The sequence below is a fragment of the Lichenicoccus sp. genome, assembly GCF_965277665.1.
Classification (GTDB): Bacteria; Pseudomonadota; Alphaproteobacteria; order Acetobacterales; family Acetobacteraceae; genus Lichenicoccus.
In genome coordinates this window covers 1,939,056-2,167,651 of record NZ_OZ255835.1, presented here as the reverse complement: position 1 = coordinate 2,167,651, position 228,596 = coordinate 1,939,056, and the positions used below count along the sequence as shown (strand labels likewise).

The window sequence follows — 228,596 nt, the reverse complement described above, 5'->3', positions numbered from 1 at the left end:
GCTCTCCTTTGGAATCCTTTTTTCACGGCAACGGCGATAGCGCGGTTGGCAAAAACGAATCAGTTCCGCGGGACATCGTCGCGTTTATAAACGTTACTGTTTCATCTCGTATTGCTTACGGAATTAGGTTAGTCGGTTCTGGTGATGCTGCCGGATCATCAAGACTGTCGCGAGGACCGATCCCGGCTGCATCCGGCGCATCGGACACACGGTCCGCTGGCCGATCGCCTGGAGACATCATCGCGAATGGCGGAAACCAAAGCGGCGCCGGGCCACGACCTCTGGATCCGGCCCGTGCTGTTTGCCCTGTTCTTCCTGTCCGGCTTCTGCAGCCTCGTCTATCAGATCATCTGGCTTCGCATGGCGTTCGCCCATTTCGGCGTCATCACGCCGGTGCTGTCGACCGTGATCTCGGTGTTCATGCTCGGGCTGGGGATCGGCTCGCTGCTGGCGGGACGATATGGCGGCGCGCTGTGCACCCGTCTCGGCTGCTCCGCCGCCACCCTCTATGGCGCCACCGAAATGCTGATCGGCCTCGGCGCCTTCGTGGTGCCCTGGAGCATGGCGTTCGGCCAGCATCTGCTCTTGGATGGCGATGCGGGCGGGTCGGCCAGCTACCTCGCTCTTTCGTCGGTCGCGATCGCCGTGTCGATCCTGCCCTGGTGCGTGCTGATGGGCGCCACCCTTCCGCTGATGATGGGCTTCGTCGGCACCGGCTGGCGCGACCCCGATCGTGACGTCGGCAAGACCCGCAGCTTCAGCTTCCTCTATCGCGCCAACGTCATCGGCGCGGCGACCGGCACGCTCCTCTGCGCCGGCGTGCTGATCGAGTGGCTCGGCTTTACCGGCACCGGGCTGGTGGCGGCGCTCACCAACCTCCTGATCGGTGCGATCGGCATTCGCCTCGGCGCCGGCGAGGACCGTCTGCCGGCGTGTCCGCCGGCCTGGGGCGCGCCGACCCGGCCGGCGGTCATGGTCGCTCCGGGCCCGGTGCCGGCGAACCTGATCCTATTCACCACCGGTTTCTGCTCGCTGGCGATGGAAGTGGTTTGGACCCGCGGCTTCACCATCGTGCTCAAGACCACGATCTATGCGTTCGCCGCGATCCTCGCGACCTACCTTCTCGCCACCGCGATCGGCGCCGCACTCTATCGCCGTCGCGTGCGGCTCGGAAGCATCCCGTCCGACACCTCATTGCTGCTGGCGGCCTGCTTCACCGCCTGCGTGCCGGCGATACTGGACGATCCGCGCATACAGATGACCCCTCTCGACGTGCTGCTCAGCATCGTGCCGTTTTCCGTCGTGCTCGGCATCCTGACCCCGCGGCTGGTCGATGCCGCCAGCCTCGGCGATCCCGCGCGCGCGGCTACGAGCTACACCATGAACATCCTCGGCAGCATCCTCGGCCCGCTCGTCGCCGGCTACCTGCTGGTCACCCGGTTCGATGTCCGCATCTGCCTGCTGCTCCTGGTGCTGCCGCTGATCGCGCTGGCCACCTGGTCGGTACTGGACCCCCGCCTGCCGGCAGCCGCCCCGCGACCGCGTGCTCGGCCATCCGGCACGCGAACCCGAACCCAGCGCGTCGCCCTCGCAGGCTGCGTCGGCGTCCTCGCGCTGAGCTTCGCGTTTGCCCGCAGCTACGAAAGCAGCGTGTCCGGCGGCGAGCCGTTCGAGACCCGTCGCGACTATGCCGCCACCGCCATCGCTTTCGGCGCCGGCCAGCAGAAGACCTTGCTGGTGAACGGCGTCGGCATCACCTCCCTGACGCCGATCACCAAGATCATGGCCGACCTGCCGCTCGCGGTGCACGGACATGCGCGTAACGGCCTGGTCATCTGCTTCGGCATGGGTACCACGATGCGGACGATGTCGCGCTGGGGGATCGACACCACCGCCGTCGACCTGACCGCGTCGGTGATCCGCCTGTTCGGCTTCTTCCATGCCGACGCGGCTTCGGTGACCGCCGCCCGCAACGTGCACATGGTTGTCGATGATGGGCGCCGCTACCTGACCCGGGTCGGGCAGACCTACGACGTGATCGTCATCGACCCGCCGCCGCCGATCGAGGCCGCCGGCTCCAGCCTGCTCTACTCGCGCGAGATGTACACGGTGATCCGCCGCAGGCTGCGTCCGGGAGGGATCTTGCAGCAATGGTATCCGGGCGATGACGACGCGACCGGACAGGCGGTGGCGCGGACCCTGTCGCAGGCGTTTGCGTATGTCGTCGCCTACCGGTCGATCGAAGGCTGGGGCACGCACTACCTTGCCTCGATGCAGCCGATCCCGACCATCGATGCCGCCACCTTCGTCTCGCGCCTGCCGGAGCCCGTGCGCCGCGATCTGGTCGAATGGGACCCGCGCGCGACGCCGCTGGCCATGGCCACCCGGATATTGGCCGGACGGGTTCCGGTCTCCGGGGGAGATCGCGGTCCGATCATCACCGACGACCACCCCTACAACGAATACTACCTGGCCCGCTCCCTGCTCGGAGCGCTGCGCGGCCAGGACTAGGTCATGTGGACGGATTTGGACAAGATGAGGCCGCAGGCGAAGGCCACGATTGACTCGTAGTTCTGCCGGGTTTTCTCGCATCGCAATGTTACTCGCTTGAAGCGCTTGAGCTTGCCGACTGCCTGCTCGATACGGGCGCGAGTTTTGTAGAGCAGCCTCGGGAAGTGCCTGGGGCTGTGGACGGTGATCTTGCGGACCGGAATCAGTGGGACGATGCCAAGCTTTCGTGCTGCGCTTCGGTTGCTCTTGGCGTCGTAGCCTTTGTCAGTCAGCACGGCACGCGGCTTGATGTCGGGACCGATGCCGAGCAACAGGGGGAACTGCGGGCTGTCGTTGGCCTCGCCGCCGGTCAGATGGAAGGCGAGTGGCTGCCCATCGAAGTCGGTCTTGAGGTGGATTTTGGTCGAGAAGCCGCCGCGCGACCGGCCAAGCGCCTGATTTTGCTGCCCCCTTTTGCACCTGCGGCCGAGACATGAGCGCGAACCGTAGTGCTGTCGAACATCTGCACGAGGTGCGCTCTGGGGCTGAGTTCGGCCAGCGACTGAAAGAATGCCTCGAAGACACCGCTGTTGCTCAGCCGCGAGAACCGCTTCCAGACCGTGTTCCAGAGCCCGTATTCGGCTGGCAGCGCCCGCCACGAGACGTTCTGCAGCGTGAAGAAATGCAGCGCCTCGAGAAAGCGTCTGTCATCACGAGCCTTCTCGCCCCGCCTCGGAAGACAGCCCCGGAAGACCTCCAGAACGATCTCCCAATCCTCCTCGCTCATCCGCGTCAGCATCAAACAGGTCCACTTCTGCCGACCCGCTATGAATCACTGATCGACCGTCTTGTGAATCCCTGGCCGATTCCGTCCACATGACCTAGAGCCTGATCGTCTCAGGCTGAACCAGCCTGAGACGTGACTCAGTCTCTAGATCAATCTGGTAGAGCAAGTTTACCGGCTCAACTTGAGCCGGTCTTGCTCTAGCAGGCTGGTGAATGAAAAAGTCGGAAACGAGTCATTCTTAGCGCAACGAGGGAAGGCCAAGGGCTTTGCCCCCTAGATCCGCTTCGCGGCTCAGGCCCATCAAAGGCTCGCCTTTGAAATCCTTGAATTTAAGAATCGGGGTCTGGGGCCCCTACTGCTCCAGGACGGGGCCCCAGCGGGATCAGGGCAGCGCCCTGAGCTTGCCTTCTTCAGCAGACGACAAGCAGAGCATGATCGATTGGATCATGTTCCATGTCCGCTACGGCTCCGGCATGGCCTTGACGAACCTGCGCATCCCGGTCGCCGAAGCGGACACCGCGCGCACCATGAACACGGTGGCGAAGCTTGTGGCTCTGCTGGGGCCGCCCGCGGCACTCGGTCAGCCCAGGATGATTCGCTTCAGGCCCTCGGCCAGCACACCCACGACGACCACGCTGGCGGCCCAGATGCCGATGAACCAGAGCATGCGTATGGTGAACGACCGCGACGCAGCCATCCGGTCCGGCTCCATCATTGCCAGCCTCCTCTAGTGATAGTGCGTCTCGACGCCGATCTTCCCGCGGAACACCCAGTACGAGTAGATCGTGTAGGCAAGGATCGTCGGGATCAGCACGCCCGCACCGACCAGCAGGAAATACTGGCTGCTCGGCGGTGACGAGGCATCCCAGATGGTGATGCCGGGCGGCACGATGTACGGCCAGACGCTGATGCCCAGCCCGGTGAAGCACAGGAAGAACCAGCCGAGCGCGCACAGCAGCGGCGTGATGTGGACATCCTCGCGGGCCAGGCCGCGCCAGAACAGCACGGCGAGTGCCGCCACCAGGATCGGCACCGGGCTCACGAACAGGATGCGCGGCCAGACATACCAGTGCCGCAGGTAGTGGCCCTGCAATGTCGGCGTCCACAGGCTGACCGCGACGATCAGCGCCAGCGTGCACAGGCCGAGCGTGCGCGAGTGCCGGCGGCAGCGCGCCTGCAGCGGCCCGTCGGTGCGCCAGACCAGCCAGCAGGACCCGAGCAGCGCGTAGCCGGTCACCACGCCGACCCCGCACAGGACCGAGAACGGCGTCAGCCAGTCCCACCAGCCGCCGGCATAGGCATCATCGACGACCTTGATGCCCTGGATCAGGCCGCCCAGCGTCAGGCCCTGGGCCAAGCCTGCCACCAGCGAGCCGCCGAAGAAGGCGAGGTCCCACAGGAACCTGCCGCGCTGGGACAGCGCCTTGAAACGGAACTCGAAGGCGACGCCGCGGAAGATCAGCGCCAGCAGCATGGCGATGATCGGCGGATACAGCGCCGGCAGCACGGTGGCATAGGCCACCGGAAACACGCCGTAGAGTGCAGCACCCCCCAGGATCAGCCAGGTCTCGTTGCCGTCCCAGACCGGCGCCACCGTATTGACCATGACGTTGCGGTCGTCGGGACGGTATTCGGCGGCGAACAGCAGGCCGATGCCGAGATCGAAGCCGTCGAGGACGATGTAGGCCAGGATGGTGAAGGCGGCGATGCCGCTCCACAGCACCGGCAGCCAGTAGTCCTGGCCGTGCAGCACCTGCGCGCCGGCGCTGTGAGCGTGCAGCATGTCCGTCACTCCGCCGGGTGCGGCAGGGCGCCGCCGGGATGCTTGTCGAGCGGCCGCTCGCCGGGCCCCTGCGCCGGGCCGGGATGGATGCCGGAGGTGCGGATCGGTTCGCGCGGGTTGGGACCGCTCTCACCAAGCTCGGGCTCGTGCGCCATCATGCGCAGGATGAATACGAGGCCGGCGCCGAACACCACGAAATACACCACGACGAAGGCGGCGAACGAGGTGGCGATGCCGGGCAGCGCGATCGGCGAGACGCTCTCGCTGGTGCGCAGCAGGCCGTACACCGTGTAGGGCTGCCGGCCGACCTCGGTGGTGATCCAGCCGCACAGCAGGGCGATGAAGCCGGACGGTGCCATCGCCAGTGCGAAGCGGTGCAGCCAGGGATTGCTGTAGAACGTGCCGCGCCAGCGCAGCAACAGCGACAGCGCGCCGAGCAGCGCCATCAGCATGCCGAGCCCGACCATGATCCGGAAGGTGAAGAAGATCAGCGGCGAATACGGGCGGTCCTGCGGCTTGAACTGCAGCAGGCCGGGCACGCGGCCGCTCAGGCTGTGCGTCAGGATCAGCGACCCCGCCAACGGCAGCTCGATTTTATAGTCGGTGCGCTCCTGCTTCATGTTCGGAATCCCGAACAGGATCTCGGGTGCGTGGTCGCGGGTCTGCCAGTCACCCTCCAGGGCCGCGATCTTGGCGGGCTGGTACTGTAGCGTGTTCAGGCCCTGGGTGTCGCCGGCCAGGATCTGCAGCGGTGCCACGATGGCCGCCATCCACATCGCCATCGAGAACATCGTCCGCACCGCGTCCGACGGACGCCGAGCAAGCTTCCGGTCACGCAGCAGGTGGTAGGCGCCGACCGCGCCGACCACGAAGGCGACGCACAGGAAGGCGGCCAGCCCCATATGCACCAGCCGGTACGGAAACGACGGGTTGAAGATGATCGCCCACCAGTCCGCCGGCAGGAAGCGCCCGGTCGCCCTGTCGATGGTGTAGCCGCGCGGCGTCTGCATCCAGCTGTTCGAGGCCAGGATCCAGCTCATCGAGATCAGGGTGCCGACCGAGACCAGGCAGGTGGCGAGGAAGTGCAGGCCGCGGCCGACCCGGTTCATGCCGAACAGCATGACGCCGAGGAAGCCGGCTTCGAGGAAGAACGCGGTCAGCACCTCGTAGGCCAGCATCGGGCCGAGCACCGGGCCGGCCTTGCGCGCGAACACCGACCAGTTGGTGCCGAACTCGTACGACATCACGACGCCGGAGACGACGCCCATGGCGAAGCCGATCGAGAAGATCTTCACCCAGTAGCGCCACAGGTCGAGATAGACCTGCCGCCCGGTTTTTAACCAAAGGCCTTCCAGCACCGCGAGGTAGGCGGCGAGGCCGATCGAGAAGGCCGGAAAGACGATGTGGAAGCCGACCGTGAAGGCGAACTGCCCACGGGCGAGGGTGAGGGCGTCGATGCCGAACATGCGTTCTGAGCCTCAGGGGACGGTCAGCAAGACAGCTTGCTGCGTTGCAGCATTGAGATGGGACGGATCACCGAACTTGAACAGGGCTTTCACGCCTATGGCATCGGGGCCGCGGGCGCGGTTGCGGCGAGACCGGGTGCAAGTGCCGGCACAAGGAGCAGTGGAATGCGGCCGAGGGCCAGGGTTCCGGCATGCAAGTCGAGCGGCAGGGTGATGCTGCCGCTGCCCTGCCTGGTGTCGGTCGCGGCCGCGACCAGCCCGAGGATGGCGCGGATCGACGTCGCCTGCGCTGCACTGAGCAATCCCGCTCTCACCGATCTTTCCACCAGGGCGTCCGCACCGACGATGCGCAGGCTGAAGGCGCCGTCGGGGCGCAGGTTTCCATCCAGCGCGGCATTGCCTGCGAGTGCTAAGCGCGCGTCCGGCCACAGCAGGGCGGCGCGGGTCACGATGAGCCGGCCGTCCTTGTCCCGCCAGGCCCGCAGCCGGTCCGCCCAGCCTGCGCCCTTCGCCGCGAGCGGCCCGACCAGCGACAGTTCCAGGGCGCCGGTATCGACTGCAAGTCCGGGTCCGGCCGCGCCGGCTGCCAGGTCGAGATCCTGCGATGCGATGCTGAGTGCCGCCGCCGCTCCGGTCCAGCGCAGGCTGCCTTCGAGCCGCCGGACGCGCAGCGGTGCCAGGCCGAGGCCCGCCGGGAACGCGACCCGCAGGCGGGTAGCGTGCAACCGCAGCTGTCGGGGCCGTGTGCCCAGCGGGATCGCCAGCGTGACGTCATCGCCCCGAAAGCGCAGCGCTTGGCGCAGGTCGGGAGCGGGATGCGAACCGGTCGTCGCGATAGTGGTCGTCGCGATGACCTGGCCGCCGCCGAGGCGGAGCGTCATCTCGCTCGGATGCAACACCGAGATCGCGGCGGTGAGGCGGCTTGCGGACCAGACCGCACCGCCCGACAGACCGCCCAGCCGACCACCCGGATACAGGCCGGGCTCCTCGAAGCGGCGCGTCGCGGCCAGCGGCCAGCCGCCGCGCGCCATGGACAAAGCGTCGAACCGCCAGCCGGCTTCGCTCGCCTGCGCCTGCAGGCGCATCAGGCGCCGGTCCAGCACATGCTGTGCATACAGCCACCCGAGCGTGTCGGCGCCGAGCAGCAGGAGTGCGAGCGCCAACGGCGCCCGCAGGCGGCTCAGACGGGGTCTCATCGTGCTCCTGGTCGCGTTGTCGGACGGAACTCACAGATCACGTCGAACCCCCGGCCGAAGTTGTTGAAGTGGCTTGTTTTCAACCGCTGCGACGGCCGTGCTGGAAAACCATCCACATGATGCAACGCCGCCGCGGCGACAGCCAGCCGGCCTGTAACGGCGGCGTGTTCCTCGCCCCGGACCCGGGCATGCCGGCCGATGCGGGCGCAGAGTTCCAGCCTGCACACAAGGGATTTCCGATCGGGCCGCCGGTCGGCCACAGCGCGATCGAGAAGCCGGGACTGCCTGGAGTGCGTCCGGTCGCAGCCGGGTTGCACTCGGCCGTGCTCCCGATCAGATCCGCGCCGATTGGCCGCCCACAGAGTTATCCACAAGGTTGCACTGCAGCATGGCGTGCCGGGTCGCGGCGCCGCCCATACGGGTTTCCTCCACCTGCCAGGCATCGCGTATGGCGTCGAGCAGGGCCTGCCGACGCAGGCCGGCCGGCAGCGGCGGCGCAATGGCGATGCGTATGGTGCCGGGCCGCTTGATGAACGCCTGCCGCGACCAGCACCGGCCGGAATCGGTAGCCACCGGCACCACCGGCAGGCCGGTATGCGCCGCCAGCGCCGCGATGCCCGGCTGCAGCGCGACCGTTCCGCCGGCGGCGACCCGCGTGCCCTCGGGGAAGATGACGATCTGCCTGCCATCCGCGACCGCCCGCCCGGTTTCGCGCAGCAGGTTGCGCAGCGCCGTCGCGCCGGCCTCGCGATCGACCGGGATCATGCCGGCCAGCAGCAGCATCGGTCCGACCAGCGGCAGGCGGGTCAGCTCGCGTTTCATCACGTAGGCCGGGCGCGGCAGCAGCGTCAGCCAGACCAGCGTGTCGAAGGCGCTCTGGTGCTGCGAGGCGATCAGCACCGGACCGGACGGCAGGTGCTCGCGGCCGGTCAGGGCGATGCGTATGCCGCAGATGCGCTGCAGCCCGGCGACCGACAGCCGGCACCACAGGGTCGCGTAGCGCAGCGCGTGCCGGGGGCCGAACAGCCTGACCCAGAAGGCGAGCAGGCCCATGCCGAGAGTCAGCAGCACGAAGTACAGGTTGAACAAGGCGGCCCGGACCAGGATCATACGATCTCCCGCGGATGCGTGGCGGCGTGGCCGATCTCGACGGCGAGCCACTTCAGATACTCGGTGAGCAGCAGGCGCAGGGTGCCGAACGAGGCCGGCCGCAACAAAGCCGGCGGCAGTACCGGGTCCGCCGCGAGCCGCACGCCCGGGAGGGCCGCGCCGATCTCGATCAAGGCCCGCCGCATATGGTAGCCCGCCGTGACCACGATCAGGCTGTGCAGCTTGTTGGCGCGGGCCCAGGCGGCGGCCTCCTCGGCATTGCCGGTGGTGGTGGTGGCCGCGTGGCCGAGCGAGATCGCCCCGGACGCCACTCCTGCGGGAACGTGCAGCCCGGAGGCATACGCCAGCCGCGCAAGGTCGAGGCTGGGGTTGACACCGGAGATCAGCAGCCTGCCCGCATGGCCGGAGGCGAGCAATGACAGCGCCACCTCGATGCGGCCACTGCCGCCGGTGAGCGCCACGATGCCGTCGGCCTGTCCGGGCTTGCCGGGCGGCTGCAGCGCGTCGTGCGCAAACCAGACGAAGCCGGAGCCGAAGGCGAGCCCGGCCGCCAGCAGCAGGACCCCGAGCACCGGACGCCGGCGCGGCCGGACCTGCGCGGCGCTCATGGCAGCCGCCGCAGCCAGGCGCGCACCGTCGCCTGCGCGGTGAGCCAGCCGATCAGGCCGGTGGCGAGCGGCAGCGCCGGCAGTGCGACCAGCAGCGGCAGTGGCAGCGCGTCCAGCATCAGGCTCGGCAGCAGGTCGGTCTGGCTGCCGATGATGGCTCCAGGCAGCGCCTGGCCCATGCCGCCGGTGGCGAACGGCGCCGCGAGCCGGGACAACTGCGCCAGCACCGGCAACGCCACCAATGCGCCCACCGCGCCGCCGACCAGGGCGAGCCACCCGGTGCGCCGGGCGAAGCGTCCGGCCACGTAGCTGTCGGTGGCCCCGAGGCCGTGCACCAGCTCGATCGCCCCGCGCCGGCGCGCGATGCCGGCCCGGGTCGCCAGCGCCACGACCCAGCCGGCCACCGCGGCCACGGTTAGCAAGGCGAGACCGGCGCAGGCCTGCAGGCTGTAGGTCAGCGCCAGCAGCCGGTTGCTCCACACGGCGCTGTCCTCCACGAGCGTGCCGGGCGCCGCGATGGCCAAAGTTCCGGCCAGCGCCGCGGGGAGTACTGAAGCGGGCCGCAGGCGAAGCTCCACCACGGCGGGCAGCGGCAGCGCGAGCAGCCCCGAGCGGGCACCGAGCCAGGGCTGCAGCAACGCGTCGAGCTCGTGCTCGTCGAGCCGGTGCCGGGTCGCGATCGCGGGAGTGCCGCCGAGGGTTGCCAGCACCGTGTCGATCCGGCTGCCGGCGCCGGTCGCAGCTTGTGCCTGCGGGTCGGGGACCTGAACGGTGACGATCGCGCCGGCCCCGCGGCTCCAGCGCGCGGCCAGGGCATGCGCGCCGACCGCGCCGGCAAAGGCGAGAGCCGCCAGGAACGCCATCGCCGCCACCACGCTGGGCAGCATGCGGTCGGGGATGGCGCGACGCAGACCCAGGCCGTCCGCTGGGCGCGCGGGGGCCGGGCGTGTGGGGGCCGGGCGCTCGGGGGGCGGGAGGCTCCGGACCGGGTGGCCGCTCATGGCGCGGCCGGCGGGCCGGCCTGCCCGTCCTCGACCAGCCGCCCGCGCTCGAGCCGCAAGGCCGGGGCCTTGAAATGCCGGACCAGCTGGTCGTTGTGGGTCGCCACGATCACCGTCGAGCCGAGCTGGTTCAGCTCCATCAGCAACTCCATCAGCCGCAGCGCCTGCGGCGCGTCGAGCGATCCGGTCGGCTCGTCGGCGAGCAGTAGCGGCGGCCGCAGCACCACCGCGCGCGCGATCGCGGCGCGCTGCTGCTCGCCAACGGACAGTTCGCCGGGCCGCGCCCGCAGCCTGCGTCCCAGGCCGATCCAGCTCAACATCTCGGTGACCTCGGCCTGCACGCGCGGCTCCGGAACCTGCGCCAGGCGCATCGGCAGCGCGACGTTGTCGAACACGCTCAGTTCGGGCAGCAACCGCAGGTCCTGGAACACCACGCCCATGCGGCGCCGCAGCCGCACCAGCTGACGGCGCGGGGCCCGCTGCACCGCGGTGCCGAACAGCTCGAACTGGCCCGAGCTGGGTAGCACGGCGAGTTGCAGCACGCGCAGCAGGCTCGACTTGCCGGCGCCAGACGGGCCGAGCAGCCAGCGGAAGGCACCCGCAGGCACCGCGAAGCTCACCGCCTGCAGCATTTCGGGCGTCTTCTGCCCAGGCCGCCAGCCGCCCCCGGCAAACACAGTTCGCCCTGGCCAATTCGATCCGCGTCCGATACGAAGTGACACGTCCTGCAATCGGATCATGACCGCGTCCCGCCGCCGCCCGCGGTGGACCTGCGGACAGGCCGGCCCGGACCATGAAGGGAATGCGGCGGATGGGGTCGACCACGCAAGCAACCCGGCCGCTGCCCGCGCTGCGGATCACCTGCCCGGACTGTGCCGCGACCTACGACGTGCCGGCGTCGCACGCCCGGGCCGGCCGGCAAGTCCGGTGCGTGGCCTGTGCGACGCAGTGGCTGGCGTTCGACGAACCGGACGCCGGGGCGGCCGCACCCGTGCCGTTGCTCGAAGCAGACCCGGTCGCGACCGCCGATGCGGACGCGCTCTCCGGCAGCCGCAGCATCGCCGCGAGCCTGAAGCAGCATTCCCTGCCGGCGCCGGAGCCGCCGGTCGCGGCGGCCCAGGAAGCCGAGGAAGCCGGGGAAGCCGGGGAAGCCGGGGAAGCCGATGCCGAACTGCCCGATCTCGCGGCGCCCGGGCATCACGACCCTGTGGCGGCGTTCCCCGCCGGCCCGCCGGCGCCAGCGGCAGCCTGGCGCGCCGCCTGGGCGGCGAGCGTGCTGCTGCTGGTGGCGATCGGCACCGGCTGCGTGCACTGGCGCCAGCCTATCATGCTCGGCTGGCCGCCTTCGACCAGGCTCTATGCGGTGTTCGGCACCGCTCACATGCCGCGTGCCGCAACCGCCGAGAGCGTGGCACCCAAGGCGGCGAGCGCCATCAGCAACAGCCCGTCCACGATCAGGCCACCCGGCGTGAGCGAGTGACCCGCCAGGATGATCGCATGCGGGATGGTGCCCGAGATGCTGTTGAGGATGTCGCGGGCCTGCTGGTCGGCCGTCGCCTCGTGGGTGGTGATGGCCTCCACCAGCCGCGGCAGCGCCCACCAGCCCAGGCCGAGCACCAGCAGCAGCGGCGCCAGCAGTTCGGCCACCTGCTGGAGGAAGTAGAACGCGAAGTGCACGATGCTCCACAGCGTCAGCCGGAGTGCCCGCAGGAAGGGGCCGTCCGGCCGCAAGTCGACAGCCATCTGATCAGGTCTCCATCGTGCGTGCCGGCCCAGGAAGCGATCCAGGAAGCGATCCAGGATGCGGTCCCGGGTCGGATGCATCTGCGGCGGAACTAACGCGCGCGGCGGGGTCCGACAAGGCGCTGTCTCGACCCGCCCTGCCCGGCGGGCTCACGCGCCGCCGGCTTTTGCCGTGCCGGCGGTGCTGCCGGCCGGCGGCACGGCCACATGTCGCAGGCCCAGCGCGGCGGCGAGACAGGCGCAGGCGGCCAGCATGAACGGCGCCCCGGGCACATGCACCGGCCCGTCCGGGCGGGTCGCGGCCGCGAACAGGCTGCCCATCACCAGAGGCCCGAGCACCATCGCAAGCCCCTGCAGCGACGACAGCGCGCCCTGGATCTCGCCCTGCCTCTGCGGCCCTGCCGCCGCCGACAGCAGCGACTGCACCGGCGGCCCCGAGAGTGCCCCGAGGGCCAGGATCGGGATGCCGCCCACCATCACCCAGGGCGTGGCCGCGAAGCTGTAAACCAGGTAGCCGCTGGCCGCGAGCAGGCACCCGGTCATCGCCGTCTCGCGGGCACCGAGCCGGCCGATCACCCGTCGCACCAGCACGCCCTGCACCAGCGCCTGCGCCGCGCCGCCGAGGGCGAGGGCGAGCCCGTTATCCAGGCTGTTCCAGCCGAAGCGCATCTGGTTGGACAGGATGAAGCTGGTCTGCTGCGCGCCGAGCGCGAACCAGGTCGCGAACCAGGCAAAGCCGAGCCGCAGGCTGGTCGCATCGAGGCCGAGACGCAGCAGCGAGGCGAACGGATTGGCGCGCCGCCACTCGAACCGCCGCCGGCGGTCGGGCGGCAGGCTCTCCGGCAGCACGAAGGCGCCGTACAGCACGTTGCAGCCGATCAGGCCGGCGCTGACCAGGAACGGCAGCCGGATCCAGTAGGTGCCCAGCAGGCCGCCCACCACGGGTCCGAGGATGAAACCGAGCCCGAACATCGCCCCGATCAGGCCGAAATAGCGCGCGCGCTGCTCGGGCGGCGTGACGTCGGCGATGTAGGCCGATGCGGTCGGCACGTTGGCCGCGAACAGGCCGGCGAACACCCGCATGACGAACAGCCAGCGCAGGTCGTCGACCCAGACCCAGAGCAGCGAATTGATGCCGAGCGCGCTCAGCGAGGTGAGCAGGATCGGCCGGCGGCCGAACCGGTCGGACAGGCCGCCGAGCACCGGGGCGCAGACGAACTGGGTCAGCGAGAACACCGCGAACAGCGCGCCGATATAGAAGGAGGCCTGTGACGGCGGCTCGCGCGACACCTCGCGCACCAGGTCGGGCAGCACCGGGATCACGATGCCGAAGCACAGCGCGTCGAGGGCGACGGTGAACAAGATGAAGGCGGCCGAAGCCGGCCTGCCGCCGATCAGTCGAAGGGTCATGGCACGTGGACGCCACAGCCGCCGGGCAGCGTCAAGCCCGGGCGGCGTCAAGCATCGCGGTGTCCGGTTCCCCGGCGGACGGCGCGCGCCGGGGCGGCGGCCAGCGGCACCAGGCTGGCCAGGAACAGCTCGGCGCAGGCGCGCCAGCCGAACCGTTCCGCGTGCGCCCGCGCGTCGGCGCGGCTCGCCTGGAGCGCCTCGAGGCACGCCTCGCGCAGATCGTCGGACACCGCGCCGGGCCGCCCCGCGGCGCCGCGCAGGATGTCGCGCGGCCCCATCACGTCGTAGGCCGCCACCGGCACTCCGCAGGCAAGCGCCTCGAGGATCACCAGGCCGAACGTGTCGGTGCGGCTGGGGAAGACGAACACGTCGGCGCCGGCATAGGACTGCGCCAGCGCCCGCTCGGCACGCGGGCCGGTGAAGACCACGTCGGGATAGGCCAGCTTGAGGGCGGCCAGCATCGGGCCGCCGCCGACCACCACCTTGGAGCCGGGCAGCTCCAGGTCGAGGAAGGCCTCGATGTTCTTCTCCACCGCGATGCGCCCGACATACAGGAACACCGGGCGACGCGCGTTCCAGTCGCGGGTCCAGTCCTCGCGCGGCTCCGGCCGGAAGCGCTGCAGGTCGACGCCGCGCGACCATGGAAGCAGGCGGGTGAAGCCGCGCGCGGCGAGGGTCTGCGAGAGGGTCTCGGTGGCGACCAGGGTGGCCGCCGAGGCGTTGTGGAACCAGCGCAGCAGCGCATAGGCAGGACCGGGCGGCAGGCCGGTGCGGGCCTGGATGTATTCCGGGAAGCGGGTGTGGAACGAGGTGGTGAACCCAGCACCGCGCCGCATCGCCCAGTGCCGGGCGGCGAGGCCGAGCGGGCCTTCGGTGGCGATGTGCAGCGCGTCCGGCCGGAACGCCGCGATCATGCGCGCCAGCCTGCGCCCCGGCAGCAGCGAGAGCCTGATGTCGGGATAGGTCGGGCAGGGTACGTTGCGGAAACGGTCGGGCCCGATCACCTCGACGACGTGGCCCATGCCGCGCAATTCACCGGCCACCGTCGAGAGCGTGCGCACGACACCGTTGACCTGCGGCATCCAGGCGTCCGAGACGATCAGGATGCGCCGCATCGGCCTATGCCGCGTTTGCCCATTCTGCATCAGGCATCTTGCGGCAGCCGGCGCTGCATGAACGACAGCCGGTTGCGTTCGGCCCAGTCGATCAGCTCCAGGCGGCCGTCATCGTGTTCGACCAGCGCGGTGCAGCTCTCCACCCAGTCGCCGTCATTGATGTAGAGCACACCGCCGATGTCGCGCATCTCGGCATGGTGGATATGCCCGCACACCACGCCGTCGAGGCCGCGCCGGCGCGCCTCGGCGGCGAGTGCCAGCTCGAACCGGTCGATCGCCTTGACCGCACCCTTGACCTGCCGTTTCAGCCAGGCCGACAACGAACGGTACGGCAGGCCCAGGCGTCGGCGCATGAGGTTGAAATACCGGTTCACCACCAGGGCGCCGCCGTAGGCACGGTCTCCGAGCAGTGCCAGGAACTTCGCATAGCGCACCACGCTGTCGAACTCGTCGCCATGCATGACCAGCAGCCGGCGTCCGTCGACGGTGACATGCACCGCATCCTGGCACAGCCTGATGCCCGCGATTTCCAGCTGCATCGGCAGCCAGGCGCGGAAAATCTCGTCGTGGTTGCCGGGGATATAGACGACATCGGTGCCCCCGCGGGCCATGCCGACGATCACCCGGAGCAGCTCGTCATGCGCCCCATCCCAGTGCCATGATTTCTTCAGCCGCCAGCCATCGACGATGTCGCCGACCAGGTAGAGCGTGTCGCAGGCGCTGGCACGCAGGAAGTCGGCGAGGAAATCGCAGCGCGAGCCGCGGGTTCCCAGATGCACGTCGGAGACGAACACGGTCCGGTAGCGCGCGCGCATCGCTGGCAACGAAGGAGATCCCATTGCCCGGCGATATACATCTGCCGGCTCGAGTCTCTTCGTGACGGTTGCATGATGAATTGCCGGGCGCCCACGAAGCGGGCGTGCCATGACGAAGAATCGCGAATACCCCTGTTGCTGCGAGGGGAAAGCCCGTTGCGGGAGTGTCATATGCTTGTCATCTACAACCCGACCGCCGGCCGCCGGCGGGTGTGGCTGCTCTGGAGCGTGCTCGACGTGCTGATGGCGCATGGCGTGCGGCTGGACGTGGTGGAGACGACGCATGCCGGCCATGCCACCGGGCTTGCGCGCGACGCCGTCGCGCGCGGCGCCACCCTGGTGGTGGCGGCAGGCGGCGACGGCACGATTGCCGAAGTGGCCGAGGGTTTGGACGCGCGCTGCCGCCTCGGCATCATCCCGCTTGGCACCGCCAACGTGCTCGCCCACGAACTGGGCCTGCCGGGTGCCGCGGCGGAGGTCGCATCGGTGCTGGCGGCGGGTCGGCCGCGGCCGCTCTGGCCGGGGATCGCGCACGGGCCGCAGGGCAGCCGGCTGTTCGTGCAGATGCTGGGGATCGGCTTCGATGCGCATGTCGTGCATCACATCTCGCAGCCGGTGAAGCGCGCGCTGGGCCGTGGCGCCTATGTCGTCCACACGCTGCGCGAACTGCCGCGCTACGGCTTCGCGCGTCTGCAGGTCAGCATCGACGGCGTGCTGCACGAGACCGGCGGTGTCATCGTCAGCAAGGGTTGCCTGTATGGCGGCCCCTATATGCTCGCCCCGGAGGCGGTGCCGGGAGAACGCGGCTTCTCGGTGGTGCTGTTCGAGCGGGCCGGCATCGCATCCGCCATGCTGGCCGGCGCCGCGCTGCCGCTGAACCTGATGCGGCTGCTGCCCGGCATGCGGCGCCTGCGCGGCTTCGAGATCGCGGTGACCACGGACATCGCCGTGCCGGCGCAGTCGGATGGCGATCCGGCCGGCAGCACGCCGCTGCGCGTGGTCGATGCCCCGGCGCCGATCGAGGTGCTGGCCGGGCGTCGAGCCTGATCGGCCCGAAAACCTGGTCGTAAATGCCGCGGCAACCGCTCTCGCCTGTGCGTGTTGGCATCGGCACGGCGCCGGAGCCCGCGGCCCGGTTTTGCAATGCAACAGGAAACGCTGCCATGTCCGAGATCACACTGTGGGGTTTCGACGGCTCCACCTATGTGCGCACCGTGCGGATGCTGCTCGCCCAGAAGGGCGTCACCGACTACAGGCAGGTCCCGCTCAACGTGCTCAAGGGCGAGCCCCGAGAGCCCGAGCATCTCGAGCGGCATCCGTTCGGCAAGGTGCCGGTGCTCGACCATGACGGCATCCGCATCCTCGAGACCTCGGCGATCGTGCGCTACCTCAACGACGTGCTGCCCGGCCCGTCGCTGGTCCCGGCGACGCCGAAGGACCGTGCCCGGATGGACATGGTCATCGGGCTGATCGACAGCTACGGCTACCCCAGCCTGCTCGGCGGCGTCGCCGCCTACCACCTGTTTCCGGATTTCGTCGGTGGCAGGAACGAGGCCGCGCGCCGGGATGGGATCGAGGCCGGCCGCAAGGTCATCGCGCTCGCCATGCAAGAGCGCGGCAGTTCGCCCTTCATCGCCGGCGAACTGAGCCTTGCCGACCTCTACTTGGCCCCGATCGCGTTCTACGTCTCGCTGACGCCCGACCAGGACAGGCTGTTCGACGTGCCGGGCTTTGCGCAATGGTGGACCAGCATCCAGGCGCTGCCCTGCTTCAAGCGGACCCAGCCCAGCCCGGGTTAGAGCCTGTTTGCAAACCCCTGCTGCTGGCGATCCCCCGCTTTCAAGGCTGGGCGCCTCTCCTGCGCTCCGTTGCTCACGGCCCCCACTTTTCAAGCATAGGCGGCCGCTCCGCTCCGGTGCTCGGAAAGTCACGCCGGCCGCCGGCCTTCAGCCCGCTCTCATCCAGCAGCAGGCGTTTGCAAAGAGGCTCTCAGATCTTCCCGGATGCAGGGCGGAATGCAATCGGTCCCTGCATCCAACACGGTGCTTGCTCAGTAACGTCGTCAGAGACCTGCTTCCTGCGGGTTCTGCAACGAGGAAACATCCAATGAACTTCCGCATCGTGCCGGGCGTGCTGGCGGCTGTACTGCTCGCCGGCTGTTCCCAGACCATGTCGCAGCCGACGGCCGGCATGCAGCCCGGAATGACCGCGACCGCCGATCCGATGGTCGGAGGGGCTGCGATGTATCCGAACAAGACGATCGTGCAGAACGCGGTGAACTCGCCGGATCACACCACGCTGGTCGCCGCCGTGAAGGCCGCCGGCCTGGTCGATACCCTGAACGGTCCGGGCCCGTTCACGGTGTTCGCGCCGACCAACGAGGCGTTCGCCCTGCTGCCCGACGGTACCGTCGCGACGCTGCTGAAGCCGGAGAACAAGGCGACGCTGACCAAGGTGCTGACCTACCACGTCGTGCCGGGCACCATGGACAGCAAGGCGCTGATGGCGGCGATCGCGGCGGGCGGCGGCAAGGCGACACTGACCACGGTCGCGGGTGAGCCGCTGGTGGCGATGATGGGCGCGCCGGGCACCATCACGCTGACAGATGCGAAGGGCGACGTCGCCACCGTCACGATCGCGGACGTCTACCAGTCGAACGGCGTGATCCACGTCATCGACCACGTCCTGCTGCCGGGCTGAGCCGCCCCGCTTATGCCTCCGGGGGGCGCGCGCCCCCCGGAACATTGCGCGGATAGCGCATCCCGGATGCATTGCGCGGATAGCGCATCCTGATCCATTGCGCGGATAGCGCATCCTGATCCATTGCGCGGATAGCGCATCCCGGATGCATTGCGCGGATAGCGCATCCTGATCCATTGCGCGGATAGCGCATCCCGGATGCATTGCGCGGATAGCGCATCCCGGATGCATTGCGCGGACCTGATCGCGCAGCCATGAATGACGGGATGAGATGTTCGATCGCTCCCGCCGTCCTCGCCGCCTTCACCGTTGCCGCACAAGCGCATGCCGCGGCCGCGGCGCCGCTGCACCTGTTCCGGAGCGTCGTCATCGCGCCGGACGGCCGGCACGTCGCGAGCATCGAGACCGATGACCTGCCGGCGGAGACCCAGCCTCCCGCCCGGCTGCTGATACGCGGACCGGGCGGCGCCACAAGCAGCATCGACCTGCCCTGCGCGGGGCGTCCGGGCTGCGTGCCGTCCTCGCCGACCTGGTCGGCGGACGGACAGACGGTGGCCTTCCTGCTCGACGAGCCGGACGGCATCGGCACCGACATCGAGACGGTGGCGGCGACCGGTGGCACGCCGCAGCGTGCGCTGGCATTTCCGGGTCCGCTCGACAGTCTGCGCTACGGGCCAGGCGGCCAACTCGCCGTGCTGGCGACCGCGAACGCGCACAAGCGGGTGGGGGCCACCCAGGCGGCGGCGGCCCTGCAGGGCGAGATCGGCGTTTCGTTCGACGAGCAGCGGATCGCCGTGGTCGACCATGCCGCCCTTCGCTTCATCTCGCCCGCCGACCTCTACGTCTATGAATATGACTGGCGGCCGGATGGCGGCTTCGTCGCGACCGCCGCGCACGGCAACGGCGACAGCAACTGGTGGGTGGCGCGGCTCTACGGCTTCGAGCCCTCGGGGGCGGTACGCACCCTGTTCACGCCCGGCCCGCGCGAGCAGCTTGCAGCCCCGGTGGTGTCCCCGGATGGCGGCAGCGTCGGCTTCATCGGCGGCTGGATGAGCGATTTCGGCTCGACCGGCGGCGACGCCTTCCTGCTGCACCTGAAGGCACCCGGTGCGGCACCGGTGGATCTCACGCCCGGCCTGCATGCGACCGTCACCTCCATCGACTGGCATTGCGGCAACGCATTGACCGCGACGACGCTGGCCGCGGGCACCAGCGCGGTCGCGACACTGGCCGAGGGCGCGGCGCCCCACGTGCTGTGGTCCGGCGAGCGCATGCTGTCGGCCGGCGGCTGGAACCTGTCGCTGTCCTGCAGCAGGCTTGGCTCGGCGGCGATATCTCAGAGCTTCGCCGACCCCCCCGAGCTCGTGGCGGGGCCGATCGGCGCCTGGCGGCCGCTCACGCACGCCAATGCCGGGCAGGTGGCACCTGGTGTGGCACGTTCGATCACCTGGAGGAATGACGGGCTCGACGTGCAGGGCTGGCTGATCGAGCCGGCCCGGGCCCAGGGGGCGCGCATGATGCGCGCGGGTTCGGGGGGCCGCCCGATGATCGTCGATGTGCATGGCGGCCCGCAAGCGGCGGCGACCCCCGCGTTCCCGTCCTCGCGCGGCGTGCTGCGCGGCTGGCTCGCGCAGGGCTGGGACGTGTTCGAGCCGAACTATCGCGGCAGCTTCGGCCAGGGCGAGGCGTTCGCCGCCGGCAGCATACGCGACATCGGCGGCGGCGACTGGCGCGACGTGCTCAGCGGCGTGGATGCGGCGGAGCGCGCCGCACCCATCGACGATGCCAGGCTCGGCATCACCGGCGGCTCCTACGGCGGCTACATGACCATGTGGGCGGTGACGAAGACGCACCGCTTCCGGGCCGGCGTCGCCGATGCGGGTGTCTCGGACTGGTTGTCGATCGAAGGCGAGGCACCGCAGGCAGGCTCAGACGACGTGACGTTCGGCGGCTCGGTCTATGACAATCCAAAGCCGTACCTGGACGCGTCGCCGATCATGCACATGCGCGGGGTGACCACGCCGGTGCTGGTGGCGGTCGGCGAGCGCGATGTCGAATGCCCGATGCCGCAGAGCCAGGAATTCTTCACCGCGCTGCGGGCGCTGGACGTTCCAGCCAGTTTCATCGTCTATCCGGGCGAGGGCCATGCGCTGGTGCGCGAATCGGATCGCGAGGACCTCAAGCGGCGCGGCACCGCCTGGTTCCGGCGCTGGTTCGAGAGCGTGCAGCGATGATGGGCATGCGAAGGCGGAACGCAGCACTGAAAGGTTGGATGGCTGAGGCGGCTCTCGAAGACGACGCTACTGCAGGCCGATGGTGTCGCGGGTGCGGGAATCGATCACCTGCAGCGCCTCGTAGGCGTTGCCGGACATGTCCCTGCGGATCAGCCTGACCGCGACCGGGTTCGCGGCAAGCGCGCCGTTGTCGATCAGGTAGCGGCGCTGGCCGTTGTCGAGCGAGCCGATGCCGAAGACCAGAACCGTGTGCGGGTCGTCCTCGTCGCGCAGGGTGCAGATATTGTCGCGTCGGCAGGCGAGCCGCCCCGGTCCGACCAGCAGTTCGACCCCGGGTGCCAGGGTCGCCTGTTCCGACAGCGCATCGGCCACCGGCTCCATGTGCCGCCCCTCCGGCAGCCGTCCCGAACCGGGCGCTTCGGCCGGCTGCCCGGCCGCGGGCACGCGCACCGGAACGCCCGGGGCGCCTCCCGCGATGGCCAGGATTCCGGCGACGGTAAGCAGCGCCGCGAGCAGCAGCGGAAGACGCGCCTTTGCGGACAGCAGCATGGGAAGGTATCCGCTTCTCTGAACGGCTGCATCATGTCGGCACCGATACGTCCACGAAAGCAACGAGACCGTGAATGGTGCTGTTTCACGAATTGTTATTGATGCTTTCGAACAGTGTGACTGTTGCAACAGCAATCTGGCAAAATGTTGTCGAATCTATGATTGTCCCGGGCCGGTTATTATTACATGCCTTCGTGATGATCGGCGCCATCGCAGGGCCGGCCCGCAGCCGCGGGGCTGACGCCGACGCGGCCCGCCGGCATGATGGTGCTCCGCAACCGGGAGCACAGCCGCATGTCCGAACCGAACGATGGCCCGGCGGCGACCCCCGGGCCGGCTGCCGCCACCGGCATCCGGCGTGCCGCGGCACTCGCCCCGCGGCGTGGCGCGCAACTGCTGCTCGAGCTGCTGGAGAGCGAGGGCGTCGAGTACATCTTCGGCAATCCCGGCACCACCGAACTGCCGCTGATCGATGCCCTGCTGACGACGACACAGATCGCGTATGTGCTGGCCCTGCAGGAAGCCAGCGTGGTCGCGATGGCGGATGGCTATGCGCAGGCCGCGCGCCGGCCGGGCTTCATCAACCTGCACACCGCCGGCGGCCTCGGCCACGGTCTCGGCAACCTGCTCAACGCCTCGATCTCCGGCACGCCGCTGGTGGTGACGGCGGGCCAGCAGGACAGCCGGCACGCGCTGATGGACCCGCTGCTGTTCGGCGATCTCGTCGGCATCGCCGCACCCAGCGTGAAGTGGGCGCGCGAGGTGACCCACGTGGACCAGCTGCCGATCCTGGTGCGGCGCGCCTTCCTCGACTGCAGCGCCGCGCCGTCCGGGCCGGTGTTCCTGTCGCTGCCGATGGACATGATGGAGGCGATGACCGATATCGCCGTGCCGGAGCGCTCGACCATCGACACCGCCGCGGTGGCGGGCTCGCTCGACCGGATGGCCGACCTGCTGGCCTCGGTGGCGCCCGGCCGCCTCGCTCTGATCGCGGGCGACGAGGTCAGCGCGCGTGGCAATGCAGGCGGGGGCGCACCAGGCGGGGGCGCCACCGACGAGATGGTGATGCTAGCGGACGCCCTCGGGGCGCCAGTCTATGGCTCGTCCTGGCCGGCGCACCTGCCGTTCCCGACCGCGCATCCGCTCTGGAGCGGCAACCTGCCGACGCGCGCCGACGAGATCGCCGACGTGCTGTCGAACTACGACGCGCTGTTCGCGCTCGGCGGCAAGTCGGTGATCACCATTCTCTATACCGAGGGCCCCGCGGTGCCGGATACCTGCCGGGTGTTCCAGCTCTCGACCGACGTTCGCGACCTGGGCCGGTCCTATCCCACCGAGCTGTCCCTGCAGGGCGACATCCAGGCGTCGCTGCGCGTGCTGGTGCCGATGCTGCGCGAGCGGGTGGCGCCGCGACGCGACGCGCATGACCGCGCGGCGGCGTCCCACGCGGCCGGCATGCGGGCGCGGCGCGGGCGGCTTGCGGCACAGGCCGACCGCGAGGCGAGCCAGCCGGTGACCACCCCGCTGGTCGCGGCCCGCGAGGTGCTGCGCGCGATCGGGCCGGGGGTCCCGATCGTCGACGAGGCCATCGCCACCTCCGGCTACCTGCGCTCGCTGCTGTACAGCGAGAGCGTGCGGCAATATGCGTTCCTGCGCGGCGGCGCGCTGGGCTGGGGGCTGCCGGCCTCGGTCGGCTACAGCCTGGGCATCGGGCGCGAGCCGGTGGTGTGCCTGGTCGGCGACGGCGCTGCGCTGTACTCGCCGCAGGCGCTGTGGACCGCGGCGCACGAGAAGCTGCCGGTGACCTTCGTGGTGATGAACAACCGCGAGTACAATATCCTCAAGACCTACATGAAGGGGCAGGCGCACTACCTGTCGCGCGCCGCGAACCGGTTCATCGCCATGGACCTGGTCGACCCGCCGATCGACTACCTCGCACTCGCCGCGTCGATGGGTGTTGCGGCGCGTCGCGTCGAGCGGGCCGGCGACATCGCCGCCGCCGTCGAGGCCGGCATCGCATCCGGCGCGGCGAACCTGATCGAGGTGCCGATCTCAGTGTGACAGGCTGTTTCTAAACGCCGGCTGCTGGCGATCCGACGCGGCTTTCCTGCGCTTCGCTGCTCACGGCCATCTAGGCCGCTCCGCTGCGGTGCTCGGAAAGTCACGCCGGGCGCGACCCTGCGGGTCGCTCTCATCCAGCAGCAGGCGTTTTCAAACAGCCTCTAGAGCCTGATCGTCTCAGGCTGAACCAGCCTGAGACGTGAATCAGTCTCTAGATCAATCTGGTAGAGCAAGTTTACCGGCTCGGTTTGAGCCAGTCTTGCTCTAAGGGCCGGAGGGCGGGTTCGTGTCCGGTCCTTTTGCAACCACGGATCGATCGCGGCGCTTGACGTTGGCGATGCGTGATCGTGCCGCGCCGGGCCGTGCGGGGATCGGGCTGAGGGAATACGCAATGTGCGACCTGTTGCTGCTCGATGACGATCCGCTGGTTCGCAGCACGCTCGGCGAGGCCCTGCGCGACGCCGGCCTCGGGGTCACGGAGGCGGCCAGCGAGGCCGAGGCCCTGGCGGTCCTGCGCGACGAGCCGGTGAAGCCGCGCGTGTTGATCACCGATCTGGACCTGCGCACCGGCCGCAACGGCTTCGTGGTCGCCGCCATCGCACAGGCGCTCGTGCCGACGATCGCGGTGATCTACATCACCGGCCGGCCGGATGTGCTCGAAGGCCGTGAGCTGGGCGCCGGCGAGCGGGTGCTGGCCAAGCCGTTCCGTCCGAGCCAGCTGGTCGAACTGCTGCACGACCTCAAGATCCAAGCGCCGCCGGCGATGCCGGGCCGGCACGCCACGCCGCCGCCGGCCGGCTGACCCAGCCATCCGGGCGCTGTCCGCGCGTGACGGCCCGGCGCTTGCGTGCAGGCCCAGACTGATTATCTACCGCCATCATGCAGACACATCAGACGACCAGCCACGACCCGATCGGCTGGCACGGCACGACGATCCTGTGCGTCCGGCGCGGCGCCCAGGTCGCGATGGCCGGTGACGGCCAGGTCACCCTCGGACAGACGGTCATCAAGGGCAACGCCCGCAAGGTCCGCCGCATCGGGCCGGGCGGCGCCATCCTGTCCGGCTTCGCCGGCGCCACCGCCGACGCCTTCACCCTGCTGGAGCGCCTGGAGGCCAAGCTGGAGCGCTATCCGAGCCAGCTCGAGCGGGCCTGCGTCGAGCTCGCCAAGGACTGGCGCACCGACCGCTACCTCAGGCGCCTGGAGGCGATGATGGCGGTCGCCGACGAGACCCGCTCCTTCACCCTGACCGGCAATGGCGACGTGCTGGAGCCGGAGGACGGGGTGATCGCGATCGGCTCCGGCGGCAACTACGCGCTCGCGGCCGCACGGGCGCTGATGGACGTGGACGGACTTTCCGCCGAGGAGGTGGCGCGCCGGGCGATGCGCATCGCCGCCGACATCTGCGTCTATACCAACCATTCGCTGATCGTTGAGACCCTGCAGTCGGCAGAGGCGCGCTGATGGACATCCCGACCTATTCGCCGCGCGAGATCGTCTCCGAGCTCGACCGGTTCATCGTCGGCCAGGCCGACGCCAAGCGGGCGGTGGCGATCGCGCTGCGCAACCGCTGGCGCCGCGCCCAGCTCGCCCTCGACCTGCGCGAGGAGGTGGTGCCGAAGAACATCCTGATGATCGGGCCGACCGGCTGCGGCAAGACCGAGATCGCGCGCCGGCTCGCCAAGCTGGCGCAGGCGCCGTTCCTCAAGGTGGAGGCGACCAAGTTCACCGAGGTGGGCTATGTCGGCCGCGACGTCGAGAGCATCGTGCGCGACCTGGTCGAGGTCAGCATCAGCATGCTGCGCGACATGCGCCGGCGTGACGTGCAGACGCGCGCCGAGCTGGCCGCCGAGGACCGGCTGGTCAACGCGCTCGTCGGCGAGACCGCGAGTGCGGACACCAAGGGCAAGTTCCGCCGCATGCTGCGCGACGGCGAGCTGGAGGCCAAGGAGGTCGAGGTCGCCATCGCGGATCCGCAGGGGGCGCCGATGGGCGGGATGGACATTCCCGGCATGCCCGGCGGCAGCGTGATCAATCTCGGCGAGATGATGAAGGGCATGTTCAACAAGCAGGCGACGCCGCGCCGGATGACGGTCGAGGCCGCGCGCGTGGCGCTGCAGCGCGAGGAGGCCGACCGGCTGCTTGACAGTGACAGCCTGACGCGCGAGGCGGTGGCGCACGCCCAGGACCATGGCATCGTGTTCCTCGACGAGATCGACAAGGTGTGCGCGCGTTCGTCCGAGGGCGGCGGCTTTCGCGGCGGCGACGTGTCGCGCGAGGGGGTGCAGCGCGACCTGCTGCCGCTGATCGAGGGCACCACCGTCTCGACCAAGTATGGCCCCGTGAAGACCGACCACATCCTGTTCATCGCCTCGGGCGCCTTCCACCTGGCCAAGCCCGCCGACCTGCTGCCCGAGCTGCAGGGTCGCCTGCCGATCCGGGTCGAGCTGGCGCCGCTGTCCAGGGACGACCTGCGACGCATCCTGACCGAGCCGGAGCATTCGCTGCTCAAGCAGTACACCGCGCTGATGCGGACCGAGCGGCTGGCGCTGGATTTCAGCGAGGATGCGATCGATGCGCTGGCCGACCTCGCCGCCGACATCAACGAGCGCGTGGAGAATATCGGCGCGCGGCGGCTGGCGACGGTCCTCGAGCGGCTGCTCGAGGAGGTGAGCTTCACCGCCAGCGACCGGCCGGGCGACACGGTGCGGATCGACGCCGCCTATGTCCGCGACAAGGTGGCGCCGCTGGCCCAGAAGGGCGACCTCAGCCGCTTCATCCTGTAGGCTGGCGGCCATGCCGGAAGCCGGGAGCAGCATCGATCCGTTCGTCGTGCCCGAGGAGGCGAGCGCCGCCGAGGCGGTCGCCGCCATCGGCGAGGAGCTCGACGTGTTCGACGACTGGATGCAGCGCTACCAGTACATCATCGAGCTGGGCCGCAAGCTGCCGCCGTTTCCCGAGCGCTGGGCGGACGATGCGCACCGGGTGCCGGGGTGCCAGAGCCGCGTCTGGATGGAGGCGACGCTCGCGGGCGGCCTGCTGCGGCTGGCCGGCGCCTCGGATGCCGCCATCGTCTCCGGCCTGATCGCCATGCTGCTGCGGGTCTATTCCGGCCGCAGCCCGGCCGAGGTGCTGGCCACCGATCCTGTCTTCCTCAAGGATCTGGGACTCCTGGAAGCGCTCTCCACCAACCGCGGCAACGGCATCGCGGCGATGGCCCGCGCCGTGCAGCAAGCCGCGCGGCGGGCTGACGCGGCCTGATCGCCGCCTGGGCTTGTCTCTGACATGGTAAAAAACGCTGCGGTGCAGCATTCCAACGCACGTTTGCGGCTGGTCCCGGCCGGACGGTGGTTCTATGGTCCCGCCGTTTTGCGGTCCGATCGCCAGACCTGGGCCGCCGGACCTGGGGTGTGGGCCTTGCGGGACCGCTTGGCTCATTGGGGCGCGTGATGAAGAACAGGAAACCAGGGTGGGTGTCGGGGCTCCTCGCACTCGGCCCGGCACTGCTGCTCGGCGGTTGCCAGCTCGATGTCCTCGATCCGATGGGCAGCATCGGACAGCAGGAAAAGAGCCTCATCATCCTCGCCACCTGGCTGATGCTGATCGTCGTCGTGCCGGTTATCACGCTGACCCTGGTGTTCGCCTGGCGCTACCGGGCGACCAACACGAATGCCACCTACATGCCGAACTGGGCGCATTCCCGCCCGGTCGAGGCGGTGGTCTGGGCAGTGCCGATCGCGATCATCGCGATCCTGGCGGTCATCACCTGGCAGACCACGCACGCGCTCGACCCGTACCGGCCGCTGACTTCGAATCGCAAGCCGGTGGTGATCGACGTGGTGGCGCTCGACTGGAAGTGGATGTTCATCTACCCGGAGCAGGGCATCGCCACCGTCAACGAGATCGCCTTCCCGGTGGCAACCCCGGTCGAGTTCCACATCACCTCGGATAGCGTGATGAACTCGTTCTTCATTCCGCGCCTCGGCAGCCAGATCTTCGCGATGGCGGGCATGCAGACCAGGCTGCACCTGATCGCCGACCGCCCAGGGAAATATTTCGGCGAATCCGCCAATTTCAGCGGCGCCGGCTTCTCGGACATGCATTTCAACGCCATCGCGACCACGCAGTCGGGCTTCGACGCCTGGATCGACAAGGTCCGCCACTCCGGCCGCAGCCTGACGGACGCCGACTATTCGAGCGTCGCGGCGCCGAGCGAGAAGGTGCCCGCCACCTATTTCGCGCAGGTGCAGCACGGGCTGTTCGACCAGATCATCGCGAAATACAGGGGCAAGGCCATGCACTTCAATTCCGGCATGAAGGCGAAGTAGGGACGATGCTCGGCAAGCTCACCTGGGCGGATATCCCGTTCGACAATCCCATCGAGATGGGCGCGGTCGGGTTCATGGGCATCGTGGTGGCCGCGGTGCTCGGGCTGGTCACCTGGTATCGCCAGTGGCCGTACCTGTGGCGCGAATGGCTGACCTCGGTCGACCACAAGAAGATCGGCGTGATGTACATCCTGCTGGCGCTGGTCATGCTGCTGCGCGGCTTCTCGGACGCGATCATGATGCGCGTCCAGCAGGCGATCGCGCATGACGGGGCGCCCGGCTACCTGCCGCCGCACCATTACGACCAGATCTTCACCGCGCACGGCGTCATCATGATCTTCTTCATGGCGATGCCGTTCATGATCGGGCTGATGAACATCGCCGTCCCGCTGCAGATCGGCGCCCGCGACGTGGCGTTCCCGTTCCTGAACTCGGTCAGCTTCTGGTTGACCGCGGTCAGCGTCGGGCTGGTGAACCTGTCGCTCGCCATCGGCGAGTTCGCGCAGACCGGATGGCTCGCCTATCCGCCGCTCTCGGAGCTGCAGTACAGCCCGGGGGTCGGCGTCGACTACTATATCTGGAGCCTGCAGATATCGGGCATCGGCACTCTGCTCACCGGGATCAATTTCTTCGTCACCATCCTCAAGATGCGCGCGCCCGGCATGAACTACATGAAGATGCCGGTGTTCGTCTGGACCGCTTTGTGCACCAACGTGCTGATCATGGCAGCCTTCCCGATCCTGACGGTGACGCTCGGCTTGCTCACGCTGGACCGCTATCTCGGCATGCACTTCTTTACCAACGATGCCGGCGGCAACCAGATGATGTACGTGAACCTGATCTGGGCCTGGGGGCATCCGGAGGTTTACATCCTGATCCTGCCGGCCTTCGGCATCTTCTCCGAGGTGGTGGCGACCTTCTCCCGCAAGCACCTGTTCGGCTATACCGCGATGGTCTATGCGACCGTCTCGATCACCGTGCTGTCGTTCGTGGTCTGGCTGCACCATTTCTTCACGATGGGCTCGGGTGCGAACGTGAATGCCTTCTTCGGCATCACGACGATGATCATCGCCATCCCGACCGGCGTGAAGGTGTTCAACTGGCTGTTCACGATGTTCCGCGGGCGGGTCGAGATGCACCCGGCGATGCTGTGGACCATCGGCTTCATGGTGACCTTCACCATCGGCGGCATGACCGGCGTGCTGCTGGCGGTGCCGGGTGCCGACTACGTGCTGCATAACAGCCTGTTCCTGATCGCGCACTTCCATAACGTCATCATCGGCGGCGTGCTGTTCGGCTACCTCGCCGGCTTCAACTACTGGTTCCCGAAGGCCTTCGGCTTCAAGCTGCACGAGGGCCTCGGCCGCGCCGCGTTCTGGTTCTGGCTGGTCGGCTTCTATGTCGCCTTCATGCCGCTCTACGTGCTCGGCTTCATGGGCATGACCCGGCGCATGAACCACTACGACAACCCGGCCTGGACGCCGTGGCTGCAGGTGGCGGCCTTTGGTGCCGGCCTGGTCATGATCGGCATCATCCTGCAGGTGACCCAGCTCGTGGTCAGCATTCGCCAGCGGGAGGCCAACCGCGACCTGACCGGCGATCCGTGGAACGGCCGCACCCTGGAATGGTCGGTGTCGTCGCCGCCGCCGTTCTATAATTTCGCGGTGACGCCGCAGGTGCAGGCACTCGACGAGTTCTGCGACGCCAAGGAGCGCGGCCGGATCGCCCAGCATGAAGGCGCATACGAGGACATCCACATGCCGCGCAACACCCCCGCCGGCCTGTTCATCGCGGTGTTCGCGGCGATCATGGCCTTCGCGCTGATCTGGCACATCTGGTGGATGGCGGCGGCGGGCTTCCTCGCCATGCTGGCGACCTTCATCTGGCGCACCTGCGACGACGATATCGACTATTACGTGAAGGCGTCCGAGGTGGCGCGCATCGAGGGCGAGCACGCGCGCCAGGTCGCACTGAGCGTGCGTGGCTGACGGCGATGGCGCACGAATCCCTAGCAGCCCATCCCGAGCACGGCGAGCATCACGGTCCGGGGCCGAACACGGTGTTCGGTTTCTGGCTCTACCTGATGACCGACTGCATCCTGTTCGCGACCCTGTTCGCCGCCTTCGCGGTGGCCCGACGGCAATATGCGGACGGCCCCACCGGGCACGACATCTTCGACCTGAAATATGTCGCCGTGGAGACGTTCCTGCTGCTGGTCAGCAGCTGCACCTACGGCCTGGCCATGCTCGATGCCTACCGCAACCGCACCTCCGGCCTGGTGCTGTGGATGGGCATCACCTTCCTGCTGGGCCTGGGCTTCATCGGCATGGAGGTGAACGAGTTCAGCCACCTCGTCGCCGACGGCAACGGGCCCGACCGCAGCGCCTTCCTGTCGGCGTTCTTCACCCTGGTCGGCACGCACGGGCTGCACGTCACCTGCGGCCTGATCTGGATGGTGGTGCTGATGGCGCAGATCCTGATCAAGAAGCGCGGCATCTCGGGCCCGTACATGAACCGGCTGATGTGCCTCAGCCTGTTCTGGCACTTCCTCGACATCGTCTGGATCTGCGTCTTTAGCTTCGTCTATCTGATGGGTGTGCAGTAATGGCCGACTTGAACCGCGCCTATACCGGCGAGAGCCACGGCAGCGTCGGCTCGTACGGCATCGGCTTCGTGCTCTCCATCGTGCTCACCGCGGCGGCCTTCGGGCTGGTCATGGTGCCGGTGCTGCCGCATGTCGCGACGTTGTTCGCGATCGCGGGCCTGGCTGCGGTGCAGGTGTTCGTGCACCTGGTCTGCTTCCTGCACATGAACACCTCGTCCGAGCAGCGCTGGAACGTCACCGCGTTCGCCTTCGCGGTGCTGACGGTGGCGATCCTGATCGCGGGTTCGCTCTGGATCATGCACAATATCAGCGAGCACATGGTGCCGGGTGCGGCCAGCTCGCAGATGCGGATGGAGATGTAGTCTTCGCATGATCGACGTGTCGTCATGATCGATCCGGGGCAGGCCCTGGCCGCGATCGGGCTGCTGCCCGATGCCGAGATCGATCCGGCGCCCGCCGCCCTGCAGCTGGCACGCCTGGATGCGCCGGAAAGCGAATGGCTGGAGGCCTCAGCGCATCTCTCCGACCTGGCGCGGGAGGCCGCCGCGATCGGCAGCCTGATGTCGGGCCGGTCCGCGGAGGGCAGGATCGGGGCGCTGGCCGGGCTGATCCACGCCCGGCACGGCTATCGCGGCGACAGCGAGACCTACGACGACCTCGACAATGCCAACCTCATCCGGGTGATCGGCCGCCGCAAGGGGCTGCCGGTGGCGCTCGGGGTGCTCTGGCTGCACTGCATGCGCGCCGCCGGCTGGGACGGGTTCGGGGTCGATTTCCCCTACCATTTCCTGGTCGCGATGGTTGTGCGTGACGGCGGCGCGGCCGGCGATGGTCCCGACGAGGCGGACGAGGCCGAGGCGGTCGTGCTGGTGGATGCCTTCGCCGAGGGCGTCACCCTGGCTGCCGGCGACCTGCAGCTCCTGCTGGGCCGGCTCGGCGCGTCGCCGGTCACTTTGCATCCCGACATGATCCGGCGCATGACCAGCCGCGAAGTGCTGCTGCGCCTGCAGCGCAACCTGGTGCAGCGCCGGTTGATGGCCGGCGAGCCCGAGGCGGCGCTGGCGTCGCTCGGCGGCATGCTGCAGATCGCGCCGGATGTGGCGGCGAACTGGCTGAACGCCGCCGACCTGAGCCGTCAGGTCGGCCGCCTGCAGGCCGCCATCGACTGCCTGGAGCGCTTTCTCGCCCTGGTCCCGAGGGGCCAGGTGGCGGACAAGGCGCGCGCCGATCTCAACGAGCTGCGTGGACGCACAGGGTGAACTAAACCACGGCAGCCTGTCGTGGTTAGAAATGCGGTCTCGCGCGCCTGGTGAAATCGGCGCTGCCGTCCTTATAGCTCTGCGACGGTGCAGTGGAGCCAGTCCGATGAACGCCAATTCGACGCTTGTTGCCGATCCCGTAGCGCTTGCCTCTCAAGCCGGGGGCGGTGCGGTGGTGCGGGCCAGCCTGAACTTCATCGGTTCGAGCGACGGCAAGCCGCACACCTACAACCATGAGCCGCCGCCGGGCGTGCCGTCGCAGAATTTCACCAACCAGGCACACGAGGTGGCGATCCGCGACCTGCGCGGCCATGATGTCTCGCTCGACCGCGAGGGCTTCGCGGTGCTGCGGCACCGCAGCGCCGAACGCGAGTTTCTGCAGGAGAGCGCGATCACCGGCGCGTATTACGCCGAGGTCGATCGCCTGCTCCGGGAGGCGACCGGCGCGCAGCGGGTGTTCATCTTCGACCATACGATCCGCCGCCGCATCCCCGGGCAGCAGGATCGGGCCGGGCAGCGCCAGCCGGTCGCCCGCGTGCATGTGGACCAGACCGCAGCTTCCGGCGCCGAGCGCGTGCGCCGGCATCTCGGGGCGGATGCCGAGGCGCTGCTGCGCGGCCGGGTGCAGGTGATCAATGTGTGGCGGCCGATACGAGGCCCGGTGCTGGACAGTCCGCTGGCGGTCTGCGACGCGTCCAGCCTCGGGCCGGACGACCTGGTGCCGACGGACCTGATCTATCCGCAGCATCGCGGCGAGGTCTATTCGGTGCGTTACAGCGCAGGGCAGCGCTGGCACACGCTGTCGCGGATGATGCCGGACGAGGTGCTGCTGCTGAAATGCTACGACAGCCTCGATGACGGCCGCGCCCGTTTTGCGCCGCACACCGCCTTCATCGATCCGACCACGCCGGCGGATGCGCCACCGCGCCAGAGCATCGAAGTGCGGGCGCTGGTGTTCGGGGCAACTGCCGCGGCGATTTGATCGAGCCTGCAAAGACGGCGCATGCGACCGTGACCGGCCGAGGTTGGCAGACGCGACCGTAACAGGATACACCCAGGCTGCTCGACGGGGCGTCCAGTCCGGGCGCCCGTCCGAAGAAAAGCTCCTGTGCATGCAATCCGGTGCGTCGAACGCAATCGAGCCGCTGGCCGTGACTGGCCGGCTCGGGAAACTGCCGCCGTCGGACTTGCGATTCTACCAGGGCGCCATCTCCGGCAGGGCTGCCTGGCAGACAGCTACGGCGTTTAGCCTTTATCTCGCTTTGCTTGCCGTAATGTATGCCAGTCTGACGCTCAGTGTCTGGCTGACGCTGCTGCTGGCGATACCGGCGAGCGGCTTGATCGTGCGCATTTTTATGCTGCAGCATGATTGCGGCCACGGCTCGCTGTTCAGGTCCAGGCGCATGAACAGCATCGTCGGCGCCGCGTGCAGCCTCGTCACCTTGACGCCGTTCGCCTACTGGCGCCGGCTGCATGCGCGCCATCACGCAAGCTGGAACAATCTGGACGGGCGTGGCGTTCCGGCGGATTTCTTTTCCGATTGCCTGACCCTCGCCGAGTATCGCGGACTCGGCCCGATGGCAAGGCGGGTCTATCGCGTCACCCATCACCCAGCGCTGGTGCATCTCCTGCTGCCGCCGGTGGTTTTCATTCTGCTCTACCGGCTGCCGTTCGACACGCCCGCCATCTGCCGACGCGAGCGCCTCAGCGTGGCACTGCTCGACCTTTCTCTGGTGTGCGTGTTCGCCGGCCTGGTGGCCCGGATGGGCTGGGCCGACGTGGCTCTGGTGCATCTGCCCGCACTGGCGCTCGCCGCCATCGTGGGCATCTGGCTGTTCTCGGTGCAGCACCGCTTCGAGGACAGCCAGTGGGCGCGAACCCGGGACTGGAAGTTCGAGCATGCCTCGCTGCACGGTGCGTCCTACCTGAAGCTGCCGCGTGTGCTGCAGTGGTTCAGCGGCAATATCGGCTTGCACCACGTGCATCATCTGCGTCCCGGAGTACCGAACTATCGGCTGCAGGCCTGCCACGACGCATGCGGGCAGGTCACCGATCATGCGACAATCCTGACCCTTGGCGACGCCCTCCGGGCTCCCAGCTACGCGCTGTGGGACGAGGTCCGGTGCCGGATGATACCGATTGCCAGTGCCCTGCCTGTGGAATCCGACTGAGGATCCCGGATTTCAGGGCTTCACGGCGCGCGTCGCAAACAGGGTCGGCATGAAGCGCGACACACCAGTCGCCGGTAGGCCATGGTCCTTGTCCTCGAACATGTCCGTCAGCACGAACCCGGCCTTGAGCTGGCCGCCGATCTGAGTTTCCAGCGAGTGGCTGAACTCGACGGTATGGTTCTGTCGCACGCGGCGCTCGAGCTCCTCGGACGGCAGGTCGTCGATTTCCCGGTAGGGGAGCGCATGGCGCACGACGAGTTCGCCACGCTCCTCCGCCTCGGCATCGAAGATATAGACGTCCGGGTTCATGAAGCCTGACAGGAGCGCGCCGCCGCGGCGGAGCACCCGGTGGCATTCGCGCCAGACCGGTTCGATGTCCGGGGCATAGCAGTTCGATGCCGGGTGGAAGATCATGTCGAAGCTCACATCCGCGAAGCAGGCGAGGTCGTGCATGAACCCCTGTGTGGTCGTCAAGGCGAGGTTGTCTCGCAAGGCGACCATCTCGTCCTGTGCCAGTTGTCGCGCGGAGGCATCGAACACCGAGACCCGCGCCCCGGCCGCCGCCAGGATCGGCCCCTGCTGTCCGCCGCCGGAGGCGAGGCAGAGCACGTCGCGATCCGCCACGTCGCCGAACCACGCCCGTGGGACCGGCCGGTTCGGCGTGAGCACGATCGCCCAGTCGCCTTGCCGGGCGCATGCGATTGCATCCGGCGACACCGGCCGGGTCCAGACATCCTGTTCCTCGACCCGCCGGTCCCAGCCCTGCCGGTTGAGCGTCAGCACCCGGTCCACAGGTCGCACGGTGTCATCCGGAGGGCCCAAGGATCAGCCGCCGACTTCGTGGTAGGCGCGGTCGAAATAGATCAGGCCGCCGGCGCGCTCGCCCAGGGTCACGGTCTGCACTTCGCAGAACAGCACGCTGTGGGTGCCGATCTGCATGCTCTGGGTGATGCGGCAGTCGAACGAGGCGGTGGCGCCCCTCAGCACCGGCGCTCCCGTCTCCAGCGTCTCCCACTCGCCGGACGAGAACTTCACCTCCATCTCGTCGCGGCCGGCGAATACCGTGGAGATCGCCTGGTGGTCCGGCGTCAGCACGTTGACGCACAGCGCGCCGCCGATGACGAAATGGTCGTGCGAGCGCGAGCTGCGGTTGATGCACACCAGCAGCGTCGGCGGCGTGTCGGTCACCGAGCACACCGCGGAGGCGGTCAGCCCATGCTGCCCCTCCTCGCTGGTGGTGGTGATGATGTTCACCGCCGCCCCCAACCGCGCCATGCCGTCCCGGTAGAGTGTCTGGTTGACCGCCATGCGCATGATTGTCCTGAGGCTGGTGTGGATTACGGGAGGGACGACACGACATAGCGGGTAGCGCCGGTTCCGGCGACTGTCGAGCCCTGACGGCGGCCTCTCAGGCTCAAGCCTGACGGGCCTGCCGGCAGGGCGAGACGGTCATGTCCATGGCGCCCGCATGCAGTGCCCAGGGATCGGGAGCATGCTGCACACCGCTAAAGTTCTCATCGGGCAGGCGGCCGCGCTGCCGCTTCTCTTCTCCGAACAGCCGGACCGCGGTTCCGACGAGCAATGTCACTGCCAGCACGCCGGCAAACAGCCGGGCGCAGGTCGGCAGGACGAGTTGCTTGATCGGCGCAGCTACCAGCGGCTTCGATGGCCACGGTGCAAGGCCCGCCATTCTTACCAGCTTCCGGATAATCCTTCTGCTGATCGGTGACCATACGACGATGGTGAAGGCCGACGCCGCCAGGGTTGCTAACACCGAAGCCACCAGCCATTGCAAGGCAGCGAGCCACCAGCGCCATCGGTGACGCGGACCGCCTGCCTTGAAGAAGGCCGTGCCGGATGATGCGGTCAAGGCTGCTGGGCTGTCGTGCAGCAGCCAGCGTGCCACGCCATCGGCCAGGGTCGAATTTCCAAGGGGGCTCCGGTCCTGGGCCATGTAGCGAATGTGGCTGCGCAGCAGCAGCCGGCTGGAGGTATAGCCGGATATTGTGCGGCGGCGGACAGGAGGCAGGATCGCTAGTGGGCCAACTTTCCATGATCCCGGAGACGGGGTCGAGGGGATCGAACACATCCAGCCACCGGGTTCCCTCACGGAAGGCGGGCTCACGGCAGACAAGGACCTGGCCTGGCCAGATCGAAGCGAACTTCTCCAGGGGCAGCCGTAGGTCAGCAAGCCCCTGAAGTTTTCGAAGATCCTGCGGCGGTAGGCGATTTCATTGTCCTGCGCCCATACCGGACAAGCCGGCACGCGCGTTTTTGCGGCGGCCAGGATGGCGCGTTGATCTGCCGCGCCCGCCATACCTCTGCTGGGCAGGCGCTGCCAGCGCCTCTCGTCGAGGTAGCCGGGCCATGAGGAGGCGTTCTCCATCAGACCGTTGAACGCGATGACGGAACCCTGGCTGTGCGCGAGAATATACCAGAGATCGTAGTTGCACAGGGCGACATCCGCGATGGTCCTGATCATGCGCCGCCGGATCGAGGTGCGTGGCGGGTCATCGATGGTGTCGAGGAAAGTCCGCACCTTCGTCGCGCAATCCCGTACTAAGATGAAGCTGGCTGTAGAGCCTGATGCCGGACAGCTAGTCGACAAGGACCTTGAGGCTGTCGGGCAGCTCGATCAGCAGCAGCCGCTTCTGGGCGCGACCCTCGCTGCGGCGCAGGCCCTCGATGATGCCGCGCGTCTGGCTGTCGAGATGCTCCAAGCGCCCCTGGTCCCCGATGCCGTGTATCAGGATGACGCCGACTTCCTCCACGTGTGCCATTCGCGTCGGCTCCGATCTGAAACCGTAATGTCAGGGAGCGTGCGGTGCGGTTTTTGCTTTGGCCATCGCTCCGGTCTTGATCGCGTCGATGTCCGCCGTATAGAGAGACGTTAAGAACTTACCGCAAAATTCGTGCGTGAGGACTTCGTTCTCTTTTACGATGCCATCCCTATTCAGACTGGGATCGTATTGGGTTACGCAGGCGACCAGCAGCGGTGCGATGGCATTGGCGTGATTGAGGAAGTTCTCATGGATCTGCATCAGCGCCGCCGAGGCCCCGCTCAGCGTTGTCTTTGGCGAGTCGTCCGTTGCCGATGGCTTGTCGGCCGGCGGGAGCTTCTTCGCGGCCGGGGGGGCCGGTTTGGCGACAGCCTTGGCGAGCGATATGCCAGGCTGCGGTAGCCCGGGTGTGAATGAAACCGGAACGATTCCGGGCGTCGCGCTGACATCGGCGCCGGCGCCTGCTGCCTTGGGTTTTGCGTTGGGGTCGGGCTTTGGTGCTGGCGGGGCAGCGGGCGTGGCCTGGGTCAGGTTCTCGCCCTGCAACGTGATCGGCTTCGCGCCCTGGGACGGATCATTCACGGCGTCGGCGGTGATCACCGTTGCCAGCAGGTTGGCGTACTGGCTCACGATTAAGGCGTAGGTCAGCTTGCCGATGGCGTGGTTCGCCTCCGCCTCGCAGGCGCGGAACAGGAGGTCGCGCATCGCCAGCAGGCCGGGCACGCGGCCGGCCAGTTGCGCCAGGCTTTCCGCACCCGAAGCGCTGATGTTCAGCTTGCCGTTGGCGCCGTTGCTGATCCCCCCGGAGCCGGCGACGGACGTTGCGTAGGAGAACGCCTTGGCGACATCCGGCGGCGGTTCCGAGCAGATGATAGGCCCCTCGGAGTTCTGCCGTTCCAGGATCGTCCGGACATCGGCGGTGGTCATCACCCCCGGCGTGCTGCCGATGGTGACAGGCGTGACTTCCTTGTAGGCCTGGTTGCAGGCAGAGAGAACGACGGCCATCACTGAAAGCAGAAGCGTCTTGTTCATTGTTATGTCCGCTTGGCTGAACGTTCATCTGAACGGAGTCGAAATGTGAGTGCGAGCCTCTTGAACTTGTTAACGGTTGATGATCGCATGCTCCGGCCAGCGCCGCTTCACCCGGGCGGGTGAAGCAGGAAATCTTTCCGAGTCGTATCGAAGGGTGCCATGCCGGATCCTGCCCCGCTGCTCGACGTCTTGTACGAGGCGGCTTTGCTACCCGAGAAATGGCCCGCAGCGCTCGCCGCCATCGCACAGGCAGGAGGTGCCGATCGCGGCCTGCTGTTCGCGGCTAGTCCCGGTTTCTCCGGTTGGCACGCGACGTCGCAGTTCGAAGCCACGGCCCGGCGTTTCTTCGAGGAGGACTGGCTCACCCGCAACACGCGCACGCCGATCCTGCTTGCGCGCCAGCAGCCGGGTTTCTTGCGGGACTGCGACGTCTTTACCGACACGGAATTGTCGGCCGACCCGATGCAGCGCGAACTGCTGGTGCCGGAGGGGGCAGGGCGGGAGGTTGCGACGTCGATCGTGCTCGGCACCGGCGAGACCATCGTAGTCAGCCTGCACCGGCCGCTCGGTCGCGGAGCGTTTGCGCCTGCAGAGGTGGAGATGCTGGATGCGCTTCGTCCGCATATCCTGCGCGCGGCCTCCGTGGCGGCCCGGCTGCGGCTGGAGCGTGCACATGTCGCAGCAGGGCTGCTGCAAACGATCGGGATGCCGGCGGCGGTGCTCGGACCCGGTGCTGGTGTGCTGGCAACGAATGAACTGGTGGAGTCCTGCCCGCATCTGCGGGCAGCGGCGTTCTCAAGGTTGCGCCTGCAGCGGCCGGCCGATCAGCGCTGGCTCGTGGATATCCTGGCACGCATTGAACGAAACGGCCCGCTGCCTCCGGCGGCGAAGCTGAGCCTGCTGCTTGGAGCAGCCGGCCAGGCGCCGGATTCGGTGCTCCATGTTGTTCCGCTCCGTGGCGAGGCCCGCGACCTCATGGCCCCGGCGATCGCGCTCGTGGTCGTCACCGCGCTCAGGCCGCGCCGTGCGCCATCCTGTGACATGCTCACGGCCCTGTTCAGCCTCACGGCCTCGGAGGCGAAAGTGGCGCGCGCCCTGATGAACCTGTCACTCGATCAGGTCGCAGCGGCGTCGAACCTCTCCCGGGAGACGGTTCGCACCCAGCTCAAGGCCGTGCTGCACAAGACCGGGACCAGGCGGCAGAGCGAGCTGCTGATGCTGCTGTCCGGCCTGGTCGAGGTCAGCCCGCCGATCTCCGGTAGAGACTGCGGCAGACCGGCCGGCCGCCGCTGACCGGCGGCCGGAGCAGCCTTGCCTTCAGGAGCGGCAGGTCCCAATTCTGCACCCATGTCCAGTGCCGCCGCCCAGAAGAAGGCCCGCCGGGCCGAAGCCGATGCCCGCCCGCGCCAGGGCGACCAGTTCGTGCCCGAGAAGCAGGCCGCCAAGGCGCGCACGCGCACCCTCAAGGTGGTCTCGCCGTACGAGCCGGCCGGCGACCAGCCGACCGCGATCGGCGAATTGATCGCAGGCCTTAAGGCTGGCGAGCGCGACCAGGTACTGCTCGGCGTCACCGGCTCGGGCAAGACCTTCACCATGGCCAAGGTGATCGAGGCGGTGCAGCGGCCGACCCTCATCCTGGCGCCGAACAAGACGCTGGCCGCACAGCTCTATGGCGAGATGAAGCAGTTCTTCCCGGACAACGCGGTCGAGTATTTCGTCAGCTACTACGACTACTACCAGCCCGAGGCCTATGTGCCGCGCTCGGACACCTACATAGAAAAAGACAGCCAGATCAACGAGCAGATCGACCGCATGCGGCATGCGGCGACCCAAGCCTTGCTTGAGAGAAACGACGTCATCATCGTGGCCTCGGTCTCCTGCATCTACGGCATCGGCTCGGTCGAGACCTATTCGCGCATGGTGGTGCGGCTCGAGGTCGGCGGCGCGATCGATCGCGACACCATGATACGCGCCCTCGTCGAGCAGCAGTACCGCCGCAACGATAGCGCCTTCCAGCGCGGCGCCTTCCGGGTGCGCGGCGAGACCATCGACGTCTTTCCGGTGCAGAACGAGGACCGCGCCTGGCGGGTGGCACTGTTCGGCGACGAGATCGAGAGCCTGACCGAGTTCGATCCGTTGACCGGCGAGAAGACCGCCGACCTGCAGGAAGTCAACATCTATGCCAACAGCCACTACGTGACCCCGCGCCCGACGCTGAACCAGGCCACCATCTCGATCAAGCAGGAGCTGCGCGAGCGGCTCGTCGAGTTCACAGCCGGGGGCAAGCTGCTGGAAGCCGAGCGGCTGCAGCAGCGCACCACCTTCGACCTCGAGATGATCGAGACCACCGGCGTCTGCAAGGGCATCGAGAACTACTCGCGCTACCTGTCCGGACGGCTGCCCGGCGAGCCGCCGCCGACTTTGTTCGAGTACCTGCCCGAGGACGCGCTGCTGGTGGTCGACGAGAGCCACGTCACCGTGCCGCAGATCGGCGGCATGGAGCGCGGCGACAATGCGCGCAAGTCGATCCTGTCGGAGTTCGGCTTCCGGCTGCCCTCCTGCCTCGACAACCGGCCGCTGCGCTTCGACGAGTGGGAGCGGTTCCGGCCGCAGACGGTGTTCGTGAGTGCCACACCCGGGCCGTGGGAGATGGACCGCACCGGGGGGGTATTCGCCGAGCAGGTGATACGCCCGACCGGGCTGGTCGATCCGGTGACCGAGATCCGGCCCGTGGAGCACCAGGTCGACGACCTGCTGGCCGAGTGCCGCATCGTGGTCGGGCAGGGCGGCCGCATCCTGGTCACCACGCTGACCAAGCGCATGGCGGAGGACCTCACCGACTACATGACCGAGGCCGGCATCAAGGTCCGCTACCTGCACTCGGACGTGGACACGCTGGAGCGCATCGAGATCATCCGCGACCTGCGGCTCGGGGTGTTCGATGTGCTGATCGGCATCAACCTGCTGCGCGAGGGCCTCGACATCCCGGAATGCATGCTGGTTGCCATCCTGGACGCCGACAAGGAGGGCTTCCTGCGCAGCCGCACCTCGCTGGTGCAGACGATTGGGCGTGCTGCTCGTAATGTGGATGGAAGGGTGCTGCTGTATGCCGACAAGATGACAGACAGCCTGCGCTTCGCCATCGAGGAGACCACCCGCCGGCGCGACAAGCAGACCGCCTGGAACGTGGCGAACGGCATCACCGCGCAATCGGTGCGCACGCATATCGGCGACGCGATGCGCTCGGTGTTCGAGCAGGACTACGTGACGGTGGCGCCGGTGAAGGATGCCGGCACCATGGAGCTGGTCGGGCGCGACCTGCGCTCCTCGATCGTGGAGCTGGAGAAGCGCATGCGTGCGGCCGCCGCCGACCTGGAATTCGAGACCGCCGGCCGGCTGCGCGACGAGATCAAGCGGCTGGAGGCGCTCGACCTCGGGCTGGAGCCGCCGCCTCTGGCAACAGACCGCCGTGGACCGGATCAGAAGGGCCGGGGGCGCGTCGACCAGAATGGGCGCGGGAGCAAAAATCGCGCGCCGGAGCCGTTCGGGCCGGGCGGTGGCGGCTACGATCCGGACAAGCGGCGCGGACGCCGCAGGGGTTGATGAAGGGGGGCCGCGGATGATCGAGCTCGGCCACGGCGCCTCGGTCCTGCGCCTGCTGCCCGAACTGGGCGCCGCGGTGGCGAGCTGGCAGCGCGACGGGCTGGACATCCTGCACCCGGTGTCCGACCCCAACCTGATCGCCCAGCACGAGAGATCGGTCGCGGCCTATCCGCTGCTGCCGTTCTCCAACCGGGTCGGCTACGGGCGGTTCAGCTTTGACGGCGAGCACTTCCAGCTGGCGCCGAACTTCGGCGGCGAGCCGCACACCATCCACGGCAATGGCTGGGAGCGCGAATGGACCGTCGCCGAGCAGCGCGATGCGCTGGTCACACTGACCCTGGAGCATACCGGGCCCGCCGCGCAGTGGCCGTTCCACTACGCCGCGGCGATCACCTATGTGCTGGAGGCCGATCGCCTGCTGGTCACGCTGCGCTACGAGAACATCGACACGCGGGCGCAGCCGGTCGGGCTCGGCTTGCATCCGTTCTTTCCGCGCGACGCGGATGTCGAGCTGGGGTTTAGCGCGACCGGGGTGTGGCAGGCGGGGCCGGACGCGCTGCCCGAGGCGCTGCTCGCGGTCGCGGGCGACTGGCGGTTCGACCCGATCCGGGCGGTGGCGGACGCCAACCTGGACAACTGCTACGCGGGCTGGGGCCACGCGGCGGTGCTGCGCTGGCCGTCGCGCCGGCAGGGCTTGCGCATCGTCGGATCGGCGCCGTTCGGACATCTGGTGGTGTTCACCCCGCCCGGGCGCGGCTATCTCGCGGTCGAGCCGGCCAGCAACATGACGGATGCGGTCAACCGGATGCAGATCGCCGATACCGGTCTGGTAGTGCTCGATCCGGGTGCGGTGCTGGAAGCCTCGGTGAGCCTGGAGCTGTTCGGGCTTTGACGGGCACCTCGGCGCCGGAGCAAGACGCGGACGAAGACGACGCGCCGGCGGCCCCCGGCCTCGCCCGCTACATCACGCCGGCGGGTCTCGCCCGGATGCAGGTCGAGCTGAACCACCTGATGCGCGACGAGCGGCCGCGGATCGTCGAGATCGTGTCCTGGGCGGCGGGCAACGGCGACCGCTCCGAGAACGGCGACTATCTCTACGGCAAGAAGCGGCTGCGCGAGATCGACCGACGCGCGCGGTTCCTCGGCAAGCGGATCGACCGCGCCCAGCCGGTCGATCCGGCCGCGCAGACTCGGCGCGACCAGGTGTTCTTCGGCGCCACAGTCACCACCATGAACGAGGCCGGCGAGGAGCGCACGGTGACCATCCTCGGTGTGGACGAGGCCGACATGGTGGCCGGCGAGGTCAGCCTGGCCTCGCCACTGGCACGCGCGCTGATGCAGAAGCGGGTCGGCGACGAGGTGCGCATGGACACGCCGCGCGGTGCAGTCCTGGTCGAGGTGACGGCGATACGCTACCCGGTTCGTTGATGCAGGGCCGCCGTTGGAGGCCCACTTGTGAGGACATCCATGCCCGAGCCGAGACCGAGCCGCCCTTTGCGGGTTGCCGTGCAGATGGACCCGATCGAGGGGGTGGCGATCCACGCGGACTCGACGTTCGCGATGATGCTCGAGGCGCAGGCGCGCGGGCATGCCCTGTGGGTGTACCAGGTGCAGCATATGAGCCTGCGCGAAGGCCGCGGCGACCCGGGGGCGCCCCGCCTGCACCGGCTGACCGCGCGGGCGCGCACGGTGCAGGTGGAACGCACCGTTGGCGCCCATGCCCGGCTCGGCGAGGCGGCGGTGCTGGACCTCGCTTCGATGGACGTGGTGCTGATGCGCCAGGACCCGCCGTTCGACATGGCCTACATCACCGCCACCCACATGCTGGAGCACATCCACCCGCACACCCTGGTGGTGAATGACCCGGCGGCCGTGCGTGACGCGCCCGAGAAGCTGCTGGTCACGCATTTTCCCGAGCTGATGCCGCCGACCCTGGTGAGCTGGGATGTGCAGGCGATCCGCGCCTTCCGCGCCGAGCATCGCGACATCATCATCAAGCCGCTGTTCGGCAATGGGGGCGCCGGCGTGTTCCGCATCCGCGACGGCGACGAGAATTTTTCGTCGTTGCTGGAGATGGTCTTCGCCACGTCGCGGGAGCCGCTGATGGTGCAGCGCTACGAGCCCGCGGTGCGCGCCGGCGACAAGCGCATCATCCTGATCGACGGCCATCCGGTCGGCGCGATCAACCGGGTGCCGGCCGAGGGCGAGGCACGCTCTAACATGCATGTCGGCGGGGTCGCGCAAAGGGTGTCGCTGACCGCGCGCGACCACGCGATCTGCCGGCGGATCGGGCCGCACCTGGCCGCCCGCGGCCTGATCTTCGTGGGCATCGACGTGATCGGCGACTGGCTGACCGAGATCAACGTGACCTCGCCGACCGGCCTGCAGGAGATCGACCGGTTCGACGGCATCAACAGCGCCGGGCTGCTGTGGGACTGCATCGAGGAGCGGCTTGCCGCACGGCGCGCTGCCGGCGGCGAGGCCGGACCGGAGACTATCTCCGCCCCTTCCTGAAGAGCAATCGAAGCCGGGCGACCGCCGGCTCGTACGGCACGCGGTTATCGACCCAGGCAATGATCATGGAGCGGAAATAGACCACGAGGTGCGCGCCCCAGAACAGGACGGTGAGCAGCACCAGGCAGAGGGTCAGCCTCGACATGTCGGCGTGAGCCATGATGCTTGAGAAACCATACCGCGTTTGTCACGCCCGGGGCAAACCCGGACATCTGTTCTGGCGCTTTTGCCCAGGCAGCCGCACCGCACGGTCCACAGGCTGCCCCTTGAACGCGAAGCGCGGTCAGGGCAGAGAGAGCATCCGATGAGCCACGCCATTCAAGATCAGCCACGTGGCCCGGACGGTCCCGTGCCGCGCTCCGCCCTCGATGCGGAGGCGGTCAAGGCGGCCTACCGTCGTTGGGCCGGTGTGTATGATTCCGTGTTCGGGGGAATTTCCGCCTTCGGCCGCCGCCGGGCGGTGGCCGCAGTCAATGCGCTGCCGGGAGAGCGCGTGCTCGAGGTCGGGGTCGGCACCGGCCTGGCGCTGCCGCGCTACCAGGGCGGCAAGCGGATCACCGGGATCGATCTGTCCGGCGACATGCTCGACCGGGCCCGGATGCGGGTGGCGCGCCAGCAGCTCGACCATGTCGACGCGCTGCTGGAGATGGACGCGGAGGAGACCCAGTTCGCCGACGACAGCTTCGACATCGCGGTGGCGATGTTCGTGGCCTCCGTGGTGCCGAACCCGCGCCGGCTGTATGCCGAGCTGCGCCGGGTGGTGCGTCCGGGCGGCCATATCCTGTTCGTGAACCACTTCCTGGCCGATGGCGGCGTCCGGCTGGCGATCGAGCGCGGCATGGCGCACGCCTCGCGGTCGCTGGGGTGGCACCCGGATTTTGCCATCGAGAGCCTGCTGCCGCCGGCCGACCGGCTGCGGGCGCGCATCGAGCCGGTGCCGCCGGGCGGCCTGTTCACGCTGGTGACGCTGGCCAACGGCGAACCGCTCCCGGGCTGAGCCAGCCCGCATGCTTGATTACCCGGTCCGCGTCGGATAACTCCTGCTCGGTGTTGCACGAAGTGAGGACAAGGATGCGTCGCCCGCGCGGGGATCGGTCTGCCGCCCGGCGGGGCGCGCTGACCCTGGCGGCGATGGTCGCCTGCCTCGCACGTCCGGCCGCGGCCCAGGTGCCGCATCCGTGGCAGATGGGCCTGCAGGCGCCGCACAGCGCGGTGCAGGCCGAGATGCAGTCGCTGAACACCTTCGTGCTCTGGATCATCATCGCGATCGCGAGCTTCGTCGCCGGCCTGCTGCTCTATGTGATCGTGCGCTTCAACCACAAGCGCAACCCGGTGCCGAGCCGGACCAGCCACAACACCATCATCGAGATCCTCTGGACCACTGTGCCGGTGCTGATCCTGATCGTGATCGCGATCCCGTCCTTCCGGCTGGTGTATTTCCAGGACCGGGCGACGAAGCCGGACATGACCATCAAGGTGACCGCGCACCAGTGGTACTGGGAATACACCTACCCGGACCAGAACGGCCTCGACTTCCAGAGCTACATGATCCCCGAGAAGCAGCTCAAACCGGAGCAGCGCGCGCTGCGCCAGCTCGCGGTCGACAACCCGCTGGTGGTGCCGGTGGGCAAGAGCGTGCGGGTGCTGCTGACCAGCGGCGACGTGCTGCACAGCTTCTTCATCCCGTCGCTCGGTGTGCAGCGCTACGCGATCCCCGGCCGGATGATCGAGACCTGGTTCGACGTGGACAAGCCGGGCGACTATTACGGCGAGTGCAACCAGATCTGCGGCATCAACCACAGCGCGATGTCGATCGAGGTGCATGCGGTCAGTGAAGCCGACTACGCGCAGTGGCTGAAGGACGCCAAGACCCGATTCAGCACGAACGTCCCGACGCGGCCAGACCGGGTGCGGTTGGCCGCTTCACGATAACGCGGGCTGCTGTTTCCGGCCGGTTGTCACTATACATCGAGTGAGGCGCCACGGGCGCAGGAGGCCAGGGATGTCGGTTACCACGCATGACGGGCATCAGCCGGCGCCCGGCTCCGAAAGTGTGGCCTTCGAACAGGGCCACGCCGCCGGGCACGGCCATGCCGACCACAGCCACACCCCGAGCAGCTTCTTCGTGCGTTGGTTCTGCTCGACCAACCACAAGGATATCGGGACCATGTACATCATCCTGGCGATCGTCGCCGGGATCGTGGGCGGCTCGCTGTCGATGATCATGCGCGCCCAGCTGATGCATCCCGGCTCGCATATCGTGCCGAACGGCCAGGTCTGGAATGCGATCGTGACCCAGCACGGGCTGATCATGATCTTCTTCTCGGTGATGCCGGCGCTGATCGGCGGTTTCGGCAACTGGTTCATCCCGCTGATGATCGGGGCACCCGACATGGCCTTCCCGCGCCTGAACAACATGTCGCTCTGGATGGCGGTCGCCGGCTTCTTCATGACGATGATGGGGCTGCTCTGGGGCAACGGCTCCGGCTCCGGCTGGACGCTGTACCCGCCGCTGTCGAACGGCACCTACCAGTCCGGCCCGGCGATGGACTTCACCCTGTTCTCGCTGCACCTGTCGGGCATCTCGTCGCTGCTCGGCGCGATCAACTTCATCACCACCATCTTCAACATGCGCGCCCCGGGCATGACGCTGCACAAGATGCCGCTGTTCGTGTGGGCGCAGCTGGTCACCGCCTTCCTGCTGCTGCTGGCGATCCCGGTGCTGGCCGGCGCGATCACCATGCTGATCTGCGACCGCAATTTCGGCACCGCCTTCTTCGACCCGCAGGGCGGCGGCGACCCGGTGCTGTTCCAGCACCTGTTCTGGTTCTTCGGCCATCCCGAGGTTTACATCATGATCCTGCCGGGCTTCGGGATCATCAGCCATGTGGTCTCGACCTTCTCCCGCAAGCCGATCTTCGGCTATCTCGGCATGGTCTATGCGATGATCGCCATCGGCGTGGTCGGCTTCGTGGTGTGGGCGCACCACATGTTCATCTCCGGCATCTCGGTCGACAGCCGGGCCTACTTCATGGCGGCGACCCTGGTGATCGCGGTGCCGACCGGCATCAAGGTGTTCTCCTGGATCGCGACCATGTGGGGCGGCTCGATCGAGTTCAAGACGCCGATGCTGTGGGCGGTGGGTTTCATCTTCCTGTTCACCGTCGGCGGCGTCACCGGCGTGGTGCTGGCCAATGCCTCGCTCGACCAGTACCTGCACAACACCTACTACGTGATCGCGCACTTCCACTATGTGCTGTCGCTCGGCGCGGTGTTCTCGATGTTCGCCGGCTTCTACTACTGGATCGGCAAGATGACCGGGCGCGAATACCCGGAGACACTGGGAAAAATTCATTTCTGGATGACCTTCATCGGCGTCAACCTGACCTTCTTTCCGCAGCATTTCCTCGGCGCGGCCGGCATGCCGCGGCGCTATCCGGACTATCCGGACGCCTTTGCCGGCTGGAACTATGTCTCCTCGGTCGGCGCCTTCATCTCGGGCGCGTCGGTGCTGGTGTTCCTGCTGGTGATCGCCATCACCTTCAGCCGCAAGCCGACGCTCGGCGCCAACTACTGGGGCGAGGGTGCCACGACACTGGAATGGTCCGTGCCGTCGCCGGCGCCGCATCATACCTTCGAAACCCTACCCCGCCTCCGCTGAGACCGCTTGATAATGCTACGACGGCGGTCATCCGAGGCGTCCGTCTGCGCTTCCGGTGCTCACGGCCCCACTGTCAAGAACGGGGCGGCCGCTCCGCTCCGGTGCTCGACAGCCGCCCCGGGCGGCGCCAAAAGGGGCGCCTCTGACTCGCCGTAGCGCATTCTCAAGCGGTCTCTGCAACGAACGTAGGTCATGAACAGCATCGTATCCGGGCCGCCTGAGGCCGAATTTACCCTGCCGGGGACCTCGGGCGCCGAGGCTCGCGACTGGCTCAATCTGCTCAAGCCGCGCGTGGTGTCGCTGGTGGTGTTCACCGGGGCGGCCGGGCTGTTCATCGCACCGGGGCGTATCCATCCGTTCGTCGCCTTCATCGCCATCCTGTGCATCGCGGTGGCAGCCGGGGCGGCGGGTGCGATCAACATGTGGTACGACCGCGACATCGATGCGCTGATGCGCCGGACCTCGCGGCGGCCGATCGTCAGCGGCCGGATCCAGCCGGCCGATGCGCTCGGGTTCGGCATCTTGCTGTCGGCGGCCTCGGTGGTGCTGATGTGGCTGGCGACCAACATCGTCGCCGCCGTGCTGCTGGCGGGCTCGATCGCCTTCTACGTCTTCATCTATACGATGTGGCTGAAGCGCTCGACGCCGCAGAACATCGTCATCGGCGGGGCGGCGGGCGCGTTCCCGCCGATCATCGGCTGGGCCGCGGTGACCGGCCATGTCGGCGTCATGCCGCTGGTGCTGTTCGCCATCGTGTTCCTGTGGACGCCGCCGCATTTCTGGGCGCTGTCGCTCTATGCCTGCAAGGACTACGCCCGCGCCGGGGTGCCGATGCTGCCGGTGACGCACGGGGCTTCGCATACAAGGCGCCAGATCCTGCTCTATACCGTGTTGCTGTCGGCGGCGACGCTGCTGCCGGTGGCGCTGGGCCTGACCGGGCCGGTCTATGCGGTGGCCGCCGGCCTGCTCGACCTGGGCTTCCTGGTGTTCTCCTGGCGGGTGCTGCGCGACCGCCAGGACGCCGCCGGCGTCAGCCTGACCAGCGACAAGCCGGCCCGCCAGGCGTTCCGCTACTCGCTGGCCTATCTCGCGGCGCTGTTCCTGGCCGTGATGATCGACCATCTGGTCGGCTGAGGGTGGCCAACCCGCCGGGCGATCCCGACTTCCCGCCGCCGATGCCGCCGGCCGAGGCGCGCGAGTTCGTCCGCCGGCGACGTGGCCGCAACATCGCGTTGCTGGTGGCGCTGGTGGCGTTGTGCCTGATCTTCTACGGTCTCTCGATGGTCAAGCTGGCCGCGGCGCATTAGCGGGAGATGACGGCACCATGAGCACCGAGACCCACGCCCTGCCCGCCGGCGAGGATGGCGCCGTCCGCCCGTACTACGTGCCGCCGCCGAGCCCCTGGCCGCTATTCGGCGCCTTCGGCGGCGCGATCACGCTGGCCGGCATCGTCATCGCGGCGCATTTCGGCCAGTACTGGCTGCTGGCGCTCGGCTTCCTGATGGTCGGCACGGTGATGGTGTTCTGGTGGCGCACGGTGATCGCCGAAAGCGTCGGCGGCAAGTTGCTGACCCCGGTGACGCGGCTGGGCCTGCGCTACGGCATGACCCTGTTCATCTCGTCCGAGGTCATGCTGTTCGTCGCCTTCTTCTGGACCTTCTTCAACTTCGCGATCTTCCCGGAGAACGTGTCAGGCGCCAATGCGCCGCTCTGGCCGCCGCTCGGCGTGCATACCTTCAACCCGTTCAGCCTGCCGATCATGAACACCATGATCCTGCTGCTATCCGGCTTCACCATCACCTGGGCGCATCACAGCCTGATCGACGGCGAAAAGAAGGGCCTGGTCGCGGGCCTCGGCCTGACGGTGATCCTCGGCATGCTGTTCACCTGCTGCCAGGCGATGGAATATTCCGAGGCGCCTTTCCATTTCAGCGGCGGTGGCGTGTATCCGGCGATCTTCTTCATCGCCACCGGCTTCCACGGCGCGCACGTGATCATCGGCACCTGCTTCCTGATCGTGTGCTTCTTCCGGGCGCGCGCCAACCAGTTCAACCCGGTGCGGCATTTCGGCTTCGAGGCCGCCGCCTGGTACTGGCACTTCGTCGACGTGGTCTGGCTGTTCCTGTTCGTCTGCATCTACTGGTGGGGAGCCGGCCCCGCGGTACACGAGTAGGAGACTGTCTCTGAGCGTCGGGTCGTTGCGCCGGCTGCTGGTCCCGTTCGTTTGCACCCTGCTGCTGGTGGCGCTGACGACGTCGCTGGGGATCTGGCAGGTGCATCGCCTCGCCTGGAAGCAGGGCCTGCTGGCACAGATCGACGTCGCCGAGCGCGCGCCGCCGGTGCCGCTGCCGCGAGGTCCGACGCCGTTCCAGAAGATCGTCGTCTCCGGCAATCTCGATGGCAGCCGCGCCGTCGCTTATGCCGACGACGTACGCGACGACGCCCAGGACAATGCGGTGATGGGCACGCACCTGGTCGAGCCCCTGCTGCGGGCCGGGCAGCCGCCGATGCTGGTCGATCTCGGCTGGGAGCCCTACCCGCCGAAGCCGCGGGCCGGCCCGACGACCATCACCGGCTTCATACGCCCGGCGGAGCGCCCGACCTGGCTGTCCGCGACAGACGATCCCGGCCACCGGCGCTTCTACACGCTGGACCCGGCGGCAATCGCCCGGGCGCTTCGCCTGCCCGCGCCCGCGCCCTACACGCTGGTCGCACTCGGGCCGGCCGCCGTGCCGGATCCGCAGCGCTCGCTGCCGCGGCCGCCCAACGACCACCTGCAATACGCCATCACCTGGTTCAGCCTGTCGCTGGTAGGCATCGTAATGTTCGGCGTCTGGGCACTGCGTGCTCTGGCCGTCTGACGCAGCCCCTCAGCGGCCTTGCTGGATGGCTGAGAGCAACCACGGGCCACCACGCTGGCGCGCGAAGGTCCAGAACTCGTTGGCGGCAATGCGCTCGTTCGGGCTGCCATCGACGACCCGTCCGGTCATGTCCGTGGTGACGTCGATCATCGAGTAGCGCATGGCCACGGTGGCATAGTCCTGCCCGCCTTCGCTCCATGCCTCCGAGAGGTCGCCGCGATCGAGCCGCACGTCGGACACCGCGTTGCGGGTGCCGCGCCCGGCATAGTCCTGCAGCTGCTGGTTGAAGTAGGTGACCATTTCCGGGGTCGCGAGACGCTGCAGGCCGTTGAGGTCGGAACGGGTCCAGGCCGCCTGGATGTTGCGCAACGTCTGCTCGAACTGCTGGTAGTCGGACTGCGCGATGGCCAGCGGCGGCGCATTGGCACCGAACCCTGCCGCCTGCGGCGCGGCGCCATAGCCGGTGCGGGGCAGAACCCCGGGCGCGGTGCCGGTCGCGCCGGCCATGCTGCGCGCGCTGGCGCCGGTGAAGCGGCGCAGCAGCCAGCGCACCACGAAGAAGATCAGCGCCAGTTGCAGCAGCAGCCCGAGGAAGCCGCCGCCGCCCATGCCGCCGCCAAAGAAGCCGTGCCCGAGCAGCAGGCCGCCGAGGCCGGCGCCGATGAAGCCGCCGAGCAGGCCGGCGGCCAGCGGGTGCCCACGTCCGGCAAAGCCACCGCCCAGCGGCGAGCCATAGCCGTTCGGGCGCGGCGTCATGCTCTGGCCGAATGGCGAGGCACCGCCCGGCAGCACCTGCGTCGGCGCCGGCCCCGTGTAGGTGCGGCTGCCGCGGCTGCCGAACGACATGCCGCCGCCCGGCCGCGCATCGGCGGCGATCGAGGCGAAGCCGAGGCTGCCGAGCAACAGCAGCGCCGCGAGGGCGCGGGAGATACGGGACCAGGAGCGGGGCTGCGTGGTGTTCATGATGCTTCCAGATGGTGCCGGGGCAACCCAGCGGCAACGGGCGGTTCGCTGCGCCACGTATCGCATGTGAGCGACGCGCCACACGAATGGAAGCACGTCTCCGGCTTTTCGTTCGGCGGATATCCAAATATGTTCTTGTGGATATACGAATAGGCGATGGCGCCATGCCTCTCTACATCAAGGGCGACGCGACGGCCCGGTTGGTCGCTGAGTTGGCGAGCAGGCGAGGCGTCACCAAGCAGGCGGCCGCCCGGATGGCGGTCGAGGCCGAGCTGCGGCGGGAGGCGGAGGTGGTGTCGCTGGCGCAGCGTCTCGCGGCTTGGCGGCAGGCGCATCCGCTTCCGCCGGCGATCGGCGAGACGGCGGACAAGGCCTTCTTCGACGACCTGTCCGGGGGGCTGTGATGATCTTCGCCGATGCCTCCGCCCTGATCGCCATGGCTGGAATCGTGTTTCCTCATGAACAATTTCATCCGTAGTTCTGCCTCATGGACATCGATAGGCGAACAGTCACCTTCGGCAGCATGGCGACGACGGCCGCTCTCTTCGCCGGGCGGGCGAACGCGGTCCCAGTCAGGAGCGAGACGATGTATGGACTGATCAGCCAGTTGATGGCGAAGCCGGAGCAGCGGGATGAACTCGTGCAGACCCTCGCCGCGGCGACGAAAGACATGCCGGGCTGCGTCAGCTACGTCATCGCCCTGGATGCATCACGAGACGACGCCGTTTGGATCACCGAGGTTTGGAAGGACAGCGAGAGCCACGCCGCGTCTCTCAAGCTGCCTGCGGTTCAAGAGGCCATGATCAAAGGACGCCCCCTGATCACCGGCATGGGATCAAGGGTAACGACCCATCCCGTCGCCGGCGTCTGACAAAGCGGGTCTGGGGCCGCCCGCCCCAGCGGGTCAAGGGCAGCGCCCTTGCCTTCTCAGCAGCCTGCCAAAGTAAGTTTGGCCGACGAACTCCGCTCTCGCCGGGAGGACGCGGCAACGACTCACGCCCCCGCCACCGTCATCCCGTCGATCCTGATCGTCGGCGCGTCGGTGCCGCGCCGGAAGTTCAGGTCGTTGGCGGGGGTCATATCGGCCAGCATCGGCAGCAGGTTGCCGGCCACGGTGATCTCGGCCACCGGTTCGGCGAGCGCGCCGTTTCGTATCATGAAGCCCGTGGCACCCCGGCTGTAGTCGCCGGTGATGCCGCTGACCGCGGAGCCCATCATCTCGGTGATGTAGAGGCCTTCGGTGATGTCGGCCATCAGCTCGGGCGGCGTCAGCGCGCCCGGCGACAGGCTGAGATTGGTGGTCGACGGGCCGGGCGGCGAGGAGGGGCCGCGTGCCGCATGGCCGTTGGTGGCGAGGCCGAGTTGCCGCGCGCTGCGGCCGTCGAGCACCCAGCTCTGCAGGATGCCGTCCTCGACCAGCACCAGGGCGCTGGTTGTCACACCCTCGCCGTCGAACGGCCGCGAGCGCAGGCCCCGGCGGCGGCGCGGGTCGTCGGTCACGTGCAGGCCCTCGCGCAGGATGCGGCTGCCCATGCGGTCCTTCAGGAACGAGGTGCCGCGCGCCACCGCGCTCCCGTTGATCGCACCGGCGAGGTGGCCGAGCAGGCTGCCGGACACGCGCGGGTCGTACAGCACCGGCATCTGCCCGGTTTTTGGCTTGGTCGGGTGCATCCGGGCCACCGCGCGCTCGCCGGCGCTGTGGCCAATCACCGCCGGGTCGTCGAGGTCTGCGAGAAAGACCACGCCATGATAGTCGTAGTCGCGCTGCATGTCGGTGCCGGCGCCGGCCAGCACGCTCGCCGAGATCGCGTGGCTGGTGCGGGCGTAGCGGCCGGAAAAGCCGCGCGACGTGACCAGCACGATTTCGGTGCGGCCGAAGCTGGCGGATGCGCCCAGCGAATTGGCGACGCCGGGCACCGCCAGCGCCGCCGCCTCCGCGGTCCCGGCGCGCGCCACCAGGGCGGCGACGTCCGGGCGGGCCGGGTCCTCGAGCTCGAGGCCGGCGGCGTCGAAGATCCCGGGGACGGACGCGTCGCACAGGCCGGCCCAGCGATCCTCCGGCACCACGCGGGCCATCGCGATCGCCTGCTCGGCCAGCGCCTCGAAGCGGGTCGGATCGAGGCTGGTGGCCGAGACGATGGCGCTGCGGCTGCCCACGAAGGCGCGCAGCCCGACATCGCTGCTCTCGGAGCGCTCCAGCTCCTCGGCCTTGCCCTGCCGCACCTGCACGCCGAGGGCGACGCTGCGGATCAGCACCGCATCGGCGGCATCGGCGCCGGCGGCGGTGGCGAGTGCGACCAGCCGCTCGATCAGGCCTTCGCCGCCCCCGTCGCTGCCCTGGCTCGTGGTGCTGGCACTCATGCCGCGAGCTTGTCCGCGATGGCGCCCAGGGTCGGGATGTGCGTGCCCGGGCCGATCGAGGCCAGCGTGGGCGTGCCGCGGAACAGGCGGGCGGCGGCGCGCTGCACGTCCTCGATGCCGACCGCGTTCAGCCTGGCCACCGTTTCCTCGGTCGGGATCAGCCGGCCGAAGATCTGCAGCTGGCGCGCAAGCTGCTCGCAGCGGCTGCCGGTGCTTTCCAGCGACATCAGCAGGCTGGACTTCACCTGCGCGCGGGCGCGGTCGAGCTCGTCCTGGCGGATCGCGTGCTGCACCTTGTGCAGCTCCTCGATGGTGACCGGCAGCAGCTCGCGCGCCTCGTCCTCGCCGGTGCCGGCATAGATCCCGAACAGGCCGCCATCGAGGAACGGCGAGTTGAAGGAATAGACCGAATAGACCAGGCCGCGCTTCTCGCGGATCTCCTGGAACAGCCGCGACGACATGCCGCCGCCGAGCAGGGTGGCGAGCAGCAGCACCGGATAGTAGTCGGCGTGCCCGTAGCCGACCGAGGGAAAGCCGAGCACCACATGCACCTGGTCGAGCTCGCGCTGCTCGCGGAACTCACCGCCGTGGTAGGCGCCGGGCTGCAACGCCTCGGGGGTGCTGGTGGCGAGGCCGGCGAAATGCCGCTCTGCGAGGGCCACCACCTGCTCGTGGTGCAGGTTGCCGGCGGCGGCGACCACGACATTGCCGGTGCTGTAGTGCTGGCGCATGTAGCCGGTCAGCGAGCTGCGCTGCATGGTCCGGATCAGGCTGTCGGTGCCGAGCGTCGGGCGGCCCATCGGCTGGCCGGGGAAGGCCGCTTCCTGGAAATGGTCGAAGATGATGTCGTCGGGCGTGTCGTTGGCCTGGCCGATCTCCTGGAGGATCACGCCGCGCTCGCGCTCCATCTCCTCGGGTGCGAAGCTGCTGTTGGTCAGGATGTCGCCGATGATGTCGGCTCCCAGCGCCAGGTCCTCCTTGAGCAGCTTGACGTAGTAGGCGGTCTGCTCGCGCGCGGTGTAGGCGTTGATATGGCCGCCGACATTCTCGATCTCCTCGGCGATCTGCGCCGCCGTCCGACTGCCCGTGCCCTTGAAGGCCATGTGCTCGAGGAAGTGCGAGACGCCGTTTTCCTCCGCCGCCTCGTTGCGGGTGCCGCTCGCGACATAGGCGCCGAACGAGACGGTCTCCACACGGTCCATGCGCTCGCTGACGACGAGCAGGCCGGAGGGCAGGCGGGTGACGTTGATGAGGTCGTTCATAGGGTTCCTAGAGAGGCGCGGATCGGCAGGGTGGGTCAGGCGGCGTTCTTGAACAGGGCGGCGCGCACCGCGGCCTCGACGGCATCGAGCCGGTTCGGCACGCGGCGGTAGCGTTCCTCACGCTCATACAGGTCCGCAAGGTGCGCCGGCAAAGCCGGAATGCGGCCGGTGGCGAGCCGGACGGCATCGGGGAACTTGGCCGGGTGGGCGGTGCCCATGGCGATGGTGGGGATGCCGGCCACAGCAAAGCGGCGGCCGGCCTCGATGCCGATGATGCTGTGCGGGTCGGCGAGGTAGCCGGCCTCGGCGTGCAGGCGGCGGATGGCGGTGCTGGTGGCGTCGTCGTCCAGGCTCAGGCCGCGGAACAGTCCGTTGGCGGCGCGCCAGGCCGGCTCAGGCACCGCCATGCGGCCGCTGGCGCGAAAGCCGGTCATGATCCGCGCGCAGGCTTCCGCATCGCGGCCCTGCAGTTCGAACAGCAGGCGTTCGAAGTTCGAGCTGACCTGGATGTCCATCGAGGGCGACAGGCTCGGCATGACCGCGCGCATGCTCATGTCGTTGGCCCCGAGGAAGCGCGCCAGGATGTCGTTGCGGTTCGAGCCGATGGCGAGGTGGCGCACCGGCAGGCCCATGCGGCGCGCCGCCCAGGCCGCCAGCACGTTGCCGAAATTTCCCGTAGGCACCGCGAAGCAGACCTCGCGGTCCGGCGCGCCGAGGGCGAGTGCTGCGGCGACATAGTACGGGATCTGGGCGGCGATACGCGCCCAGTTGATCGAGTTCACCGCCGAGAGCTGCATCTCGCTCCGGAACGGCGCGTCGGCGAACATCGCCTTCACCAGGTCCTGGCAGTCGTCGAAGCTGCCATCGACGGCAAGGTTGTCGATATTCGGCGCCAGCACCGTGGTCATCTGCCGGCGCTGCACCTCGCTGGTGCGGCCCTCGGGATGCAGGATCACCACGTGCAGGCGGTCGCGGCCACGGCAGGCCTCGATGGCGGCCGAGCCGGTATCGCCCGAAGTGGCGCCGACGATGGTGATCCGGGCGTCGTCGCGTTCCAGCACGTGGTCGAACAGCCGCCCCAGCAACTGCATCGCCATGTCCTTGAAGGCGAGCGTCGGGCCGTGGAACAGCTCCTGGACGAACAGGTCGTCGCCCAGCTGCACCAGCGGCACGATGGCGGGATGGTTGAAGCCGGCATAGGCCTCGCGGCACAGGCGATGCAGCGTGTCGGCGTCGATCGAACCCGCGGTGAACGGGGCGAGGATGCGCGCGGCGAGATCCGGGTAGGGCAGCCCACGCAACGCGCGCCAGTCATCCGGCTGCAGGGTCGGCCACGCTTGCGGCACGTACAGCCCGCCATCCTCGGCGAGGCCGGCCAGCAGCACGCCCGCGAAGTCGCGAACCGGTGCCTGGCCGCGGGTGGAGATGTAGCGCATCGTGTCGGTCATACCGTGTCACACATAGCGTTGCGGCCTGCCAAAGCGAAGGGCGCCACGCGAAGGGCGCCGAGCGAAGGGCACCCAGCCCCGGGGGCTAGCGATGGGGTGCTGCCTGCGCCGCTGGCAGCGGCCGCGCGAACAGCTGCACCGGATACTGGATCTGCGAATGGCCGTGATGGAACAAGGCGGCGCGGTCGAGTTGCGGCACCGGCAGCGTCAGCACGCCGTCGCGCAGGACGGGTGCCGCCGCCCAGTGCAGGCGCCGATCGTGGAGGATGGTGGTTAGCGCCCGGTGCGCATCGAGGGCCAGCACGCTGTCGTTCTCGACATCCTCCAGATAGAGCGTGCCGTCCGGACCGATCGCGGTGCCGCCGAGCGCCGGGGTATCGTACCAGAACTGCACCCCGGCCGCGACCGCCTGCGGCGTCGCCTTGGGGTCGTCGAGGAGTGCGGTCGGGATGCGGTAGAGCGGCCCGCAGAGCGGCTGGTAGTACAGGAAGGCCCCGTCCGGCGTCACCTCGAGGGCGCCTGCATGGATCATCGCCGGCTTGTTGTCCGGGCCCTTGAGGATCTCGCCGTCGACCAGGATCGGGCGCGGCGCCGTGGTGGAGGGATCGTGGTCGAGCAGGCGGCGGGCGCTGCCGGTGGCGAGGTCGAGCACGATCAGGCCGGGCGAGCCGGCGTCGGTGATGTAGGCGAGGGAGCCGTGGAAGCGCACGTCGCCGATCATGCTCTTCGGCTCGAGCACGTCGGGCGGCAGCACATAGACGCGGGTGACCGTGTTGCGGGCGGGGTCCATGCGGACCAGCTTGGTCGCCCCCGGCAGCGCCTGCTTGCCGAAGCCCGGGGCGCCGGTATCGACCGCCCACAGGCTGTTGTCCGGAGCCAGATGCACCGCATTCAGCCCGACGAAGGCCTGCGCCGGGTCCGCCTTCCCGGTGCTGCTCCATTCGTTCCAGGTGCCCCCCGGGTAGGCTGCGAGGCTGTTGTCACGGCCGAGCACCGCCAGCGACGGCCCCGGCGAGCCGGTGGTGCGCGGGAACTCGACGAAGACGCGGCCATCGGGTGCGATCGCGACACCGTTCCAGGCCAGCTGGTCGCTGCTGCCGACCAGTGTCAGCGGGTCGGTCGCCGGCGCGGCTGCCTGGGCTGCGGGATGCACCGCCTGGTCTGGCTGCGCCGTCTCACCCGGCTTTGCGGGTGAGGTCGAGGGCGGCGGCTGGGCGGCGGGAGCGGCGCGGGCTGCGGCCGGGACGACGGCAAGTGCGGCGCCAAGCGAGAGCCGGGTCGCGAGCGAGACGACCTCATGCAAGCGTGACAGGCGGCGCGCGAAGCCCGCAGAACCAGGCAGCCGGACGCGCTTTATCAGCCTCATAGGCAATATGATCCACATGGAGCAGAGGGGGCCGTGGCAAAGCTGGTCTTGATCGCAGGCATGTTGGTCACGTTCGCCTTTGGCACCGTCATCATCACCGAGGACGGTGCCCCTGTCCCCGCGATCATGAGCTTCGCCGCGAACTGACCTCCGGGTCGCGATCAGGCGGCGGCAAGATAGCGCCGCCGCAGGTGGCGCTGATAGATCGACGCCGACAACGGCGCTCCTGTGGCGCTTGCGACGATGACCGCGTCGCCGACCGAACTGCCCCGTTCGTGAACATGCATACGCAGCCAGCTGAGCAGCGGCGCGAAATCACCCCTTGCCAGACCGGGCACGATGTCCGGCTGCGCCCGGCACGCCGCGTCGAACAGCTGCGCCGCGGTGATCGCGCCGAGTGTATAGGTCGGGAAGTAGCCCCACAGTCCGGCCGGCCAGTGGATGTCCTGCAGGCAGCCGCGGCGGTCGTCCGGCACGGTGATGCCGAGCAGCTCGCGTATCCCGGCGTTGAAGGCCTCCGGCAGATCGGCCAGGGCGAGCTCGCCGCCGATCAGCGCGGTCTCCAGCCGGGTGCGCACCAGGACATGCGCCGGGTAGGTCACCTCGTCCGCATCGACGCGTATGCAGCCGGGGGACACCCGCGTCAGCCGGCGATGCAGGTTGTCGGCCTGCCAGGCCGGGCCGTCGGTGCCGAAGGCCTCGCGCAGCAGGGGGGCCAAGAACCCGGCGAAGGCGCGCGACCGGCAGGCCTGCATCTCGATCAGCAGCGACTGGCTCTCGTGCATGGTCATGCCCCGGGCGCGGCCCACAGGCTGCGCCAGCCACTCGCGCGGCCGGCCCTGTTCGTAGAGCGCATGCCCGGTCTCGTGCAGCACGCCCATCAGGCTGCCGGCGAAATCGGCCGCCTCGTAGCGCGTGGTGATGCGCACGTCGTCGGTGGCGCCGCCGCAGAACGGATGCGTGCTGGTATCGAGCCGGCCGCGCTCGCTGTCGAAGCCCAGCGCACGCATCAGGCGCCCGGCGAGGGCGAACTGCCGCTCGACCGGGAACGGGCCGTCCAACGGCAACACGGCCGGTTGCCCGGCCTGGTATTCGAGCGCCTCGCCGAGCAGCGCGGGCAGGCCGGCGCGCAGGTCGGCGAACACCGGATCGATCAGCGCCATCCGGTTGCCAGGGTCGTACAGGTCGAGCAGGGCGTCATAGGGGGCGAGGCTCAGAGCGTCGCCCTTGGCCTGTGCGACTTCGCGCTGGCGCAGCAGCACTTCGCTGAGCAGCGGCAGCAATCCCCTGAAGTCGCTGCGGGCGCGGGCCTCGCGCCAGGCCCGCTCGCAGGCGGAGTTCGCGCGCGAGGCCGCGTCCACCAGATCCGCCGGCACCGCGGCGGCGTGCGCGTGCAGACGCCGCATCTCGCCGAGGTTGGCGTGCTGCCACGCATTGAGGCCGCCATCCGCGTCCGCACCGGCAGCAGCGTCCTGCAGCATGTCCGGCATGTCCGGCGCGGTGATCAGCTCGTGCGCGATGACCGAGAGGGTCGCCACCTGTCCCGCGCGCTGGCTTGCGGCGCCGGCCGGCATGATGGTGTCGTTGTCCCAATTCAGGATGCCGAGCGCACCCTCGACATCGCTGATCCGGGCGAAGCGCTGCTCCAGTGTCCGGTAGGCCTGCATCCTGTCCGCCTTCGCCGTTCTCTCGTGCAGGAGCCATAACAGGAGCCGCGGTGCAGCGGAAAGGGAGCGGGCTTGGCGGAGATTGTTCAAGGCGATCATCGGCGCCGGCGGGAGGCCGACCGGCTGGCGGCGCAGGCGATGCGGCTGCACCGCGCCGATCCGGCGGGGGCGCGGCTGGATGCGGCCGAGCGGCTGTGGCAGGCGGCGCTGGCGCTGGTGCCGTCGCATTCGGCCAGCCTGCACGGGCTTGGCTGCGCGGCCCAGGCGCGTGGGCGGCCGGACATCGCCATCGGGCTGATCGGGCAGGCGGTCGCCGCCGAGCCGGAACAGGCCGAATACGCCATCTCGCTCGGGCTCGCGCTGCTGCAGCAGGGCCACGGCGAGGCGGCACGCGCGGCGCTGCAGGTCGCCTGCCTGCTTGCCCCGCGCGACCCGCGCGCGTCCAGGGCGCTGGCACAGGCGCAGCGCCGCCTCGGCCAGATGACAGAAGCCGAGGGCAGCCTGCGCCACGCCATCGCGCTCGATCCCCAGGATGCCGCCGGCTGGCTGTCGCTGGGCGGCGTGCTGCAGGCCGAGGGGCGGCTGGCCGAGGCGGCCGAGGCCTTCCGGGAGGCGACGCTGCGATCGCCGCGCGATCCGCTGGGTTGGCACGCGCTGGCGGCGGCCTTGGGCCAGGCGGGCGATGTCGACGGCGCCGAGCGGGCGTTCCGGCAGGTGTCGGTGCTGCTGCCCGACGATGCCGCGGCGCAGGCCAATCTCGCCACCGCGCTGTGGGCCCAGGATCGCCTCGAGCAGGCGCGGCCGCTGTTCCGCGCCGCACTGGACCAGGCCCCGGACGAGCCGGCGACGCTCAGCGGACTCGGGCTGGTGCTGCTCGGACTGGGCGAGACCGACGAGGCCGAGGCGATGCTGTCACGCGCGTCCGTGTTGGCGCCCGAGGCGAGCGCGGTAGCGATCAACCACGGCACCGCGCTGGCGGCCCTGGAGCGACGCGCCGAGGCCGAGGCGGTGTTCAGGGCGGTGCTGGCCCGCGAGCCCGGAAATGTCTCGGCCCGCTTCAACCACGCGACCACGCTGCTCGCTCGCGGCGCGCTGGCGCAGGGCTGGGCCGGCTTCGAGGCGCGCCGGCAGCTCGGGCCGGCAATCGCCCGTCCGGACCGGCTGCCCGAGTGGGACGGCAGCGCGGGATCGGGACAGGTGCTGATCCGCGCCGAGCAGGGCCTCGGCGATACCATCCAGTTCTTGCGCTGGGTGCCGCTGGCGGCCCGGCGCGTGCCGCTCCGGCTGGAACTTCCCGCCGCGATGCTGCGGCTCGCACGATTGTCCGGCTTCGACCGGGCTGCTCCGGACGGGCCGGCCGACATCGAGCTGCGCGCGGCTAGCGAGCCGGCCCTCGGATGCGTCGCCGAAGCCGGCCTGATGAGCCTGCCGCATTTCCTGCGCCATCCGGTGCCACCGGTCCTGCGCCTGGCCGCCGACCCGGTGCTGGCCGCCGGCTGGCGCGAGCGCCTCGGCGGCTCGCCTCACTCCACGCTGGTCGGCCTGTGCTGGGCCGGCTCGGCGTCCTATCGCTTCGACCGCCAGCGCTCGATGCCGCTCGCCGCCCTGGCGCCGCTCGGCAGCGTGCCCGGACTGCGCCTGGTGTCGCTGCAGGCGGGCGACGCCGCCCTGCAGCCCGATCCGCCCGGGCTGGCAATGGCGCGTCCGGCGCTGGACGGCGACTGGGCTCAGACCGCCGCCCTGGTGGTGGCGCTCGACCTGCTGATCAGCGTGGACACCGCGGTGGCACATCTCGCCGGCGCCCTGGGCACGCCGGTCTGGCTGCTCGATCGTTTCGGTGGCGATTGGCGTTGGGGCGCTGGTTTCGCGCATGGCGCACGCTGGTATCCGAGCCTGCGCCGGTTCGGCCAGGAGCATTGGTCGCCGCGGGCGCAGGCCTGGGACGCGCTGGTGCTGCGGGTCCGCGACGCACTGCAGAGCGAGTTTGCGTAGGGACGGTGCAGGAATTTGCAGGCGATGGCGCGGATCGCGCTGGCCCGCACGCCGACCGGGCGATGCCGCGACGGCTGCTTTCCGGACCAAGCCTGTGGCGCATTGCAGTTGAGACATCGTAGGCAGAACTCGTGGTGCTCGGAGTAAGCCGATGGCCGGTAATCTTCCTCGCTATGGAGTTGCATCGACCTACAGCGATTGGTTCGTCGATCGAGAAGTAGCGGACTCGACGCCGATGCGTGTAGATCGTTACACTCATAAGGGTTTTCCAGCAGCGCTTTTAGAGCAGCATCCGATCAATTGGAATCGCTTCGCGATCCCAAGTGCCGGATAAAGCTGCTCTCTCAAACGACAAGCTGAGCCTGATCGATCGGATCAGGCTCTAGGTGAACACCGAGGCGCAGTGCATTTCGGCACAAAGCTTCTGATAACCTACAGGGGCCGTAGCGTCGTCGTCATCGTGAACGATGTTGGAAAAGGCAAAGAGGGACAGGATCGCGTTCTCGATCTGAGCCGTGCTGCAATGGCATACTTGATCGGCCGCAAGTTGGATCAAGTCTTGGAAACAAATGCCAGCCTCATCAACCTGGACACGATCTCGGTGGTCAATGGGGTCACGCCTGTTGGACCTGTGGGCGCGAGATGATCAGGCTCCCTGCGATCCTGCTCGCGATCCTGCATCTGAACGCGGGCGTCGCATTCGCAGCTGATCAATCCGATTCAGATCTTGGCAACGTCAGAGCCGCGGTCTTGAAGACGGTGGCTGCCGGAGCGCTGACGCTGCAGATTCTGCCTGCAGGTGGGGATGACAACGACCTGCTCTGGGGCGCCTGGGACGGCTTTGCGGGCAACACATGGACCGTTCATGTGATCTTGCTGCACCGAAGGGAGGACGCTGTCACCACGGCAAGCCCGGTGCTGCAGGAAGGCGGCCGGTCGCCTCTGCTGGAAATTCTGCCCGGATGGAGGTTCGGACCCCGACCAGCCCTCCTTGTGCGGTATCAGCTTGGTGCAGCCGACAGCCGCGCAGAGATCTACGGAGTTGGTGCCAATGACACGGCTACCCGCCTGGACATACTGGAAGGCGCTCTGATTGAAGGCTTTCAAAGTGGCGGCAAGGAGATGCTGCGGGTCTATGAAACCGCCGATCTCCATGGCGTACCGAAATGCTTCGGTTGGAATGCACATCGGAACAAGCTGTCGCGACAAGCCTGCGACCGGCACTGACGGTCAATCGAGCCGCATTTCCGGGGTCATCGCCCGGCCGGCGCCCGAGCCCTCAGGCCGCTTCGATGCCGTTCTTGCTGCGCCGGACCGGGCCCGATGCCGGCAGCACCACCGCCTCCTCGGCGCGGGTCAGTACCAGCAGCAGCGCCTCGCGCAGATCGTGCAATTTGCGCTCGTTGCTGACCTTCAGCCCGAACACGTCCTTCACGTAGAACACGTCGACCGCGCGCACGCCGTAGGTGGTGATGTGGGCCGACGCGATCTGCATGCCCTGCTGGCTCATCGCGTCGGTGACGTCGTGCAGCAGGCCCGGGCGGTCGCGGCCGTTGACCTCGATCACGGTGTGGGTGTTGGACGCGCGGTTGTCGATCACCACGCGCGGCGGCACGTGGATGGCGCGCATGCGCCGCGCCATCACGCCGCGTGACGCGCGGGCGATCTCGCCGGCGAGATCCAGCCGCCCGGCCAGCGCCTGCTCGACCAGGCTGGACAGGCGGGCGAGGCGGTGCGGCGCATCGAAGGTGCCCTCGGTGGCGTCCTGGATCCAGAACGTATCCAGCGCCATGCCGTTGGTCATGGTGTGGATGCGCGCATCCACGATCGAGGCGCCGGCGACCGCGAGCGCGCCGGCGATATGCGAGAACAGGCCGGCATGGTCGTTGGTGTACACCGTGACCTCGGTGACCGCGCGCGCCGGCAGCGGCTGCGTCTCGACGGTCAGTGCCGAGGCGCGCTGCTCGGAGTCGCGGATCATGCGGGCATGGCGCACGTGCGCCTCGCTGTCGAAGGAGAGCCAGTAGCCGCCATAGCCGAGCGACAGCGTCCGTTCGATCTCCGGCTCCGAGAAGCCCTCGTCGCGCAGCAGCGCGCTCGCCTCCTCCTTGGCGCGCGCCACGCGTATGTCGCGCTCGGTGGTGGCCAGCCCGCCGGCCAGCACCTCGGCGACGCGCGTGTAGAGCTCGCGCAGCAGCGCCGCCTTCCAGGCGTTCCAGACCTTGCCGGACACCGCACGCATGTCGACGATGGTCAGCAGCAGCAGCAGCTTGAGACGCTCGGGCGACTGGATGGTGTCGGCGAGGTCGAGGATGGTCTTGGGGTCGTCGATGTCGCGCCGGAACGCGGTCTGGCTCAGCAGCAGGTGGTGCAGCACCAGCCAGGAGACGGTCTCGGTCTCCTCGGCGGAGAGGCCGAGCTGCGGACAGATTTCCAGTGCCAGCTCGGAGCCGAGCTCGGAATGGTCGCCGCCGCGTCCCTTGGCGATGTCGTGCAGCAGGGTCGCGACATAGAGTGCCCGGCGCGACTGCAGGTCCTCGACCAGGCCGTTGGCGACCGGGGTCTCGTTGGCGAGCGCGCCGGCCTCCAGCGTGCCGAGGATGCGTACCGCCTCGATGGTGTGCTCGTCCACGGTGAACACATGGTAGGTGTCGAACTGCATCTGGCCGACGATGCGCGACCAGGCCGGGATCAGCCGGCCGAGCAGCCCGGTCTCGTTGAGCACGTGCAGCCAGCGCGCGCCGTGCGGCCGGCCCGGCATTTCGACCGGCGCCGGCGACTTGCGATCGCGTGTGTTGCCCGCCGGCTGCGGTTCGCGGCCGGCTGCCGAAGGTGCCGCTTCGCGGCGGGGCGGCCGTTCGCCGCAGATCAGCGACAGCAGCAGGGCGGCGGCCTCCGGATCGCCGCGCAGCGAGGCGGCCCGGCGCTCGCAGCGGATCAGCTCGTGCATCGCCAGCGGATGCAGCGGCAGGCGGCGGTCGCGGGCGAGGGCCAGCAGCCGCAGCATGCGGATCGGCTCACGGTCGAAGTCGGTCTCCGGCGCCGGCAGGATCTGGCCGTCCGACAGCATGAAGCCGCACGCGCGCATCGCCGCATCGGTCTCGCTTGCCTGAGCAGGCTGGCCCAGCGCCTGGCGCAGCACCGCCGGCTCGAGCACATGGGTGAGGCGCATGACCTCGCGCGCGGTGAGGAAATAATGCCGCATGAAGCGCTCGACGCCGACCTGGCGCCCATGCCGCGTATAGCCCATGCGGGCGCCGACCACCGGCTGCATGTCGAAGGTGAGGCGCTCCTCGGCGCGGCCGGCGATGTAGTGCAGGTGGAAGCGCACCGTCCACAGGAAGTCCCAGGACCGGCGCGCGCGCTTGGCCTCCTGCTCGGTCAGCAGGCCGCCGCCCGGGCCTGCGGTGCCTGGGCTTGCGCTGCCCGGGGCGCCGACCTGCGCCGCGATGCCGACCAGCTGCCGCGGCTCGCCGCGGCCGAACACGTAGCGGCACAGCCAGTACAGCGTCTGCATGTCGCGCAGTCCGCCGCGGCCTTCCTTGATGTTGGGCTCGACCAGGAACGGGCTCTCGCCATAGCGCTCGTGCCGCAGGCTGCGCTCGCGCTGCTTGTCGGCGATGAAGCCGGCCGGCCCCGCCTCCATGCAGGCGATGATGTAGCGGGCCTGGAACATCGCGAACAAAGTGGGCTCGCCGGTGAGCAGCCTGGCATCGAGCAGCGTGGTGCGGACCGTGGTGTCGTCGGCCGCCTCCTCGATGCACTGGCTCACCGAGCGCGTCGCGTGCCCGACCTTGAGGCCGAGGTCCCACAGGAAATACAGGATGAACTCGATCGCGCCGAGGATGGCCGGCGACGGCGCGGCCTCGGTCAGGAACAGCAGGTCGATGTCGCTGAACGGCGCCAGCAGGCCGCGGCCATAGCCGCCGGTGGCGGCGATGCTGAGCTCCTGCGGCGGCTCGGCGGCATCGTTCGCATCCGCGAGGCGGGATGCGGTGTAGTCGTACAGGGCCGCCACCAGCCCGTCGGTCAGGGCGGAGAGCTGCATCGCGGCCTCGACGCCGGACAGCGACTGGTTCTCGAAGCTGTCGCGCACGGAGTGCTGGATGCGCGACAGATGCCGGCGGAACAGGCCGACGGCCTCCTCGCGCGGCACCGGGCCGGTGGCATCGGCCGGACGCGCCAGCGCCGCCGCAAGAACCTGCTGCGCCTCGGCAAGCGCCTTGCCGTGCGCCACGGTGTCGGCCTGTCCCGGCTGGAGGCGGCCCATCATGTTGCCCCCGGCGTCCGGCTGCCCGGCGTCGGCTGATCGGGAGTCTGCAGGTCGGGAGTCGGGGCGCCGGGTACTGGAGCGCCCGGGCTCGGTCCGAGCGCTTTGGGATGGGGTCGGCATCGTCACAGGTCTAGCGCAGTCTCGCTCCGCGCGACAGGATCATCGTGCAGTGCGGCATGAACCGAACCTCCCTGTGTGGCATTCGCGCCCAGTGATGCGCCCAGTGATGCGCCCAGTGACGCGCGGAGGCGGTACAGCGCGTCGAGCGCCTCGCGCGGCGTGAGGCTGTCGGGATCGATCGCCGCGAGCTCCGCGGCCAATCCGGCGGCCAGCGGCGCCCCCCGTCCCGCGGCGGCATCGGCCGGGTGCGCGGGCTCCGGCGCGGCCGGGTGTGCGGGCGGCTCCGGCGCAGCCGCAGGGTCGTCCGCGAGCGCCGCGAACAGCGGCAGCGGCGCCGCATGGCGGGCGTGCTCGTGTTCCAGGTTGGCGAGCAGCCGGGCCGCGCGGCCCACCACCGCCTCCGGCACGCCGGCGAGGCGCGCCACATGCACCCCCCAGCTGCGCCGCGCCGCACCGCGCACCACCTCGTGCTGGAACACCACCTGGCCCTTCCATTCGCGCACGCTCATGGTGTGCGGCGCCAGCCGCGGCAGGCTGCCTGCGAGCTGCGCCAGTTCGTGGAAGTGGGTGGCGAAGATGGTGCGGCAGCGGGTGCCGGAATGCAGCGCCTCCAGCACCGCCCAGGCGATCGCCAGCCCGTCCAGGGTGGCGGTGCCGCGGCCGATCTCGTCCACCACCACCAGCGAGCGCGGGCCGGCGAGATTGAGGATCGCGGCGGTCTCGGTCATCTCGACCATGAAGGTGGAGCGGCCGTGCGCGAGGTCGTCCGAGGCGCCGACGCGGCTGAACAGCCGGTCGACCACGCCGAGCTCGGCGCGCGCCGCCGGTACCGGAAGGCCGGCCTGGGCGAGAATGACCGCGAGCGCGGTCTGCCGCAGGAAGGTGGACTTGCCGGCCATGTTCGGCCCGGTCAGCAGCATGGTCCGGCGCTCGGGCGAGAGGTCGCAATCGTTGGGGGTGAAGCGCTGCGCCCGCGGCAGCGCCGCCTGCACCACCGGATGCCGGCAGGCCTGCAGGTGGAACCCGTCGCCCTCGCTGACATGGGCACGGCACCAGTCGCCGACGGCGGCCAGCCGTGCCGCGGACTGCAGCACGTCGAGCAGCGCCAGCGCCTCGGCCATCGGCGGCAGGCCTGCTTCGTCCAAGGCGAGGCGCGCCAGCCGGTCGAACAAAGCGCGCTCGCGCAGCGCTGCCCGCTCGGCGGCTTCGGCGATGCGGCGATCGAGTGCCGAAAGCTCGTCGGTGCTGTAGCGCACCAGGCTGGCGGTGCCCTGACGCAGGGTCAGCCCTGTGTCGGAGGACGCCCGGGCCGTGATGGCCTTGGTTGCAAGAGTCTGGGCATTGGTTGCAAGAGTCTGGGCCGCCGACCCCGGCACCTCGATCACGTAGCCCAGCTGGCTGTGATGGCGGATCTTCAGGCTGGCGACGCCGTAGCGCTGCGCATAATCGTTCTGCAGCCCGGCGATCACGCGCCGGCTGTCGTCGCGCAAGCGCCGTTCGGCATCGAGTTCGCCGTCATAGCCGCCGGCAATGGCGCCGCCATCCTCGAGCCGCGCCGGCAGGTCGGCGGCGAGCGCCCGGGCGAGCAGGTCCCGCAGGTCGCCACCCTGGTCGAGACACCCCGGCGATGCGCGCGATCAAAGCCCGGCTGCTGGCCGGTGCCCAGCGCTGACCAGCGCCTCGCGCGCGCCGAACAGGCCGTCGCGCACCGCCGCGAGGTCGCGCGGCTGCCCGCGGCCGAGCGAGAGCCGGCCGAGGGCGCGTTCCATGTCCGGCACGCCGCGCAGCGCTGCCCGAAGCGCACCCGTGGCACGCGTCCGGCTGCGCCTGCCAGCCAGGCCCAGCCCTGCTGGCGCTCGGCGATGGCGGCCGCGTCGGTCAGCGGCGCCGCGATCCAGGTCGCCAGCATCCGGCTGCCGGGCGCGGTCAGCGTATGGTTCACCGCCGAGAGCAGCGTATGCGTCTCGCCGCCATCGCGGGCGCGCAGCAGGTCGAGGCTGGCCCGGGTGGCGGCATCCATGCCGAGCGTCGCGCGGTCGGCCTGCGGCGCCGGCCGCGACAGGCGCGGCATCGCACCCGCCTGGGTGCGGCGGACATAGTCCAGCGCCAGGGCGGCCGCCATCGCCTCGGCGTCGGAGAAGCTGCCGAAGGCGTCGAGGCTGGCGGCGCCGAACGCCTCCGCAAGGCGCGTGCGCGCCGCCAGCGGCGGCGAGGGGGACGCGGGCGGCGCGCGGCGGGCCTCGTGGTCGCCGAGTGCGAGGTCGGCGGCGGCCAGGATCTCGGCCGGGTCGAGCCGGCCGAGCAGCTCGCCGAGTGCGCGGCGCTCGAGGCACGCGGTCTCGAACAGGCCGGTGGAGATGTCGATCCAGGCTGCGCCAAGCATGGGCCAGGCTGCGCCAAGCATGGGCCAATCTGCGCCAAGCTTGCGGCCCGAGGGTGGCGTCGCCAGCGCCAGCAGCAGGTTGGGCCGGCCGGCCTCGAGCAGGTCGTCCTCGGTCAGGGTGCCGGCGGTGATCAGCCGTACCACCGCGCGCGCCAGCGGCCCCTTCTGGCCCGGGCGCGGCTTCTCGGTCTGCTCGGCGACGGCGAGCCTGTAGCCGCGCCGGATCAGGCGCGAGACATAGGCGCTGGCCGCGGCGACCGGCACGCCGCACATCGGGATCGCGGCACCGGCATGCCGGCCGCGCGCGGTGAGCGCGATGTCGAGTGCGGCGGCGGCGGCCTCGGCATCGGCGAAGAACAGCTCGTAGAAGTCGCCCATGCGGAACAGCAGCAGCGCGTCCGGATGCGCCGCCTTGAGGGCGAACCACTGGGCCATGGCGGGCGAGGCGCCGTCCGGCGAGAGGAGCGACATTGGCTCCGGTTCTAGAGAGCCGTGCGGCCCGGCGCAAACCATCCCCGCGTCGCCGTCATCAGGACGTGGCCGGCAGCAGGGGGCCGACGGGGGAGTCCGGCGCCGGGCGGGCGCTGCTGCCCCAGCCTGCATCGGGGTCTGCATCGGGACCGGTTTCCGGCATCAGGACCAGGAACAGCACGAAGGCGAGCAGAGCGCAGCAGGACAGTCCGAAAAACGCCGCCTGCATGCCGAGATGCTGCGCGACGGCGCCGGCGACGGTGTTGCTGCACGCGGCTCCCAATCCCCAGGCCGCCGAGGTGGCGCCGATCGCGAGGTTGGTGTGGCCGCTGCCGCTGGTGATGTCCGAGACCACCACGAAGAACAGCACCGAGAACAGGCCGGCGCCGACCCCGTCGAGTAGCTGGATGGCGACGATGCCGATCGGGTCGCGCACCACGGTGTAGAGCAGGCCGCGTATCGCCAGCGCGGCGAAGCCTGCCAGGAACAGCCGCTTGCGGCCCCAGGCGTCGGCGCGGCGGCCGGCGAGCAGCGCCACCGGCACCATCACGATCTGGGCGGCGACGATGCAGGCCGCCATGCAGAGCGAGCTGATCTTCGGGTGGCTGTGTGCCAGTTCCTCGCCGGCGAGCGGCAGCATGGCGGCGTTGGCGAAGTGGAACAGCGTGATGCAGGCCGTGAAGATCAGCAGGGTGCGGTTATGCCGCAGCCGGCCGATGCTGCCGCGGCCGGTGTTCGGCTCGACTGCAGCCTTTTCGTCATCCGGCCCGGGACAGCCGCGGGCGACGCTGTCGTCGATATCGGTGCGGCGTATCCGCAGCGTCGCGATCGCTCCGGCTGCCGCCAGTCCCGCGACCACCCACAGCACCGCGGCCGGGGCGAGGTAGGTGCCCCCGAAGCCGGCCAGGATCGCGGTCACGGTGTTGCCGGCGTGGTTGAAGCCCTGGTTGCGGCCCATCCGGCCGCTGAAGCCCAGACGACCGACCAGGCCCAGGCTGATCGCCGCCAGCGCCGGCGGGATGACGGCATCGGCGCCGCCGATCGCGACCTGTGCGGCGGCGACCGGCCAGAAGTGCGGCAGGCTGGCCAGCAGCGCCACCCCGCAGGCGACCACCGCGCAGGCGCCGACGATGATCTCGCGTTTGCACGCGAGGCGGTCGATCAGCACGCCTGCGGGCGTCCGCACCAGCACCGTGGCGATGCCGGAGATGCTCATCACCACGCCGATGGCGGCCGCGTGCCAGTGCTGTGCGCTCAGCAGGTAGATGGCGAGGAACGGACCGATGCCGTCCTGCACGTCGGCGAGCAGCAGGTTGGTCAGGTCGAGTGCCCGACCGTTGGCCCGGCCGCCAGCAGGACCGGCTCGAGAACCACCCATTGCCTGCGACGCCCCGCCTGCTGCAGCGCTGCAACCGGCGCGGGCGCCCCAGGTTCCGCCGCAAGACTAGAATCCGAGGATGACGTCGCCTCCGAAGGTGAAGTTGCCGGTCTGGGTCCCGGCGTCGTAGGCGGGGGTGCCGCTGAAGCTCTTGTCCCAGCGGATTTCCGGCCGGAAGGCGAGGAGCGCCACATGCGGCACCGTCGGCTTGTAGGTGAGCCCCGCGGTGAACTCGCTGTAGGTGGCGCGCCCGGCGGTGAAGGAACCGTTCGGCAGGCCCTTCAGGGCCCGGATCGAATCGAGATCGCCCGGATAGGCGAACACGAAGAACCCGGCATTGTCGCGATACAGCTCGGCGCGACCGTTCGCGGTCCAGGTCGGGCTCAGCGCGTAGGAGATGTACTGGGCGGCGCCGTAGCTGTCGGCGCCGAAGGCGTCGTCGTGCTGGTAGTTCAGCTCCGTCACCAGGGTGAGCTTGCTGGTGGCCTTGTAGGTGGCGATGAAGTCGCTCTCGTAGCGCATCTCGCTGTTGGCGTTCGGCACAGAGATGGTCGGGTTCTCGGGCCCGAGATGGGTGAGTGCCAGCAGCGTCAGCTTGCCGCCTGCCAGGTTGTTCAATCCGATGCCGAACAGGCCGGCCGGCTCGCCATTGTTGTCGCCGCCATCGAACGTCGTGCTCTCGCCGGTATCGATCTGGCCATAGAGGTCGAGCGTCGGGTTCACGTGCCACTCGGCGAGCAGGCCGGTATGCTGGAACGGGCCGAAATTGAAGATGTAGGAGTGCGAGTAGAACGGATTGGTGCTCGGATCGATCGTTTCGTATCCGATCGGGGTGACGAACTGTCCGAGCTTGAAGTCGATGCCGCCGGCGGTCAGCCACGGCGCGTGCATCAGCGCGTTCGCCTGCAGCACGGTGAACTGGTAGCGGCTGTTGGTGGTGAGCTCGTCGAACTCGCCGTCATAGTGCAGGTAGCGCGCGTCGGTGCCGAACGTGCCCTGCAGGGTGAAGCCGAAATCATAGCCGGTGGCACTCGAATTGATCGGCCGGGTCACCGTCGCCTGGATCTGGTTGAGCAGCACCGTGTTCGCCTTGTCGTCGAACAGGCGGCCATAGTTCAGGCCGTCGGCGGGGCGGTCGCCGTTGCCCTGGATGCCGGCGTCGCCCTGCAGGCCCCAGGTGATCGTGCTGGCCCATGTCGCCGGCGGCGCCGGCGCGGCGGCGGCTGCCGGGACGGCGGCAGCGCCGGGTGGCGTGGCCGGGCTGGAGGCCGGGTTCGGCACCGTGGTCGCCGGGGCCGCCACGGTCTGCGCCCGGGTGGGCGTTGCGAGTGCCGCCGCCGCCGCCAGGCCGGCGCCCAGGAACCCTGTCTTGAGATACAAGGCGCGCCGGAACGATCCGCGCCGTTCGATGGTGCGGGGCGCCAAGAAATACTGCTTCATCCTGCTTCCATTCTGTTCTGCCGCCATTGCGCTCTCTCGAAGCGGGGCGAGAGCGCATCGGCGGCCTCGCCCGGGTTCCGGTCGTCGCGATATCCATTACCCGGAAACTTCGATGCACAAAACGGACCGTTACGGAACGAAAGGAAAATATTTTGCGCCTGCTTATGGAATTTTATGTCGCCATATCGGAATCACGGATTGCTTCTTTATGTCAGATCGGCCCCGCTCGCCGGGTCGGCAGGCGACGGCGGACCTGCCGGCGGACCAGGTCGAGCACGCCGATCCCGAGCACCTGCAGCCCCGCCGCATAGCTCGCCAGCCCGAGCCCGATCAGGGCTGCCAGCACCAGCAGCCGGTGGCCGCCACGCATGAAGATCACCGGCGTCGGCAGCATCGCCTGCGCGCCGCGCAGGATCGCGGCCATGGCCAGGGCGGCCAGCAGCATGCGCGCCAGGCGCCACAGCAGCGCCCGGTCCGGCCGCAGCCAGCCGCGCCGCAGCAGCAGTGCGCCGAGCAGCGCGGTGTTCAGGATCGCCGCGATCGAGCTGGCCAGCGGCGGCCCGACATGGGCGAGCGGACGCATCAGCGCGAGGTTGAGTGCCAGGTTGATCACCAGCGTGCTGATGCCGATCCGCACCGGCGTGCTGGTGTCGCCGCGTGCGAAGAACGCCGGCGACAGCACCTTGACCAGCACGAAGAACGGCAGGCCGAGCGCGTAGCCGCACAGCGATTGCGCCGACAGCACCGCGTCGTGCGCGGTGAAGGCACCGCTCTCGAACAGCGCCGCCATCAGCGGCACCGCCAGCGCCGCGAGTGCCGCCGCCGCCGGCAGGGTCAGGATCAGCCCGTATTCGATGGCGCGGTTCTGCGTTTGGTGCGCCGCCTCGACCTGCCCGGTCTGCACCTCGCGGGTCAGCACCGGCAGCATCGTGGTGCCCGCCGCATTGCCGAGCACGCCGAGCGGCAGCTGGTTGAGACGATCGGCGAAATACATCAAGGACAGGCTGCCCGGCGGCAGCCAGGTCGCGATCAGGGTGTCCACGGTGAGGTTGAGCTGGCTGATGCCGCTGCCGACCAGCCCGGGCACCATGCGGCGCATCAGCTCGCGCATGTCCGGCGTCAGCCGCGGCCGCGGCAGGCCCATCCCCATGCCGGCGCGCTTGCTGCCGAACAGCAGGATCGCGAGCTGCACCACGCCCGAGAGCATGAAGCCCCAGGCGGCGGCGTAGGCGACACTCGGCACGTGCGGCGTCAGCCAGACGATGCAGGCGATGCCGACCAGGTTGAAGGCGACGTAGGCGGCCGACGCCATGCCGAACCGGTCGAGCCCGTTCAGCACCCCCGAGACCAGGGCGGCCAGGCAGATCAGCATCAGGTACGGGAAGGTGATGCGGGCCAGCTCGACCGCGAGCGTGAAGGTGGCCGGATGGCGGGCGAGGCCGGAGCCGATCACGTACATCAGCTGCGGCATGAAGATCTCGCCGAGCACGGTGATCCCGAGCAGCCAGAAGCCGAGCACCGCCATCGCCTCGCGGGCGAAGCGGCGCGCGGTGTCGTGGCCCTCGCGGGCCAGGAGCGAGGAGAACAGCGGCACGAAGGCGGCATTGAAGGCGCCCTCGCCGAACAGCCGGCGGAACATGTTGGGCAGCCGGACCGCGACCTGGAAGGCGTCCTGCGCCGGACCCACCCCCATGTAGGTGGCGAGCAGGCGGTCGCGCACCAGCCCGAGCACGCGGCTCGCCATGGTCCAGCCGCCGACGGTGAGGATGCCTTTGATCATGCGCCGCTTATGCAGGAAGCGGGCGGGCGGTGTCACACGTCGCGGCGGCCAGGCGCCAGCCACCTCAGGCAACACTTCGGTGAAGCACCGCGGGCCGCGTTCAGCCGCTTTCGACCCCGCGCGTGCTGATGATGCTTACCGTTTGGTCTGGGACCCTCAGATCTGACGATTCTTCCGTGAGATTTCTACCACTAGGTCCTTCAGGAAGGCACACTTTGGCCGCGCTAGGACCTCGTTGATCTCTTCGTAAACTGCCTCCGACAACACTATGACGCCCCGCGCCCGTGCGGCTGCTAGAGCCTGCCGAGGAATGCCGCCCGGGTTCAAGGCGGCGGAGACGACCGTGTTGGCATCGATGACGTAAACGCTCAGGCTCGGCGCTCTGCGTTGTAGGCCGCCAGTTCGGCTTCGACCTCGGCCTTGGTCAGGCCTGCCGCCTCTGCCTCAGCGGCAGTCCGCTCAAAGAGCGCGATTAAAGGATCGTCAGCACCTGGCTGGACCAGCCGGTCGATGAGCCGCCCGACCGCTTCTAGACGCCGTACGTCCGAAAGGGCGGCCGCAGTGGCTTCCTCGACCGGGATCTCGATCTTCGACGCCTGATTCATGGCAGGGCTCCTATCCCGTCGCCCAGACTACCCGATGTCCGAAGTGAGATCATCTGGCATCCTGCCGGGTCGGCCGGGACGCCCACGATGGCAAGGCTGGCTCGGGAACCTCCTGCTCAGTCATACCAAGCTGGGGAGCACGGTCCGCTACCTCGGCATCGAGGTGGATGACGCCCTGGCCGTCTCCGAGCAGGTGGACCTCTGAGCACGGGGCGGGTGTGGTCGGGCGCCCTCGACCCTAAGCGGACCTTGACGCTAATCACATGATCCTCGCCGCGCCCGACACGCGGATGCTGGCGCCGGGTTCAGAAGTGATCTCAGCCCGCAGCCGGGAAGGTACGCCCATATCCTCGCCTTGGATGATGTTGATGGCTCCGCCATGTGGCCAGGCAATATCGCGCAGGTATCCGGCCAGTGCCGCAGCTGCCGCTCCCGTTGCCGGATCCTCGTAGACTCCACCGGCTGCAAAGGGGTTCCGGGCATAAAACAGGTTGTCAGTCTCGGCATGAATGAAGCTGATGGTCACGATCCCGGCAGCTGTCATGAGTATCCGACCTGCTTCGAGATCATAGTGCATCGTCGACAGCTTCTCCCGACTGGTTAGAGCCAGGATGAGGTGCCGAGCACCGGCCTCTGCGAGCCCCGGCGGAAGGCGGGGGTCTAAATCGTCAGCCGTGTAGGAGAACAGCGCCAAGGTGTCGTCCACAAGCCGCCTGTCGGCAGGGGCGCTTCGCGTGGCTGGAGACTGAAGGGCGGCAGCCAGCGTCGGTCCCGTCTGCCTCCCCTCGACGGTGATCCGTGCCTCGTTCAGTTGAAGTGCGAAGGTGCCGTCGCCGTGTGCCAGGGCGAGCGCTGCCCCGAGTGCGATTGTGGCGTGACCGCAGAATGGCACCTCAATCTCAGGCGCAAAGTAACGGACACGCCAGTCGCTCCCGGCACAGGCCGCAAACGCTGTTTCCGAGAAACCAACCTCAGCTGCAATGGCCTGCATATGCTCGGCCGCTGGGAGAGCCTCACAGAGCACGACACCAGCCGGATTGCCGCCGATCGAACCGTTGGAAAAGGCGGCGATTCTCTGAACCTCCATGTTTGCTCCTTACACAAAGCGTTGCTTACGAGAAACACCCTTGATGGCTGAAAGTCCGCTCTCCACCACAAGCCGACCCTCGGCAGGGTATCCTCGGTCCGGCCGTTTCCACTAGCATCAACCGCATGACCCCAACCCCGTCCGGCCTGACCCGGTTCTCCGTCCCGCCGCTGCACGAGGTCACGCGCAGCCTCGCCGCCGTCGCCTCCGGGCGGCAGCCGCCCGACCTGGTGATACGCGGGGCGCGCCTGCTTTCGACCTATTCCGGCCGGCTGTTGGAGGACCGCGAGCTCTGGATCAGCCATGGCCGGATCGCGGCGATGCATCCCGCCGGCCGGTCGCGCGACGCCGCCCAGGTGTACGATGCCGGCGGCGGCATCATCGCACCCGGGCTGATCGACCCGCATCTGCATATCGAGAGCAGCATGATGACCGCCTGCGCCTATGCCGAGGCGGCGCTGCTCAACGGCACCACCACGATCTTCTGCGACAGCCACGAGATCGGCAATGTGTGCGACGCCCAGGGCGTCGAGTGGATGCTCGAGGATGCCCGCGCGGCGCCGCTGAGCATCTTCCTCACGGTGCCGAGCACGGTGCCGGCGACCTCTCCGGTGTTCGAGACCGCGGGCGGCGACCTCACGCCCGACAAGATCGGCAGGCTGTTCGACCGCTGGCCGGAGGCGGTGGCACTCGGCGAGAAGATGGATTTCGTGCAGCTCTGCGAGGGCGACGCGCGCAGCCATGCCATCGTCGCCGAGGCGCTCCGGCGCGGCCGGCCGGTCAGCGGGCATGTCTATGGGCGCGAGTTCGTCGCCGCCTACGCGGCGAGCGGCGTCACCGACACCCACGAGGCGGTGACATGCGAGATCGCCGCCGACCTGATCGAGGCCGGGGTGTGGATCTTCCTGCGCGGCGGGCCGCCCGGCACGCCGTGGCACAGCCTGCCGGCGGCGATCCGCGCGGTCACCGAGCTCGGCGTGAGTGCGCAGCGTGTGTGCCTGTGCACCGACGACCGCGACGCCGACGACCTGTTCCTGTTCGGGCAGGACTGGGTGCTGCGGCAGGCGATCGCGGCGGGGATCGGCCGCGAGACCGCCTGGGCGATGGGCTCGCTGCATGCCGCAACACGGTTCGGCATGGACGGCGAGATCGGCGGCCTCGGCGGCGGACGGCGCGCCGACCTGGTGCTGCTCGACGATGATTTGCGGGTGCGCAACACCTGGTACGGCGGCACGCTCGCGGTCGAGGACCGGCGCGTCACATCCGAGCTGGACCGGCAGCTCTCGACCATGCGCTACCGGTATCCGGACGCCGCCTACCATACGCTGCACCTGCCCGCCCCAGGCGCGACACCGGGGGCGGCGCTGACGCCCGCGTTGCCGAACACGCCCTGCCGGGTCAACGTGATCGCCATACGCGAGCCCTCCGACATCGCGCTGCATCACGAGGTGCTGGCGCTGCAGTCCGCCACCGACTGGCAGCTTCATTTCGACGCCCACGATTTGTGCTTCCTGTCGGTGCTGGAACGGCACGGCCGCTCGGGCGAGGTGGCGCACGGCCTGCTGCGCGGCTTCGGCCTGAAAGGTGGCGCGGTGGCCAGCAGCGTCGGCCATGATGCCCACAACGTCGTCGTCGCCGGCACCAGCGAGGCCGACATGCGCATCGCGGTCGAGGCGATCCGGGCCGAGGGCGGCGGCGTGGTGGTGGTGCAGCATGGCACGGTGGCGGCGATGGTGGCGCTGCCGGTGGCCGGCCTGCTGTCGGACCTGCGCGCCACCGAGGTAGCGCTTCAGGCGGCGGTGCTCAAGCAGGCCTGGGTCGCCGCCGGCTGCCGGCTGCCCTACATGGGATTCAATTTGATTCCGTTATCAGTAATCCCTGCTATACGCATCACCGACAAGGGCCTCGTCACCGTGCCAGGAATGGAGCGTTTGCCCCTGTTCGAGGCTGTCTGAGAGGCCTCTGGAGACTCGCTTATCAGCAAGGGAAGCAAATGAACTCGCAGGTCACGCAGCTGCGTGTCGGCGACGAGAGCTTCCTCGTTGCCAGCATGATCGATCGTTGTCCGAAATCGATGATGCTGCGCGAGCTGGTGCGCAATGCCATCGAAGCCGCCCAGACCGCGCCGGACGGGGCACGGCGGGTCGAGCTGTCGGGCATCGTGGTCGACGGCGCCGGCAAGCTTGCGATCTGGAACACCGGGCGGGGCATGACCGCGGACGAGTTGTTTAGGATGTGCGACATCGCCTCCTCGATCCGCAAGCAGAACAGCCTCGAACAGAATTTCGGCATGGGTGCGAAGGTCGCGTCGCTGCCGTCGAACCGGTGCGGCATGCGCTACCGGTCCTGCCGCGAGGGCCGCGTGCACGAGGTGCTGATCGGCCAGCGCAACGGCGTCTATGGGCGCCTGAAGCGCGAGGTTCCGGGCCGCGACGGCCTGCACGATGTGCTGGACGTGACCGTGCAGGCCGAGGCGGACGGCCGCAGCCTGCTCCACGATTGGACCGAGGTGGTGCTGCTCGGCAACCGCGTGGGCCAGGACACGCTGTCCGACCCCTATGACGGTGCTCCCGGCATGGTGGCCTACTGGGTCGCCGAGGAACTCGCGAAAAAATTCTTCCGGCTGCCCGACGATGTCGAGGTGATCCTGCATCCGGGCGCCACCGTCGCGGCGGCCAGCTTCCGGTTCCGCTCGATCGCCGAGCGCCTCGGGGCCGGCTACGACCGCTACGAGAGTGTCACGGCCGGTGACGGCATCGTGGTGCACTACATCTTCGACGGGTTCCTGCCCGGCTCCGAGACGCAGACCTGCGCCGGCGCCGGCATGCCGTATTTCGTGCATGGCGCCGCGGGTCTCGTCCACAGGGACGAGGTCTATGACCTGGCCTGGAACCAGGACTGGCTGCATCTGGGACCGGTATTCGGCATCCCGTTCTGTGGCCGCAACATCTCGGTGTTCGTCGAATTCCCCGACGATTTCGCGGTGCTGCCCGACGGCTACCGGCAGTTCCTGCGCCATCGCGACGGGCTGCAGCAGCAGGTCTCGCTGCGCGCCTACGCGGCGCTGGTGGCAGGGCATCGTCCGGCCTGGCTGGTGGCGCTGATCCAGCAGCACGCCCCGGACAGCGCGGTCTCGCCGGAGATCACCGCGGCGCTGGCGCAGTTGCTGCGCGACCTCAGGGTCCCGCGCCGCACCCGGCCGGTGCCGCGGCCCGGACCGATCGCGGCGACGCCTGCAGCCGACGCGCAAGCGCCGGCGGACGCGGCGGCGGTGCCGGAGCCCGAGCCGTCGCCGCCCGGCGATGACGCAGCGCCCGGCGAGCCCGGGTCGACGGCGGCGGCGGCCGAGCCGGCGGCTCCGGAAGTGCAGGCGCGCGAGGAGGTCGAGGAGGTCGAGACCGACGAGGACGACTTCGAGCCGGCGCCGCAGATCGTCATGCTGCGTGAGCCGACCGAGGTGGCGGCGCGCGGTCTTGCGGAGCGCGGCGCGCGCTACTATCCGGAAACCCACCAGCTGTTCGTGAACTGCCTGTATGCGGCGGTGCCGGCGATGCAGTCGGTGATCGAGCGCGAGTTCGGCTGGGCCCTCGACCAGGGCACCGTGCGCCGGCATGCGCTGCATTCGGCCGAGCAGTCCCTGGTCGAGCGGGTCGGACGCATGCTGGTGTTCGCGCTGTCGAAGCATGCCACCTGGGCGGGCTGGGAGATGGGTCATGCGCTCTCGACCCAGGCGCTGACGCTGGCCGCCGACGACCACCACCAGAGCCTGCCCGCCGCCCGCGCCGCACTCCGGGCGGCGCTGCGGCTGCGCCAGTTGACGGTCTCGGACAGCGGCTGAACTGCTGCTTTGACAACCGAGGGCAACGGCGCAAATCTGCCACCGGCGCCCGCATCCAAGAGGCGTGCCCGGAGGAGACACCATGGACCACCAAGACGACGCGCCCCCCGCAGACCGCCTGCGGCGGGGCCTGCTGCATAGTGCTGCTCTTTCGGGGGTGGGCCTGGCAGGCCTCGCCTCCTCGGCGGCGCTGCTGGGCGGCGGCCGGGCAGAGGCGGCGGGCGCCGGCCCGTTCCCGACCCACCCGCGCTGGCGCTTCGTCTTCGTCAACCACGTCACCACCAACCCGTTCTTCACGCCGGCGCAGTACGGCATCCACGACGCGACTGAACTGCTCGGCTGCAGCTACCAGTGGACCGGCTCGGCCACTGCCGACGTCAGCGAGATGGTGAACGCGATGAACTCCGCGATCGCCGCCAAGGCGAGTGCCATCGGCGTGTGCATCGTCGACCCGAAGGCCTTCGAGGGCCCGATCGAGAAGGCGCTCGCCGCCGGCATCCCGGTCTTCGCCTACAACGCCGACGCGCCGGCGGGCAGCGGCAGCAAGCGGCTCGCCTATATCGGCCAGGACCTGTTCCAGGCCGGCGTGCTGCTCGGCGAGCGCATCGTCAGCCTGATCGACAGCGGCACGGTGGCGATGTTCATCGCAACGCCCGGCCAGCTCAACATCCAGCCGCGGCTCGACGGCGCCGCCAGCGTCATCAAGAAGTCCGGCAAGAAGATCGATATCGACGTGGTCGCGACCGGCGCGACGGTCAACGAGGAGCTGTCCAAGATCAAGTCGTACTATCTCGGCCACCAGCATGTGAAAGGCATGTTCGCGGTCGATGCCGGTAGCACGCAGGGCATCGCCGAGACCATGGACCAGTACGGCCTGGCCGCCAAAGGCGTGCATGGCGGCGGCTTCGACCTGCTGCCGCGCACCCTCGAGCTGATCCAGAAGGGCGCGCTCGACTTCACCATCGACCAGCAGGCCTACCTGCAGGGCTTCTATACCTGCATGGAGATGTTCACGTTCCTGGCCTCGGGCGGCCTCACCGGGCCGGCCGACATCAATACCGGGCTGAAATTCGTCACCAGGGACAACGTCAAGCCCTACCTCTCCACCTCGACGCGCTACGAGGGCAAGTCGGCGACCGCGCAGATCGTGCCGCTGACCGGTGCGATCGGCGGCTGATGCCACCATTGATGGCCCACCACTGATGGCCCAGACCGGCACGGCTGAACCGCCGCGGCGCTCCTCGGCGGGCGTGCTGCTGGACAGCATCCTGAAATGGCGCGAGATCAGCATACTCGTCGTGGCGGTTCTGCTGATCGCCTATTTCGAGGTCGAGAACCGCGACTTCCTGCTGACCTCGGCCAGCCTGGAGAACCTGTCGCAGTTCATCGCCCCGGCTGCGATCATCTCGTTCGGCGAGATCATGCTGATGATCGGCGGCGAGATCGACCTCTCCGCCGGCATGATCTTCGCCTTCGCGCCGTTCGTGATGCATTTCGCGGTGCTGGCCGGATTGCCGGCGCCGGTCGGGCTGCTGCTCGCACTCCTCGCCAGCGGGCTGATCGGCCTGGTGAACGGCATGGTCACGGTGTTCCTGCGGGTGCCGAGCTTCGTCACCACGCTCGGCACCATGTTCCTGCTCAACGGCCTGACGCTGACGCTCTCCGCCGGCACGCCGGTCGATGCGCCCGGCTCGCCGGGTTTCCAGGCGTTCTTCGGCCACTGGGGCTATAGCGAGATCTGCTGGGCGGTCGCGATCGGGCTGCTGATGCATGTGCTGCTGCGCAACACCCGCTGGGGTTTGCACACCGTGGCTTCCGGCGGCAATCCGCTCGGGGCGGCCGAGACCGGCATCAATGTCAAGCGCCTGAAGATCGGCAATTTCGTGCTGAGTGCGGTGCTGTCGGGTTTCGTCGGCATGCTGGAGGGCTTCCGCATCTCGTCGGTGGACCCGCAGGCGGGCGGCAGCCAGATCATGTTCCTCGCGGTGGCGTCCGGCGTGATCGGCGGCACCTCGCTCGCCGGCGGCTCGGGCACCATCATCGGCGGCCTGATCGGCGCCACCGTGCTCGGCGTGCTCAATGACGGCTTCACGCTGATCGGGATCAACGCCTTCACCTTCAACATCATCCTGGGGGCGGCGATCCTGATCGCCATGGTGTTCAACATCCACATGACGCGGCTGAGCCGGCTGGGAGGCGCGCGATGAGCGGAGCCCCCACTCCGGCAGAACCGGGTATCGTCCGGGCCGAGAATATCGTGATGAAGTTCGGCGCGCTTACCGCGCTGCGCGGGGTGTCGCTGAACCTTAAGCCTGGCGAGATCCTCGGCATTCTTGGCGACAACGGCGCCGGCAAATCCACGCTGATGAAAATCCTGACCGGCTTCCAGTCGCCGACCGAAGGCCGCCTGTTCATCGACCGCCAGGAAGTGCAGCTGCGCTCGGTCGACCATGCGCGGTCGCTCGGCATCGAGTGTGTGTACCAGGACCTGGCGCTGGCCAACGGGCTGTCGATCTTCCACAACATGTTCCTCAACCGCGAGATCGTCTATCCGGGTCCGTTCCGGCTGCTCAACAACCGCGCCATGCGCCGGCGCACCAGCGAACTGCTCGACGAGATCGGCGTGCATGTGCCGTCGGTGGACCTGCCGGTCGAGCGGCTGTCGGGTGGCCAGCGGCAGGCGATCGCGGTGGCGCGCGCGGTCAACTCGAATGCGCGGGTGCTGCTGCTCGACGAGCCGCTGGCGGCGATGGGCGCCCGCGAGGCCGGCCTGATCATCGACCTGATCCTGCGCCTGAAAGCCAAGGGCTCGCTGTCGATCATCATGATCATGCACAACTACGCGCAGACGCTGGAGATCGCCGACCGCATCATGCTGATGCAGCGTGGCGCCGTGACCTACGAGAACCAGGCCGCCTCGACGTCGGTGCCGGAACTGATGGAAATCGTGCGCCGCGAATATCGCTCGATGCGCAACCCGTCTACTGCTTGACCCCGGCACCGACCCGAGCATGAGCGGACAGCCTTCCAACCGGGCCTACAGGGTGGCGGTGATCCCCGGTGACGGTATCGGCCGCGAGGTGATGCCCCAGGCGCTCAGGGTGCTCGAGGCGGCGGCGTCGCGCTACGGGTTTCGCCTGGAGTCCGACAGTTTCGGGTTCGCCTCCTGCGACTACTACCTCCGGCACGGGCAGATGATGCCCGACGACTGGAAGGCGCAGATCGGCGGCCACGATGCGATCCTGTTCGGCGCGGTCGGCTGGCCGGACAAGGTGCCGGACCATGTCTCGCTCTGGGGCTCGCTGATCCCGATGCGGCGCGAGTTCGACCAGTACGCCAATATCCGCCCGGTGCGGCTGATGCCGGGCGTGGCCTCGCCGCTCGCCGGCCGCGCCCCCGGCGACATCGACTTCGTGGTGGTGCGCGAGAACACCGAGGGGGAATATTCCTCCATCGGCGGTCGCATGTTCGCCGGCACCGAGCGCGAGTTCGTGGTGCAGGAAACCATCATGACCCGCACCGGGGTCGATCGCATCCTGCGCCATGCCTTCGAGCTGGCGGCCGCCCGTCCGCGCCGCCACCTGACCTCGGCCACCAAGTCGAACGGCATCTCGATCACCATGCCGTACTGGGACGAGCGCGTGGAGGCGATGGCGCGGCACTATCCGCAGGTCACGTGGGACAAGTACCATATCGACATCCTGGCCGCACATTTCGTGCAGCATCCCGACCGCTTCGACGTGGTGGTCGGCAGCAACCTGTTCGGCGACATCCTGTCCGACCTCGGACCGGCCTGCACCGGCACCATCGGCATCGCGCCGGCCGGCAACATCAACCCGGAGCGGCGGTTCCCGTCGCTGTTCGAGCCGGTGCACGGCTCGGCGCCGGATATTGCCGGCCAGGGGATCGCGAATCCCGTCGGGCAGATCTGGTCGGCGGCGATGATGCTGGACCATCTGGGCGAGGCGGCGGCGGCGGCGGCCATCGTCCGCGCCATCGAGCAGGTGCTGGCCGAGCCGCATCTGCGCACGCGCGACCTGGGCGGCCACGCCGATACCGCTTCCTGCGGCAGGGCGATCGCCGATGCCCTGGCGCTTGATCGTTGATCAGTCCTGCAGGATCGCCCGGTCGATGGCCGTGCGCACGCGGTGGTTCATCGGCTTGGTGACGCTGGTGAACCAGCTCTGCAGCCGCCCGTCGCGGCCGATCAGGTATTTGTAGAAATTCCAGCGCGGCCTGGACAGCACGCCGCCCTCCTCGGCCAGCCAGCGGAACAGCGGATGGGCTTCGGGTCCGCGCACATGCAGCTTGGCCGACATCGGGAACGAGACGCCATAGTTGCGGGCGCAGAAGCTCTGGATCTCCTCGGCGTTGCCCGGCTCCTGCCGGCCGAAATCGTTGCAGGGCGCGCCGATCACCACCAGCCCGCGGCCGCGATAATGCGACCAGACCGCCTGCAGCTCCTCGTATTGCGGGGTGAAGCCGCATTTCGACGCCGTGTTGACGAGCAGGACAGGATGCCCGGCATAGCGGTCCAGCGGCAGCGTGCCGCCATCCAGCAGGTCCAGGCTGTAGTCGTGGGCGGTCGGTCGGCGCATCGGCGGCTCCCTGCCAGGGGTTGGGGTCGGCAGTTTCTTCGGCCATAACCATGCCATGACCGGCGCCGACATGCTCCAGGGGATCGCGACGCAGGCCGGACGTGCCGCCTGATGCCGCAACTGGAGGTGGCCCTGCATGGCGTGGCCGGCCTCGCGGCGCTGGTCGCGATCGCACTCGTCTGCTCCCTCGACCGCCGGCGCATCCGGCTCCGCACCGTCGGCGCCGCACTCGCCTTGCAGTTCGCGATCGGCGCGTTGATCCTGTTCGTGCCGGTCGGGCGGCATGCGCTGCACGCGATCTCGCTGGTGGTGAACCAGGTGCTGGGCTACGGGAATGACGGCATCGAATTCCTGTTCGGCGGCCTGGTCGGCCCGCGCATGTTCACCGTCTTCCCCGATGGCGGCTTCGTGTTCGCGCTGCGCGTGCTGCCGCAGATCATCTACATCTCCGCGCTGATCGCGGTCCTGTACTATTTCCACGTCATGCAATTCATGGCGCGCATCCTCGGCGGCGCCGTCCGCGCGGTGGTCGGCACCTCGGCGATCGAGAGCTTCTCCGCCGTCACCACGATCTTCCTGGGGCAGAGCGAGATGCCGGTGGCGATTAGGCCCTTCGTCGCCCTGCTGACGCGCGCCGAGCTGTTCGCGGTGATGTCGAGCGGCACCGCCTCGGTGGCGGGTTCGGTGCTGGCGGGCTATGCCGGACTCGGCGTGCCGATCGACTACCTGCTGGCGGCCTCCTTCATGGCGATCCCCGGCGGCCTGCTGTTCGCGAAACTGCTGCTGCCGACCACCGAGGCGTCCCCGGTCACCACAATGGATCTCGAATTCGAGGAGCGCCGCCCGGCCAACGTGTTCGAGGCGGTGGCGATCGGCACCACCAACGGCGTGCGGGTCGCCGTCGCGGTCGGCTCGATGCTGGTGGCCTTCATCGGCCTGATCGCCTGCCTGAACGGGCTGGTCGGCTGGATCGGCGGCCTGGCGGGCCATCCGGCGCTGTCGCTCGAAGCCATGCTGGGCTGGCTGTTCGCACCGCTCGCCTGGCTGATCGGCGTCAGGCCCGACCTCTGCGTCCTGGTCGGCGGCATCATCGGCCAGAAGATCGTGTTCAACGAGTTCGTGGCCTACGTGCATCTCTCGCCGCTGATCCATGCGCGCACGCTGGATCCGCGCAGCCTGGCGATCGTCTCGTTCGCGCTTTGCGGGTTCGCCAATTTCTCCTCGATCGGCATTTTGCTCGCAGGCTTCGGCAGCGTTGCTCCCGAGCGCCGCGCGGAGGTCTCGCGCCTCGGCCTGCGCGCGGTGCTGGCCGGCACCTTGTCGAACCTCGCCAGCGCCACCATCGCCGGCATGTTCATTTCCTGAAAGCTCTCTTTCGAAGGCTGGGGATACGCCACCCATGACGCTGACCGTGCACCACCTTAACAACAGCCGCTCGCAGCGGGTGCTGTTCCTGCTCGAGGAACTCGAGGTTCCGTACGAGATCCGGCGCTACGAGCGCAATCCGAGGACCATGCTGGCACCGGCCTCGCTGCGTGCGGTGCATCCGCTCGGCAAATCCCCGGTGGTGACGGATGGCGATCGCACGCTCGCCGAAACCGGCGCCATTATGGAATATCTGGCAACGACCTACGGCGACGGCCGGCTGATGCCCCAGCCGGGCTCGGTGGAGCGCGAGCGGGCCACCTACTATTTGCATTATGCCGAGGGCTCGCTGATGCCGCTGCTGCTGTTGCAGCTGGTCTTCTCGCGCCTGCCGCAGCAGCCGCCCAAGCTGCTGCGCCCGCTGCTGCGGCCGTTGCTGGACGGCATCGGCCGCGGCGTGGACAGGCAGTTCCTCGGCCCGCAGCTGGCACTGCACCTGAATTTCCTCGATCGCGAACTGGATGCGCGGCCCTGGTTCGCCGGCGACAGCTTCTCGGTGGCGGACGCGCAGATGAGCTTTCCGCTCGAGATCGCCGGCCTGCGGCTGAAAGCGCTCGGCGCGGCGCTGCCGAACCTGCAAAACTGGCTCGATCGCCTGCGCGCGCGTCCCGCCTATGCGCGGGCGCTGGAGCGCGGCGGCCCGTACGAGATCGCTTAGCTCATCGGCGGCCCAGTTTGGCCGCGAGGCGACGCAGGCGCTGCTGCACGTGCATTGCCACCGGGATCGGCTCGGCCACCAGGTCCAGGTGATCGATGCCGCGGGCCGCGTGTTCCGCCATGATGGCGGCGGGTCCGGCCGCGAGCAGGCTGCCGTCCGGCTGCACGATGGAGAGCCGATAGCCGAGGCCGGTCAGCCAGGCCAGGTAGCCGGGGCCGCTGATCCCCGAGATGCCTTGCATCAGCGAGGGGCTGAACTCGGTCAGGATGACCGGACGGTCGCGCCGGATGATGCGCAGGCAGCCACTCAGCGCGAGATACTCGGCGCCCTCGACATCCGCCTTGATGAAGCCGATGCGTCGTCCACGCGGCACGATCCCGTCCACCCGCACGCAGGCCACGGTCTCGGCGGCCAGCAGGGATACCACATCGTCGGGGGCGGCAGAGGTGGTGCCGTTGGAATGCGAGCGGTGCAGCACCAGCAGCCCGGCCTCGCGTCCGGCCGCGACCTGCACCACGCGCACCTGCGCAAACCCGTTGGCACGCCGGCTTGCCTCGATCAGGCGGGCGTTGCCCGGGTTCGGCTCGATTGCCATCACCGAGCCGGATGGTCCGACGAGGGAAGCCGACAGCATCGTGAAGTACCCGATATTGGCGCCGAGATCGAGCACATGCGCGCCGGGCCGCACGAAGCGTCGAAACACCGCGATGACGTCGGCGTCAAAGTCTTCCCAGGTCACGTGCCGTCCGACGGCGGCGTCGTCGGCCTCAAAGTAGATGCTGAAGGACGGCAGCTGCGCCTGCCCGACCGATCCCAGCGTGCCGGGCGCGCCAAGCCCACGGCGGGAGAATTCCAGCGAGCTCACGTAGCTTCCGACCACCATGTCGAGCGGCTCGCCCACGCGGGCTGAATGGCCGCGCCATTCCTCGCGGTTCGGCAGCCGGCCCAGCAGCAGGCGGAAGCAGGCGACGATGTCGTCCAGCGTGGTGCTGTTCGAGAACGTCCCCTGCCACGGCTCCGGCCGCGTCTGCAGGTCTTGCGATGGCGCCACGGTCGATCTCCCCTCTCCGGCAGTGCTGCAGACTGGCAGGGGCGCCGGCGTCCTGCAAAGACGCCCCGCCGCGCCGCAGGCGGTCATCCGGCGAGTTGATCCCTGCGTTGCATTGGGACATGGATTGAGCCGGCATGACTTTCATTTCCTACGCGCAGAATTTCGAGGACGTCCTGCTCTGGCGGGCCCTCGGCGACATCGGGGCCGGGTTCTATCTCGATGTCGGGGCCTACCATCCCGACACCCACAGCGTGACCCGCGCCTTCTACGACCGTGGCTGGAGCGGCGTGAATATCGAGCCGCTGGCGGATGCGGCGCGGCGCCTCGCAGCGGCGCGTCCGCGCGACGTGACGTTGCGGATCGCTCTCGGCGCGCAGGCCGGGGACGCGCCGTTCTACCGCGTCGAGGGCACCGGCCTGTCGACGCTGGATCCGGCGATTGCGGCCGCGCACGCGGCGGCCGGGCTGCCGGTGGCCACCGAGAGCGCGCCGGTGCTGACGCTGGCCGAGATCTGCGCGCTGCATGCGGCACCCGATATCCATTTCCTCAAGATCGATGTGGAGGGCACCGAGCGCGCGGTGCTGCAGGGTGCCGACCTGGTACGCTACCGGCCCTGGATCGTCCTCGTCGAGGCGACCGCGCCGAACTCCACCACCGAGACGTACCAGGACTGGGAGCCGCTGCTGCTCGAGTCGGACTACGACTTCGTCTGGTTCGACGGCCTCAACCGCTACTATGTCGCCCACGAGCGCCACGCGGCCCTGGCGCCGGCCTTCCGGACACCGCCCAACGTGTTCGACGATTTCCTGCGTGCGGGCGACAGCGTCTGGATCGAGCGGGCCGGGCGGCTCGAGGCCGACATCAGCAGCTTGCACAAGCGCGCCATGCTCGCCGAGAAGCAGGCAGAGGCTTCGGCAGAGCAGTCGCACCTGCAGCGCGAAGCGGCGATGCACGAGGCCGGCCGGCTTCGCGAAGCCCTCGGCAAGCTGCAGACCGAAGCCGTTCGCCACGAGCACCTCCAGGTGCGCGACCTGGCGGCGGAGCGGGCGGCTTTGCACCAGAGCCGCCATGACCTGCAGCAGCTCCACATGCGGCTGCAGGCGGCGCTGCACGAGCTGGCGGTCGTGCGCGGCAGCAGCTCCTGGCTCCTGACGGCGCCGATGCGGATTGCCGTGCGCCGCACGCGGCGGCTGATCGGCCGTGGCGCCGGTCAGCCGCCGCCGCCGCCGGAGCTGCCGGAGCTGCCGGAGCAGCCGGCGCGCGCAGAACTCGCAGACAGGCCGGACGAGGAGCCGGACATCGCGCCTGACGTGGCCTCGCTGCCGCCGCTGCCGGTCACGCCGCCGCCGCCGTTCCTGACCTCGCCGGGCCTGCAGGCCGGCGGCCTCGCCACGGTGCACCAGTTCCATTCCGGCTCCGCAGTTAACGACGCCATCACCAACGCGATGCTGCTCACCCGCGGGCTGCTGCGCGCGATGGGCTACCACAGCGAGATCTACACCGAGGAGCCGCCCGAGGCGCTGGCCGGGGACCTGCTGCCGATGGAGGCGCTGCCCCGGCACGACGGCTACGTGCTGATCGCGCGGCACTCGATGGGCTATGACCGGTTCGAGCAGATCCTGGCTTTGCCGGCGCCGAAGCTGCTGCTCTACCACAACATCACGCCGCCCGAGTTGCTCGCGCGCCACCCGTACCTGGCGCACTACGCCCGGCTCGGACGCCGGCAGCTCGCCGCTTTCAGGGGACATGTGTCGGCAGCCCTTGCCGACAGCGAGTACAACGCGAACGAGCTGCGCGGCCTCGGCCTGGCGCCGGTGCGCGCCTGCACCCTGCTGTTCGACCTCGACGACCTGCGGCGCCGCGCCGCGCGCGCCACCCACGCCCTGCGCGACGCCGACCGCTTCACCCTCCTGTTCGTCGGGCGCATCAATGCCTCCAAGGGCCAGCTCGCGCTGGTCGAGGCCTTCGCGACCTTCCGGGCCGGCTTCGGCGGCCCGTCGCGGCTGGTGCTGGTCGGGCGCCCGGATGCCACCGACGATGCGTATGCGCGGTCCCTGCGGCAGGCGATCGCACGTCACGGCCTGGACGCGGAGGTCGTGCTGGCCGGCGGCGTCACGGACGCAACCCTGCACGACTGGTATGCGGCATCCGACCTGTATGTCTCGCTGAGCCGCCATGAAGGCTTCGGTGTGCCGCTGGTCGAGGCCATGGTGCATGGCGTGCCGGTGCTGGCCTATCCCGGTGGGGCGGTGCCGTACACGCTCGGCACGGCTGCCGACCTGCTGATCGACACGGCGCCCGCGACGGTGGCCGCCGCGATGCTGCGGCTGGCCCGCGATCCGGAGGCGCGCGCCGCGCGGGCCCGTGCGCAGGACGCGACCCTCGACCGCTTCGCCCTGGACCGCCAGCTTGCCGTGCTGGCGCAGGCACTGCTGCGCGCGGGTGCGGCATTGCCGGTCGAGCCTGCCACGGCGCCGCTGCTGGAGGCGAACCTGCGGCTGTCGATCGCCGGCCATGTCAATGGCAGCTACAGCCTGGCCGCGATCAACCGCGACCTCGCGCTGGCGCTGGAGACGGCGCTGCCGGGCCGGGTGCGGCTGCTGCCGGTGGAGGGGGGCCCGACGCTGGACCTGTCCGGCGTGCCGGCCGACGAGCGGGCGTTGGTGTCGGCGCTGGTGCACCGGCCGCCGCACGCGACCGGACCCGAGATGGTGATCAGCCAGCACTATCCGGTGCATGTGCCGCGGCAGCGTGGCGACGTCGCGGTGGCGATGCTGTTCTGGGAAGAGAGCCTGCTGCCGGCTGCCACGATCGAGCTGCTGGGACGGCATTTCGACGCCGTGGTGGCGCCGACGCGTTTCGTGCGCGCGGCCCTGGTCGAGAGCGGGCTCGCCATCCCGGTCCGGGTGATCCCGCCCGCGGTGCGGCTGGAGCGCTTTTCGGCGTTGCGGCGCGCGCGGCCGGCGGATCCTGCGCCGGTGCATCGTTTCCTGCATGTCTCGTCCTGCTTTCCGCGCAAGGGCGTCGACGTGCTGCTGCGGGCCTGGGCGGCGGCGTTCCGCGCCGGTGATGCGGTGCGGCTGGTGATCAAGGGGTTTCCCAATCCGCACAACCAGGTCGCCAGCCAGCTTGCCGCCCTGCGCGCGGCCGATCCGGGTCTTGCCCCAGTCGAGCTGGTCGATGCCGACCTCGACGGCGACGCGCTGCTGGCGCTCTACCGCGATGCCGACACGATGGTGCTGCCGACGCGCGGCGAGGGCTACAACCTGCCGGCGGCGGAGGCGCTCGCCGCCGGTCTCGGCCTCATCGTCACCGGGCGCGGCGGCCACATGGATTTCTGCACCGGGCCGGACGGACCGCTGCCCGGCGTGCGCCTGTTGCGCTACCGCCCGGCGCCGTCAGGCAGCCATCTGGCGACCGCGCATTCGCTGTGGCTGGAACCCGGGCACGACGACCTCGTGGCCGCCCTGCGCGAGCGGTCGGCTGCGCCGGCCATACCGGAAGCCGGGCCGGGGCCGTTGCGGTTGCCGGAGGCGGCGACGCTGGCTGACGCCTATTGTGGTCTGGCCCGCGACCTGCTGCTGGCGCCGCCGCCGCAGACACCGCGCATCGCCTGGGTATCGAGCTGGGGCGTGCGCTGCGGCGTGGCCGAATATTCCCGCCAGCTGCTGGACGGCCTGCTGAACGCGCCGGGTGAGGCCGGCAAGGTTCGCATACGCATCCTGTGCGACCGTCGCACGGTGATGGATGCCTCCGACGCCGCCGATCCGTCCGCCGATCCGGCTGTGGACGCCGAGATCTGGCCGTGCTGGGAGGCTGGTGACCGGCGGACGGTCGAGCCGCTGGCGCAGGCGATCGCCGCCGATGACGCGCCGGCCGTCGTGCTGCAGCACCAGCCCGGCTTGCTGTCGTTTGCCAGCCTCGCCCGGCTGATCGATCACCGCGCGCTGCGCGGCAGGGTGGTCGTCGTGGCGCTGCACAATACCAGCGATCTGCTCGAGCTTGCCGCAGCCGAGCGGCATGTCGCGATCGAGGCGTTGCGCCGCATCGACCGCGTGCTGGTGCATACGGTGGCCGACCTGGTCAGGCTGCAGTCGCTCGGGCTGGATGCCAACACGACCCTGCTGCCGCATGGCATCGCCCGGCCGCTGCCGCCACCACCGCGGGCGAGGTCCGACCGGCCGACCATCGGCTGCTACGGGTTCTTCCTGCCCGGCAAGGGGATCGACACCCTGATCGAGGCGTTCGCCCTGCTGCGGCAGCGCTGGCCGGGTGCGAGGCTGCTGCTGGTGAATGCCGAATACAACCACCCGCACTCGCCGCGCGAGATCAAGCGCTGCATGGCGCTCGCAGCCGATCTCGGCGTGCGGGACGCGATCACCTTCGAGACCGGGTTCCTGCCGCATCGGCGCTCGCTCGAGCTGCTCGCGGGCTGCGAGGTGATCGCCCTGCCGTACCGGCCCTCGAAGGAGGCGTCCAGTGCGGCGATGCGCACCGCGCTGACCAGCGGCGTCGCGGTCGCGGTGACGCCGATCGCGTTGTTCGCCGAGGCGAACGACGCGGTGTTCCGGTTCAGCGGCACGGATGCAGCGTCTGTCGCGAATGACCTCGACACCCTGCTCGACAATCACGACATGTGTGCTGCGCTGCAACAAAATGCCCAGGACTGGATGCGGGCACGACACTGGCCGCTGATCGCGCAGCGGCTTTTCGGCATGCTGACCGGACTCATCCGCACGCGCGAGCTTTCCGAAAACAGCACGATATGACTGCCGCCCTTCAGTATCGAAGCGCGGTTTTGGCGGCGGGTCGATCCGCTCTGCTGATCTCACGTTAAAGTGTCACCGCCCCCGGGATAGCGCCAGCTTTTCCATGCATCCAATCCTTGAGTATCGAACGTTAGCGGGGTGTATCCATTCCGGAGTGTTATCATGACTGGTACTGAAATCGGCCTGCCTGACGACGCGGTTTCGGCGTTCGCTCGGCGGTCCGTGTTCAAACGCGTTGGCACCGGTCTCGCGGGTGCCGCGGCCCTCAGCGCGCTCTCGGCCGGCGGCGTCGCGCTGACCAGCGGCAGCGCAAAGGCGGCCGTAGGCGACGCCGACATCTTCAATTTCGCCCTCAACCTCGAATATCTGGAAGCCGAGTTCTACCTGCGTGCGGCGACCGGCACCGGCCTGTCCAGTGCGGACGTCACCGGCACAGGCACCCAGGGAACCGTGACGGGCGGAAGCATGGTGCCGTTCCAGAGTTCGGCCATTCAAGCCTACGCACAGCGTATCGCGGTCGATGAGCAGGCCCACGTCCGCTTCATCAGGGCGGTCCTCGGCTCAGCCGCGGTCGCCGAGCCGTCGATCGACCTGAGCACCAGCTTCACGAATCTGGCCATCGCGGCGGGCCTGATTACCGCCGGGCAGACCTTCAACCCGTTCGCCGACGAGATCAGCTTCCTGCTGGGTGCCTACATCTTCGAGGATGTCGGCGTGACCGCCTATGCCGGCGCCGCCTCGCTGATCTCCAATCCGGACTACGTGACCGCAGCCGCGTCGATTCTCGCGGTTGAGGCCTATCACGCCGGCTCGATCCGCACGCTGCTATCGGATCTCGGCGCAGGCGCCGCGACTGACGCAATCTCGGCATTGCGCGCGACCTTGTCTGGGCTCGCTGATGACTACGGCACCGACGCCCAGGGGAGCGCCTACAACTTCCTGCCGACAGATTCGAACAGCCTCGTCTTCCGGCGAACCACCACGCAGGTGCTCAACATCGTCTATGGCGGCGGTGCCGCGTCGAGTTACCTCTTCTTCCCGAACAAGTTGAACGGCACCATCGCCTAAGGCACACTTGGCAAGGTGGGCCAGCCGCACAGCCAGGGCTGTGCGGCTGGCCCTTTGCTGCGCGCGGCCTTCGGGCGTGGCTTTCCAACATCGTGAGTTCGATGTACGGGAAGCGATGCGGATTTCGAGCGCTCTGCCTTGGCCGGATCACTGAAGCCGGGTCGTACAGCGGGCGCGACGACGCTGGCGAACGTCCAGGCTCTCCGCGCCTGCGCCGCCCTTTTCGTCGTCGTGGGGCACGGTCTGCGCGGCAACGTCATGCCGCTCTGGATTGACGCTTCGGTGCCGTTGTTTGCCTATTCCGGCGTCGACATGTTTTTCGTCATCTCCGGCTTCATCGTGAGTGGCGCCGCCCGCCGGGCCGGATCGACGACAGCCTTTCGAGGCCGCGTCCTGCCGGCGCTGGACTTCGCCTGCCGGCGGATTTTTCGCGTCTTTCCGCTGTACTGGATCGTGCTCGCCTTGGCGATAGGATTTGCCGGCACGCTCAGGATCGAGCCGGCCGGATGGCCGCCGAAGCCGTCATTGCTCGCTATGGCGTCGCTGACGACCATGTGGGTGACGCCGCTCTCGGCCGCCTGGACGCTGGCCTTCGAGATCTATTTCTACGCGATCCTCACGCTCATAATCCTGCTTGCCGGGGCGCGCGTGCAGCCGGCGATCTTCGCGTGGATGATCATCGAAATCGTCTGGGTCAATGGCAAACAAATCGGCCTGGGATCGCTCGGACTGGGTGGCTGGGGTGTCAGCGCCAATCCGATGATCTACGAATTCGGACTGGGGTGGCTCGTGTCGGTGCTGCACGACAATACTCCGCGGCAAATCGCGGGTTTCGTGATCCTGCTTGCCGCTCCGTTCTGGGCCGCCGGGATCTGGCTGACCTCGGTGCATGGGTTGCTGGCGCCAGCGCCGCGCGTCGCGACATTCGGCGTCGGCAGCGCCTTGCTGCTGCTTGCGCTGATCGACCTGGAAGCCTCGGGTCATCGCGCTCCGGCAGTCCTGCAGCGGCTCGGCGACGCTTCCTACTCGATCTATCTCTGGCACATGATCCTCTTCGGCCTGATCTACGCAGAATTCGGACTCCACGCCTGGACTTTCGGCTTGACGATCTGTCTGCTGATTGGCTGGAGCTTCATCAGCTACGCCCTGATCGAAGTCCCGGCCCGGCGACTTGGCCCCCGCCTGCTCCTGCTTCTGCCCGGTGTCCCCATGCTGCAGCCGCGATGACGGCTGCGACTGCGTAAGCTGCCAGAGGCGCCCGCCCCTGGGTTTCGGTACCCGGAGGACACCAGGGCTGCTACGGCCTCCGGCCGCCTTGCCTCAGAAATAGCTGTTGAGGAGGTTCTCCAGATATTCCTGGCGTCCCGAACGCGGCTGCGGGTCGTCGCTTCTCGAGGCCACGTCGCGGGCGATATCCTCGAGCGACATCGCGGTTGCCAGCGCACGGCCGCGCCCGGTATCCCAGCCGGCATAGCGCTCATCCACGTGCCGCGCGAGCCTGCCGTCCTCGATCATCGTCGCCGCCACCAGCAGTGCACGGGCGCACAGGTCGATGCCGCCGACATGCGCATGCACCAGATCCTCCGCATCGATCGACTGCCGCCTGATCTTGGCGTCGAAGTTCAGGCCGCCGCTGCCGAGGCCGCCCGACTGCAGCACGTAATACAGCGCCAGCGCGGTGTCGGGCAGCGAGTTCGGGAACTGGTCGGTGTCCCAGCCGATCAGCGGGTCGCCGCGGTTCACGTCGAGCGAGCCGAGGATGCCGAGCGCCGCGGCGGTCGCGATCTCGTGCTCGAAGCTGTGCCCGGCGAGCTGCGCATGGTTGGATTCGAGGTTGAGCTTGACCTCGTGCTCGAGGCCGTAGCGCCTGAGGAAGCCATAGACGGTGGCGGCATCGAAATCATACTGGTGCTTGGTCGGCTCCCGCGGCTTCGGCTCGATCAGGATGGTGCCGGCGTAGCCGATCCTGTGCTTGTACTCCACGACGAGGTTCAGGAAGCGGCCCATCTGGTCGAGCTCGCGGCCGATATCGGTGTTGAGCAGCGTGTCGTAGCCCTCGCGGCCGCCCCACAGTACGTAGTTGGCGCCGCCGAGCCGGCGGGTGACGTCGAGGCAGTGCTTCACGGTGGCGGCCGCGTACGCGAACACTTCCGGGTCCGGATTGGTCGCCGCACCCGCCATGTAGCGCGGATGGCTGAACAGGTTGGCGGTGCCCCAGAGCAGGTGCACGCCGGTCTCGTCCTGCTTTTGTCCGAGCACGTCGGCGATGGCGTCGAGATTGGCCACCGATTCCGAAAAACCGGCGCCTTCCGATACCACGTCGCGATCGTGGAAGCTGTAGAACGGCACGCCGAGCACGCGGAACAGGTCGAACGCCGCATCGGCCTTCTGCCGGGCGGCATCGAGCCCGTCGCGACCGCTCCAGGGACGGATGATGGTGGGCGCCCCGAACGGATCCGACCCGTTCATGACGAAGCTGTGCCAATAGCAGACGGTCAGGCGCAGATGCTCGCGCATGCTCCGGCCCAGCACCACCCGGTCCCTGTCGTACCAGCGATAAGCCAGCGGGTTGCGGGTCTCGGGACCCTCATAAGCGACGGTCGGCATGTTGCCGAAGATGGAAGTCATGGCTTCACCCCTGTCCGGTTATGCAAGTTGCTTAAGCCCGTCTGCCAGCATGCGGTAGCGGTCGTAGGCGCGATCATACGCGTCGGCGAGCGCCGGGTCGGGCTCGAACGTCCCGGCGATATCGGGCGGCGTGCAGATCTCGAGCGGATCGGCGTGTCGCGCCGCGCAAAGCGCGAGGCGCGCCGCACCGAAGGCGCCCCCGCTCTCGGCTTGCGCCGGCAGGTCGAGCGGCCGGCGCAGCACGCTTGCGATGATCGACAGCCAGACCGGCGAGCGCGCCCCGCCGCCCACCGCCCAGGCGCGGTCGAAGCCGGTGCCGGCATCGATCAGGGCCTCCTGGCAGTCGCGGAAGGCAAAGGCGACGCCTTCCAGCACCGCCTGGGTCAGGCTGGCGCGGTCGGCCTCGTGGCCCAGGCCGGCAAAGCCCGCGCGCAGGCCGGCCATGTTGTGCGGCGTGCGCTCGCCGGCGAGATAGGGCGCGAACAGCGCGCGCGACGGTTGCGCCACACGGGGGCCGAGCTCGGCGGTCAGGCTGGCGGCGTCGCTGCGCAACAGCCGCGCCAGCCATTCGAGGCTGTCGGTGGCCGACAGGATCACGCCCATCTGGTGCCAGGTGTCGGGCACCGCATGGCAGAAGGCGTGCACGGCCGACGCCGTGTTCGGCGCGAACCGGTCGGTGCTGGCGAACAGCACCCCGGAGGTACCCAGTGAGACGAAGGCGCTGCCCGGCCGCACCGCGCCGATGCCGCAGGCGGAGGCCGCATTGTCGCCGCCGCCGCCGGCCACCACCACCGGTCCCGCGATGGAAAACCGGTCGGCGAGCGCCGGGCGCAGCAGGCCGGATATGGCACTTCCCTCCACCAGGCGCGGCATGTGCGAGCGGTCGAGATGGGTGGCCGCCAGCACCGCGTCCGACCAGTCGCGGGCGGCGATGTCGAGCCAGCCGGTGCCGGCGGCGTCCGACATGTCCGACACCGCCTCGCCGGTGAGCAGCAGGCGCACATAGTCCTTCGGCAGCAGCACCAGCCGGGTGCGCGCAAAGATCTCCGGCTCGTGCGTCTCCACCCAGCGCAGCTTGGGCGCGGTGAAGCCCGGCATCATGATGTTGCCGAAGATCGCGCGCAGCTCGGGGCATTCGGCTTCCAGCGCCGCGCACTCCGCCTCGCTGCGGGTGTCGTTCCACAGGATCGCCGGACGCAGCACCGCGTGGTCCGCGTCCAGCAGCACCGCGCCGTGCTGCTGCCCGGACAGGCCGATGCCGGCGACGTCGCGCATCGCCGCCGGCTGCGCGCTGGCCAGAGCCGCGAGCACGGCGAGGGTCGCCTGCCACCAGGCCTGCGGGTCCTGTTCCGAATGGCCCGGATGCGGACGATCGACGCCGAGCGCCTCGGACGCGGTGGCCAGCACCGCCTGCCGCTCGTCGATGAGCACCGCCTTGACCGAGGAGGTGCCGATGTCGATACCAATGAACATGCTGGGCGGTCCCGTTCAGACGTTGTCGCGCATGAAGATGTCGATCCGGATCGGTGCCGGCACATGACCGGTGTCGCCATCGGCCGCGGCGCGCAAGGCCTCGACCGCAACGGTGATTTCGTCGGCGACCGACTGGTGCAGCACCGCATCGAATGCGCCACGCAGCAGTGCGGCGCGCGTATGCGGCGTGAGTTCGTGTCCGACCACCACGATGTCGTGCTGCCGTCCGGACTGCTCCAGCGCCGCGATGATGCCGCGATTGCCGGCGCCGATCGAATACAGCCCGATGAGGTCGGCATGCGTGTCGAGCAGGCGGCGGACGATCGCGGCGGTCGCGGGACCGTCATCGAGCCCTTCCGCCGGCGGCAGCAGGACGAGCGGCCGATGCTCCTGGCCGATCACCTGCGAGAAGCCGAGATGCCGCTCGCTATGGTCGCGCAGCGTGAGGTTGCCGGCGATCGCGGCGACGCGGCCGGCACGGCGCGCATTGAGGCGTCCGATCAGCGAGCCTGCCACACGTCCGGCGGCGACATTGTCGATGGCGATGCAGTGCAGCCGGCCCGGTGTTGCGCCGGCGCTCGCGATATCGGAGACCAGCGTGATCACCGCGACCCCGCGCGCCTGCAGCTGCTCGAGGGCGGCGCGCACACGCGGCGCATCCACCGCCACCACCGCGACGCCATCGGTCTGCTGCGCATCGATGCTCTCGAGGATGCAAGCGAGGGCGGTCGCCTGGAAGGCCGGATAGGTCATGACGCCGAGCTGGATCCGACGGGTCATCAGCAGCTTGTTCTGCGCGAGCACCATGTCGTGCAGGGCATGCATGAAGCTGTTGCCGTCGGGCTGCGGGAGGATGAACGCGAAGCGGTGGCGCCGGCTGGTGGCGAGGCTGGCGGCGAAGTGGTCGCGGGTGAAGCCGAGCCGGTCGATGGTGGAATGCACCCGCTGGCTCATCGCCTCGCTGACGCCGCGCCGGCCATTGAGCACGCGGTCGACGGTGGCGAGCGACACGCCTGCCTGCGCCGCCACATCATGCACGGTGATCCGCTTCATTGGTCCTTAAACAGCAAGTTGGGGGGTCCTTGAACAGCAAGGTGGGGCGCCAGCATAGCGAGGTGGTTGATGTACGATAGTCAGTTTTGCGCGTTCGTTCGTTATTTCGACTATCTTGCCAAGGTCCGGTATTGCTGCGACGCAAAATATTGCCAGTGCAGCGCAGACCGAATAAAACCCCGGCGCTGGCGCCGAAACGCTGTTGCTGCACGTGCCTCATGCTGTTAGGCATTGCCGCCGGATGCGACAGAAGAGCGACCCATGAGGGCGCCCTCGCAGCCACGCCGTCCACAGGAGGATCCCTTGCGTCTCGTGCCAATGCTGACCCGTCGCCGCGCGGTCGCCGCCACCCTTGCCACGCTGCTCGCCGGCGCATCCGCCCCGGCTTTGCTGTCGGCGCCGGCGCATGCCAGCCCGTCGCATCCCAAGATCGGCTTCTCGATCGACGACCTGCGCATCGAGCGCTGGTCGCGCGATCGCGACTATTTCACCGCCGCCGCCCGCGCGATGGGCGCCACCGTCAACGTGCAGTCCGCGGACGGCTCCGAGCAGCGCCAGATCTCGCAGATCGAGAACCTGATCTCGCGCGGCATGGACGTGATCGTCATCGTGCCGTTCAACGGCAAGGTGCTCGGCAACATCGTGAACGAGGCCAAGCAGGCCGGCATCAAGGTGATCTCCTACGATCGCCTGATCCTGGACGCCGATATCGACGCCTATATCTCGTTCGACAACGTGCGCGTCGGCGAGATGCAGGCGCAGGGCGTGGTGGATACGGTGCCGAAGGGCAACTACTACCTGCTCGGCGGCGCGCCCACCGACAACAATGCCAAGCTGCTGCGCGAAGGCCAGATGAAGGTGCTGCAGCCGCTCCTCGACCGCGGCGACATCAAGGTCGTCGGCTCGCAGTGGGTGCCGGAATGGTCGGCGACCGAGGCGCTGTCGATCACCGAGAACGCGCTCACCGCCAACAAGAACAACATCCAGGGCATCGTCGCGTCGAACGACGCCGTTGCCGGCGGCGCGATCCAGGCGCTCAACGCGCAGGGCATGGCCGGCAAGGTCGGCGTGTCCGGCCAGGATGCGGATCTCTCGGCGATCAAGCGCGTGGTGGCGGGCACCCAGAGCAGCGACGTCTATAAGCCGCTGAAGCTGATCGCCTCCACTGCGGCGAAGGTGGCGGTCGAGCTCGCCAAGGGCCAGGCGCCGCACTACAACTCGACGATCAATAACGGCAAGAAGGATGTGCCCACCATCCTGCTGACGCCGATCCTGGTCACCAAGTCGAACGTCGACCTGCTGGTCAAGGACGGCTTCTACACCAAGGCGCAGATCGGCGATTAAACTGCGGTTGGGTCCACCGGCAGCCGGACTGGCGAGGGCGCGCGGATGAGCGAGTATCTTCTGGAGATGCGTGGCATCGTCAAGGAGTTCTCCGGAGTCCGCGCGCTCGACGGCATCGACCTTGCGGTGCGGCCCGGCGAGTGCGTCGGGCTGTGCGGCGAGAACGGCGCCGGCAAGTCGACGATGATGAAGGTCCTGTCGGCGGTCTATCCGTACGGCACCTGGCAGGGCGAGATCCTGTGGGACGGCCGCGAGCTTCGGGCAGGCGGCGTGCGCGAGACCGAGGATGCCGGCATCGTCATCATCCACCAGGAACTGATGCTGGTGCCGCAGCTCTCGGTCGCCGAGAACATCTTCCTCGGACGCGAGCCGAAGACGCGCAGCGGGCTGATCGATTTCGACGCGATGATCGCACGCGCCACCGCGATGCTGAACGACCTGCGCATGCCGCACATCAATGCGGCCAAGCCGGTTTCGAACTATGCCGGCGGCGAGCAGCAGCTGATCGAGATCGCCAAGGCGCTGAGCAAGAATGCCCGCCTGCTGATCCTCGACGAGCCGACCTCCTCGCTGACCCGGCGCGAGATCGACGTGCTGCTCGACCTGGTGCGCGACCTCAAGCGGCGCGGCACCGCGTGCGTGTACATTTCGCACAAGCTCGACGAGATCGAGGCGATCGCCGACAGCGTCACGGTGATCCGCGATGGCGCCTTTGTCGGCTCGGCGCCGATGGCGCAGCTCACCCAGGCCGACATCATACGCATGATGGTCGGCCGCGAGATGAACAACCTGTTCCCGCGCGAGGCGCACGAGATCGGCGAGGTGGTGTTCGAGGCCCGCCGCTTCACCTGCTGGGATCCCGAGAACCGCCAGCGCAAGCGGGTCGACGACATCTCGTTCTCGGTCCGGCGTGGCGAGATCCTGGGGATTGCCGGCCTCGTGGGCGCCGGCCGCACCGAGCTGGTCAGAGCGGTGTTCGGCGCCTGGCGTGGCCTCAGCGAGGGCACCGTCTGGCTCGAGGGCAGGCAGTTGCGCATCCGCTCGCCGAGCGATGCGGTGCGCGCCGGCATCTGCATGGTGCCCGAGGACCGCAAGGCGCACGGCATCGTGCCCGAGATGGGCGTCGGCCAGAACATGACCATGGCGGTGCTGAACTCGTTCGCGCCTGGCGGGCTGATCAACGAGGCGGCCGAGATGAACGCGATCGGCCGCGACATCGCCCGCATGCGCATCAAGACCGCATCCCCGGTGCTGCCGATCTCCAACCTCTCCGGCGGCAACCAGCAGAAGGCGGTGATCGCCAAGATGCTCGCACCCGCGCCCAAGGTGCTGATCCTCGACGAGCCGACCCGCGGCGTCGATGTCGGCGCCAAGTACGAGATCTACAAGCTGATCTTTGCACTCGCCCGCACCGGCACCGCGGTGATCATGGTGTCGTCCGAGATGCCCGAGGTGCTCGGCATCAGCGACCGCGTGCTGGTGATCGGCGAGGGCGAGCTGCGCGGCAACTTCGCCAATGACGCACTCACCCAGGAGCAGGTGCTCTCGGCCGCGATCCTGCCGGCCGGCAAGCACGCTGCCGCATGATCCGAGGGAACCCGTCGCCACCATGAACAAGCCCGGACTCGCCAAGCCCTCTGCCGGCAGCGCGCCCGCGAACACCGTCCGCAATCCCGGGTTCGGGCTCAAGCTCGACCATGTGAAGGGCGCCTTCTCGCGCTACAAGATCCTGGCTTTGCTGCTGGCGATCGCGGTGATCTGGGCGCTGTTCTGGCAGCTCACCGATGGCGACTTCCTGACCGCGCGCAACTTCTCCAACCTGCTGCGCCAGATGGCGGTCACCGGCATGCTCGCCTCGGGCATGGTGTTCGTCATCGTCTCGGGCGAGATCGACCTCTCCATCGGCTCGCTGCTCGGCCTGCTCGGCGGCGTCGCCGCCATCCTCGACGTCACCTACCAGATGCCGCTGCCCGTCACCCTGCTGGTGGTGATGCTGCTCGGCATCGCGGCCGGCATGTTCAACGGCTTCTGGGTGGCCTACCTGCGGGTGCCCTCCTTTATCGTCACCCTGGCCGGCATGCTGGTGTTCCGCGGCATCCTGCTCGGCATCACCGGCGGCGTCACCATCGCACCCGCCAGCGCGCCGCTGATCGCGATCGGGCAGAGCTACCTGCCGGACATGATCGGCTACGTTCTGGCCGCCGGCGTGCTCGCCCTGCTGGTGTTCGTCTCGGTGCAGACACGCAACCGGCGCCAGCAGCACCAGCTCGAGGTGCCGGCGGTCTGGCTGGACGCCCTCAAGCTGTTCGCCGCGGCGGCCGCGATCGGCGGCTTCGTCTATGCGGTGGACTCCTATCGCGGCGTGCCGACGCCGGTGCTGGTGCTGCTGGTGCTGCTCGGCGCCTTCACCCTGATGGCCCGGCGCACCGTGTTCGGCCGACGCATCTACGCCATCGGCGGCAATCTCGAGGCGACGCGGCTGTCCGGGGTGAACGTGCAGCGCATCAAGCTGCTGGTGTTCGCCCTGATGGGGCTGATGGCGGCACTCGCCGGCATCACCACCACCGCCCGTCTCGCGGCCGGTTCGCCGTCGGCCGGCAGCCTGCAGGAGCTCGATGCTATCGCGTCGTGCGTGATCGGCGGCACCTCGCTGCGCGGCGGCTCCGGCACGGTGTTTGGGGCGCTGATCGGCGCGCTGATCATGGCGAGCCTGGATAACGGCATGTCGATGCTGAGCGTGGACACGTTCTGGCAGATGATCGTGAAGGGCGTGATCCTGCTGCTCGCGGTGTGGCTCGATATCGCCACCGGCACCAAGCGCTGACAGCCTGTTTGGAAACACCTGCTGCTGGCGATCCGACGCGCCTTATCTCTGCTCCGATGCTCACGGCCATCAAGGCCGCTCCGCTTCGGTGCTCGAAAAGTCACGCCGGCCGCGGGCCTGCGGCCCGCTCTCATCCAGCATCAGACGTTTTTAAACAGGCGCTAAGGCCAGAGTATTCCGGGACCGACTCGAAACCGCGGCGCTCGCGTGGACGGCAAGGTTTATTTGCGGTCGCCTGACTGATCTGCCATCCCACGCTCCGGATCTCTCAGGGGCAGGCGAATGGACGGATCGACAAGCTCGCGGGACCGGGAAGCGCCGCTTCGGCCGAGCCGGGCCCGCACCATCAACCCTGCGCTCGTCTGCGTCCTGGCCGCCTCGCTGTTCGCCTTCGTCGTGGCATCGGCGAGTGCCGTGTCCCTGCGCTGGATCCTGCTGCACCCCGGCGTCACCGGCTGGGACCAGATCCAGTATATCGACCTCTCGCTCAAGGACGGCCTGACCCGGCGCCTCGACGGCCCAGGGGCGCTGCGCGATGCGCTGTTCAACGACTATCGCTGGATGCCGCCCGGCGTGCGCTTCCTCGGGTTGCCGCTGGTGCTGCTGCATCACGACAGCAATGCCGCGTTCCGGCTGCTGTCGCTGGCGCTCTTCATCGTCTCGATCCTGCTGGTGTTCGATGCGGGCCGCCGGCTTTCGGGGATCGCCGCCGCCGCCGGCGCCGCCGCCCTGGTCGCGGTGGCGCCGATCTGGGTGCGGGCCAGCGAGGAGTTCATGTCCGAGACCGCGCTGGTCCCGGCGCTGGCCCTGGCCCTGTGGTGCCTGGTGCGCACCTCCGAGCCCAGGCCGCCGCGATACCTGCCGGTCCTGATGGGGGCGGCGCTCGGCTTCGGCATGCTGGCGAAGTTCAGCTTCGCGCCGCTCGCGGCGGTGTTCCTGCTGATGCTGGGCGTGCAAGCCTGGCGACGGGGCAGCTGGACCGGCCTGCTGGTGGTGCTGCTGGTCTCGGCGCTGGCAGCCTGGCCGTTCTATGCCTATGACGGCCTGCGCTATGTTGCCTACGGGCACTTCGCCGCCACGGTCTGGCCGTTCGACCGCATGCCGGGGCGCGGCCTCGCCTATGCTCGCAACTACGTAAGCCAACTCGCACGCAGCGATTTCGGCCTACCGGCGCTGCTGCTGCTGCCGGTGGCCGTGGCGCTGGCGGTGCGCGGCCTGCTGCGAGGGGGGGAGCCGGCCGGCGGGTTCGGCCGGCACCGCTTCATCGCCACGGCCTGCGGCGTGATGCTGATGCTGACGATGCTGCCGCATATCTTCGGCCACAACCAGAATGCGCGCTTTCTCGTGGCGGCCTTGCCGGTCCTGGCGCTGTTCCTGGCGGCCGGCAGCGGCCCGATGCTGGGCCTGGCGATGAGCTCCGTTGCGGCGGTGCAGGCGTTGGTGATGCTCGGCCTGATCCTGAGCGGCCCGTACCAGGCGGACGGTTCCGACACGGTCACCGGCACCACGCTGCTCACCAACTCCTTCCGCCTCAACCCGACCTGCGATTTCTCGGGGCCGATCCGCGCCGTGCGCCCGCTATCGGTGCGGCCGGTGGTGCGGTTCTACGGCATCACCGGCGCGATCAACCATCTCCAGATCCAGGCGGCCTTCCTGCGCGCCGGCGTGCTCGCCGATGTCGTCGCGATCGACACGTTGCGGCCGGACTACGCCGATCCCGCACGGTCCGGCGCGGACCTGGTCATGGTGCTGGATACGCCCGAGCCGTCATCCAGCCAGGTCGAGGTCGCAGACCCGGACGCGGGTCTGGGCGCCATACGCGACGCGCTGCAGCACAGCCCGAACTATGCGAGGTCGGACGCCCGGGTGCTCGGCCCCGCAGCGTCCTGCGGGATGACCTCGTTCCTGGCTCGGCGTTCCTGAGCCCTGACGCTCCAGGCAATCGACGCCGGGTCATGATCGGGCGCACTCTGCGCCATGCGGATGGCGTCCCACACGTCGCGTCGCACGGCCGGCCCGAGGGTCGAGAACTCGACCGGCAGCTCGTGCGAACGCCCCTCCGCAAGCACGCTGCCGACCAGGAACAGTGGCCTCGCCTTCGCTTCCAGGAACAGGCGGCCGATATACTCGCCCATGATCCCGAGCACGATGAGCTGCACCGCACCGAACAGCACGACCACCGTCATCAGGCTCGACCAGCCGACGACGGTGCCTCCGAGCAGCCAGCGCCAGAGCGTGAACACAAGCAGTATTCCGCCAAGCGACGCGGCTCCCAGGCCGAGATATGAGGCGAGGCGCAGCGGCGTTGCCGAGAAGCTGGTGATGGCGTCGAGCGCGAAGCGTATCATTTTACGCAACGGATACTTGCTGACGCCGGCCAGCCGCGGCTGCCGCTCATAGGGCAGCGCCACCTGCCTGCCTCCGATCCAGCTTACCATGCCGCGAATGAAGCGCTGTCGCTCCGGCATCGACGACAGGCCGTCGAGGACACGCCGGCTCATCAGGCGGAAATCCCCGGTGTCGCGCGGGATCGGCACCGCCGCGAGGCGAGACAGCAGGCGGTAGAACAGGGAGGCCGTGCTGCGCTTGAACAAGGTCTCCGCCTCGCGATGGGTCCGCTGGCCGAAGACCACGTCGGCGCCTCCGTCCATGACGGCCATCATGTCGGCCAGCAGTTCCGGCGGATCCTGCAGATCGGCGTCGATCAGCATGACGCGCCGCCCACGCGACAGTTCGAGACCTGCCGTCGCGGCAATCTGGTGTCCGTGGTTGCGCATCAGCCGCACGCCGACGATGCGCGGGTCGCGTTCGGCGAAGTCTTCGATCAGGGACCAGGTGCCGTCGGAGCATCCATCGTCCACCAGGACGATCTCGTAGTCCCCCCCGACCGCCGCCTGAGCGGCAGCGCAAGCCCTGCGGCAGAACTCGGGCAGCACCTCTTCCTCGTTGTAGCATGGCGCTACGATGGAAATGGCCGGCAGGACGGCTCGGAAAGAATCTCTGTTGTCCAAGTCAACTCCTCGGTCAGCTTTGGCCAGGACCTCGTCCCGACCACCGTGACGCCCGTCATCCCACCGGAGACGGGCGGCCCATCCCATAACCAGATCTGCCGCCTCCGACGCAACGATTGCGAGGCCAGGAGAGCGACCGCCCGGCACATTCCTAGAGCATGATCCGATCGATCATGCTCAGCTTGTCGTTTGATGGAGCAGCTTTATCCGACACTTGGCATCGCGAAGCGATTCCAATTGATCGGATGCTGCTCTAGCGGCCTGCAAGGATGCACGGGACGCGAAACAGTTGGACCCAGGCGTGGCCCGGACAGCTGGGATCGACATCCCGAAGAACGGCCTCGATGCCTGCCTCTACCCGAGCCGCCTCGCCAGGCGCTCCATCGAACGCATCATCTACGAGGCCATCGTCGGATACCTCAAGGCGCCCGGCGCACCGGCACCGGCACGTTGCACAAATCCACGCCGCCGGCCGGGCGGACATAGAACGGGTCGCGCCGGTTGGCGCGCGCCGCGACATAGGCCGCGAAGCTCGGTGATGCCGTCAGCATCACCTGCCAGGAGGGACGCCCGGCGGGCGGCAGGTCCGAGGCGAGCCGTACGCGCAGGATCGGCGTGCGCTGCCCGGCCTGCGCATAGAAGCCGAGGGCGGCGGTGCCGCGCGGCAGCGTGTCGAGGATATCGATGCCGCCGATGATCCGACCGACGAGCGCGATGTTGCGGTCGAGCTGGCGTGGCGCCTGGCCGATCACGGCATAGAGCTCGGCGCCGGAGCCGGTGTCCGGCGGCATGTCGCGACCGACGCCGACCATGCCGTAGCAGTGCGCGAGCCAAACGGTGCCCGCGGCGCGGTCGTAGCCGACCGGCCAGCCGAGCGCGAAGCCCAACGCGGGCGCATAGGCGTCCGGCGCGGCGAGTGCGGTGATCGCCAGCCCCCGCAGCGCGCGCTGGTATTCCGCCGGCGGATGCAGGGCGAGCCCGGGCGGCGGCGGTTGCGTGGCGTCGCCCCACTGCACCACGTAGTCGTCCTGCACCCGCGCGACGGCGGTCCGTTCGAAGCTGCGCGCCGCGACCAGCCGGCGGATATTGGCGACATGCTCAGGCGCGAAGCCGGGGGCGAGCTGGATCGTCACCCGGCGCGGCGTCCCGGCGGGGCCTCCCGCAAGGTCGAGCAGCATCAGCTCCCCGGCCGGGATCGTTTGCCAGGCGCCCGATGGTGCGGCGGCGACGATCTCGACGGGTGTCGGGGCCATGGGCGTCGCATCGGCGAACCGCGGCATGACTGCGATCGCGAGGGCGGCCAGACCGGTCAAGCGGACCATCGCGTCACTCCATTCCCGTCGGTCGCGACAGCAGCAGGGCGCGGGCCTCGTCCAGGCCGAGGGCGCCGGCCAGCAGCAGCGCCACCACCTCGATCACCGGCACCCCGACCCCCAGCGCCGCCGCACGGGCCGCCAGTGCCGGCGCCGTCTCCACCCCTTCGGCGACCGTGCTGCGCGAGGCCAGGATCGCCTGCAGGGTCTCGCCGCGTCCGAGTGCGAGGCCCAGGCTGTAGTTGCGCGAGCTGGCCCCGGTGCAGGTCAGCACCAGGTCGCCCAGCCCGGACAGGCCGGCGGCGGTGCCGGCACGGCCGCCGAGGGCCACGATCAGGCGGGACAGCTCGGCGATGCCGCGGGTGATGATCGCGCTCCGGGCGTTCTCGCCGAGGCTGGCGCCGGCCACCGCGCCGGCGGCGATCGCGATCACGTTCTTGGCCGCACCGCCGACCTGCACGCCGACCACGTCGTCGCTGGCATACACCCGGAAGCTCTCGCTCGCGACCAGGCGCGCGAGGTGTGCTGCGAGGGCCGCGTCCGTTGAGGCAAGTACTGCGGCGGCCGGCAGTCCTTGCGCCACCTCGTGCGCGAAGTTCGGGCCGGACAGCACGCCGAGCGGCAGGCCGGGACGCAGCTCGGTCAGGATCTCCAGCGGCAGCCGTCGGGTGGTGCGCTCGAGACCCTTGCAGCAGGCGACCAAGGGCGCCCGCGAGCCGATCCCGGCGGCGATCGCGCGCAGATGCTGCACCGGAACGCAGAGCATCACGACGCGCGCCGATGCCGGCAGCGTGGTGGTCAGGTCGACGCTTTGGGGCAGCCGGATGCCGGGCAGGCGCGGCAGGCTGCCGTCGGACTGCCGCTGCTGCGGCGAGCGCGTCCACAAGGTGACCGCATGGCCCGCGCGCGCCGCCTGGATCGCGAGCCCGATGCCCCACGCGCCGGCCCCGACCACCGCGACCGTCTCGCTCACTGGTGCACCTTCAGGCTCATGGCGCGACCGGCGGGGTGATCCGGGTCAGGCTGCCATGCGCGCCGCTCTCCCCGAGCCCGTCGGCGACCGCATCCAGGATCGCCGTCGCCGCCGGCTCGAAGCCCCAGGGCGGAGCGGCGACCAGCAGGCCGCAGCCGTTCAGCCGGGCAGCGTCGAGCGGCGGCCGCAGCAGCAGCTCGGCGCAGACCACATCCGGCTCGGCGGCCTGGCGCAGGCGGTCGTGGAAGTCGCGCACCGGCGCGCGATGCTTGATCGGATACCAGGCGGCCACGATGCCGGCGCCGAACCGCCGCCGCGCCGTGCGGATCGCGCGCACGATCCGGTCGAACTCGCCCGGCTGCTCGAACGGCGGATCGATCAGGGTCAGGCCGCGCCGCGCCTCGCGCGGCGGCAGCAGGGCGCAAATCGCCTCCCAGCCGTCGCGGGCGTGCACGGCAACCTGCGGATCGCCACGGAACAGCCGGTGCAGGCTGGCATGGTCCTGCAGCTGCAGCTCGCAGCAGGTCAGCCTGTCCTGCGGCCGCAGCAGCGTGCGGGTCAGCCGGGGCGAGCCCGGATAATGCGCAATGGCGCCGGCTGCGCGGACCAGTCCGAGATAATCCGCCAGGGCCTCGGCAGGCTTTGCATCGAGCAGGCGGCCGATGCCCTGCCGCCACTCCCCCGTGCGTGTGGCCGCATCCGCCTCGAGGTTGGTGCTGCCGGCCCCGGCATGGGTGTCGAGCACCGCAAAGCCGGCCGGCTTGCGGGCGAGGGCGCGCAAGAGCCAGACCAGCAGGGCGTGCTTCATGCAGTCGGCGAAGTTGCCGGCATGGTAGGCGTGCCGGTAGTTCACTCCGGCGCCGCCTGGGCGCCGGATAGCGGGGCCGCCATCTCCTGCAGCGGCCAGCGTGGACGCGAGGGCGCCAGCAGCTCGTCGGGGGCGCCGGCACGCAGCCGCTCGATCGCGGTCCAGCCGACCATCACCGCATTGTCGGTGCAGAGCCGCAGCGGCGGGGCGGCGAACCGCACGCCGTGCGACGCCGCGACCGTGGCCAGCCGCGCGCGCAGCGTCGCGTTCGCGGCCACCCCGCCGGCTACCACCAGCAGCCCTGCCTCGGGCATCATCGCCAGCGCGTGCCGCACCCGGTCGGCCAGCACGTCGGCCACCGCGGCCTGGAAGCCGGCGGCGAGGTCGGCTGCCTGCCGGCGCCGCAGCGGTGTGGCTGCCGGCAGGGCCGCGAGGCGCTGTGCCACCGCGGTCTTCAGGCCGCTGAAGGAGAAGTCGCAGCCCGGCCGTCCCAGCAGCGGTCGCGGCAGCGGCACCGCGGCAGGATCGCCGTCGAGAGCGAGGCGTTCGAGCGCGGGACCGCCCGGCCAGCCGAGGCCGAGCAGCTTGGCGACCTTGTCGAACGCCTCGCCGGCGGCGTCGTCGATGGTGCCGCCGAGCCTGCGGTAGCGGCCCAGCCCGTCGACGGCGACGCACTGGCAGTGGCCGCCCGACACCAGCAGCAGCAGATAGGGGAATTCGGCACCTTCCGGCACCAGCCCCGGCAGCCGGGCGGTGAGCGCATGCGCCTCGATATGGTTGACCGGCACGAACGGGACGCCGAGCGACAATGCGAGGCCCTTGCCCAGGCCGCTGCCGACGATCAGGCCGCCGATCAGGCCGGGACCGGCGCTGGCGGCGACCGCGCCGAGATCGCCCGCGACCAGGTTCGCCTCGGCGAGCACCTGCCTGACCAGGTCGGGGAGATGGGCGAGGTGCGCACGGGCAGCGATCTCCGGCACCACGCCGCCGAACTCGGCGTGGCCGGACTGGCTCAGCACCGCCTCGGCCAGCATCCGGCCATCCGCGTCGAGGATCGCGCACGCGGTCTCGTCGCAGGAGCTTTCGATCGCCAGCACCGGTCCGCCCGACCATCGCGCTGCTGTTGGTGGCAAAGGCGGGCTGTCGTTCAGGGCCCAGGCTTTCCTTCGAGGCAGGCCGGTAATAGGACATGCCAATGGGTCCCGCACAGCCTTCATCCGCGCTGCAGAAAGTCGCCGCCGCCGCCGCCGCGCGCGGCCTGTCCACCGACGCAAAGGCCGCCGCCGCGCGCCGGCGCCATCTGCCGCTGCGGGTGGGCACGCGCGGCTCGCCGCTGGCCATGGTGCAGACCCGCGCCTTCCTGACCATGCTGACCCGCTTCTGTCCGGTGCTGCGCGACATGGGCGCCTTCCAGGAGCATGCGATCAGCACCACCGGCGACCGGGTGCAGGACCGCCTGCTGGCCGAGATCGGCGGCAAGGGGCTGTTCGCCAAGGAGATCCACGAGGCGCTGCTGGACGGCCGCATCGACTTCGCCGTGCACAGCCTGAAGGACCTGGAGACGACGCTGCCGCCCGGCCTGGTGCTGGCCTGCACGCTGCGTCGCGAGGATGCCCGCGACGTGCTGATCCTGGGCCAGGATTGCGTGCTGCCCGATCCCGGCGAGCCGTACAGCAGCCTGCCGCGCGAGGCCGTGGTCGGGACCGCGTCGGTGCGCCGGCAGTCGCAGCTGCTGCATGCGCGGCCGGACCTGCGCATCGTGATGCTGCGCGGCAACGTGCAGAGCCGGCTCGACAAGCTCGCCGCGCGCCGCTGCGATGCGAGCCTGCTGGCTTTGGCCGGGCTGCGGCGGCTGGGCATGGAGGACCGCGCCGACGTGGTGCTCGATCCCGAGGTGATGGTCCCCGCGGCCGGGCAGGGCATCGTGGGGGTGACGGTACGCGAGGACGATGCCGAGCTGCGCGAGCTGCTGGCGGCGATCGAGGATTACGAGGCGAGGGCGGTTTCCACCGCCGAGCGTGCGCTGCTCGCCGAGCTCGACGGCTCCTGCCGGACGCCGATCGGCGGCCATGCCAGGCTGATCCCGGTGGTGGCCGGGGGTGCCGCGGACCTGCACCTCGTCGGGCTGGTCGCGCGCGCGGACGGCTCGTTCCTGCTCAGGCGCGCGATCAGCGGCGCCCCCGCCGATGCAAGACGGCTGGGTCGCGAGCTCGGCCACAGCCTGCGCCGCGACAGCCCGTCGGACATCTTTGTCGAGTAGCCAGGCCGGCCCGAGTAGCCAGGCCGGCCCGGATAGCGGCCACGGGGCAAGGCAGGCGGTCCTGGTGACCCGGCCGGAACCGGGCCTGCGCGAGACGATGCAGGCGATCGCCGCCATGGGCCTGGTGGCCGTCGCCTGCCCGATGCTGCGGATCAGGCCGCGCCGGCCACGCCTGCCGGAGCCGTCCGGCCTCGATGCGATCATGGTCACCAGCGGCCAGGCGGTCGGAGCGCTGGCCCGGGCCGCGGCGGCGGACCCCGCCTGGTTCCAGATCGTGCTGCTCGGCGTCGGCGACCGCACCGCGCAGCGCGCACGCGAGGCCGGGTTTGGGCGGGTCGCGAGTGCTGCGGGGGATGCCGACGCACTGGCGGCGCTGGCAGGCATGACGCTGGCCGGGGTGAAGCGGCCGGGCCGGGCGACCATCCTGCTCGCCAGCGGCGCAAGGCAGGGGCTCGGGCTTGCAGCCGGCCTGCGCGCGGGGGGCTGGACCGTGCATCGGCGCGTCGCGTACGCGGCGCATCCGGTGGCGGCCCTGCCGGCTGCGGCGCGCGCGGCGCTGGCGGCCCACCAGGTGCGCGCCTGCCTGTTCTTCTCGGCGGAGACTGCGGATGCCTTCGTCCGCGCCCTGCCCGAGGCGCTGCACGCACGCCTGGCCGCGGTCGACGCATTGGCGATCGGCGCTCCCGCTGCTAGGGTGTTGGGAGCGCTACCATGGCAGTCGATCGTCGTCGCGCCGCGGCCGCAGGCCACAGCACTCCTCGGCTTGCTGCAGGCCCCAAGGCCACCGTCGGAGGCCAGCGTCGAGGCCCACCACCAGGACACAGCTTAGGACAGACCCATGACCTATGTTCCCGACCGCGCCCGCTACGAGCATGCCGCGTTCCGCCGTTGCGGCCGCAGCGGTCTCGACCTGCCGCCGATCTCGCTCGGGCTTTGGCATAATTTCGGCGGCACTGATATCTACGAGACCGGGCGCGCGGTGGTCCGCCGCGCCTTCGACCGTGGCGTCACTCATTTCGACCTCGCCAACAACTACGGCCCCCCGTACGGCTCCGCGGAGGAGAATTTCGGCCGCATGCTGAAATCCGACCTGCACGCGCACCGCAACGAGCTGGTGATCTCCAGCAAGGCGGGCTGGGACATGTGGCCGGGTCCGTACGGCGTCGGCGGCTCGCGCAAGTACCTGGTCGGCAGCCTCGATGCGAGCCTGTCGCGCATGGGGCTCGACTATGTCGACATCTTCTACTCGCACCGCCTCGACACCAGCACGCCGCTCGAGGAGACGATGGGGGCGCTCGACCACATCGTCCGCCAGGGCAAGGCGCTCTATGTCGGCATCTCGTCCTATTCCCCAGAAATGACGCGCAAGGCGCACGCGATCCTGCGCGGCCTCGGCACGCCGCTGCTGATCCACCAGCCATCCTATTCGATGGTCAATCGCTGGATCGAGGACGGGCTGCTGGCGACGCTGGACGAGATCGGCACCGGCTGCATCGCGTTTTCGCCGCTCGGCCAGGGGCTGCTGACCGCCAAGTATCTCAACGGCGTGCCGGACGACGCGCGCGCCGCCAAGGGCAGCTCGTTCTCCCCGGACCTGCTCACCGATGCCCTGGTCGGCCGGGTGCGGGCGCTGGACGCCATTGCCAGGCGGCGCGGCCAGAGCCTGGCGCAGATGGCGATCGCCTGGGTGCTGCGGGATGCACGCGTCACCTCGGCGCTGATCGGCGCGCGCTCGGTGAAGCAGCTCGATGACAGCCTGGATGCCCTGAAGGTGCCGGGCTTCAGCGCCGAAGACCTGCGCGAGATCGACAGCCACGCCGTCGAGAGCGGGATCGACCTGTGGCGTGGCTCGGCGACCTCTGAGGCCGTCTCCGCCTGAAGCAAGTCCCGGTGGACAGCAGGCCCGTCGATAAGATAGTGGCCTGCCGTTCGCCCGGCCTATGGGCGGGAGAGCGGCGAAACTGAAGAGCCGGTTCATGCATGCTTCCGTCCTCCCGGCCGTCTTCCACCACGCCTATGGCAGCGGCTACGGCTATCACCACGTCCATGGCGGCGGCTGGGTCGCCGGCATGGTGGTCTCCGCCCTGGTGCACGCGCTGATCTATGGCGTGGTGTTCCGGCTGATGCGCCACCTGACCATGCCGGAGGCGATCCTGCTCGCCGGCGGCGGCCTGCTCCTGGTGTTCATGTGGTCGCGCTCGCGCGATCGGCGCGGCTGGTAGGAGCGACAGCCGGCATGCGGCACTGGCTGCGATACCTGCGCTATCGTCCGGCCCTGCTGGTCGGCTTCGCGGTCGCCGTCCTGGTGGCGATCGCAGCCGCGCGCCACCTGCGGCCGATCACCGCCTGCCTGATCGGCTGGGACCTGGGTGTGGCCGCCTACGGCGTCGCCTTCGTGATCGTGGTCCGTCGCTCCACCACGGCGGGCCTCGCGCGCACCGCCGACCTGCTCGACGAGGGCAACTGGGGCGTGCTGCTCGCCACCATCGTCGCAGCCCTCGCGTCGCTCGGCGCCATCGTCATCGAACTGGCGCAGGCGCACGGCAAGCCGCACGCGCCCTGGTCCGAGGCGCTGGCCGGCGCCACCGTGCTGCTGTCCTGGTTCTTCATCCACACGATCTTTGCGACGCATTACGCGCACGAGTTCTGGCGCGACGCGACCGGCCTGCTGTTTCCCGGCAACGACAAGCCCGACTACCCGGAGTTCCTGTACTTCTCGTTCTGCATGGCGGTCGCGAGCCAGGTCAGCGACGTGACGACGCAGAATGCCGGGATGCGCAAGCTGGTGCTGGCCCACTCCCTGGTCGCCTACCTGTTCAACACGGCGATCATCGCACTCGGCGTCAACATTGCCGCCTCTTTGGCAAGCTGAGCGCCGCGCGGCGCCGGGGGCGAGCTGAGGCGGCCGGCGCGGCCGGCCCCGCGACCGCACGGTCTTGCGCAAGAGCGCTATACGTTCTATTACCGTAACGGACCTGTCGCCGCGCTTGGACTCTGCCATTGCGATCCGCATATTCGACGCATGAGCCGTGCCGCGCGCCTTCTGCCAATCCTGCTGTGCGCCTGCTGCCTGGGCTGCAATACCCGGACCGCCGTCCCGCCCGGCCCGGAAGCGCCGCCTACGCCCAGCGCCGGCGCCCCCCATGTCTCCGGCATGACCGCCGGCCAGCCGCAGGTTGCCGAGTTCAGCGTGCCGGTCACCGGCGGCACGATGTGTGTCACCAGCCTGACCTATGATGCGAGGGTGTTCTTCGATACGGATCGCGATCATCCGCGGCCCGGCGCCGCTCCGGTCCTGGCGGCGCTCGCCGGGCAGCTGCGTGCGCCAAGCCTGGGTGCGACAAGCACCGGCGGCGAGCCGCATGTCGCGGTGGTCGGCCACACCGACAGCGTCGGCAGCGATGCCTACAACCTCGCGCTGTCGCGGCGGCGGGCCCGCGAGATCGTCCGCGAGCTGGTGGCGCGCGGCCTGCCGGAATCGGAGTTCGAGGCGATCGGGGTCGGACTGCGCGAGCCGTTGCCCGGCGGCGACGGCGAGGAGGCGTCGCGCGCGCGCAACCGGCGGGTCGAGTTCCTGATCGGGCCGAGCCGCCGCGCCGTCGACACGGTGCTCGCCGCCCGGCACCCGTCGCCGCTGGCGCTGCGGGCGAGCCACCTGCAAGTGGTGCGGGTGCAGCCGCGTGCCCCCGAGACCGTCAGCCGTGCCCCGCTCGGCGCCGCGGTTTCCTATTGAGCCCGTCCGGAGACTGAGCATGGTCCTCGGCCTGCCATCCAGCCCCAGCCATCCCGATCCGTTGCAGGCGGCGTTCCACGAGGCGATGGCGTTCGAGCCTGCCCGGGCGCGCGCCCTGCTGGCGGCACCGGAGCGGCTGGCCGAGGCGGCGCAGCGCGAGAGCCGGCAGGTGCCGCCCGTGCCGGCGGATGCGCGCGGCTTCACGCCCGGCATGCGAGGCGCCGTGCTCGAACCGGCGCGCGCGCTGCTGTCGGAGTGGAAGCAGGTCCGCGCGCGCTTCGATGCGCGGCTCGGCCCGCACCACGATGCGGTAAGCGGCGCCGCGCGGCTGCAGCACGAGCAGGACGACCTGACCCGGCGGCGGGACGAGGACGTGGCGCAGGTCGAGCGCGAGATGGAACAGAACCATCGCTACCGCGAGCGCCGCACCCGCTTCGAGGAGGCGGATGCGCGGTATCGCCGCTACAGCGACGCCAACGGCCACCGTGGCGCGGTGATGATCGCGCGTCATCCGGTCTATCTGTTGGCGCTGCTGTGCGTCGGCATCACCGAGTGGCTGATCAACTACACCACCTTCTTCCTGTTCTTCGGCGTGCCGGCGATCGCGGCCGGCACCACGCTGATCCTGGCCGGCCTGCTGGCGTTCGCCTCGCACGGCCATGGCGCCATCCTCAAGCAATGGACGCACCGGTTCGGCCACCATGCCGAGCGCATCAAGCGGATCGCCGACTGGCGGTTCCTGGCGCTGTCCACGCTGGCCCTGCTGGTGGTGCTGGGAGCGGCCGGCGGCTCGCGCTACATGGCGGCGCTGCACGTCATGCGCGAGCAGGCCGGCCCGAACATCCTGGGCCCGGACGTCGCGGTGCAGAGCGATCCCGGCATCGACGTGCTGCTCTCGCTGCTGGCCAACCTCGCGGCCTGGCTGGTCGGCATCTTCCTGGCCTATGTCTCGCACGACATCGATCCGGACTACATGGATGCGACCGGGCAGCGTCGCGCCGCCTGGCGGCGCTACCACCGGCTGCGCAAGCGGGCCGACGCCCGCATCCTGCAGATCGAGGCGCGCACCGCCAAGGAACTGCGCGAGACCGAGCTTGCGTCGCGCAGCCGGACCGATGCCGCGATCCCGCACAAGGCGCTGCTCGACCAGGTCGAGGCGCGCGACCGCGCGATCAGGGACGCCATCACCGCCTCGGTCCGCATCAGCGCCGAGCAGTACCGCCTGGCGCTGGCGACCGCACAGGCCGGCACGCGCGGCGCCCTGACGGTGGCGGGAGAGCGGCCAGCCGAACCGGCGCGGTTGACCGTCGATCGCGGTCTGCTGTCCGAACTGGAGTCCTGAGATGCGGGTCGCCGATCGCAGCCCGACCTGCCGAAGCAGGCGCGGCTGGACCAGGCCCCTCCGGCATGCCCTGGCTCTCGCCATGCTGCTGCTGCCGGTCGCGGCGGCGATGCCGGCGCGTGCGGCTTTGTTCGGGCCGGACGGCCTCGATCCGGCATTCTGCCGGACCCCGAGCGTGCGGCAGACGGTGGTCTATGTCGACGACATGATGATGGTCGAGGGGCAGATCGACTGGGCCCGCAAGCTCGCGGTCAAGCTGCGCGCGACCCTGTCGCCAGGCGAGCGCGTCACCGTGGTGCGGCTGTCGCCGGCGAACGGGCAGAGCAGCGAGATCTGGTCCGCCTGCTGGCCGGCCTACACCGCGGCGCAGCAGGCCGACATCGCCGGCCAGAGCTTCCTGTTCAGCCGCAACCCGCTCTCCGGCATCGGCGACCAGCAGAAGTTCTTCCTCGGCGGCATGGGGGCGGCGCTCACCACGATCTACCAGCAGGCGAAGCGTCCGGCCGATGCGGTGCGGATCGCCGCGGCAACGGCGCCGCACAAGGACATCATCCGGGCCCTCGCCTCCGACGAGGGTCGCTTTGCCGCCAGCCGGGTCACCGTGCGGGCGATCATCTATTCGGACATGGCCGAGAACAGCGATCTCGGCGCGGTCATCCGGCCGCCCGGCGCCGTCCCACACGCCGATCAGGGCCTCGGCGGCCTCGGCGAGAGGCTCGGGACATGGCTGCGACGCAGCGTGTTCTACGCCTACGGCGTCGGTGCGGACATAGACGGCGATCGAGGTTTCGGCGAGCAGGCGCGCGCCTTCTGGACCCAGGCGCTGCATGGCATGGCTGCGACGCTCGGCGGCATGGGGGCCGACCTCAACGTGCCCAACCTGCTGCCGGTCTCCGCCTACGACGTCCCGGTGACGCTCGTCATGGACAACCAGAGCCTGGACGGCCGCCTGTCGCTGCTGACCGACCAGGATGGCGCGCTGGTCGATAGCTGGCTCGGCATCTCGCGCCTGGGCAGTACCGGCCTGGACGGCAGTTTCCGCTGCGAACCGGGGGGCGCCTGCCGCCTGGACGCCACCACCACCAGCGGCCTCGCCACCAACGCCGCGAGCGAACACGTGACCCTGCAAGGCCCCGCCCAAGGCCCGCTCAACGGCGAACTCGGCGTCCGGGCCCAAGGCATGCTCTTCAAGCTGCGATCGGACCCACGCAGCTAAACGCGGACGGGAAAATCCCGCCTGAGGCTGTGCCACGCCGAGCAAGAGTGCCGTGGAGCGGCACGCCCGGCGCGGCTGTCGAGAACCGGAGCGGAGCGGCCTGTTTGGCCGTGAGCACCGGAAGCGCAGACAGCCGCGTCGGATTGCCGGCGTGGTGCAGTCTCAGGTGGGGTTTCACGCGTGGCCGGTTTGGGTGCTGACTTGCGCCGCATTATTCTGCCCGCGCTTGGCCTGCCACAGGCTGACGAAGTCGATCGGCTGCAGCACCACCGGCGGGAAGCCGCCGTCGCGGGTCACTTCGCTGATGATGTTGCGGGCGTACGGGAAGATCAGGCGCGGCACCTCGACTAGCAGCAGCGGCTCGATCATGGTGTCGGGCACCTCGTTCAGCGTCACCACCGCGGCGTAGGCGAGTTCGGCGATGAACACCACGCGCGGCGCGGTGCCGGCATCGTTGGCAGGCTCCGTGGCCTCGGTCTTGATCGCGAGCACGATCTCGAACACCGCCTGGTCCTGCTGCAGGCGGTTGGCCTGCACGTCGATATTGACCGAGATCTGCGGGTTCGAACGCAAGGTCGCAAAGATCTCGGCGCCCGCCGGGACCTCGAAGGAGAGGTCCTTGGTGTATTGCAGGTTCATCGTCAGCGGCAGCGCCGGTGGGGCTGCGGCGGCGTTGGCGGTCTCGGACATCAGGATCTCCCGAAAAGGCGGACTTGGATGTGAAGGGCGGCGGTGTAAAGCTCGGCGGCGAGGGGGTTCGGCTTCGGACCGCGCGGGTAGCATGCCGCGTGCGGCGAGGCCAGCAGCCGGACCATACACGCCTGGCGGGAGGCGGCGGGGCTAATCCGGGTCGATCATGGACGCCGCCGCGATCGACGCCGCAACTGTTGTCTCGCGTATTGTCTCGCGTGTTGTCTCCCGGGGGGTGAAGGCCTATCTCAAAGCCACCGGCGCCGCTTGTACAGGCTGTCACGGGAGCAGAGTGGGCACGATCATGGATTTCACGGCAGGCCATTTTCCGGTCGACCTCGTGCTGCTGGGCCTGATCGCGGCGTTCCTCGTGGTGCGCCTGCGCGGCATCCTGGGCAAGCAGACCGGCCTGCAGCGGCCGCCGGTCGGGCAGACGGCGCCGGGGATGCCGGGCCGCAAGCCGTCCGCTCCCGTGATCGATGGCCGCGCCGAGCCCGCCGCCGCCGCGGAGCGTCCGCTGCCGGACCCGACCGGCCCGGTCGGGCTCCGGCTGGCCCGGATCCGCGAGCGCGACCGCAGCTTCGACGTAGCCTCCTTCATCCGCGGCGCCGAGGGCGCCTTCCGCAAGATCGTGCAGGCCTTCGCCGAGGGCGACCGCACCACCTTGCGGGCCAACCTGACCGAGAGCGCGTTCAATGCCTTCGACGCCGCGATCAGCGCCCGCGAGCAGGCGGGCGAGACGCAACGCGCCGAGGTCCGCACCATCCTGCATGCCGACGTCGTCGATGCCGCGCTGAACGAGCGCGCCGGGCTCTGGCTGGCATCGATCGATGTGAAGTTCGTCTCGGACCAGATCAGCCTGGTGCTCGGCCGCGACGGCCAGCCGGTCTCGGGCGCCGACGCCACCACGGAACTGGCTGACCTGTGGACCTTCGAGCGCCTGCTCGACGCCGCCGGGAGCGCCGCCGGACCCAACTGGCGCCTCGCCAACGCACGCAGCGCCTGACCCGGATGGCTTTGGCGGCCCGGCTGCATGGCCGGTAGCACGGCGTGGCGGCGCGGGGTACTCGGGCGTTGCGTGCCCGTCCTGCGCGCAATCCTGTTCACCGGCGCGGTCGCCGGCTGCGTGGAACAACCGCATCGTCCTCCGGAGATATCGCTGCGTGCGGTCGCCTACGACAGCCTGCCGGGATGGCACACGGACCGGCTGGAGACCATGCTGCCGGTGCTGCTCGACCAGTGCCACCGGCTTGCCCTGCTGCCGCCGGAGACCTCACTCGGAGGCGCCGGGCCCGCCGCCACGGCCGGCGGCAAGGCGGGTGACTGGGCCGGCTTCTGCCAGGCCGTCCAGACCGTTCCGGGCAACGACGCGGCGGCGCTGCGCCAGGTCATCGTCGCCTGGCTGCAGCCGTATGCGGTCGGCGATGCGGGGCAGGAGGCCGCCCTGTTCACCGGGTATTTCGAGCCGGAATACAAGGGTGCGCTGACGCGGGACGCGACCCATCGGGTGCCGGTCTATCGCCGGCCGCCGGATCTCATCACCGTGCATGACGCGCACGGTGCCGCGGTCACCGGGCGGGTGCAGGACGGCCATGTGGTGCCGTATTCGACCCGGGCCCAGATCGATCATGGCGCGCTGGACGGACGCGGCCTCGAGATCCTCTGGCTCACCGATCCGGTGGACCTGTTCTTCCTGCAGGTGCAGGGCTCCGGTCGCGTGCGCCTGCCGAGCGGCCAGATCGTGCGGCTCGGCTATGCGGGCCGGAACGGCGACCCGTACACGCCGCTCGGCCGGATGCTGCTCGAGCGCGGCGCCTTGCCGCCGGACGGCATCAGCATGCAGACGATCCGCGCGTGGCTCGCGGCCCACCCCGAGCAGGCGCAGGCGGTCATGGAGGCGAACGCGAACTACGTCTTCTTCCGCGTGATGGACGATCTGCGGCCGGACCAGGGACCGCCAGGCGCGCTCGGCCTCGATCTCATGCCGCTGCGCTCGGCCGCGATCGACCGCAATTTCCTGCCGCTCGGCGCGCCGCTCTGGATCGACAGCGCGACCCCATCGGGCACGAAGCTGCAGCGGCTGCTGCTCGCACAGGATCTTGGCACCGACATCACCGGGCCGGCTCGCGCTGATGTGTTCTTTGGCTGGGGCGAGGACGCGGCGATAGAGGCCGGCAGCATGCATGCGAGCGGCAGCCTCGTCGCCCTGCTGCCGCGTCCGCCGGCGCTCCCCGAAACGAGGCATCCTTAGCGCAACGAGTGAAGGCCAAGGGCTTCGCCCCCTCGATCCGCTTCGCGGCTCAAGCCCATAAAAGGCGCGCCTTTGAAATCCTTGTTCAAGAATCGGGGTCTGGGGCCTGAGGCCCCAGCGGGACCAGGGCAGCGCCCTGGCCTTGCTTTTTCAGCACCTCGCCAGTGCGAAATCGGCGGCGTGGACGCGCTGGCTACTGGCGGCGTCGTCGTCCTGGCGGCGATACTCCGGGCATGAGTCCGAGTCTGCTGGTCCGCCCCGAGTCGCATACGCCCAAGGCCGCCACGTTGCGGATGGACCAGTCCATCAAGCGGATCGCCGCACGGACGCTACGCTATGGGGTCGGACGGCACACCCTCTATCGCGGCGACTGCCTGCGGGTGATGCGCTCCCTGCCGGAAGGCCAGGTCGATGTCGTGGTGACCTCGCCGCCGTACAACCTCGGGTTGAACTACGGCACCTATCAGGACCAGCGCGACGAGGGCGACTATCTCGACTGGATGGTGGCCTGCGCCACCGAGGTCAGGCGGACGATGGCGCCTGGCGCGTCGTTCTTTCTCAACATCACCGGCTCGAGTTCGCGGCCCTGGCTGCCGTTCGAGCTGATGGTGCGGCTGCGCGGCCTGTTCGAGCTGCAGAACCACATCACCTGGGTGAAGTCGATCTCGGTCGGCGAGGACAGCCTCGGCCACTTCAAGCCGGTCCGCTCCGAGCGCTTCCTGCACCGCAACCACGAGCACATCTTCCACCTGACGCGCAGCGGCAACGTGCCGATCAAGCGTCTCGCGGTCGGCGTGCCCTACAAGGACAAGAGCAACATCGCCCGCCGCAACCACCAGCAGGACCTGCGCTGCCGCGGCGATACCTGGTTCATCCCGTACTCGACCGTGCAGGCGCGGGCACAGAAGTTCAACCATCCGGCCGCGTTTCCGGTGCTGCTGCCACGCATGTGCATCCGCCTGCATGGCAAGGCCGCCCCGGTGGTGCTCGACCCGTTCATGGGCAGCGGCACCAGCCTGATCGCGGCCGAGGAGGAAGGCGGCCGTGGCATCGGCATCGATTGCGACGCCGCCTATGTCGCGATCGCACGGAGCCGGCTGCTGTCGAGCTTTCGCGCTGCCCAGGCCGCCTGACCAGACACGCGCGATAGGACACCCCGACTTGGGAGTATCCGTCACCTATTGGCGGATTCTGCCGCCTCGGGCCGGCACCGCCCCGGACTGAACGGCTGTTTCTCGCCATTTGAGATTGGCACAGTATCTGCTGTATCCCCCTCGACTGGCTGTGAGCGACCGGATCCGGAATGTACCTGCCGCCTGACTCCCCGATGCCGAACCGGACGGTCTTGATCCGCAACCTGTCCGGCGCGCTGCTGCTGACCTCCTGCGCGCCGCTCTGCCTTGCCTCCTGCGCCGTCGGGCCGGATTATCATCGGCCGGCGGTGGCGCCGGTCTCGCGCTACACCGAGGCGCCGCTGCCGACGGCGACCCGGTCCGAGCCGGTGCCGGGCGGCATCAGCCAGGCCTACGCACCCGGCCGCGACATCCCGGGCGAGTGGTGGGCGCTGTTCCGATCGCCCGCGATCACCGCCCTGGTGCGCGCGGCGCTGGCGCAGAACCCGAATGTCGAGGCGGCGCGGGCGACCTTGCGCCAGGCGCAGGAACTCCGGCTGCAGCAGGAAGGCACGCTGTTCCCCAACATCTCGGGTCTGCTCAACCATGCCAGGCAGGAGGAGCCGCTGACCTACGAAGGGCAGCACACGCCGTCGCTGCTGTTCAGCGACGTCGATGCGCAGCTCAACCTGTCCTACACGATCGACGTGTGGGGCGGCCTGCGCCGGGCGGTGGAGGCGGCGGGCGCGCATGTTGCGTTCGAGCGCTACGAGCTGGAGGCGACCGACCTCGCTCTGTCCGCCGGCGTCGCCACCAGCGCCATCACCGCCGCCTCGCTGGCCGGGCAGATCAAGGTGCAGCAGGACCTGATCGGCTTCGAGCAGCGCCAGCTGCAGACGGTGCGCCGGCAGTTCGAGCTCGGCGGCGCCACCGGCACCGACGTCGCCACCCAGGAGGCGCAGGTCGCGACCGCGCAGACCGTGCTGGTGCCGCTGCTAACGCAGCTGGCGCAGACCCGCGACCAGCTTGCCGCCTATCTCGGGCGCGCGCCCTCGGAGGTGCGGGTCCCGGCGCTGGATCTCGATGCCATCACCCTGCCGGACACACTGCCGGTCAGCGTGCCGTCGGCGCTGCTCGACCAGCGGCCGGACATCCGCGCCGCCGAAGCGACATTGCAGCAGAACAGCGCCAATCTCGGGGTGGCGATCGCCAACCGGTTGCCGCAGGTCACGCTGACCGCGAGCGTCGGTTCGGAATCGCCCGATTTCCACCAGCTGTTCTCGCCGACCAACGGGCTGTGGTCGCTGGTCAACCAGGCGGCGCAGCCGATCTTCGATGCCGGCCAGCTGCTGCACGCCCAGCGCGCCCAGCGCGCGGCGCTGGACAGCGCCGCGGCCGCCTGGCGCAACACCGTGGTCACCGCCTACCAGAACGTGGCCGACGTGTTGGTGGCGCTGCAGAACGACGCCGTCTCGCTGCGCGCCTCGGTCGATGCCGAGCGGGCCTCGGCGCGCAGCCTGTCGCTGGCCAGCCTGCAATACAAGCTCGGCGGCGTGTCGTATCTCTCGGTGCTGACGGCGCAGCAGAGCTACCAGAATGCCAGCCTCGGCCTGCTGCGCGCGCGCGCATTGCGCTACACCGACAGCATTGCGTTGTTCCAGGCCCTGGGTGGCGGCTGGTGGCACCGCGACGACGTGCCGCCGCCGCCGCCCGGACTGCTGAGCTCGCCGCTGCCATGACGCGGACCGGACTTGTTGTTGCACTCTGGAAAGGCCCGATGCGCCCATGCTGAGGAAGCTGCTCTATTGCCTGCCGCTCATCCTGCTGCTGGCCGGAGGTGCGCTCTATTGGCAGCGGCACGGGCTGGCCAGCAGCCGGCCGACCTCTGCCCAGGCGGGCGCCGGCGCCGAGGCCGCGCAGACGGTGTCGGCGACCGTGGTGACGCCGCTGTTGTGGCGGACGCAGCTGCGCGCGACCGGCGAGGTCCGCGCGGTGCAGGGCGCCGACATGTCCGCCGAGGTCAGCGGCATCGTGGACAGCATCTCGTTCAATTCGGGCCAGGATGTCGGCGCCGGCAGCGTGCTGCTGCGGCTGCGCGCCAATGACGACGAGGCGCACCTCGCGCAGCTCCAGGCGGCGGCCGACCTCGCCGCCGCCAACCTCGCCCGCGACCGCCGCCAGTTCGACGCGCAGGCGATCAGCCGCGCGACCCTGGATGCGGACGAGAGCACGCTGCGGTCCGACCAGGCGCAGGTGACGGGGTTCCGGGCGGTCATGGTCGAGAAGATCGTGCGGGCACCATTCGCCGGGCGAATCGGCGTGCGTCTGGTCGATGTCGGACAATATCTCACCGCGGGAACCCCGATCGTGACCCTGCAGGCGCTCGACCCGATCTATGTCGATTTCAACATCCAGCAGCAGGCGCTGTCGCAATTGCAGCCGGGGCAGCTGGCGGACGTGCATGTCGATGCCTGGCCGGGGCGGGTGTTCCAGGCGCGGATCGGCTCGATCAACAGCCGGGTGGACAGCGCCAGCCGCATGGTGATGGTCCGCGCGCAGCTCGACAACCACGACCATGCGCTGCTGCCGGGGATGTTCGCGGTGGTCGGGATCGAGACCGGCGCGCCGCGCACGCTGCTGACGCTGCCGCAGGCGGCGATCAGCTACAATCCGTATGGCGACTTCGTGTACGTGCTGCGGCCGGTCGCGCATCAGGCGGACGGGCGCGACCGCTTCGCCGGCCGGTTCACCGTGCAGACGCGGGTGGTGCAGACCGGCGCCACCCGCGGCGACCAGGTCGCGATCCTGGGCGGCTTGCAGCCGGGCGAGATCGTGGTGACCGCCGGCCAGGTCAAGCTGCGAGACGGGATTTTCGCGGTGGTCAACAACCTCGTGCAGCCGGGCGATCAGGCCCAGCCGCAGCCGGTGGATGAGTGACCGCCGTGCCGCGGAAAACCGGGAGCTGAGCCGATGCATCTGACGGAACTGTTCATCCGCCGGCCGGTGCTGGCCTGCGTGATCTCGGCGCTGGTGCTGGTATTCGGCCTGCGTGCCGTGCAGGCGCTGCCGGTGATGCAGTTCCCGCATACGGTCTCCGGCACGATCGAGATCCAGACCTCGGACTATGGTGCCGACCCGGCGACCATCGCGGGCTTCATCACCACGCCGCTGGAGAGCGCGATCGCGCAGACCCAGGGCATCGATTACATGACGTCGTCGAGCACCACCAGCCTGAGCGACATCACCATCCACCTGCTGCTGAACTACGACCCGACGCGCGCACTTGCCGAGGTGCAGTCCTATGTCAGCTCGGTGACGTCGCAGTTGCCGCAGGGGGTGCAGGCGTCCTCGATCACGCTCTACTCGGGTGGAAACGAAGTGCTGGATCTCGGCGTCAGCAGCGACGTCCTCAACCCGGCGCAGGTCGCGGACTACGTACACCGCCTGGTGGCGCCAAGGCTGCAGTCGGTCGCCGGCGTGCAACAGGTCGATGTCGAGGGGGGGCCGAGCATCGTCATGCGGGCCTGGCTCGACCCGCAGAAGCTCGCTTCCTACGGCCTCACCGGTCTCGATGTACAGAATGCACTGATAGCCAACAACTTCGTGTCCGGCGCCGGCCAGACCCTCGGCGGCATGACCCAGGTTGTCCTCGACATCAATTCCGGGCTGCACAGCGTCGATCAGTTCCGCAACCTCGTGGTGCGCCAGAAAGGCAATCGCATCATCCGGCTGGGCGACGTGGCGCGCGTCGCGTTCGGCTCCGATCCGGATAATTTCGAGGTGATCGCCAACGGCCACCAGGGCATCTATATCGGGATCAGGCCCACGCCATCGGCCAATGCCCTTTCCCTGGCCACCGCGGTGCGCGCGCGTATTGCCGAGATCCAGGCGCAGATGCCACCGGCGATCAAGCTCGAGATCCTGCACGATTCCGGCGAATACATCCGCAGCTCGGTGCACGAGGTGGTGGTGACGCTGGCCGAAGCCCTGCTGATCGTCTCGCTGGTGGTGTTCGCGTTCCTCGGCTCGCCGCGCTCGGTGCTGATCCCTGTGGTGACGATCCCGCTGTCGCTGATCGGCACCTTTGCGATGATGGCGCTGATGGGGTTCTCCATCAACCTGCTCACCCTGCTGGCGCTGGTGCTGGCCACCGGGCTGGTGGTGGACGATGCGATCATCGTGGTCGAGAACGTGAACCGCCATATCGCCGGCGGCATGAAGCCACTGGCCGCGGCGGTGCTGGCGTCGCGCGAGCTGGCCCTGCCGATCGTGGCGATGACGGCGGTGCTGATCGCCGCCTACGTCCCGGTCGGCCTGCAGGGTGGCCTGACCGGGGCGTTGTTCACCGAGTTCGCCTTCACGCTGGCGGGCTCGGTCACCGTCTCGGCACTGCTGGCGCTGACGCTGTCACCGATGATGTGCTCGCGGCTTCTCAGACCGCGGGGCACCGGCGCCGGCGACAGGATGCAGGCGATGGCGGAGGCGGGCCTGGCGCGCATACAGGGCGTCTACATGGCCATGCTGCGGGTCTCGCTGAACCTGCGCCCGTTGGTGCTGGCCTTCGGGTGCGCCGTGCTGGTCAGTATCTGGTTCCTGTACACCGGCTCGAAGGCCGAGCTGTCGCCGCCCGAGGACCAGGGGATCATGCGTATCAGCGGGCAGGTCGGCGCGAACGCGACGCTTGACCAGATGGAGCTCTACAACAAGCAGATCACCGACATCCTGGCCGGCCCGGCGGAAGGCCGCGGGTTCTGGCACACGATGCAGCCACCCGCCTACGATGACGGTCTGGTGCTGAAGCCCTGGGCGCAGCGCCACCGCAGCACGGCGACCGTAGCGGCAGAGGTTCAGCAGGCGCTGGCACACGTGGCGGGCTCGGAGATGGCGGTCTTTGTGCCCCCTTACCTGCCGGGTTCCCAGGGCCTGCCAGTCGGTGTCGTGATCGAGGGCACCGGTGATGTTGAAGCTCTCAACACGGTCTCCGACGCCTTCCTGGCGCGAGTGCGCTCCAGTGGGCTGTTCGCCTATGCCGAGAAGGACCTCAAGATCGACCAGCCTCAGGCGACGATCGTGATCGACCGCGACAAGCTGTCGACGCTGGGGATCAGCATGAGCGATGTCGGCAACACGCTGAACGCCCTGCTCGGCGACAACTATGCCGGCTTCTTCTCCAGCGGCCAGCGCTCCTACAAGGTCGAGCCGCTGGTCGGGCGGAAATTCCGGCTGAACCCGTCGCAGATCCTGGACTATCCGATCGCCGTGGTGAACGGTATCTCGGTGCCGCTCTCCTCGGTCGCCAGCATCCGGACCTCGGTGGCGCCGGAATCCATCGCCCACTTCCAGCAGCTCGACGCGACCACGGTGAGTGCAGTGCCGATGCCCGGCGTGACGCAGGCTGAGGCCTATGCCTACCTGCAGAAGCTCTCGCGCGAGACGCTGCCGAGTGGCTACGGCATCGACACCGTCGGGCCGCTGCGGCAGTTCGTGCAGGAGAGCGGCGGCTTTGCCACCACCTTCGCGCTCGCCATCGTGGTCACCTACCTGGCCCTGGCGGCCTTGTTCGAAAGCTTCCGCGACCCGCTGATCATCCTGGTCTCGGTGCCGATGTCGATCGCCGGCGCCCTGCTGTTCGTCTGGCTCGGCGTCGGCGGCGCCAGCCTCAACCTGTTCACCGAGGTCGGGCTGGTGACGCTGATGGGGCTGATCAGCAAGCACGGCATCCTGATCGTCGAGGTCGCCAACGAGCAGCAGGCCCTGGGCCTGTCCAAGCGCGAGGCGATCGAGCGTGCCTGCCTGCTGCGTCTGCGTCCGATCCTGATGACCACGGCGGCAATGGTGCTGGGCGTGCTGCCGCTGGTGTTCGCGACCGGCGCGGGGGCGGCGTCACGCTACGTCATGGGGCTGGTGATCGCGTCGGGTCTGTCGATCGGCACGCTGTTCACCTTGTTCGTGCTGCCGGCGGTGTACATGCTGATCGCCGGCCGGCACGGCTCGCGCCAGCACGCTCCAGGGCGACCGGCGCGTGAGCATGCCCTCGAACTGAGCTGAGAGAGGCTCAGGCCTTGAGGTCGTCCGGGACCCTGCCGCCATTCTCGCCGAGCTTGGTCATGACCGCCTTGTGCAGCCAGATGTTCATCGAGGCGGAGTCGCTGGTGTCGCCGGCATAGCTCAGCTCGTGCGCCAGATCGGTGCGCGACTTGAGGCTGCTGTCGAGATCGAGCAGCTTCAACAGGTCCACGATCGAGGTCTGCCAGTGCAGCGCCTCGGGGTTCTTCGACGCCATCCCGGTCAGCACGGCGGCGACGTCGACCGGGGGCGCCGGCGCGGTCGCGGCGACCGGCGAGGCGGTCGTGGGAGCGGCGGGAACGCCATCCGGGACCGCGGCCGGCGCGACCGCGCTTGGCACGGGAGCGGCAGCGGGGGCGCTGTCGGACGAGGCGGACGGCGCGGATGGCGCCGGCGCCGCGGCCGGATGGCTGAAGATCTTGGACATGATCGAGCCGAAAATGCTCATGGTCGCGGCCTCTCCCGTGTTGGTGGCAGCCGGTTTCGCCGGCCGCCCTGTCGTTACGAGACGGATGGCGGCAAGGTTGCCTCGGAGCGGGTCGCCAGCAGGCGTTCGCACAGCAGCGCACCGGCCAGCGAGAACGGCAGCACCAGCAGCAGGTTGTAGCGCGGCTGGTTGACCGCGACGACGGCATTGAATGCCAGCAGGAACCAGGCAGGCAGACTCAGCAGCAGCACGGGCCAGTCGCGCCGACGCCAAGCCCGCGTGGTCGCCCAGAGGCTGACCGGCGCCAGCAGCACGCCCCACCAGTGATCGACATACATCCCGCGCAACGCCAGCGGGATCGATACCAGCAGGTGGCGGAGCGGCTCGGCCAGCAGGTAGTGGTGCACGAGGTAGGCCATGTGGTGCGGCCAGCCGCCGGCGGCGTCGAGTGTGCGCTGCATCAGCGGGCCGTTGCCGATCGAATAGAAGCTGTCGGGATGCTCGTCCCAGCCGAAGCGGTCGCAGGCCTGGCGTCCGGCGATCAGGCGGCCGAGGCCGGAGCCGTCCGGCAGCCAGCAGACGAAGCTCAGCCCGTACTCGCGCGGGGTCATGGCGTCGAAGGCGATGCGCTGCACCAGCGTGTGCGACGCATAGCCGAAACTGAGCGCCGCGCGATGCAGCTCGACCGCGTTGCGCGCGATCCACGGCAGCACCGGCAGCGCGGTGCCGGCGACGAACCCGGCGAGACTCCCGGCAAGCCGGTGCCGGACCCGTGCAAGCCGGAGCAACGGGACGATCCCGCAGACCACCGACGCGCAGACCACCGAGGCATAGAACAGGTAGAGGAAGGCAGGCCGGCTGAGGATGGCGAGACCCAGCATGCAGCCGCTGGCGGCCCACCAGCGCCAGCGGGTCGCGCGAGGACGCTGCACGGCCTCGGCGGCCAGCGTGCAGGCGGCCGCCGACAGCACCAGGCTCAGCGTCTCGGTCATCAGCGTGTTGACCGAGAGCAGCAGCAGCGGCGCCGCGAGCAGGCCGATGGCAAGCCCGATCCACCCGGCGCGGCGCGAGCCGGCGGCGTGCGCGATCGCGATCCAGAGCATCCAGTAGAAGCCCGCCAGCATGGCGAACTGCAGGCTGCGTATCACCGGTGCCCGGCTTGGACAGGCGGGATTGCGGCCGGCGGTGGCCTCGACGCAGGCAATCCCGGCGCGCAGGCCGGGATCGAGGGTTGCGGTGGCGGCGAGCAGCGCTGGGTAGAGCGGGCTGAAGCGCATGCCGGGCGGCCGGATCGTCTCCGGGCCGCCGCCGGCATAGGAGAAGCCGTCGGTGAAGGTGCCGTGCCGGCGCAGGTCGTAGGCGATGCCGAGATAGAAGCGCTGGTCATAGCTCGACAGCGCCGTCACCGCCGCGCGTGGCCAGAGCAGCGACAGCACCGCCAGGATTGCAAGCAAGGCGAGAGCAGGCTGGGCAGGAACAGGCTGACGCACGCGACCGTCTGTAGGGCGCGCGCCGACGATGGTCCACCCCGGCCCGGCTTTGCGCAGGCGGGCCCGCGTGAGAGCATACGACGGCGGATACCGGGCGAACAGGAGACGGCATTTTTCATGGCGCGGAGCCTCAAGGAGAGCGAGCGCCAGCTCTGGGATGCAGTGACCCAGGAGATCAGGCCGCTCAAGGGCCGTGCGCCGCCACCAAAGCCGGCGCCCGAGGCGCCCCCGCCGACGCCGGAGCCTGCACCCGCGCCGGTTGCAGCACCGGCAGCCAACGCCCGCAAGCCGCGCCCGCGCACGGTGGCAATCACGCAGATGGTCGAGGTTGGCCGACGCCAGCCTGGCCTCGACGATACCAGCTGGCGTCACCTGTCCAACGGCCGGCTGCGCGCCGAGCGGACGCTCGACCTGCATGGCCGCACCGCGCAGGCGGCCTTTATCGCCCTGCACGGCTTCCTGCTGCGGGCCCAGGCAGACCGGCTGCGCTGCGTCGAGATCATCACCGGCGTCGGCTCCGGCCAGGAGGGCGGGATCCTGCGGCGCGAGCTGCCGTTCTGGCTCAGCCGGCAGGATCTGCGCCACCTGGTGCTGGCCGCGGTGCATCCGCATCCGGGCAACCCCGGCTCGGTGCGCGTGTTGCTCCGGCGGCGGGTGAGCAAGGGCTGCCCGGCTTGAGATTGAGAGACGCCTCGACGATGGTTCACACGCTGCGGATGATCCTCGGCGACCAGCTCTCCGATGCCATCACCTCCCTCGACGGCCTCGATCCGGCGCATGACCGGGTTCTGATGGCCGAAGTGCGCGACGAGTGCACCTATGTCAGGCACCACAAGAAGAAGATCGTGCTGGTGTTGTCGGCGATGCGCCACTTTGCCGACCGGTTGCGCGCGCGCGGCGTGGGCGTCGATTACGTGGAACTGGATGACCCCGACAACACGCACGCGCTGCGCGGCGAGATGCTCCGCGCCGCGCGGCGCCTGCGGCCGCGGCGCATCGTCGTCACCGAGGCCGGCGAGTGGCGGCTGATGCAGGACATGGCCGGGTGGCAGGAGGCGGCCGGTGTTGCTGTCGAGATCGCTCCCGACACGCGCTTCCTCTGTTCGCACGGCCAGTTCCGGCACTGGGCAGAGAACCGGCGCGAGCTGCGCATGGAATTCTTCTACCGCGAGATGCGCCGCCGTCACGACGTGCTGATGGACGGCGACGCTCCGGTCGGCGGACGCTGGAACTTCGATACGGAGAACCGCAAGCGCATGCCGGCCGGCACGCAGCCGCCGCTGCCGCCGCGGTTCGCGCCGGATGCGACCACGGCGGCAGTGCTGGCCCTCGTCGAGCGCGAGTTCGGCGCGCATTTCGGCGTCACCGCGCATTTCGATCTGCCGGTGACGCACGAGCAGGCGATGGAGGCGCTCGATCATTTCGTGTCCGACCGGCTCGCATCATTCGGCGACTGGCAGGATTTCATGCGCACCGGCGATCCGGTGCTGTTCCATGCCCTGATCTCGACCTCGCTGAATTGCGGCCTGCTCGATCCGCTGGTGGCGTGCCGCGCCGCCGAGCGGGCCTGGCGCGAGGGCAGCGCGCCGCTCAATGCGGTCGAGGGGTTCATCCGGCAGATCCTGGGCTGGCGCGAATACGTGCGCGGCATCTACTGGCTGCGCATGCCTGGTTACGGCCACGAGAACGCTCTCGGCGCGCGTCGGGCGCTGCCCTGGTTCTACTGGTCGGCCGAGACGCCGATGAACTGCATGGCGCAGGCGATCGGCGATACCCGCGAGAATGCCTACGCCCATCACATCCAGCGCCTGATGATCACCGGCAACTTCGCGCTGCTGGCGGGTCTCGACCCGGACCAGGTCGATGAGTGGTACATGGTCGTCTACGCGGATGCGTACCAGTGGGTCGAGATGCCGAACGTGCGCGGCATGGCACTGTTCGCCGATGGCGGGGTGATGGGATCCAAGCCCTATGCGGCGTCGGGCGCCTATATCAACCGCATGAGCGACTATTGCGGCAACTGTGCCTACGACGTGAAGCGTGCCACCGGCGATGGCGCCTGCCCGTTCAACTTCCTCTACTGGGACTTCATCGCACGCCACGAGCGGCGGCTCGGCGCGAACCCGCGCATGGCGATGCCGGTGCGGACATTGTCGCGCATGGCGCCCGCGCGCGTCGCGGCCATGCGGGCGCAGGCGGGGCGGTTCCTGGACGGGCTGAACCCGGAACCTCCCGCCATCGTTGCAACCGCATCATCCTGAGGAGTGTTGTTGATGTTGCTGGTCCGAATTTCCGTTGCCGCGGCGCTTGGGGTCGCTCTGCTGGCGCCGTCGGCGCGCGCGGCCTCGCCGACCGACGAGGCGTTCGTCGCCAAGGTCAGCCAGGGCGGCATGTTCGAGGTCAAGCTGGGCCAGGTCGCCGCCGACCAGGGCTCGACCCAGGACCTCAGGGACCAGGGCAACACCGAGATGCACGACCACACGCTGGTCGGCGACAAGCTGAAGTCGCTTGCCAACGGCATCGGCATCACCTTCCCGAACACGCTCAAGGCGCAGTTCCAGGACCGGCTCGACCGGCTCCGCGCCCTGTCGGGTCGCGCCTTCGACAGCGGCTACCTGCGGGCGATGGAAGACATCCACGCCAAGGACGGCGCCGCTTTCGCCGCCGAGGCGCGCAACGGTTCGGATCCGAAGCTGCGCGCCTTTGCCGCGGAGACGCATCGCATCGTCGAGCGGCACGTCGGCGAGTTGAAGGCGATCGGCCCGGCGCGCGACTGAGAGCCTCTCCGATCTCGCTCAGCGTAGCGCATTCTCGGACACGCTCTGAGCTTCGCAGCCTGTCCGCGGGCCAGAGGCCGCTCGCCGATGGCGGCCGCCCTGCCGGAACGGCTCCAGCGCGGGCGCACCCGCGCCGGATCGTTGTTGTCGGACGATGGTGCTGATCAGGCTCGCGGGTACCTCAGGCTGGCAACATCGCGCCGGATCGTTGTTGTCGGACGATGGTGCTGATCAGAGGGCCCGGAACTGCGCCTGGTTCAAGGCATGCAGCTGGATCAGCGAGAAGTCCATCGCCTGCGGGTAGGTGAACCCGCCGAGCTGTGTCGTGCTCAGGCTGGCAACATCCGCCGTGCTCAGCGCGCCGATCTGGGCGCTGGTCATGAACGGCACCTGCGCCGTCGTCAGTGCGCTGAGCTCAGTCGTGGTCAGCGCCGCCACCTGCAACGTGGACATCGCCGTGATGCTGGCGCTGCCCAGGGCGGCGACTTCCGCAGTGGTCAGGACCGCCACCGCCTTGGTTCCCAGAGCAGAGAACTGCGCCGATGTCAGCGCGTCGACGGTCGTCGCGGACATGGCGGCGACCTGCGCCGAACCCAGGCTGGCGATCTGCGGTGCGGCCAGGAAGCCGATCTGCGCCGGTGTCAGGCCTGCGGCGTCTGCGGTGGTCAGGGCTGCGGCCTGTGGCCCGGAGAGTGCGGCGAACTGCTTGCTGCCGAGGCCTGCGACCTGGTCGGTGGTGAGGGTGGCGATCTGGGTTGTGGTGAGCGCATTGAGCTGCGGCACGGTGAGGCTGAGCAGCTGGTTGACGCCGAGGGCCTGGACCTGGGCGGTGGAGAGCGAGGCGAGCTGGGCGGTGGTCAGGTAGGGGATCTGGTTGTTGACGAAGCCGGCGAGTTCGGCGGGCGCGAGGCCGGCGAGGGCGGCGACGCTCAGGCCCGGCACCTGGTTCTGTTCGAGGGCCTCGACGCTGGTGGTGGCCATGGCGGCGAGCTGGGCGGAGCTGAGGCCGGCGAGCGCGGTGCTGGAGAGCACGTAGGCCTGCAGGGTGGTGATCGCGCCGATGTCGGGCAGGGTCATCGCTGCGAGCTGCGGCTTGGTGAGCGCCGCGACCTGGCTCTGCGACAGCGCCTGGATCGAGGCGGTGCCGAGCGAGACGATCTGGGCTGTGGTGAGGGCGGCGATGTCGGCCGGGCTCAGGCCGGGATACTGGCCGGTGCCGAGGTCGGCGAGTTCGGCGGTGGTCAGGGCGGCGAGCTGGCCGGTGCCGAGGCCCGCGATCTGGGTGTTGGTCAGGCTGGCCCACTCGGCGGTGGTGAGGCCGGCCAGCGCGGCGGTGGTCAGGGCGGCGACCTGGGCCGAGGTCAGGCTCGGCAGGGCGGTGGCGATGGCGGCGATCTGCGCGGAGCCGAGGCTGGCGAGGGCGGTGTTCGAGAGGCCGGTGATTCTGGTGGCGGCGATGCTGGCGATGTCGGCGGTGGTGACGGCGGCGAGCTGGCTGCCGGAGAAGGCGCCGAGCTGGCTCGCGGTGAGGGTGCCGACCTGCTGCGCGGTCAGGACCGCAACCTCGGCTGTGGAGAGCGCGTGCAACTCGGCCGCGGTGATGCCGAGGATCTCGCCCGAGGTGATGGCGGCGACCTGCGCGGTCGACAGGTTGGCGATCTGCGCCGCCGTCAGGGCGGGGAACTGGCCTGCGGCGTAGGCGGTGAGGCCTGCGATCTCGGCGGTGCTGATACCGGCAAAAGCTGCAGTAGTGATGGCGGCGATCTGGGCGTTCGAGAGCGCGCCGAGCGCGGTCGAGGTCATCGCGGCGATCTGCGCCGAGTTCAGCGCGGATATCGCGGCGAGCGAGAGCGACGTCGCCTGGTAGGTGCCGAGCCCCGCCATGTCGGCCAGGGTGAGGGCTGCGGCCTGCCGGGCGGTGAAGGCGGCGAACTGCTTGCCCTCGAGGCCTGCGACCTGGTCGGTGGTGAGGGCCGCGATCTGCGTCGTGGTCAGCGCATTGAGCTGCGGCACGGTGAGGGTGAGCAGCTGGTTGACGCCGAGGGCCTGGATCTGGGCGGTGGAGAGCGAGGCGATCTGCGCCGCGGTCATGTAGGGGATCTGGTTGTTGACGAAGCCGGCGAGTTCGGCGGGCGCGAGCCCTGCAAGTGCCGCGGTGGTCAGGCCCGGTACCTGGTTCTGTTCGAGTGCCTCGACGCTGGCGGACGACATCGCGGCGAGCTGGGCCGATGTCAGCCCGCACAGCGCAGTGCTGGAGATCGTATAGGCCTGCAGGCTGGAGATCGCGCCCATGTCCGCCAGGCTCACGGCGGCGAACTGTGCCGCGGTCAGCGCGTCGATCTGGCTCTGCGACAGGCTTGCAATGTCGGTCGTTGTCAAAGCCGCGATGACAGAGATCGGCTGGGTCGAGATTGCGGCCGGCGTCAGATCAGAAAACGACATGGAACATGGTCCCCAGACGGGCTGCGCACAGGCGCGCTGCGATGGAGACCAATATTCAGCAAAATATCTTATAAAAGATGAACGGGCAGAGCGCGTCGAACGGCGCCTGCGAACCGCGTCGTCTCAGCGCTGCCCGAAGCCGGCCGGCGCGAACAGGTCCTGCAGGCCCTGCGGCTGCGATCGCAGGTATTGCGGGGGCGCCGGGACCTGGCCACCCAGCTTCGCTGCCGCGTGCCAGGGCCAGCGCGGGTCGTAGAGGATGGCGCGGGCAATCGAGATCGCATCCGCCTCGCCCTGCGCCACGATCGCCTCCGCCTGCTCGGGCTCGGTGATCAGTCCGACCGCGATCGTCGGCAGTCCGACCTCTGCCTTGACCCGCTGCGCGTATGGCACCTGGTAGCCGGGCGCCAGCCTGATCGCCTGATCGGGCGACACCCCGCCGGTGGTGACATGGATCGCCGCACAGCCGCGCGCCTTCAATGCCTGCGACAGGGCGATGGTGCCTTCGATATCCCAGCCGTCCGGCACCCAGTCGGTTGCCGAGATGCGCATCCAGACCGGCTTGCCGGCGGGAAACGCCGCCCGCACCGCGTCGAACACCTCGATCGGAAACCGCATGCGGTTATCCAGCGAGCCGCCGTACTCGTCGGTCCGGTGGTTGGCGATCGGCGAGAGGAACTGGTGCAGCAGGTAGCCGTGCGCGCCATGGATCTCGATCCCGTCGATGCCCAGCCGGGCCGCGCGCCGCGCCGTCGCCACGAAGTCATTTCGGACACGGTCCAGCCCCTGGCGATCCAGCGCCTGCGGGGCGTGCTCGCCTTTGGCGTGCGGAACATCCGACGGGGCAACCGTCTGCCAGCCGGATGGCTCGCCGGGCGCGATCTGTGCGCCGCCCTCCCACGGCAATCGGCAGGACGCCTTGCGCCCGGCATGGCCGAGCTGCATGGCGACCACGATCGGCGAATACCAGCGGATCGCCGCCAGCACCCGTGCCAGCGCCGCCTCGTTCGCGTCCGAATACAGGCCGAGATCGCCGGGCGAGATGCGGGCCGCCGGCGAGACCGCGGTGGCTTCCAGGATCAGCATGCCAGCCCCGGACAAGGCGAGCTGGCCGAGATGGATCATGTGCCAGTCGCCGGCGCTGCCCTCGTCGGCGGAGTACTGGCACATCGGCGCGATGATGATGCGGTTGGCGAGGCGCCGCTCGCCCAGCCGTAAGGCCTCGAACAGATGGCTCACGCGGCGGTCGGGTCGAGCCAGCCGATATGACCGTCTGTGCGCCGGTAGACGACGTTGATCTCGCTGCTGGCGCTGTTGCGGAACATCAGCACGGCCTGATCGGCAAGATCGAGCCGCATCACCGCCTCGCCCACGGTGAGGCGGGCGATGTCGGTGGGCTGCTCGGCGATGATGGTGGCAAAGGCGCCCGACGCCGAGCCGTTCATCCAGGAAGCGGGCCCGGTCGCTCCGGGACGCCGCGCCGCCGGCGGCTGCTCCTCGTCCTGCCGCAACACGTATTGCCGCCCGATCTCCGGACGCCGGCGCGGCGACTGGTCGCGCGCATGCTCGTTGACCCGGCGCCGATAGCGTCGCAACCGCTTGGCGATATGCTCGGCGGCATCGTCGAAAGCGCTATGCGCGTCCGCCGCCTCGCCCTCGCCGCGCAGCAGCAGGCCGCGTGCCGCATGTACGTTGATGTCGCAGGTGAAGAAGCTGCGCGCACGCCCGAATGTCACGTTGGCCTCAAGCGCATCGTCGAAATACTTCTCGGCGATGATGTCGAGATGCGCCGTGACCCGCGACCGCAGGGCATCGGACAGGTCGATCTGCTTGCCGGCAACATTGATCTGCATGCGTGCACTCTCCCCAGCGGTTTCGGGCCCAACGGTTCCAGTTAGGGAGGGGCAGGGCTCGCGTGGGACGCCAGCTTTATAGTGGGGATTTGTCTCCCCGGCTGAGACTGGACATCAGACGGAGATTGCTTTCTCCCGTTTGCGCTGCACGGAACTTGGTATCCGCAGGGCCTCCCGATATTTGGCCACGGTTCTGCGGGCGATGTCTACGCCCTCACGCCGAAGTGCGGCCACGATCGCATCGTCCGACAGCACGCAGATGGCGTCCTCCGCGGCGATCATGCCGCGTATGCGGTGCCGCACCGCTTCCGCGCTGTGGCTCTCGCCGGTGACGCCGGCGATCGCGGTGGTGAAGAAATACTTGAGCTCGAACAGTCCGCGCGGGGTCGAGATGTATTTGTTGGCGGTGACCCGCGACACCGTGCTCTCGTGCATCTCGACCGCTTCGGCGATGTCGCGCAGGATCAGCGGGCGCAGGTGACCGACGCCGCGCAGCAGGAAGCCGTCCTGGCGACGCATCACCTCGCTGGCCACCTTCAGGATGGTCTGCGCCCGCTGCTGCAGCGACTTCACCAGCCAGTTGGCGCTGGCCAGCCGCTCGCTCAGGAACAGGCGGTCGTCGCGCCCGGCGCGCAGCGAGACCTTGGCGTGGAACGCCTCGCTGACCAGCAGTTTCGGCATGGTCTCGGGGTTGAGTTCCAGGATCCAGTCGCCGGCGAGGCCGGGCCGCATCAGCACGTCGGGCAGGATCGGCTGCGGCGCGGCGCTGTCGTGGCCGGCGCCCGGCTTGGGGTCGAGGGCGCGTATCTCGGCCACCATGTCGGCCAGGTCGTCGGCATCGACACCGCACAGCGTCTGCAGCCGCTTCAACTCGCGGCGTCCCAGCAGCTCCAGGTTGTCGAGCAGGATCGCCATCGCCGGATCGAGCCGGTTGCGCTCGGCCAGCTGAGCCGCCAGGCACTCGCGCAGGTCGCGCGCGAACAGGCCGACCGGATCGAAGCGCACCATACGCGCCCGCACCGCGGCGACCCGGGCGATCGACACGCCGAGTGCGCGGGCCAGCGCCGCATCGTCGATCGATACCCGCCCGGCCGGTTCCAGCAGGGCGATGAAGTGGGCACCGATCAGCCGGTCGACCGGATCGGCGAGACCCAGCCTGAGTTGCTCGCCGAGATGATCGCGCAGCGAACGCGGCGTGTCGGCCAGGCTGTCGATGAAGGAGGCACCGGCTTGCCCGTCGAGGCCGTTGCCGCCGGACCGGCTCCAGTCCGGACCCGGGCCCGCATCGAGGCTGCCCGCGGCGTCGTAGCCGCTCACGTCGAACTGCTCGGCATAGTCCGCATCCAGCGGCGAAGCGGCGGCGTCCGGCAGGGTCTCGGCGCCGACCAGCAGGTCGGTGGAGACCGGCTCGCTCGACACTTCCCGCAACGGCCGCTGGTCGAGGGCGGCCAGCTCGGGCGTCGTCTCGCCGCGCTCGTCACGCTCAAGTAACGGATTACGTTCGAGTTCTTCCTCGATGAAGGCGGCGACTTCGAGATTCGAGAATTGCAGCAGCTTGATGGCCTGACGCAGCTGCGGCGTCATTACCAGGGTCTGTGTGTGCCTGAGCTCCAGCCTTGGTCCAAGTGCCATGGCCGGCAGGCTACAACGAAAATCTCTCCCCGAGATAGACGCGGCGCACGTCCTCGTGGGCGACTACTTCCTCCGGCACGCCCTGCATCAGCACCTGTCCGCCATGCATGATGTAGGCGCGGTCGATGATCTCCAGCGTCTCGCGGACATTGTGGTCGGTGATCAGGACGCCGATGCCGCGATGCTTCAGATGGCTCACCAGGTCGCGTATCTCGCCGACCGCGATCGGGTCGATGCCGGCCAGCGGCTCGTCGAGCAGGATGTAGCTCGGCTGGCTGGCAAGCGCCCGGGCGATCTCCAGGCGTCGACGCTCGCCCCCCGAGAGCGCCAGCGAGGGTGAGCGCCGCAGCCGGGCGATGCCGAACTCGCGCAGCAGCTCGTCCAGCATCATCTCGCGCCGGTGCGGATCGCTCTCCACCACCTCGAGGGCGGCCATGATGTTCTGCTCGACATTGAGGCCGCGGAAGATGCTGGCCTCCTGCGGCAGGTAGCCGATGCCGAGGCGCGCCCGGCGATACATCGGCAACTGGGTGATATCGGCGCCGTCCAGGGTGATGGTGCCCTCGTCGGGCTGCACCAGGCCGACGATCATATAGAAGGTGGTGGTCTTGCCGGCGCCGTTCGGCCCGAGCAGCCCGACCGCTTCGCCGCGCTGCACGCTGATCGAGACATCCTGCACCACCGCGCGCTTGCGGTAGCTCTTGCCGACCGCCTGCGCCGACAGTCCGACCATGCCCGACGCATCGTCGGCGAGCGAGCCCAGCGGGTTCTGGCCCATCTCGTTCAAGGTGTGTCCATTCCGCTCAAGGTGTCGCCGGCCTGGACGGCGCCGGCTTGGACGCCGCCGACTTGGCTCCGGCCGGCGCGGCCGCGGCTGCGGGCTTGCTCCCGGGCGGGCTGTTATTGTCGTTCGGCACGATCAAACCCCGCACGAGCGCTCCCGGATCCTCCGTCATGGTGGCGAGGCCGGTATGCATGTTGACGATCGCGGCCGCGCCATTGAGCTGGTTCTGCCCACGGGTGATGTGGACGTTGCCGACGATCCGCGCAATGCCTGTATCGGGAACGTACACACCGCGATCCCCGGTTACAGTCTCGGTCTGCGTGCGCACCACCACGTGGCCGAAGGCGTGCACCAGCTTCAGCTTGCCGGAACTCTGGATCGGATCGTCGGCCGGGCTGCCGGGCTTGGCCAGGGCAGCACTCGCGGCAGTGGCCTTGCCTTGCGCCTTGCTCGGAGTTCCCGCCGGCGGCGGCGTGTTCGGGGCGCTGTAGCCGACCAGGATATCGCCGCGCAGGCGGCGCCCATCGTTGGTGGTTACCGAGGCGTTGCCGCGGCCGACCGACATGCGGGTCTGCGACCAGTATTCCATGACATCGCGCGCGGTCAGCAGCTGGGTGGGCGTGGTGAGGTGCAGGTCGTGCCCGGTCATCACCAGAACCGCCTGGTCGATGTCGTAGATCGCGTGGTCGCCGAACGCCTGGTCGGTCGCGGTGAAGATGTGCACGTGCCCGATCGCCTCGAGCCGGTAGATCTCGTTGGCGCCGGTGTCGTCGTTGGCCGGCCCGGAGCCGGGCTTGGCCGCGACCGGCTTGGCGGCGGCCCCGGGGGGCACCGCCTTCTTGCGGTAGTAGGCGCGCAGCCGGTCGGCGGTGACGGTGACCCCGCCGCGCACCGCCTGCGCCTCGCGATAGGCGGTGACGATCTGCGCCTTCTGGTCCCAGTCGAAGCCGCCCAGCGCGGTGACCGTGATCTGGCCGCCATGCGACAGGTCGATCGCCTGGCCCCGGGCCGGCGCGGCCTGGCTGACCAGGACGGCGAGGGCGAGCGCGAGCGGCGACAGCGTGCACTGCGCGAGACGGCGCATCACGAGTGGCCCGGGTCGGTGGTCGCAGCCGCCGGTTGCGGGCGCGCGGTATGGTCGTCATTGAGGATCATGCGTCCCGGCCCGCGGAACTGCACGATGCCATCGTGCTGCGACATCAGGTAGCCCTGCGCATCGAGCACCCCGAACGGCCCCTCGGCGTGCACCCAGTCATCCGAGACGACGATGCCGCGCCGCACGTCCACGCCCGCGGTCGGGCCGGTCATGATGGTGCCGTCGTCGCGGTAGAACATGACATGGCCCGAGAGGTCGAGCAGCTGGCTGTGCTGCATGTAAACCCCCGAGCGCGACCTGATCGCAAGCCAGGTACCGCCCTGCGACAGCATGTCGGCGATCGGACGGCTCAGGTTGACCCGCTCGGGATCGACCTGGCGCGCGGTATCCGCGGTGATCATGTACGGCCGGCCGTGCGCATCCAGGCCGCGATAGCGCGGTCCCAGCATGCTGCCGCTATCCAGCCGGACGGCGGACGCCTCGCGGTAGGCGACGCGCCCGGCGTTCAGCGACCGGTCGAGCTCCGGCCAGGCGGCGATCGACCCCAGCAGCAGCAGCGCCGCGACCGGCAGCAGCCACTTGGCCGAACGCAGCAGCATCCGGCGCCTGGCCTGCTCGATTTCGGTCGGCGGCCGGCGATGCGACGGCGCCTGCTGCACGCTCATGCGCCGCCGGGCCGCGGCGGCGCTCGGCTCCTGCCGATCGGAGATCTGGGGACCGGTCGCCGTCACGCTGTCAGGACCATGGTACGCAAGTCGGGAGAGCCACGACCATGCCTCACGCGATCCCGGCGCGCAGCAGGTCGTGCACATGCAGGATGCCGGCGGGACGGCCCTCGGCGTCCAGCACGAACAGGCTGGTGATCGGGCGCGGGGTCGCATTCATCAGCCGCAGCGCCTCGGCGGCCAGCATGCCTTCATGGATCGTGCGCGGTGCTGCATTCATGACATCGCCGGTGCGCAGCGCGCGCAGGTCGCGCTCGATGGCGCGGCGCAGGTCGCCGTCGGTGATGATGCCGACCAGCCGGCCATCCGGACCGGTGATGCCGAGGCAGCCGAAGGCCTTGCTGGTCATCAGCATCACCGCCTGCAGCATCGGCAGGTCCGGGCCGGCGAGCGGCAGCGCGTCGCCGGTGTGCATCAGGTCGCAGGCGCGGCGCAGCCGGGCGCCGAGCCGGCCGCCGGGATGGTAGAGGCCGAAATCCCGCGCGGTGAAGCCGCGTCGCTGCAAGAGCGCCACCGCCAGCGCATCGCCTAGGGCCAGCTGCATCGTCGTGCTGGTGGTCGGCGCCAGGCCCATCGGGCAGGCCTCGGCGGCTGCCGGCAGCACCAGCACGATGTCGGCGGCACGGGCCAGCGTCGAGGCGGCCTGGCCGGTGACCGCGATCAGCGTCATGTCGAAGCGCCGGGAATGCGCGATGACATCGGCGAGCTCCGCGGTCTCGCCCGAGTTGGACAGGGCCAGCACCGCATCGCCCACCTGCAGCATGCCGAGGTCGCCGTGCGACGCCTCGGCGGGATGCACGAACAGCGACGGCGTGCCGGTGGAGGCGAGGGTCGCCTGGATCTTGCGTCCGACATGGCCCGACTTGCCCATGCCGCAGACCACGACCCGGCCGGGCAATGCCGCAAGAGCGTCCACGGTGCGTACGAACGCGGCACCGAGTGCCTGTCCGGGCTGCATCGCCGCCGCCATCGCGGAGATCCCGGCGGCCTCGGCACGCAGCAATTCGGCGGCCGTGAGCAGGTCGTCCGAAGTCTGGGGTGGGCTCTGCACGGTCATCGTCCGCAGGACTTCTACTCCGCATCGCAGCCGCCGGGATCGGGCCCCGTCGCCGGACGGCCAGGCGCGCGCGCCCTGTATGGTCACGGCGGCCGTTCCGGTCAAATCCCGGACAGACGCCGGCTTCCCCTTTTAGTGCGCGAAGATATCCGGCGCGTCGTAGCCGAGCAGGTCCAGCCTGGCGCGGGTCGGCAGGAAGGCGAAGGTGTCGAGGGCGAGGTCGAGACGGTTTTCGCGGATCAGCAGGCCCTCGAGCCGGTCCCACAGCGCATGCAGGTGCAGCACGTCGGACGCGGCATAGGAGAGCTGCTCCGGCGACAGGTCGGCGGCCCCCCAGTCGGAGGTCTGCTGCTGCTTGTTGAGGTCGATGCCGAGCAGCTCGCGGCAGAGCTCGCGCAGCCCGTGCCGGTCGGTGAAGGTGCGCACCAGCTTGGCGGCAATCTTGGTGCAACGCACCGGCGCCACGGTGATGCCGAGCGCATGCTGCAGGATGCCGACATCGAAGCGCGCGAAATGCATCAGCTTGAGCGTCGCCGGATCCGCCAGCAGCCGCTTGAGATTGGGGCAGTCCGCCCCGCGGCCACCGAGGGAGGGCGGCACGATCTGCACCAGGTGCGCCTGGCCGTCGCCGGCGCAGAGCTGCACCAGGCAGAGCCGGTCGCGATGCGGCAGCAGGCCCATCGTCTCGGTATCGACGGCGACGCTGCCGCCGAGTGCCAGGTCGTCCGGCAGGTCGTGCCGGTGCAGATGGATGGTCGCGTTCTGCATGAACTGCGTGACGTTCCTCTCCGCGGCAGGTGGCATCTTGCTGGAACCCCGCCTGTCGGGCGGGCTGCCGCCACCGAAGGGTGCTGCGTCACTCGTGTGTGGTGCCCAGGAGAAGACTCGAACTTCCACGACCTTTCGGCCACAGGTACCTGAAACCTGCGCGTCTACCAATTCCGCCACCTGGGCTGAGGGGCAACCGTCGCGGCAGCGGCGGGTGGTGGGGCGATCTAACGGCCGCCGGCTGCTGCGTCAACTGGCGCGGGCCGGGTTTGTGCGGTTCCGCAACGGCTACCCCGTCCGGGCAGCGGTTGAGGCAAGTGGCGCCCTCCGTTAGTGATGCAGCCGATCTGTCGGCCGGATCGTTCTGTCGGCCTCTCCTTATGCAGGTAGGACGCATTCCCTGATGGCGACGCGCAGTGTTGCGACGGTGTTCGGCGGCTCCGGCTTCCTGGGCCGCTACGTGGTGAAGCGGCTGGCGCAGCAGGGGCACGTCGTGCGGGTGGCGGTGCGCCGCCCGTCGCGCGCCAACGATCTGCGCCCGATGGGGCGTGTCGGCCAGGTGGTGCCGCTGTATGCCTCGCTTGCTGACGAGCCCAGCGTGGCGCAGGCGGTCGAGGGCGCCGACGTGGTGGTCAACCTGGTCGGCATCCTGGCCGAGGCGAAATCCGGCGACTTCATGCGCGTCCATGCCGAGGGCGCCGGCCGCGTCGCGCGGCTGTCGGCAGCGGCCGGAGCAAGCGCGCTGGTGCAGATGTCGGCGATCGGCGCGGCGGCCGACAGCCCGAGCGGCTATGGCCGCAGCAAGCATGCCGGCGAGGAAGCCGTGCGGGCCGCTTTCCCAGATGCCGTCGTGCTGCGCCCGTCCATCGTGTTCGGGCCGGAGGATGCCTTCTTCAACCGCTTCGCCGGCATCGCCCGGCTCGCCCCGGTGTTCCCGCTGTTCTGCGGCGATACGAAGTTCCAGCCGGTCTATGCCGGCGACGTGGCCGAGGCGGTGCGGCACTCGGTGGATGGCGCCGCCTTCGCCGGGGGCACCTTCGAACTGGGTGGTCCGCGGGTTGCCAGCTTTCGCGAGCTGATGGCCTGGATGCTGCACGAACTCCGGCGCCGGCCGCGCATGGTCGACGTGCCAATGCGGTTGGCACGGCTGCAGGCCGCGATCCTCGAGCACGTCCCCGGCAAGCCGTTGACACGCGACCAGCTCGCCATGCTCGGGCGCGACAACGTGGTAGCGGCGCAGGCCGCCGGGTTCGAGGCACTCGGGATTGCGCCGACGCCGCTGGAACTGATCGTGCCGGGCTACCTGGACCGCTACCGCCCCGGCGGCGGCAGGCGGCAGATCCCGCAATAGGGCCGGAACGGCCATTATCGCGGCCGTGTTTGTGCTTCAACCGGCCAAACCGGGATAAGAGCAGCTATTCCGGGCAAAAAAGGTCAGCAACACTGTCTTTTACCGCCGGGGGTGAGGCTGTACGGTTCCGGTATCCGGATCGGCCTCCCCCGTGGAGGCTGCCGGCTCGTCGCCCAGCCTTCATAAGGATCGCCATGGCCGACCGCATGCTGCAATTCCCCCACGTGCAGCAACACCAGCCGGACAAGCGCGCGGTGCCGGAACGGCGCGAGGATTTCAACGAGATCTATCGCTCGTTCAGCGTGCAGGCGGCCGAGCTGCAGTCCAGCCGCTGCTCGCAATGCGGCGTGCCGTTCTGCTCGATCCACTGCCCGCTCTCCAACGACATCCCGGACTGGCTGAAGCTGACCGCGGAGGGGCGTCTCGAGGAGGCCTACGAGGTCAGCTCGGCGACCAACAACTTCCCCGAGATCTGCGGCCGCATCTGTCCGCAGGACCGGCTGTGCGAAGGCAACTGCGTCATCGAGAAGGGTTTTGAAAGTGTCACCATCGGGGCGGTCGAGCGATTTATCACCGATCACGCCTTTGAAGCCGGCTGGGTGCGCCCGATCAGGCCGCACCTCGAGCGCGACCGTTCGGTCGCGATCGTCGGCGCCGGGCCGGGCGGCCTGGCGGCGGCCGAGCAGCTGCGCAAGCGCGGCTACCGGGTGCATGTCTATGACCGCTACGATCGCATCGGCGGTCTGATGATCTACGGGATCCCCGGCTTCAAGCTGGAGAAGGAGATCGTCACGCGCCGGCACACGCTGCTGGAGCAGGGCGGCATCGTGTTCCATCTCGGGCGCGGCATCGGCGACGTGGACGACGACGAGACCATTGCCTTTTCCACCCTGCGCGCGCGGCACGACGCGGTGCTGATCGCGACCGGGGTGTACAAGTCGCGCGACATGGGCGGTCCCGGCGTCGGCCTGCCCGGCATCGTCAAGGCGATCGACTACCTGACCGCGTCGAACCGGCGCTCGCTCGGCGACGTGGTGCCCGACTTCGACAGCGGCCTGCTGGATGCGAGCGGCAAGCATGTGGTGGTGATCGGCGGCGGCGACACCGCGATGGATTGCGTGCGCACCGCGGTGCGCCAGGGCGCGGCCTCGGTGAAGTGCCTGTATCGGCGCGACCGCGCCAACATGCCCGGCTCGCTGCGCGAGGTGAAGAACGCCGAGGACGAGGGGGTGGATTTCGTCTGGCTGGCGGCACCCGAAGCCTTCCTGGGTGACAACACCGTGCCAGGAAGCGTGCGTGCGGTGCGCGCGGTGCGCATGAAGCTCGGCCTGCCGGACGCGACCGGTCGGCAGTCGGTCGACGCGGTCGAGAATAGCGGCTTCACCCTGCCGGCCGACCTGGTGATCAAGGCGCTCGGCTTCGATCCCGAGCCGTTGCCGACGCTCTGGGGCGAGCCGGCCCTGGAGGTGTCGCGCTGGGGCACGCTGAAGGTCGGCCACACCAGCTTCATGACCAGCCTGCCCGGCGTGTTCGGCGCCGGCGACATCGTGCGCGGCGCCAGCCTGGTGGTGTGGGCGATACGCGACGGCCGCGATGCTGCGGCCAGCATGCATCGCTGGCTGCAGGAGAACGCCCAGGAGAGCGCCCAGGAGAGCGCCCGGGTCAACACACAGGCAGCCGCGGAGTGAGCCCGATGGATCATGTCGATCAGGAGAGCGGCCCCCAGGAGAGCGGCCTGGAGTTCGTGGCGAACTGGCAGCGCAATGCCGAGGCGATCTCCGGCAGCTACGACGCGAGCCAGGAGCATGATGCCTGCGGCGTCGGGCTGGTGGCAGCACTCGACGGGCGCCGGCGCCGCGATGTCGTGGAGGCCGGGATCGCGGCGTTGCGCGCGGTCTGGCATCGGGGTGCCGTGGATGCGGACGGCAAGACCGGCGACGGCGCCGGCATCCATGTCGAGATCCCGCAGGACTTCTTCGCGGATGCGATCGCGCGCGCCGGCAGCCCGGCCGGCAGCGGCCAGGTGATCGGCATCGGCATGGTGTTCCTGCCGAAGACCGACCTCTCGGCGCAGGAGCGCTGCCGCGCCATCGTCGAGACCCAGATCCTGGCGTTCGGCTACGGCATCTATGGCTGGCGCCAGGTGCCGATCGATACGAGCTGCATCGGCGAAAAGGCCAACGCGACGCGGCCCGAGATCGAGCAGATCATGATACGCAACCTCCGCTCCGTGCCGGAGCCGGAGTTCGAGCGCGACCTTTACGTCATCCGCCGGCGTATCGAGAAGGCGGCGATCGAGGCGCAGGTGGCGGAGCTGTATTTCTGCTCGCTGTCCTGCCGCTCGGTGATCTACAAGGGCATGTTCCTGGCCGAGAACCTGACCGACTTCTATCCAGACCTGCTCGACCCCCGCTTCGTCAGCCGGTTCGCGATCTATCACCAGCGCTATTCGACCAACACCTTCCCGACCTGGCGCCTGGCGCAGCCGTTCCGCAAGCTCGCGCATAACGGCGAGATCAACACGATCTCCGGCAACGTCAACTGGATGAAGAGCCACGAGACTAGGCTCGCCGATGCGGTGCTCGACCCGTTCATCGAGGACATCAAGCCGGTGGTGCAGGCCGGCGGGTCGGACACCGCCTCGCTCGACAACGTGTTCGAGCTGCTGACCTTCGCCGGCCGCGATGCGCCGATGGCGAAATCGCTGATGATCCCGGCAGCCATCGTCACCGGTCCGGCGATGAATGCGGCACACCGCGACATGTTCCTGTACTGCAACGCGGTGATGGAGCCGTGGGACGGGCCGGCGGCGATCTGCGGCACCGACGGGCGCTGGGTGATCGCGGGCCTCGACCGCAACGGCCTGCGTCCGCTGCGCTACACCATCACCGCCGGCGACATGCTGATCGTCGGCTCCGAGACCGGCATGGTGAAGGTGCCGGAAGGCGAGATCGTGAGCCGCGGCCGCCTGGGGCCCGGGCAGACGGTGGCCGTCGACCTCCACGAGCGCCGCTTCTACGGCGACGACGCCCTGCTCGACCTGCTGTCGCGCCGGCACGACTATTCCGGCTGGGCCAAGCGCATCCACCGCATCGACGAGATCGTGCGCGCGGATGCCGTCGAGCCGGTGCACTACACCGGCGAGGCGCTGCGCCGGCGCCAGCTTGCGGTCGGCACCACGCTCGAGGAACTCGAGCTGATCCTGCAGCCGATGGGGGCCGAGGGCGCCGAGGCGATCGGCAGCATGGGCGACGACACCCCGCTCGCGGTGCTGTCGGAGACTTATCGGGGCCTCGCGCATTATTTCCGGCAGGCGTTCAGCCAGGTCACCAACCCGCCGATCGACAGCCTGCGCGAGACCCGCGTGATGAGCCTCACCACCCGGCTCGGCAATCTGGGCAACGTGCTGGCCGAGGAGGAGGCGCAGTGCGAGCTGCTGCAGCTCGAGAGCCCGATGCTGTCCACCGGCGAGCACGCGGCACTGCGCGAGTTCCTCGGCGCCAATTCGTGCGTGATCGACTGCACCTTCGAGGCCGATCAGGGCGAGGCCGGGCTGCGGTCGGCCATCGAGCGTATTCGCCGCGACGCGGAGGAGGGCGTGCGCGCCGGCTGCGCGCACGTGTTCCTGACCGACGAGCACCAGGGCGCGGCGCGCGCCTATATTCCGATGATCCTCGCCACCGGCGCGGTGCACACGCACCTGGTGCGACATTCGCTGCGCACCTTCACCAGCCTCAACGTGCGCACGGCGGAATGCCTGGACGTGCATGCGATGGCGGTGATGATCGGCGTGGGGGCGACCACGGTGAACCCGTATCTCGCCCAGGAGAGCATCGCGGATAGGCATCGCCGCGGCCTGTTCGGCGACATCTCGCTGCGCACCGCGGTCGAGCGCTACCGGCGCGCGATCGACAAGGGACTGCTCAAGACGATGTCCAAGATGGGCATCTCGGTGATCGCGTCGTATCGCGGCGGCTATAATTTCGAGGCGATCGGCCTGTCGCGCGCGCTGGTGGCGGAGTTCTTCCCGGGCATGCCGTCGCGCATCTCCGGCATCGGGCTGTCCGGGCTGGCGCGCAACGTGCTCGGCCTGCACGAGACCGCCTGGAGCGACGAGGCGGTCACGCTGCCGGTGGGTGGATTGTACAAGTTGCGCCGGCGGGGCGAGGTGCATGCCTTCGATGGCGGCCTGATCCACACCTTGCAGACCGCCTGCGCCACCGACAGTTTCACCACGTACAAGCGCTATGCGGATGCGGTGCGGCGGCAGAAGCCGGTCGCCTTGCGCGACCTGCTCGATTTCCGCGAGGGCCGCACGCCGATCCCGGTCGAGGATGTCGAGAGCATCACCGAAATACGCAAGCGGCTGCTCGCACCGGGGATCTCGCTCGGCGCACTCGGCCCCGAGGCGCATGAGACCTTGTCGATCGCGATGAACCGCATCGGCGCGCGCTCGGACAGCGGCGAGGGCGGCGAGGACCCGGCGCGCTCGAAGCCGCGCGCCAACGGCGATAATGCCTCCTCGGCCATCAAGCAGATCGCGTCCGGCCGCTTCGGCGTCACCGCGCAGTACCTGAACGACTGCCGCGAGATCGAGATCAAGATGGCGCAGGGGGCCAAGCCCGGCGAGGGCGGCCAACTGCCCGGCTTCAAGGTCACCGGGCTGATCGCCAAGCTGCGCCACGCGACCCCCGGCGTCACCCTGATCTCGCCGCCGCCGCACCACGACATCTACTCGATCGAGGACCTCGCACAGCTCATCTACGACCTCAAGCAGATCAACCCGGAGGCCACCGTCACCGTGAAGCTGGTGGCGCGTTCGGGGATCGGCACGATTGCCGCCGGCGTCGCCAAGGCGCGCGCGGATGCGATCCTGATCTCGGGCCATTCGGGCGGCACGGGTGCGAGCCCGCAGACCTCGGTGAAGTATGCCGGGCTGCCCTGGGAGATGGGGCTGGCCGAGGCGCACCAGGTGCTGATGCTCAACCGCCTGCGCCACCGGGTGAAGCTGCGCGCCGATGGCGGGCTGAAGACCGGGCGCGACGTGGTGATGGCGGCGATGCTCGGCGCCGAGGAGTTCGGCATCGGCACCGCGTCGCTGGTGGCGATGGGCTGCATCATGGTGCGGCAGTGCCATTCCAACACCTGCCCGGTCGGCGTCTGCACGCAGGACGAGGCGCTGCGGGCGAAGTTCGAGGGCACCCCCGAGAAGGTCATCAACCTGTTCTCGTTCATCGCCGAGGACGTGCGCAACATCCTGGCCTCGCTCGGGTTCTCGACCATGAACGAGATCATCGGGCGCACCGACCTGCTGCACCAGGTCAGCCGCGGCGCCGACTATCTCGACGATCTCGACCTCAACTCGCTCCTCGCGCAGGCCGATCCCGGTCCGCACGCGCGGTTCTGCACCCGCGAGGGCCGCAACGAGGTGCCGGAGACGCTGGACGCGCAGATGATCGCGGACGCCAAGCCGCTGTTCGACCATGGCGAGAAGATGCAGCTGCACTACAGCGTGCAGAACACGCATCGCGCCATCGGCACCAAGATCTCGAGCAAGATCGTGCGCCGCTTCGGCATGGCGACGCTGGCGGCGGGGCATCTCACGGTCAGGCTGCGCGGCTCGGCCGGCCAGTCGCTCGGCGCGTTCGCGGTGCAGGGGCTGAAGCTCGAGGTGATCGGCGACGCCAACGACTACGTCGGCAAGGGCCTGTCGGGGGCGACCATCGTGGTGCGGCAGGCGCCGTCCTCGCAGCTGGTCAGCAACGAGAACGCGATCATCGGCAACACCGTGCTGTATGGCGCGACCGCCGGCGCGCTCTATGCCGCGGGGCAGGCCGGCGAGCGCTTCGCGGTGCGCAACTCGGGCGCGGTCGCGGTGATCGAGGGCTGCGGCTCGAACGGCTGCGAGTACATGACCGGAGGCACGGTGGTGGTGCTGGGTCCCGTCGGCGACAATTTCGGCGCCGGCTTCACCGGCGGCATCGCCTTCGTCTATGACCAGCGCGGCGATTTCGAGCTGCGGGTCAACCCGGAGACGCTCGGCTGGAGCCGTGTCGGCGCGGGCGCTACCGAGCAGGAACTGCGCGGGCTGATCGAGACGCATGCGCGCGAGACCAGCAGCCGGTTCGCCGCCCTGCTGCTGCATGACTGGGACAAGGCGCTGCCGCATTTCTGGCACGTCGTGCCGAAGGAGTATGCCCGGGCCTTGAACGAGGGGGCGCTCAACCAGGCGGCGCCGCAGCAGATGGCGCTGATGGCCTGATCGTTCCTCGGGCACGGCTCGACAGGACGCATCGCGGCTTGTAGGGAGCCTGCCCATGCCTCTCTCCCTCTCGCGACGGCTTCTGCTCGCCGGCCCCGTCCTCCTGGCGGAGGCGCCCCGCGGTGCCGCCGCAGCCGGGCCGGCGGCACGGCATATCGCGGTCGCCTGCTGGGGCGGCTCGTACGCCGACGTGCAGCGCGCGGTCGTGGATGTCCGCGCCGGCGGTCTCGACATCGTGGTCGCCCAGCGCATCACCACCGAGGCCGAGCGCGTCGCCCGGCTGCTGTCGCCTCAAGCGGGCGGCATCGATGTCGCGCTGCTCTCCGATGTCGACGCCTATCGCCTGTCGCTGCGGCAGCTGTTCGCCCCGGTGACCACGGCGGGCGTCGCCGGCCTGCCCACGATCGCCGGCGGGCTGCGCGCGCCGTACGGCGTGCCGCAGGGGCGCACCGCACTGACCATCGCCTACAACACGACCCGCGTCCGGGTGGCGCCGCGCGGCTTCCGCGAGCTGTTCGCCGTCGCGAAACAGGGTCGGGTCGGGTTCTCCAGCCAGCTGGCGATCCATAACCTGGCGGCGGGAGCGATCGCCGAGCAGCATGACGGGCCGGCCAGCCTGCAGGCGGCGCGCAACATCTTCTCGGCTTTGCGCAAGGCCGGCAGGTTGCGTCTGTTCGCCGACAACGAGACGCTCGGCGCAGCACTTGCCGAGGGCGAGATCGACATGGCGCCGATGTGGCGGTCGCGGGCGCATGTCTGGCAGTCGCAGGGGCGGCCGGTGCATGACCAGGTCCCGGTCGAGGGCGCGATCCCGTTCACCATCCTGGCCTGCGTTCCGGTCGCCTCGAGGCAGCAGGCGGCGGCGATGAGCTATCTGGACCTCCTGCTGCATGCCGACGTGCAGCGCGCGATGGCCGAGCGCACCGGGCTGCTGCCGACGATCGTCGATGCCCGGCTGGACCCGGCGCTTGCCGCCCGCATCGGCTTCACCGCCGCCCAGCAGGCCCGGTTCCGGCCGCTCTCGCTGGATGCGGTGGCCCGGAACGGCCTGGAGCTGCGGCACTACTGGGACCACGAGCTGGCATGACCGGCGATCCCCCGGTGAGCGCACCCATTGCGCTTCTGCAACGTCAACAAAGTGACACACCACCTGTGCAGCGGCCCGTCTAGGAACGCCCTCAGTCTCGGGGGATGAGAACGATGTCCGATGTCGCGCTGCGCCAGCGTGGTGCTGGCCTGAAGCCGGTGCGCTTCGAATCCACCCGGTTCCAGGACAGCGACAGGGGCAGCAGGCCCAGCCTGAGCGGCGCGCTGCTGTTCTTCGTGCTGCTGGCGGGTGGCCTGGGCTACGCGCTGTTCGGGCTGGTCACCGACATGCACGCGAGCCACGCGCCGGCGCTGGCGATCGGCACCCTGGTGCTGCTCGGACTCGCCCTGCTGGTGGCGCTCGGCTTCGAGTTCGTCAACGGCTTCCACGACACCGCCAATGCGGTCGCCACCGTGATCTACACCAACAGCCTGTCGCCGGCCGCCGCCGTGGTCTGGTCGGGCACCTTCAACTTCCTCGGCGTGCTCACCTCGACCGGTGCGGTGGCGTATTCGATCATCACCATGCTGCCGATCGACCTGATCCTGAACGCGGGCAGCACCGGCGGCTATCCGATGATCTTCGCGCTGCTGCTGGCGGCGATCGTCTGGAACCTGGCGACCTGGGCGTTCGGCATCCCGAACTCGTCCTCGCATGCGCTGATCGGCTCGATCATCGGCGTGGGCCTCGCCAACCAGCTGCTGGCACCGGCCTCGGAGGCCAGCGCCGGGCTGCAATGGGGGCCGGTGGTCGCGGTGCTCAAGGCGCTGCTGCTCAGCCCGCTGATCGGCTTTGTGGCCGCCGGCGGCCTGCTGCTGCTGCTCAAGCTGCTGGTGCATCGCCGTGACCTGTACCAGGCGCCCGAGGGCAAGCAGCCGCCGCCGCTGTGGATACGCGCCCTCCTGATCCTGACCTGCACCGGGGTCTCGTTCTCGCATGGCGGCAATGACGGCCAGAAGGGCATGGGCCTGATCATGCTGATCCTGATCGGCGCGGCGCCGACGGCGTTCGCGCTGAACCGGGCGATGCCGGACAGTGCGATGCCGGCCTTCATCGAGACCACGCACCGCGCCGAGGCGATCTTCCAGGCGCATGCCGGGGGCCGCGCATCGGCCGGTGCCGAGCAGGCGCGCGCAGTGGTGGACCAGGCGCTGAAGACACGCGCGATCGACCGGCCGGAGGTCTATGCGGCGCTCGCCACGCTCTCCGGCGACATCGCCGGGCAGATCCAGAAGAACGGCACCATCCGCCACGTCCCCGCCGAGGCGGTGCCGAACATCCGCAACGACATGTATCTCGCCTCCGCCGCGGTCGGCAGCCTGGTCAAGACGCCGGGTGCCTTTTCGGGCGGCGATACGGCGACGATGAAGGCTTATACCGGCCACCTCAACCAGGGCACCCGCTACATCCCGATCTGGGTGAAGGTCTCGGTCGCCATCGCGCTCGGGCTCGGCACCATGGTCGGCTGGAAGCGGATCGTCATCACGGTGGGCGAGAAGATCGGCAAGGATCACCTGACCTATGCCCAGGGCGCCTCCGCCGAAATCGTGGCCGCCGCCACGATCGGTCTCGCCGAGGCCTACGGCCTGCCGGTCTCGACCACGCACATCCTGTCGAGCGGCGTCGCCGGCACGATGGCGGCGAACGGCTCCGGCCTGCAGACCAGCACGCTGCGCAACATGGCGATGGCCTGGATCCTGACCCTGCCGGTGGCGGCGCTGCTGGCGGGCGTGCTCTACGCGATCCTGCACAGCCTCTGAGCGCTTCGCCGGGGCGGTCTTCACGATCTTGCCGGCTGCTGCTGGCACTTCCGGTGCATTTGTTCGCACACATGCGGGGCGTCTATCGGCTCGGCGTCCTCGGCACGCTCTGGGGCATGGCGGCGCTGTTCGATGCCTCTGCCATTGCGGTCACCCTGCTGGCCGCCGGCCTTGCCGGGGTGGGTCTGTTCAGCCTGGGCCGCTGCGACCGGCTCCGCGACGCGCCCGACGCTAGAGCATGATCCGATCGATCATGCTCAGCTTGTCGTTTGCAAGAGCAGCTTTATCGGAAACTCGGCATCGCGAAGCGATTCCAATTGATCGGATGCTGCTCTAGACATCAAGCCGAGGCTTATGGTTCGGGCTTGAGCCCCTGTATCAGCACGTCGCAGGCCGCCTTCGGGCGACTGTGGTTTTCATAGTCGCTGTCGCATAGTTCGCTTGCGCTGATACGGACCTGATCATTCTCGGGGATTCCGGGCAGCGCCGCCAGAAGATCCTGTGCGCAGTGCCCATGGGAGCGTAAGTCCATTTCCACGCCGTGCATCAGCAACTGCACGGGGACGATCATTTCGTAGATACCCGCCGTCAGTCGGAAGTGAGAGATGACCTTCGCCCCTGTTGCACAGACGGGACCATACAGATCGGGATGACCGAGCAGCACATGATCCACGCGGCGACCCGCGATCCGCGGCCGGTTTCCGGTATTGAGGCTGGCAAGTCCATTGGCGTTGCCGTCTTCGAACCGGGCGATATCGACCAGTTCGTGAATGATGATGATGGCCTTGCAGGAAGGCGTCTTGCAAAGCGTCGCGCGTGCGTGAGCAGCGGCAGATGCCACAGCGTTGGTCATCGGCGCCGTTTCGTCTGGGTTCCAATCTTGCGCTGGAACTACCGCCGCTGCGGTGATGCTGTTGCAACCGAGCGCCACAGCCCAGAGCAGGACCAGAAACTGTTTCATGGTACGTTATAGAACTTGAAGTCTTTGTCCTGAATGCCTGATATACGAATGACCGAGTAATTCTTGGCCCAGCTGGGACGGAAGTTCCGGATCGCCCGCCCACTCTTTGTAACCCCGGGGACGCTTTCCAGGCCCCCGCGCGCATCGGTATTGGAAGAGGGCCTGTCTCCCTCGTTCGGCATCGACTTTGGCGAGTAGAAGTGGGTCGCGCCTTGGCTGATATCCATCGCGCTGCCATCAAGGATTCTCGCAGCAAGGTGGAGGGTCATACCTGTCGTCATCTGGCCGTGGGCATAGTTGCCGTGGGCCCAGATCTCGGACACTCGGGTGGATTGCTGTTTCTTCATGCGATTGATCACCGTCCAGCCCACCATGGCCTGCGCGGTCTCGTTCTCGCCACCGGCTTCGGAGACGATGATGCGGGCGAGATCAGTGATATTCTCTTGCGCAAGCTGATCGGAGCCCTCCCTTGCATCCTGGCCGTCTGCAAGCGATGGCATCAGGACGCTCGGCTTTCAACGCGGGAAGCTGGGACGCTCTTGGCGGTGGTGACCGTTGATGGCGGCCGATCCGGAACGGCATAGGGCATGGCGACGGCCTGTGTTGAGGATGTTCACCTAATGTTACGACGCCCCAACGCTTGCACGAAGTTTGTTCGTGCTCATCCAGGGCGTCGGGCAGGGTCATGCGGCCACCGTCAAGCCGGGCCACCTCAGCGGCCGATGTCCGCCGGCGGCGTTCAGCAGCATCAACTCGGCGGCGAGCAGGTCGGTGGCCGCCGTGATCTCGGCCACCTCGCCCGACCGCCTGCACCAGGCTCATCGCGGGCGCGAGGCTTGGAGGGACGCAGGACGCGCCATAGATACAGGGTCACCCCGCACAGGATCACGCCCGCCAATGCCCGAATCCGCTTCGGCCCTCGCTACCGCCTCCGCCGCCTCCGACCTGGAACTCGCCAAAGACCGGGACCTTGCCAAGGAGCGGGACCTCGCCATGGAACCGGATCGCGCGTTGACCGAGGGCGACCTGCCGGAATGGGACCTCTGCGATCTCTACGAGAGCACCGACAGCCCGGCGCTCGCCGCCGACCTGGACGCGGCGGCGGCGGCGGCGCGCGACTTCGCCGCCGGCCATGCCGGGCGGCTCGGCGGCTACGACGCCGCGGCCCTCGCCGCCGCGATCGCCGAGTACGAGCGCATCGACGAACAGCTCGGCCGCGCCGCCTCCTTCGCCAGCCTGCTGTTCGCCGCGAACGCGTCGGACAGCCAGGTGGCAAAATTCACCCAGTCGGTGAACGAGCGCATCACCGCCATCGGCAGCGACCTGGTGTTCTTCACGCTGGAACTGAACCGCCTCGATCCGGCCGGACTCGAGCGGCACTTGCAGGACCCGGCGCTGGCGCGCTGGCAGCCGTTCCTGCGCGACCTGCTGGTGTTCCGGCCGCACCAGCTGTCGGACGAAATCGAGCGCGTGCTGCACGAAAAGGAGGTCACCGGGCGCTCGGCCTGGAGCCGGCTGTTCGACGAGACCATGGCGGGGCTGCGGGTCACCATCGGCGAGGAGGAGCTCACCGTCGGCGACGCGCTGAACCGGCTGGCCGACCGCGACCGCCGCAAACGCGAGCAGGCTGCCCGGGCGATCGGCGCAACGTTCCAGCGCAACATCCGGCTGTTCTCGCTGATCACCAACACCATCGCCAAGGACAAGGCGATCACCGACGGCTGGCGGCACTATCCGCGCCCTGGCAGCTCTCGCAATCGCGGCAACATGGTCGAGGACGAGGTGGTCGACGCGCTGGTCGATGCGGTCACCGGCGATTACGGCCGGCTGTCGCATCGCTACTACGCGCTCAAGGCGCGCTGGCTGGGCCTGGACCGCCTCGAGCACTGGGACCGCAACGCGCCGCTGCCGGGCGACGAGAACCGCACGATCCCGTGGGACGAGGCGCGCGCGCGCGTGCTCGGCGCCTATGCCGGGTTCGATCCGCGCATCGGCGCCATCGCGCAGCGCTTCTTCGACCGGCCGTGGATCGATGCGCGGCTGCGGCCGGGCAAGTCCGGCGGCGCGTTCGCGCATCCGACGGTACCGTCGGCGCATCCCTACATCCTGCTCAACTTCCATGGCCGCACCCGCGACGTGATGACGCTGGCGCATGAGCTCGGCCATGGCATCCATCAGATCCTGGCCGCCGAGCAGGGCTACCTGATGTCGGGCACGCCGCTCACGCTGGCAGAGACCGCCAGCGTGTTCGGCGAGATGCTGACCTTCCGGGCGCTGCTCGACAGCGAGACCGATCCTGCGCGGCGCCGGCTGATGCTGGCCGGCAAGGTCGAGGACATGCTGAACACGGTGGTGCGGCAGATCGCCTTCTACCGCTTCGAGACCTTGCTGCATGACGAACGCAAATCGGGCGAACTGCTGCCCGAACGCATCGGCGCGCTATGGCGGCAGGTGCAGGCCGAGAGCCTGGGTCCGGCCTTCAACCTGACGCCGGAATATGACGTGTTCTGGGCGTACGTGCCGCACTTCGTGCATTCGCCGTTCTATGTCTATGCCTACGCCTTCGGGGACTGCCTGGTGAATGCGCTGTATGGCGTCTTTGCCGGCGGCCATCCCGGCTTTGCGGCCAAGTATCTCGAGATGCTGCGCGCCGGGGGCACCAAGCGTCATCGCGAGCTGCTGGCGCCGTTCGGCCTCGATGCGTCCGACCCTGCCTTCTGGCGGCGCGGCCTCGACGTGATCGCGGGCTTCATCGACGAGCTGGAGCGCGCGTGATGGCGGACCGGCTGCCGTCCGACCTCGACCGCGCCTCGACGGTGTTCGGCGAGCTGCGGCGCCTGGCGCGCACCTCTGGCGCCGTCGGCGGCATCGCGGCGCGGATCGCGGGCGAGCGCTTCGGGCTGCGCACCAACAAGGGCGCGCATGCCGAGGACCTGCGCGCGGTGCTTGGCGGCCTGAAGGGGCCGCTGATGAAGGTCGCACAGCTGCTCTCGACGATTCCCGACGCGCTGCCGGCGGAATATGCCGCCGAGCTCGCGCAGCTGCAGGCGAACGCGCCGGCGATGGGCTGGTCGTTCGTGCGCCGGCGCATGGCCGCCGAGCTGGGGCCGGACTGGGAGCGCAAGTTCAGCCGCTTCGGCCGCGAGGCGGCGGCGGCGGCGAGCCTGGGACAGGTGCATCGCGGCGTGCTGCCGGATGGCAGCGTGGTTGCCTGCAAGCTGCAATATCCGGACATGGCCTCGACGGTGGATGCCGACCTGCGGCAGCTGCGCGTGGCAATGAACCTGTACCACCGCATCGACAATGCGATCCAGCAGGACGAGATCTACAAGGAACTTGCCGAACGCCTGCGCGAGGAGCTCGACTACGCGCGGGAAGCCTCGCACCTGCGCCTGTACCGGCTCATGCTCGGGGATTTCCCGTCGGTCAGCGTGCCGGAGCCGGTGGATGCGCTGTGCACCACGCGCCTGCTCACCATGAACTGGCTCGATGGCGAGAGCTTCCGGCAGCGCCTGGAGCGCGATGCGTCCGAGGCAAGCCGCAACGCGATCGCCACTGCGCTGTTCGGCGCCTGGTACCGGCCCTTGTACCGCTACGGCATCATCCACGGCGACCCGCATCTCGGCAACTTCCAGGTGCGCGCCGACGATGGCCTGAACCTGCTGGATTTCGGGGCGATCCGGATCTTCCGGCCGGAGTTCGTGCGCGGCATCATCGACCTGTACGAGGCGATGCAGCACAACGATACCGAACGTGCGCACCACGCCTACGAGACCTGGGGCTTCACCGACATCACCAAGGAGAAGATGGCGGTGCTCAACGAGTGGGCGAAGTTCCTGTACGAGCCGCTGATGGAAGACCGCGTGCGCTCGATCCAGCAGTCGAACGATCCCACCTACGGGCGCGCGGTGCTGGAAAAGGTGCATGCCGGCCTGCAACGGACCGGCGGCGTCAAGCCGCCGCGCGAGTTCGTGCTGATCGATCGCTCCGCCGTCGGTCTGGGCAGCGCCTTCCTGCGCCTCGATGCGAAACTGAACTGGTATCGCCTGTTCCACGAAATGATCGACGGCTTCGACGAGTCTGCGCTCGCGGCACGGCAGGCGAGCGCGCTGGCGCAGGCGCGGGTGCCGCCGCCGATCCCGCAATCGCACGCCATGGTTGTGTGAGCCGGCCGGTTCAGCGGGCGCCGGAGACCCGTGCCATGGCTGCTCGCGGGCCGCGGGCGCGCTGCAGCAGCCGGCGGACCGGCTCGTCGTAGTAGCGGCCGGCGAGCCAGGCGAGCAGCATGATCGGCAGCGCGGCCGCGTCGATCCAGGCGCTGCCATGCAGGTCCGGGCGACGGTGCTTCAGCCATCCGGCCAGCAGCATCAGGATCGGCATGTGGATCACGTAGAGCGGATAGGAGATCTCGCCCAGCAGGCGCATCCCCGGCCGCTCGGGCCGATAGTCCACCCCGATCGACAGCCACAGGATGGCCGGCAACCCGAACAGCACCATCAGCAGGTCGACCTGCCAGTGGGTGTCGGGCAGGCAAAATATCGCGAGCAGCCCGCAGGCCGCGACCCAGGGAACCGTGCGGGAGTGCACCGGCTGCGGCCGCAGGTGCCACACCAGGACGCCGAGAAAGAAGCCGAACATGGTGCGCGCGGCGCCCCCTGGCAGGGTGTCCCAGGTGAAGCCGAGATTGACCGAGGCCTGTTGGTGCGCAAGCAGCACCAGGAGCAGGGCCGCAGCCAGTGACAAAGCGCACAGCACGACCTTGCCGGCGCGGATCACGATCACTGCCCAAACCAGGTTGACCAGGAATTCCAGTGCCAGCGACCAGAGCACGTTGTTGCCTGGGAACAACCAGTCTCCGGTCACGCCGCCGGGGTGCAGGTTGGGGATCAGCAACAGGTTGAGGCCGGTTGCGAGCATCACGTGCGACACGTCATCGGCCGCTGGGGCCTGCGTCTTCCACCGGAGCAGGAAGTAGGCAAGCCCCAGCATGACGCCCAGCATGCTCAACGGCAGCAGCCGCCGCGCGCGCAGGCCGAAGAAGGCGCCCAGCGTCATGCCACGCAGGCGCTCGGAATAGGAATGCGCGAGCACGAACCCGCTGAGCATGAAGAAGAAATCGACCGCCAGCCAGCCATGCGGCATCAATGACGGCGCACCGGCTCGACGATTGAGATGGTAGAACATCACGGCCAAGGCGGCGATGCCGCGCAGGCCATCGAGCAGTTCGTAGCGATTGCGAGCAGGCAGGATTTCGGCCCTCGAGATTTGCATCGCTAGCGTCCCTGCGGCTGGTCCGGCAACACGTGTCCACTCAGCTCGGCCGAACCTGGACGCACGGCCCCGAGGAACACACCGGAGTGTGAACAACCATTCACGTGAAATCGTGGCGAAACGTTAGCCGGCTCCGGCCCAGGTGGTTCTGCGCGGTTCAGGCCGGCGCGAGTTCGGCGTCAGGCAGCATGCCGTGCGCCGCGTCCTCGGTTTCGAAGCGGCCGCGGGCGAACACCGCTGTCATCCAGACGAACAGCACACTCGCAGGGGCCGCGATCAGCATGTTGTCGGTGATGCACTCGATGCTCACGCCGATCATGACCAGGCGCGTGATCACCTTGTCGGTGCTGGCGAGCAGCCGGGTCCAGCGCCATGTCCACAGCGTCATGAACACGATGACCAGCCCGATGCCGACATAGCCGCCATCGACGCCCAGTCGCAGGAATTCGTTATGCGCCGCCGTGGTCCCCAGCAGCTTGGCGGCCAGGCTGTCGGGATCCATGACCTGCTTCGACGCGCCGACGCCCCAGCCGAGCATCGGCGACCGGTTCCAGGCGGCTTCGAAATACGGCCAGATCACGTCGCGGCCGCTCATGCTCACGCCGTGGTCATCGTCCGAGAGCACGGTGAGGATGCGCAGGCTCTTCGAGGTGACGGCGAGGACCATTAGCGCCGGCAACGCGAACAGGCAGACCAGCAACGGAACCACGCGCTTGCGCAGGGTGAAGCTCTCCGACTTCAGGGCCACAAACGATATTCCGGTCACCATGATGGCGCAGAACAGCGGTGAGCGCGAACCGGTGATGACCAGGATCAGGAAATTCAACCCGACCAGGAGGGTGTACCGTGTTCGGCCGGTCCGATAGAGTTCGACCAGGGCCGCATAGATCGCCATCATCGACAGCCCGGCCAGGAAGGCCGGATGGGTCGAACCGGCCAACCGGATCGAGCCACTTTCGTCGGGCGCGAGCATCGGCCGGATCCCGGGCGCCGCCAGCAGTGCGCCGAAGCCTACTGCAAGCGTCGGCACCCACATCGTCGTCTCGATGATGACGGCGCACCAGCGGCGCGACAGACGGCTGAACGAGAACGCGTAGGGCGCCGACGATCCGATGACGGTCCGGATGCTGTCGCTCACCGTGAGATTCGGGTGCAGTCCGTGCGAGTATGCGGTGAAGAACATGAGCACGAAGGCCCAGCCCGGATTGAGCAGGTCGACCAGCAGGCCATAGCGCAGGATGCAGATGGCGGCGAGCCCGAAGCCGGATGCCTTGACCAGGGCGGTGATGAGGCTCGCCTGGCCGGGCATGAGGTCGCCGAGCCACATCTCCGGGGTGCTGCCGACGACAAGCAGCCAGATGGCGCAGCAGGCGACCGGCAGGCGCAGGCAGACCACGGCGACGCAGGCGAGCAGGCTCAGGCCCATCACGCCGATCATCATCGTCTGGCCCATGTAGGCTGCCAGGATGTAGATCGCGAAGAATGCGGCGCCGATCGACAGCGGCAGCCCCGGGGCGCGCAAGCCGTCGTAGCTGCGGCTGCCGCGTGGGAGCAGCGTTGACCTCACGCCGGGCGGCCCGCTGCGTCAGGCCCAGCTGGGGCAGGCCCAGCTGGGTCAGGCATGGAGGGATGGGCGTCGGTCGGCCAAGGCATCGTCAGGTCCTGAACAGGCGCCGGACGTGCTGCAAGATGCAGCCCGCCCGTGTCGCCGGGGCACAAGCCGGCCCTGTCTAGCAAGCCTGTGCCCTGCAGCGTCAAGGAAATCGGCCGGCGCCCGGGCGATGTGCTACTCGCCGGCGACGATGCGCAGCTTCGGCCGGTTGCGGTTGGCCTGCTGGCGATAGATCGACAGATAGTCCTCGGCCATGCGGCGCGCGGTGAAGCGGGTCTCGAAACGCTGGCGGATCGCCCGCGGATCGAGGTCGCGCAGCCGCGAGATTGCCGCCATGGCGCTGGTCTCGTCCTCGACGATGAGGCCGGTCAGGCCGTCCTCGATCACCTCGGGCACCGAGCCGCGGTTGAACGCGATCACCGGGGTGCCGCAGGCCATCGCCTCGATCATCACCAGGCCGAACGGCTCCGGCCAGTCGATCGGCATCAGCAGCCCGCAGGCGCCGGACAGGAAGCCGGACTTCTGGCTGTCGTTGATCTCGCCGATGAGTTCGACCCCGTCACCGAGCAGCGGCCGGATCTGGTGCTCGAAATACTCGGCATCCACCTTGTCGATCTTGGCCGCGATCTTGAGCTTGATGCCGGCGGCGCGGGCGATCCGGATCGCCTTGTCCGCACCCTTCTCGGGGCAGATGCGGCCGAGGAAGGCCAGATAGTCGCGCGGGCCCGGGGTCGGGGTCAGCAGGTTCGCCGGCAGCCCGTGCAGCACGGTGCGGACGAAGTTGGCCTGCGGCAGCGGACGGCGCTGGCTGTCGGAGATCGACACCACCGGCACCTTGTTGAAGGTGTTGAACACCGGCTGCAGCTCGGGCAGGTCGAGGCGGCCGTGCAGGGTGGTCACGAACGGCTTGGACTGCCGGCTGAAGAACGAGAACGGCCAGTAGTCCATGTGGAAATGCAGGACGTCGAAATCGTCCATCCGGCGGGCGACGTGCTCCATCATCAGCATGTGCGGCGCGATCGGGTCACGAATGGCCGGGTCGAGACGCAGCGCGCGCGGCCAGGAGGGATGCAGCTCGGCGCTGGTGACGCTGTCGCCGCTGGCAAACAGCGTGACTTCATGGCCTAGATTGACCAGCTCCTCGGTCAGGAACGAGACCACCCGCTCGGTGCCGCCGTACAGCTTCGGCGGAACAGCCTCGTGGAGTGGGGCGATCTGGGCGATGCGCATGGGACGGGGCTCCTCTGGAGTGTCAACACGCGATAAACACCCCGATCGCGGCATTCTTGCGGCGGCCGCGAGGCATTATGGCGTCAATCTCGACTTCGGCGTGTCGGATGAACAACCTTGCGGAACGAACCGGGTTGCATCCGGCGTCGGCTAGTGCAGCAACCCAAACAGACCGAACCGGTCTATTTGGGTTAAAGCTGAACTATATCGATGTTCTAGGGCACCTTTAACCCGGACAAAGCTGCTCGCTTTGTCTGGGTTGGTGCACTAGGCCGTGCCATGACCGACCGGCGCGCCGCACAAGCGGATTACAGTTTTTCTCAGGCCTGCTAAGGATCGCGGCATGACCACCCCCGTCGATCACTCGGCGACGATCTCCGATGCCGACCTGGTTCGGCTGGCGCGTCAGCCGCTCGCCTTCATGTTCCGCTACGTGCGGCGCCACAAGCTGCAGCACATCGCCATCATGCTGTCGGTGATCCTCGCCGTCGGCTGCGCGGTCGGGTCGTCCTATGCGGTGAACTTCCTGGTCGACACGCTGAACGCCCACAAGAACGGGCCGATGGGACCGGTCTGGAAGGCGGTCGGGCTGCTCGGCGGCCTGATCGCGTTCGACAACATGTCATGGCGGATCGGCGGTTGGGTCTCGACCTACGCCTTCGTGACGGTCACCGGCGATCTGCGCCGCGACCTGTTCCGGCACCTGACCGGCCACGCGCCGTCCTATTTCGCCGACCGCATGCCGGGCACGCTCGCCGGCCGCATCTCCGCCACCGCGACCGCGATGTTCACGCTGGAGAACCTGACCTTCTGGAACGTGCTGCCGCCGTGCCTGAACGTCGCCTTCTCGATCCTGCTGATGATCATCGTGAGCCCGGCGATGGCGGCCGTGCTGGTGGTGCTGGCCGCGCTGCTGTCGTGGCTGATGTTCCGCCTGGCCGCCGGTGGCCGGCCGCTGCACCATCGCTACGCCACCGAGGCGGCGCGGGTGGATGGCGAACTGCTCGACGTCATCAACAACATGCCGCTGGTGCGGGCCTTCGGGGCCACGCATCGCGAGCGCCGGCGCTTCGGCGAACGCATGAAGGGCGAGATGGACTGGCGCGGCCGCTCGCTGCGCTACCTGGAGAAGCTGCGCCTGGTGCATGCGCTGCTGACCGCGATCCTGACCGCGGGCCTGCTGATCTGGGCGATCCTGCTCTGGCACGCGCACCGCGCCAGCGTCGGCGAGGTGGTCATGGTGACCACGCTCGGCTTCATGATCCTGCATGGCACCCGCGACCTCGCGGTGGCGCTGGTCGAGACCATCCAGCACATGGCCCGGCTCGCGGAAGCGCTCGGCACGCTGCTGCTGCCGCACGACATGCCCGACGAGGCGGATGCCACCGGCTTCAACGGGCCGCCGCGCGGCGAGGTGGTGTTCGACACCGTCACCTACGCCTATCCCGGCGGGAGCGCGATCCTGGACGGCTTCAACCTGCGCGTCGAAGGCGGCACCCGGGTCGGCCTGGTCGGCCGGTCCGGCTCCGGCAAGACCACCGTGCTCGCCCTGCTGCAGCGGCTGCGCTACATCCAGGAGGGCCGGCTGCTGATCGACGGCGTCGAGCTGCGCAGCCTGACCGAGGAGGCGCTGCGCTCCGTCATTTCGGTGGTGCCGCAGGACGTCTCGCTGTTCCACCGCTCGGTGATGGAGAACATACGCTACGGCAAGCCGGAGGCGTCCGACGAGGAGGTCCGCGTGGCGGCGGAGAATGCCGGCTGCGGCGACTTCATCGACGACATGCCCGAAGGCTTCAACACCGAGGTCGGCGACCGCGGCGTGAAGCTGTCCGGCGGCCAGCGCCAGCGGCTGGCGATTGCCCGCGCCTTTCTGCGCAACGCACCGATCCTGCTGCTCGACGAGGCCACCAGCGCGCTCGACTCAGAGAGCGAGCAGCGGGTGCAGGAAGCCCTCGAGCGGCTGATGGTCGGCCGCACCGTCATCGCCGTCGCGCACCGGCTCTCCACGCTGCGCGACTTCGACCGGATCATCGTCATGCAGTCCGGACGGGTGCTGCAGGACGGCTCCCCGACCCAGCTCGAGCGGGTCGAGGGTCCGTACCGCGACCTGCTGTCGCTGCAGGCCGTGAGTCTGGAGGATGTCGCCTGACGCAAAGCTACGAGATGTCATCCGACATCGGGGCTCGAGGCTGCCGCCTGATATCAGATCAATCACAGACTTGTGATTGAAAGCGTTTTGATATCATAATAAACGACGTTGCCCGAGCGTGGTGCCCGGGCTGCTTCAGGCGGACCGCGTCCCATGAATTTCATCCTTCCGACAGAGGTTCCCGGCCGGACGTTGCTGCCGGCCCGGCCAGTGGCTGCAGGGGATGCCGGCGATGCCTACGCTGCTCCGGGCGGTGTCGCGCTCTCGCGTGAGAATTTGAGCCAGAAGGCCTATCTGCGCATCCGCTCCTCGCTGATCTACAGCGAGCTGCGGCCCGGCCAGAAGCTGATCCTGCGCCCGCTGGCGGCCGAGCTCGGGCTGAGCCCGACGCCGGTCCGCGAGGCGCTGCTGCGGCTGGTGTCCGAGCAGGCGTTGACGCTGGACGAGCGCGGGTCAGCCCTGGTGCCGGTCATCGGGCTCGACGAATTCCGCGAGATCGTCGAGATCCGCTCCGATCTCGAAGGTCGCGCCGCCTGCCGCGCCGCCCAGCGGGCCACCGATGCCGAGATCGGGCAGATCGCCGACCTAGCCGCCCTGTACGACCGCGCCTCGGCCGCAGGCGACCGCGCCGCCATGCTCGGACACAATGCCGACCTGCACCGGCTGGTCTGCCGGGTCGCCCGGGCGCCGCTGATCCTGCGCATCCTGGAGGGCATCTGGATGCGTATCGGGCCGGTCTATGCGCTCACCGTGCCGGCCGCCTGCGAACCGGCGCCGCTCGCACGCCACCCGCACGACGACCTGATCGACGCCCTGCGCTCGCACGACGGCGATGCGGCCCGCGCCGCCGCGATTTCGGATATCCGCCAGGGGTCAAGCGTGCTGGAGGCATCGCTCGCCGAAATGGCCTGACGCCGGAGACGCGGAGCCGAGCCGGCCGGTCAATCGTAATAGTCCGGCCGGTCGATATCCGAGATGATGCCGATCTCGCTCGGCTCCCATCCGAGAACCGCTCTGGTCCTCACGCTGGAGGCGGGACCATGGCCCGCCACCCAGGCCGCCAAGGCGCCGAAATGCGCCTCGGCGGCTTCTTGCGTCAGGGCCTTCGCGGGCACGCCGATCTGCCGGGCGATCGCCTCGGCGATCAGCCTGAACGGCACGTCCTCGGCAACGGCGTGATATGCCGCATTCCGGGCGCCCCGTTCGAGTGCCATGCAAAAGACGCGCGCGGCATCCAGCCGATGCACGGACGGCCAGAGGTTCCGCCCGTCTCCGACATAGGCGGAAACGCCGGTCTCGCGGGCTTTGGTGGCAAGCATGGGAACGAAGCCATGCCGCTCCCCGACGCCGTGGGTCGAGCGCGGCAGGCGGACCACGGATGCCCGCAACCCGCGCTCGGCGAGTGCGAACGCCGTCTGCTCCGACGCGCGTGGAAACCCGGGCATGACGGGCGGCCTGGCGTCTTCCGTGAACGCCTCCCCGGCAGGCAGCAGGCCGAAGCCGCCGGTGACGACGATCGGCCGGTCAGAACCGGCGAACACCTCCCCGAAGGTCTCGATCGCCTGACGGTCCTCCTCGCTCAGTTCCACGATCTTCGAGAGGTCGAGACCGAATGCCGTATGGATGACGCCGTCGGCATGGCCGGCCCCGTGCCGGAGTACATCCAGATCGCGCAACGAGCCCGGCAGCGGCGTGCCGCCGTTCGCGGCGAGCGCCTCACCCTTTTCCCTCGAGCGAACCAGGCCGACGACGGTGTGGCCCGAAGCAAGGAGTTCGCGGGCGATCGCCGACCCGACCCAGCCGTTCGCTCCTGTCAGAAACACGTGCATGCTGACCTCCTCGACCATCCCGGGGGGAAAAATTGCCACCCCGCGGTGTCAGTCACTGACATAGCGCGTGTGTCAGTCACTGACAACAGGAGCAGTCGGATCTGTGACGAGAAACGAAGACGATGTGCGCGTTCGTCTGCAAGGCGCGGCGTTGGCGCTGTTCCGCGAGCGCGGCTACGACCGGACCACGGCCGCCGAGATCGCGGCGCGGGCCGGCGTGACGGAGCGGACCTTCTTCCGGCATTTCCCCGACAAGCGGGAGGCCCTGTTCGATGGCGAGGCCAGGTTGCGCGCAGCCCTGACGGCGTCGATCGCCGATGCGCCTGCCGGGCTCGGGCCGCTCGACACGCTGTTCTGGGCGTTCCGGTCAGTCCGGCCCGCGCTTGAAGATAACCGGCCCTTCTCGAAGCCACGACACGAGGTCATTGCCGCGACCCCCGCACTGCACGAGCGCGAGATGGCGAAAATGGCCGCGCTCGCCGCGGCGCTCGCCGCCGCCTTGCAGGCGCGAGGTGTCGCGGATCTGCGGGCGGTGCTTGCCGCCCGGACCGGCATGGCGGCGTTCGTGCATGCCACGGTCACCTGGCTAGACGATCCCGGGCCAGGTCTCGGCGAGCATCTCGATGTCGCCTTTCGCGAGCTGAAAGCGCTGCTCACCGAGATCGAAGACTGATCCCGCCATGCGGTCGGCGGCATAGAATCGGGGCCTGGGGCCTTCGGCCCCAGTGGGTCAAGGGCAGAGCCCTTGCGCTGCCTAGCCGGAGGCCGGCTCGGACTCCGCCTTATCCGAGCCCGGCGGCTCGCTCTCCGGCGCGTCCGGGGGCCGCGGCGTCACCCCGTTCGGACGGGCGCCGGCGAGCTTCAGGCCCGGCACCTCGATGTCGATCTCCAGGGTGGAGACCGAGGCGCCCCGGTCGAGCTTAACCTGCACCTTGTCGCGGTCGATCGTGACGTGGCGCGCGATCACCTCGAGGATCTCCTCGCGCAGCTTGGCGATCAGCTCGGACTGGCCTTCGCCGTTGGAGCGCTCGTGCGCCAGCAGGATCTGCAACCGGTCGCGGGCGACCGGCGCCGAATTCTTGCGGGTGAAGAAGCTGAGGAGGCTCATGCCACCCTCCACTTGAACCATTTGCCGAACAAGCCGCGGCGATCGCTGGGCACGCTCATTTCCAGCGTCTCGCCCTGCAGCCGCCGAACCGCATCGAAATAGGCCCGGGCGGGGGCACTCTCAGGATTGGACAGGGTCACCGGCGAGCCGAGGTTGGACGCGCGCAGCACCTCCTCGCTTTCGGGGATGATGCCGAGCAGCGGGATCGAGAGGATCTCCAGCACGTCCTCGGTGCGCAGCATCTCGCCGCGGGCGGCGCGTGCCGGGTCGTAGCGGGTCAGCAGCAGGTGCTTGTCGATCTTCTGGCCGTTCTTGGCGCGCAGCGTGGTGCTGTCCAGCATGCCGATGATGCGGTCGCTGTCGCGCACCGAGGAGACCTCGGGGTTGGTCACCACGACCGCCTCGTCGGCGTGATACATCGCCATCTGCGCTCCCTTCTCGATGCCGGCCGGGCTGTCGCAGACCACCCAGTCGAACTTCTCGCGCAGCTCGGCGATGACCCGCGCCACGCCGTCCGGGGTGAGGGCGTCCTTGTCGCGGGTCTGCGAGGCCGGCAGGATCGACAGCGTGTCGATCCGCTTGTCGCGGATCAGCGCCTGGCTCAGCTTGGCGTCGCCCTGCACCACGTTGATCAGGTCGAACACCACGCGGCGTTCGGCGCCCATCACCAGGTCGAGGTTGCGCAGGCCCACGTCGAAATCGACCACCACGACGTTCTTGCCGCTCTGCGCGAGTGCCGCCCCGAGGGCCGCGGTCGAGGTCGTCTTGCCGACGCCGCCCTTGCCCGATGTGACGACCAGAACCTTGGCCATGATGTCTCCCTTTTGTGCTTCGTCGCCCGGTCTTAATCGAGAGGCAACAGCAGCAGCGTCTCGTCGTCGAGCCGCGTCTGTGTGCTCTTGCCGATCAGCTCGACCGGCATGTCCTCGGCGGTCATGTAGTAGCCGTCGATGGCGATCAGCTCGGCGTTCATGCGCCGGCACAGGATGCGGGCGTCGCGGTTGCCGCCGAGGCCTGCCACCGCGCGTCCGCGCAGCGTGCCGTAGATGTGGATCGACCCGCCGGCGGCGATCTCGGCTCCCGAGGCCACCGAGCCGATGACGGTGACGTCGCCCTCGGCGAACACGATGGACTGCCCCGAGCGCACCGGCTCCTCGATCAGCAGCGAGGGCTGCACCTGCGCGGCATCGGCGAGTGTGCCGGCGCCGGTCGCGGAGCCGGCCGGGAGCGCGCCATCCTCGGGCACCTCGAGCGGGCCGACCGCGCGGCCGCCGGCGAAGCCCTGCGGCCAGTCCCAGCCCACGGTGGCCGGCCAGGCGGCGTCGGCGCCCTCGATGGCGATCAACCGCACGCCGCGGTCGGCGAGCGCCGGCAACAGCTCCGCCAGGCCTGCGTCGGTCGCATCGAGCAGGCCGCAATCCAGGATCACCGGGCGCCCGGCGAAGAAGCTGGCGGAGCGGGTGATCTGCGCGTCCAGGCCCTGCAGCCAGGCAGCGAGCGGCGGCTCCGGCGAGAGCACCAGTGCCATGAACGAGCGGCCGCGCACGCGGATCTGCGGCAGCGGCGCTGAAGGGTGCTGAATTTCGGACACTGGCTGCGACTATCCGCCCGCAGGGGCGGGGTCAATCACAAACCGGGAAGTTGTTGCAACGGCTGGCCCAGGCGAGGCCTCGGCGGCAGATTTCAGCGCGCCGCGACGCAGCAGCGTTGGCGATCCGGGTCGGGATGAAATAATTTCCCTCGATGCGAATCCTCCACCACATGCCGCTGTCGCCGTTCTCGCGCAAGGTCCGCCTGGTCCTGGGCGAGAAGCGGCTGCCTTTCGAACTCAGGACGGAGAAGCTGTCGGAGCGCCGCCCCGAATACCTGGCACTCAACCCGGCCAACACCGTGCCGGTGCTGGTGGAGGAGAACGGGCTCGCGATCCCGGATTCCGGGGTGATCTGCGAATATCTGGAGGAGGCCTATCCGGACACGCCGCTGCTCGGGCGCACCCTGGGCGAGCGGGTCGAGATACGCCGGCTGGTGGCCTGGTTCGACGGCAAGTTCAACCTGGAGGTGACCCGCAACCTGGTCGGCGAGAAGATCACCAAGCGCATGGTCGGCCGCGGCAACCCGGATGCGGGAGCCCTGCGGGCCGGCTATGCCAACGTGGCCGGGCACCTGGACTATATCGGCTGGCTCGCGGAGACGCGGAAATGGCTCGCCGGCGCGAACCTGTCGCTCGCCGATTTCGCCGCCGCGGCGCACCTCTCGTCGCTGGACTATATCGGCGACATCGACTGGAGCCTGTCGCCGCCGACCCGCGACTGGTATGCGCGGATGAAGTCGCGGCCGAGCTTCCGGGGCATCCTGAACGACCGCATCACCGGCATCACCCCGCCCGCGCACTACGCCGACCTCGATTTCTGAGACCCTCTGGGTGTCCGCGATGCAAACGCTGCTGGTGTTCGGCCTCGGCTACGCCGCCTCCGCCGTCGGCAGGCTGGCGGCCGGCGCAGGCTGGCGGGTGGTCGGCACCACCGGCCGGGATGCGCCCGAGGATGGCATCGAGCGCATCGGCTTTGATGCGGCGGCCCGGTTCCTGACCGAGGCCACCCATCTGCTGGTCTCGGTGCCGCCGCGCGACGGGGCAGGCGATGCGGCCGATCCGGTGCTGGCGCGATATGCGAGCGCCGTGCGCTCCGCCGCCCGCCTGCGCTGGATCGGCTATTTCTCGACCACCGGGATCTATGGCGACCGGGACGGCGGCTGGGTCGACGAGGCCAGCGCGCCCAATCCCGGCTCGGCCCGGGCACGGCGCCGGATCGAGGCCGAGCAGGCCTGGACCGCCTTGGCCGGGCAGGCCACCGATGGCGTGATCGACCTGCTGCGCATCGCCGGCATCTACGGACCCGGACGCAGCGCCTTCGACAGCCTGCGCGCCGGCCACGCCAGGCGCATCCTCGCACCCGGGCACTGCTTCGGGCGCATCCACCGGGACGACATCGCCGGCGCCACCTTCGCCGCGATGCTGCGTCCTCCGGCAGGGCGCCGGGTGCTCAACCTCGCCGACGACCTCCCGGAGGAGAGCGCGGTGGTCACGGCGTATGCAGCGCAAGCGCTCGGCCTGCCGGAGCCGGACGGGAGGCCGCTCGCCGAGGCGTGGGCCACGATGAGCCCGATGGCGCGGTCGTTCTGGGCCGACAACCGCAAGGTCCGCAGCGCCGTCACCCAGCAAAGGCTCGGCTATCGCTGGCGCCATCCGACCTATCGCGAGGGCCTCGACGCGATCCTGGCCGAAGAGCACCGCGCCGGCCTGGCAGGGTGCTGAAGCAGCCAGGCCAGGGCGTCACGCCGTCCGACGGAGCGCGTCCAGGGCCGCGGTCATCAAGGCGATATCGGCCGGACGCGACAGCCGGTGGTCGCCGTCCTTGACCAGGGTCAGCTGCACGTCGCTCGCCGCCAGCCGCGCGGCAAGCCGCAGGCTGCCCTCCCAGGGCACGTCGGCATCCTGCTGGCCGTGCAGGATGCGCACCGGACAGCCGACGGCGATCGGGCCGTCCGGCAGGCAATGACGCTCGCCATCCTCGAGCATGGTCCGGGTGATCGGGATCGGCGCGCCGGAGCTGCCCGGGCGGTGCCAGACGCCGTCACGCTGCAGCGCCTCTGCTGCGTCCGGCGGCAGGTTCGCCGCCACCCGGCGCGTCATGTCGGGCGCCGGCGCCACCAGCAGCAGCCCGGCGACCGCGTCCGGGCGGGCGAGGGCGAGCAGCAGGGCCAGCCAGCCGCCGATCGAGGAGCCGACCAGGATCATGCGTCGCGACGCAAGCCGCTCCGAGGCGAGCCGCGCGTCGCCGAGCCAGCCGCCGATGGTGCCGTCGACGAAGCGGCCGCCGCTGCCGCCGTGGCCGGAACAGTCGAAGCGCAGGAACTCCGAGCCGCGCGCCGCCGCATGCTGGGCGAGATGCTCGGCCTTCTGGCCCTGCATGGTGCTCATCAGGCCGTGCAGGAACAGGATCGCGGGGCCGGCGCCGGGCTGGTGGCGCGCCGCGAGCCGCACCCCGTCGGCGCGGACGATCTCGATCGCATCCGCCGCGACGTCAGCGTCCATGCCGCACGGCCTCGGTGACCTGCTGCTTCAGCTCGCTCCAGAACTTGGGGCTCCCGAGCTTCGGGTGGGTCTTGCTTGCGGTGGTCGGCACGCTCGTCTCCCGGGACTGCAGGTTCCCGGACCTTAGGCGGGCATGCTGCTCGCCCACTGCAACCGCGTTTGCGCGCGACTGTTCCGCCCATTGCCGGGACCATTACGTCTTCAGAACGGGACACGGGGAGGATCTGCGTGCTATGGCGCCCGGCGATGTCTGCCTCCGCCCCCCTTGTCGCGGCCCGCTCCGTTGCGGCCCAATCGGTACACGCCCGCCCGCCGGTGATCCTGCAGGTGCTCCCGTCGCTGCAGGCGGGAGGCGTCGAGCGCGGCACCATCGAGATGGTGCGTGCCGTGGCGGCGGCCGGCGGTATCCCGCTGGTCGCCAGCGCCGGCGGCCGCATGGTGTCGCAGGTCCGGCGCGCCGGGGGCCGCCACATCACGCTGCGCCTGATGACCAAGGACCCGCTCGGCATCTGCATGAATGCCTGGTGGCTGGCACGGTTGATCCGGCGCGAGCATGTCGACCTGGTGCATGCCCGGTCGCGTGCCCCCGCCTGGTCGGCGTGGCTGGCCGCGCGCCGTACCCGGACCGCCTTCGTCACCACCTGGCACGGCGCCTACAGCGAGAACCTGCCGTTCAAGAAGCGCTACAATGCGATCATGGCGCGCGGCGAACGGGTCATCGCGATCAGCCGGTTCGTGGCCGCGCGCCTGCAGGCCGACTACGCGGTCGGGCCCGACCGGCTGCGCATCATCCCGCGCGGCGCCGACCTCGCCATGTTCGATCCGGCCGCGATCCGTGGCGACCGGCTGCATGCGCTGGCCTCGGACTGGAACCTGCCGTTCGGCGCCAAGGTCATCATGCTGGCCGGCCGGATCACGCCCTGGAAGGGTCATGAGCTGCTGCTGCGGGCGCTGGCCAGGCTGCCGGCGGCGACAGACAGGATTGCGGGTGCTCCGGCCTGGGTCTGCGTTCTGGTCGGCCCCAGGCAGCGCGAGGGGACGCATGCCGATACGCTGCTCGCACTCGCGCACGACCTCGGCCTGATGAAGCGGCTGCGCTTCGCGGGCCACTGCGACGACATGCCGGCGGCCTATGCGCTGGCCGACATCGTGGTGGTGCCCTCGCTCAAGCCGGAGCCGTTCGGGCGCGTGGTGATCGAGGCGCAGGCGATGGGACGGCCGGTGCTGGTGGCAGGCCATGGCGGCGCCAGCGAGACCGTCGAGGACGGGGTCAGTGGCACGGTGTTCCCGCCTGGCGATGTCGAGGCGCTGGCGCAGGCGCTCGCCCGGCTGCTGGCGCTGGACGACGTCGAGCGCGAGGCGCTGGCCCTGCGCGCCCGCGCCCACGTCGCCGAGCATTACGGCCTGCCGGCGATGCAGCAATCGACGCTCGCGGTCTATGACGAGCTCCTGTGCAGGCAATCCGACCCGCCCCGATGGCGCGCATCCTGATCATCAAGCTGGGGGCGCTCGGCGACCTCGTGCAGGCCTTCGCGCCGTTTGCCGCCATCCGGCGGTATCACCCGGACGACCGGCTGGCGCTGCTGACGACAAGGCCCTTCGCCGCCCTGTGTTCGGCGTCGCCCTGGTTCGACGAGGTGCTGGTCGACGAGCGGCCGGCCTGGTGGCACGCGGGCCGGGTGATGGCGCTGCGCCGGATGCTGCGCGGCCATGATTTCGTCTATGACCTGCAGACCTCGAGCCGCTCGCAGCGTTATTTTCGGCTGGCCGGTCGGCCGCCCTGGTCCGGCATCGCGCGCGGCGCCTCGCATCCGCACGACAATCCGGGCCGCGACCTGATGCACACGCGCGAGCGGCAGGCGGACCAGCTGGCACGCGCCGGTATCGCCGTCGTGCCGGTGCCGGACCTCGCCTGGCTGGCGGTGCAGGGGCCGCATCTGCCCGGCCCGTATGCGCTGCTGGTGCCCGGAGCGGCACCGCATCGCCCGGCCAAGCGCTGGCCCGCGGCGCGGTTTGCGGAACTCGCCGGGCTGCTCTGGGCGCGCGGGCTGCGGCCGGTGGTGGTCGGCGCCGGCGGCGATGCGCCCCTGGCGCAGGTGATCCTGCGTGCATGCCCGCAGGCGCTCGACCTCACCGGGCAGACCAGCCTGCTCGAACTGGGTGGCGTCGCGGCACGCGCCGCACTCGCAGTCGGCAACGATACCGGGCCGATGCATCTCGCCGCCGCGATGGGTGCGCGCTGCATCGTGCTGTTCTCCGCCCAGAGCGACCCGGCGCTGACCGCACCGCGCGGGCCCGATCCGGGCAGCGTGACGGTCCTGCGCGCCGGCGATTTGGCCACCCTGCCGGTCGCCGATGTCGCGAGCCGGGTTGCGGCATCCCCGGGGTGACGCCATAGGAGGGCGCAACCGCGAAACTCTGTGAGCCGGGAGCCACTGCATGCCTGCGATCACCCTGCCCGACGGGTCCGTGCGCCAGTTCGCGGCCCCGGTGACGGGCACCGCGGTCGCCGCATCGATCGGCCCGGGCCTGGCACGCGCCGCACTCGCCATGGAACGCGACGGCCGCCTGGTCGACCTGTCGCACGAGATCGACGCCGACAGCCGCGTCGTGTTCGTCACCAGGCGTGATGCGCAGGCGCTCGGCCTGATCCGGCACGATGCCGCGCATGTGCTGGCCGAGGCGGTGCAGGGGCTCTATCCCGGCACCCAGGTGACCATCGGTCCGGTGATCGAGAACGGCTTCTATTACGATTTTGCTCGTAACGAGCCGTTCACCCCCGAGGATCTCGCCGCGATCGAGGCGCGCATGCGCGAGATCGTCTCGCGGAACGCGGCTTTTGTCCGCGAGGTCTGGCCGCGCGACGCGGCGATCGCGTTCTTCGAGGCGCGCGGCGAGCGCTTCAAGGCGGAGCTGATACGCGACCTGCCCGCGCGCGAGCCGATCTCGATCTACCGCCAGGGCGACTGGCTCGACCTGTGCCGCGGGCCGCACATGCGCGGCACCGGCGATGTCGGCACCGCGTTCAAGCTGATGAAGGTGGCGGGTGCCTACTGGCGCGGCGACCATCGCAACCCGATGCTGACCCGGATCTACGGCACCGCCTGGCGCGACGCCGCCGAACTCGAGGCGCACCTGCGCCAGATCGAGCAGGCCGAGCGGCGCGACCATCGGCGCATCGGCCGCGAGATGGACCTGTTCCACATCCAGGAGGAGGCGGTCGGCTCGATCTTCTGGCATCCGAAGGGCTGGCGTCTCTACACCGTGCTGCAGGACTACCTGCGTCGGATGCAGAACGCCGAGGGCTACGAGGAGGTGCGCACCCCGCAGCTGGTCGACCGCTCGCTCTGGGAGGCGTCCGGGCACTGGGAGAACTACCGCGAGCACATGTTCATCGCCACCGTCGAGGACGAGGACAAGAGCCTCGCTCTGAAACCGATGAACTGTCCGTGCCACGTGCAGATCTTCAAGCACGGCCTGCGCTCCTATCGCGAGCTGCCGCTGCGCATGGCGGAGTTCGGCGCCTGCCATCGCTACGAGCCGTCCGGGGCGCTGCACGGCATCATGCGGGTGCGGGCCTTCACCCAGGACGACGCGCACATCTTCTGCACCGAGGCGCAGGTGCCCGAGGAGACCGCGCGCTTCGTCGCCATGCTGGCGCAGGTCTATCGCGACCTCGGCTTCGACAGCTTCGTGGTGAAGTTCGCCGACCGGCCGGACAACCGCGCCGGCGACGACGCCACCTGGGACCGCGCGGAGGCGGCGCTGATCGAGGCCTGCCGGCTGGCGGGCGTCGGCTACGAGCTGAACCCGGGCGAGGGGGCGTTCTACGGCCCCAAGCTCGAGTTCGTGCTGCGCGATGCGATCGGCCGTGACTGGCAGTGCGGCACCCTGCAGGTCGACTACATCCTGCCCGAGCGGCTCGACGCCAGCTTCATCGGCGAGGACAGCGCGCGGCATCGCCCGGTGATGCTGCACCGCGCGATCGTGGGCTCCTTCGAGCGCTTCCTCGGCATCCTGATCGAGCAGTATGCCGGGCGCTTCCCGCTCTGGCTGGCGCCGGTGCAGGTGGTGGTGGCGTCGATCGTGACCGACGCCGAGCCGTATGCGCTCGAGGTCGCGGGCCGGCTGAAGCGCGCCGGCCTTGCGGTGCAGGCCGACACCGGCCGCGAGAAGATCAACGCCAAGATACGCGAGCACAGCCTGGGCCGGGTGCCGGTGATCCTGGTGGTCGGCCGCAAGGAGGCCGAGGCGCGCACGGTCGCGATGCGACGTCTGGGGGGTGCGGCGCAGGAGGTCCTGGAGCTGGAGCAGGCGCTGCGGGGTCTTGTGGACGAGGCGACACCACCCGATCTGAGACGCGCGGCCACCGCCGCCGCATCGGCCGGGACATGACAGCCGCCCGATGCCTGCATGGCGAATTCCCAGGGTGCGGCCAACAGCCTGCTTGCCTGCATGGGGGCGTATGGGCGAGAACGCAGGCCTGGGCGCCCTGCGTTCGCCCCAGGCTATCGCACGAGACCCATTCGTAACCGAGACAGGAGACCACCATAGCCAGACCACCGATGCCCGCGCCTCCGACCCGTGAGGGCCCGCGCGTCAACGAGGAGATCCGCGTGCCATCCGTCCGCCTCATCGACGAGGAAGGCGAGATGCAGGGCGTGATGCCGACGCGCGAGGCGATGCTGCGCGCGTTCTCGGTGGGTCTCGACCTGCTCGAGATCAGCCCGAACGCCGAGCCGCCGGTGGTCAAGATCCTCGACTATGGCAAGTTCAAGTACGAGCAGCAGAAGAAGAAGAACGAGGCTCGCAAGAAGCAGAAGGTCATCGAGATCAAGGAGGTCAAGGTCAGGCCGAATATCGATGAGAACGACTACCAGGTGAAGCTGCGCGCCATGCGGTCGTTCATCGAGGAGGGTGACAAGGTCAAGGTCACCCTGCGCTTCCGTGGCCGCGAGATGGCGCACCAGGATCTCGGCGTGAAGGTGCTCGAGCGCATCCGTGGCGACATGGACGAGCGCACCAAGGTCGAGCAGATGCCGCGCATGGAAAACCGCCAGATGATCATGGTGCTGTCACCGCGCTGAATGATGATCGCTTCGGCCAGTGTGATGACCCGGGTGAGAGCCCGGGTTTTCTGTTGTGGGCATCGGAGGAGAGTCCGGCATGGACGACAAGGCGGACCGCGGCATGGCCGGCGACGAGGTTAGGATCCTCGAGGTGCGTATCCTGGCCGAAGGGCACGGCATCCTGAAGACCACGCGGTTCGAGCACCGTCGCTTCGACGGGACATGGCAGACCCTGAACCGCGAGACCTATTCCAGCGGCGATGGCTGCGCCGTGCTCGCCTACGACCCTGGCCGCGGTCGCGTGCTGCTGGTGCGGCAGTTCCGGTTTCCTGCCTACGCCGCCGGCCACTTGACGCCGCTGGTCGAGGTCATCGCCGGGCTGGTGGACGAGAACCCACCGGATGTCGCCGTCATCAAGGAGGCCCGGGAGGAAGCCGGGGTCGTGCTACGCACGGTGCGCCCGGTCTTCGAGGCTTTCATGAGCCCCGGCGCGATCACCGAGCGGCTCAGCTTCTTCGTGGCCGAATATGATGGGGCCGACCGCACCGGCGCCGGTGGCGGCCTGCCCGGCGAAGGTGAGGATATCGAGGTGCTGGAGCCGACCGGAGACGAGGCGATGGCGATGATCGGCGACGGCCGGATCGTCTATGCCAAGACCATCATGCTGCTGCAGCATGCGAGGCTGACCGGTCTGATCTGAAACGGACGCGGCACCAGGCCCTTGATCTTCGCGGGCAAGACGCGATATCTGACCAACCAGATGGTCATGAAGGGATCGAGCTCGTGCAGAGCGTCAATCTGGCCGATGCCAAGGCCCGTCTCAGCGCATTGGTCGAGCAGGCGGCGGCCGGCGAGCCGGTGCGGATAATCCGGCGCGGCAAACCGGTGGCGCAGATCTCCGCCATCCGAGGCGTGCGCGCGAGCATCGATCCGGCGATGCTCCGGGGCGTCACCGATCGCATGCCGATGCAGCCCGAGAGCGCTGGCGGCTTCATGCGTGCGGTGCGTGACGACGAGCGGTATTGACGCTCTATCTCGATACGTCGCTGCTGGTCGCAGCCCTCACGAACGAGGCGCAGACTGCGCGCATGCAGGACTGGCTGGGCGCGCAGGCGCCCGATAGCCTGGTGATCAGCGACTGGGTGACCACGGAATTTTCCTCCGCCCTGTCGATCAAGCTGCGCTCCGGCCAGATCGCCGCGTCGCACCGCGCCGGCGCGCTGGCGATGTTCACCCGCCTGAGTTCGGAGAGCTTCACGATCCTCGTCGTCGGGCGAGCCCAGTTCCGGGCCGCCGCCCGTCTTGCCGACCAGCATGAATTGGGGCTGCGCGCGGCCGACGCGCTGCATCTTGCGATCTGCGCCGATCATGGTGCGACACTCTGCACGCTCGACCGCCGGCTCCACGATGCCGCATCGCTTCTGGGTGTGCCCGGCTTGCTGCCCTGAGGTTCCCGGCTCGGCCCGATCACCGCAGCAGGCCGGATGCTCTGGCTCCGATCCCGTTCGAAAGCTGCAGACGCACCGCCCAGCCGTCCTGCACGAAGCCGGGCACGGCGTCGCGTGCCACCCATTATGACCGGTGAACCTTCACCCGGGCAGGCCGGTGAGTTCGCGGATCGCCTGGTGAAGCGGGATCAGGATCGGCTCGGCGAGCGGAGTCGCGGCAACGCGACTGGTCCGATGCAGCGCGCACGGCTGGCCGGACTGATCTGATGATGTGAGGCCCGCGCGTTCGACCAGGGTGCCGGCGCCGCAGGACACTCGGCCGAAGCGGTCCGAAGTCTGCTACCGGAAGTCCTTCAGGCCGTTCCAGGTCCCCTGTCGTGGGCAGTGCAGGCCCGGATGAATGAGATCCATATCCTCGAGTAGGAAGTCGCCCCGCCCGTAGTTACAGGCGGCGCAAGTCAGGTAGACATTCTCGAGGTCACTCCGGCCACCGCGGGCGTGTGGCACGATGTGATCGTATTGCGCCCACATGCACTGGAAGGCCGCATGCTGAGCAATATTCGCTCTCTCCCAAGGTACCGCTTTCGGATACTCCCGACGGATCGCGAGCCTCACTCGGTCCCGGATGACCGGTATCCCGCAGAATCGGCAGTAGTAGCCGTCTCTTTCGTGGATGAGAGTTATCGTCTCTTCGGTCGGATCTCGCGGCTTGCTTCGATGAGCTTCGGGAAGCCTGGATGGAGTAGCCGATTTCCGAAGAGGCTGATTGTACATGGTCGCCTTTCCCCAGACCGAGTTTAACCAGTCTCGGACCACCTTGTCGTCAGCCAGACGCAACAGCTCGTCCGCCGCGTCGCGCTCACCCCGCAAGTGCGAAGATACCGCATCGCGCAGACGTTGGGCTGCCACCTCGATTTCCGGCACTGGTTCACGAAGGCATCGGCGAAGGCTCATCCTGAAACCCTACACGTTCTGATTAAACGACATCATCAGTTCGTTCCGGTCCGGTAACTTACGCATTTCGCTCTGTCACCTGAAATCGAGTCTCCGGAGAGCTTCGTTCTGAGTGCCCTGTCGCGATTGGGTCGGCGACGTGTGCGGACGGTTCCTGCCGAGCAGCTCAGCCTTCGATCACGGCGAAATCCGCGACCCGTGCCATGCCGCCACGGAGTGCTGCCAGCAGGCGGAGCCGGTTGCGTCGCGTCGCGGCATCGTCGGCATTCACCGTGACCGCGTCGAAGAAGGCGTCCAGCGGCCGGCGCAGGGTGGACAGCTTGGTCATCGCCACCTCGAATCGCTCCGCCGCGATTTCCGTTACCACGCGCGGCAGGGTCTCGCCGAGCGCCGCCGCCAGCGCCCGCTCCTCGTTCTGGGAGTAGAGCGATGGATCGGGCTCCGCCTCGTATGGACCGTCGCGGCGCTCCTCGATACGCAGGATGTTCGCCGCCCGCCTGGCCGCCGCCAAAAGGTTGCGGCCGTCCTCGCTGCCGAGCAGCGTGCTGACGGCATCCGTGCGGGCCAGCGCGCGCACGAGGTCGCCATCCAGCCCGGTCGCGTTCACCGCCGCCAGCACGTCGTGCCGTGCACCGTCGGCACGCAGCTGCACACGCAGGCGCTCGGCGATGAAGCCGGGCAGCAGAGCGAGGTCGGGCGCGGCGCGCAGCGGGTCCGGCAGCGCCTCGGCGGCGGCGCGGAACAACGCAAACACATCCAGGCGCAGCGCATTGTCGCGCACGATGCGAATCACGCCCAGGGCGGCGCGGCGCAGTGCATAGGGGTCCCCCGAGCCGCCCGGCTTCTCGCCGGCGGCGAACAGGGCGGCGAGGCTGTCGAGGCGGTCGGCGAGTGCCACCGCGACCGACACCGGCGCATGCGGAACGCCGTCGCCGGCGCCGCGCGGCTGGTAGTGCTCGCGGATCGCTGCCGCCACCTCCGGCGCCTCGCCGTCATGGCCGGCATAGTAGCCGCCCATGACGCCCTGCAGCTCGGGGAACTCGCCGACCATGCCGGTCGACAGGTCTGCCTTGGCGAGATGGGCCGCGCGTGCCGCGTGCGCCGGGTCGGCACCGACCATCGGGGCGATCCGCGTCGCCAGCCGCGCGATCCGTGCGATGCGGTCGCCCTGGCTGCCGAGGGCGGCGTGGAAGGTCACCGCATCGAGGGCGGCAACCCGGCTTGCCAGGGGCACCGCGCGGTCGAGGTCCCAGAAATGCCGCGCATCCGAGAAGCGGGCGCGCAGCACGCGCTCGTTGCCCGCCACCGTGAGCGCGCCGCCATCCGATGCAAGCGTATTGGCCGCAAAGATGAAGGCCGGGGCGGCCGAGCCGTCCGGCCGGCGCAGCGCGAAGTAGCGCTGGTTGACGCGCATGCTGACCTGCATGACCTCGGACGGCAGGTCCATGTAGGCGGCATCGATGCGGCCCAGCAGCGGCACCGGCCACTCCACCAGGCCGGCTACCTCCTCGAGCAGGCCGTCATCCGGCACCGCGACGAAGCCGGCTTCTTGCGCCAGACGCGCGATGCCGTCGCGGATCAGCGAGGCGCGCTCGCCGGCCTCGACCAGCACGTGGCGCGCGCGCAGGCCGTCCTGCCAGTCCTGCACGCCGGTGACCGTAAAGCCGCCCGGAGACAGGAAACGATGGCCTTCGCTCGACGCGCCGGCCACCAGCCCGTGGCCGTCGTCGGCGCCGGGCAAGGCAAGAGTGAACGGCACCGGCGCACCGTCCAGCAGGCAGAGCATGCGGCGCAGCGGGCGCACCCAGAGCAAGCCGCTGCCCGCACCCCAGCGCATCGCTTTCGGCCACGGGAACCGGCGCAGCAGCCCGGGCAGCGTCTGCATGATCAGCTGGTGCGCCGCGATCGGGGCGTGCCGCCGGTCCAGCACCCAGAAGCCGTTCTCAGCACGCAACGCATCCCGGCGGGCGTTGTGCTTGCGCAGGAAGCCGGCCAGTGCCTGTTCGGGCGCGCTCTCGCGTGGGCCGCGTTCGGAACTGGTGCTGCCCGGCACCGCAGCATCGAGGTCGGCGGACAACGCGATCCGGCGCGGGCCCCAGTAGAGATGCGTGTGGCGGGGGTTGAGCGGCGCCAGCGCCTCCGACACCAGACGGCCGAGACTATCGGCGCCGTCACGCTGCAGGCGCGCGGGGATCTCCTCGGAGAACAGCTCGATCAGCAGTTCGGGCATCGGCTCAGGCCTCGCCCGCTAGCCACGCCTCGCAGGCGCGCCGGGCGAGGGTGCGGACACGGCCGATATAGCTTGCGCGCTCGGTCACGCTGATCACCCCGCGCGCATCCAGCAGGTTGAACAGATGGCTCGCCTTCAGGCACTGGTCGTAGGCCGGCTGCGCCACGCCCGCCTCCACCAGCGCCAGGCTCTCGCGCTCGGCGTCGTCGAAATGCCGGTGCAGCATGGCGGTATCGGCCAGCTCGAAATTATGCCGCGAGTAGTCGCGCTCGGCGCGCAGGAACACGTCGCCATAGGTCAGGCCATGCCCGTCATAGTCGAGGTCGTACACCCGCTCGACGCCCTGCACATACATCGCCAGCCGCTCCAGCCCGTAGGTCAGCTCGGTCGAGGGCAGCGCCACCGGGATGCCGCCGACCTGCTGGAAATAGGTGAACTGGGTCACTTCCATGCCGTCACACCAGACCTCCCAGCCCAGGCCCCAGGCGCCGATGGTCGGGTTCTCCCAGTCATCCTCGACGAAGCGGATGTCGTGCAGGGCGGGATCGATGCCGATCGCGCGGTAGCTTTCGAGCAGCAGCGCCTGGCTGTCCGCGGGTGTGGGCTTCAGCAGCACCTGATACTGGTAGTAGTGCTGCAGCCGGTTCGGGTTCTCGCCGTAGCGGCCGTCCGACGGCCGCCGGCACGGCTGCACGTAGGCGGTGCGCCACGGTCGCGGGCCGAGTGCCCGCAGGCTGGTATGCGGCGACAGCGTGCCGGCGCCGATTTCGATATCGTACGGCTGCAGGATGGCGCAGCCTTGGTCCGACCAGAACGCGTGCAGCCTGAGGATCAGCGACTGGAAGCTCGTGTTCAGATCCGGCGCCAGGGACACGCGCGCTCTCCGGTGGAGGGTGGTCGATGCGGGGGCGGCACCATAGGTTCGGGGCCGGGCGCCAGCAAGCAAGGAGCACCCCATGGCAGCGGACGAACGTTCTGACCTGGCCCTGATCGAGCAGATCAGGTCCGACACCAGGCGCATCGCGCTGGTCGGCGCGTCGGCAAATCCGGCGCGGCCGTCGCACGGCGTCATGCGCTTCCTGCTCGCCCGGGGCTTCACGGTGGTGCCGGTCAATCCGGGTCTCGCGGGACAGCTCCTGCTTGGCCAGCCGGTGGTATCGCTGCTTGCCGATGCGGCGCCGCTCGACATGGTCGACGTGTTCCGCGCCTCCGGGCACGTCGCCGGCATCGCGGGCGAGGCGATCAGGCTGGGCGCGCGCACGCTCTGGCTGCAGCTCGGCGTGATCGACGAGGCGGCGGCCGCGACAGCGCGGGCGGCCGGGCTGCGCGTGGTGATGGACCGGTGCCCGAAGATCGAGTGGGCTGCCTGATCCCGCCGCTTGACGCTCGATACGCGCGCGGCCACATCAACGTTCTGCAATCTGGATGGATCATGCTGCCATGACCAACGAGGAACGCGACCTCATCGCCCGGTTCATCGCCCGGGTCTCCGGCCAGCCGCAGGGGGGCGGGTTCGGCGCCAGCGTGCCGGCGACGCAGCCGAACCTGCCGCCGATCGATGCAGAGGCCGACCGGTTCATCGCGGACAACTTCAACCAGTATCCGCAGGCCCGCTACCGGATCACGCAGACCGCGGTGGTGCAGGAAGCGGCCCTGGCGGAGGCACAGAACCGCATCAAGCGGCTCGAATGGGAGCTGCAGCAGACCCAGATGCAGGCGCAGCAGGCGATCCAGGCGGCGCAGCAGCAGGCTGGTCAGCAGCGCAGCGGTGGTCTGTTCGGTGGCCTGTTCGGCGGCGGCCAGCAGCGCCAGGCGCCGCCGGGCTATAATCAAGCGCCGCCGAACTATGGCCAGATGCCGCCGCCGCAGCCGAGCTATCCGCCGGGTTATCAGCCGGGGATGTTCCAGCAGCATGGCGGCTCCGGGTTCCTTGGCTCGGCGCTGACCACGGCTGCGGGCGTCGCCGGCGGCATGGTCGTCGGCAATGCGCTGATGGACATGTTCAGCGGCCACGAGGGCGGCCTCGGTGGTGGCGGCCTCGGCGGCGGCGGCTTCGGCGGCGGTGGCGAGACCATCGTCAACAACAACTACGGCGATGCCGCCACCGGCGCCGGCGGCGATCCGTTCGGCGGCCAGGGCACCGATGTCGACCCGAATTTCGGCAGCGGCGGCGGCGGCTTCGACAGCGGCGGCTTCGACGACAACAGCGGCGGCGGCGGCGGCGGCTGGGACGACGACAGCAGCAGCTTCTAAAGGGTCATAACATCAGAGGCTGGACATCAGAGGCCCGTTAAAAACGCCTGATGCTGGATGAGAGCGGCCCGCAGGGTCGCGCCCGGCGTGACTTTCCGAGCACCGCAGCGCAGCGGCCTCCCCATACTTGAAAGACGGGGCCGTGAGCAGCGGAGCGCAGAAAAGGCGCGTCGGATCGCCAGCAGCAGGCGTTTTCAAGGGGCCGGTTTGAGTTGGACGCTGACGGCGCAGTGATCCGACAACCGCTCCTTCATCTCCGGGGTGGTCTCCCGATAGACCATGACCCGCAGCGTCTGCGGCTCCAGCCAGGGCGCTGCCGGACCGCCGGCGAAGATGTGGTCGATGAAGTCCTCGCCGCCCCAGCATGGGCTGATATGGCCGCTGGTGGCGAGCACCATCGGCGACGAGGCGTCGAGCGCATCGAGGAACACGTCGTGCGCCGGCATGTTGCGGTTGAAGTCGCCCATCAGCACGAACGGGACGTGCTCCGCCTGCCGCGCCGCCAGCCACGCCTTCAGCACCTCCAGCTGCCGGTGCAGCAGCTTGCACTGGTACGGCTCGGTGTCGCCGAAGCCGAGCCGCCAGCATCCGGTCTTCAGATGCACCACGAGGATGCGCAGGCGCAGGCCGGCCCCACTGCCAGGAAGACTAAGGGTGACGTCGAGGCCGCTGCGAAGATGGTGCGCGGCTTCGGGGCGGGTGACATCGAGCGCCAGCAGGTCGGGGTTGCGGGTCACCTCGAAGCCGCGACGCACCGCAAGGCCGACGCGCTGCACGACATGGTCGCCGGTCATGAAGATCTGGTAGCGGTCCGGCGGGAAGATCCTAGCGGCGATCTCGGGTCCGTCCACCTCCTCGATGCCGACCGCATCGGCATCGAGATGCGCGGCGTAGGCGGCCAGTGTCGCGATATCCTCGGGACGCTTCGTCGTCGCGTCGTCCGGCAGCGACGGATCGCCGGTCGGCCGCGTGGTGAGCCATTCCAGGTTCCAGGTCGCAAGCTTGATCGCGGTCGGCGGGGTAGCCTGGGTCGTCGGGGTAGCCTGGGTCGTCGGGGCAGCCTGGGTCGTTGGGGTAGCCTGGGCCGCGGGCGCAGCCAGCAGCAGGCAGATCGCCAGGACGCGTTTCACCCTGGTGGCCGCTGCAGCCTTGCCTGGGCCTCCTGCAGGCTGATCGCGCTGCGGGTCAGTTCGTCGAGGATGCGCACCGTCCCGGAGGCGATGTCGTAGAGCCAGCCCTGGATCTGCAGGCGACCGTCGGCCAGCCGGGCGGCGACCGCCGGATGGGTGCGCAGGTGCGAAAGCTGCAGCAGCACGTTCTGCTCGGCCATGGTCGTGACCGCGCGGGCGCCGTCCCCGGCTGGATCCTTGCTCTCGCGAGCGTCGGATTGCGACAGCAGCGCCTGCGTCACCGCGCGGGCCGCCTCGGCGTTGCGCAGCCAGGACGCGACCGTCGGCATGCGCTCCAGCCCGTGCTTGTGCGGCTCGATCATCGCCTTCATGGCGCCGCAGTCCGAATGGCCGCAGACGATGATGTGGCTGACGCCCAGCGCCACCACGGCATATTCAATCGCCGCCGAGACACCGCCGAGCATCTCGCCGTAGGCCGGAACGATGTTGCCGATGTTGCGCAGGTTGAACAGGTTGCCGGGCGCGCTCTGGGTGATCATGCCGGGGCTGACCCGGCTGTCGGCGCAGGTGATGAACAGCGTGTGCGGCGCCTGCCCCCGGGCCAGCTCGGAGAACATCTTGCGGTTCGACGGGAACACCTCGGCGGAGAAGTGCCGGACCCCGTCGAGCAGCGTCGAGAGCGATGAATCGGTGTCCGGCACCGGCCTTTCTCCTCTAGCCGTCTCAGAACGCGAGTGTGCTGCCTCCGAGATAGGCAGGCGTTTCTCGGAGGCAGCACACTTGAGGCTCTCGCGGTCCTTGGGCGTGTGGAATAGAGTGTAGAGGCAACGGCTGCGAGAAGGGAATTCATTGCCTGAGGCCCCTCTCACCGCCTGCGACGTCGAGCCGATCCATAGTCCGGGCCTGATCCAGCCGCATGGCGTCCTGCTCGTGCTGCACCAGGCCGGGGGCGCGCTCCGCGTCATCGCGGCCAGCGAGAATGCCGGCGGCGAGCACGCGACACATCCGGCGGCCTATCTCGATCCCGAAGCCCGGCAACAGCTCGAGCGCGCGATGGCACTCCAGCCCCACGGTGCCGGCGACCTGCCGCTCGGCCTGCTGCGCGATGCGCGGGGGGCGTTGTGGGACGCGACCTTGCGTCCCGGAGCCTGCACCGGGGCGAGCGGCGAGGCTTTGTTGGAACTCGAGCCCGTCGGGCCGGCGGCCGCCGAGCCGCGCGGCCTGCTGGAGCGCCTGAACCGGGGCCTGGCCGCCATCCAGCGGCAGACCGGGAGCTCTGCCGCCTGCCAGGCCGCGGTCGCGGCCATCGGGCAGGTGAGCGGGTTCGACCGGGTGATGGCCTACCGCCTGCTCGGCGACGGCAGCGGCGAGGTGGTCGCCGAGGCGCTGCACCCCGATTCCGTGCCGGCGGATCCGGCACTGCCTGCGTCCTATCTCGGCCTGCGCTTCCCGGCCAGCGACATCCCGGCGCCGGCACGCGGGCTCTACAACAGCGCGGCGGTGCGGCTGATCCCGGATGCGCGCGCCCAGCCGTCGCGTCTGCTGAACCTCGCTGGCGGCGACGCGCCCGTCGACCTGTCGCGCGCGGTGCTGCGCGGCGTGGCGCCGGTGCACCTGACCTACCTCGCCAACATGGGCGTATTCGCCTCGATGTCGATTGCGATACGCGACGGCAAAGGCGGCCTCTGGGGCCTGTTCGCCTGCCATCACCTGCAGGGGCCGTTGCATGTCGGCCCCGAGATACGCCTGGCCGCCGAGATCCTCGCGCGCGCGCTGTCCTGGCGCCTCGCCGAACTCGAAGCGGGCCTGGCCGAGCGGCGCACCGCGCGGCTGCGAGCGGCGAGCGGCGTCCTGCTCGCCGGCATCCGGTTGCCCGATGCAGCGGGCCGGCCGCAGCCGCCCGGGCCGCCGCCCGACGCGGACAGCCCGGCTTTGTTGCTCGCCGCGTGCGAGGCCGACGGGGTTGCGGCCTGCCCACGCATCCCGGGCCTCGAGCCGGTGCGGATCGGCGCCGCACCGCCGGATGCGATCCTCGAACTTCTGTGTGCCTGGCTCGATGAGCGGGAAGCCCCAGGCGAGCTGGGGGCGCCTGAACCATCGCTGCAGACCAACGCGTTGCCCGGATTGCTGCCGCCGGATCTCGCAAGCGCGCTCGCCGCGGACGACGCCGCACCCTGCGGCCTGCTGGCGATCCGGCTGCCCGGCGCGGGCTGGCTGCTGCTGCTGCGGCGCGAGCTCGCACGCGTGGTGACCTGGGCCGGCAACCCGGAGAAGCCGGTCGATACGGGACGCCGGTCCGCGGCCGGGCCCGATTCGGGGCTGCCCGCGCTGTCGCCGCGGGCCTCGTTCGCTGCCTGGTCGCAGGCCGTGCGCGGCCAGTCGGCGCACTGGTCGGAGGCCGACCGTGCGGTGGCGCTGGCGCTGCGCGATGTCCTCGGCGAGGCCCTGCTCGCCCGGGCCGCCGGGATCGCGCGCGGCAACCAGGAGCTGCGGCGGCGCAGCGAGGAGACCAGGTTCTTCGCCGATGCCGCGGCGCACGACCTCAGGGAGCCGCTGTGGCAGATCCAGGTGCTGTCCGAAGCGATCGGTGAGGGGCTCGAGGACCTGCCCGCGGATCGGCCGGCGGCCCCGGCGACGGTGGCGGACCTGCGCCAGCTGACCCAGTCGGTGGTACGGTCGGCGGCCCGGATGCAGGACATGGTCGGCGAGCTCTCGCGCCTCGCCGTCGCCGGTCACCAGGCCGATCGCTCGCACCCGGTGCCGCTGCGCGACGTCGCCGGCGAGGCCCTGGAGGATATCCGCAGGGGGGTGTCGGTATCGCCGGAACTGGCACACGCGGTGCTCGCGGAGTCGCGCATCGACCTCGACGGTCTCGGCGCGGTGTCGGTGCGCGCCGATCGCGCGCAGGTCCGGCGCGTATTCCAGAACCTGTTCTCGAACGCGGTGAAGTATCGCGATCCGGAGCGGCCGCTGCAGGTCGTGGCCGAGGCCCGGCCGGCGGTGGGCGGCATCGTGCAGGTGCAGGTCGCCGATAACGGCGTGGGCTTCGATCCGGCGCATGCGCCGCATTTGTTCGAGCCGTTCCGGCGCTTTCCCAACCGGTCCGCCGCAGCCACGCAGGGGCTGGGGCTGGGGCTTGCGATCTGCCAGCGGATCGTCTCGGCGCATGGCGGCGCCATCGCGGCCGGCGTGCCGCCGAGCGGGACCGGCGCGTGCTTCAGCTTCACCCTGGTCGAACCCGATCCGGGCAAGCTAGAGGAAGCGGCGGGCGCGCCGGATGGCACGCGCACCGCCGGGGACCCTGCATGACCATGCCTGCCGATCGCCGCTTGCGAGACGGGACAGCCGCTTGAGCGCCGCGACGCCTGACCCTGAGCACGGCCGGCCCGGGCCGCTGCGTCTGCTGCTGATCGACGACAGCCCGGACGTGTTCATCACGCTGTGCGCGATGCTGTCACCGTCGCGCCGTCCGGGCCGGCTGCGCGACTACAAGGTCGACCATGTCATGCGCGTCGCCGACGGGCTGGCCGCGATGCGCGAGGGGCAGTACGACTGCTACCTGGTCGACCATCATGTCGGCGCCGAGAGCGGCCTCGAACTGGTGCGCTCGGTGCGGGCGGCAGGCATCCTGGCGCCGATCGTGATGCTGACCGGCTCGCACATGATCGACAGCAAGGCGGCCGAGGCCGGCGCCAACGACTTCCTGATCAAGGGCGGCTTCGACGTCGCGACCTTCGAGCGCACCGTGCGCTACGCACTGGGCAATGCCGACAGCGTGCGCCGGCTGGCCGACCTGAACGCCACGCTCGAGGAGCAGGTCGACGAGCGCACGCGGCAATATGTCGAGACCAACACCCGCCTGCTCGAGCAGATCGCGGCGCGCGAGCAGGCGGAGAGCGCGCTGCTGCGTACCGAGCGGCTGCAGGCGCTGGGGCGCATGACCGGCAGCGTCGCGCATGATTTCAACAATATCCTGACCGCCCTGTTCGGCAGCCTGGAGATCCTGCGATCGCGGCTGCATGCGCAGTGGGGCGAGAGCCCGGAGCCGCGGCTGGCGCGGCCGCTGGAGAATGCCATCGAGGCATCGCGGCTCGGCGAGCGCATGGTCGAGGGGCTGCTGGCGTTCGCGCGCCAGCAGCCGGTGGCGCCGACCCTGCTCGATGTCGATGCGGTCATCCGCGAGACCGAGCAGCTGCTGCGGCTCACGCTCGGATCGGGCGTGCGCCTAAGGTTGGCGCTCGCGGGCGATCTGGCACCGGTGCGCGTCGACCGCGACCAGCTCGAGCGGGCGCTGCTCAACCTTGCCTCGAATGCGCGTGACGCGATGGAGGGCCGTCGCGGCTCGGAGCTTGCGATCACCACCGGTCCGGCGCGGCGGCCAGCGGGCGCCAACCGCGAGCATCCGGGCTGGCTGCGCATCATGGTGGCCGATAACGGCCCGGGCATGAGCCGCGAGGCGCTGGACCATGCCTTCGAGCCGTTCTTCTCCACCAAGGCGCCGGGCCACGGCACCGGGCTTGGCCTGGCGCAGGTCTATGGGTTCGCCCTGCAGAGCGGCGGCATCGCCACCATCGACAGCGCTGCCGGCAGCGGCCGGCCTGGCGACAGCGCTGCCGGCAGCGGCCGGCCTGGCGACAGCGCTGCCGGCAATGGCCGGCCTGGCGACAGCGCTGCCGGCAATGGCCGGCCTGGCGGCGTCAGCGTCGTCCTGACGCTGCCGGCCGTGTCGCCGTCAGGCGATGCGCCTAAGATCGTGTCGGCAGCCGATATTCCGGCCGGCTGACGATGGCGCCGGACCGGACCGGCGACCAGCAGACATCGCTGCACGCCGAACTGATCGCCGTGCTGGTGGCGGTGCACGAGGGCACGCCACGGGTGCTGACGCTCGGCGAGGGTGCCGCGCTGCCGTCGGGTCCGCTGGAGCCGGCGCACCGCTCGCTGCAGTCCGGACTGCGTTCCTGGGTGGAGCACCAGACGCATCATCCGCTCGGCTATGTCGAGCAGCTCTACACCTTCGGCGACCGCGACCGCGCGGAGGGACCGATGCGGGCGATCTCGATCAGCTACCTCGCCTTGACCCGCATCGACGATGGGGATGCCGGGTGGCGCGGCTGGTACGGCTACTTCCCGTGGGAGGACCAGCGCGGCGAGGCCGGGGTGCAGGCGGCCCGCGCCCTCGGTGCCCGCGTGCTGGCGTGGGCGGCCGCGTCGGCGCCGGAGCTGCGCGAAACCCGGCGGCAGCGCGGCGGCATCGGCTTCGGGCTGCAGGGCAGCTCGTGGGACGAGGAGCTCGTGCTGCAGCGCTACGAGCTGCTCTACGAGGCGGGGCTGGTCGAGGAGGCGGCGGGGCATGATCCGGCACCGTCCGGCCGGCCGATGCTGCGCGACCATCGCCGCATCCTGGCCACCGGCATCGCCAGGCTGCGGGCGCGCATCAAGTATCGCCCGGTCGTGTTCGAGCTGATGCCGCCGACCTTCACCCTGCTGCAGTTGCAGCTGGTGTTCGAGGCGCTGGCCGGCCGGCGGCTGCACAAGCAGAATTTCCGCCGCCTGATCGAGCAGCAGAACCTGGTCGAGGAGACCGGAGCGCTGGGCGATCGCGCGGTCGGGCGTCCGGCGAAGCTGTTCCGGTTCCGCCGCGAGGTGCTGCAGGCCCGGCATGTGGCAGGCAGCAAGCTGCCGATGACGCGGCCGAGCTAGCAGGCTGCTGAAAAAGCAAGGCCAGGGCGCTGCCCTTGGCCCGCTAGACTGCCCCGCCGCCGGCAATCTGCCTGATCTTGCGGGCGATGTTCTCCGGCGAGAGCACGTAGTCGATGCAGCCGCTTTCGATCGCACTTCTCGGCATGTCGGGCTGCTTTGCCGTCTCCAGCAGCTGCGCGATCGTGGTGCCGCCGGCCTGCTTGATGCCGCTCAGGGCGGCCGCGCCATCGCCGTCATAGCCGGACACGATCACCGCGATGATCTTGCCGGTCCAGTGCTGCGAGAGGGAGCGCAGGAAGACGGTGATGACGTCCGGCCAGCCGCGCGGCTTGGAGAGCGGCCGCAGCCGGAACGCGCCGTCGCGCACGTGCAGGTCGCGGTTCTCCGGAATGATGAAGACGCGGTTCGGCACGATCAGCAGCCGCTCGGTGATCAGCGCCACCGGCATCGTCGTAAACGCGGGCAGGATCTCGTGCAGCCTGGTAGCGAAATGCCGCAGGTGGTTGACGATGACGATGGCCACATCCAGGTCGCCCGGAAGGTTGCTCAGCAGGCGGGTATAGGCGTCCAGGCCGCCGGCCGAGCCGCCGACGCAAACAATGGGAAAATCCCGGGGTGCCTCGGCCATCGGTTCAATGCGCCTGGCGCAGGACCGCGATGAAGTAGCCGTTGTGCCAGTCGCTGGCCTGCTGCGCGAGGGCAGCATGGGTGCCATCCTGCGTGGTCCTGATCTCGATCGAGTACAGGACCCTCAGGCCGGCGGCGCGCAGCGCCTGCAAGGTGCCGTAGCGCACGCCTTCCCAGTTCCAGTCATCGACGATGAAGACGAACTCGTGGTCGAGTGCCACCAGCGGCATCGCGACGCCGTCGAAATGGTCCTGCGGGCTGTGCGGGCCGTCGAACAGGTAGATGTTGAACCGGCCGATGCCCGCATAGTCCACCTTGCGGAAATCACTCTCGATGAAGCTGAACCTGACATGCGCGCTGATGCAGGCCGCGGTGTTGGCGAGGAAGGCATCCTTCGGCCCGTCGAACTGCGACCAGTTGTCGATGCAGACGATGCGGACCGCATTGCCGTCCATCACCGCGCAGGCGGTCGAGCCCATCCAGGAGCCGATCTCGAGATACCTGGCATCGGGCACCGAGGCGACCAGGTTGTTGATCAGGGTGCGGTATGAGCGCCCGGACATGCCGGTCATCGCGAGCGTCGCCGCCGAGGCCTTGCCGTCCAGCGCCAGCGCACGGTCGAACGCATTATCCAGGAGGCGGGTATAGAGGCTCCTGTCCCGCTCCCCGCTCCGGATCATGGACAGCCTGTCGACCAAGGCAGCTCCCTGTGCCGCGCAACCCGCGGACGCAAGCCATAGCCCAGTCGCGGCAGCCGGCACGACGTTATTCGCCTGCGGCCGGCTGCGTGCGGCCGGCTCCGGGCGGCATGAGGTTGCGGGGCGGGGCTTGAATTGCGGCCTGACGTGCTTATGCTCAGGAGTAGCATAACAACCAGCGCCATCTCGGCGTCTTTTTATGGACTTTGTTATGCTCACATTGAGCATTAAGGAAGCACGATGCTGCAGGACCTTCCGGCGCGCACCGACGCCCTCTATGAGCGCGTCCGACGCGTGGTGCCACGGGCGGAATGGCGCCTGTTCGAGGACGATGTCGAGGCGATCCTGCGGCTCAAGCGGGAACGCAACGCGGTCATCCTCGCGCACAACTACCAGACCCCGGAGATCTTCCACTGCGTCTCCGACATCGTCGGCGACAGCCTGGCCCTGGCCCGCGAGGCGCAGACCGTCGATGCGGACGTCATCGTCATGGCCGGTGTGCACTTCATGGCCGAGACCGCCAAGCTGCTGAACCCGACCAAGCGGGTGCTGATCCCGGACCTGCGCGCCGGCTGCTCGCTGGCCGAGAGCATCACGGCGGCCGACGTGCGGCTGCTGCGCGAGCGCTACCCGGGCGTGCCGGTGGTGACCTACGTCAACACCTCGGCGGCGGTGAAGGCGGAGAGCGACCTGTGCTGCACCTCGGGCAATGCCAAGCGCGTCGTCGAGAGCCTCGGCACCGACCGCGTCATCATGATCCCGGACGAGTACCTGGCGCAGAACATCGCCAACGAGACCGGCATCACCATGATCACCTGGGCCGGGCATTGCGAGGTGCATGAGCGCTTCACGCCGGCCGAGATCCGCCGCCTGCGCGCCGACAATCCGGGTATCGTGGTGCTGGCGCATCCCGAGTGCCCGCCCGACGTGGTGGCCGAGGCCGACTATGCCGGCTCGACGGCCGGCATGTCGGACTATGTCGCCAGCGGCCGCGCGTCCCGCGTGGTGCTGATCACCGAATGCTCGATGAGCGACAACCTCGCCGTGCAGCATCCGAACGTCGAGTTCGTCCGCCCGTGCAATCTCTGCCCGCACATGAAGCGCATCACGCTCGGCACCATCCGGCGCAGCCTGGAGACGATGACGCACGAGGTCAGCATCGAGCCGCATCTTGCGGTGCGGGCGCGACAGGCGGTCGAGCGGATGCTGGCGCTATGACCCGGCTGGCGCGCTTCCCGACGCCGATCGCGGTGCGGCCCGACGACCTGCCGGTGATCGCCGGCGCCGGGCTCGCCGGCATGATGGCGGCGCTGAGCCTGGCGCCGACGCCCTGCCTGCTGCTCAGCGCGTCGCCGCTGACCCGCGAGGCGTCAAGCGGCTGGGCGCAGGGCGGCATCGCGGCGGCGGTCGGGGCCGATGACGACGTGGCACTGCAGGTCGCCGACACGCTCGCCGCCGGCGACGGGCTGTGCGACGAGACGGCCGTGCGGGCCATCGTCGGCGGCGGCCCGCGCGCCATCGAGCGGCTGGCCGGCTTTGGCGTGCGCTTCGATCGCGATGCCGATGGCCGGCCGATGCTGGGCCTGGAAGCGGCGCACTCGCGGCGACGCATCGTGCACGCACGCGGTGACGGCACCGGCGCCGAGATCGTCCGCGCGCTGGCCGACGCGGTGCGCGCCACCGCCAGCATCACCGTTGTGGAAGGCGCGGTGCTGACCCGGCTGCTGGTCGAGGACGGCGCCGTCGCAGGCGCCGAGATCCGCGTGCAGGGGCGCCCGCAGACCGTCCGCAGCAGGCAGGTGGTGATTGCCACCGGCGGCGTCGGTGGTCTGTTCCTCGACACCACCAACCCGCTCGGTTCGACCGGCTCCGGCCTCGCGGTCGCGGCCCGCGCGGGTGCCGCTCTCGGCGACCTGGAATTCATCCAGTTCCACCCGACCGCGCTCGCGGTGCAGAGCGGTGCCCCTCCCTTGGCATTGGCCGGTTCGGCTCCAATGAGCCTGGTCAGCGAGGCGGTGCGCGGCGAGGGCGCCACCCTGATCGACGAGACCGGCGCGCGCTTCATGCAGAGCGAACTGGCGCCGCGCGACGTGGTCTCGCGCGCGGTCTGGCATCATCTGGCCGCCGGACACAGCGTGTTCCTCGACGCAAGGACCGCCCTCGGCGAGCGCTTCGCCACCCGCTTCCCCGGCATCAATGCCGCCTGCAGCAGCCATGGCATCGAGCCGGCCAGCATGCCGATCCCGATCCGGCCGGCGGCGCACTACCACATGGGCGGCATCGCGGTGGACGCCGAGGGACGCAGCTCGCTGCCGGGTCTGTGGGCCTGCGGCGAGGCGGCCTGCACCGGCCTGCATGGCGCCAACCGCCTGGCCAGCAACTCGCTGCTCGAGGCCGCCGTCTGCGGCGAGGCGGTGGCCGCCAGCCTGCAGCGTCATCCGACCGGGGCCAGCGCGCGCGCCGTGCCGTTGCCTGCGGCCGGTCCGGCGGGCGCTGCCCGCGATCCGATGCTGCAGCCGGTGCGGCAGATCCTGTCGCGCGATGTCGGCGTGCTGCGCGATGCGGCCGGCCTGCAGCGGGCGGTCGCCGCCCTTGCGCCGATGGCGCAGGCGAGCGATGCGGCGCTGCTCGGCCTGATGATCGCGCAATCCGCACTGGCCCGGCAGGAGAGCCGGGGCGGGCACTTCCGCACCGATCATCCGGCTCGCCACGAGCTCGCCGTGCGCCGGGTCTGGACCGCGGCTCAAGCGTTCTTTGGGGCGCTGTGTGCCTTGCCGCAGCAGCGGCGCGCGTCATGACGCCGCTGCCCGACCTCATGCTGGAGCCGCTCGTGCGCGCGGCGCTGCTGGAGGATCTCGGCCGCGCCGGCGACATCACCACCGACGCGGTGGTGCCGGCGGCCTTGGTCTCGCGCACCGTGCTGCGGGCGCGCGATCCGGGCGTGCTGGCCGGCATCGACCTTGCGCGGCTCGCCTTCACCCTGGTCGAGCCGCGGCTGCGCTTCACCACGCTGATCGGGGACGGCAGCGCGCTCGCGCCGGGCGACCTCATTGCGCGCATCGAGGGGCCGGCGCGCGGCATCCTGATGGGCGAGCGCGTCGCGCTGAACTACCTGTGCCACCTGAGCGGCATCGCCAGTGCGACCGCCCGGCTGGTGCAGGCGGTGCGCCATACCCGTGCGCGCATCAGCTGCACCCGCAAGACCACGCCCGGGCTGCGCGCCGTGCAGAAATACGCCGTCCGCGCCGGCGGCGGGGCGAACCACCGCTTCGGCCTCGACGATGCCGTGCTGATCAAGGACAACCACGTCGCCATGGCCGGCGGCGTGATGGTGGCGATCCTGCGCGCGCGCGAGGCGGTGGGCCACCTGGTCAAGATAGAGGTCGAGGTCGATACGCTGGAGCAGCTGCGCGAGGCGCTGTCGGTCGGCGCCGACGCCTACCTGCTCGACAACATGACGCCACCGATGCTGCGCGAGGCGGTGGCGATGATCGACGGGCAGGGCATCGCCGAGGCATCGGGCCGCATCACGCCGCAGAGTGTTGCGGCCATCGCCGAGACCGGCGTCGACCTGATCTCCGCCGGCTGGCTGACGCACAGCGTCACCGTGCTGGATATCGGGCTGGACACCGAGGTGCTGGGGCAGGGATAGGCCCAACCCGTCCTGGAGCCGCCCAAGCCTGAGGGCTCCAGGACCCTGACCTGCCTCATGACAAGAAGCTTGATTCCGGCTTTTTCGGTGTGCTTGGCTCGTTGCGTGACTACAACGTACGCGTGATGGAAGCCTTGTTTGTGCGAAAGAGCCGCGACAACTCGATACGCCGACTTCTTCTCCTGTCTCTGCTCCTTGCGCTGGTGCTCAGGCCGCACGAAGCAAGGGCAGACTACAGCAACAACGTGGCAGTCCTGCAGTGTGATCCGCCACATAACCGAGTGCTGATACGCTTTGGAGCCCTGTCGGACGAGAGCCCCGGCGTCGGTGCGCCGATAGATGCCAATGACCCCATGCTCAAGCTCGCGGAAATCCCGGAAAACTTCTCTCCGTGGTCTGACGGCATCAGGATGCAGAATGCTGGCTCATGCGTTCTTGCTGACGGCCATCGGATCGTAGCGAAGGCCGAGGATGGTGCCATGACGTCCGGCCAGGGCGGTGTTGACCCGAATACGTTCTTCAAGCTCAGCATAGATGGCCGCTACGTCTATGACCGGATGCGTTTCTATCGCGGCCACTCACGCTCCACCTTCGACCTCAGCGCCATCGCCTTCGAAGGGAGTTCCTTGATTGAGTGCGATCCGCATGAGCGGGCCGATTACGGCCGCATCGACGTCGAGTCCGATCCGAAATGCCGTGATGTCTCGAATCGGCTGAAGCCTGGCTCAGAGAGTTTCACAGCCGGAGAGAAGGCCGAATTGGTCCAGGACTCCAAAAGGTCCAGGCTTGCAGCGGCGTTGTCACCGTTTTGTCGAACTCTGGTCCGTCCTTACAGCCCCTTCTTCAAAGAATCTGCGACGCAGGCCGAAAGCGACAAGGAAGAGGATGTCGACGTCAACAACGATGGCAAGACCGACCGGATGTTCTTCTTCAAGAACGGTACCGGCGGTGATCTCTACGACGACTTTGGCTATCTGGTTTCGTTTACACACAACCTGTCGAGTGCCGATGCATTTGCAAAGCAATTCGCCGGCCAGGTGTTCCCGGACCAGAAGCTTGTTGCAGCGGCGGCAGCAAAAGCGGGTGGCCACATCATCCGCTTCGCTACCGAGAACCTGGTGATAAGCGTCAGGGGCAGCCAGTACATCTACGCCTTCGACCCGTTTCCCGACGTCGTGCCGTCCGCGACCCTGACCGAGATCCTGCCGGATAACGCGTTCAGACAGATCTGCGCCTTTCCATGACCATCGAGGTCTGGACCAGCCTCGGCGGGTCTGCGCCGCCGCCCTGCCACAGTGAACCTATAGTCCCACCGCATCGATCTGGCGCATCAGCCGCACTGCGTTGTTGATGATCGCCATGTGGGTAAAAGCCTGCGGGAAGTTACCGCGCTGCTCGCCGGTGGCGGCGACGATCTGCTCGGCGAACAGGCCGAGATCGTTGCCACGGCCGATCAGCCGCTCGAACAGCTCGGTCGCCTCGCGGGTCACTCCCATCAGCGCCAGCACGCCGACCCGCCAGAACGAGCAGGCCGAGAAGGTCGCCTCGGTGCCTTCGAGCCCGTCATCGAAACGGTAGCGATACAGCAGGTCGCCGTCGCTGAGTTCTTCGCCGATGCGCGCGAACGTCGCAGCGACACGCGGATCCTGCGGATCGAACGCCTCGTACAGCACCAGCCTGAGCAGCGACGCGTCGAGCACGTCCGAGCCGTACCACATGGTGTAGGCGCCGCGCGCCTCGTTCCACCCCCGCTCGCGATACTCCTGCTCGATCTCGTCGGAGATCTGCCGCCAGCGCTCGATCGTCGCCTGGTCCGGCTGGCCGATCCGCTTGCCGATCGCGATCGCACAGTCGAGTGCTACGCGGTGCATCCCCTTGCTGTGCAGGATCTGGCGCGGCTCTCCGGGCAACTCCCAGATCCCGTGATCGGGCGCGCCGCGCAGCCGGATCACCTGCTCGGCGAGGTTGCTGACGATCTCGGGCAGATGGTCGTTGGTCTTCTGCGGCGGATTGAAGTCGACCGCGTCGAGGAAGCCGTGCAGCGACATCAGGAATTCGCCGAAGATGTCGAGCTGGGTCTGTCGCTCGGCGCCGTTGCCGATGCCGACCGGCCCGACGCCGCACCAGCCTTCGAGATGATCGAGCGCCTCCCGGGCCGTGACCGGGCCGTCGATGCCGTACATCAGCTTGAGGTCGCGCCCGTGCGTCGGATCGGCGTGACGCAGGAAGCGCAGGTACTCGGCCGCCTCGCGCGTATAGCCGAGGCGCACGAACGAGCTGACGGTGAACGAGGCGTCGCGCAGCCAGGTGTAGCGGTAGTCGAAATTGCGGTTGCCGGGCACCGCTTCCGGCAGCCCCACGCTCGGCGCTGCGATGATCGCCCCGGTCGGCGAATAGGTCAGCAGCTTGAGGCACAGCACCGAGCGCAGCACGATGTCGCGGTACGGCCCCTGGTAGGTGCAGGTGCGGCTCCACTGCTCCCAGTAGCCGCGCGTGCGGTCGAGCCGCGCCAGCGCGTCGTGCACGCCATCGAGGGGAGGCGTATCGCCGTCCTCGCCGTGCGTCAGCACCAGGCAGGCCTGCCCGTGCGCCTGCAGCGACCAGTCGCTGTGGCCGATGCCGTCTTGTACCAGCACGGCATGGGTCGAGACCGCGCGCAGCGTCTCGTCGATCGAGCGGAACAGCACGGCGTGCGCGCCGTCGGTGTGCGCGGTGCAGGGGGTGCGGGCGTAGTTGAAGGTGGGCCGTACCGCGAAGCGTCCGCTGACGCGGCCTTGCGCGCAAGTGACCAGGCGGATCAGCCGGCTTTCGGTCTCACCGTCGGGACCTTCCTCGGGGAGCGTCTCCGGCGGATGCACCGGCATCAGGTCGGTGAGAACCGCAACACCCGTCTGCGTCACGAAGCGCGTCTCGAGGATGTTGGTCTGCGGCACGTAGCGCCGCGACACCGAAACGAGATCGTCGAGCTCGACCCGGCACCAGCCGCCCTTGTCGGCATCGAGCAGGCGCAGGAACAAGGCCGGGCTGTCGTGGCGCGGCCAGCACAGCCAGTCGATCGAGCCGTGGCGATCGATCAGCGCGGTGCTGTGGGTGTCGCCGATCAGGCCATAGTCGCCGATCGGGTTGTAAGCCTGGATGCTGCGCATGCGTGCAGCAACCGGTAAAGCGGCTCGCGGTTGCCGCGACCCGCAGCGGCGGACGGGATCAGCGCTGCACGCCGACTGCCACCGGCCCCTGGTCGCCCTGCAGCTCCGGATTGACCGGGGGCACCGGGTTCGCATCCAGGTAGGCATGGCCGAACCGGCCGATCGGCGCGCCGGTGGCGGGGTCGCGCATCGCGTCGGCCGGATCGTGGATGGCCTGGTTCGGCACCGGGGCGGTCTCGTAGCGCCGCGCGCCATGCACCACCAGGTTCTCGGCCGGGGGCGGCGGGGTCGCGGCGGCCGTGACCGGGGCCTTCGGATGACGCGGGGCGTGGGTTTTCGGGTTTGTGGACTGGGTCTTGGCGGAGTGGGGCTTGCCGGACTGGGTCTCGGCAGGGCGGGTCTCGGAAGACTGGGAAGTGCTGGACTGCGCATGGCCGCCGCCGCCCCAGGCGAGGCAGGCGACGAGGCTCGCCGCGGCGGCCCCGCGTTGCAGGCACCGGGCAATGCCGGTCACGAGGCGGCACGCGCCGCGGCCAGGACGGTCCGGATGGCGGCGAAGGCGTCCTCCGCCCGCGCGGGATTGGGGCCGCCGGCCTGCGCCATGTCCGGCCTGCCGCCACCACCCTTGCCGCCGAGGGCGACTGCTGCGGCGCGCACCAGGGTCACCGCATCGACCCGGCCGGCCAGATCGGCGGAGGCGGTGACGACGATGCTGGCGCGGCCATCCGATCCCGACAGCAGCGCCACCACGCCGGAGCCGATCTGCTGCACGATCGCCTCGGCCAGCCCCTTGAGCTCGCGCGCCGGCACCTCGCCGAGATTGCGGGCGACAAAGGCGATGCCGTCGATGCTCTCGGTGGTCGTCGCGGCCACGCCGCCGCCCCCAGGACCGCCAAATGTGCCGAGCGCCACCTTGCGCTGCAGCTCGGCCAGCTGGCGCTCGGCGATGCGGCGCTCCTCGATCAGGGTGGCGATCCGGTCGGGCAGCTCGACCGGCGTGACCCGCAGCAGGGCCGCGGCCTGCTGCAGCCGCTGGTCGGCGAGCAGCATGGACTGCTCGGCGGCGAGGCCCGCCACCGCCTCGATGCGCCTGACACCGGCCGAGACGCCGCTCTCGGCGGTGATCCGGAACAGGCCGATATCGCCGGTGCGCGCGACGTGGGTGCCGCCGCAGAGTTCCAGCGAATAGGCGGTTCGGGATTCCCCGAGTTCGGGCGTCCCCATCGAGACGACGCGCACCTCGTCGCCGTACTTCTCCCCGAACAGCGCCATCGCGCCGTCTGCCACCGCCTGGTCGGGCGTCATCAGGCGGGTGCGGACCTCGCTGTTCTCGCGTATGCGCCGGTTGACCTCGGCCTCGACCAGGGCGAGTTCGGCGGCCGCGATCGGGCGCGGCTGGCTGACATCGAAGCGCAGCCGGTCGGGGGCGTTCAGGCTGCCTTTCTGCGCGACATGGGTGCCGAGCTGGCGGCGCAGCGCCTCGTGCAGCAGGTGGGTCGCCGAATGATGCGCCCGGATCGCGCCGCGGCGGGCATGGTCCACGGTGGCGGTGACGGCGAGGCCGATGTGCGCCTCGCCGGAGACGATGCGGCCGTACTGCACCACGAGGTCGCCGAGCTTTTTCTGGGTGTCGGTGATCTCGATCACCAGCGGCTCGCGGCCGGGACCGGCGCCGGGTGCCGTGATGCGCCCGGTATCGCCGACCTGGCCGCCGCTCTCGGCGTAGAACGGCGTCTGGTTGAGCAGCACCGCGACCGCCTCGCCGGCGGAGACGCTGACGCGCCCGGTCCCGTCCACCACCAGTCCGGCGATCTCCGCATCCGCCTGCTCGGTGCCGTAGCCGAGGAACTCGCTGGTGCCGAGGCGCTCGCGCAGCTCGAACCAGACCTGCTCGGTCGCGGCCTCGCCGGAGCCCGACCAGGCGGCACGGGCGCGCCTGCGCTGCGCCGACATTGCGGTCTCGAAGCCTTCGAGGTCGACGCCCCGCCCGCGCTCGCGCAGCGCATCCTGGGTGAGGTCGAGCGGGAAGCCGAAGGTGTCGTAGAGCCTGAATGCGACCTCGCCGGGCAGTGGCGCGGTTTCCGACAGCCGGGCGGTCTCGTCGGCGAGCAAGGCGAGGCCGCGCTCGAGCATCGCCTTGAAGCGGTCCTCCTCCAGCCGCATGGTCTCGCGGATCAGCGCTTCCGCCCGGCCGAGTTCCGGGTAGGCAGCACCCATCTGCCGCACCAGCGCCGGCACGAGGCGGTCGAACAGCGGGCCGGTGGTGCCCATCATGTGCAGGTGGCGCATGGCGCGTCGCATGATCCGGCGCAGCACGTAGCCGCGGCCGTCCTTGGCCGGCAGCACGCCGTCCGCGATCAGGAACGACGACGAGCGCAGATGGTCGGCGACCACCCGGTGGCTGATGCGGAACGGGCCGTCCGGCGCCTGCCCGGTCGCCTCGGCGGAGGCCAGGATCAGCGCACGCAGGGTATCGGTGTCGTAGTTGTCGCGATGGCCCTGCAGGATCGCCGCCACGCGCTCCAGCCCCATACCGGTATCGATCGAGGGGCGGGGCAGCGGCGTGCGCGTGCCGGGCGGGTCCTCGAAATACTGCATGAAGACGAGGTTCCAGATCTCGACGAAGCGGTCGCCATCCTCGTCGGGCGAGCCCGGCGGTCCGCCCGGCACGTCCTCGCCATGGTCGTAGAAGATCTCGGAGCAGGGACCGCATGGCCCGGTATCGCCCATGCGCCAGAAATTGTCGGCGCCCGCGATGCGTATGATGCGGCTGTCCGGCAGCCCGGCGATCCGCTTCCACAGCGACGCGGCCTCGTCGTCCTCGGCATAGACGGTCACGAGCAGGCGGTCCGGCGACAGGCCGAACTCGCGGGTCACCAGCGTCCAGGCGAGTTCGATGGCGAGCGGCTTGAAATAGTCCCCGAACGAGAAGTTGCCGAGCATCTCGAAGAAGGTGTGGTGCCGCGCGGTATAGCCGACATTGTCGAGGTCGTTATGCTTGCCGCCGGCGCGCACGACTTTCTGCGCGGTGGCAGCGCGGCTGTACGGACGGGTCTCCTGGCCGGTGAACACGTTCTTGAACTGCACCATGCCGGCATTGGTGAACAGCAGGGTGGGGTCGTTGCGCGGCACCAGCGACGAGGACGGCACCACCTGGTGGCCGTGGCCGGCGAAATAGTCGAGGAAGGCCGCACGGATGTCGTTGCTGCTCTGCATGGTACTGCTCTAGCGCAGGCACCCTTGTCAGGGGAAGGTGGGGGCCAGGGAGGACGGGATGCTGCGGGTCTACCTCGCCGGACCGGACGTGTTCGTGACGCAACCCGAGCAGCGGGGCGCCCTGCTCAAGCGGATCTGCGTCGAGGCGGGGTTGCGACCGGTCTTCCCGCTCGATCCGGCTCCGGACCCGGACCGGCCTGTCGCCTCTCTTGCCGCCAGGATCGCGCTCGGCAACGAGGCCCACATACGCGGCTGCAACGCAGTGATCGCCAACCTCACCCCGTTCCGCGGTCCCGGAGCCGATGCCGGAACCGTCTACGAGGTCGGCTTCGCCCGTGCGCTCGGCCTGGTCGTGTTCGGGTGGAGCGAGAGCATCGAGCCCTACGCGGACCGGTGCAGCGCTCTTGATCGCGGAGCCGCACGGCATGAAGACGGGCGGCTGAGAGACTCCGACGGGCAAGAGATCGAGGAGTTCGGCCTCCCCGACAACCTGATGATCGCCTGCGGCATCGAGTTCTCCGGTGGCAGGGTTTTCACCGGCCCGAACCTCGAAGGCTTCAAGCAGTGCGTAGAGCGTCTTTCGGGATCGACCCAAAAGGACGCTTGAAAACGTCTGATGCTGGATGAGAGCGGCCCGCAGGGCCGCGCCCGGCGCGTCTTTCCGAGCACCGAAGCGGAGCGGCCTCAATGGCCGTGAGCATCGGAGCGCAGGAAAGGCGAGTCGGATCGCCAGCAGCAGGCGTTTGCAAGCGTCCTTTCAGCGGAAGACTAGGCGGCGGGACAGGGTAAAGTTCGAAAACATGCCGGCCAGCGTGCCGGCCACCAGCGCCAGTACCACATGCTGGTCGACGAACGGCACCGTGTAGGTCAGGGTGAGCGCGGTGCCGCGGTTGAGCAGGAAGCCGAGCGAGTTCGCGGCAAGGAAGATGCCCCACTGGCGCAGCAGGTTCCCCGCGCCGCCGACGCCGCGGAAGGTCCAGAGCCGGTTGATCAGCCAGTTCATCGAGGCGGCGATGAAATAGGCCAGGATCATGGCGCCCGCCTGCCCGATCACGTGGCGCATGGCATAGACCGTGGTGGCGTCGCACAGGAAGCCGATCACCCCGACCACGCCGAAACGCATGAACTGCAGGATCAGGGTGCGTCGCGCCGCGGTCAGGGCGAGCGGCCCCGAATGCGGCAGGCGGTCGAGCAGGCTGTCGATCAGGTTCAGCTGCGTCCCCTTGCGGTGGGCGTGCGACATCGTTTCCGCGGCGACATCTTGTTCGATCATGGGGGCAGTCCGGCTCCGGGCGGAGGAGGGCGTCTCGTGAGCAACCTAGAACACGTAACCCGTTAAGTTCCAGTAACGAAAAGGGGCACCTTTCGGTGCCCCTTCTGTCGCGCGTTCTGTTCGAACAAGATCAGTGCAGGATGATCTCGACGCGACGGTTCTGCGGCTCGCGGGTATCCGGGCCGGTCGGCACCAGCGGATGGCTCTCGCCATAGCCATGGATGTCGATTGCGGTGGCCGGCACGCCATCGCGCACCAGCTCGGCCTTGACGCTGTCGGCGCGACGGATCGAGAGACCCTGGTTGTAGCGCTCGCCGCGCGGACCGGGATGGGCGGCCGAGTTGTCGGTGTAGCCGTTGACCTCGATACGGGTGGTCTGCACCCGCGTGGATGCCTGTGCCGCTTCGGCGATGATCTCGCGGGCGCGGCCGGTCAGTGCCGACCTGTCCCAGTCGAAGAACACCAGGTAGGTGCGGGCCGGCGCCGGCGCCGGGGGTGCGACCACCGGTGCGGGCGGCGGCGGCGGCGGGGCGGTGTCGAACGCGTAGCGCAGGCCAACCAGGATCTCGTGGTTGAAGCTGTCGTTGAAGTCGACATTGCCCTTGTGCAGGCCGGTCGGGGTGTAGGACTCCGAGGTGAACGCGCTGCCGGTGTTCTGCGGCAGGGTGCCGACGAAGCGATACTCGCCGGTCAGCGCCAGGCCAGGAACCTGGACGATGTTGTAGGCAACACCGACAATGCCCTGGTAGGCGAAGCTGCCCTCGGTGCCGCCGACCCGGTCGACGTCGCCACTGTTATAGGTCGTGGTGAACGGCGACAGGTGATCCCAGAGGTAGCCGCCGCCGACGCCGACATAGGGCGTCACGGGAAGCGCCACGCCGAACTGGGCGAGGTCAATGTCGTAGAGGACGTTGACGAAGGCGCCATACTTCTGGTCATGGCCGCTGGTGTCGCCGGCAACCGCCGTGTTGCTGCGGTGATTGACGTTGTTATAGAGATAAGCGCCCTGGATCTCCAGTCGCAGGCCGTTGCCGAGGCCGAAGCCGACAGCGCCGATGCCGTCGAAGCCATCGCCGAAGCGGTAGCCGGACTTGCCCGAGCCCGCGGACTCCGCGCCGCCGGCGTCGGTGGTGGGCGAGAAGTGGGCGCCCACAGTCTGCTGCAGGTTATAGCCCGCGCCCAGGCTGATGTAGGGCCCGGCGACGGGCTGCGCCATCGCGACGGCCGGAGCGGCCGCCAGGAGTGTAGTTGCAAGTAACGCCGTGCGCAGACGCATTGTTCCGTCCTCTTAATCACCCGTGCGGCAACCACCAACCATCGGCGGCGCAGCCCAGTGGGATGCCTAAGCCCGATATAGAGCCTCTGGTTGCTGCTGCGGAGCCTGTCTGAACGTTAGAGGGCCATTACCGCGAAGACAGTGGCCCCAAAAGCACAGTCCATTACGGAGGCGGCACGAGATTGCAGACTTCACTGTTCGGGCCAGCAAATCAGACAAGTAGCGCTCCGGATTTCGTGAGCGATACGCCGGGTTGGCAACGAGCTCTGTTGCAACCGAGTGACAGACAGTGATGAAGCCGAAGCTCCGTCCTATGTGATGCAACCTTCCTGCAGCAGCAGGGCCCGCACCTCGCTGCTCGGCACGTCGCGCGATGAGAAGGCTTGGCCGGCCGCGCGCAGCAGCACGAACCCGATGCGTCCGTCCTGCCGCTTCTTGTCGCGTCCCATCTGCGCGATCAGCCCGGTGGCGGAGAAGCCGACAGCGAGCGCCTGCGCCAGCGAGGCGATGCGGGCCTGCATGCCGAGCCCCTCCAGATGCCGCACCACCCGCTCGGCGAGCGCCGGATCGCAGTGGCCGAGCCGGGCGGACAGGCGGATCGCCAGCCCGAGCCCGATGGCCACCGCCTCGCCATGCAGCAGCCGCCCGTCATAGTGCAGCTCGGCTTCCAGGGCGTGGGCAAAGGTATGGCCGAGATTGAGCAGCGCCCGGCCGCCGCTGGCGCGCTCCTCGCGCTCGTCGTCCGCCACCACCGCGGCCTTGAACAGGCAGGCCCGGCGGATCGCCTCGGCCTGCATGGCAGGATCGCTGCCATCCACGATCGCGGCGCCGTTGTGCAGGCACCACGCAAAGAGCGTGGCGTCGCCGATCAGGCCGGCCTTGATGATCTCGGCGTAGCCCGCGCGCAGTTCGCGTGGCGGCAGCGTATCCAGGGCGGCGGTATCGACCAGCACGGCAAGCGGCTGGTGGAAGGCGCCCAGCAGGTTCTTGCCGAAGGCGGTGTTGATGCCGGTCTTGCCACCGACCGAGCTGTCCACCTGCGACAGCAGCGTGGTGGGGATCTGCACGAAGGGCAGCCCGCGCAGCACCGCGGCGGCTGCGAAGCCGGCCAGGTCGCCGACCACCCCGCCGCCCAGCGCGATCACGCTGCAACGCCGCTCCGGGCCGCTCGCGAGCAGGCCGTCCGTGACCTCGCCGAAACCGCGCAGGCTCTTGGACTGCTCGCCGGGCGGCACGATGACGGTCGCGGTCGCAATCCCGGCGGCGGCGAGCGACGCCTGCAGCGCCGGCAGATGCAGTGCTGCCACCGTCGCGTCGGTCACGATCATCGCGCGCGGTTGCGGCAGCACCGTCGCCAGCAGCTCGCCTGCGCGCGCGATCAGGCCGCGTCCGATCAGGATATCGTAGGGGTGGTGCGGCAGCGGCACATGAACGCGAGTATCGGGGAGGCGAGTATCGGGCAGGCGGGCCTCGTTGTGCCGCCCGGTCCCATCCGGAGCGCCAGCCGCTGCCCGGGCCGCCAGCCCATCGAGGACCGATCTGGTGGTGTGCTCGGCGGTGGCGTTGTCGCAGTCGATCACCAGGTCGGCCTTTGCATAGATCGGATGCCGGATCGCCATCAGCTCGCGCAGCACCTCGCGCGGATCGCCGCCTGCGAGCAGCGGCCGATGATGGCGCCCGGCGACCCGCGACACCAGCACCTCCAGCGGGCAGCGCAGCCAGACGCTGGTGGCGCGCGCGCCGATCAATGCCCGGGTGTGCGGGTCCATGTAGGCGCCGCCGCCGGTCGCTAGCACCAGCGGCTCGCCGTCCAGCAGGCGCCGGATCACCCGCCGCTCGCCTTCGCGGAACGCGGCCTCGCCCCAGCGCTCGAACATCTCGGCGATGCTGCAGCCGGCAGCGCGCTCGATCTCCGAATCGGCATCGCGGAACGCCACGCGGAGGCGAAGCGCCAGGCGCTTGCCGATGGTGGTCTTGCCCGCCCCCATCAGCCCGACCAGCACGATCGGCCGCTGGCGCAATCCCGACAGGATGTCTGCCGGCAGCGCCGGTCGGCGATCGGGCACAGGCAGATCGGCAGGCCCGTTCGGCATGGTCCCGGCATCGATCGTTGGGAGCCCGGCGGGTGCCGTGTCGCGTGACATCAACGTGAAGCTAGCATAGACGCTGCGGGGTCGTCATGCGCCCGGGGATCCCAGGAGAGCCCCGCCGTACGGCGATCGGGCGGCAAGATCGAGGGCGTTCCAGATGATCCGATTCTTCCTCGTCGTGCTGGCCCTCGGCGTGCTGGCCCTGGCCGGCGGGTTCATCTATCTCGGCGCCGCCCCGCCCCGCCCGCCAGTACAGCAGATGCATGTCGTGCTGCCGAACGACCGTTTCGGCGGCAGCTAGGAAGGCAGGCGATCCGAACGATACCGGGCCGCCGCGATGGACCGCCATCTGGAAGGCTTCCTCGAGATGCTGGCCGCCGAGCGCGGCGCCAGCCCGAACACGCTCAAGGCCTATGGCCGCGACCTCGCCGATTTCGCGGCGCATGTGAGGGCGGCCGGCGAGCGTCCCGCCGCCGCCGGCGCCGCCACGTTGCGCGACTACATGGCCTCGCTGTCCCGGCGCGGCCTGTCGGCCCGCACGGCGAGCCGGCGGCTGTCCTGCCTGCGCCAGTTCCACCTGCACCTGCTGCGCGAGGGCATCCGCCGCGATGATCCCTGCCTGCATCTCGACGCGCCGCGGATGGCACCGGCGCTGCCGCGCCTGCTGTCCGAGCAGGAGGTCGACCGGCTGCTCGCGGCCTGCGCTGCCGGCGGCCCGCTGCCGCCGCGGCGCCAGCCGGTGGCACTTGCTGCGATCGAGATCCTGTATGCGACCGGCCTGCGCATCTCGGAGCTGCTGGCGCTGCGGCGCGACGCGCTCAGGGGGGAGGCGCCGATGCTGCTGGTGCGCGGCAAGGGCGGCCGCGAGCGCGTGGTGCCGCTGTCGGATGCGGCGCGCGCGGCGGCGGACGCCGTGCTGCGGGCCCGCGACCCTGCGGACGCCGACACGGCGCCCGGCCAGGCTGCCTCGCCCTGGCTGTTCGCCGGCCGCAATCCCCGTCGCGCGCTCAGCCGGCAGGGGTTCGACCTGATCCTGGCCGAGGCCGGACGCTGCGCCGGGATTGCCCCGGAGCGCCTGTCGCCGCACGTGCTGCGGCACTCGTTCGCCAGCCACATGCTGGCGCGCGGCGCCGACCTGCGCGCGCTGCAGATGCTGCTGGGACATGCCGACATCGCCACCACGCAGATCTACACCCACGTCCTGGCCGAGCGCCTGGCGAAACTCGTCGAGGCGCATCACCCGCTGTCGGACCACGATACCGGGTCGTGACGGGAGCTTCCTGCGGGGGGATTGGCACACAAGGGAACTGTGCTAGGAGGCACCCGCATGCGCCAGTTCCTTGATTTTGAAAAACCGGTTGCCGAGCTCGAGGACAAGATCGACGAGCTTCGCAGGATGTCGGAAACCGACGGCATCAACATCACGGACGAGGTCGGCCGGCTGACCGAGAAGGCCGACCGCCAGCTGCGCGCCACCTACGCGAAGCTGACGCCCTGGCAGAAGGTGCAGGTCGCCCGGCACGCCCAGCGGCCGCACACGCTGGACTATATCGGCGCGCTGATCACCGATTATACGCCGCTCGCCGGCGACCGCAGCTTCGCCGAGGACAATGCCGTGGTCGGCGGCCTCGGCCGGTTCGAGAACCGGTCCGTGGTGGTGGTCGGCACCGAGCGCGGCGACGATCTCGATACCAGGCTCGCGCATAATTTCGGCATGGCGCGTCCGGAAGGCTACCGCAAGGTGCGCCGCCTGGTGGAGCTGGCCGGCCGGTTCGGCCTCCCGATCCTCTCATTTGTCGACACCGCCGGCGCGTTTCCCGGGATCGAGGCGGAGGCGCGCGGCCAGGCCGAGGCGATCGCCCGCTCGACCGACGCCTTCCTGTCCGCGCCGGTGCCGATCGTGGTGACGGTGATCGGCGAGGGCGGCTCCGGTGGCGCGGTGGCACTCGGCGCCGGCGACCGCGTGTTGATGCTGGAGCATGCGATCTACTCGGTGATCTCGCCTGAGGCCTGCTCCTCGATCCTGTGGCGCGACACCACCCAGGCCGCCACCGCCGCCGAGGCGCTGCGGCTGACCGCGACCGACCTGAAGAACTTCCGGCTCATCGACGAGATCATTCCGGAACCCGTCGGTGGCGCGCATCGCGATCCCGGCTTCACCATCCAGGCTGTCGGCCGGGCGATCGCCACCGCGCTGCCCGGCCTGCTGGCGCTGGAGCCGGCGGCGCTGCGGGCCCAGCGCCGCGAGAAGTATCTGGCGATGGGCCGCGAGGCTGTTTGAAAACGCCTCTGGCCGGGATCAAGTCAATGAAGCTTTAGGCCGGGGGTTCGCCCTCCACCGGAGTGACGCCGAGCTGCCCGATCAGCGCGCGGACTGCGGCGGCGGCCTCGGCGACGGCGTCCGGGTCGATGCCCTTGCTGACCAGGCTGACGCCGCGCCGGTCCGGCCGCTCGTACGGGTAGCTGCCGATATCGACCGCCGGCATGCGGTGCTGGATCGCTTCCAGCCCCTCGGCGATGGCGCCTTCCAGCAGCCCGTCCGCATGCCAGGCGAGCGAGACGGTCGGCCGGCCGCCGGCCAGGGATGGCGCCAGCGCCTCGAACATCGCCCGCATGATGCGCGGCACGCCGGCCATGACATGCACGTTGCCGATGGAAAAGCCGGGCGCCACCGAGACCGGGTTCTCGATCGGCGTGGCACCCCGCGGCAGCGTCGCCATGCGCTGGCGGGCGGCGTTGAAGCTGCCCGGCGCCATGTGTGCCTCGAGCCTGGCGAACGATTCCGCATGGATCTCCCACGGCACGCCGAACGCCTCGGCGACGCAGGGGCTGGTGATGTCGTCATGGGTCGGGCCGATGCCGCCGGTGGTCAGCAGGTGGTCGTAGCGGGCGCGCAGCTCGACGATGCTGCCCACGATGGTCTCTCGCACGTCCGGGATCACGCGGACCTCGCGTAGGCTGACGCCGAGCTGCCCCAGGCGCCGCGCCAGGAACTGGATGTTGGCGTCCTGGGTGCGGCCGGACAGGATCTCGTTGCCGATCACCAGGATGCAGGCGGTGGGGTTCATGCGGTTCGCTCGATGCTGTTGGGGTGCCGGCGCGGACTATGCCGCCCGGGCTATCGCCGGTGACGTTCCATGCCTACATGGGCGCAATGACGGCAAGTCACACCGCGTTTCACGGACTGCCAGGTTCCAGCCGCCTGCTCCGGGTCATCGACCTGGAGACCACCGGCAACAGCTTCAGCGATGGCGGGGTGGTTGAGATCGGCTGGCAGGACCTGGTCGAGGCGGACGGGATCTGGCGGCTGCATCGCGGCCCGCAGGCCCGGCTGGTGCGGCCGGGCAACCCGATCTCGCCGGCGACGTCGGCGATCCACCACCTGATCGACGAGGATGTCGCTGGCGCCCCGCTTTGGCACGAGGTGGCGCCTCCTGTGCTGCAGGGCGACATCCGACCGGCTGCCCTGGCGGCGCATCGCTCGGCCTTCGAGCAGCGCTGGTGCGTGCCGGCGGTGTCGGGCAATGCGCGCTGGATCTGCACCTACAAATGTGCGCTGCGGATCTGGCCCGAGGCGCCGGGCCACTCCAACCAGGGCCTGCGCTACTGGCGCCGGCCGGAGGGGCTCGATCGCGCCCTCGGCCTGCCGGCGCATCGGGCGGGACCGGATGCCTACGTCACCGCGCACCATTTGCGCGACATGCTGGCGCTGGCGCCGGTCGAGCAGCTGCTCGCCTGGTCAGCGGAGCCGGCGCTGCTCGTACGGGTGCCGTATGGCCCGTATCGCTACCGGAGCTGGCGCGACCTGGACCGCGATGTGCTGGCCCAGATCGCTGCCGGCGACGGCAATGCCGACATGGCATTCACGGCCCGCACCGAGATTGCGCGACGCGGCGAGCAGCCCGTCGCCGTGCAGGACAGGCGAACGAGTGCGCCATCGGGGCCGCAGATGGCGCTCGGCCTGGACACGCCTTCCGCCTGAGGCAGGACTACAGGAAGTCCCGCAGCATCGGCACCAGCGGGCGGTCGGCTTCGGGCATCGGGTAGTCGCCCAGCTTCTCCGGCCTGACCCAGGCCAGGCCCTGGCCCTCGCGCGGGCGGGGGATCCCGCTCCAGCGCCGGCACAGATAGAGCGGCATCAGCAGGTGTACCGACGAGGCGGTGGGCGTGGCCGCGATGGTATGCGAGGCGAAGGTGAAGGGGGCGAGGCAGGTGCTGGACACGTCGATGCCCAGCTCCTCGTGCAGCTCGCGGATCAGCGCCTGCTCCGGTGTCTCGCCGGGCTCGATCTTGCCGCCGGGGAACTCCCACAGGCCGGCCATGGAGCGGCCCTCCGGGCGCCGCGCCAGCAGGATGCGGCCATCGCTGTCGATCAGCGCGCAGGCCGCGACCAGCATCAGGCGCGGCTCGGCGGCATGCGCTGGGGCCGCCTCGCGGACCGGACGCGGCCTGGCCAGCAGGTCCGGATCGGCGGCGAGGTCGGCGTGCGTCGCCTCGAACCGCTGGACCGGATGGCTGCCGCCGCGGGCCAGGAAGTCCTGCTGGCCGGTGCCGGTCTCGCGAAAGCCGATCCGGCGCAGCACCGACGCCGAGGCCGGATTGTCGGTCGCGACCTGCGCCACCAGCCGGTCGATCTCGAGATTCGCCAGCGCCCAGCGCGCGATCCGGCCGGCCGCCTCGCGGGCGACGCCGTCGTTCCAGTAGCGCCGTCCGATCCAGTAGCCGAGATCGCCGGTGCGCGCGTCGGCATCGATGCGCAGGCCGATGCAGCCGAGCAGTTCGCCCGCCCCCGCATCGCGCCCGTCCTGGGATCCGGGCTCACCGGGCCGGGTGATCGCCCGGATGATCGCATAGTGGTAGGCGCTGCCTGCCAGCGCCTGCTCGGCGGTGGAGGCGATCCACTCGTCGGTGAGCCGACGCGGATACGGGAACGGCAGGCGCGGCAGCATGCGCACCACGCCCCAGTCATTGACCAGCCGGTGGATCGCCTCGGCATCGCTCGACAAGGGCGCGCGCAGGGTGAAGCGCGCGGTCCCGACCGGCGCCGGCGGACCCGCGTCGGCCGGAACGCCCCCGAGCCGTCGGACGCCGCTCTCGCCGACGCCGCTCTCGCCGACGCCGGTTTCGATCACGCGGCCCCGTCGACCAGCTTCCGGCAGGTCGGCTCCGACGTGCCGCCGGGGTCGATGCCGGCCGCCTGGGTGCCGCCCGCTTGGATGCCGCCCGCCTGGATGCCACAAGTCGCCAGCAGGCCGCGCAGGTTGCGTATCACCGGGAACACCTCCTGGTTGCGGTCCTCGCCCTGGGCATCGTGCGCCGCCTGCTCGATCTCGACGATGTCGCGGTCCTCGCGGAAGATCCGCTCGGTGAACAGCACCAGCAGCGGCCATGCCGCGGCGAGCAGGCCGGGGATCTTCGGCTTGCGCACCGAGAGCAGGCCGAAGGTGCGGTTGCTGCGCTGTTCCTCGTCCTGCGGCGTGTAGGCGATCCACAGATCCATCACCGGCGTCGCGTCCTTGGTGCGGATGCGAAGCGTCTGGTACGGATATTCGGTGCGGATGGTCATGACGTCGCGGTCGGCATGCTTCTTCTCGGTGCCGCGCCGCTCGCCGAAGATCAGCGCCTCGCCGAGCGGCTGCTTGCCGCCGGTGCGCGCGAAGCTGTAGCGGGCCTCGATCCAGTCCTCGCCGCGATCCTGGCCGAGGAAGCGCGGGCGCATCTGGCCCATCTGCCTGGCGTGCATGAACTGGTGGTTCATGTCCATCAGGTTCTCGTGCATGAAGCTGTAGTGGCAGCCGACCACCCGGCCGAAGCGGCGGGTCTTGTAGGCCGGGTCCGCCGAGGCCCCGAAGCTCGGAACCGGCGTGCCGGGCGCGCGCGACGCGTCCCCGGGGAACACCATGATCAGGCCGCCGACCTCCTGGCACGGATAGGAGCGCACGCCGTTCGGCAGCTTGTCGCGGCCGATATAGGGCACATCGACGCAGGCGCCGGAGCGGCCATACGCCCAGCCATGGTAGCAGCAGCGCACCGCCTGCCCGTCGACGCTGCCCTTGCTCAGCGGCACCTGGCGGTGCGCGCAGCGATCCTCCAGGGCATAGACCGCGCCCTGCTTCGGCCGCACCAGCACGATCGGCTCGCCGGCATAGCGCACCCCGAGCACGCCGCCGGGCTTGAGTTCGCGCGACCAGGCCACCGGATACCAGTGATCGGGATGACAGCGCACGCGTCTGAGGTCGCGGCCACGGCCCTCGGCGCCCGCATGCTCTGGCGCCGCACGCTCTGGGGCCGCATGCTCTGGCGCCGCACGCTCTGGCGCCGCACGCTCTGGCGCCTGGGTCGCTGCAGCCGCCGGGCCGGGCCGCGCGGTGGCCAGGGCGGGGCCGTCCGGCGGCTCGTCGGTGATCGGAAAGGCGTGGTCCATCAATCCTCGATCGGTCGTGGCGTCACGGCGCGCGACGCGTCGGCGCAACCTTAGTCGTTCGGGACGATCTCGCGAACCCGTAATTGCAACAGCCTTGCAACAGCGCGGCCCTGGTGCGCGCATGCCTGTTCATGCAGCAGACCCCGCTCAAGAGATGGTTTTATGCTTATCAATCAGTCGTTGATGCCGAACGCGGAACTGTGTCAGGCATAGATCCCGACAAGATCAGGCGACCACCGCGTCTAAGTCACACATGATGCCTCTTTTATTGACATGGTGCCTGTCCCTTGACTGAATGTTGCACTGATCTGGAGCAGCTTGCTTGAGCACGACGCAGAGGACCGTTCCGCCGACCCGGCGACAATTGCTGACCCGGATCGGAATCACCGCCGGCAGCGCCGCCATGTATCAGGCGATGACCAGCATGGGCCATGCCGCCGGCACCGATTTCAGGAGCCCGCCGGCGCTGACCGGTGCCAAGCCAGGCACCAGCGTCGTGGTGCTGGGTGCGGGGTTGGCCGGCATGCTGGCCGCTTTCGAGCTGCGCCGCGCCGGCTACAGCGTGCGCATCCTGGAGTACCAGAACCGTTCCGGCGGCCGCAATTTCTCGCTACGCGGCGGCGACACCCTGACCGAGCTCGGGGGTGCCACGCAGAAGGTCGGCTTCGCGCCCGGCAACTACATCAATCCGGGTCCGTGGCGCATTCCGTATCACCACCAGGCGCTGCTGCATTATTGCCGCGCCTTCGGGGTGGCGCTGGAGCCGTTCATCGAGGTCAACCACAACAGCCTGCTGCATAGCAGCCAGAGTTTCGGCGGCACGCCGCAGCGCTACCGCGACATCATGACCGACTTCAACGGCCAGACCGCGGAGCTGCTGGCCAAGGCGGTGAACCAGAACCACCTCGACGACGTGGTCAGCGCCGACGAGCGGCATGACCTGCTCGCGGCGATGCAGGGCTGGGGGCTGCTGGACAGCAACTATGCCTACAAGAGCAGCGACAAGGTCTCGCTGCGTCGCGGCTGGGCGCGCGCGCAGGGCGGCGGCCCGGAAGGCGCGCCGCTGCCCTCGCAGCCGCTGCCGCGCGCCGAGGTGCTGAAGTCCGGCCTGTGGCAGTGGCTCGCCTTCAACATGAACTACGAGATGCAGACCACGATGTTCCAGCCGGTCGGCGGCATGGACATGATCGGAAAGGCGTTCGCGCGCCAGGTCGAGGGGCTGGTCACCCACAATATCAAGGTCACCCGCATCGAGCAGGACGAGCATGGCGTCACCGTGACCTATGACGACAACAACCACGGCGGCGCGGTGGGCCAGGCGCACGCGGACTACTGCGTCTGCACGATCCCGCTGGCCGTGCTGAGCCAGATCGACGTGCAGGCGCGCACGCCGCTGCGCCAGGCGATCCAGGCGGTGCCGTACGAGAGCTCGGTCAAGGTCGGGCTGGAGTTCAACCGGCGGTTCTGGGAGGAGGACGAGCAGATCTATGGCGGCATCAGCTTCACCGACCAGCCGATGAGCCAGATCTCCTATCCGAGCCACGGCTATTTCTCCAACGGTCCCGCGGTGCTGCTCGGCGCCTACATGTTCGGGGCCGCGGCCTACGACTTCGCCGGCAAGTTGCCGGAGGAGCGGGTGCAGGCGGCGCTCAGGCAGGGCGCCGTCCTGCATCGCCAGTATCCGAAGGAGTTCAGGACCGGCGTCGGCGTCGCCTGGAGCCGGATGCCCTGGACGCTCGGCTGCTGCGCCATGTGGAGCGAGGAGAGCCGGCTTAAGCACTACAAGTCGCTGACCGAGATGGACAACCGCCTCGTGCTGGCCGGCGAGCATGCCTCCTATGTCGGCTGCTGGCAGGAGGGCGCGCTGCTGTCGTCGCTGGCGGCGATCACCCAACTGCACCAGCGCGCCGTGGGGTCGGCATGATGCGCCGGGTTATCCTCGCGGCCGCCAGCCTCTGCTGGACCGGCCCGGCGCTGGCGGACGCGGCCAGCAGCGCCGGCAGCAGCACCGTCCAGGCCGCCACCGGCCAGCTTGTGTACCAGCATGTCTGCCAGGGCTGCCACATGGCGAACGGGCAGGGTGGCGTGGGGGCCGCGCGGATCCCGGCGCTGGCGCACAATGCCAAGCTCGAGAGCTCCGGCTACCCGGTCTATGTCGTGCTGAACGGCCTGGGCGGCATGCCCTGGTTCAACGGCATGCTGTCGGACCAGCAGATCGCCGCCGTGATCACCTACGTCCGCACGCATTTCGGCAATGACTACAAGGATGCCGTGGCACCCGCCGATATCGCCGCGGTGCGCGGCCCGGCCCCGACCAAGGAGAATTGAGACCGTGACGCGACTGTTCCAGGGCGCGTTCGCGCTGCTTCTCTCCTCGTGCCTCGCGGCCTCGGCGCGGGCTGCCGATGTCGTGCGTCATCCGGTGGCGAATTTCCCGATCGCCTCGTCGGTCGAGGTGCCGGCGGGCTACTCCACGATCTATCTCTCCGGGGTTGGCCCCGAGCCCTCCGACCACGCCACCGACACCGAGAGCCAGGCGCGCAGCGAGATCAAGCGCATCGCGGCCGAACTCGCGGCCCTGCATCTGGGGCTGGGCGATGTGGTGGCGATGCACGTGTTCATGGCCCCCGACCCGAAGACCGGCAAGATGGATTTCGCCGGCATGATGAAGGCCTACAAGGCGGCGTTCGGCACGGCCGCGCAGCCGAACCTTCCGACCCGTGCCGCGTTCCAGGTGGCAGGGTTGGCCGGTCCCGGCATGCTGCTCGAGATCGAGGTCATCGCAGTACGAAAGCCGTGACACGAAAGCCGTGACCGCATGACCAAGATCGCGATCCTCGATGACTGGCAGGGGATTGCACGAGACAGCGCCGACTGGTCGAGGCTGGCTGAAAGGGCGGAACTCCACTTCTTCGAGGACGCGTTTGCCGACGAGGATGCGGCGGCCTCGGCACTCGCGGCATGCGACATCGTGCTCTCGATGCGCGAGCGCACGCCGTTGCCGGGCAGCCTGATCGCACGGTTGCCCGGCCTGCGCATGCTCGGCATCACCGGCCCGAAGAATGCCACGCTCGACCTTGCCGCCTGCACCGCGCGCGGCGTCGTGGTGTGCAACACCGAGGGCTCCGGACGCGGTGCGCCGGCGCCTGCGGAGCTGGCACTCGGGCTGCTGCTCGCGGCGGCCCGCGGCATTCCCGCAGCCGACGCCAACATGCGGGCCGGACGGTTCCAGCAGGGCCTGCCGGTCGGCATCACGCTGGCCGGGCGCACGCTGGGCCTGGTCGGGCTGGGGCGGCTCGGCGCCCGCATGGCTCGCTACGGTCAGGCGATGGACATGGAGGTGCTGGCCTGGAGCCGGAACCTGACCGACGAGGCTGCGACGGCGGCCGGAGCCACGCGCGTGTCGCTCGACACGCTGCTCGAACGCTCGGATGCGGTCAGCCTCCACCTGGTCCTGGCAGAGGGTACGCGCGGCATCCTGGGAGCCGGCGAACTCGCGCGCATGCGGCCGGGCGCGATCCTGATCAACACGTCGCGCGGCCCGCTGGTCGACGAGGCGGCGTTGGTGGACGCCGTGCAGGGCGGCCGCATCGTGGCCGCTCTCGACGTGTTCGACCGCGAGCCGCTGCCGGCGGACCATCCATTGCGGCACGCCGGCAACACGGTGCTGGTGCCGCATCTCGGCTACGGGGTGGCCGAAACCTGGGCCGACTTCTATCCACAGAGTGTCGAGAACGCGCGGGCGTTTCTCGACGGTGCGCCGGTCCGGGTGATCAATCCCGGCGTGCTGGCCGGTCTCGCCAGCGGAGGCCACCCCGGCTAGCCTCCGCCGCATGGCAGCCATCGATCGCCGCGGCCTGTTCCGCGCCACCGCCGCCTTGACCACCGGCCTTGCCGCCAGTGCCGAGGCGCATGCAGCCGACCCGCCGCGCCAGCCGCCGCCGCCGATTACCCATATCATCGCGCGCTACGCCGCGACCGCCCCGGTGGCACAGGTGCCGGACGCGGTGCGCCACCAGGCGACGCGGACGCTGCTGAACTGGGTCGGTTGTGCCGTCGGCGGCTCGCGGCAGCCGGCGCCGACGCATGCGGTCGCAGCGCTGCGACCGTTCTCCGGACCGAAGCAGGCCAGCCTGTTCGGGCGCACCGAGCGGCTCGATGCGCTGCATGCGGCGCTGGTCAACGGCATCAGCTCGCACGTGCTGGACTTCGACGACACCCACCTGAAGACCATCATCCACCCGGCCGGCCCGGTCGCCTCGGCCTTGACCGCATTCGCCGAGTATCGCCCGGTGTCGGGGGAGGAGTTCATGAACGCGCTGGTGATCGGCTGCGAGATCGAGTGCCGGATCGGCAACGCGGTGTATCCGGAGCACTACGCGATGGGCTGGCACATCACCGGCACCACCGGGGTGTTCGGTGCCGCCGCCGCGATCGGGCGCCTGCTGCATCTCGACGAGCAGCGCATGGCCTGGGCGCTGGGACTTGCCGCGTCGCAGCCGGTCGGGCTCAAGGTGCAGTTCGGCACCGACACCAAGAGCTTCCATCCCGGCCGCGCCGCGCAGAACGGCATGCTGTCGGCGCTGCTCTCCGAGGTCGGCTATACCGCGTCCGCGGTCGCGATCGAAGGCGTCGACGGCTGGGGCCAGGCGCTGAGCACCCGGCACGACTGGTCGCAGATCACCGACGGGCTGGGGAGCCGCTACGAGCTGGCGCTGAACACCTACAAGCCGTTCGCCTGCGGCATCGTGGCGCATCCGGCGATCGACGCCGCGATCCAGCTCCGCGATGCGCATGCCCTGCATCCCGCCGACATCCGATCGGTCGCGCTGCGGGTGAACCCGCTGGTGCTGAACCTGATGGGCAAGATGGCGCCGCAGACCGGGCTCGAGGGCAAGTTCAGCATCACCCATGCGACGGCGGTGGCCCTGGTCACCGGACGCGCCGGCGCGCCGGCCTTCACCGATGCGGCCGTGCGTGATCCCGCCGTGGTCGCCGCGCGCGGCAGGATCGCGGTGGCGACGGACGCGGCGATCCAGAAGGACCAGGCCGACCTGACCGTCACCCTGCTGGACGGACGCCGGCTGCATCGCTTCATCCGGCACGCGGTCGGCAGCCAGGACAACCCGATGACGGATGCGCAGCTGGCGGACAAGTTCGACGGTCTCGCCGACGGCATCCTGCCGCCGGACCGGGCACGCCACCTGATGCAGCTGTGCCAGGACGCCTGGACGTTGCCCGATGCCGGCGCCATCGGCCGCGCCGGGGCGGCGGTCGTCGCGTGAGCGCCGCCCCGGCGCCGTTCGGCATCACGGTCTGCGGCATCGAGGAGCTCTGCGAGCATGGCGGCCTCGGGGCGAGCCACGTGCTGTCGATCCTCGATCCCGGCCATCCGGTGCCCGAGGCGTTCGGCACCTATGGCGAGCATGCACGGCTGGAGCTGCGCTTTCACGACATCATCGAGCCGACCGAGGGCGAGGTATGTCCCGAGCCGGCGCATGTCGAGGCGATCCTGGCGTTCGGCCGGTCCCTGCAGGACGAGGCGCCCGGGGCAGCAAGGCTACTCGTGCACTGCCATGCCGGCATCTCGCGCTCCACGGCTTGCCTGGTGCTGATCCTGGCGCAGGCGATGCCGGAGGCTTCGGCCGCGGAGATCGTGCGGATGGTGCACGGCATTCGCGAAAAGGCATGGCCGAACCTGCGCCTGATCGAACTCGGCGACGCCATGCTGCAGCGCTCCGGCACGCTGGTGTCGGCGACGCATGCGCTGCACCGGCTGCAGCTCGAACGCCGGCCGCACATCGCGGAGTATATGGAAAAGGGTGGCCGCGGGCGTGAGGTGCAGGCAGCGCTTCTGTCGGTGTTGCCATGAGCCCGTTTCGCGGACTGGTGGGCTTTCCGATCACGCCCGCGGACGAGCAGGGGCGGGTCGATACCGAGGCATTGCGCCGGCTGCTGCGCCGTCTGGTGGAAGCCCGGGTGCCGTCGATCGGCTTGCTCGGCAGCACCGGCACCTATGCCTATCTCGACCGCGCCGAACGGCGCCGCGCGGTCGAGGCGGCGGTGGGCGAGGTGGCGGGACGCATGCCGCTGCTGGTCGGCATCGGCGCGCTCAGGACCGACGAGGCGGTGCGGCTGGGCGAGGATGCCCGCGACGCGGGGGCGGCCGGCGTACTGCTGGCGCCGGTCTCGTACACGCCGCTGACCGAGGACGAGGTGTATGCGCATTACGCGAGCGTCGCGGAAGCGGTGCGCCTGCCGCTCTGCGTTTACGACAATCCGGGCACCACGCATTTCAGTTTCAGCGCCGCGTTGATCGGGCGGTTGAGCCGGCTGCCGTATATCGAGGCGGTCAAGACGCCGGCGCCGTCGGCCGCCCTCGTGGCCGACCACCTGCGGGCGTTGCGCGGCGCGACCGAAGCCGGGTTCTCCGTCGGCTGCAGCGTCGACTGGCACGCGCAAGCAGCGCTGCGCGCGGGTGGCGATGCCTGGTACAGCGTCGCCGGCGGCCTGTTCCCGGGGCGGTGCCTGCAGATCGTGGACGCGCTGGCCCGCGGCAACGACGCAGCGGCCGCGGCGCTCGATGCGAAGCTGCAGCCGCTATGGGACCTGTTCACCGAGTTCAGCAGCCTGCGCGTGATGTATGCGTGCGCGAATTTTCTCGGGCTGAGCCGTGCCGCGCCGCCGCGCCCGATCCTGCCGCTGCCGGAACCGGTGCAGCACCGGATCGCGGCAGTGGTCGAGCAGCTGGATCTGGCCTGAATGCGGGATGGTCGCGCTTCAGAAGATGCTCGTCTCGTTGGTATGCGGGCACCAGCGGGCGCTCTTAAGGAACGGGATCAGGGTCTGCAGGGCGCGCGGCGTGGCAATCCGCTCCAGCGCCTCGACCGCATAGCCGGGTACGTAGCGGTTCCGGTCGAGCAGGGCTTCGCCGAGTGCTGGAACTGCCGGGTCGGCGGCCGGACCCAGCTGCGCGAGTGACAAGGCGGCGGAAAACCGGACATGCGGATCGCTGTCGCGGATCGCATTGCCGAGTGCGGCCACGTTCGAGGCTGTCGCCGGCCTGAGGCCGAGCGCCTCGACCGCGTTGATCCTGACCGCCGCCTCGTCATCCCTGGTTGCGTGGCAGAGCGCCGCATCGATCGCGCGGTCCGGGGAGGCGATCTCGCCAAGCGCATAGGCGGCGTATTTGCGGCCACGTGGGGCGGAACCGGCCAGCAGATCCAGCAGAGCCGGCGCGGCCGCAGCCCCGATCTCAGCCAGGCCGTAGGCGCTTGCGCGGGTGAGGGCGCTGGTGTCGGCGACAGCCTCGTCATGACCAACATGGTCGGTCTCGAGGTCCTGGCCATCGCCTTCGCGGAAGGCCTCGGCCAGGATGCCGATCGCGGCGCCACCGGCGCTGGCCAGCCGGTAGGCCGCATTAAGGCGGGCAGGCTCTTCCGGGTCGCGCAGCGCCTGCGCGAGCGCCGGATCGAGCGGGATCAGCTTGGATGGTGCGGCGCGCAGCCAGTCCCACTGGCGGCTCCAGAGCGGCGACAGGTCGGTGCCGGGAAGATCATTCAGCCGCCAGTCCGGATCGCGATGATCCCAGCTCGCGGCGCGCGGGGCCTGCATCCGGATGAATTCGAACTTCGCCATGAAGCGCTTGCCGGTGGTGTGGTTCTTCATCTTGCGATGCCAGATGTCGTAGTGGATCAGCAGGAAGCCGCCGGCTGCCAAGGCTCCCGCGGCCTCCGGGGCAACCGTCTCCAGTGGCCGACGCATGAGATACTGCGTCCCGGGAACCACGCCGGTCGGGCCGCGATCGACCGGCGTGTCCTGCGGCACGTACATGATCATCACCCAGCGCGAGCGATGATTGCGGACGCGACGCGTATAGCCCCAGTAGCTGTCCTTGTGCATCGCCTGCGCCTCGGAGCCGGGCTTGTTGTTGTGCAGGGCGCGATGCGGATGCATGGCGTGGTCGGGACCGACGGTGCTGATCAGCGCGCCGCGCATGACCGGGTCGGCAAACACCTCGTTCATTTCCGGAACCGCCGGCAGCAGGTTGTTGCCCGGGTTGCGGCTGGTTTCGCCGCCGACGAATGCATCGAAGCGGTCGAAGATCTTCCGGTTCGCTGCGTCGGAGAGTTGCGTCTGCAGACGCAGGAAGCCGTGTGCGATGAAGCGTTGCATCTGCTCGTCGGTGAGCAGGACGGGGTCGCTCATGTCTGGAATCCTCTATGGCGCGATCGGTTTCAGGTGACCGGATGCCGGGTCAGTGCGCGAGCTCGACCATCTGATGCCCGCGCAGCGCGGGCAGGATGAATTCGATCCGGCCTGCCACCGTCTCGAACGGGATCGGATCGCCGCCCGGCACCAGGCGCACCGCGCTGACCGGTTGCTCGAGCCCGATCGAGACGGCGACATTTGGAAGGGTGACCAGGTCCTGGATCGGCTGCACGGCGTCGCCGTCGATCGTGCCGCGAAGGGCGGGCGTCGCGTGCATAAGATGCACGATGTACCTCGAAAGCGCGGGCTGATGGCGAAGCGTGGCGCGGCCGGCAAGCGGCAGGCCGGTGCGGAGCGTCTTGGGACGTCCCAGGGCCCGCGCGATGGCGCGGTGGATGACCTGCAGCATCGCTACCGCGCCGACCTTCTGGTACGCGCTGAACACCGGATGCGCCAGATAGACGAACGCGCCCTTCGCCGAGCCGCTGTCGAAGCCGGACGGTTCGGGGCAGCTGGGCGTGTTGACGTGGCCACTGAAGGCGCGCGGCGAGCGATCGAAATAAGGATCGTGCACCACGCCGAGCGATGTCCCGTCGGTCACGCGTATCCGCTGCGACGGCAGGTACATGTAGAGCGGGTCGGAGACGAAGTCGGCGCGCAGCTCGTTGACCGGCAGCAGATAGTCGCCCTGCGTGAAGACAGATGCGCCTTCCCAGCTTGCTCCGACATCGAACAGGAACCCCTCGGACGGGCTGATCCCGCTGCGTCCGGTAAGCAGCACCCGGCCGCCGGAGCCGACATAGGCGTCGAGCCTGGCTTTGAGGGCCGGCGTGACGCTGACCACGTCGGGCAGGATGACAAGCCGGTACGGGCTGAGGTCGTTCTCGTTGTCGAGCACATCGAAGGTGAACTGGCCCTCGAGCAGGGCACGGACAGCACCCTCGTCGGGCGCCTCCTGCCGACCTGGCATGCCGACGAGAGCGGGGCGTGCGGTCGCCTCGGCGCTGATCAGGCCGATCTCGGCGACATTGCCGGACCCCTCGGCCCAGGGCTCGCAGGCCTCGATATGGGCGTATGCGACGCCAACGGCGCGGTAGGTCGTCTCATCGAGTGCCGCCGTCGGATGCAGGTGGTCGCCGATCAGGCAGCGCGCGCCCTGTGCCAGCATGGCGCCGCACTCGTAGAGCAGGGCATCGGCGGGCTTGTAGCCGCCGACCTCGCCCCAATGGTGGTGGAACTTGCCGGTCTGCCCGAGGAACTCGATGCCGAGTGTCTCGACATAGCGCGCACTCAGGGGAAAATGCTCGTAGCCCCACCCCGCAGTGGGAAGCGACTCGATTTCCAGATGGGTAAAATAGCGCAGGATGTCGCGGCGCCCGCGGCGGACATGGCCGAAATTGAAGAAGAGCGGCTTGCTCTGGTCATATTTGCGCACCGATGCCTGGATGCGCTCGAAGAACTCGATCTGAACCTGTTCGGCAAAGCGTGAGCGGTGCTCAGGATCGGTCCAGTCGAGTCCGTCCAGTTCCATGCGCGCCTGCGCCCAGACGCTGCTGGTCGGCAACTGGAAGCAGATATCCATGAAGATGCCGTCGCCGTCGGGATAACGCTGCATCACCTCCTCGGTCTGGCGGCACAGATAATCCAGGTAGGGCGACGTGAAATCGAGAAACGCCCAGCCGGCGCCGAGCGGGACGGTCTTGTGGCGCGGCTGGCTGCCATTCTCGTCGACGATGCGCCATTCGGGATGTTCGCGTGCCGCCAGCTCATCCCAGGCGGCGGTGAGATAGATCGGTGCGTTGATGCCGTTCGCGTGTAGCGCGTCGATCTGAGCACGCAACAGGTCGAATGAGAGATGCGGATGCTGCGTGCCGATGCTGGTCGGATGGTATGACAGGCCGTGGTGGCACTTGGAGAAGACGGTCACGGAATTGACGTGGGCCCGCTTGAAGGTGCCCCCGAAACGCTCCGCATCGAAACGCGTGCCGATGCCGGGGATGCGTTCGGATGTGTGGAAGTCGAGATGGATCTGTCGGTAACGCATGAGTTCGCCTCTCATATCCGGCACTCAGCGGCCGCCGAAGCCGGCATTGATCTGGAAGCCGCGAAAAATATAGCGCTGCAGCAGGATCGTCAGCAGCACGCCTGGTGCCACGGCAATCGTGGTGCCGGCCATCAGGTAGTTCCACTGGGTGCCCTGCTGGCTCTGGAACTGGGTGATCCCGAGCGGCAGCGTCGTATGGGACGGGTCGGTGACGACGATCAGCGGCCAGAGGAAGGAGTTCCACTGGGCGGTGAAAGTGAACAAGGCGAGGAGGCCGAGTGCAGGGATCGAGAGTGGCAGGATGATGTCGACCAGGATACGCAGGCGCGAGGCGCCATCCATCTGCGCCGCTTCCTCGAGTTCACGCGGGATCTGCATGAAGAATTGCCGGAGCAGGAAGGTGCCGAAGGACGAGAACGCCATCGGCAGGATCAGGGCCTGGTAGGTGTTGACCCAGCCGAGCCAGTTCATCATCAGGAAGAGCGGGATGACGAGGACCGCAGGCGGGATCATCAAAGTACCGATATAGATCAGGAACAGGCCGTTGCGGAACGGGAACACCAGCCGTGCGAACGCATAGCCCGACAGGCTGGAGACCACGAGTGTGATGGCGCTGACGGCGCCTGCGACCAGGGCGCTGTTGAGGAAGAAGCGTCCGAACGGCAGGAACAGCCAGACCTTGAGGAAATTGCTCCATTCCGCATGACTGGGGATGAGATGCGGCGGCACGGCGAGCACTTCGCCGTTGGGTCGGAGCGCGTTGCTGACCATCCAGAAGAACGGGAACAGGAAGACCAGGCCGGTCGGGATGATGCCGATGAGCAGGACGATGCCGAGGCCGCCGCGGGACGGCGGGACCGCGGAAGCCGTCGCGACGCTAGTTGTCATAATGCACCCATCGGTTCTGCAGTCGCATCTGGACGGCCGTCAGCATCATGATCAGCGCGAACAGGACCCACGCGATCGCCGATGCGGTGCCCATGCGGTAGCGTTCGAAGCCGGTGTGGTAGATCAGGAAACCCATTGTGTAGGTCGAGGCGCCCGGACCGCCGCGGGTCAGCGCATAGACTTGATCGAACACCTGCAGCGCGGTGATCGCGGTCATCACGATGCCGAACAGGAGTGTCGGCGAGATCAAGGGCAGCTTGATGCGCCAGAAGCGCTGCCAGGCATTGGCGCCATCCAGCTTGGCGGCGTCGAGATACGAGGCCGGTATCGAACCGAGGGCGGCGCTGAACAGCAACAGGTTGTAGCCGAAGCCGGACCAGAGCGAGACGAGGATGATCGCCTGCATCGCCAGGGCCGGATCGGTGATGAGGTTCGGGATCTGCAGGTGCAGCGAGTGGACGACCCAGTCCATCGCGCCGCCCGGGGTGAGGATCAGCATCCATACGACCGCGGAGCCGACCAGAGGCACGAAGCTGGGCAGGAAGAACAGGACCCGGAAGAACTGCCTTCCCCATGGGAGGCTGTCGATCCAGACCGCCATCGCAATCGAGATCACGATATTCAAGGCAAGATATTCGACGGTGTAGAGGACGGTCTCCTCAAGCACCGGCCAGAAATTCCAGCGGCCGGCGAACAGGTCCTCGAAGTTGCGCAGGCCGATCCAGTGCGGCTGGCCGATCAGCGACCAGTTCGTGAAGCTCAGCAGCAGTGAGACCGCGAGCGGCAGCAGCAGGAAGATCGCGAGGCCGGCAAACCCAGGCAGCAGGAACCAGACGGCGGCCCTGCCGTCGCGACGCAGGCGCGTGCGTCGTCCGATCCGTAGCGTCGGGGCGGGAACCAGGCTTGCCTGATGCCCCACCGCCAGCCCCTCACTCATCGGCGGATTGCTGGATGGTCTTCAGAACGTCGCCTGCCGGCTGCCGGCCGGCGAATGCGAGCGGCGCATATTGTCCGAACAGGCCGTCGATGACGTTCCAGTTGGCACTCGTTCGATACGGAACCGCGTTGGAGAGTGCGGCCTGCATTGCCGGCTTTGCGTTCTCGACATCCTTTCCGGCTACCGAATACCAGTAGGTCTGGTCGGCTAACCGGGCCGGGAAGGCGCGTCCGTTTTCCGCCAGGTAGCGTTCCGCCTCCGGACCGGTCAGGACCTGAACGGCCTGCCACGCCTGCTCCTTGTGCTGGCTGCTTGCGGACACCCCGAAGCCGGAGCCGGCCGTGATGGTCACGCTGCCGGCGGACCCGGCCGGGATCGGCGCCAATCCCATGTGGAACTTGATCGAATTCCGCACATTGATGAGATCCCAGGGCCCGTCGACATACATGGCGGCGTCCCCCGCCACGAAGCGCCCGTTTGCCTGCGCCATCGACGGGCTGCCGCTGGAGGGCAGCACAGGGGCGGCGTGATCCCTGGCGACGAGATCGACATAGTCCTGGAAGGCGGCAGCGAGCTTGGGATTGGTCAGGTCCGGATCGCCGTTGGCGGCAAGATAGGCAGCGCCGTCGGAGGTCGCATAGGCGCAGAACGCATCGGGCACGCTCTGTACCGCACCGAACCGCCCGTCCTTGGTCAGCGTCTTCGCGTCCTTGACGAACTCGGCGTTGGTCCAGCCAGACTTCGGCGCCGGCAGCCCGGCGGCTGCAAACTGATCGCGGTTATAGTACATGATCATCGGGCCGAAATCGTAGGGCAGCGCGTAGATGTGGCCGTTCAGGCTGAGGCCGGCGATGATCGAACGATCGAAGGCGCCCAGGTCGAACCTGTCATGCGCGATCATCGGATCAAGCGGCGCGACCAGCTGGGCAAACCCCGCAGTACGCTCGCTCTGCAGGCTGATGATGTCGGGCAGTCGATGCGACGCCGCGAGCGACGGCAACTTCGTCCAGTAGTCCGGGAAGGACGCGGTCTGCAGCTGCACCGTGATGGCCGGATACTTGGCGTGCACCATGCCTGCGACGTGTTGCCATGCGTCTGTCTCGGCCTGCGAGCCTGACCACATGAACCAGGTGAGGGTCGTCTCGGCGGCACACGCTGAATGGCCGCCGAACGCAGCCGTGCACGCCAACGCTCCCGCTGCCAGCATAGGCATCCGCATCATTTCACTCCCGTCCGACGTGGCGTTTTTGCCATCTGCAGCGCTCCGAGCCACCGGCCCGAACCGTTTCGAGGAAAATTGACCGGTTTCCTGTATCAGACAAGCCCGCCGGGATCACATCTTCTGGATCGTTTCCAGTAAAGGATTGTCTACTTCCTCCATAGCGCCTCTTGTTCGCGAACAAGGTCGGAAGCTTTCGGGTCGACGGATTTGGCAACGATCAGAGACGTGGCGGCCCGGGCCGGAGTGGCAATCTCGACGGTATCGGCGGCGCTGAACAAGTCAGGCCCGGTCAGCGCGGCGACGCGCAACCGGGTGATCGCCGCTGCCGAGGCCGTCGGCTACGTGCCGAACGCGATGGCGCGCGGCCTGAAGAGCCGGTCCAGTCCGTATATCGGGTTCGTCGTCGGTGACCTGACCAACCCCTATGTCGGGACGGTCCTTCGCGTGATCGAAAAGGCCGCAAGCGCCGCCCGGATGGCAGTGATCGTCTCCGACAATGATGACAGCCTCGAGCGCGAGCGCGTTGCGCTGGATTTGCTGAGCGCGCAGCAGGTCGCCGGGGTGATCATCAGCCCGATCGGGTGCGACGACGAATACCGGGCCCGACTGGCGGGTTTCGGCGCGCCGCTGGTGACCTTCGACCAGAAGATCGCCGGCCTGAACAGGGACTTCGTCGGCACCGACAGCCTGCTGGCGTCGCACATGCTGACCGCCTATCTGCTCCGGCTCGGCCACCGGCGGATCGCCTATATCGGCGGCCGACCGGGACTATGGTCGGCCGACATGCGGCGCCGCGGCTTCATCGAAACCATGCAGCAGCAGCGCGTCCGGGTCGAGCCGGACTGGACCGTCATTGCGGGATATCGGAGCGAGCCGGCCTATCGTGCCTGCGTGTCGATCTTGTCTGGCCGAAGGCGGCCGACCGCGATCCTGGCGGCGAACAACGTGATGGCACTCGGCGCCCTGCAGGCGATCAACGATCTCGGCTTTCGCTGTCCGGCTGATATTTCGCTTGTCTCGATCGACGATGTCCCCTGGAGCGGCGTCGTGAAGCCGCGACTCACGATGGTCGCGCAGCCGGTGACGGAGATCGCGCAGATCGCGGTCGACTGGCTGCTGGAGCGGATCGCGCCAGGGGGCAACAGGCTCGCTGCCCGCGAGCGCGTGTTGCCGCCTCGGCTGATCCGGGGGGAGTCCTGTGCGGATCTCAGAAGCCTGGGCTCAGTGTCTCTCGCGGTTTGATCCGCGCGCACGATCTCGGGCCGAGATCACCCCGCAGGCGGCCGGAACTGCACGATGTCGTTCGGGCGGCGCAGCCGCACCACCAGGGTCTCGGCCATTAAGTCGTGCAGCGCCTGCTTGCGGGTGGTCCAGCCGGCCATCATGAAGCCGATGCCCAGGATGAAGGCGGAGACGAACTTGCCGGCATAGCGGCCGATCGCGCGCCACGGCGTGATCCGGCCGCCATCCAGGCCGGTGACGCGCAGGTGGCACACCCGCTTGCCGACCGTCGCCTGCCAGCGCGAGCTTTCCAGCAGCGTGAAGTAGAGCAGCGGCACCACGAACGCGAGCAGGTCGGCAAGCCCGGGTGCCGTCACGTGCCAGTGCTGCAGGCCCCAGGAGTGCATGACCTCGGGTTGCATTGTGTAGGCGACGTTGGAAATGGCGCCCTGGTCTGGCGTGGTCGCGTCGTTGCGGATGCCAAAGCGGGGCCTGCCGGCCAACGAGCCGATCGCGCTCTCCACCGTCCACAGCACGGCGCTGTCGATCAGCCAGGCCAGCACCCGCCACCAGAAGCCGGCATAGCACCAGACCCGGTCGGCGTTCGGGCCCTGCGGCCCATGTTTTAAGGGTGGCGGGGGCTGCCACGGCGAGGACGTGGCAGAGGCCTGGTCAAAGGCGTTGATCGACATCCAATCCTCCCGGCGGCTCCCCGACTGCGTCAGCTCCGGTAGCTTGCGTTGATATCGATGTAGCCGTGCGTGAGGTCGCAGGTCCAGGCGGTCCCGGTGCCGCTGCCGAGCCCGAGATCGATCGCGATCCCGACCTCGAAGCCCTTCACATGCGCCACCACCGGCGCCTCGTCGTAGCCCGGCACCACGGCGCCGTCGCGCGCCATCCAGGTGCCGCCGATGCCCACCGAAAGCCGGTCGCGGTCGGCCGGCTCGCCGCTCTTGCCGACGGCCATGACGATGCGGCCCCAGTTCGCGTCCTCGCCGGCGATCGCGGTCTTGACCAGCGGCGAGTTCGCCACCGCCAGCGCCACCCGGCGCGCCGAGGCGGCGGAGATCGCGCCGGTGACGTCGATGCGGACCAGCTTGCTCGCCCCCTCGCCGTCGCGCACCACCTTGAGTGCCAGATCCAGCAGCAGGTCGTCGAGCGCCTGTGCGAAGCCGGCGAGGGCAGGGTCGGCGGCATCGGCGACGGGCGCATTGCCGGCGCTCCCGGTCGCGAACAGCAGCACGGTGTCACTGGTCGAGGTGTCGCTGTCCACCGTCGTGCAGTTGAAGCTGCGGTCGACGCCGGCCGCCAGCAGCGCCTGCAGCACCGGCGCGGGCAGCGCCGCGTCGGTGGCGATGAAGCACAGCATCGTCGCCATGTCCGGCGCGATCATGCCGCTGCCCTTGGCGATGCCGTTGATGCGGATCTCGGTGCCGCCGATGCGCGCGGTGCGGGTGGCGCCCTTGGCAAAGGTGTCGGTGGTCATGATGCCGCGCGCGGCGTCCTCCCAGGCCTCGCCATCGAGGGCCGCGTGCAAGGCGGGCAGGGCGTTGACGATGCGGGCATGCTGCAGCACCTCGCCGATCACCCCGGTGGAGGCGATGAACACCTCCGACGGCAGGCAGCCGCCGAGGAGGGCCGCAGCACTCGCGGTCTCGCCGGTGCTGGCAACACCCGCGCGGCCGGTGAACACATTGGCGTTGCCGGCATTGACCACCAGCGCGCGCGCGGTGCCGCCGGGGAGTGCGGCGCGGCACCAGTCCACCGGGGCACCCGGACACCGGTTGGCGGTGAACACGCCGGCGACCGCGGTGCCGGCGGCGAACTCCGCCAGGACGAGGTCGGTGCGGCCCTGGTAGCGTATGCCGGCCATCCCGGCCGCGAGGCGCGCGCCGCCGATCGCCGGCAGCACCGGGAACGGCAGCGCCAGCGGCGAGACGGCGAGCGGCACGCTCAGTCGGCGCTCGGCGTGCCGGGCGCTGCCTGCGGCGCCTGGCCGGGCACATTGGGGCCCTGCATGCCGCCGGCCCCTGGCATGCCGCCCGGGGCGCCGGTGTCACGCGAGCCGTCCGGCTTGAAGCGCACCACCTTCACCCCGGTCAGCGCCTGGTCCACCACGTGGCGGACGTCCTGCTGGATCAGCTTCTGGCGGATCTGGTCCTTGACGCTGTCGAAGCTCGGCGGCGACGCGGTGCGGGTGTCGAGCACCTGGATCACGTGCCAGCCATAGCGGGTCTGCACCGGCTTGTCGGAGACCTGGCCCTTGCTCATCGCAAACGCCGCCGCCGAGAATTCCGGCAGCATGTCGCCCTGCTTGAACCAGCCCAGGTCGCCGCCGTTCTGCGCCGCCGACGCCTTGTCGGTCGACAGCGTGCTGGCGAGCTTGGCGAAGTCCGCACCCCCCTTGAGCTGCTTGATCACGTCCTCGGCCTGCTTCTCGGTGCCGAGCAGGATGTGGCGCGCATGCACCTCCTTGTCGCCCGACTTGCCCGCCATGGTCTTGTCATAGACGTCGCGGACCGCCTGGTCGGTCACCAGCGGGCTGACTTGGCGGGTCAGGTAGATGTTCTGCAGCGCGGTGTCGGCGGCGGACTGCATGGTCTTCTGGACCTGCGGCTCCTTCTGCACGCCCTGGTGCCGCGCTGCGATCAGCAGCGCCTTCTGGTCGATCACCTGGTTCACGATCATCGGGAACAGCACGTTGGGCGGCATCTGCCGCATCTCGTCGGGCAGCGACTGGGCCGCCGCCCGGATGTCGTCGAGATGCACCGGATCGCCGTTCACCGTGGCCACGATCGGGTTGGGGGTCGCGGTCTTGCCGGGGCCGGCCTCGGCCGCGCCCGGATGATGGACGGTCTGAGCCGAGGCCGTCCCGATCTGAAGCGCACCGGTCAGGAGGGTTGGGACGAACGCAGGAGCAAGCAGGGCTGCCGCCGCGAGGGAGGCCGCCAGGCTGGTAAGCCGCATAAGGAAAGAGCCTTGAAGTTCGAGATGCGGCGGATGATGGCGGAAGCCAGGTCCGGCGACAAGGCGAGCGGCTGCGGGTGGCGGTTCTGGGGCCGCGGTTGACCCAGGCTGCCGTTGACCCGGCCGGGAGCGGGTCTTATCTCAAGACGAACAGAATCCAGGTCGATCGGCCGG

200 protein-coding genes, 1 tRNA gene and 2 pseudogenes are annotated in these 228,596 nt (G+C 69.2%); 112 read left to right on the top strand and 91 right to left on the bottom strand.

The genetic code is table 11. The annotated features are described in order from the left end of the window. Positions 1–246: 246 nt before the first annotated feature. Positions 247–2,511, top strand: coding sequence for a hypothetical protein (locus ACQY4O_RS09905; RefSeq protein WP_428376183.1), 2,265 nt, complete (start codon positions 247–249; stop codon positions 2,509–2,511). Here the strand turns inward: ACQY4O_RS09905 and ACQY4O_RS09900 are convergent. Continuing rightward, positions 2,508–2,927, bottom strand: a pseudogene (locus ACQY4O_RS09900) (transposase); the annotation flags it as partial. The gene ACQY4O_RS09905 and the pseudogene ACQY4O_RS09900 overlap by 4 nt on opposite strands. Continuing rightward, complete coding sequence (locus ACQY4O_RS09895) at positions 2,861–3,277, bottom strand: transposase (protein WP_428375103.1); 417 nt, start codon at positions 3,275–3,277, stop codon at positions 2,861–2,863. The gene ACQY4O_RS09895 and the pseudogene ACQY4O_RS09900, both read right to left, overlap by 67 nt. A 446-nt stretch (positions 3,278–3,723) precedes the next feature. Here ACQY4O_RS09895 and ACQY4O_RS09890 point away from each other — a divergent pair, with 446 nt between their 5' ends. After that, entirely contained in the window at positions 3,724–4,008 is a 285-nt protein-coding gene (locus ACQY4O_RS09890) for a hypothetical protein (protein WP_428376181.1), read from the top strand. Here the strand turns inward: ACQY4O_RS09890 and cydB are convergent. The 7 genes from cydB to ACQY4O_RS09855 form a co-directional block, all read right to left on the bottom strand. Further along, positions 4,005–5,060, bottom strand: coding sequence for a cytochrome d ubiquinol oxidase subunit II (gene cydB, locus ACQY4O_RS09885; RefSeq protein WP_428376179.1), 1,056 nt, complete (start codon positions 5,058–5,060; stop codon positions 4,005–4,007). The two genes, ACQY4O_RS09890 and cydB, sit on opposite strands and share 4 nt — an antisense overlap. Positions 5,061–5,065: 5 nt before the next feature. Further along, positions 5,066–6,526 carry a cytochrome ubiquinol oxidase subunit I gene (locus tag ACQY4O_RS09880; RefSeq protein WP_428376177.1) on the bottom strand — a complete coding sequence of 487 codons (1,461 nt, stop codon included), beginning with the start codon at positions 6,524–6,526 and terminating at the stop codon, positions 5,066–5,068. Positions 6,527–6,621: 95 nt separating this feature from the next. Further along, positions 6,622–7,722: a DUF2125 domain-containing protein gene (locus ACQY4O_RS09875; protein ID WP_428376175.1), complete on the bottom strand. Its 1,101-nt coding sequence runs from the start codon at positions 7,720–7,722 to the stop codon at positions 6,622–6,624. A gap of 333 nt (positions 7,723–8,055) precedes the next feature. Further along, the gene (locus ACQY4O_RS09870) at positions 8,056–8,832 is read right to left on the bottom strand and encodes a lysophospholipid acyltransferase family protein (protein ID WP_428376173.1); all 777 of its coding nucleotides are present in this window, start codon (positions 8,830–8,832) and stop codon (positions 8,056–8,058) included. Next, the gene (locus ACQY4O_RS09865) at positions 8,829–9,440 is read right to left on the bottom strand and encodes a YdcF family protein (RefSeq protein WP_428376172.1); all 612 of its coding nucleotides are present in this window, start codon (positions 9,438–9,440) and stop codon (positions 8,829–8,831) included. The genes ACQY4O_RS09870 and ACQY4O_RS09865 overlap by 4 nt, the downstream gene beginning before the upstream one ends. Next, positions 9,437–10,441 (bottom strand): cell division protein FtsX, encoded by a 1,005-nt coding sequence (locus ACQY4O_RS09860; RefSeq protein ID WP_428376170.1) that lies wholly within the window; start codon positions 10,439–10,441, stop codon positions 9,437–9,439. The genes ACQY4O_RS09865 and ACQY4O_RS09860 overlap by 4 nt, the downstream gene beginning before the upstream one ends. After that, on the bottom strand, positions 10,438–11,073 hold the full coding sequence (locus tag ACQY4O_RS09855; protein WP_428376169.1) for a cell division ATP-binding protein FtsE: 636 nt from the start codon (positions 11,071–11,073) through the stop codon (positions 10,438–10,440). Before ACQY4O_RS09855 ends, ACQY4O_RS09860 begins: the two co-directional genes overlap by 4 nt. A gap of 161 nt (positions 11,074–11,234) precedes the next feature. Between ACQY4O_RS09855 and ACQY4O_RS09850 the strand changes: the two genes are divergently transcribed. Beyond that, a complete protein-coding gene (locus ACQY4O_RS09850) occupies positions 11,235–11,921 on the top strand; it encodes an MJ0042-type zinc finger domain-containing protein (RefSeq protein ID WP_428376168.1) in 687 nt (228 codons plus the stop codon). On the opposite strand, the gene ACQY4O_RS09845 is transcribed toward ACQY4O_RS09850, so the two are convergent. The 4 genes from ACQY4O_RS09845 to ACQY4O_RS09830 form a co-directional block, all read right to left on the bottom strand. Further along, a complete protein-coding gene (locus ACQY4O_RS09845; protein ID WP_428376167.1) occupies positions 11,819–12,184 on the bottom strand; it encodes a hypothetical protein in 366 nt (121 codons plus the stop codon). The genes ACQY4O_RS09850 and ACQY4O_RS09845 overlap by 103 nt on opposite strands. Positions 12,185–12,334: 150 nt before the next feature. Further along, positions 12,335–13,594 carry an MFS transporter gene (locus ACQY4O_RS09840; protein ID WP_428376166.1) on the bottom strand — a complete coding sequence of 420 codons (1,260 nt, stop codon included), beginning with the start codon at positions 13,592–13,594 and terminating at the stop codon, positions 12,335–12,337. A gap of 47 nt (positions 13,595–13,641) precedes the next feature. Then, complete coding sequence (locus ACQY4O_RS09835; RefSeq protein WP_428376164.1) at positions 13,642–14,709, bottom strand: glycosyltransferase family 4 protein; 1,068 nt, start codon at positions 14,707–14,709, stop codon at positions 13,642–13,644. A gap of 29 nt (positions 14,710–14,738) precedes the next feature. Then, the gene (locus ACQY4O_RS09830; RefSeq protein ID WP_428378160.1) at positions 14,739–15,524 is read right to left on the bottom strand and encodes a UDP-2,3-diacylglucosamine diphosphatase; all 786 of its coding nucleotides are present in this window, start codon (positions 15,522–15,524) and stop codon (positions 14,739–14,741) included. A gap of 171 nt (positions 15,525–15,695) precedes the next feature. Between ACQY4O_RS09830 and ACQY4O_RS09825 the strand changes: the two genes are divergently transcribed. From ACQY4O_RS09825 to ACQY4O_RS09810, 4 genes are all read left to right on the top strand, one after another. Next, positions 15,696–16,571, top strand: coding sequence for a diacylglycerol/lipid kinase family protein (locus tag ACQY4O_RS09825; RefSeq protein WP_428376162.1), 876 nt, complete (start codon positions 15,696–15,698; stop codon positions 16,569–16,571). 116 nt (positions 16,572–16,687) lie between these two features. After that, a complete protein-coding gene (locus ACQY4O_RS09820; protein ID WP_428376160.1) occupies positions 16,688–17,323 on the top strand; it encodes a glutathione S-transferase family protein in 636 nt (211 codons plus the stop codon). Between the two features lie 307 nt (positions 17,324–17,630). After that, positions 17,631–18,224 carry a fasciclin domain-containing protein gene (locus ACQY4O_RS09815; protein WP_428376158.1) on the top strand — a complete coding sequence of 198 codons (594 nt, stop codon included), beginning with the start codon at positions 17,631–17,633 and terminating at the stop codon, positions 18,222–18,224. A gap of 254 nt (positions 18,225–18,478) precedes the next feature. Beyond that, entirely contained in the window at positions 18,479–20,458 is a 1,980-nt protein-coding gene (locus ACQY4O_RS09810) for an alpha/beta hydrolase family protein (protein ID WP_428376156.1), read from the top strand. Positions 20,459–20,524: 66 nt separating this feature from the next. Here the strand turns inward: ACQY4O_RS09810 and ACQY4O_RS09805 are convergent, their stop codons facing one another. After that, positions 20,525–21,007, bottom strand: a complete 483-nt coding sequence (locus ACQY4O_RS09805) for a hypothetical protein (RefSeq protein ID WP_428376154.1) — start codon at positions 21,005–21,007, stop codon at positions 20,525–20,527. A 294-nt stretch (positions 21,008–21,301) separates the two neighbouring features. On the opposite strand from ACQY4O_RS09805, the gene ACQY4O_RS09800 reads away from it, so the two are divergent. From ACQY4O_RS09800 to ACQY4O_RS09745, 12 genes are all read left to right on the top strand, one after another. Next, the gene (locus ACQY4O_RS09800) at positions 21,302–23,068 is read left to right on the top strand and encodes a thiamine pyrophosphate-binding protein (protein WP_428376153.1); all 1,767 of its coding nucleotides are present in this window, start codon (positions 21,302–21,304) and stop codon (positions 23,066–23,068) included. Between the two features lie 337 nt (positions 23,069–23,405). Next, entirely contained in the window at positions 23,406–23,870 is a 465-nt protein-coding gene (locus ACQY4O_RS09795; RefSeq protein WP_428376151.1) for a response regulator, read from the top strand. Positions 23,871–23,947: 77 nt separating this feature from the next. Next, positions 23,948–24,532: an ATP-dependent protease subunit HslV gene (hslV, locus tag ACQY4O_RS09790; RefSeq protein WP_428376149.1), complete on the top strand. Its 585-nt coding sequence runs from the start codon at positions 23,948–23,950 to the stop codon at positions 24,530–24,532. Continuing rightward, positions 24,532–25,854 carry an ATP-dependent protease ATPase subunit HslU gene (gene hslU, locus ACQY4O_RS09785; RefSeq protein WP_428376147.1) on the top strand — a complete coding sequence of 441 codons (1,323 nt, stop codon included), beginning with the start codon at positions 24,532–24,534 and terminating at the stop codon, positions 25,852–25,854. Before hslV ends, hslU begins: the two co-directional genes overlap by 1 nt. 10 nt (positions 25,855–25,864) lie before the next feature. Beyond that, complete coding sequence (locus tag ACQY4O_RS09780; RefSeq protein WP_428376145.1) at positions 25,865–26,329, top strand: SufE family protein; 465 nt, start codon at positions 25,865–25,867, stop codon at positions 26,327–26,329. Between the two features lie 188 nt (positions 26,330–26,517). Continuing rightward, a complete protein-coding gene (gene cyoA, locus ACQY4O_RS09775) occupies positions 26,518–27,396 on the top strand; it encodes a ubiquinol oxidase subunit II (RefSeq protein ID WP_428376143.1) in 879 nt (292 codons plus the stop codon). Between the two features lie 5 nt (positions 27,397–27,401). Continuing rightward, on the top strand, positions 27,402–29,384 hold the full coding sequence (gene cyoB / locus ACQY4O_RS09770) for a cytochrome o ubiquinol oxidase subunit I (protein ID WP_428376141.1): 1,983 nt from the start codon (positions 27,402–27,404) through the stop codon (positions 29,382–29,384). Positions 29,385–29,389: 5 nt separating this feature from the next. Continuing rightward, positions 29,390–30,001 carry a cytochrome o ubiquinol oxidase subunit III gene (cyoC, locus tag ACQY4O_RS09765; RefSeq protein WP_428376139.1) on the top strand — a complete coding sequence of 204 codons (612 nt, stop codon included), beginning with the start codon at positions 29,390–29,392 and terminating at the stop codon, positions 29,999–30,001. Next, positions 30,001–30,363, top strand: coding sequence for a cytochrome o ubiquinol oxidase subunit IV (cyoD, locus tag ACQY4O_RS09760; RefSeq protein WP_428376138.1), 363 nt, complete (start codon positions 30,001–30,003; stop codon positions 30,361–30,363). Before cyoC ends, cyoD begins: the two co-directional genes overlap by 1 nt. 24 nt (positions 30,364–30,387) lie before the next feature. After that, positions 30,388–31,260, top strand: a complete 873-nt coding sequence (locus ACQY4O_RS09755) for a SirB1 family protein (protein WP_428376137.1) — start codon at positions 30,388–30,390, stop codon at positions 31,258–31,260. A gap of 106 nt (positions 31,261–31,366) precedes the next feature. Continuing rightward, the gene (locus ACQY4O_RS09750) at positions 31,367–32,242 is read left to right on the top strand and encodes a CmcJ/NvfI family oxidoreductase (RefSeq protein WP_428376136.1); all 876 of its coding nucleotides are present in this window, start codon (positions 31,367–31,369) and stop codon (positions 32,240–32,242) included. Positions 32,243–32,534: 292 nt separating this feature from the next. Continuing rightward, positions 32,535–33,431 (top strand): fatty acid desaturase family protein, encoded by an 897-nt coding sequence (locus ACQY4O_RS09745; RefSeq protein WP_428376135.1) that lies wholly within the window; start codon positions 32,535–32,537, stop codon positions 33,429–33,431. 12 nt (positions 33,432–33,443) lie between these two features. Here the strand turns inward: ACQY4O_RS09745 and ACQY4O_RS09740 are convergent, their stop codons facing one another. The 5 genes from ACQY4O_RS09740 to ACQY4O_RS09720 all read right to left on the bottom strand — a co-directional run bounded on the left by ACQY4O_RS09740 (position 33,444) and on the right by ACQY4O_RS09720 (position 37,243). Then, positions 33,444–34,232, bottom strand: coding sequence for a class I SAM-dependent methyltransferase (locus tag ACQY4O_RS09740; protein WP_428376133.1), 789 nt, complete (start codon positions 34,230–34,232; stop codon positions 33,444–33,446). Positions 34,233–34,256: 24 nt separating this feature from the next. Next, entirely contained in the window at positions 34,257–34,739 is a 483-nt protein-coding gene (locus tag ACQY4O_RS09735; protein WP_428376131.1) for a flavin reductase, read from the bottom strand. 106 nt (positions 34,740–34,845) lie between these two features. Further along, positions 34,846–35,913 (bottom strand): hypothetical protein, encoded by a 1,068-nt coding sequence (locus tag ACQY4O_RS09730; protein WP_428376129.1) that lies wholly within the window; start codon positions 35,911–35,913, stop codon positions 34,846–34,848. 115 nt (positions 35,914–36,028) lie between these two features. Next, a complete protein-coding gene (locus tag ACQY4O_RS09725; protein ID WP_428376127.1) occupies positions 36,029–36,211 on the bottom strand; it encodes a hypothetical protein in 183 nt (60 codons plus the stop codon). 30 nt (positions 36,212–36,241) lie between these two features. Then, complete coding sequence (locus ACQY4O_RS09720) at positions 36,242–37,243, bottom strand: hypothetical protein (RefSeq protein ID WP_428376126.1); 1,002 nt, start codon at positions 37,241–37,243, stop codon at positions 36,242–36,244. 159 nt (positions 37,244–37,402) lie between these two features. Between ACQY4O_RS09720 and ACQY4O_RS09715 the strand changes: the two genes are divergently transcribed. Genes ACQY4O_RS09715 through gshB form a run of 5 tightly spaced genes read left to right on the top strand, consistent with a single transcriptional unit; the run spans position 37,403 to position 43,360 of the window. Next, the gene (locus ACQY4O_RS09715) at positions 37,403–38,536 is read left to right on the top strand and encodes a helix-turn-helix transcriptional regulator (RefSeq protein WP_428376124.1); all 1,134 of its coding nucleotides are present in this window, start codon (positions 37,403–37,405) and stop codon (positions 38,534–38,536) included. Positions 38,537–38,590: 54 nt separating this feature from the next. Next, on the top strand, positions 38,591–40,846 hold the full coding sequence (gene uvrB / locus ACQY4O_RS09710) for an excinuclease ABC subunit UvrB (protein WP_428376122.1): 2,256 nt from the start codon (positions 38,591–38,593) through the stop codon (positions 40,844–40,846). Between the two features lie 16 nt (positions 40,847–40,862). Beyond that, positions 40,863–41,738 (top strand): aldose 1-epimerase, encoded by an 876-nt coding sequence (locus ACQY4O_RS09705; RefSeq protein ID WP_428376120.1) that lies wholly within the window; start codon positions 40,863–40,865, stop codon positions 41,736–41,738. Further along, a complete protein-coding gene (greB, locus tag ACQY4O_RS09700) occupies positions 41,735–42,274 on the top strand; it encodes a transcription elongation factor GreB (RefSeq protein WP_428376118.1) in 540 nt (179 codons plus the stop codon). Before ACQY4O_RS09705 ends, greB begins: the two co-directional genes overlap by 4 nt. Positions 42,275–42,313: 39 nt before the next feature. Beyond that, a complete protein-coding gene (gene gshB / locus ACQY4O_RS09695; protein ID WP_428376116.1) occupies positions 42,314–43,360 on the top strand; it encodes a glutathione synthase in 1,047 nt (348 codons plus the stop codon). Here the strand turns inward: gshB and ACQY4O_RS09690 are convergent. After that, complete coding sequence (locus ACQY4O_RS09690; RefSeq protein ID WP_428376114.1) at positions 43,341–43,505, bottom strand: hypothetical protein; 165 nt, start codon at positions 43,503–43,505, stop codon at positions 43,341–43,343. The genes gshB and ACQY4O_RS09690 overlap by 20 nt on opposite strands. 159 nt (positions 43,506–43,664) lie before the next feature. Between ACQY4O_RS09690 and ACQY4O_RS09685 the strand changes: the two genes are divergently transcribed. The 7 genes from ACQY4O_RS09685 (at position 43,665) to ACQY4O_RS09655 (ending at position 49,882) form a co-directional block, all read left to right on the top strand. Continuing rightward, positions 43,665–44,357, top strand: a complete 693-nt coding sequence (locus tag ACQY4O_RS09685) for a class I SAM-dependent methyltransferase (RefSeq protein WP_428376112.1) — start codon at positions 43,665–43,667, stop codon at positions 44,355–44,357. Positions 44,358–44,431: 74 nt separating this feature from the next. Further along, positions 44,432–45,292 carry a cytochrome c oxidase subunit II gene (coxB, locus tag ACQY4O_RS09680; protein WP_428376111.1) on the top strand — a complete coding sequence of 287 codons (861 nt, stop codon included), beginning with the start codon at positions 44,432–44,434 and terminating at the stop codon, positions 45,290–45,292. A gap of 70 nt (positions 45,293–45,362) precedes the next feature. After that, positions 45,363–47,021 (top strand): cytochrome c oxidase subunit I, encoded by a 1,659-nt coding sequence (gene ctaD, locus ACQY4O_RS09675; protein ID WP_428376109.1) that lies wholly within the window; start codon positions 45,363–45,365, stop codon positions 47,019–47,021. A gap of 192 nt (positions 47,022–47,213) precedes the next feature. After that, positions 47,214–48,155, top strand: coding sequence for a heme o synthase (locus tag ACQY4O_RS09670; RefSeq protein WP_428376107.1), 942 nt, complete (start codon positions 47,214–47,216; stop codon positions 48,153–48,155). Positions 48,156–48,157: 2 nt separating this feature from the next. Further along, the gene (locus ACQY4O_RS09665) at positions 48,158–48,328 is read left to right on the top strand and encodes a hypothetical protein (protein ID WP_428376106.1); all 171 of its coding nucleotides are present in this window, start codon (positions 48,158–48,160) and stop codon (positions 48,326–48,328) included. 17 nt (positions 48,329–48,345) lie between these two features. Then, the gene (locus tag ACQY4O_RS09660; RefSeq protein ID WP_428376105.1) at positions 48,346–49,194 is read left to right on the top strand and encodes a cytochrome c oxidase subunit 3; all 849 of its coding nucleotides are present in this window, start codon (positions 48,346–48,348) and stop codon (positions 49,192–49,194) included. Between the two features lie 25 nt (positions 49,195–49,219). Next, on the top strand, positions 49,220–49,882 hold the full coding sequence (locus ACQY4O_RS09655; RefSeq protein WP_428376104.1) for an SURF1 family protein: 663 nt from the start codon (positions 49,220–49,222) through the stop codon (positions 49,880–49,882). A gap of 9 nt (positions 49,883–49,891) precedes the next feature. Here ACQY4O_RS09655 and ACQY4O_RS09650 read toward each other — a convergent pair whose 3' ends face one another. Further along, the gene (locus tag ACQY4O_RS09650; protein WP_428376103.1) at positions 49,892–50,845 is read right to left on the bottom strand and encodes a Tim44 domain-containing protein; all 954 of its coding nucleotides are present in this window, start codon (positions 50,843–50,845) and stop codon (positions 49,892–49,894) included. 164 nt (positions 50,846–51,009) lie between these two features. Here ACQY4O_RS09650 and ACQY4O_RS09645 point away from each other — a divergent pair, with 164 nt between their 5' ends. Beyond that, positions 51,010–51,249: a type II toxin-antitoxin system VapB family antitoxin gene (locus ACQY4O_RS09645; protein ID WP_428376102.1), complete on the top strand. Its 240-nt coding sequence runs from the start codon at positions 51,010–51,012 to the stop codon at positions 51,247–51,249. A 182-nt stretch (positions 51,250–51,431) separates the two neighbouring features. Next, positions 51,432–51,716, top strand: coding sequence for a putative quinol monooxygenase (locus tag ACQY4O_RS09640; protein WP_428376101.1), 285 nt, complete (start codon positions 51,432–51,434; stop codon positions 51,714–51,716). A gap of 122 nt (positions 51,717–51,838) precedes the next feature. Here ACQY4O_RS09640 and ACQY4O_RS09635 read toward each other — a convergent pair whose 3' ends face one another. From ACQY4O_RS09635 to ACQY4O_RS09615, 5 genes are all read right to left on the bottom strand, one after another. Further along, positions 51,839–53,206, bottom strand: a complete 1,368-nt coding sequence (locus ACQY4O_RS09635) for a TldD/PmbA family protein (RefSeq protein WP_428376100.1) — start codon at positions 53,204–53,206, stop codon at positions 51,839–51,841. Beyond that, entirely contained in the window at positions 53,203–54,468 is a 1,266-nt protein-coding gene (locus ACQY4O_RS09630; protein ID WP_428376098.1) for a M16 family metallopeptidase, read from the bottom strand. The genes ACQY4O_RS09635 and ACQY4O_RS09630 overlap by 4 nt, the downstream gene beginning before the upstream one ends. Positions 54,469–54,503: 35 nt before the next feature. Beyond that, positions 54,504–55,904 carry a threonine synthase gene (thrC, locus tag ACQY4O_RS09625; protein WP_428378159.1) on the bottom strand — a complete coding sequence of 467 codons (1,401 nt, stop codon included), beginning with the start codon at positions 55,902–55,904 and terminating at the stop codon, positions 54,504–54,506. 97 nt (positions 55,905–56,001) lie between these two features. Further along, positions 56,002–57,282, bottom strand: a complete 1,281-nt coding sequence (locus ACQY4O_RS09620) for an L-dopachrome tautomerase-related protein (protein WP_428376096.1) — start codon at positions 57,280–57,282, stop codon at positions 56,002–56,004. Between the two features lie 161 nt (positions 57,283–57,443). Beyond that, on the bottom strand, positions 57,444–58,949 hold the full coding sequence (locus ACQY4O_RS09615) for a carboxypeptidase M32 (RefSeq protein WP_428376095.1): 1,506 nt from the start codon (positions 58,947–58,949) through the stop codon (positions 57,444–57,446). Positions 58,950–59,021: 72 nt separating this feature from the next. Between ACQY4O_RS09615 and ACQY4O_RS09610 the strand changes: the two genes are divergently transcribed. The 3 genes from ACQY4O_RS09610 (at position 59,022) to ACQY4O_RS09600 (ending at position 62,168) form a co-directional block, all read left to right on the top strand. Continuing rightward, positions 59,022–60,941 carry a tetratricopeptide repeat protein gene (locus tag ACQY4O_RS09610; RefSeq protein ID WP_428376093.1) on the top strand — a complete coding sequence of 640 codons (1,920 nt, stop codon included), beginning with the start codon at positions 59,022–59,024 and terminating at the stop codon, positions 60,939–60,941. Between the two features lie 460 nt (positions 60,942–61,401). Next, on the top strand, positions 61,402–61,587 hold the full coding sequence (locus ACQY4O_RS09605) for a hypothetical protein (RefSeq protein WP_428376091.1): 186 nt from the start codon (positions 61,402–61,404) through the stop codon (positions 61,585–61,587). Beyond that, a complete protein-coding gene (locus tag ACQY4O_RS09600) occupies positions 61,584–62,168 on the top strand; it encodes a hypothetical protein (RefSeq protein ID WP_428376089.1) in 585 nt (194 codons plus the stop codon). Before ACQY4O_RS09605 ends, ACQY4O_RS09600 begins: the two co-directional genes overlap by 4 nt. Before the next feature lie 52 nt (positions 62,169–62,220). Here the strand turns inward: ACQY4O_RS09600 and ACQY4O_RS09595 are convergent, their stop codons facing one another. The 7 genes and pseudogenes from ACQY4O_RS09595 to ACQY4O_RS09565 form a co-directional block, all read right to left on the bottom strand. After that, entirely contained in the window at positions 62,221–65,214 is a 2,994-nt protein-coding gene (locus tag ACQY4O_RS09595; protein WP_428376088.1) for a [protein-PII] uridylyltransferase, read from the bottom strand. A gap of 242 nt (positions 65,215–65,456) precedes the next feature. Further along, positions 65,457–68,188 (bottom strand): annotated as a pseudogene (gene mutS, locus ACQY4O_RS09590) (DNA mismatch repair protein MutS); the annotation flags it as partial. Positions 68,189–68,246: 58 nt separating this feature from the next. Further along, positions 68,247–69,566 carry an MFS transporter gene (locus ACQY4O_RS09585; protein ID WP_428376086.1) on the bottom strand — a complete coding sequence of 440 codons (1,320 nt, stop codon included), beginning with the start codon at positions 69,564–69,566 and terminating at the stop codon, positions 68,247–68,249. A gap of 66 nt (positions 69,567–69,632) precedes the next feature. Further along, the gene (locus tag ACQY4O_RS09580) at positions 69,633–71,006 is read right to left on the bottom strand and encodes an outer membrane beta-barrel protein (protein ID WP_428376084.1); all 1,374 of its coding nucleotides are present in this window, start codon (positions 71,004–71,006) and stop codon (positions 69,633–69,635) included. A gap of 211 nt (positions 71,007–71,217) precedes the next feature. Continuing rightward, positions 71,218–72,786, bottom strand: a complete 1,569-nt coding sequence (gene murJ, locus ACQY4O_RS09575) for a murein biosynthesis integral membrane protein MurJ (RefSeq protein ID WP_428376083.1) — start codon at positions 72,784–72,786, stop codon at positions 71,218–71,220. A gap of 156 nt (positions 72,787–72,942) precedes the next feature. Beyond that, positions 72,943–73,143, bottom strand: coding sequence for a hypothetical protein (locus ACQY4O_RS09570; protein ID WP_428378158.1), 201 nt, complete (start codon positions 73,141–73,143; stop codon positions 72,943–72,945). Between the two features lie 11 nt (positions 73,144–73,154). Further along, positions 73,155–73,391: a hypothetical protein gene (locus ACQY4O_RS09565; protein WP_428376082.1), complete on the bottom strand. Its 237-nt coding sequence runs from the start codon at positions 73,389–73,391 to the stop codon at positions 73,155–73,157. 43 nt (positions 73,392–73,434) lie between these two features. Between ACQY4O_RS09565 and ACQY4O_RS09560 the strand changes: the two genes are divergently transcribed. Then, positions 73,435–73,596, top strand: coding sequence for a hypothetical protein (locus tag ACQY4O_RS09560; RefSeq protein ID WP_428376081.1), 162 nt, complete (start codon positions 73,435–73,437; stop codon positions 73,594–73,596). Between the two features lie 54 nt (positions 73,597–73,650). Here ACQY4O_RS09560 and ACQY4O_RS09555 read toward each other — a convergent pair whose 3' ends face one another. Then, positions 73,651–74,478 carry a PhzF family phenazine biosynthesis protein gene (locus tag ACQY4O_RS09555; protein ID WP_428376079.1) on the bottom strand — a complete coding sequence of 276 codons (828 nt, stop codon included), beginning with the start codon at positions 74,476–74,478 and terminating at the stop codon, positions 73,651–73,653. Between the two features lie 125 nt (positions 74,479–74,603). Here ACQY4O_RS09555 and ACQY4O_RS09550 point away from each other — a divergent pair, with 125 nt between their 5' ends. From ACQY4O_RS09550 to ACQY4O_RS09525, 6 genes are all read left to right on the top strand, one after another. Beyond that, positions 74,604–76,433, top strand: coding sequence for an adenine deaminase C-terminal domain-containing protein (locus ACQY4O_RS09550; RefSeq protein WP_428376078.1), 1,830 nt, complete (start codon positions 74,604–74,606; stop codon positions 76,431–76,433). 38 nt (positions 76,434–76,471) lie between these two features. After that, the gene (locus ACQY4O_RS09545; protein ID WP_428376077.1) at positions 76,472–78,316 is read left to right on the top strand and encodes an ATP-binding protein; all 1,845 of its coding nucleotides are present in this window, start codon (positions 76,472–76,474) and stop codon (positions 78,314–78,316) included. Between the two features lie 82 nt (positions 78,317–78,398). Next, positions 78,399–79,493 (top strand): sugar ABC transporter substrate-binding protein, encoded by a 1,095-nt coding sequence (locus ACQY4O_RS09540; protein WP_428376076.1) that lies wholly within the window; start codon positions 78,399–78,401, stop codon positions 79,491–79,493. 25 nt (positions 79,494–79,518) lie between these two features. Continuing rightward, the gene (locus tag ACQY4O_RS09535; RefSeq protein WP_428376075.1) at positions 79,519–80,523 is read left to right on the top strand and encodes an ABC transporter permease; all 1,005 of its coding nucleotides are present in this window, start codon (positions 79,519–79,521) and stop codon (positions 80,521–80,523) included. Then, a complete protein-coding gene (locus tag ACQY4O_RS09530) occupies positions 80,520–81,308 on the top strand; it encodes an ATP-binding cassette domain-containing protein (protein WP_428376074.1) in 789 nt (262 codons plus the stop codon). The genes ACQY4O_RS09535 and ACQY4O_RS09530 overlap by 4 nt, the downstream gene beginning before the upstream one ends. Before the next feature lie 19 nt (positions 81,309–81,327). Next, the gene (locus tag ACQY4O_RS09525; protein WP_428376073.1) at positions 81,328–82,422 is read left to right on the top strand and encodes a tartrate dehydrogenase; all 1,095 of its coding nucleotides are present in this window, start codon (positions 81,328–81,330) and stop codon (positions 82,420–82,422) included. Here ACQY4O_RS09525 and ACQY4O_RS09520 read toward each other — a convergent pair whose 3' ends face one another. Further along, positions 82,423–82,914 (bottom strand): glutathione peroxidase, encoded by a 492-nt coding sequence (locus ACQY4O_RS09520; protein ID WP_428376071.1) that lies wholly within the window; start codon positions 82,912–82,914, stop codon positions 82,423–82,425. A gap of 111 nt (positions 82,915–83,025) precedes the next feature. On the opposite strand from ACQY4O_RS09520, the gene ACQY4O_RS09515 reads away from it, so the two are divergent. After that, entirely contained in the window at positions 83,026–84,279 is a 1,254-nt protein-coding gene (locus ACQY4O_RS09515) for a NupC/NupG family nucleoside CNT transporter (RefSeq protein ID WP_428376069.1), read from the top strand. A gap of 34 nt (positions 84,280–84,313) precedes the next feature. Further along, positions 84,314–84,997, top strand: coding sequence for a glutathione S-transferase family protein (locus tag ACQY4O_RS09510; RefSeq protein ID WP_428376067.1), 684 nt, complete (start codon positions 84,314–84,316; stop codon positions 84,995–84,997). 1 nt (position 84,998) lies between these two features. On the opposite strand, the gene ACQY4O_RS09505 is transcribed toward ACQY4O_RS09510, so the two are convergent. After that, positions 84,999–86,048, bottom strand: coding sequence for an FkbM family methyltransferase (locus ACQY4O_RS09505; protein WP_428376065.1), 1,050 nt, complete (start codon positions 86,046–86,048; stop codon positions 84,999–85,001). 134 nt (positions 86,049–86,182) lie between these two features. Between ACQY4O_RS09505 and ACQY4O_RS09500 the strand changes: the two genes are divergently transcribed. The 3 genes from ACQY4O_RS09500 to ACQY4O_RS09490 all read left to right on the top strand — a co-directional run bounded on the left by ACQY4O_RS09500 (position 86,183) and on the right by ACQY4O_RS09490 (position 93,112). Next, complete coding sequence (locus ACQY4O_RS09500; protein WP_428376063.1) at positions 86,183–90,817, top strand: FkbM family methyltransferase; 4,635 nt, start codon at positions 86,183–86,185, stop codon at positions 90,815–90,817. Between the two features lie 162 nt (positions 90,818–90,979). Next, positions 90,980–91,885 carry a ferritin-like domain-containing protein gene (locus tag ACQY4O_RS09495; protein WP_428376061.1) on the top strand — a complete coding sequence of 302 codons (906 nt, stop codon included), beginning with the start codon at positions 90,980–90,982 and terminating at the stop codon, positions 91,883–91,885. A 138-nt stretch (positions 91,886–92,023) separates the two neighbouring features. Continuing rightward, positions 92,024–93,112, top strand: a complete 1,089-nt coding sequence (locus ACQY4O_RS09490; protein WP_428376059.1) for an acyltransferase family protein — start codon at positions 92,024–92,026, stop codon at positions 93,110–93,112. 93 nt (positions 93,113–93,205) lie between these two features. Here ACQY4O_RS09490 and xylA read toward each other — a convergent pair whose 3' ends face one another. The 3 genes from xylA to ACQY4O_RS09475 are packed head-to-tail and all read right to left on the bottom strand — an operon-like array spanning position 93,206 to position 97,039. Continuing rightward, positions 93,206–94,513 carry a xylose isomerase gene (xylA, locus tag ACQY4O_RS09485; protein WP_428376057.1) on the bottom strand — a complete coding sequence of 436 codons (1,308 nt, stop codon included), beginning with the start codon at positions 94,511–94,513 and terminating at the stop codon, positions 93,206–93,208. Positions 94,514–94,531: 18 nt separating this feature from the next. Beyond that, on the bottom strand, positions 94,532–95,986 hold the full coding sequence (gene xylB, locus ACQY4O_RS09480) for a xylulokinase (protein ID WP_428376055.1): 1,455 nt from the start codon (positions 95,984–95,986) through the stop codon (positions 94,532–94,534). Positions 95,987–96,001: 15 nt separating this feature from the next. Then, on the bottom strand, positions 96,002–97,039 hold the full coding sequence (locus ACQY4O_RS09475) for a LacI family DNA-binding transcriptional regulator (protein ID WP_428376053.1): 1,038 nt from the start codon (positions 97,037–97,039) through the stop codon (positions 96,002–96,004). Positions 97,040–97,351: 312 nt separating this feature from the next. Between ACQY4O_RS09475 and xylF the strand changes: the two genes are divergently transcribed. From xylF to ACQY4O_RS09455, 4 genes are all read left to right on the top strand, one after another. Then, positions 97,352–98,383 carry a D-xylose ABC transporter substrate-binding protein gene (xylF, locus tag ACQY4O_RS09470; protein ID WP_428378157.1) on the top strand — a complete coding sequence of 344 codons (1,032 nt, stop codon included), beginning with the start codon at positions 97,352–97,354 and terminating at the stop codon, positions 98,381–98,383. 45 nt (positions 98,384–98,428) lie between these two features. Continuing rightward, positions 98,429–99,970 (top strand): xylose ABC transporter ATP-binding protein, encoded by a 1,542-nt coding sequence (locus ACQY4O_RS09465; RefSeq protein ID WP_428376051.1) that lies wholly within the window; start codon positions 98,429–98,431, stop codon positions 99,968–99,970. 22 nt (positions 99,971–99,992) lie between these two features. Continuing rightward, positions 99,993–101,207 (top strand): sugar ABC transporter permease, encoded by a 1,215-nt coding sequence (locus ACQY4O_RS09460; protein ID WP_428376049.1) that lies wholly within the window; start codon positions 99,993–99,995, stop codon positions 101,205–101,207. A 282-nt stretch (positions 101,208–101,489) separates the two neighbouring features. Then, positions 101,490–103,130, top strand: a complete 1,641-nt coding sequence (locus ACQY4O_RS09455; RefSeq protein ID WP_428376047.1) for an ArnT family glycosyltransferase — start codon at positions 101,490–101,492, stop codon at positions 103,128–103,130. Here the strand turns inward: ACQY4O_RS09455 and ACQY4O_RS09450 are convergent. From ACQY4O_RS09450 to tsaD, 5 genes are all read right to left on the bottom strand, one after another. After that, entirely contained in the window at positions 103,052–104,218 is a 1,167-nt protein-coding gene (locus tag ACQY4O_RS09450; RefSeq protein WP_428376046.1) for a glycosyltransferase family 2 protein, read from the bottom strand. The two genes, ACQY4O_RS09455 and ACQY4O_RS09450, sit on opposite strands and share 79 nt — an antisense overlap. 419 nt (positions 104,219–104,637) lie before the next feature. Further along, positions 104,638–105,540, bottom strand: coding sequence for a peptidylprolyl isomerase (locus tag ACQY4O_RS09445; RefSeq protein WP_428376044.1), 903 nt, complete (start codon positions 105,538–105,540; stop codon positions 104,638–104,640). Positions 105,541–105,544: 4 nt separating this feature from the next. Next, positions 105,545–106,504: an NAD(P)H-dependent glycerol-3-phosphate dehydrogenase gene (locus ACQY4O_RS09440; RefSeq protein ID WP_428376042.1), complete on the bottom strand. Its 960-nt coding sequence runs from the start codon at positions 106,502–106,504 to the stop codon at positions 105,545–105,547. A gap of 16 nt (positions 106,505–106,520) precedes the next feature. Next, positions 106,521–107,357, bottom strand: coding sequence for a 23S rRNA (adenine(2030)-N(6))-methyltransferase RlmJ (locus tag ACQY4O_RS09435; RefSeq protein ID WP_428376040.1), 837 nt, complete (start codon positions 107,355–107,357; stop codon positions 106,521–106,523). Beyond that, on the bottom strand, positions 107,354–108,409 hold the full coding sequence (gene tsaD / locus ACQY4O_RS09430) for a tRNA (adenosine(37)-N6)-threonylcarbamoyltransferase complex transferase subunit TsaD (protein ID WP_428376038.1): 1,056 nt from the start codon (positions 108,407–108,409) through the stop codon (positions 107,354–107,356). Before tsaD ends, ACQY4O_RS09435 begins: the two co-directional genes overlap by 4 nt. 98 nt (positions 108,410–108,507) lie before the next feature. On the opposite strand from tsaD, the gene hemC reads away from it, so the two are divergent. The 8 genes from hemC (at position 108,508) to ACQY4O_RS09390 (ending at position 115,863) form a co-directional block, all read left to right on the top strand. Next, positions 108,508–109,572, top strand: coding sequence for a hydroxymethylbilane synthase (gene hemC / locus ACQY4O_RS09425; RefSeq protein WP_428376036.1), 1,065 nt, complete (start codon positions 108,508–108,510; stop codon positions 109,570–109,572). A 64-nt stretch (positions 109,573–109,636) separates the two neighbouring features. Then, entirely contained in the window at positions 109,637–110,401 is a 765-nt protein-coding gene (locus ACQY4O_RS09420; protein ID WP_428376034.1) for a uroporphyrinogen-III synthase, read from the top strand. A 9-nt stretch (positions 110,402–110,410) separates the two neighbouring features. Then, positions 110,411–111,451, top strand: coding sequence for an L-glyceraldehyde 3-phosphate reductase (mgrA, locus tag ACQY4O_RS09415; protein WP_428376032.1), 1,041 nt, complete (start codon positions 110,411–110,413; stop codon positions 111,449–111,451). Between the two features lie 97 nt (positions 111,452–111,548). Beyond that, positions 111,549–111,794 carry a hypothetical protein gene (locus tag ACQY4O_RS09410; protein WP_428376031.1) on the top strand — a complete coding sequence of 82 codons (246 nt, stop codon included), beginning with the start codon at positions 111,549–111,551 and terminating at the stop codon, positions 111,792–111,794. Positions 111,795–111,808: 14 nt separating this feature from the next. Beyond that, the gene (locus tag ACQY4O_RS09405) at positions 111,809–112,444 is read left to right on the top strand and encodes a DUF1345 domain-containing protein (RefSeq protein ID WP_428376029.1); all 636 of its coding nucleotides are present in this window, start codon (positions 111,809–111,811) and stop codon (positions 112,442–112,444) included. Positions 112,445–112,594: 150 nt separating this feature from the next. Next, positions 112,595–113,305: an OmpA family protein gene (locus ACQY4O_RS09400; RefSeq protein WP_428376027.1), complete on the top strand. Its 711-nt coding sequence runs from the start codon at positions 112,595–112,597 to the stop codon at positions 113,303–113,305. 19 nt (positions 113,306–113,324) lie between these two features. Next, positions 113,325–114,647 (top strand): hypothetical protein, encoded by a 1,323-nt coding sequence (locus ACQY4O_RS09395; protein ID WP_428376026.1) that lies wholly within the window; start codon positions 113,325–113,327, stop codon positions 114,645–114,647. Position 114,648: 1 nt separating this feature from the next. Next, complete coding sequence (locus ACQY4O_RS09390) at positions 114,649–115,863, top strand: hypothetical protein (protein WP_428376024.1); 1,215 nt, start codon at positions 114,649–114,651, stop codon at positions 115,861–115,863. Positions 115,864–116,037: 174 nt separating this feature from the next. Here the strand turns inward: ACQY4O_RS09390 and secB are convergent, their stop codons facing one another. Next, on the bottom strand, positions 116,038–116,553 hold the full coding sequence (gene secB, locus ACQY4O_RS09385; protein ID WP_428376022.1) for a protein-export chaperone SecB: 516 nt from the start codon (positions 116,551–116,553) through the stop codon (positions 116,038–116,040). Between the two features lie 304 nt (positions 116,554–116,857). Here secB and ACQY4O_RS09380 point away from each other — a divergent pair, with 304 nt between their 5' ends. The 6 genes from ACQY4O_RS09380 to ACQY4O_RS09355 all read left to right on the top strand — a co-directional run bounded on the left by ACQY4O_RS09380 (position 116,858) and on the right by ACQY4O_RS09355 (position 125,964). Further along, complete coding sequence (locus tag ACQY4O_RS09380; RefSeq protein ID WP_428376020.1) at positions 116,858–117,559, top strand: Tim44/TimA family putative adaptor protein; 702 nt, start codon at positions 116,858–116,860, stop codon at positions 117,557–117,559. Between the two features lie 27 nt (positions 117,560–117,586). Further along, entirely contained in the window at positions 117,587–118,804 is a 1,218-nt protein-coding gene (gene mltA, locus ACQY4O_RS09375; protein WP_428376018.1) for a murein transglycosylase A, read from the top strand. A 293-nt stretch (positions 118,805–119,097) separates the two neighbouring features. Beyond that, positions 119,098–119,937: a DNA-methyltransferase gene (locus ACQY4O_RS09370; RefSeq protein ID WP_428378156.1), complete on the top strand. Its 840-nt coding sequence runs from the start codon at positions 119,098–119,100 to the stop codon at positions 119,935–119,937. Positions 119,938–120,131: 194 nt separating this feature from the next. Beyond that, the gene (locus ACQY4O_RS09365; RefSeq protein ID WP_428376017.1) at positions 120,132–121,655 is read left to right on the top strand and encodes an efflux transporter outer membrane subunit; all 1,524 of its coding nucleotides are present in this window, start codon (positions 120,132–120,134) and stop codon (positions 121,653–121,655) included. A 46-nt stretch (positions 121,656–121,701) separates the two neighbouring features. Beyond that, positions 121,702–122,853 (top strand): efflux RND transporter periplasmic adaptor subunit, encoded by a 1,152-nt coding sequence (locus tag ACQY4O_RS09360; protein ID WP_428376016.1) that lies wholly within the window; start codon positions 121,702–121,704, stop codon positions 122,851–122,853. 33 nt (positions 122,854–122,886) lie between these two features. After that, positions 122,887–125,964 carry an efflux RND transporter permease subunit gene (locus ACQY4O_RS09355; RefSeq protein WP_428376014.1) on the top strand — a complete coding sequence of 1,026 codons (3,078 nt, stop codon included), beginning with the start codon at positions 122,887–122,889 and terminating at the stop codon, positions 125,962–125,964. A gap of 7 nt (positions 125,965–125,971) precedes the next feature. Here ACQY4O_RS09355 and ACQY4O_RS09350 read toward each other — a convergent pair whose 3' ends face one another. Both ACQY4O_RS09350 and ACQY4O_RS09345 read right to left on the bottom strand, forming a co-directional pair. Next, entirely contained in the window at positions 125,972–126,430 is a 459-nt protein-coding gene (locus ACQY4O_RS09350) for a DUF3597 domain-containing protein (RefSeq protein ID WP_428376012.1), read from the bottom strand. A gap of 53 nt (positions 126,431–126,483) precedes the next feature. Next, entirely contained in the window at positions 126,484–127,863 is a 1,380-nt protein-coding gene (locus tag ACQY4O_RS09345) for a hypothetical protein (RefSeq protein WP_428376011.1), read from the bottom strand. Positions 127,864–128,016: 153 nt separating this feature from the next. On the opposite strand from ACQY4O_RS09345, the gene ACQY4O_RS09340 reads away from it, so the two are divergent. The 3 genes from ACQY4O_RS09340 to ACQY4O_RS09330 are packed head-to-tail and all read left to right on the top strand — an operon-like array spanning position 128,017 to position 130,676. After that, entirely contained in the window at positions 128,017–128,577 is a 561-nt protein-coding gene (locus ACQY4O_RS09340; protein ID WP_428376009.1) for a Smr/MutS family protein, read from the top strand. 20 nt (positions 128,578–128,597) lie between these two features. Beyond that, positions 128,598–130,160 (top strand): cryptochrome/photolyase family protein, encoded by a 1,563-nt coding sequence (locus ACQY4O_RS09335; RefSeq protein ID WP_428376007.1) that lies wholly within the window; start codon positions 128,598–128,600, stop codon positions 130,158–130,160. 12 nt (positions 130,161–130,172) lie between these two features. Further along, positions 130,173–130,676 (top strand): DUF4142 domain-containing protein, encoded by a 504-nt coding sequence (locus ACQY4O_RS09330; RefSeq protein WP_428376006.1) that lies wholly within the window; start codon positions 130,173–130,175, stop codon positions 130,674–130,676. A gap of 231 nt (positions 130,677–130,907) precedes the next feature. On the opposite strand, the gene ACQY4O_RS09325 is transcribed toward ACQY4O_RS09330, so the two are convergent. The 10 genes from ACQY4O_RS09325 to ACQY4O_RS09280 all read right to left on the bottom strand — a co-directional run bounded on the left by ACQY4O_RS09325 (position 130,908) and on the right by ACQY4O_RS09280 (position 141,219). Further along, positions 130,908–133,118 (bottom strand): hypothetical protein, encoded by a 2,211-nt coding sequence (locus ACQY4O_RS09325; protein ID WP_428376004.1) that lies wholly within the window; start codon positions 133,116–133,118, stop codon positions 130,908–130,910. Positions 133,119–133,241: 123 nt separating this feature from the next. Then, positions 133,242–134,357: an NADH:flavin oxidoreductase/NADH oxidase gene (locus ACQY4O_RS09320; RefSeq protein WP_428376002.1), complete on the bottom strand. Its 1,116-nt coding sequence runs from the start codon at positions 134,355–134,357 to the stop codon at positions 133,242–133,244. Next, on the bottom strand, positions 134,354–134,971 hold the full coding sequence (gene hpf / locus ACQY4O_RS09315) for a ribosome hibernation-promoting factor, HPF/YfiA family (protein ID WP_428376000.1): 618 nt from the start codon (positions 134,969–134,971) through the stop codon (positions 134,354–134,356). Before hpf ends, ACQY4O_RS09320 begins: the two co-directional genes overlap by 4 nt. 114 nt (positions 134,972–135,085) lie before the next feature. After that, entirely contained in the window at positions 135,086–136,603 is a 1,518-nt protein-coding gene (gene rpoN, locus ACQY4O_RS09310; RefSeq protein WP_428375998.1) for an RNA polymerase factor sigma-54, read from the bottom strand. Positions 136,604–136,613: 10 nt separating this feature from the next. Beyond that, on the bottom strand, positions 136,614–137,381 hold the full coding sequence (gene lptB / locus ACQY4O_RS09305; RefSeq protein ID WP_428378155.1) for an LPS export ABC transporter ATP-binding protein: 768 nt from the start codon (positions 137,379–137,381) through the stop codon (positions 136,614–136,616). Between the two features lie 25 nt (positions 137,382–137,406). Continuing rightward, the gene (locus tag ACQY4O_RS09300) at positions 137,407–138,471 is read right to left on the bottom strand and encodes an LptA/OstA family protein (RefSeq protein ID WP_428375997.1); all 1,065 of its coding nucleotides are present in this window, start codon (positions 138,469–138,471) and stop codon (positions 137,407–137,409) included. Continuing rightward, complete coding sequence (gene lptC, locus ACQY4O_RS09295) at positions 138,471–139,214, bottom strand: LPS export ABC transporter periplasmic protein LptC (protein WP_428375995.1); 744 nt, start codon at positions 139,212–139,214, stop codon at positions 138,471–138,473. Before lptC ends, ACQY4O_RS09300 begins: the two co-directional genes overlap by 1 nt. Positions 139,215–139,260: 46 nt before the next feature. Beyond that, a complete protein-coding gene (locus tag ACQY4O_RS09290; protein ID WP_428375993.1) occupies positions 139,261–140,265 on the bottom strand; it encodes a KpsF/GutQ family sugar-phosphate isomerase in 1,005 nt (334 codons plus the stop codon). Positions 140,266–140,397: 132 nt separating this feature from the next. Then, positions 140,398–141,069: a ribonuclease D gene (locus ACQY4O_RS09285; RefSeq protein ID WP_428375991.1), complete on the bottom strand. Its 672-nt coding sequence runs from the start codon at positions 141,067–141,069 to the stop codon at positions 140,398–140,400. Positions 141,070–141,132: 63 nt separating this feature from the next. Next, a tRNA-Leu gene (locus ACQY4O_RS09280) sits at positions 141,133–141,219 on the bottom strand. Between the two features lie 217 nt (positions 141,220–141,436). Between ACQY4O_RS09280 and ACQY4O_RS09275 the strand changes: the two genes are divergently transcribed. The 6 genes from ACQY4O_RS09275 (at position 141,437) to ACQY4O_RS09250 (ending at position 151,735) form a co-directional block, all read left to right on the top strand. Further along, a complete protein-coding gene (locus ACQY4O_RS09275; RefSeq protein ID WP_428375990.1) occupies positions 141,437–142,384 on the top strand; it encodes a complex I NDUFA9 subunit family protein in 948 nt (315 codons plus the stop codon). Between the two features lie 194 nt (positions 142,385–142,578). Beyond that, positions 142,579–144,072, top strand: a complete 1,494-nt coding sequence (locus ACQY4O_RS09270) for an NAD(P)-dependent oxidoreductase (RefSeq protein ID WP_428375988.1) — start codon at positions 142,579–142,581, stop codon at positions 144,070–144,072. Between the two features lie 5 nt (positions 144,073–144,077). Beyond that, positions 144,078–148,646, top strand: coding sequence for a glutamate synthase large subunit (gene gltB / locus ACQY4O_RS09265; RefSeq protein WP_428375986.1), 4,569 nt, complete (start codon positions 144,078–144,080; stop codon positions 148,644–148,646). 55 nt (positions 148,647–148,701) lie between these two features. Next, the gene (locus tag ACQY4O_RS09260) at positions 148,702–149,733 is read left to right on the top strand and encodes an extracellular solute-binding protein (RefSeq protein WP_428375985.1); all 1,032 of its coding nucleotides are present in this window, start codon (positions 148,702–148,704) and stop codon (positions 149,731–149,733) included. A 113-nt stretch (positions 149,734–149,846) separates the two neighbouring features. After that, entirely contained in the window at positions 149,847–151,493 is a 1,647-nt protein-coding gene (locus tag ACQY4O_RS09255; protein ID WP_428375983.1) for an inorganic phosphate transporter, read from the top strand. Positions 151,494–151,564: 71 nt separating this feature from the next. Continuing rightward, positions 151,565–151,735 (top strand): hypothetical protein, encoded by a 171-nt coding sequence (locus ACQY4O_RS09250; protein WP_428375982.1) that lies wholly within the window; start codon positions 151,565–151,567, stop codon positions 151,733–151,735. Between the two features lie 110 nt (positions 151,736–151,845). Here the strand turns inward: ACQY4O_RS09250 and ACQY4O_RS09245 are convergent, their stop codons facing one another. Beyond that, positions 151,846–152,454 (bottom strand): hypothetical protein, encoded by a 609-nt coding sequence (locus ACQY4O_RS09245; protein ID WP_428375981.1) that lies wholly within the window; start codon positions 152,452–152,454, stop codon positions 151,846–151,848. Continuing rightward, a complete protein-coding gene (locus tag ACQY4O_RS09240; RefSeq protein ID WP_428375980.1) occupies positions 152,451–152,954 on the bottom strand; it encodes a hypothetical protein in 504 nt (167 codons plus the stop codon). Before ACQY4O_RS09240 ends, ACQY4O_RS09245 begins: the two co-directional genes overlap by 4 nt. 493 nt (positions 152,955–153,447) lie before the next feature. On the opposite strand from ACQY4O_RS09240, the gene ACQY4O_RS09235 reads away from it, so the two are divergent. Continuing rightward, positions 153,448–155,229 (top strand): M3 family oligoendopeptidase, encoded by a 1,782-nt coding sequence (locus ACQY4O_RS09235; protein ID WP_428378154.1) that lies wholly within the window; start codon positions 153,448–153,450, stop codon positions 155,227–155,229. Then, a complete protein-coding gene (locus ACQY4O_RS09230; RefSeq protein ID WP_428375979.1) occupies positions 155,229–156,620 on the top strand; it encodes an ABC1 kinase family protein in 1,392 nt (463 codons plus the stop codon). The genes ACQY4O_RS09235 and ACQY4O_RS09230 overlap by 1 nt, the downstream gene beginning before the upstream one ends. A gap of 10 nt (positions 156,621–156,630) precedes the next feature. On the opposite strand, the gene ACQY4O_RS09225 is transcribed toward ACQY4O_RS09230, so the two are convergent. The 3 genes from ACQY4O_RS09225 to ACQY4O_RS09215 form a co-directional block, all read right to left on the bottom strand. Next, entirely contained in the window at positions 156,631–157,725 is a 1,095-nt protein-coding gene (locus tag ACQY4O_RS09225; protein WP_428375978.1) for an acyltransferase family protein, read from the bottom strand. Between the two features lie 157 nt (positions 157,726–157,882). Then, positions 157,883–159,292 carry an O-antigen ligase family protein gene (locus ACQY4O_RS09220; RefSeq protein WP_428375976.1) on the bottom strand — a complete coding sequence of 470 codons (1,410 nt, stop codon included), beginning with the start codon at positions 159,290–159,292 and terminating at the stop codon, positions 157,883–157,885. 219 nt (positions 159,293–159,511) lie between these two features. Further along, the gene (locus tag ACQY4O_RS09215; RefSeq protein ID WP_428375975.1) at positions 159,512–160,567 is read right to left on the bottom strand and encodes a glycosyltransferase family 4 protein; all 1,056 of its coding nucleotides are present in this window, start codon (positions 160,565–160,567) and stop codon (positions 159,512–159,514) included. A 343-nt stretch (positions 160,568–160,910) separates the two neighbouring features. On the opposite strand from ACQY4O_RS09215, the gene ACQY4O_RS09210 reads away from it, so the two are divergent. Together ACQY4O_RS09210 and ACQY4O_RS09205 are read left to right on the top strand one after the other, a co-directional pair. Then, complete coding sequence (locus ACQY4O_RS09210; RefSeq protein WP_428375974.1) at positions 160,911–162,716, top strand: ABC transporter ATP-binding protein; 1,806 nt, start codon at positions 160,911–160,913, stop codon at positions 162,714–162,716. Positions 162,717–162,869: 153 nt separating this feature from the next. Continuing rightward, positions 162,870–163,628, top strand: a complete 759-nt coding sequence (locus ACQY4O_RS09205; protein WP_428375972.1) for a GntR family transcriptional regulator — start codon at positions 162,870–162,872, stop codon at positions 163,626–163,628. Positions 163,629–163,657: 29 nt separating this feature from the next. Here ACQY4O_RS09205 and ACQY4O_RS09200 read toward each other — a convergent pair whose 3' ends face one another. Further along, positions 163,658–164,545, bottom strand: a complete 888-nt coding sequence (locus ACQY4O_RS09200; protein ID WP_428375970.1) for an SDR family oxidoreductase — start codon at positions 164,543–164,545, stop codon at positions 163,658–163,660. Positions 164,546–164,648: 103 nt separating this feature from the next. Between ACQY4O_RS09200 and ACQY4O_RS09195 the strand changes: the two genes are divergently transcribed. Beyond that, complete coding sequence (locus tag ACQY4O_RS09195) at positions 164,649–165,218, top strand: TetR/AcrR family transcriptional regulator (RefSeq protein ID WP_428375968.1); 570 nt, start codon at positions 164,649–164,651, stop codon at positions 165,216–165,218. A gap of 81 nt (positions 165,219–165,299) precedes the next feature. Here ACQY4O_RS09195 and minE read toward each other — a convergent pair whose 3' ends face one another. Genes minE through minC form a run of 3 tightly spaced genes read right to left on the bottom strand, consistent with a single transcriptional unit; the run spans position 165,300 to position 167,244 of the window. Further along, positions 165,300–165,653, bottom strand: a complete 354-nt coding sequence (minE, locus tag ACQY4O_RS09190; RefSeq protein ID WP_428375967.1) for a cell division topological specificity factor MinE — start codon at positions 165,651–165,653, stop codon at positions 165,300–165,302. Continuing rightward, positions 165,650–166,465: a septum site-determining protein MinD gene (gene minD, locus ACQY4O_RS09185; protein WP_428375965.1), complete on the bottom strand. Its 816-nt coding sequence runs from the start codon at positions 166,463–166,465 to the stop codon at positions 165,650–165,652. The genes minE and minD overlap by 4 nt, the downstream gene beginning before the upstream one ends. A gap of 32 nt (positions 166,466–166,497) precedes the next feature. Then, positions 166,498–167,244 carry a septum site-determining protein MinC gene (minC, locus tag ACQY4O_RS09180; protein WP_428375964.1) on the bottom strand — a complete coding sequence of 249 codons (747 nt, stop codon included), beginning with the start codon at positions 167,242–167,244 and terminating at the stop codon, positions 166,498–166,500. Positions 167,245–167,396: 152 nt separating this feature from the next. Here minC and ACQY4O_RS09175 point away from each other — a divergent pair, with 152 nt between their 5' ends. Then, positions 167,397–168,065 (top strand): glutathione S-transferase family protein, encoded by a 669-nt coding sequence (locus ACQY4O_RS09175; RefSeq protein WP_428375963.1) that lies wholly within the window; start codon positions 167,397–167,399, stop codon positions 168,063–168,065. A gap of 19 nt (positions 168,066–168,084) precedes the next feature. Beyond that, positions 168,085–168,966: an SDR family oxidoreductase gene (locus ACQY4O_RS09170; protein WP_428378153.1), complete on the top strand. Its 882-nt coding sequence runs from the start codon at positions 168,085–168,087 to the stop codon at positions 168,964–168,966. An 18-nt stretch (positions 168,967–168,984) separates the two neighbouring features. On the opposite strand, the gene ACQY4O_RS09165 is transcribed toward ACQY4O_RS09170, so the two are convergent. Next, the gene (locus tag ACQY4O_RS09165; RefSeq protein WP_428375962.1) at positions 168,985–169,746 is read right to left on the bottom strand and encodes an alpha/beta hydrolase; all 762 of its coding nucleotides are present in this window, start codon (positions 169,744–169,746) and stop codon (positions 168,985–168,987) included. Between the two features lie 228 nt (positions 169,747–169,974). Here ACQY4O_RS09165 and ACQY4O_RS09160 point away from each other — a divergent pair, with 228 nt between their 5' ends. From ACQY4O_RS09160 to ACQY4O_RS09125, 8 genes are all read left to right on the top strand, one after another. Beyond that, positions 169,975–171,237 (top strand): glycosyltransferase family 4 protein, encoded by a 1,263-nt coding sequence (locus ACQY4O_RS09160; protein WP_428375961.1) that lies wholly within the window; start codon positions 169,975–169,977, stop codon positions 171,235–171,237. Next, positions 171,222–172,136 (top strand): glycosyltransferase family 9 protein, encoded by a 915-nt coding sequence (locus ACQY4O_RS09155; RefSeq protein ID WP_428375959.1) that lies wholly within the window; start codon positions 171,222–171,224, stop codon positions 172,134–172,136. The genes ACQY4O_RS09160 and ACQY4O_RS09155 overlap by 16 nt, the downstream gene beginning before the upstream one ends. A gap of 49 nt (positions 172,137–172,185) precedes the next feature. Beyond that, positions 172,186–174,141, top strand: coding sequence for a threonine--tRNA ligase (gene thrS, locus ACQY4O_RS09150; RefSeq protein ID WP_428375957.1), 1,956 nt, complete (start codon positions 172,186–172,188; stop codon positions 174,139–174,141). A gap of 170 nt (positions 174,142–174,311) precedes the next feature. Then, positions 174,312–174,833, top strand: a complete 522-nt coding sequence (gene infC / locus ACQY4O_RS09145; RefSeq protein WP_428375956.1) for a translation initiation factor IF-3 — start codon at positions 174,312–174,314, stop codon at positions 174,831–174,833. Positions 174,834–174,912: 79 nt separating this feature from the next. Then, the gene (locus ACQY4O_RS09140) at positions 174,913–175,515 is read left to right on the top strand and encodes an NUDIX domain-containing protein (protein ID WP_428375954.1); all 603 of its coding nucleotides are present in this window, start codon (positions 174,913–174,915) and stop codon (positions 175,513–175,515) included. An 83-nt stretch (positions 175,516–175,598) separates the two neighbouring features. Then, positions 175,599–175,841 (top strand): type II toxin-antitoxin system Phd/YefM family antitoxin, encoded by a 243-nt coding sequence (locus tag ACQY4O_RS09135; RefSeq protein WP_428375952.1) that lies wholly within the window; start codon positions 175,599–175,601, stop codon positions 175,839–175,841. Further along, positions 175,838–176,263: a type II toxin-antitoxin system VapC family toxin gene (locus ACQY4O_RS09130; protein ID WP_428375951.1), complete on the top strand. Its 426-nt coding sequence runs from the start codon at positions 175,838–175,840 to the stop codon at positions 176,261–176,263. The genes ACQY4O_RS09135 and ACQY4O_RS09130 overlap by 4 nt, the downstream gene beginning before the upstream one ends. A 126-nt stretch (positions 176,264–176,389) precedes the next feature. Next, on the top strand, positions 176,390–176,530 hold the full coding sequence (locus ACQY4O_RS09125) for a hypothetical protein (RefSeq protein WP_428375949.1): 141 nt from the start codon (positions 176,390–176,392) through the stop codon (positions 176,528–176,530). A 72-nt stretch (positions 176,531–176,602) separates the two neighbouring features. On the opposite strand, the gene ACQY4O_RS09120 is transcribed toward ACQY4O_RS09125, so the two are convergent. The 3 genes from ACQY4O_RS09120 to ACQY4O_RS09110 form a co-directional block, all read right to left on the bottom strand. Further along, the gene (locus ACQY4O_RS09120; protein WP_428378152.1) at positions 176,603–176,794 is read right to left on the bottom strand and encodes an HNH endonuclease; all 192 of its coding nucleotides are present in this window, start codon (positions 176,792–176,794) and stop codon (positions 176,603–176,605) included. 589 nt (positions 176,795–177,383) lie between these two features. After that, positions 177,384–179,447 carry a glycine--tRNA ligase subunit beta gene (glyS, locus tag ACQY4O_RS09115; protein ID WP_428375947.1) on the bottom strand — a complete coding sequence of 688 codons (2,064 nt, stop codon included), beginning with the start codon at positions 179,445–179,447 and terminating at the stop codon, positions 177,384–177,386. Between the two features lie 4 nt (positions 179,448–179,451). Next, the gene (locus ACQY4O_RS09110) at positions 179,452–180,321 is read right to left on the bottom strand and encodes a glycine--tRNA ligase subunit alpha (protein ID WP_428375946.1); all 870 of its coding nucleotides are present in this window, start codon (positions 180,319–180,321) and stop codon (positions 179,452–179,454) included. 82 nt (positions 180,322–180,403) lie between these two features. Between ACQY4O_RS09110 and ACQY4O_RS09105 the strand changes: the two genes are divergently transcribed. Both ACQY4O_RS09105 and ACQY4O_RS09100 read left to right on the top strand, forming a co-directional pair. Continuing rightward, the gene (locus ACQY4O_RS09105; protein WP_428375944.1) at positions 180,404–180,817 is read left to right on the top strand and encodes a CoA-binding protein; all 414 of its coding nucleotides are present in this window, start codon (positions 180,404–180,406) and stop codon (positions 180,815–180,817) included. Positions 180,818–180,887: 70 nt separating this feature from the next. After that, positions 180,888–181,700, top strand: a complete 813-nt coding sequence (locus ACQY4O_RS09100; protein ID WP_428375943.1) for a DUF2076 domain-containing protein — start codon at positions 180,888–180,890, stop codon at positions 181,698–181,700. Between the two features lie 194 nt (positions 181,701–181,894). On the opposite strand, the gene ACQY4O_RS09095 is transcribed toward ACQY4O_RS09100, so the two are convergent. After that, positions 181,895–182,830 (bottom strand): endonuclease/exonuclease/phosphatase family protein, encoded by a 936-nt coding sequence (locus ACQY4O_RS09095; protein WP_428375941.1) that lies wholly within the window; start codon positions 182,828–182,830, stop codon positions 181,895–181,897. After that, a complete protein-coding gene (locus ACQY4O_RS09090; RefSeq protein WP_428375939.1) occupies positions 182,827–183,531 on the bottom strand; it encodes a carbonic anhydrase in 705 nt (234 codons plus the stop codon). The genes ACQY4O_RS09095 and ACQY4O_RS09090 overlap by 4 nt, the downstream gene beginning before the upstream one ends. Positions 183,532–183,679: 148 nt before the next feature. Here ACQY4O_RS09090 and ACQY4O_RS09085 point away from each other — a divergent pair, with 148 nt between their 5' ends. Genes ACQY4O_RS09085 through ACQY4O_RS09075 form a run of 3 tightly spaced genes read left to right on the top strand, consistent with a single transcriptional unit; the run spans position 183,680 to position 188,530 of the window. Beyond that, on the top strand, positions 183,680–186,139 hold the full coding sequence (locus ACQY4O_RS09085; RefSeq protein WP_428375937.1) for an ATP-binding protein: 2,460 nt from the start codon (positions 183,680–183,682) through the stop codon (positions 186,137–186,139). 40 nt (positions 186,140–186,179) lie between these two features. After that, a complete protein-coding gene (locus tag ACQY4O_RS09080) occupies positions 186,180–187,613 on the top strand; it encodes a sensor histidine kinase (protein ID WP_428375936.1) in 1,434 nt (477 codons plus the stop codon). A gap of 2 nt (positions 187,614–187,615) precedes the next feature. Continuing rightward, entirely contained in the window at positions 187,616–188,530 is a 915-nt protein-coding gene (locus ACQY4O_RS09075; protein WP_428375934.1) for an NUDIX hydrolase, read from the top strand. A gap of 43 nt (positions 188,531–188,573) precedes the next feature. Here ACQY4O_RS09075 and ACQY4O_RS09070 read toward each other — a convergent pair whose 3' ends face one another. Together ACQY4O_RS09070 and ACQY4O_RS09065 are read right to left on the bottom strand one after the other, a co-directional pair. Next, positions 188,574–189,158 carry a chemotaxis protein CheB gene (locus tag ACQY4O_RS09070; protein ID WP_428375932.1) on the bottom strand — a complete coding sequence of 195 codons (585 nt, stop codon included), beginning with the start codon at positions 189,156–189,158 and terminating at the stop codon, positions 188,574–188,576. Positions 189,159–189,162: 4 nt separating this feature from the next. Beyond that, on the bottom strand, positions 189,163–189,837 hold the full coding sequence (locus tag ACQY4O_RS09065; RefSeq protein WP_428375931.1) for a hypothetical protein: 675 nt from the start codon (positions 189,835–189,837) through the stop codon (positions 189,163–189,165). Positions 189,838–190,095: 258 nt separating this feature from the next. On the opposite strand from ACQY4O_RS09065, the gene nadA reads away from it, so the two are divergent. The 4 genes from nadA to ACQY4O_RS09045 all read left to right on the top strand — a co-directional run bounded on the left by nadA (position 190,096) and on the right by ACQY4O_RS09045 (position 194,751). Further along, positions 190,096–191,073 carry a quinolinate synthase NadA gene (gene nadA / locus ACQY4O_RS09060; RefSeq protein ID WP_428375930.1) on the top strand — a complete coding sequence of 326 codons (978 nt, stop codon included), beginning with the start codon at positions 190,096–190,098 and terminating at the stop codon, positions 191,071–191,073. Then, positions 191,070–192,653 (top strand): L-aspartate oxidase, encoded by a 1,584-nt coding sequence (locus tag ACQY4O_RS09055; RefSeq protein ID WP_428375928.1) that lies wholly within the window; start codon positions 191,070–191,072, stop codon positions 192,651–192,653. The genes nadA and ACQY4O_RS09055 overlap by 4 nt, the downstream gene beginning before the upstream one ends. Further along, positions 192,650–193,507, top strand: a complete 858-nt coding sequence (gene nadC, locus ACQY4O_RS09050; RefSeq protein ID WP_428375926.1) for a carboxylating nicotinate-nucleotide diphosphorylase — start codon at positions 192,650–192,652, stop codon at positions 193,505–193,507. The genes ACQY4O_RS09055 and nadC overlap by 4 nt, the downstream gene beginning before the upstream one ends. A 101-nt stretch (positions 193,508–193,608) precedes the next feature. Next, a complete protein-coding gene (locus ACQY4O_RS09045) occupies positions 193,609–194,751 on the top strand; it encodes a hypothetical protein (protein WP_428375924.1) in 1,143 nt (380 codons plus the stop codon). A gap of 57 nt (positions 194,752–194,808) precedes the next feature. Here the strand turns inward: ACQY4O_RS09045 and ACQY4O_RS09040 are convergent, their stop codons facing one another. Genes ACQY4O_RS09040 through alaS form a run of 3 tightly spaced genes read right to left on the bottom strand, consistent with a single transcriptional unit; the run spans position 194,809 to position 199,869 of the window. Beyond that, complete coding sequence (locus tag ACQY4O_RS09040) at positions 194,809–196,653, bottom strand: glycoside hydrolase family 15 protein (protein WP_428375922.1); 1,845 nt, start codon at positions 196,651–196,653, stop codon at positions 194,809–194,811. Between the two features lie 58 nt (positions 196,654–196,711). Further along, positions 196,712–197,167: a hypothetical protein gene (locus tag ACQY4O_RS09035; protein ID WP_428375921.1), complete on the bottom strand. Its 456-nt coding sequence runs from the start codon at positions 197,165–197,167 to the stop codon at positions 196,712–196,714. Beyond that, the gene (gene alaS / locus ACQY4O_RS09030; RefSeq protein WP_428375919.1) at positions 197,164–199,869 is read right to left on the bottom strand and encodes an alanine--tRNA ligase; all 2,706 of its coding nucleotides are present in this window, start codon (positions 199,867–199,869) and stop codon (positions 197,164–197,166) included. The genes ACQY4O_RS09035 and alaS overlap by 4 nt, the downstream gene beginning before the upstream one ends. Positions 199,870–199,927: 58 nt before the next feature. Between alaS and ACQY4O_RS09025 the strand changes: the two genes are divergently transcribed. Then, complete coding sequence (locus ACQY4O_RS09025; RefSeq protein ID WP_428375918.1) at positions 199,928–200,476, top strand: nucleoside 2-deoxyribosyltransferase; 549 nt, start codon at positions 199,928–199,930, stop codon at positions 200,474–200,476. 150 nt (positions 200,477–200,626) lie between these two features. Here ACQY4O_RS09025 and ACQY4O_RS09020 read toward each other — a convergent pair whose 3' ends face one another. The 3 genes from ACQY4O_RS09020 to aroB form a co-directional block, all read right to left on the bottom strand. Further along, positions 200,627–201,142: a GtrA family protein gene (locus ACQY4O_RS09020; protein WP_428375917.1), complete on the bottom strand. Its 516-nt coding sequence runs from the start codon at positions 201,140–201,142 to the stop codon at positions 200,627–200,629. A 130-nt stretch (positions 201,143–201,272) separates the two neighbouring features. Further along, a complete protein-coding gene (locus ACQY4O_RS09015; protein WP_428375916.1) occupies positions 201,273–202,418 on the bottom strand; it encodes an OmpA family protein in 1,146 nt (381 codons plus the stop codon). 311 nt (positions 202,419–202,729) lie between these two features. After that, on the bottom strand, positions 202,730–204,562 hold the full coding sequence (aroB, locus tag ACQY4O_RS09010) for a 3-dehydroquinate synthase (RefSeq protein WP_428375914.1): 1,833 nt from the start codon (positions 204,560–204,562) through the stop codon (positions 202,730–202,732). A 103-nt stretch (positions 204,563–204,665) separates the two neighbouring features. Between aroB and ACQY4O_RS09005 the strand changes: the two genes are divergently transcribed. The 3 genes from ACQY4O_RS09005 to ACQY4O_RS08995 are packed head-to-tail and all read left to right on the top strand — an operon-like array spanning position 204,666 to position 206,789. Further along, positions 204,666–204,809, top strand: a complete 144-nt coding sequence (locus tag ACQY4O_RS09005) for a hypothetical protein (protein ID WP_428375913.1) — start codon at positions 204,666–204,668, stop codon at positions 204,807–204,809. A gap of 36 nt (positions 204,810–204,845) precedes the next feature. After that, positions 204,846–205,778: a tyrosine recombinase gene (locus ACQY4O_RS09000; RefSeq protein WP_428375911.1), complete on the top strand. Its 933-nt coding sequence runs from the start codon at positions 204,846–204,848 to the stop codon at positions 205,776–205,778. Positions 205,779–205,835: 57 nt separating this feature from the next. After that, positions 205,836–206,789, top strand: a complete 954-nt coding sequence (locus tag ACQY4O_RS08995) for an acetyl-CoA carboxylase carboxyltransferase subunit alpha (RefSeq protein ID WP_428375910.1) — start codon at positions 205,836–205,838, stop codon at positions 206,787–206,789. A gap of 34 nt (positions 206,790–206,823) precedes the next feature. On the opposite strand, the gene ACQY4O_RS08990 is transcribed toward ACQY4O_RS08995, so the two are convergent. After that, positions 206,824–207,576: a competence/damage-inducible protein A gene (locus tag ACQY4O_RS08990; RefSeq protein WP_428375909.1), complete on the bottom strand. Its 753-nt coding sequence runs from the start codon at positions 207,574–207,576 to the stop codon at positions 206,824–206,826. Positions 207,577–207,635: 59 nt separating this feature from the next. Here ACQY4O_RS08990 and ACQY4O_RS08985 point away from each other — a divergent pair, with 59 nt between their 5' ends. Then, entirely contained in the window at positions 207,636–208,490 is an 855-nt protein-coding gene (locus ACQY4O_RS08985; RefSeq protein ID WP_428375907.1) for an exonuclease domain-containing protein, read from the top strand. A 7-nt stretch (positions 208,491–208,497) separates the two neighbouring features. Here the strand turns inward: ACQY4O_RS08985 and ACQY4O_RS08980 are convergent, their stop codons facing one another. Together ACQY4O_RS08980 and ACQY4O_RS08975 are read right to left on the bottom strand one after the other, a co-directional pair. Next, positions 208,498–209,526, bottom strand: coding sequence for a bifunctional GNAT family N-acetyltransferase/(deoxy)nucleoside triphosphate pyrophosphohydrolase (locus ACQY4O_RS08980; protein ID WP_428378151.1), 1,029 nt, complete (start codon positions 209,524–209,526; stop codon positions 208,498–208,500). 110 nt (positions 209,527–209,636) lie between these two features. Next, positions 209,637–210,932, bottom strand: coding sequence for a Rieske 2Fe-2S domain-containing protein (locus ACQY4O_RS08975; protein WP_428375906.1), 1,296 nt, complete (start codon positions 210,930–210,932; stop codon positions 209,637–209,639). Positions 210,933–211,335: 403 nt separating this feature from the next. On the opposite strand from ACQY4O_RS08975, the gene ACQY4O_RS08970 reads away from it, so the two are divergent. The 7 genes from ACQY4O_RS08970 to ACQY4O_RS08940 are packed head-to-tail and all read left to right on the top strand — an operon-like array spanning position 211,336 to position 217,694. Continuing rightward, complete coding sequence (locus ACQY4O_RS08970; RefSeq protein ID WP_428378150.1) at positions 211,336–212,856, top strand: flavin monoamine oxidase family protein; 1,521 nt, start codon at positions 211,336–211,338, stop codon at positions 212,854–212,856. Beyond that, a complete protein-coding gene (locus ACQY4O_RS08965) occupies positions 212,856–213,260 on the top strand; it encodes a c-type cytochrome (RefSeq protein WP_428378149.1) in 405 nt (134 codons plus the stop codon). Before ACQY4O_RS08970 ends, ACQY4O_RS08965 begins: the two co-directional genes overlap by 1 nt. 4 nt (positions 213,261–213,264) lie before the next feature. Beyond that, a complete protein-coding gene (locus ACQY4O_RS08960) occupies positions 213,265–213,732 on the top strand; it encodes a RidA family protein (RefSeq protein WP_428375905.1) in 468 nt (155 codons plus the stop codon). An 18-nt stretch (positions 213,733–213,750) separates the two neighbouring features. After that, positions 213,751–214,755 (top strand): D-2-hydroxyacid dehydrogenase family protein, encoded by a 1,005-nt coding sequence (locus tag ACQY4O_RS08955; protein ID WP_428375904.1) that lies wholly within the window; start codon positions 213,751–213,753, stop codon positions 214,753–214,755. 10 nt (positions 214,756–214,765) lie between these two features. Beyond that, on the top strand, positions 214,766–216,217 hold the full coding sequence (locus ACQY4O_RS08950) for an MmgE/PrpD family protein (protein ID WP_428375902.1): 1,452 nt from the start codon (positions 214,766–214,768) through the stop codon (positions 216,215–216,217). Next, positions 216,214–216,804, top strand: coding sequence for a tyrosine phosphatase family protein (locus ACQY4O_RS08945; protein WP_428375901.1), 591 nt, complete (start codon positions 216,214–216,216; stop codon positions 216,802–216,804). The genes ACQY4O_RS08950 and ACQY4O_RS08945 overlap by 4 nt, the downstream gene beginning before the upstream one ends. Then, positions 216,801–217,694, top strand: a complete 894-nt coding sequence (locus tag ACQY4O_RS08940) for a dihydrodipicolinate synthase family protein (RefSeq protein WP_428375900.1) — start codon at positions 216,801–216,803, stop codon at positions 217,692–217,694. Before ACQY4O_RS08945 ends, ACQY4O_RS08940 begins: the two co-directional genes overlap by 4 nt. Before the next feature lie 18 nt (positions 217,695–217,712). On the opposite strand, the gene ACQY4O_RS08935 is transcribed toward ACQY4O_RS08940, so the two are convergent. The 5 genes from ACQY4O_RS08935 to ACQY4O_RS08915 are packed head-to-tail and all read right to left on the bottom strand — an operon-like array spanning position 217,713 to position 224,084. Beyond that, positions 217,713–219,140: a HEAT repeat domain-containing protein gene (locus ACQY4O_RS08935; RefSeq protein ID WP_428375899.1), complete on the bottom strand. Its 1,428-nt coding sequence runs from the start codon at positions 219,138–219,140 to the stop codon at positions 217,713–217,715. 49 nt (positions 219,141–219,189) lie between these two features. Then, the gene (locus ACQY4O_RS08930; RefSeq protein ID WP_428375897.1) at positions 219,190–221,187 is read right to left on the bottom strand and encodes a beta-galactosidase trimerization domain-containing protein; all 1,998 of its coding nucleotides are present in this window, start codon (positions 221,185–221,187) and stop codon (positions 219,190–219,192) included. 24 nt (positions 221,188–221,211) lie between these two features. Then, the gene (locus ACQY4O_RS08925) at positions 221,212–222,075 is read right to left on the bottom strand and encodes a carbohydrate ABC transporter permease (RefSeq protein ID WP_428375896.1); all 864 of its coding nucleotides are present in this window, start codon (positions 222,073–222,075) and stop codon (positions 221,212–221,214) included. Continuing rightward, complete coding sequence (locus ACQY4O_RS08920; RefSeq protein WP_428375895.1) at positions 222,065–223,012, bottom strand: carbohydrate ABC transporter permease; 948 nt, start codon at positions 223,010–223,012, stop codon at positions 222,065–222,067. Before ACQY4O_RS08920 ends, ACQY4O_RS08925 begins: the two co-directional genes overlap by 11 nt. Beyond that, on the bottom strand, positions 223,005–224,084 hold the full coding sequence (locus ACQY4O_RS08915; RefSeq protein WP_428375893.1) for an ABC transporter substrate-binding protein: 1,080 nt from the start codon (positions 224,082–224,084) through the stop codon (positions 223,005–223,007). Before ACQY4O_RS08915 ends, ACQY4O_RS08920 begins: the two co-directional genes overlap by 8 nt. Before the next feature lie 357 nt (positions 224,085–224,441). Between ACQY4O_RS08915 and ACQY4O_RS08910 the strand changes: the two genes are divergently transcribed. Further along, complete coding sequence (locus ACQY4O_RS08910; protein ID WP_428375892.1) at positions 224,442–225,476, top strand: LacI family DNA-binding transcriptional regulator; 1,035 nt, start codon at positions 224,442–224,444, stop codon at positions 225,474–225,476. A gap of 26 nt (positions 225,477–225,502) precedes the next feature. On the opposite strand, the gene ACQY4O_RS08905 is transcribed toward ACQY4O_RS08910, so the two are convergent. The 3 genes from ACQY4O_RS08905 to ACQY4O_RS08895 are packed head-to-tail and all read right to left on the bottom strand — an operon-like array spanning position 225,503 to position 228,422. After that, complete coding sequence (locus tag ACQY4O_RS08905; protein ID WP_428375890.1) at positions 225,503–226,147, bottom strand: RDD family protein; 645 nt, start codon at positions 226,145–226,147, stop codon at positions 225,503–225,505. Between the two features lie 29 nt (positions 226,148–226,176). Further along, positions 226,177–227,412 (bottom strand): bifunctional glutamate N-acetyltransferase/amino-acid acetyltransferase ArgJ, encoded by a 1,236-nt coding sequence (gene argJ, locus ACQY4O_RS08900; RefSeq protein ID WP_428378148.1) that lies wholly within the window; start codon positions 227,410–227,412, stop codon positions 226,177–226,179. Continuing rightward, the gene (locus ACQY4O_RS08895) at positions 227,409–228,422 is read right to left on the bottom strand and encodes a peptidylprolyl isomerase (RefSeq protein WP_428375888.1); all 1,014 of its coding nucleotides are present in this window, start codon (positions 228,420–228,422) and stop codon (positions 227,409–227,411) included. The genes argJ and ACQY4O_RS08895 overlap by 4 nt, the downstream gene beginning before the upstream one ends. Between the last annotated feature and the right edge of the window lie 174 nt (positions 228,423–228,596).

Bases quoted from the DNA above. Each gene is read 5' to 3' on its own strand.
- ACQY4O_RS09905 (WP_428376183.1), top strand. From the start codon at position 247: ATGGCGGAAACCAAAGCGGCGCCGGGCCACGACCTCTGGATCCGGCCC.
- ACQY4O_RS09895 (WP_428375103.1), bottom strand. From the start codon at position 3,277: ATGAGCGAGGAGGATTGGGAGATCGTTCTGGAGGTCTTCCGGGGCTGT.
- ACQY4O_RS09890 (WP_428376181.1), top strand. From the start codon at position 3,724: ATGTTCCATGTCCGCTACGGCTCCGGCATGGCCTTGACGAACCTGCGC.
- cydB (WP_428376179.1), bottom strand. From the start codon at position 5,060: ATGCTGCACGCTCACAGCGCCGGCGCGCAGGTGCTGCACGGCCAGGAC.
- ACQY4O_RS09880 (WP_428376177.1), bottom strand. From the start codon at position 6,526: ATGTTCGGCATCGACGCCCTCACCCTCGCCCGTGGGCAGTTCGCCTTC.
- ACQY4O_RS09875 (WP_428376175.1), bottom strand. From the start codon at position 7,722: ATGAGACCCCGTCTGAGCCGCCTGCGGGCGCCGTTGGCGCTCGCACTC.
- ACQY4O_RS09870 (WP_428376173.1), bottom strand. From the start codon at position 8,832: ATGATCCTGGTCCGGGCCGCCTTGTTCAACCTGTACTTCGTGCTGCTG.
- ACQY4O_RS09865 (WP_428376172.1), bottom strand. From the start codon at position 9,440: ATGAGCGCCGCGCAGGTCCGGCCGCGCCGGCGTCCGGTGCTCGGGGTC.
- ACQY4O_RS09860 (WP_428376170.1), bottom strand. From the start codon at position 10,441: ATGAGCGGCCACCCGGTCCGGAGCCTCCCGCCCCCCGAGCGCCCGGCC.
- ACQY4O_RS09855 (WP_428376169.1), bottom strand. From the start codon at position 11,073: ATGCTGCAGGCGGTGAGCTTCGCGGTGCCTGCGGGTGCCTTCCGCTGG.
- ACQY4O_RS09850 (WP_428376168.1), top strand. From the start codon at position 11,235: ATGAAGGGAATGCGGCGGATGGGGTCGACCACGCAAGCAACCCGGCCG.
- ACQY4O_RS09845 (WP_428376167.1), bottom strand. From the start codon at position 12,184: ATGGCTGTCGACTTGCGGCCGGACGGCCCCTTCCTGCGGGCACTCCGG.
- ACQY4O_RS09840 (WP_428376166.1), bottom strand. From the start codon at position 13,594: ATGACCCTTCGACTGATCGGCGGCAGGCCGGCTTCGGCCGCCTTCATC.
- ACQY4O_RS09835 (WP_428376164.1), bottom strand. From the start codon at position 14,709: ATGCGGCGCATCCTGATCGTCTCGGACGCCTGGATGCCGCAGGTCAAC.
- ACQY4O_RS09830 (WP_428378160.1), bottom strand. From the start codon at position 15,524: ATGCGCGCGCGCTACCGGACCGTGTTCGTCTCCGACGTGCATCTGGGA.
- ACQY4O_RS09825 (WP_428376162.1), top strand. From the start codon at position 15,696: ATGCTTGTCATCTACAACCCGACCGCCGGCCGCCGGCGGGTGTGGCTG.
- ACQY4O_RS09820 (WP_428376160.1), top strand. From the start codon at position 16,688: ATGTCCGAGATCACACTGTGGGGTTTCGACGGCTCCACCTATGTGCGC.
- ACQY4O_RS09815 (WP_428376158.1), top strand. From the start codon at position 17,631: ATGAACTTCCGCATCGTGCCGGGCGTGCTGGCGGCTGTACTGCTCGCC.
- ACQY4O_RS09810 (WP_428376156.1), top strand. From the start codon at position 18,479: ATGAATGACGGGATGAGATGTTCGATCGCTCCCGCCGTCCTCGCCGCC.
- ACQY4O_RS09805 (WP_428376154.1), bottom strand. From the start codon at position 21,007: ATGCTGCTGTCCGCAAAGGCGCGTCTTCCGCTGCTGCTCGCGGCGCTG.
- ACQY4O_RS09800 (WP_428376153.1), top strand. From the start codon at position 21,302: ATGTCCGAACCGAACGATGGCCCGGCGGCGACCCCCGGGCCGGCTGCC.
- ACQY4O_RS09795 (WP_428376151.1), top strand. From the start codon at position 23,406: ATGCGTGATCGTGCCGCGCCGGGCCGTGCGGGGATCGGGCTGAGGGAA.
- hslV (WP_428376149.1), top strand. From the start codon at position 23,948: ATGCAGACACATCAGACGACCAGCCACGACCCGATCGGCTGGCACGGC.
- hslU (WP_428376147.1), top strand. From the start codon at position 24,532: ATGGACATCCCGACCTATTCGCCGCGCGAGATCGTCTCCGAGCTCGAC.
- ACQY4O_RS09780 (WP_428376145.1), top strand. From the start codon at position 25,865: ATGCCGGAAGCCGGGAGCAGCATCGATCCGTTCGTCGTGCCCGAGGAG.
- cyoA (WP_428376143.1), top strand. From the start codon at position 26,518: ATGAAGAACAGGAAACCAGGGTGGGTGTCGGGGCTCCTCGCACTCGGC.
- cyoB (WP_428376141.1), top strand. From the start codon at position 27,402: ATGCTCGGCAAGCTCACCTGGGCGGATATCCCGTTCGACAATCCCATC.
- cyoC (WP_428376139.1), top strand. From the start codon at position 29,390: ATGGCGCACGAATCCCTAGCAGCCCATCCCGAGCACGGCGAGCATCAC.
- cyoD (WP_428376138.1), top strand. From the start codon at position 30,001: ATGGCCGACTTGAACCGCGCCTATACCGGCGAGAGCCACGGCAGCGTC.
- ACQY4O_RS09755 (WP_428376137.1), top strand. From the start codon at position 30,388: ATGATCGATCCGGGGCAGGCCCTGGCCGCGATCGGGCTGCTGCCCGAT.
- ACQY4O_RS09750 (WP_428376136.1), top strand. From the start codon at position 31,367: ATGAACGCCAATTCGACGCTTGTTGCCGATCCCGTAGCGCTTGCCTCT.
- ACQY4O_RS09745 (WP_428376135.1), top strand. From the start codon at position 32,535: ATGTATGCCAGTCTGACGCTCAGTGTCTGGCTGACGCTGCTGCTGGCG.
- ACQY4O_RS09735 (WP_428376131.1), bottom strand. From the start codon at position 34,739: ATGGCGGTCAACCAGACACTCTACCGGGACGGCATGGCGCGGTTGGGG.
- ACQY4O_RS09730 (WP_428376129.1), bottom strand. From the start codon at position 35,913: ATGATCAGGACCATCGCGGATGTCGCCCTGTGCAACTACGATCTCTGG.
- ACQY4O_RS09725 (WP_428376127.1), bottom strand. From the start codon at position 36,211: ATGGCACACGTGGAGGAAGTCGGCGTCATCCTGATACACGGCATCGGG.
- ACQY4O_RS09720 (WP_428376126.1), bottom strand. From the start codon at position 37,243: ATGAACAAGACGCTTCTGCTTTCAGTGATGGCCGTCGTTCTCTCTGCC.
- ACQY4O_RS09715 (WP_428376124.1), top strand. From the start codon at position 37,403: ATGCCGGATCCTGCCCCGCTGCTCGACGTCTTGTACGAGGCGGCTTTG.
- uvrB (WP_428376122.1), top strand. From the start codon at position 38,591: ATGTCCAGTGCCGCCGCCCAGAAGAAGGCCCGCCGGGCCGAAGCCGAT.
- ACQY4O_RS09705 (WP_428376120.1), top strand. From the start codon at position 40,863: ATGATCGAGCTCGGCCACGGCGCCTCGGTCCTGCGCCTGCTGCCCGAA.
- gshB (WP_428376116.1), top strand. From the start codon at position 42,314: ATGCCCGAGCCGAGACCGAGCCGCCCTTTGCGGGTTGCCGTGCAGATG.
- ACQY4O_RS09690 (WP_428376114.1), bottom strand. From the start codon at position 43,505: ATGTCGAGGCTGACCCTCTGCCTGGTGCTGCTCACCGTCCTGTTCTGG.
- ACQY4O_RS09685 (WP_428376112.1), top strand. From the start codon at position 43,665: ATGAGCCACGCCATTCAAGATCAGCCACGTGGCCCGGACGGTCCCGTG.
- coxB (WP_428376111.1), top strand. From the start codon at position 44,432: ATGCGTCGCCCGCGCGGGGATCGGTCTGCCGCCCGGCGGGGCGCGCTG.
- ctaD (WP_428376109.1), top strand. From the start codon at position 45,363: ATGTCGGTTACCACGCATGACGGGCATCAGCCGGCGCCCGGCTCCGAA.
- ACQY4O_RS09670 (WP_428376107.1), top strand. From the start codon at position 47,214: ATGAACAGCATCGTATCCGGGCCGCCTGAGGCCGAATTTACCCTGCCG.
- ACQY4O_RS09660 (WP_428376105.1), top strand. From the start codon at position 48,346: ATGAGCACCGAGACCCACGCCCTGCCCGCCGGCGAGGATGGCGCCGTC.
- ACQY4O_RS09650 (WP_428376103.1), bottom strand. From the start codon at position 50,845: ATGAACACCACGCAGCCCCGCTCCTGGTCCCGTATCTCCCGCGCCCTC.
- ACQY4O_RS09645 (WP_428376102.1), top strand. From the start codon at position 51,010: ATGCCTCTCTACATCAAGGGCGACGCGACGGCCCGGTTGGTCGCTGAG.
- ACQY4O_RS09640 (WP_428376101.1), top strand. From the start codon at position 51,432: ATGTATGGACTGATCAGCCAGTTGATGGCGAAGCCGGAGCAGCGGGAT.
- ACQY4O_RS09635 (WP_428376100.1), bottom strand. From the start codon at position 53,206: ATGAGTGCCAGCACCACGAGCCAGGGCAGCGACGGGGGCGGCGAAGGC.
- ACQY4O_RS09630 (WP_428376098.1), bottom strand. From the start codon at position 54,468: ATGAACGACCTCATCAACGTCACCCGCCTGCCCTCCGGCCTGCTCGTC.
- thrC (WP_428378159.1), bottom strand. From the start codon at position 55,904: ATGCGCTACATCTCCACCCGCGGCCAGGCACCGGTTCGCGACTTCGCG.
- ACQY4O_RS09620 (WP_428376096.1), bottom strand. From the start codon at position 57,282: ATGAGGCTGATAAAGCGCGTCCGGCTGCCTGGTTCTGCGGGCTTCGCG.
- ACQY4O_RS09615 (WP_428376095.1), bottom strand. From the start codon at position 58,949: ATGCAGGCCTACCGGACACTGGAGCAGCGCTTCGCCCGGATCAGCGAT.
- ACQY4O_RS09600 (WP_428376089.1), top strand. From the start codon at position 61,584: ATGATCAGGCTCCCTGCGATCCTGCTCGCGATCCTGCATCTGAACGCG.
- ACQY4O_RS09595 (WP_428376088.1), bottom strand. From the start codon at position 65,214: ATGATGGGCCGCCTCCAGCCGGGACAGGCCGACACCGTGGCGCACGGC.
- ACQY4O_RS09585 (WP_428376086.1), bottom strand. From the start codon at position 69,566: ATGGGTGGTTCTCGAGCCGGTCCTGCTGGCGGCCGGGCCAACGGTCGG.
- ACQY4O_RS09580 (WP_428376084.1), bottom strand. From the start codon at position 71,006: ATGAAGCAGTATTTCTTGGCGCCCCGCACCATCGAACGGCGCGGATCG.
- murJ (WP_428376083.1), bottom strand. From the start codon at position 72,786: ATGATCAAAGGCATCCTCACCGTCGGCGGCTGGACCATGGCGAGCCGC.
- ACQY4O_RS09565 (WP_428376082.1), bottom strand. From the start codon at position 73,391: ATGAATCAGGCGTCGAAGATCGAGATCCCGGTCGAGGAAGCCACTGCG.
- ACQY4O_RS09555 (WP_428376079.1), bottom strand. From the start codon at position 74,478: ATGGAGGTTCAGAGAATCGCCGCCTTTTCCAACGGTTCGATCGGCGGC.
- ACQY4O_RS09550 (WP_428376078.1), top strand. From the start codon at position 74,604: ATGACCCCAACCCCGTCCGGCCTGACCCGGTTCTCCGTCCCGCCGCTG.
- ACQY4O_RS09545 (WP_428376077.1), top strand. From the start codon at position 76,472: ATGAACTCGCAGGTCACGCAGCTGCGTGTCGGCGACGAGAGCTTCCTC.
- ACQY4O_RS09540 (WP_428376076.1), top strand. From the start codon at position 78,399: ATGGACCACCAAGACGACGCGCCCCCCGCAGACCGCCTGCGGCGGGGC.
- ACQY4O_RS09535 (WP_428376075.1), top strand. From the start codon at position 79,519: ATGGCCCAGACCGGCACGGCTGAACCGCCGCGGCGCTCCTCGGCGGGC.
- ACQY4O_RS09530 (WP_428376074.1), top strand. From the start codon at position 80,520: ATGAGCGGAGCCCCCACTCCGGCAGAACCGGGTATCGTCCGGGCCGAG.
- ACQY4O_RS09525 (WP_428376073.1), top strand. From the start codon at position 81,328: ATGAGCGGACAGCCTTCCAACCGGGCCTACAGGGTGGCGGTGATCCCC.
- ACQY4O_RS09520 (WP_428376071.1), bottom strand. From the start codon at position 82,914: ATGCGCCGACCGACCGCCCACGACTACAGCCTGGACCTGCTGGATGGC.
- ACQY4O_RS09515 (WP_428376069.1), top strand. From the start codon at position 83,026: ATGCCGCAACTGGAGGTGGCCCTGCATGGCGTGGCCGGCCTCGCGGCG.
- ACQY4O_RS09510 (WP_428376067.1), top strand. From the start codon at position 84,314: ATGACGCTGACCGTGCACCACCTTAACAACAGCCGCTCGCAGCGGGTG.
- ACQY4O_RS09500 (WP_428376063.1), top strand. From the start codon at position 86,183: ATGACTTTCATTTCCTACGCGCAGAATTTCGAGGACGTCCTGCTCTGG.
- ACQY4O_RS09495 (WP_428376061.1), top strand. From the start codon at position 90,980: ATGACTGGTACTGAAATCGGCCTGCCTGACGACGCGGTTTCGGCGTTC.
- xylA (WP_428376057.1), bottom strand. From the start codon at position 94,513: ATGACTTCCATCTTCGGCAACATGCCGACCGTCGCTTATGAGGGTCCC.
- xylB (WP_428376055.1), bottom strand. From the start codon at position 95,986: ATGTTCATTGGTATCGACATCGGCACCTCCTCGGTCAAGGCGGTGCTC.
- ACQY4O_RS09475 (WP_428376053.1), bottom strand. From the start codon at position 97,039: ATGAAGCGGATCACCGTGCATGATGTGGCGGCGCAGGCAGGCGTGTCG.
- ACQY4O_RS09465 (WP_428376051.1), top strand. From the start codon at position 98,429: ATGAGCGAGTATCTTCTGGAGATGCGTGGCATCGTCAAGGAGTTCTCC.
- ACQY4O_RS09460 (WP_428376049.1), top strand. From the start codon at position 99,993: ATGAACAAGCCCGGACTCGCCAAGCCCTCTGCCGGCAGCGCGCCCGCG.
- ACQY4O_RS09455 (WP_428376047.1), top strand. From the start codon at position 101,490: ATGGACGGATCGACAAGCTCGCGGGACCGGGAAGCGCCGCTTCGGCCG.
- ACQY4O_RS09445 (WP_428376044.1), bottom strand. From the start codon at position 105,540: ATGGTCCGCTTGACCGGTCTGGCCGCCCTCGCGATCGCAGTCATGCCG.
- hemC (WP_428376036.1), top strand. From the start codon at position 108,508: ATGGGTCCCGCACAGCCTTCATCCGCGCTGCAGAAAGTCGCCGCCGCC.
- mgrA (WP_428376032.1), top strand. From the start codon at position 110,411: ATGACCTATGTTCCCGACCGCGCCCGCTACGAGCATGCCGCGTTCCGC.
- ACQY4O_RS09410 (WP_428376031.1), top strand. From the start codon at position 111,549: ATGCATGCTTCCGTCCTCCCGGCCGTCTTCCACCACGCCTATGGCAGC.
- ACQY4O_RS09405 (WP_428376029.1), top strand. From the start codon at position 111,809: ATGCGGCACTGGCTGCGATACCTGCGCTATCGTCCGGCCCTGCTGGTC.
- ACQY4O_RS09400 (WP_428376027.1), top strand. From the start codon at position 112,595: ATGAGCCGTGCCGCGCGCCTTCTGCCAATCCTGCTGTGCGCCTGCTGC.
- ACQY4O_RS09395 (WP_428376026.1), top strand. From the start codon at position 113,325: ATGGTCCTCGGCCTGCCATCCAGCCCCAGCCATCCCGATCCGTTGCAG.
- ACQY4O_RS09390 (WP_428376024.1), top strand. From the start codon at position 114,649: ATGCGGGTCGCCGATCGCAGCCCGACCTGCCGAAGCAGGCGCGGCTGG.
- secB (WP_428376022.1), bottom strand. From the start codon at position 116,553: ATGTCCGAGACCGCCAACGCCGCCGCAGCCCCACCGGCGCTGCCGCTG.
- ACQY4O_RS09380 (WP_428376020.1), top strand. From the start codon at position 116,858: ATGGATTTCACGGCAGGCCATTTTCCGGTCGACCTCGTGCTGCTGGGC.
- mltA (WP_428376018.1), top strand. From the start codon at position 117,587: ATGGCCGGTAGCACGGCGTGGCGGCGCGGGGTACTCGGGCGTTGCGTG.
- ACQY4O_RS09370 (WP_428378156.1), top strand. From the start codon at position 119,098: ATGGACCAGTCCATCAAGCGGATCGCCGCACGGACGCTACGCTATGGG.
- ACQY4O_RS09365 (WP_428376017.1), top strand. From the start codon at position 120,132: ATGCCGAACCGGACGGTCTTGATCCGCAACCTGTCCGGCGCGCTGCTG.
- ACQY4O_RS09360 (WP_428376016.1), top strand. From the start codon at position 121,702: ATGCTGAGGAAGCTGCTCTATTGCCTGCCGCTCATCCTGCTGCTGGCC.
- ACQY4O_RS09355 (WP_428376014.1), top strand. From the start codon at position 122,887: ATGCATCTGACGGAACTGTTCATCCGCCGGCCGGTGCTGGCCTGCGTG.
- ACQY4O_RS09350 (WP_428376012.1), bottom strand. From the start codon at position 126,430: ATGAGCATTTTCGGCTCGATCATGTCCAAGATCTTCAGCCATCCGGCC.
- ACQY4O_RS09340 (WP_428376009.1), top strand. From the start codon at position 128,017: ATGGCGCGGAGCCTCAAGGAGAGCGAGCGCCAGCTCTGGGATGCAGTG.
- ACQY4O_RS09335 (WP_428376007.1), top strand. From the start codon at position 128,598: ATGGTTCACACGCTGCGGATGATCCTCGGCGACCAGCTCTCCGATGCC.
- ACQY4O_RS09330 (WP_428376006.1), top strand. From the start codon at position 130,173: ATGTTGCTGGTCCGAATTTCCGTTGCCGCGGCGCTTGGGGTCGCTCTG.
- ACQY4O_RS09325 (WP_428376004.1), bottom strand. From the start codon at position 133,118: ATGTCGTTTTCTGATCTGACGCCGGCCGCAATCTCGACCCAGCCGATC.
- hpf (WP_428376000.1), bottom strand. From the start codon at position 134,971: ATGCAGATCAATGTTGCCGGCAAGCAGATCGACCTGTCCGATGCCCTG.
- rpoN (WP_428375998.1), bottom strand. From the start codon at position 136,603: ATGGCACTTGGACCAAGGCTGGAGCTCAGGCACACACAGACCCTGGTA.
- lptB (WP_428378155.1), bottom strand. From the start codon at position 137,381: ATGGGCCAGAACCCGCTGGGCTCGCTCGCCGACGATGCGTCGGGCATG.
- ACQY4O_RS09300 (WP_428375997.1), bottom strand. From the start codon at position 138,471: ATGCGCCGTCTCGCGCAGTGCACGCTGTCGCCGCTCGCGCTCGCCCTC.
- ACQY4O_RS09290 (WP_428375993.1), bottom strand. From the start codon at position 140,265: ATGACCGTGCAGAGCCCACCCCAGACTTCGGACGACCTGCTCACGGCC.
- ACQY4O_RS09285 (WP_428375991.1), bottom strand. From the start codon at position 141,069: ATGCCACCTGCCGCGGAGAGGAACGTCACGCAGTTCATGCAGAACGCG.
- ACQY4O_RS09275 (WP_428375990.1), top strand. From the start codon at position 141,437: ATGGCGACGCGCAGTGTTGCGACGGTGTTCGGCGGCTCCGGCTTCCTG.
- ACQY4O_RS09270 (WP_428375988.1), top strand. From the start codon at position 142,579: ATGGCCGACCGCATGCTGCAATTCCCCCACGTGCAGCAACACCAGCCG.
- gltB (WP_428375986.1), top strand. From the start codon at position 144,078: ATGGATCATGTCGATCAGGAGAGCGGCCCCCAGGAGAGCGGCCTGGAG.
- ACQY4O_RS09260 (WP_428375985.1), top strand. From the start codon at position 148,702: ATGCCTCTCTCCCTCTCGCGACGGCTTCTGCTCGCCGGCCCCGTCCTC.
- ACQY4O_RS09255 (WP_428375983.1), top strand. From the start codon at position 149,847: ATGTCCGATGTCGCGCTGCGCCAGCGTGGTGCTGGCCTGAAGCCGGTG.
- ACQY4O_RS09250 (WP_428375982.1), top strand. From the start codon at position 151,565: ATGCGGGGCGTCTATCGGCTCGGCGTCCTCGGCACGCTCTGGGGCATG.
- ACQY4O_RS09245 (WP_428375981.1), bottom strand. From the start codon at position 152,454: ATGAAACAGTTTCTGGTCCTGCTCTGGGCTGTGGCGCTCGGTTGCAAC.
- ACQY4O_RS09240 (WP_428375980.1), bottom strand. From the start codon at position 152,954: ATGCCATCGCTTGCAGACGGCCAGGATGCAAGGGAGGGCTCCGATCAG.
- ACQY4O_RS09235 (WP_428378154.1), top strand. From the start codon at position 153,448: ATGGAACCGGATCGCGCGTTGACCGAGGGCGACCTGCCGGAATGGGAC.
- ACQY4O_RS09230 (WP_428375979.1), top strand. From the start codon at position 155,229: ATGGCGGACCGGCTGCCGTCCGACCTCGACCGCGCCTCGACGGTGTTC.
- ACQY4O_RS09225 (WP_428375978.1), bottom strand. From the start codon at position 157,725: ATGCAAATCTCGAGGGCCGAAATCCTGCCTGCTCGCAATCGCTACGAA.
- ACQY4O_RS09215 (WP_428375975.1), bottom strand. From the start codon at position 160,567: ATGCGCATCGCCCAGATCGCCCCACTCCACGAGGCTGTTCCGCCGAAG.
- ACQY4O_RS09210 (WP_428375974.1), top strand. From the start codon at position 160,911: ATGACCACCCCCGTCGATCACTCGGCGACGATCTCCGATGCCGACCTG.
- ACQY4O_RS09205 (WP_428375972.1), top strand. From the start codon at position 162,870: ATGAATTTCATCCTTCCGACAGAGGTTCCCGGCCGGACGTTGCTGCCG.
- ACQY4O_RS09200 (WP_428375970.1), bottom strand. From the start codon at position 164,545: ATGCACGTGTTTCTGACAGGAGCGAACGGCTGGGTCGGGTCGGCGATC.
- minE (WP_428375967.1), bottom strand. From the start codon at position 165,653: ATGAGCCTCCTCAGCTTCTTCACCCGCAAGAATTCGGCGCCGGTCGCC.
- minD (WP_428375965.1), bottom strand. From the start codon at position 166,465: ATGGCCAAGGTTCTGGTCGTCACATCGGGCAAGGGCGGCGTCGGCAAG.
- ACQY4O_RS09175 (WP_428375963.1), top strand. From the start codon at position 167,397: ATGCGAATCCTCCACCACATGCCGCTGTCGCCGTTCTCGCGCAAGGTC.
- ACQY4O_RS09170 (WP_428378153.1), top strand. From the start codon at position 168,085: ATGCAAACGCTGCTGGTGTTCGGCCTCGGCTACGCCGCCTCCGCCGTC.
- ACQY4O_RS09165 (WP_428375962.1), bottom strand. From the start codon at position 169,746: ATGGACGCTGACGTCGCGGCGGATGCGATCGAGATCGTCCGCGCCGAC.
- ACQY4O_RS09155 (WP_428375959.1), top strand. From the start codon at position 171,222: ATGGCGCGCATCCTGATCATCAAGCTGGGGGCGCTCGGCGACCTCGTG.
- thrS (WP_428375957.1), top strand. From the start codon at position 172,186: ATGCCTGCGATCACCCTGCCCGACGGGTCCGTGCGCCAGTTCGCGGCC.
- infC (WP_428375956.1), top strand. From the start codon at position 174,312: ATGCCCGCGCCTCCGACCCGTGAGGGCCCGCGCGTCAACGAGGAGATC.
- ACQY4O_RS09140 (WP_428375954.1), top strand. From the start codon at position 174,913: ATGGACGACAAGGCGGACCGCGGCATGGCCGGCGACGAGGTTAGGATC.
- ACQY4O_RS09125 (WP_428375949.1), top strand. From the start codon at position 176,390: ATGACCGGTGAACCTTCACCCGGGCAGGCCGGTGAGTTCGCGGATCGC.
- ACQY4O_RS09120 (WP_428378152.1), bottom strand. From the start codon at position 176,794: ATGTGGGCGCAATACGATCACATCGTGCCACACGCCCGCGGTGGCCGG.
- glyS (WP_428375947.1), bottom strand. From the start codon at position 179,447: ATGCCCGAACTGCTGATCGAGCTGTTCTCCGAGGAGATCCCCGCGCGC.
- ACQY4O_RS09105 (WP_428375944.1), top strand. From the start codon at position 180,404: ATGGCAGCGGACGAACGTTCTGACCTGGCCCTGATCGAGCAGATCAGG.
- ACQY4O_RS09100 (WP_428375943.1), top strand. From the start codon at position 180,888: ATGACCAACGAGGAACGCGACCTCATCGCCCGGTTCATCGCCCGGGTC.
- ACQY4O_RS09075 (WP_428375934.1), top strand. From the start codon at position 187,616: ATGGCGCCGGACCGGACCGGCGACCAGCAGACATCGCTGCACGCCGAA.
- ACQY4O_RS09070 (WP_428375932.1), bottom strand. From the start codon at position 189,158: ATGGCCGAGGCACCCCGGGATTTTCCCATTGTTTGCGTCGGCGGCTCG.
- ACQY4O_RS09065 (WP_428375931.1), bottom strand. From the start codon at position 189,837: ATGATCCGGAGCGGGGAGCGGGACAGGAGCCTCTATACCCGCCTCCTG.
- nadA (WP_428375930.1), top strand. From the start codon at position 190,096: ATGCTGCAGGACCTTCCGGCGCGCACCGACGCCCTCTATGAGCGCGTC.
- ACQY4O_RS09055 (WP_428375928.1), top strand. From the start codon at position 191,070: ATGACCCGGCTGGCGCGCTTCCCGACGCCGATCGCGGTGCGGCCCGAC.
- nadC (WP_428375926.1), top strand. From the start codon at position 192,650: ATGACGCCGCTGCCCGACCTCATGCTGGAGCCGCTCGTGCGCGCGGCG.
- ACQY4O_RS09040 (WP_428375922.1), bottom strand. From the start codon at position 196,653: ATGCGCAGCATCCAGGCTTACAACCCGATCGGCGACTATGGCCTGATC.
- alaS (WP_428375919.1), bottom strand. From the start codon at position 199,869: ATGCAGAGCAGCAACGACATCCGTGCGGCCTTCCTCGACTATTTCGCC.
- ACQY4O_RS09025 (WP_428375918.1), top strand. From the start codon at position 199,928: ATGCTGCGGGTCTACCTCGCCGGACCGGACGTGTTCGTGACGCAACCC.
- ACQY4O_RS09020 (WP_428375917.1), bottom strand. From the start codon at position 201,142: ATGATCGAACAAGATGTCGCCGCGGAAACGATGTCGCACGCCCACCGC.
- ACQY4O_RS09015 (WP_428375916.1), bottom strand. From the start codon at position 202,418: ATGCGTCTGCGCACGGCGTTACTTGCAACTACACTCCTGGCGGCCGCT.
- aroB (WP_428375914.1), bottom strand. From the start codon at position 204,562: ATGTCACGCGACACGGCACCCGCCGGGCTCCCAACGATCGATGCCGGG.
- ACQY4O_RS09005 (WP_428375913.1), top strand. From the start codon at position 204,666: ATGATCCGATTCTTCCTCGTCGTGCTGGCCCTCGGCGTGCTGGCCCTG.
- ACQY4O_RS09000 (WP_428375911.1), top strand. From the start codon at position 204,846: ATGGACCGCCATCTGGAAGGCTTCCTCGAGATGCTGGCCGCCGAGCGC.
- ACQY4O_RS08995 (WP_428375910.1), top strand. From the start codon at position 205,836: ATGCGCCAGTTCCTTGATTTTGAAAAACCGGTTGCCGAGCTCGAGGAC.
- ACQY4O_RS08990 (WP_428375909.1), bottom strand. From the start codon at position 207,576: ATGAACCCCACCGCCTGCATCCTGGTGATCGGCAACGAGATCCTGTCC.
- ACQY4O_RS08975 (WP_428375906.1), bottom strand. From the start codon at position 210,932: ATGGACCACGCCTTTCCGATCACCGACGAGCCGCCGGACGGCCCCGCC.
- ACQY4O_RS08970 (WP_428378150.1), top strand. From the start codon at position 211,336: ATGTATCAGGCGATGACCAGCATGGGCCATGCCGCCGGCACCGATTTC.
- ACQY4O_RS08965 (WP_428378149.1), top strand. From the start codon at position 212,856: ATGCGCCGGGTTATCCTCGCGGCCGCCAGCCTCTGCTGGACCGGCCCG.
- ACQY4O_RS08955 (WP_428375904.1), top strand. From the start codon at position 213,751: ATGACCAAGATCGCGATCCTCGATGACTGGCAGGGGATTGCACGAGAC.
- ACQY4O_RS08950 (WP_428375902.1), top strand. From the start codon at position 214,766: ATGGCAGCCATCGATCGCCGCGGCCTGTTCCGCGCCACCGCCGCCTTG.
- ACQY4O_RS08940 (WP_428375900.1), top strand. From the start codon at position 216,801: ATGAGCCCGTTTCGCGGACTGGTGGGCTTTCCGATCACGCCCGCGGAC.
- ACQY4O_RS08935 (WP_428375899.1), bottom strand. From the start codon at position 219,140: ATGAGCGACCCCGTCCTGCTCACCGACGAGCAGATGCAACGCTTCATC.
- ACQY4O_RS08930 (WP_428375897.1), bottom strand. From the start codon at position 221,187: ATGCGTTACCGACAGATCCATCTCGACTTCCACACATCCGAACGCATC.
- ACQY4O_RS08925 (WP_428375896.1), bottom strand. From the start codon at position 222,075: ATGACAACTAGCGTCGCGACGGCTTCCGCGGTCCCGCCGTCCCGCGGC.
- ACQY4O_RS08920 (WP_428375895.1), bottom strand. From the start codon at position 223,012: ATGAGTGAGGGGCTGGCGGTGGGGCATCAGGCAAGCCTGGTTCCCGCC.
- ACQY4O_RS08915 (WP_428375893.1), bottom strand. From the start codon at position 224,084: ATGGTGCACGCCAAGTATCCGGCCATCACGGTGCAGCTGCAGACCGCG.
- ACQY4O_RS08905 (WP_428375890.1), bottom strand. From the start codon at position 226,147: ATGTCGATCAACGCCTTTGACCAGGCCTCTGCCACGTCCTCGCCGTGG.
- ACQY4O_RS08895 (WP_428375888.1), bottom strand. From the start codon at position 228,422: ATGCGGCTTACCAGCCTGGCGGCCTCCCTCGCGGCGGCAGCCCTGCTT.